Source organism: Vibrio sp. M250220 (assembly GCF_036533795.1).
Taxonomy (GTDB): Bacteria; Pseudomonadota; Gammaproteobacteria; order Enterobacterales; family Vibrionaceae; genus Vibrio.
Genome location: NZ_JATABI010000002.1, coordinates 1 through 190607 on the forward strand (window position 1 = coordinate 1; position 190607 = coordinate 190607).

Genomic DNA, 190607 nt, shown 5'->3' on the forward strand with positions numbered 1-190607 from the left:
GCGCTGGCCTGGTGATATCAGGAACTGTGAACCAGTTGGTAACGTACACCTAAATCCAGAAAGAGAAGCAGCTTAATAAGCAAGCAAATGATGGCAACTATCTTGAAAAACACCGAATGGTTCTGATGTAATACAGAGTAGTTTTAATATTTTCATGCCCCAATTGGTACTTTAACCATAAATGAATATCAGTGGCATTTGCCTCTGTGATTTCAATCCCTTTTTTCTCCGCCCATGTATATAATAAATGTGTTGCACCTGTATGGCGCAGAGAGTGAGGATGGACACTTACTCCTATTTTTTCACTTGCTCTTTGAAAGGCTGCTTGGAGTTCCCTTCGAGAAACAGGAGTCCCATTTTTGTTTAGCCAAGTAAAGCGCTGCCCCGATGAACGCTGCTGTTTTTTAGCATGTTTACTTTTGACATAATTTTCTTGATATAATTTAAATCTTTCATCATAAACGCTGTCAATATAGTCATCATGAATCAATTTCATGGTACAGAGATGAACCTGACAACGCTTTACTTTTTGCCCCTTACTTATGTAATAAAGATATTGGAATTCATCACTATTTCGTTCCATCTCAATATAACGTTTCCAATGTGGATTCATTTCTGTAGGGCTCAACGGAAACTGTAAAATACCAGCTATGCGTAGGAATGTTTGCATTATTGTTGCGGCCATTGTTGCGTAAACCACATCGTCTTCATTTAACGCATTGTATAACTTAAACCAGTCATTCATTGATATGATCGAGTCCTTGTAGTCATCTACTTGAACTCTATACCTCCAAGGTACGGCGCTTTCAATCTCAACTGTTTCTAAAGGCGAAAAAGAACTCGTGTGGGAAAGAAAGTAATCATCTTCATCCACCTTTCGATGGTTTAAGATTTTATCTGGAAAAATTAAGTTATGTGAGATGTTTTCAAGAGTCAGAAATTCGAAAAAAAGCCGCCATGAAGAAACATAGTTAACAAGACTTTCCCCTTTCCAGCCTTCTTTTTCATACAGATGTTGAATTAATTGCGCGATGTGTTGATATGTTGCTTCCAAGTAATGGATAGGTTCTGGATTGCCTTCATTATCTTGATTCTCTTCGAGTCGGTTCAGCAGAAAAGCTGCGCGATGTGCAACTTGCTGGATAGTTGTCGGTGTAACACTGTCGAATGAATTAATTTCTTTAAAATTATTCAATCGTGAGTAGTGATAGTATCGACATAATAGAAAGCCAAGTAGGTCTTTTTGGACTTCACCGTTGTCGCTGTAGTATGGGAACGGTACTGGATCTGGTAGGTGGTGATTAAATTCAATACGTCTCATAGCGTCCTCCAATACTCAAGCTATCAATCCTGTGTTGACTAACGATTGCTCGTCTCGTACATCGTATTCAAATGATCATAAAGCCTGTTTAGTAATTACGGTGTTTTTATTTTAATATTTACTTATATGTTAAAATTTTATGATAACCGGATGAGCGTTGTTCATGTTACTCATATCGGATTGCCATTATTTCATCAAAACCTTCAGATATATCTGCTGGCTCGAGTCGATGTTGCATATTTTGAAGTTTATTATCAGGAATGCGTCGGTCTGGTGTTCGCTGGTTGTTCCTCTCTTGTAGCACAGCATAAGGGACTTCAAAATATACCGCACACATTTTTATATCTGCTTGATACTTATATTTATAAACAAGGTTGAACCAACGACTTCGGTCTGATTTAGTAAGGTTCGTTGCATCAATTACTACTGGATGTCGATCTGGATAGTAGTAGGAACCTTTAGTCCAAGTTGTTTTTCCTGAACATGGCATCCCTACGCACATATAAACCCGTGTAGATAATGGTCGTTTTAGTAGTGTTTCAAGTTCATTTTTTGCACTGATCCAAGCAGTTTCCCTCATTCTTTCATCATGAAAAGTGTATTTACCATTTTTATACAGATATTTATCTGGTGAAATTACTTGTGCTGTTGAAAAACGGGCGAACTGACGAGGTTCTTTTCGTAATGGCTCTGTCTGTAAATTTTGATAAGCAATATTAGCTGCTAACTGTTGATGACTTTTGAGTTGTTTGTTTTTGTCTTCCAATAATTGTTTGAGCCCTTGAATTGATCTTAAAGCTTCTAGGTAATCCATTTGAGCTTGATTTCGTTGATCTTCTAAAGCATGCTTTTCTTTAATGAGTAATGTTAGCTCAGAATCAGCTTGGAGTTTTTCAAAGTTACTTCTGAATTCATTGATGTCCTCAGCTATTTGTTTATATCGCTTATTCAGACCACCGTTTTTAAGCTTATTTCCAGCCATATATGATGTGGAGACGGAAGCCTTGTGGCAGACTTTAGTGATTGAACAATCATTGATTTTGCCGTTAGCGATCGCTTGAGCTTTGAGTTGTTCAAAATTACTACGAAGATCTGCCAGTCTTTCGTCATGAGTACGTTTGTCTCGGGGCTTTCGTGTGTCTGTCATTATATCACTCAAAATATCCGGGTTCTCGTTCATCAGCGTACAGTTCTTTTAATATTGAACCGTATGTTGATATGAAATTCTTGGCTTCGTCTCTTATTGCTATAGATTGATGACCAACTCCTTCTAAATAACGAATATAGTAATCAAAGCTTAGAAGCAGATCTTGGCTCCAGGTATCGCCAAACAGTGCATCACCACAAGCTTTTCCCACGCAGTTGGCTGGACATGGTGGTGTTCCAAGTGCATCAGTAATGAGCTTACTAAGTCTTAGACTTTGGCGTGTTTTGTGATTACCCGCAATAGTACAAGGAGCGTCACTGTTGTTGCTAGTATTTCGCACACAGACCACCGCCATCGGGGTTTTAAGTGCATATATCTGTTGGTCTTTTATTCTGGTATGTAATAACTCCTTGATACGTTCCTTAAGCTGAACTCGCATATCCATTTCCGTAATCTGGTGATGGTGTATTGAAGTGGCAGTAGCTGAACCGGAGGAAGTAATTGGTTTTTGGTTAGATTGGGAAGTATCGTCCGTGTCTTCAGAATTATCTTTTGCGATTTGTAATCGAATAACTTCTGCACCAGCTAACAGGCGATCTCCTGCTTTCCCCGTTACTTTCCCTCGGACGATTGCATCAGATAATTCTTCTGACATTTTGTTGATGCCTTCAGCAATGTGTCTGTTACGTTCCTTAATAATTACCGGATTGTGGGCTAGGTAAGCATCAGGCATTAGCGCATTAGAGTGACCAAAAAGCTTTTTTAGTAGTAAAATAGCGGCAGCACTGTGAGTACCAATCCATCCAGCTAATGTTGCTCGTACACAGTGACAACTGGCTTCATCATTGCTATCTGAAAGCGTGATTAACTTAATTTTGTAGTGAGAAGCGAAATTTCGTAGGATATGGTTAAAAGTTCCGCAGTCATCTATTTTATAACCGTCAGTTGCATCTATAAGATTGTTATTTGACATGGAAGAAGTACAAGTGAATAGATAGCGACTTTTTTTCGATGGAGCAAGTCGTTTACACTGTTCAAGAAGCATTACTGCTTTATGCGTTTGAGGTGGAACTGGTAGAATATAGCGACTTAGATGTGTTTTCTTGATGTCAGTAATTAGGTAATGCAACAGGTCATGACGTTTGGAATTTTGACAACAACCTTTTTCCAAATGTCTCATATCCACGTTACGAAGGCCTGTTGTCAATAAAATTATCCAAGCTGCGGCTCCTTGAATGAGTGTCTCTAATTCTCTAAACCAACTGGCTTTAAGGGCTCCTTGATTATCTAATTTAAGAGGAATAATCTTTGAAAGTTGTTCGCCAAACTTTGTTCTAATATGTTTCCTTGTTTTCTTGGTTAAAGTGTGTTTTTTTTGAGTAGTGTCTTTCTGAGTTATTTCGATTTCATTGAACACATAGGTTAGAAGCTGATAATACTCATCAATAAATGGAGTAGCATTTTGAACTAACTGGCTTACAACCGCTAGATCCAAGGGAGGGTATGATTTTACGGATGTATTCAAGCCGTGTGTTTGTCTTAGCTTTTTTACCCATGCCTGCACGCTAATATTCTGCGTATTCCATGGCAATATTAGCCCAGAAGTTAAAAAATAGGCATTGCTGTATACCTCTGAATAAATGTGTTTTATCCGATTTAAAAACTCGAATGGACCAGGACTAAGTGCATTTTCTTTTGCAAGATAATTTTGAGCTGTGAGCAAAATATCATTACTGGTTAATTGTAGTAGAGTATTAAATGGTTGGTTACGTTTGCTGGTTAATATATTTTTCGAACGAAAAAGGTCACGAAAAGTCGTAACAAATCCTGCTACTGATTTTTTTACCGTTGAAATTGCTAAGTTTGCAAAGCTCAATTGGTGATAACAAACCAGCTTACAAACAAGCATTAGTGGCAAGTCTGTTTCGTCGGGAAACCAGTCATTCCACCGAAAGTTGTACAGTGATCCGCCATGAGGTACCCAATTATCGTCATGGAAAGTTGATGTGGCTGATATTTTGCTCATATCGATATTTTCGTATTCTTTCTCAAGAGAATTTAATACTGACCATTGTTGGTAACCATATGCTGTTAGAGATTCGTTATTAGGTTGATTTATTTCAATGATTTGCATGAACTTACACCACTTTGCAGAATAGGAGGTAATAATGGGATATTGTCTTTTAGTGCTAGGTTTGCTGTGGCATAGGCATGTTCAACCAACTCTTTCCCTTTCGGGTGACGAATTTTGAATTGATTAACTGTATCTAAGGCAGTATGAAGCCTATCATCTAGTGTTGCTTTAAAAATATCAGGATCAGATTTACGTTGCTGTTCGTATTGAAATATACGGTAGCAAATCGCAGGCAAATGTTCTGCGTAGACCTCACTGCGTATACATCCAAGGCATAAGTCATAAGTCTTACAATGATCTGCAACGGGTAGATTGTGTGAAGGTTTACTGGGGTCTGAACAGTCGCACAAAAACACTTGAGTGGCGCCAGGCTCGCGCTCGTTATCAAGCTTTATCTGTCCCTGAAAAGTCATCATTTTTTCTAGCATGTCAGTAGTAAGTGCAACAATTGCACTATCCATCGTAAGATTACTTAGTCCACTTTTCATTATGTAACTGAAAAATGTTGTATCAAATTGTTCGTGGTTGAGAGCCGTTTTCAATCGGCTAACTAGCTCGTCAGCATTTTTGACATCTTTCAGCAGTTTGAGTAGTTCGTGTCCTACAAACGTTTTTCTAAAGCGCATCGTATGTAGAGACGAAATCCTTTCCCCATTTTCGTTAAATATTTGATAGTGTGAGCAAAAGGATTTGCATAATAGATGTATAGTCGAATATCCGATGGTGAAAAGATACTTACGCTTAGGAGGTCGAGTTTTATCGAGAAATTTGAGATAACTGTAAAGGGGACTAGTTACATCTAGGGGGATGTTGATAGGTTTAACAGCTTGTTTTTTTGCTTGCCCTTTTATTTTTTTGCCAACGAGTACAATTGATTGATTTTGAGGTGCGCTGTCTTCAGTGATTCCCATTTGGACATCAAAATTTTTATACCAAGGTTTCCCATTAACGACCCACTTCAAGCTCATTGCCGCTTCGAGATTGACTCCCGTCGTTATCATCAAATAAATTAGAATGGCAAACTCATGATGATGTGATTGCAATATTAACCATTTGTAATCGGGTTCGTTTCCTTTAGATTTATACGATGTTGGCCAACATTGTGACAACAAAAAGGACATATATTTTTTATAAGGATCTAGGTGCTTCCAGGTTTTAGTCTTACTCACCGAATTTAATTTTTTTTGGAAAAGGCTTGCGTGAGAATAGCCACCTATCGGTATTTCATTGTCTTTTTGTCTCAACAATAATGTGAGATTTGCCATCAAGGCTCTGTGTCCATCTTCTTTGGAATTAAACAAACGGGTCAAAGTAGGGTTACGACTCGTGATCTCATTGAGTGGTAGATAGTCCTTCCCGAGCATATCTGAACTCACATTTTCAAGTAGCTCGAATTGTTCTCTTGAGCGTTCGATTTCATAGAACACGTAGGAAAGAATTTGTATTAACTCGACGTCACTGTAGTCAGCTGGTCTAACTAGTTCGTCAAAGTTGATGTCTCTTAATGGAGTCGGTTTGACAATTTCATCTTTTCTTATTCGTATAGACTTAAGATTAATAAAAGGAATACCTTCAAAAAGCATTTTCATATGGCTCAGATAATTAGCTGCTTTTTTGGAAGGAAAGGTATCGCACCATCGACTGAAGTGATTAATATTTAACTCGGTGAAGGATGCAGGAGGGGATGGTTGAGAGGAGAGGTATATAAAGAAATACTTTATTACTGATTGAAATTTTGCAATCGACCCTTTGGCCAGATCAGATACTAAGATTTTCTTAGTTAGTAGTTGCGCAAATTTTTTAGCAATATCTTCACCTACAAGTTCTTTTCCTGATCCCACAATCCAAAATTTGCCTTGAGCCCCTCCTCTAGTGTACTGCCCTGCATAAAAAAAACTCTTTTGTGAATGTTTGTCGCTATTCACTTCATCTTTAGATTTTGGGTGTTCAAAAAACAGACGGTAACTATTTGTTGGCGAATCTACGTAATGTTTGTAAGGAGACAAGTTATACCGATCAACTACAGGAAGAGATATCACCTTATTGGATGACTTTGCAATGTTGGTTATCTTCTTATTAGCCTTCTTTTTTGCCATGGTTTGTCTACCCAATCCAATTTAGTGATGCAATATGTAAATTCCATATAGAGTATTGTAGTAGACATTAGAAAAAAGTGATGTGATCAGGATTTTTTCGTATATTGGCCAATGTCATGTGCAAGGCAAAGTGAATCAATCAAACTGTCACTGGGCAGCAGATCACGAAACTCTGGTTGTTTCTTTTTCAATTGCGCGACAATTCCGGTGCCTAGTTGAGCGGCTTCTAATGAATGCGTTAAACGAGTGCGGTGGAAGTCATCGAAACTTTTGCCGTGAACCTGAGTTTTCGCTTGTAGGCGGCGAAAGGCAGCAGAATGAAGAATACGGGCACGATCGCGTTGATATGGGCTGCGGTGGTCATCACGACGAATCTTATGTTCATCATCATGACGTTGATGCCATAAATCGCTGATTTGAAACGTCATAGGCAATACCCCTCTGTTTTTCCTAACCGTACACCGATGCAGAGAGGACTTCAAGTGGCAGAAAACTATGAAAATTTTGCCACTTGATCCATAGGCTAGTCCTTCATACTTAAAATCAAAACAGCAGCCACGGCGAGAAAAGCCGTCATCATCAGAAATACATCGTTGTAGGCCATAATAGCGGCGTCGCGTTGCATGGTCGCAATCAGACTTGCTTGTGCGCTTATTACCTGAGTACAAGATGCCTGAAGTACAGGTGAGTCTTGTCTATGCAGATAGGCAACTGATGCCGAAACGTAAGAAAGTGTTGATTGAATATTTGCTTAACGCGTTCCAGCATCGTAATTAAGTGGCAACAAGCTGTATTAGCTGATCTCGTCTAAAGAGAGCTCGAAGCTTGGTGCGAAGGTATTTAGGAAATATTCCATCTCTGGGGTAAAGCGTTGCTTTAAGGTGACATCTAAGCGTTTTTTCGCCAGCGCATACTCATGATTGCCTGCACTCAGTTCTTCGAGACATTTCAGATAGGCGCAAATGGTATCGGCTTGCTTAACTATCATGGCATCATCGGAATGCGCTTGTTGGGAGATTAAATATGGGGTGAAATCATCGTGAAATTCTTCGGGCAGCATAGATAACAGTTTCTTTTCTGCGGCAGCCTCAATCTTTTTGTATTCTTTGGCTATCTCTGGATTGTAGTACTTAACGGGTGTTGGTAAATCCTGATTAGTTCGCTTAAGCATCTGATGGGCTAAGTTAGTGAATGGGTGAAGAATGTCGGTTAAATAATGAGTTAGAACCATATTCGATAAACTAAACCTCGACATAAAGCTACCTATGCAACATTTGTATTCTCGCATACAAATGTTGCACCTATTTCTATATTTTAATGTGGTATGCAACATTTGTCGTTTTCTGATGTTAAATAGAATACATAGAGTAACATCACAGTCATAATACTCGTTGTTGTCATAATACTCGTTGTTGTTACTAGTTTTTGGACAAAAGTTACTTAGGTATAAAACTCTAATTAGCTCTCCTGATATTACTTTTTTGGATGAAAAATGGTATTTATCTCAGTTGCTATTAAGCATGCTTCGAATAGATATTCAAAAAGTAACAATTTAAAGAAGCCTCCAATATCGGAGGCTTCTACATTTTAACAACTAGCGAGAGTGGCAAAGATGATATCAGGTATCGTCACTCAGGGGTTATGCTTTCTGCTTTAAGTTGTTCAATCTCAGACTCGGTTTGCCACTTGCCGTTGTAAAGGTATTCACGCTCAGGGAGAGGGGTGTTTGCCGCCCTTAAATCAAATACCTCATCGGTTTTATATTCTCGACTACAAACAGGAATACTAAACAGTCTTGATTCTGGCTTCGCTTCAAACAGCTTTTTATGGTCCTCGACCTCTGTACAATTCAGTTTGTAGACCGTTGACAGTTGCGCGACCATGGATTCTAAATCTGCTTCAGTTTTAAAGAAAACGTAACAATCGAATCGATCTTGTGAGCGAAAGACAATCTCTTGAGCAGTATCTTGGTATTCGCACCTGTCATACTTAAAATAGAATTGGAGTACTTTTCTTTTCTTATTGTAGTCAGCAAATAGCCAATCTTCACGCTCTCCGACTCTCACTTCTGTTGGTATATCAGGCTGGCGTTTTAACATACCAAATGAGAGTAAAATAAGGGCGCCAGCGCCCGCTAACGCCATTGGGCCAACCACCGCTACCATCACCACACACACCACCGCGCCTATCCAGCCAATGGCTTGCGTCGCAGTATTCACCCATTTAGGCATATTGCGACGCTTTTTCATCACAAAGCCTTTGTCAGAAAAAATGTAGCTGTAACTATAATCTCGACCATACATGAAGTAGCTTAGCGAGTAGATAAACAATGTGACAAACACCGATATAACATCGTTAACCCACCCTCCTGCCCAAAAACCTATGAAATAGAAAAATACAATTGCCGGCACCATTGGCACGATCGAATAGAACAAATAAAGGTATCGACTTGGCTCTTCAATATCGTACTTATGCCAAGTAGTTAAATTGTCCCCTGTAAGAATCTCTTGCTCTTGCGCTTCTTGATAAACCGCCAACTCTTCTGGGGTGATGTAAAATGGTGAATATGCCAAGGGTTACTCCTGGAAACCTAATATGCCAACAACGGCGGTCAGCGATTTTTCAATGCTATTTTGTTTCCTATTGTCTGTGATTACGCCATAAGTTGCACTCTGCTTTACACCATTTTGGAACCAATACTCACGCTTAGCTGGAGCATCATCTTCCACATCATACGCCACTTGCATAGCAAAGTGTTGGTCTGTTTCTTCAATGGGCAATGTTACCTTATACACCACCGATTCAGCGCTGGCTTTGTTCTGATTTTGTAGCGTGACTAAGTCAGCATTCTTATGCCAAGAGCCTGAAGTCAATTCCTCTTCAGTGGCTTTGGTATTGGTACTCACTGTAATCCCACTGGTTGCAGCACGACGTGGCAGTTGAATATGCACTTCCAAGCCAATTAACTCACGATGCGTATAGCCTGGATAGGCTTGTACTTTTTCAATAGGCTGATGGTATACCGTAGGCTGCTGAATGATGCATTCTAAGTCAAATAGCGCTTGACGTACTAATGCTGAATTATGCTTCTCTCTTTCAGGCAAGCTTGCAGATTGGCTCCACTGAGCGCGAGACGGATGATAGCCCCACGGCAGTTTATCTAACCATTTTTGGTAGTCATCTTGCTTTAATTTACTCAAAACATGATTCCCAGCTAAAGTAATAATCGCCGCTACAACTAAAGCCGCCACAACTGGGGCACCGAATACTATGTTGGTCGAAAGCAACCCTGTTGAGGCACCGAATTGAAGTCCACCTATAACACTTACTGCACCTAACGTCGCTGTATTCAATCGTTGAAACACCAATTCTCTGCCATACATCTCATCTTGTCTCTGCCAAGAACGGTAAGCCTCAATACCTGAAGCCAGCGCACCTAATGCCCCTGTTATTGCGAGCCATTTATTGAACACCTTTAAGTCATCAAGGATCAAGTTTTTAAAACCTTTAGCATTTCGATCGACTAACTTTTTTAGAGTTTGCAGTGAGTGCTTTCTTAGTTTCTCATTCCCTTTAACATTATCCCATAATTTCCCCGTCCGAATACCCGTCCACGCACTGGCGGTATAAAACAGCTTTTGTTGTATGTCTAAGAATTCATCTGAAGTCATCAAGCCAGTATCGGCAATACTGCTCATGGCATCGGTCAAAGCAATGCTGTTAAACAGCAGGGCTAAAAAGCCCAGTCCGCCTGCGTTCTCGAACAGTTTATGTAAATCATCAGCTGCCTCACTGATTATCCTTGTTCTAAATTCAACCGTTGCTTGTGGTAAATCGTCTGGGAGTATGATGCGCTGTGGATATTCTAACGTTGCCACCGCTAATGACTTTTTGAGTCGGCGCTGGTTCTTTAATGCGTTTTTATACTTAGCCGTCGCCTTACGTTGGTTTTGATTCACCTCAGCAATAATGCGGTTGTTTTTCTTCAGCTCTGCAAGGTTATCTTCAAGGCGCGTTTTCCAATCTTTGAATTCTTGGGCATAGTTGTCGTTAATACTCACCGGCATCGTTTGTGCCATACGCTCAGCTACAGTCGCTCGCCATTGAAAGCTATTTCTAGTCAGTGGCTTAGCCAGCGTTGGCATCAATAGGATAGAAGCTTGAGAGGTTAAACTCACACCCACCTCTAGCGTTCCCTTCAATGCCGCGCTGATGGAGGCTTTGAATAGGATGTCGAGCTCTCTAAAACCTTTTGCCAAGTCTTTCAAAATGTCGGTTTCAGAGGTGTTCGGGTTTGTGACAAAGTCCATGACCTTCGCATACATCCCCGTTTTATTGCTCACCGAAGAGACATGGTCTAACCATTGTTCTTCATCGTCTGGCGATGTTGATAGGGGGTCGGGAAGTGATTTGTTCAACTCATTGTACACACTTCGACTAAAACCAGAGGTATAGAGCGGTAATAAGCTGGTTGGTCTTTCCCATTGGTTTTCTGCCCAAACGCGGTCCTCTTCTTCAATCACAAGGCTAAACGCTTCCACCGCCGCGAGGTGAAGCTGATAGAGGCTATATTGCGTCTCCTCGCTGTAAAGGTCGAAGACACGTTCGAGATGATGAGGGGTGAGAGTTTCTAATACCGAAATAAAATCACGCTTTACGCAAGTTACCTGAGCAAGCATGGTCTCTTTTTGCTCTGATAGCGCCTGCATTTCACTCAACATTTGTTTCCAGTTGAGCTGCTTGCGCCAGCGGTCGCTGGCAATCCACTGCTCGTAGTAGCCAAAACGACTGGCGGATATACCGTATTTCTCTTGAATAGACTGAGCAATTGCAGACTGTGTATTTTGGCTGGATTCAATCGCACCCGCAGAAAATTGGGCAGGATAACCTGATTGAATCGCCCCTTTGTTTTTCTCTGCTAAATCAAGCTGTGTCAATGAATCGTAATATTCTGCCATATCAGCATAAAACGACAGCTCTTTACCGCTGCGCTTAACACGTGCGGGCATGTTTATTTCGTCACTTGCCCCAAACATGGATAGCTGCATGGCGGTTTGCATCAAGTTCCACTGGTTTGAATACTGGTCGATGAAAAGACGGTAAGGACTGGCGGCTCCCACAAACAGCAGCGACATGTCTTGTATGTCAGCGGCGTAGTCTTTTATTGCGACGAAGTAACCCGATTCGTCCTCTGGAATCGCAGACGTTAAATCACTTTCAGCGGCAACAGGTTTAAAGACAGAGCCGTCTTCATCGGCGTTGGTGGCGATGCCAGAATCAGCAAAGCGGCCATCATCGATAGCAGAGGCTTCGATGTCGGCCACTTCAGAGAGCTGGGCGATAGGCGCAATATGAGATTGCCGCGAGTTCGCTGTTAATACCACGGTTTGCATGCGGTCAAGATGACTGCTGGGGTTGTTAAGGACGCGCATGAACATGTTCCATGTCCAGCGGTGTTCAGAGTAACAAATCGACAGCACGCTTTTGTCAGTATAAGTCAGAAACGGACTTGGGGACTCTGGTGTTCCTCTCGTCTCGGAGTCTGGACTTTCTGCTGCTCCAAGTTTGTAAAGCGTAAATTGTGTCCCCTTCACCTCGTATTCATCAAGGACCTTCCTAACGGAGTCATAAACATAAAGCCAACCATCACGCACTTGGCGAAGTGTATAGCCAATGGTGTTGAGCTTTGCAGGCCCTTTACCTTGCCATTCAGTGGGTAAACCAAATGGTGAAGTGTCTTCATTGTCAAGTTGGTCGATAGCGTAACGCACGGGGATGAAATGTGCAGGCCCAGCTTCTGTTGGCTCGTTTCTCTGCGTCATATCAATCGTTCTTGGCTCTGGTTTTGATGGAGGGTCTATTTTCTTGGTTTCTCCTTCCCAAAACATACTACTCTCAGGTGGTGAGCCTGCAATATCATTTGAGGGCGCGGTTGAAGCTTCAGTCAATGAAGACAAGGTCCCATCCTTTTCATACGCCGCAACGGCTTCTTCGTAGGTGTAAGGGTGGTCATTCCATAACATGGATGTTTTGGGAGGGAGAGGATTGCTCATAAGTTCACAACGTCGATAAGGTGGAATACTAGCGACTGTAAAGCAAGTTTTAGACCAACGAGCAGGCCTTATAAATGGCCCTCAAGAGTGTTCAAGAAACAAAAAATTGTAAGATATCCCAATAAGTTGTACGAAACTGCTAATTTTTGGTTCTTTGGGAATAGGCCATCGCTACGACATTGCTACTGTGGTGATAGGAACATCAATCCTATGAGTTGCAGATTTTGAGACGGTTTCATGATAAATTAGCCCTAATGACAAAGTCCATCAATAACTCAAAATAATATGAATGCCCCACTAACCCCAATCAACAAAAAACAGTTTAAAAAGCTTATCCGACAAGAGCTGGAACCCACATGGTTTGATACAAAATCAGCCGACCCTGATATGTCTTGGGTTACCCCTATAGTGATAGAAGTATTGTTTACTGAGTTGATGATTCATACGCGCGGTAATCAATCAAAGGCTGCAAGGATTCTGGGTATCAACAGAGGTAACTTCAGTAAAAAATTAAACCAAATCACAAATAGTGAATCTGGATGGATTCAGGGCCGGTAGGTATCTATCCAGCCTATTGATGCCCTGTCGTTGGTGACTTTCTCATTCTCGCTTCAAATGCAATCTCTATTAGAAGTTACCCCATATACCCGAGTGTTAGTGACACGCTAGGTTCGTGAATAGTGCAGCTCAATACTGAGCAATTAACTCGGAGTGGCCCATCCGTGTAATCTAAAAGTCCGCTTTTAGCGCATAATAACCAACATCATCACATGAGCTGTATTTAAGGAAATTGCGAGTTGACTTGATACGCTAATCTGTTCACCGAAAACAATAATGGGGCACTTTCCATTTAGAAACCGCAGCGCACTGATAAGCTAGCTGCCACTATAGTATGATACTTGAGTACTCAATATGATTCTTTATTGTCAGGTATGAGGCTTTATTACTACTCCCACAGTAGGGCTAATCTACCAATTCGTTTCACAATCCCTACCACCACGAATATAAGTAAATTAACTTTAGTCAGAGTGGTATCGGTTCAAACTAGCCCATTTTCTCTGGCGGCTAATAATTTCCCCAACCCTTGGATGCGAAAAATTGTATGTACTGCATTTTAGACTTTGAGGAGCGTTATAGTATTTGTCGGGGTCAATGCACGAAAGGGCTTGAATCTCTGCTTTACTCGTCACTTTCTTCGAGTGATTTTACAAAGTTAAGCACTTGATTTCTTTTATCTTCAGATAATCTCGAGATTGCCGTCGCTAACTCAGCAGACGCCTCATCCTCACAAAAAAAGTAATTTAACGGCACGCCAAGAGCATCAGCCATTTTTCTTAATGTGCTGATATCCGGCGTATGTCGCCCTTTTTCGTAATGGTTCATTCGGCCACTTGCAGAGCTTTCATCCATACCGATCATTATCCCCAAGTTTTTCTGGGTAATTTTGGCATGTTTGCGAGCTTGTTTAAGCCGCATAGGTATCGGGTTGTCTTCCACAGACGATTCATTTCTCTTAAATCCTTCGATAACTTAGATTGTCTAAGTTTTACTTATTTTTGTATACTTAGCAATCCTAAGTTTTTGGTGTTTTGGAGTTGTATGTGAAACGTTCTCAAAAGATAAACGTGTATATTTATAAGTTATTGATAGAAAAAAAGATGGATGGGTTTTCCGTTATCGAGGCCCGAGATGCCGCTCGCTTGTTCTCCGAAAGCCCTAAAGATATCAATGAGCTTCGAAAGATTGTTTATCGACAATTATTAAAGTGTATTGAAAGCGGATGGTTGCGCTGTGAAGGTTCTGGTAGAGAAAAACGATACTTCAAAACGGACGAGTTTAACTCACTCTCTTTTGAGCCTCGGAAACCTAAATCACGTGTAAGAAAGAGTCGCGCAAGAGTATCTGTTACAAATCAAGATAGTAACTATTACTCTGAATTAACGGTTGAGCGCAACAGATTAAAGGGAGAACTGGAAGTTACTTTGGGTGAGATAGATAAGTACAAAGCATTAAAAGAACAATATCCCGAGCAATTTCAGCTTCTTGAGCGTCTGAACGTTGCTGCTAACGAAAAAGCAGCTTTATTTATGGGCAATATTAATGCAATTACGAATATGTTGAATTCGTTGTCACATGAGAGAGCATAGTATGTTAAGGAAATGGCAAGCAGAATGTGTTGCTCTGGCATTGAAAAAGTACGAATCCGGTTCTAACCATTTCTTCTGTCAGGCAACACCTGGAGCCGGTAAAAGCATCATGTCAGCTACACTGGCTAAGACACTACTCGATAAAGGCATGATCGATCTCATTCTTTGCTTTTCACCTTCAGTCGCTGTAGCTGATGGCATGAGGGCTACGTTCTCGATAACCATAAATTGTCCATTTAACGGCAGTCTAGGCTCAATTGGTCAGTCGCTTACTTATCAGTCAATTCAGTATTTAGGCGACGACTTTTGGCGGACCATTGAAAAATATCGGCTGCTTGTCGTATTTGATGAAATACATCACTGTTCTGGTGATGAGCCAGACAGAGCCAACATTTGGGGACAACAGATATTAGCGCGTATACAAGGTGTTGCCACCTATACTTTGGCTCTTTCAGGAACTCCTTGGCGCTCAGATAAATTTCCGATTGTTTTAGCTGAATATAGTGATCCCGAAGGCAAGCTTTTTTGTGATTACCAGTATGGATTAGCTGAAGCTATAGCTGACAAAGTTTGCCGTAAGCCGAAATTAGTTTTGGTTGATAATGAACATTTAACGATTTCAGAAGGTTCGGAGAAAAAATCATTTGCTTCTATTCTTGAACTCCTTAAGCAATCAAAGACGTCTTATCAGGATGTTATTCATAATACTCAAGCAATGGAGTATATCCTCGGCTTGGGATGTCAGAAACTTAGTGAAATCCGGAAAGAGTCTTTTAATGCCGGTGGTCTCGTTGTTTCGTCATCGGTGAAGCATGCAAAACAAGTACAAAAAATATTGACCGAAAAATTTGGCCAGTCAGCAACATTAGTAACCTACCATCATGATGATCCACAATCTGAAATTAAGGCCTATCAAACAGGAACGACCCAATGGATTGTGAGTGTCGGCATGATAAGCGAAGGTACTGATATTCCCCGATTACAAGTGTGTTGTCATATCAGCGCTGTAAAAACAGAACTTTACTTTAGACAAGTACTTGGTCGGATATTACGAGTCAACGAAAGTCCAAATCAACAAGCCTGGCTTTATACGTTTGCCGAGCAGAATTTAATTGAATACGCGGAACGTATAGAGCATGACATTCCAGAAACATGTCTCTTTGCCAAAATCGTTAAAGATGAGTATGTCACACATCTACAAGCAACAAATCAAAGCGGTGAAATTGAATCTGAACCAACAAAAACTAGCAAGAGTTACAGCCAGTTAGAGTGGGGAACTCACTCCAAACAGTCCAATTCAGGCCGGGGCTTTGATGACATTTATGATGAAATCTGGTTAGGACAATTTCGTGAGCGTGTAGTCTCAGCATTTTTATAATCAGAGACGATGTTTCATCAAGCAATAGACTTTTAAGGAGTTGATATGTTCTATATCGGTGTTAGCTATTATTACGCGACGGGTGAAGGTGTCACAATTTATGTTGCTAGCGGTAGCGAAGAATTCATTCGGGAGTCGATTCCTGAGTATTTTCATCGGGGGCTCACTATTTTGACCCCTTCAGGGTGGCTAAAAGCTGCTGCTGGAGATTGTGAGGATGAATATCACCAATCGGATGCGGAAGAGCTTAAAACCTATTTACCGGTATTATGGAAGCAAATTGAGCAAAGAGCATTAGAAAGAGGATGTCATCTGGACTTTTTCATGAAGCACCACTTTAACTATGCCTAATGTAACCCAGGGAATTTCAGTGAAGATGTTATATTTCGACATGCTTAGTTTGTTCTATTCGAATGAATATTTTCACCATAATGCAAGTGTACATGCCAAGTATAAAGATTGGTTCAATGCTCGAACAAAGACACTTTTAGAAATGGTGGAACCGGATTTTCAAGCTATCGACAAGTTAAGAAGTGCAACGTCAGAAGCGGGGCTACTACTTTACCCGTTGGGGACTTTTTACAATCGTTCATACCTTATTGAACATGGTGTGTTTACTGGCGATGAATTAGCCCCTGAGACAGAATTGCCCTTCAGAACGCATATGGACGACAACAATTCAGTCCGTAAGATGTTAGCTCATGCTCACAGTCTGAACGCCCAATGGTACGTCTGTGGTGATGTCGGCTCTGAGGAGCTATTGCAACATTATCCGGATCGCTACTTACGTTCAGAGTCTGGAAAGGGCGTTACTAATGAACTGATTTCTAAAATACGCGCCTTAAAATCAGCGGATTATTAATTAACTTACTGGGGTAATGCCGGTGCTTCTGAAAAAGAGACGAACTGTAGACGAGATAGCGGCTTCAATCAGAAGCAGAAACCACATTGATGATTTCCCTTCTGCTGAAAGACTGAAACTTTATGAACAGTGGAAGTTAGGAATGGCCTCAAGAATACTTGATGGCATATTTTTGTATCAAGAAAAGCGAACAAAGATTGAACTATACGAACTTGAGCAAGCGATTTCTTATGGATACAAGAGGCAATTGATATTGTTTTCGCTAAAGGTAGCAGCTATTTTCGCTGCAACCGCTGCTGTATATGTAATTCAACTTGTGTGATAAATAGAGTATGTTTTGCCATTTTTCTATTAGTTCAAGCTAACATACTTAAACGTTTGATATTCACGATACCGAACTCCATTTTCTGCCTTGCAGATGAGTTAGCACTGTGAACCTAGATTTAGGTGGTTGAAACCTTGAGTTGCAACCGCCTCTTCAATCCACAAAACTACATCATAGCCTGTGCTGTGTTCATCATCATCAAGATCATGATCAAGGCTGATTTCAGTTACCGTCCCTTACTTGAGTAATGTAATGGCTTCTTCAGGCCAGTAAACTCTGAGCCATCCATCCGGAGTTGGTCGTTCGTCATCTAGGTAAACTTTCATGACTTGCCTTTTTGTATTGTGAAAATATCAGTACAGCCTGTTTTTCGAACTGATACAGATAATATCAAAATCATCCTATCAAAATGATTGTACCTATCAGTTGCATGCCTTAATATATCCACCAAGTTGCAATTATCAAGGTATGGAATGGGATCTCAGAGAAATAAAGCTTTAGAGGATTTAAGCTACGCGCAAAAAGAGCGCTTGGCTTTTATAGACTTTTGCTTGCAGTACTTTGGTGATATTGCAAGAACAGACCTGATCCAGCACTTTAAAACAGGACTGGCGTCTTGTTCGCGTGACTTTACTCTCTATCGTGAGTTAATGCCGGATAATCTGGTCCTCAAGCATGAAGATAAGCGTTACTACCGCACAGAACAATTTCAGCCACTTTTTGAGCATAATAGCAGTGCCATACTACAACGTTTAGTGGAAGGTTTTGGTGACGGTATCTCTATGCCTGTTAAGCCCTCTGATGTTTGCATTCAGTCTTTCAGTCAACTCAATCCGAACAGTGATATTGTCGCCGGACTAATGCGCGGTATTGTCCATCAGCAACCGATTCAAGTGACTTATTGGTCTTTAAGTTCAGGTGAGACACAACGCATTATCGTACCGCATACTCTGGTTAATAATGGACAACGTTGGCATGTCAGAGCGTTTGACCGCAAACATAATCAGTTTCGGGACTTTGTCTGCACTCGGTTTACTCAGGTTGATAATTTAGAAGAACAAGTTTCACAAAGTGAACTGAGAGAAAGTGATGATAGTTGGAATCAGTCGGTTGAACTTGAGTTAGTTCCCCATCCATCGCAATCATCCCATCAGGCTATTGCCCTGGATTTCTCTATGGAATCCTCACCGGATTGGCATCGTAGCATTAAGTTAAGACTTCCCCTTGCTGGTTATTATCTGCGTTACTGGAATGTGGATTGTACGGAAGATCACAGCCTGATAGGGCGAGAACATTTATTGTGGCTGCGTAATGCCAGCCAGTTAAAAGATATTGCAGAGCTCGATATTGCCCCAAAGGCATAACGAACTCACAACAAGAAAAATTTCGAGCCATACGCTCAACAGAATTAGGATAAACAGATGGACCACAGCGTACATAATAAACTTGTCTCATTTATCTGGAATATCGCCGACGATTGTCTGCGTGACGTTTATGTTCGGGGTAAGTACCGTGATGTCATTTTGCCTATGGTGGTGTTAAGACGTTTAGATACTCTGCTTGAGCCTAGTAAAGAAGCTGTACTAGAAGAAGTTCGTTTTCAAAAAGAAGAGATGAATGCAGTGGAGTTGGACGGCGACCCATTACGTGATGCGTCAGGCTTTGTGTTTTACAACACGTCGAAATGGACACTGAGAAGCTTGTATAACTCAGCAACGAACAACCAGCAAATCCTGTTGGCGAACTTCGAAGAATACTTACTTGGTTTTAGCGATAACGTTAAAGAGATTATCGAGTGCTTTAATCTGAAAGCGCAGATCCGCCATATGGCCTCCAAGCAAGTACTACTGGATGTAGTTGAAAAGTTTGTTTCTCCGAACATTAACTTAACTCCCAATGAAGCGACTGATCCTGACGGTTACAAGTTACCGGCGTTAAGTAACTTAGGCATGGGGTATGTGTTCGAAGAGCTTATCCGTAAATTTAACGAAGAAAACAACGAAGAAGCCGGTGAGCACTTTACGCCACGTGAAGTGATTGAGCTAATGACTCACTTGGTATTCGACCCAATCAAAGACAAGCTTCCTGGAGTGATGACGGTTTATGACCCGGCTTGTGGTAGCGGCGGTATGTTGACTGAGTCGCAGAAGTTTATTGAAGAGAAGTACCCAAGCCTTGGGGCTAATCGTGATATCTACCTATATGGTAAAGAAATCAACGATGAGACTTATGCCATTTGTAAGTCGGATATGATGATCAAAAACAACAACCCGGAACACATTAAAGTGGGCTCAACGCTTTCAACGGATGAGTTCTCGGGGATGAAGTTTGATTTTATGCTGTCTAACCCTCCTTATGGTAAGAGCTGGGCGTCTGAACAGAAGTACATCAAAGATGGTAAGGATGTGATTGACCCTCGCTTCAAAGTCAAATTGAAAGACTTTTGGGGCAATGAAGAAGAACAAGATGCAACGCCACGTTCTAGCGATGGGCAATTGCTGTTTTTGATGGAGATGGTCAATAAGATGAAAGATCCATCGTCAACAGAAACTCAGATCGGTTCTCGTATTGCTTCTGTTCATAATGGTTCAAGCTTGTTTACCGGAGATGCGGGTAGCGGTGAAAGTAATATCCGTCGTTATATCATCGAAAACGACATGCTATACGCGATTGTACAATTACCAAACAACCTGTTCTACAACACGGGTATTACTACTTATATCTGGTTATTGAGCAATAACAAACCTGATAGCCGTAAAGGCAAAGTGCAGCTAATTGATGCCAGCTTACTTTATCGAAAATTACGTAAAAATCTGGGTAACAAAAACTGTGAATTTTCACCGAAACAGATCGATGAAATCACTCAAACTTATCTGAAGTGTGCTGCGGTTGAACGTCAGTTAGATGAGAATAACGATCCTATCGGTATTGCCAGTCAGGTATTTGATAACGATGATTTTGGTTATTACAAAGTCACGATCGAACGCCCCGATCGTCGTAAAGCAAGATTTACTCAGAAAACGGTTGAAACATTGCGTTTTGACAAGCAACTGTCTGAGGTAATGGTGCATCTGTATTCTGAATATGGTGACAAAGTGTATGCCACTAAAGGTTATGGCGATGACCAGAAGCAGAGTTTCTTAAAATCGAAGAAAAAAGCGATAGCTGTTTGGTGTGAAGATAACGACATTAACCTTAATAAAAAAGCACAGACCAAACTACTGGATGTTAAATACTGGCTATCGCTTAAAGCGTTGGTTGAAACGGCAGAACAGTTGATGGACGCGATTGGTAGTGATGAGTTCGATGATTACAACGTGTTCAAATTACAAGTTGATCAAGAGCTTAAAGCGAGCAAAGTTAAGCTATCAGCGTCAGAGAAGAATGCCATTTTAAATGCTGTGAGCTGGTATGACGAAAATGCCGCTAAAGTGGTCAAGAAAGTTGTAAAACTGAATGATGACAAACTGCAAGATTTACTTGATCGTTATGAATGTGAAGAAACAGATTTACCTGACTTTGGTTATTACCCAACCGGTAAAAAGCACGAATTTACCACCTACGAAAGCAGCTCAGATCTGCGTGATAGCGAATCTATTCCTCTTAAACAAAGTATCTACCAATACTTCATTGATGAAGTGAAACCGCATGTTAACGAAGCATGGATCAATTTAGATACAGTGAAGATAGGTTACGAAATTAGCTTTAATAAATACTTTTATCGTCATAAGGCACTGCGTGAGCTTAGCGAAGTGGCAAACGATATTATTAGCTTAGAACAACGAGCTGAAGGCCTGATTGCGCAAATCTTAGGCGTAAAAATTGCGGAAGTTCAGGGAGAAGCTTAATGAAAAGTTTAACATTAATGCCGAAATACGAGTCCTATAAAGATTCTGGAATTGATTGGATAGGCCTTGTGCCGTCATCATGGGAACTAGAAAAAGGAAAGTGGCTTTTTCAAAAAGAAGAACGTTCTATCAATAGTAACGATGAAATTGTTACTTGTTTTCGAGATGGAACAGTAACCTTGAGAAAAAACCGTCGAACAGAAGGTTTTACGAATGCTCTTAAAGAACATGGATATCAGGGTATTAGGAAAGGTGATTTGGTAATCCATGCTATGGATGCATTTGCTGGAGCTATTGGTGTATCAGATTCTAGTGGTAAATCGACCCCAGTCTATGCTGCTTGTACTCCAAGAAAAAAGGGACAGGTTAACCCCTACTTTTATGCCTATTATATGCGAGATCTAGCCTTATCTGGTTTTATTGAATCCTTAGCTAAAGGAATTCGTGAACGTTCTACAGACTTCCGATTTAATGATTTTGCGCAGTTAAATTTGCCTCTGCCTAGTTACAAAGAGCAGACTCTAATAGTCGCATTTCTCGATACAAAAACAGCTCAAATTGATGAAGCCATTGCCATAAAAGAAAAGCAAATTAGTCTGTTAAAAGAGCGCAAGCAAATCATTATTCAGCAGGCGGTAACCCAAGGGTTAGACCAGAATGTGTCAATGAAAAGTTCGGGAGTAGATTGGATTGGTAAAATTCCAACACATTGGGACATAAAAAGAATTAAACATGTAACTTCAAAAATTGGTAGTGGCGTAACTCCTTCTGGCGGTGGTGCTACATATCTTGATGAAGGTATTCCATTGTTGAGGAGTCAAAATGTACACTTTGATCGCATAGATATTGATGATGTAGCAAGGATTTCTCAAAAAATTCACGATGGAATGGCCAATAGTAAAGTCAAAAAAGGCGATGTTTTATTAAATATTACCGGAGGTTCAATTGGTCGATGTTTTTACGTTGATACAAACGAAGAAATGAATGTCAATCAACACGTCTGTATTGTTCGTCCGGCCAAGAACATAGAAACAATATTTTTGAATGCTGTTTTAGCGTCTGAAGTTGGTCAGGGCCAAATCTGGTTTTTCCAACAAGGCGGTGGCAGAGAAGGACTTAATTTTCAATCGCTTAAAAACTTTTGGTTAGCATTGCCACCTAAGCAAGAACAGCGAGAAATTGTTGGTTTTATAAATAAAACGTCGGTTGAAATGAACAACATTGTTGATTCACTACAAAAGCAAATATCGAAAATTAAAGAATATCGTTCGTCGTTGATAAATAGTGCTGTCACTGGAAAAATAAAAATAACGCCTGAAATGGTAGAAGGCTAAAGGAGGCGTTATGTTCACTGTTAATCATCAAACCAATCGAATCAGTCCGATAAAAACCAAGAAGTTTAGTGAGCTGGGCTTCTCTGAGCGCAAACATCTTCAGGAGTGGTTGGCCCATCAGCCGGATGCATTAGGGGAAGAACTCCTTATTATTCAAAAAGAGTTCGATGGCTTTGATGACACCCGTGAACGCCTTGACTTATTGGCTCTGGATAAAGATGGCAACCTAGTCATTATCGAGAATAAACTTGATGACTCCGGTCGTGATGTGGTTTGGCAGGCACTTAAGTACGCTTCTTACTGTGCCAGCCTGACTAAGGGGCAGATTGTTGATATTTATCAGCAGTATTTGGACCGGTATGAACCGCTGCAAGGTGAACGTGATTTATTAAACCAGCCACAAAACGCAGTGCAGCGTATCTGTGAATTCTTAGATGCGCCTGATTTGGATGAAATCAAACTTAATCTCGGTAACAGCCAGCGCCTGATGTTAGTGGCCGCCAATTTCCGTAAAGAAGTGACTAGTACCGCGTTATGGTTACTTGGACAAGGACTCAGCATCCAGTGCTTTAAAGTTACCCCTTATGCTCTAGACGATCAGCTTCTTATCAATATCGATCAGATTATTCCTACCCCAGAAGCTAAAGAGCTGATGATTGGCATTAATGCCAAAGAAGCGGAAGAAAAAAACACAGAAGTGGTTTTGAAAAATCGTCACTCGGTGAGGCGAGAGTATTGGGAACAGGCTTTAGAAGTGTTTCAAAAGAGCGATTGCAACCTGTATGACAATATCAGCACAACCAAAGATCATTGGCTATGCGCTGGTTCCGGTGTAACAGGTTGCCCGTTCAGCCTGATTTTTAATCAAAAGGAACTTCGTGTTGAGTTGTGGTTAAGTCGAAGCAACGGTGAAGAAAACAAATGGTTATTTGATCAATTGTTCGAACAAAAAGATCAGATTGATTCTGTATTTGGAGAACCTCTTGAGTGGCTTCGTCTAGATGACAAGAAACAATCTCGAATTCAGTTCTCCTGTAAAGTGGAAGGCTTTAACAAAGACATTTGGCATGATCATATTACCTGGCATCTTGAGTATATGATTAAACTGGAAAAGGCACTTAAAGCGTCACTTCTGCAAGCCTCTGAAAGATTAAAACACAAGGATGTGAAATGACGGTAAGTGTCGCAACTTGTTCAGCACAACAACTTTTTGAAGGCCAAAAAATACAGGCGAGTAATGGCAAGCAACTTACTGGAGCATTAGTCATCCCTGAATACCAGCGCCCTTATTGCTGGGAAAGTCAGCAAATTGATAGTTTGTTAGAAGATTTAAGAGAGCATTTTCATAAGCATAATGAGCTACCGTATTATTTGGGTAGCCTAATTCTTCACCACGATGAACAACAACTGAAAATCATCGATGGTCAACAGCGTATTACTACGTTAGCGCTATTCAGTTTTCTCTCTCAACAGTACCAACAACTTGATCTGCATTTTGAATCACCCCTTAGCCAACAACAAATTAAGACAAATCTTGATTGGTTAGCAGATCGCAAATCCAAGTGGGCGAAGCTTACCAATTTTGAGCGTATTCAGTTTTCATTGGTGGTCACTGAATCAGAGGATGATGCGTACCGCTTTTTTGAAACGCAAAACACTGGCGGTGTAAGACTTGGTGGCCCCGATATTATCAAAGCCCATCACTTAAGAGCTGTGCCTAAGGTTCATCAATCAAGATTCGCGCTCCAATGGGAAGGGTTGGGTAAATTAGACAACTCAGTCAAACCCCTTTTAAAAGGGCGTTATTGGCAACAGCTGAATATGAGAGAACTCGCACCACATCAGCAGACAAAAGTGGTGAGGGATCAAATTGTCTCCGAACTTGGTGAACAAACAACCGAAGGTGATGACATTGCTTATGGTCAAGTACTGCGGTTAACCGGGATTGGTGGTGACGTTGTCCAACAAGCCGCACAACAGGGGTATGAAGTCAGGCAGCCGCTTAATGCGGGTATCAACACTATTCGTTACCTGGCGTATTTCCAAAACCTATATCAGCAATACTGGGTTAACCCGACGTTGCCCCATCAAGAAGGTTACAACCGCTTTATTTGCTGGCTTAAAGGATTAGAAGGCTGTGGCTATTTACAAGGTCTCTATGAAGCGTGCCTGATGATGTACATCAGCCAGTTTGGAGAATACCAGTTAGAGTTGGCAGCGAAAAAATTATTCAGAGTTGTATACTCCCGCAGAGTGAGTAATCAGAAAGCGGTAAGAGAAAATTCAATTTCAAGTTTTGTGAAGGACTATCCCGTTTTGGACTGGATTGCTTTGAGCTATACGCCTAAGCAGTGCTTTGCCTTTTTTGATGCGTTTGATTTGGTCGTTGATCCTAGCAATTTAGAATCAGACACCAATAGTGTTAAGAAACGCTTTATTGCAGAAGTGACTAAGCATTTCCAACTGGGGCTGTCGCAAGAACAGTACGCGTCTTCATTTGCTAACTTATTAACCAGTAATATCGCTGAAATGACGGAGGCGGCATGAGTTCAAAGGTTGAAACAGAGCTGCTTTCATTACAAATTATAGCGACAAAAGATTTGGGCTTCGTTATTCCTTGCTATCAGCGTCCTTACGTCTGGCGTGAGGAAGAAGTGATTAAGTTATTTGATGACGTTCGCGATGCCTATTTAGCTAAAGAGCCCCATTACTTTATTGGCAGTGTCTTGAGTGCTTTAAATGGTGATAAAAGCGAATATGAGCTGATCGATGGGCAGCAAAGAACCACAACACTGATGTTGTTATCACTTGCCTTCAAGGCAGTAGGGATTGAGACTCAGCTGGCTAATGTGAGTATCAAAGGTGAAAATCCAAGGTTAACGTTCGAAATAAGAGAGTCAGTGCGTAACTTGCTTGGCAGCTACGCGGGACTGGACAAGATTACGAAACCCGGAGAAGAAGATATTCGTAAGGATGAGTATTTAGTACATCTGGAAGCTAACCTTACGATTCTGAGGCAGCAAGTCGATAAGTTGGCAGAGCAATCAGACTTCGATATCCATGATTTTGCTGACTACATTTTTCACCAAGTGCAGTGGGTAAACAATATTGTTCCAGCATCCATGGATCTTAATCGCTTGTTTTCAAGCTTAAATACAGGTGGCATACAGCTAGAACCCGTCGATTTGTTGAAGGCTAAACTGTTCAAACACATTACAACAGATAAGGCCGTTTACAGTGCTATTTGGCAAGCCTGCGAACATACCGACAACTATTTTGAGCGCAATCTCAGACAGATATTCAAAAGTGCCGACTGGCAAAAACTGGAATATAAAGATCTTGCCAACTATCAGGCAGAGTTATTTCCTCTAGTCAGTTCTAGTAATAGGGTTCAACGAGTTGGTAAGTCAATTGCTGAGATAGCATCAGGATCATTGGATTTCGATGTCGAACCTGAACAATCTGAAAATCAAAGCGATGATTTTGACGATGAGACCGTTTATTGTCGTTCAATTATCAGTTTTGAATTACTGTTGATTCATACGCTCAGAATTTTTTGCATCCAGAAATCATGGGATGATCTTGCTCCTCGTATCCGCGCTAGCAATCTGATGTTGTGTTTTGAACGGCTACTACAACAAGATGAACGAACCATTAAATCGTTTATAGAGTTGTTATGGCAGGTTCGTTATCAGTTCGATACCTGGGTTGTAAAATGGGTCGAGCATGATGACAGAGAAGATGCCCAGCTACGTTTAACTTCGATCAGTAAGAATAAAGCCTATATCAACCGTAAAGCCAAAGAACTTGGTTTACTGGCACAATTGCAAGCGGTACGTAACTTTACCGGTGATCGCTCAGCCCAGTATTGGTTGACAGCGTTTCTAAGTCGGTTGGTTGCGGAGCCGAAAGCGAAAGACGAAGACGTGGTTACGCTGCTGGAACGCATCGATAATCAAATGTCGCTTACCCGTGAAACGCAAAAAGAAGCAAGTTTTAAACTTGCATCAGGGATATCGCCACAAACAATTCGCTGGAAAGAACAAGCCTCATATTTTAAGAGCTCTTTGGGAACTCGATTCGAACATTATTGGTTTCAGAAGCTGGAATACTTACTCTGGAAAAACGGTGATAAAGCCAATGATGAAAAGTTAAAACGTTATCGGATCACTTCGAAAAACTCGGTTGAGCACGTTCACCCTCAAAATGAAGAGTACCATCACCAGCTTGAAAAGAGCTCATTAAATGCTTTTGGTAATTTAGTGCTTTTAAGCCCGGGAGAAAACTCTTCATACAGCAACCAAACGGTAGCAAAGAAAAAAGCGGATTTCGATTCTAAACCACGTTATGACGCGTTGAAGCTGAAAGATATTTTTGAAACATATATGCAATCAGATAACCAATGGTCTGCCAACGAAATAGAAAAACATCAACAGAACATGTTGGCATTGTTGGAAACACATTACACACAAGGAGTAACTGATGGTCAGTAATACTAACGAGCAGGCGTTAGAGGCTAGTATTGAAAAAGCACTCACTGGCCATTGTCTTGAAGATCAAAAGATAGGGATATCTGATGATCCTGTTGCGCCTTATGGTGTGCAACATTGCGGTTATCTATCTGGTTTCCCTTCTGATTTCAATATGCAGTACGCATTGGATGAGAGTTTCTTTTGGCAGTTTCTTGAAGACTCTCAGGAACAAGAACTGGCTAAATTGAAGAAGAACAATCCGGGTGATTGGCAACGTAAGATTTTAGAGCGTTACGACCGCCTGATAAAAAAACATGGAGTGTTGCATCTGCTTAAAAAGGGACTGAAGGTTGATGATGCCCATTTAAACCTCATGTATCCGGCACCGTTAGCGAGCAGCAGTGACAAGGTAAAACAAAATTTTGCAGCTAATATTTTCAGTTGTACACGTCAGCTTCGTTACTCATTAGCCAATCCACTGCAAGAAATAGATATGGTGCTGTTTATCAACGGTATTCCAATTGTCACTCTTGAGTTGAAAAATGCGTGGACTGGACAAACCGCACGCTACCATGGTCAAAAACAGTACCGTGAAGACAGAGATACCACTCAGCCACTTCTGACATTTGGTCGTTGTTTGGTTCATATGACAGCCGACACTGATGAAGTGTATATGACCACCAAATTAGCTGGGAAAAACACTTTCTTCCTGCCTTTTAATAAAGGTTATAACCATGGTAAAGGGAACCCGCCAAACCTTAATGGTCATCGAACGGCATATCTATGGGAAGAAGTCTTTACCAAAAGTAGCATCGCTAACATTATTCAACACTTTGTGCGTCTTGACGGCGGTAGCAAAACTCCATTGGCGAAACGTACCTTATTCTTCCCGCGTTACCATCAGCTTGATGTTGTACGTAAATTGATTGCTCATGCCTCCACTTATGGTGTTGGTCATACATACTTGATTCAACACTCCGCAGGGTCTGGTAAATCAAACTCTATCACCTGGGCTGCATATCAACTGATAGAAACTTATCCGGAAACTAATGAAGTTTCTGGCGGTAAGGGAATGGAACAACCATTGTTTGACTCTGTTATCGTTGTAACGGACCGTCGTTTACTTGATAAACAGTTGAGAGATAACATCAAAGAGTTCTCCGAGGTCAAAAACATTATTGCGCCAGCTCTTACCTCGTCGGAGCTTAAACGCGCATTAGAGGGTGGTAAAAAAATAATTATCACCACTATTCAAAAATTCCCTTTTATTATCGATGGGATTGAAGATCTCAGTGATAAACGTTTCGCGGTGATCATTGATGAAGCACATAGCTCCCAGTCTGGCTCTGCGCATGACAATATGAACCGGGCAATGGGTAAACAAGACGTTGAAGCGGAAGAAGACGCACAAGATAAAATTCTACAGGCGATGAAATCACGCAAAATGCGTGGTAATGCCTCGTATCTTGCTTTCACTGCAACACCTAAAAATACAACCTTGGAGAAATTTGGTCAGCAGCAACCGGATGGCACGTATAAGCCATTTCACCTTTATTCGATGAAGCAGGCGATTGAAGAAGATTTCATTCTAGATGTACTAGCCAACTATACGACTTACAGAAGCTATTACGAGATTGAAAAGTCGATAGCCGAAAACCCTGAGTTTGATACCAAGAAAGCTCAGAAGAAACTGAGGGCTTTTGTTGAGCGCAGTCAACAGACGATCGATACGAAAGCTGAAATCATGCTGGAGCACTTTATACCTTCAGTCGTTAACGCTAAGAAGTTAAAAGGCAAGGGTAAAGGTATGGTTGTTACTCAGAATATTGAGACTGCTATACGTTATTACCGAGCTATTCGCCGTATTCTTGAAGAGTCAGGTAACCCTTTCAAAGTTCTGATTGCTTTTTCTGGCTCAAAAACTGTTGATGGTATTGAATACACTGAAGCTGATATTAACGGCTTCGCAGAAACGGAAACGAAAGACAAATTTGATACGGATGAACATCGCTTATTAGTCGTGGCAAACAAATACCTTACAGGGTTTGATCAACCAAAGCTTTGCTCTATGTATGTAGACAAAAAACTTGCAGGTGTTCTGTGTGTTCAAACATTATCTCGACTCAACCGCAGTGCGCCTAAATGGGGTAAGAAAACGGAAGATTTGTTTGTCCTGGACTTCTTTAACGCAGTAGAAGATATACAAGCATCATTTGATCCTTTCTATACCGCCACATCTCTCTCTCAAGCGACTGATATCAATGTCCTGCATGAGTTGAAAGATGACCTAGATGATGTTGGTGTATATGAATGGTATGAAGTTGAAGATTTTGTCTCTCGCTATTTTAATAACGAAGATGCACAAACGTTAAGCCCCATCATTGATACCGCAGTAGCTCGATTCGATGATGAGCTTGGTCTAGAGCCAGAAGAACAGGTTGATTTCAAGATTAAAGCCAAACAGTTCGTAAAAATTTACGGTCAGATGGCGTCAATCATGCCATATGAAATTGTCGAATGGGAAAAACTATTTTGGTTCCTCAAGTTTCTGATTCCAAAACTGAAGGTAGATGACTCAGATGCAGATGCTTTCGATAAGCTTTTAGAGTCGGTTGATTTGAGTTCATATGGGTTGCAGAGAGTTAAGCTCAATCATTCTATTCATCTAAATCCTGACGAAACACCAGTTGACCCTCAAAACCCTAACCCTAGAAGTGCTCATGGGGGGGACTCTGAAACTGATGAGCTTGATGAAATCATCCGTACCTTTAACGAGCGCTGGTTCCAAGGGTGGAGCGCCACGCCAGAAGAACAACGTATCAAGTTTATCAAGATTGCTGAGAGTGTTCGTCAACACCCGGATTTTGAATCGAAATACAAAAATAATCCAGACCCGGTAAACCGAGAGTTGGTGTATAAAAAAATACTGAAGGAAGTCATGCTTCGCCGCCGGAAAGAAGACATGGAGTTTTACAAGCTATTTGCTTCTGATACAGCTTTCGAGACTGCGTTGACGCATAGTACGCAGCGTATGGTTGGTGGTTGATGAGAGCCTTATTGAAGATTTTTGTTTTAGTGGAAATGAGTTGTTATAGATGGAAAAAATAGAAGATTTTTTAATTGTCTTGAGGCAGCGCTCAGGCACATCTTGGATAGCTGACGAAATTGAAGATACTTTTTCTCAAGGTATATCAATGAAGGCTCAGGAAGCTGATACTGATAGTAGCTTCTTTAAATTAGTACCTTCCGATCAGTTACCTGCGCCGGAAAAGAGGAAACGTCAAAAATATGAAACTAGTAGACCTTTTACTCATGATGAGAAAGTTGGTGTCCTCCTAAAATCTATCGAAGTTGCTTTTTTAGATGTACCTAAAATACGGCATTCTGCACTGGGAAATCTATTGAAGTTTGATTCAACTATTGAATCAATAAAGTTTGTGCCATCAGATAATGATGAAGTATCTCAAGAGGTTCTTCATGAAATAAAGGCGATTAGCATAAATGGGGATTTGACTGAAAGTCAATTAGCGTACGATGGCTTTAAAGGAATGTTAGAGAATGGCGATGACGACACTGAAAGATCTTGAAAACGCGTATAACCAACATTTGAAAAACAGGGTTCCAGTAACATCTTCTGGTGCGGCAAATGATGCTTTTGAAGTGTATGCATTATCATTGGTGTTGGAAGCAGCTCGGCAAGAAGGAGCGTCGATATCATTTCAAACAGTTAATGGTACAAAATCTCCTAAGACATTATTTTTCAGATCATCTCCAGGACGAATCTATTCGAAGGCTAATGATTATGCACATGCGATGATCGATTTTGGCAACGACCTGATTTTTGAAGGTCATGTCGGTGTGTATGTTGAAGGACTTGCCGGCGTTGTCCATGAATGTGATGTTTTAGTTGTTGATGCTTCTGAAGGCGAATTTTGTCGACGAAATATGGTCCATCCAAAGAAAAACCATACGGTCTTAACTGCTGAATGTAAATTCTATTCCGGTAATTTGGGGATCTCACTAGGTCGAGAATTTTTGGGAACAACATTGGATTTAGGGAAGGAAGATCGGTTTTTCTTAAGTAACCGTGATGGGAAATCTCTTGATAGAGTGCTTGCTCATCATAAAAGACAACGTTTTCTTGGTTTGACTCCTTTAAATCCTGATTCAGAAGCACAAACAATATCACAGTTTAGAACGGCTTTTCGAAATCAAAAATCTCGTAGGCGTTAATGTCAATTTGATGTAGTGGTAAGGCGGAACATTCTCCTATAGTTGGTTCCGCTTTTTCGAAAGAGATACATCAAAACTTAACGGCTTTTTATTAAATATTTCAAAATCATGAGAATCTGTGGTTAGTAAATTGGAGCTACGTATTTGTCAGAATCAAGGTTACTCCAAGTCACTTCTTCATAATGTTCATGATTAAGAGATCTCAAAAAAGATTCTCGGCTCATGGGAGTACAGATTAAAAAATTTGAAATTTCTAGTCGCTCGTCAATAATCATCTCCTCAGCGGCTGCTTCGATATGCTTTCTATTGATCGAAGGAAGGTTTGCGCAAAAAGTATCAATGATTTTTTCTCTGTATTTCTTATAAACAAAAATGCTAAAAACGGCATTATTGTTACTGATTTTTCTGGAACGCGATAACTTCACGAGGGCTCCATGGTCGTTATAACCCAATGATTGAGCGAGCAAATTATATCGTTCTTTTGATTTGAACTTATCATACCCTGATTTTTCTGTTATCAGTGACGCAAACCGTATTGCTTTCGATCTAAAATTATCAAGATTAAAAGGAGCAATTTTAAAGGTTTCCTTGTGCATCGATTTATTCCTTATTATGCGTTGTGTTCAGCTTGGCTATGGATTAAGCTGAATGACAATGAGAGAACTAGTTATCTATTGTTTTAGCAATATTATTCCAAAAATCATCAGAGTTCCCTAACGAAAAATCTAATTCACCATTACGTGTTGCCAATAGAAGAGAAGCTACACGAATGTAATGCATATATGTTGTTCTGATATCACTGTGCCCGAGTTGTTTGCGTAATGCATCTTCAATAGCAGCATCATAATGTGCTGCATTGATCTGTTCTCGAGTTAAGTGTTTGATAATAAACATTGTGGCATACCAGTCCCTTGTGCTGTGAAATGACCAATGAAAGTGCTGGTCATTAAGTTTCTTTTTTGCTCGGTTAGTTGCGTCTGACACCATTTTTGGTGTTACGGGTTTACCAGCTTTATTCAAGAAAAATACAGCATCAACATTTTTATTAGGAAATTTATTTTTAAATAATTTTTTTCTTCGGTAATAAAGTGGTAAATAGATTTTACATATTACTTTCCAAGCAGACATATTTACTTGTAGCGTTCGTTGTTTATTCCCTTTTTCTATAGTAGTGAAAGGAAATGTTTTGGGCGTTTTTCCTTTGGGATCTTTGGGAACTAAATTTTTTATTTCAGGATATGTTCTAATATGATCATTTTCTCCGATTCCAATATAAGGGAAAGAGCATACTCCCTGTTCACGCATTCCAGTGGCTAGTGCTAAAAGAAACATAACTGGATAAACTGGATCACTATATGAGTTCACTAAAGCTTTGATATTTTCAAATTCCATGACTGTGTCAGACTTATTACTACTAGAATTTCTAAATTGTTTGATTCGTGTATTACGAATATCAATATTTGCATAATCTGGAACACTTCCTGATAGGATGCCTTTACTTGATAAAAGTTTGCTTTCATCTCGAAAGTTAAATTTCCAGTCAACACTTGTTGAGTTTATTAAAACTGGGAAATGGTTCCTTTCCGCCCAAGAATAGAAGTCAAAAACGATACATGCATCTAAATATACAGTATCATCCTTTGGCCTTTTCTTATTTTTATTATCTCTATTTTTTATTATATATCCTTGCCATTCACGAATATCGCTATCTGTAACTTCTCGCCAGAAGTTTTGGGTTATGTTAGCATTATTGCTTATTATAAAATCAAAGAAACGTTTTAATATATTTGAATATCGTTCACTAGTTTTCAAACTTTTGTATGTTCTTTCTTTTAAAAATACGTTTACAGCAGTCATCAATATTATCTTATCATTAATCTTTAAATTTAGAATATAATGAGAGTAATCAATTCGTTCATATAGGTATGTGATTAATTTTCGTTCAATAAGCATGCTATTTTACCGCCGAAATAGAAGGGCTAGGCTTTACAAGCGTTACAGATTTAAAACCATCATTCTGCTCTGGATAAGATATTAGTTTATATAACTTTTCTATAAACTCTTCGCTGAATTTATTGGTGTGATTTTTTCGACAATAGAAATTTGCCAATTGTAATTCTTGACCTTTACATGATATGGAATGGATAGGAATTTCGCTTATATTTAGTAAAAATTTTTTGAATTGCTTGGCAAGAGGAAAGTTACTTTCAATAAGAATAACATCACCTTTTGATAAGGTAATATTAAGACTTTCAAAGTTGCAACTAAGGAAAGGTTGAAAAAATATTACTGAATTAGGTTGTGAAGTGAAGCAGATATCAATGGCATCGTTTATGTTTTTTTCTTCTATTTCGAAGAAAATCTCCATTGAAGTTTTTAAATCCATTTCTGATGAAATATTACTATAATCTGGTTTGATATGAGCAATAATATTACACCCGGGAATGATTGTTTTAGACTTTCTTTTTAATTCTGATAATTGCGATCGTAGATCCGCTAGTTCTGATATTTGTTGTTTATTAATGGCTATTATTTCATCATTTTGATTTTGTAGCTTGATAGCATTTGCTTTGTCCTTTTGGGCTGTAAATGAAGCAAGATCTTGCTTCATCATATCGGAGTAAACCTTTAACTTAATATTCTCTTCATATTCTTCATTTTTCTGTTTAAGAGAAGAAATTTGATCTTCTAGAAATTTAATTTTTTCTTCTGATTCTGTTGTTGAATTAGGAATTATATCAACAGGTTTTTTACCTTTGTTCACAGATAAAAGATGACTGTAATCTCTAGAAATACTTTGCCTACTCACTCCTGATTCTCTTGCTACTTCCGAAATAGTTAACAGAGAGCGACCTGTCCGTTGTCTGATGCGTAAAATAGCGTTTTCTATTCTTTTTTTGGTGATACCTGCTGGTTTAGGTAGTAGATGTCGGAATTCTTTATATAAATAGGACCGAGAAACCTTAAGATACTCAGCTAGTCTTTTTACACTAAAAGAATCTGATGATATAAGGATATCAATTACATTTTTTACATCCTCTTCCTTTAAAGTCATAATAGAGCCTGTTTAAAATTCTGGTTATTTTTCTTATTTTCTAATCTCTTAAGAAGTTCTTCGTGTTCAAGAATTTCTTTTTGATAATAAGTCACTACTCCTTCATTACTTGATTCATCTAGATAGCTTAACTTTTGTTTGTAGTAGTTAATTTGAGAGTGAATATTAGAAATTGATTCATCATTAAAAATTAGGTAATCACACACTTTGTAGTTACAGAAATCAACGCATGGTCTTTTTGAATTGGTTTTCATCATACATGGTGGGATAGAATCTTCATTACCTGCGTTTATGCAGAAACCACCAATGGGGACTCTCGATACGAACAAAGGTATACCAGCTTTTAGTGATTCACGCACATAGGATTCAATATCGGTTACCAATATGCTACCTGGATAATTTTGCTCTTCCATACGTTTTTTTATTTTATCTGAGAGATCTCCCGCTGTATTATTATTATTGATAGCCTCGAATATTTCTTGTAGATCTTCTGTGTAGTTGTGTTCTAACAACTCGATTACACTCTCTACCATTAATTCGTTACGCATTATATATCGAAGCGTCATACCGTAACTTTTATGACCAAAGAGCTGACGAATAAGATCAATGTTTTTTTCACTTCTTGAAATCAGTAACCATGCGATAGTTTTTCGTAGTTGGTGAGGATGAGCATCTGTTACATCAGTTATATCAGCGACTATTTTCCTAATGTCTTTTGTAATCGTATCGATTTTTATTTTTTCAAAATTCTTTTTAGAAGGCATATCTGTTACTAAAAGATATTGACTATTTAATGTCTTTCGACTGATGGCAAATAATTCAATTAATACATCAATAGCATCTGCAACAATTTTTGGTACAGGGATACTATCTTCTTCACCTTCTTGTTCGGAATCTGCGGCTTGTTTAAAACGTATAATATCTAAGTATAAACAATCATTTTTTTGATATGCTTGATTAGCCTTAAGTGATGCAATCTCACGACGTCTTAAGCCAGTAAATAACCCTATAATGAATATACAACTTCGTTTTAGTTTAATAACTGCTGGCCGTATTTCATTGGTTGGTATTGTTGTTCTATCTTGCTTACCACTGGCGTAACCTAAAGAAGTAACCTCTTTGGTTACAGGTTTAAAATTGAAAAGTTTAACCCCATCATATATGTCTGGAATTTTCATGTTCTTGAGTACTTTAAAAATATGTTTTGTACGACCATCTTTTCTTATGGTTCCCCAAGAAGAACCATCGTCTCGTCGTCCTTTTTCTTTTACTAAATTGGAGCATTTAATAATTGTTGGAGATAAAGTTTGTATATACTTTAATGATTCATCGAAAACGGATTTTACAATGTCTGCATCCAATGGTTGCCATGGATCGCATTGTTCATCTTTGAGAGTTCTTAGTTCAGCACGTTTTTCTTTATCTAAAATATCATACTTATAGTATTCAAATCTGAATTCTTTTGGTAACCTTTTTTTGTGAGATAATTCACTCCATCTGTCAAAAAAATATATTGCACTATCCAGTTTTGTTATTGAACCTGGTATTCTTTTTTTAAATAGTGAAATACAATCTTCAATATACTCTTTACATTGACTTAAAGTAATATTAGAAAGCATTTTTCTAGATGTAAATCCAGAATCAAGGAGAAAATTTTTAGCGACATTAATAAAATATGAATGGCGATGATTTGTTGTCAACCAACTGGTTATGTTTAAATTGAATAATTTAGGGAATTCATAATAAGTTAGTATTTTTATTAAAATTACCAAATCGTTATAGTTAGATACATTATTATTTTCACTAAACTTTTCAAAGTTTAGTGATATATGTTCTGATTGTGAATATTGAATTCTCCAAACATTATATTTGAAATTTATTTCTTCTGATATTTGAATGTCTTTATCAATGTTGATCTCGCCAAAGTTTATTAGTTTCATTAGTTACTCTCTGAAATAATAGGTGGAAGTAGGTATCCATCAACAGCGTTTCTCAACTCAGCTTCTTGAATATCTTCTTGATAAGGCCATGATTCGATGACTTCTTTTGCTGCTTCATATTCTTCCCTATACATGCAATCAAACTGGTCACTTCGCATTGAGCGTCGTTTCTGATCTAAATAGAGGAATCTATCTACTACAAATGGAATGTTGTCACTGGTAACGGATGATTGTTGACACGTAAGACATTTGTTAAATTGTTTGCATGGTTTATTTGATCTGGGAATTTTTCCACCATCAGACAAGTGCCAGGTGGGGTAGTATGGGTTATTACAGATTGCCAATGGTGACTCGCCATTGTGGTTTGTATAGATATTTATTATCTTTTTTTTGATACATGTTCTTTGTTTTAATGGAACTAGTTTTCCTTTGAAAGAACCATCACGAATACTGTCGAATATACTATCTAATTCAATTGCTAGTTTGTCATTTCTTAGCTGTTGGAAGTGGGAGTTGTCTTTATAAACCTCGTCAGTAATTGCAGATGTTGAGTGCCCAAATAGCGCGACTTGAAGCAATAGCGGCAGCTTTTTTTCTTTTTCATTTAGATACAATCGAGTTGGCCTGAGTCGTCTTAGATCCAACTTATACCCAATACTTTTTTCAATGAACTTGCTACTTGAACTTCTATTAATACCTTTACGGCATGGGTAATGCGCTACAAATTTTAGACCAGCATTTACTACTAAACTTATGAATGCAGGGTGAACGTCAAGATCTGTAGTTGCTTTCTCGTATAAATGTCCTTTTCGTAATGTCGAAGTTCTTTTTACTAGTAATTTTATTAAATTATACGCACTGTATTTATCAGTTTTTGAACTAGGATGAATCATCAATCTCTGTTCGCGAAGTCTTGTTTTCTTATTTACAGAAGCTCCCTTTGCTTTTGTTGATTTAATAAATACCCAGTCATTTTCCATAGGAATTGGGTCATAAATATAATCATCTGGATCTATTCGTTCGGTGATATCGGGTGACCAACCAGTTTCGAAGCAAATCGCTATTTTAATAGCGATCAGTTCACGTAAATCCGGGTAGATATATGATATTAATTTTGTATATGTTAGTTCTGGGGCTTCTAATACAAATGAAGTGTACCCAGGAATGTTTTGCATGACCATTCTCTTTGCGAGGGTTTTAAATGTTGTTGTAAGATTTGTATATGTAAGGTCTTTGGGAATATAAAATTTTCCATTTTCTGCCAAATCTTCATTTGATGCATTATTAGGAAAATTTGGATGAATAGAATATATTGTAGCAATGGCATTTTTTAGGCTTTCATGCCAGTCAGTAAATCTAGGTAACTCAGGATCTGGGTTAGCTCGGTGCCAAAAGTCGATGCCGATTTTGTTGCTAACCACTCCTGATTTTCGGGCACTCTGAAAAATTTCATCTTTCTTATAAGCAACGTCAATTTCTTCTCTTAGAAATTCTTCCAATTTGACTATTTGTTCTGAGCTTAGTGGTTGAAAATGCGTTGGTCTCGGTTTTTCCGGAACAGGCCATTCGTCGGGTGATATAGTGAAAACAACTCCGTTGTGAAATTCTTCAGCAATAAGGCGTCTTACTGCAACAGAAATTTGATATCGGCGTTTTGTAGTTTTAACCTTAGATAGATACTGTATAAATTTTAGAAACTCAATATCATTAAATTCAGTTGTTAATAACCTATTTTTATTTTCTATTTTTAAATATTTAGTTAGTTCTCCAAGTGCACTTTTATCACTGACACTTATTTTTTCCTTATTCATTATTTTTGTAGATAAATGTCTAATAGATATTTTTTCATTTTCCATTTCAAAAAGCCTGTAGTTTATTTTTTGTTTGTAAAGTTTCCCGACAACATCATTTGAATATAATCTTCACGAAATTCCGAAAAAGAATATAAATATTTTTTGTAGATGGCTCTATGTAATGGTCTTAGGTGTTCTGAAGTTGTTTTTGGTATTTTTAATTTATATGTAACTACTTTATTATGTTTAGGCTTGATGAGTTTATTGATTGAGGATAATCGAATTCCACTACGTATTAGTGAAAATAGTAACGCTATAGATTCCGGGTTTTCTATTATAGCCATTAATCTAGTCGCATCACTTATATCTTTCTTTGATACATTTGGCAGGTTAGAATAAAAAACAGTAATTATTTTTTCTCGTTGTTTTTTATTATTGAAAATATTTAGGGGACTACGGTTATTTGTGGTTCTTCTAAGATAATTAGAGTGTAATAAATCACTGTGGTCTTTATAACCTAGAGCATGAGCTAACCAATCATACCTTTTTTTTGACGGTATATTACTAAAACCTGATATTTTGGTTATTAACAATGAAAATTGTTTTGCTTTTAACTTAAAGATGTCGGATGGAGAAATTTGAGGTAATGAATGGTTTTTAGACATAGCTTCACCTAGTTCGTAGTGCAGCATTGAAGTTTGCTATGCGACTCTCATGCAAAATGCCACTGAAAAGTGATTACTTTGTCTATTCAAAACTATCGTCTTTGCCTTGAGTCGGGCTAGGTGACGATAACCTTTACAATTTTACGTTACCAAACTTGGCGTTGTATGTAAATTTTTGATGTGTTGATTTTATGTGAAAGTTTGAGTTAAAACACATTTTACATACGTTACTCATATTGATAACGCATGTGCGATGAAGTTATGCGTGATTACAGATTCTGGTTTTTTAAAACTCTATAGATACCGAGAGGTATTATTTATCCTGATATTTTGTCAAACGTAGTAGTGCAACTATCACAAAATACATCCATAAAATCTTTTACTTCAGGCATTTCAGCAATAAGTCTTTTAATTTTTGGATCAAGTCCTTTTTTGACATGTAAAAATTCATCATTGTTAAATCGAAGTTCGTTTAGAGTCTTTATATAAGCTGATAGAATATCTGCTGCTTTTACAATCGCTTTATATTCAGCGTCTACATTTTTTTGAACAAGTAAATCTGAGAACTCATCACGTAAATCCTCTGGTAATGTTTCTAAACATTCTTTTTCTGCAATATCTTCAAGTTTTTTAAATGCTGATGTAAATTCTGGGCTGTGGTATTTGGTTTTTGAATTTATATCCTGAAGTTTTGTTTCTGATATTTCATGATAAATGGCGGTAACTGCAGCTTTTTCTGGATTTAAGTTACCGCCATATCGTTTGTTTTTAATGACAGTTAATAAGTGAGCTATTACCGCAACCTGATGAGAATGTTCTGAAACATTTTCTTCTTGAAAGCAGTGCATTAATGCCCAGCGTTTTATTAATGGCATACGTGTCACCCATGCCATGAATGTACTTTGTGATTTTTTCAACTGAATATCCTTACAATAGTCTAATGGTAACTTCTGTGTATTAACGAACTAAGTCACTGGTTTACTCATATTAGAAAAACGAACTAATCACCGGTTAACACTTCACTGGTGTCATGGTACATACCTAAGATAGCGATTCTTTCTGGGTTAAGGTTGCCGCCAAACTTCTTGTTTTTGATCAGTGCCAAAGCGTGGGCAACGAAAGCAACCTGTAAGCTGTGTTCTGAGATGTTTTCACTTGATACTGAACGCATCAACGGCCAACGCTGAATCAGTTTCATGCGCGCCAAGTGGGCAAAAAAGTGGCTTTCCTGAACAACTTTGTTTGGACTATCTGACATTTCTCTACTCCATGAAATGAAAAAGGGCACTCAGTGAGTGCCCTTTAAGAATATGAGAGATTGAAGCTAATTACTACTGACTATAGGTCGACAGGAAGCGTTCAAAGCGACCGATCGCAACCTCAAGATCTTCGACGTGAGGTAAAGTCACGATGCGGAAGTGATCAGGTTTAGGCCAGTTAAACCCTGTCCCCTGAACAAGCAGCACTTTTTCTTGAACCAAGAAATCGAGCACCATCTTCTGGTCGTCTTTGATGTTGTAAACCTTAGTATCAATTTTTGGGAACAAGTACATCGCCCCTTTCGGTTTGACACACGATATCCCTGGGATCTGGTTAATCAATTCCCATGCGCGATCACGCTGTTCGAGCAGACGACCACCAGGCAGAATCAATTCATTAATACTTTGATAACCACCTAATGCAGTTTGAATCGCATGTTGCATCGGCACGTTAGCACAGAGTCGCATTGACGCTAGCATATCGAGACCGTTTATATAGCCTTTGGCCATATGTTTAGGGCCCGTCATAAACATCCAACCGCCACGGAAACCACACACGCGATAAGCTTTCGACAATCCATTGAACGTCATCACGATGACATCGTCGGTTAGGGTTGCAACGGAAGTATGTGTTGCGCCGTCGTAAAGAACTTTGTCGTAGATTTCATCAGCGAAGATGATAAGTTTATGCTGACGTGCAATCTCGATCACTTCAAGTAGGAAGTCACGGCTGTATACTGCACCGGTTGGGTTATTCGGGTTGATTAATACGATGCCGCGTGTTTTTGGCGTGATTTTACGCTTGATGTCGTCAAGGTCTGGATACCAGTCCGCTTCTTCATCACACATGTAGTGCACCGCATTACCACCGGAAAGAGCAACGGAAGCGGTCCATAGCGGGTAGTCAGGTGCAGGGACGAGCATTTCGTCACCATTGTTTAGCAACGCTTGCATTGCCATAACGATAAGCTCAGAGACGCCGTTACCAATGTAGACGTCTTCGACGTCTAGTGAATGAATTCCCTTGCGCTGATAATGCTGAACGACGGCTTTACGAGCTGAATAAATTCCTTTTGAATCACAGTAGCCTTGCGAAGTAGGCAAGTTACGGATTACATCGACTAGGATTTCGTCAGGTGCGTCAAAGCCAAATGGGGCGGGGTTTCCGATGTTTAGCTTTAGTATTTTATGCCCCTCTTCTTCCATGCGTTTAGCATGTTTTAGTACCGGCCCCCTAATGTCATAGCAGACATTATCGAGTTTCGACGACATCCCGATATTTTGCATTGATTAAAACCTAAAAATAATTGAATTTCTTTATTAAAGTACATCAAAAAGAATTTTTTTAGAATAAAAATCTGGTTGAATGGCAAGAAATAACAACTTGTAGCACGCCCGTTATCACAGGATTTTGCAAAACATTCACCACAACCTTGATTTGAGAGGGGTCTATAAATAGAGTAACCACCTACAATGAATAACAATCCCCATGCATACGAGGCTGATTTGTCTAATTTTCATCAAGCCGTTACTGAACTGATCGAACGCGTAAAGGATGCAGGAGACGGTATCACTCGTCTGGTTCAAGTTCTTGAGGAAAAACCGGACTTTGCGTTTATCGACTGGCTTGAGGCTCAGCCGATTTTCCCTCAGTTCTATTGGCAATCGCGCGATACTCGTGAAGAAGTGGTCGCGCTAGGCCAGTTACATACATTTGTCGACCCTGCGCCCGCTTATGCCATATTGGCTGAAGATCAGCGTATATGGGGAGGGCGTTCATTTGACGGACAGACGAGCAAGAATCGTCGCTGCATGTCTTCGTTCTTTTTTCTACCGCAGATAGAGCTGATTCGCTTTGATAACAGTTGGTCTATTGCGGTGAACTTAACGGCAGAAAAACACCGCACTCTCGCTAGCCTATGCAAGTTGCAGCTTGACGTTAAACCTCTTATGCCCGTTACGGCACATGTCGAAAATATCCAGCATACGCCTGATAAGTTTCAGTGGGGGGAGTTGGTAGATAAAGTCCTGACAGGCATTAGCAATAACGAGTTTAAAAAGGTGGTTTTGGCTCGCAAAACAGAGGTCACGCTTGATGCGCCCTTATGTGCGGCTCAGTTCTTAAAATCAAGCTATCTGCACAATCACCATAGTTTTCACTTTTTACTGTCGTTAGATAGGAAGCATAGTTTTATCGGATCAACGCCGGAGCGTCTTTACCTGCGTCAAGATCAGGAACTTTATACGGAAGCGCTCGCCGGTACGATCGGACGAGGTAGCAATGCCACTCAGGATATGGAACTGGCTAACTGGTTGGCCAACGACAGCAAGAACCTCAATGAAAATCAATATGTTGTAGACGATATTATCGAGCGTCTAACTCCGCACTCTGAACATGTAGAGGTGGAACAAGAGGCTCGCTTAGTTCGTTTACGTAAGGTTCAGCACCTAAAACGCAGCATTCACGCCCACTTGAATAAAGGTGTTAATGGCGTGCAGTTGTTGAGTGCGTTACAGCCAACCGCAGCAGTTGCGGGCTTGCCGCGCAAAGAATCGATGGCATTTATTCAGCAACATGAACCCTTTGCTCGTGGTTGGTACGCAGGCTCGATGGGCTTTATCAGTCACCAGAGAGCTGAGTTTTGTGTCGCAATTCGCAGCGCCCTGATCCTCGATGACCATGTCCAGTTATTTGCTGGTGCAGGTATTGTTCCTGGCTCAGTAGCGGAATATGAATGGCAAGAGCTGGATAAAAAAATGTCGACACTGTTGTCTCTGATATCAGATAACGCACCGTTAGGAGTCGCTTCTTAGATGAACGCGGAAGTTTTAAGTGCTAATCAAGCAGTGATAAACCGCATTTGGAGTCAGGTAATACTTGAAGAACTGACCCGATTTGGTGTGCGTGAAATTTGTATCGCTCCTGGCTCTCGCTCAACGCCTTTGACATTGGAAGCGGATGAAAATCCACAACTAAACCTCCACACGCATTTTGATGAGCGTGGGCTGGGATTTATGGCGTTAGGCCTTGCGAAAGCAAGTGGTAAACCTGTCGCTGTCGTTGTGACATCAGGAACGGCAGTCGCGAATCTTCTTCCCGCTATTGCGGAAGCAAAACTTACTGGCGAAAAGCTGGTGGTGCTTACGGCGGACAGACCCGTCGAACTGGTTGGCTGTGGTGCTAACCAAGCCATCAACCAACTTGGGATCTTTTCTAGCCATGTGACCTGTGCGGTTGACCTACCCAGTCCATCGTTGAATATTCCACTCAATTGGGTGCTAACGACAATCGACCAAGCGCTGGCTGAGCAACACCAAAAGGGCTGTGCGATTCATGTTAACTGCCCATTTCCTGAACCACTTTATAGCGCTGAACCTAAGTGTTTATACCAAAGCTATAGTGACCAATTGGGCTTGTGGTGGCAAAGCGACAAACCGTTGACGAGTAAGAGTTACCCATTGCAGAGTCCACAACTGAATGTCAGTGATTTTTCGCGAAGAAACGGCCTGATAGTGCTTGGTAGTGTGACGCGCAGTGAAGCATCTGCTGCCAAACAGTTGGCTGAGCGGCTAGGTTGGCCAATCATGTGTGACCCACAGTCCGGACAAAGCTCGGCTTGGTCACACTACGATCTATGGTTGCAGAACAGCAATCAATCGGAAGCCTTACAGCAGTGTGAGTTAGTTTTGCAACTGGGTTCGCGCATCGTATCGAAGCGTCTGAATCAGTGGTTAGCTAAGCATATCAAAACCACTGGTGCTGATTATCACTATGTTGCGCCGAGTTTCGACCGTAATAACGCGAGCCATATGATGCAAGTGCATCATCTTGCCTCTGTAGAGAGTTGGATCTCGCACTTGTTAGCGATATTGCCGCCAATTGCTCAAACGAATTCAGGTTGGGCTGATGAGTTGTGTGCTGTCTCTGAACAGGTCAATAGTTTGGCTTCGTTGCATCTCTCGTGCGATGCGCCTCTATCTGAAATCGCTTTGGCTCTAACCGCGCCTCAACTGCCTAAGCAAGCACAATTGTTTATCGGCAATAGTCTGTTTGTACGCCTTTTGGATATGTTTGCCCGTTTTGATGGCGTTGAAGTTTATAGCAATCGAGGGGCGTCAGGGATTGATGGCATAGTCGCTAGTGCTGCGGGAGTGGTACGGGCAAATAAACAGCCAACGGTTCTCTTCATTGGCGATACATCGCTTTTATACGATATCAACTCATTAGCGCTGTTTACCCATGAGCAAACACCGGTTGTCATCGTGGTGACCAATAATGATGGTGGTGCCATCTTTGATTTACTGCCTGTTCCAGAGCAACAAAAACAAGCTTTGTATCAAATGCCCCATGGCTTTGAGTTTGAACATGCTGCTCGACAGTTTCATCTTGCTTACGCTAAGCCAGAAACGTTGGCGGAATATCAGCAACTGATCGACAACCATGTTGAGAATGGTGTGGGTGGATTGGTTATCGAAGTGCAAACGCCCGCGGAGCAAGCTTCCCGTCAGTTAAGAGAATTTACGCAACAGATTCATGCTTTATAGTCAGGCTTCTCAGCATTTAGCCCATAACCCAGCACAGCCAGTGCTGGTCTTTTTGCATGGCTTACTGGGTTGTGGAAAAGATTGGCAACAGACAATTGATTACCTAAGTGATTACCCTTCAGTTTGTCTTGATTTACCCGGTCATGGCTTGAGTGGGTTGAACAGCTGTAACAATTTTAAAGAGTGTTGTGATCAAATATCTGACACTCTTCTCACCCAGTTCGAGCCTCATCGACCTATAGTACTGATTGGTTACTCAATGGGTGGTCGCATCGCAATGAATGGTGTGGTGAACAATCACTTTGCGGGGCTTAATATTCAGCAATTGATTGTTGAAGGGGGAAACTTTGGTTTGCCATCCCCAATGGATAGAGCAGCAAGGTGGGAGTACGATGTTCAGTGGGCTGAACGTTTTACGAATCAGCCAATTGAACAGGTGCTAAGCGATTGGTATCAGCAGGCGGTGTTTAGTTCACTAAATCATGCGCAAAGACAAAAACTGATCGCTAAACGCAGTGCTAACCTAGGGCCACAAGTGGCAAACATGATGCTAGCGACCTCGCTGGCAAAGCAAGATTATTTGTTGGATGCGCTCAGCTCATCCGCAGTAGCAGTACATTATATTTGTGGCGAGAAAGACGATAAGTTTAGTCAGTTGGCCAAACGAAGCGGTTTGTCTTTCAGCCAAGTTGCAGAGGCTGGGCATAATGTTCATGTTGAACAGCCCCAAGCTTTTGCCGAAATCGTTAAAACTCAAATAAAACAAACCTTTGTATAGTTTGTTTTGAGTCAATTGGTAAACAAACAGGAATCACCATGGCAAAAACAGTCGGTATCTCAGAAGAAGAATTATACGCACCAGTACACTGGAATGACTGCAGCGGTGAATATGAAGATATTCAGTACCACAAATCTGAAGATGGTATCGCTAAGATTACTATCGCCCGCCCACAGGTTCGTAATGCGTTCCGCCCTCAAACGGTAAAAGAGATGATCAACGCGCTTGCCGATGCACGTTATGACGAAGGTGTCGGCGTTATTATCCTTACCGGTTTAGGTGAGAAAGCGTTTTGTTCTGGCGGTGACCAGAAAATTCGTGGCGATTACGGTGGTTACAGAGATGACTCAGGTACGCACCACTTAAACGTTTTGGACTTCCAACGTCAGATTCGTACGTGTCCGAAGCCTGTTATCGCTTCGGTTGCAGGTTGGGCTGTAGGCGGTGGTCACGTACTGCATATGATGTGTGATCTGACGATCGCCGCTGAGAATGCACAGTTTGGTCAAACTGGCCCTAAAGTAGGTTCCTTTGATGGGGGGTGGGGCGCGTCATACATGGCACGTATTGTTGGTCAGAAAAAAGCTCGTGAAATCTGGTTCTTATGTCGTTTCTATGATGCGAAGGAAGCGCTAGACATGGGGCTAGTCAATACCGTGGTGCCTCTAGAAGATCTTGAGAAAGAAACCGTACGTTGGTGTCGTGAGACATTACAGCACAGCCCAATGGCGCTTCGTTGTCTTAAGGCCGCGTTGAACGCAGATTGTGATGGTCAAGCGGGTCTTCAAGAGCTAGCTGGCAACGCAACCATGATGTTCTACATGACTGAAGAAGGTCAGGAAGGTCGCAATGCTTTCAATGAAAAGCGCCGTCCGGACTTTAACAAGTTTCCACGCAACCCATAATTTGTCGTTAATATCTTAGTTCTAATCGTGATAGCGATTCGAGGATGCGTCATCTTTCACGTCCTCGCCTTGCTGTAGAAGCGATAACCTAGATGTTTGCAGACGAACGGGTGAAATATCCAATGCATGCTACATTTATATCAATAATGAAAAGGATATTGCTATGAGATCAGCCAAACTCTATCGCTATGAACTGCCGATGGACAGCGGTGTGATACTGCGTGATAAGAGGTTGAAACAGCGCGAAGGTTTTGTCGTAGAGTTAGCGCTTGATGGTGACACTGGTCTTGGTGAAGTTGCTCCTCTTGCGGGTTTTAGTATTGAGACCATGGATGAAGCCTATTCACAGCTCGTCGAGCAACTGGCTTTGTGGCAACAAGGCGTGGAGCTTAATTTTGATGGTCTGTATCCATCGGTTGCGTTTGGTCTTTCAATGGCGCAAATGGAATTGACTCAACAGCTTCCACAGCACGGTGTGTATCAAGCTGCTCCACTCTGCTCAGGGGATCCTGATGAGCTCATTCCCAAGCTCAACGCAATGAGCGGTCAGAAAGTAGCAAAAATCAAAGTCGGGCTGTATGAGCCTATTCGTGACGGGATGTTAGTGAGTCTATTTTTGGAGTCCATTCCTGACCTCACACTAAGATTAGATGCCAACCGAGCTTGGAGTGCTGAAAAAGCACAACAGTTTGCCAAGAAGATCGCGCCTTCGTTAAGAGGACGTATTGCCTTTATCGAAGAGCCCTGCCAAGTGCCGGGCGACAGTTTTTCTTTTGCGATTGATACTGGAATTGCTATCGCTTGGGATGAGACGCTTCAGCATGCGATTCGTCGCGATGATTTTAAGCTTGAAGATCTCAATGGTGCTAAAGCGATCGTCATCAAGCCGACTTTACTTGGCTCTGTTGAACGCTGTATCGCGTTGATTCAAAGAGCTAAGGAACTGGGGATCAAAGCGGTTGTGAGTTCGAGTATTGAATCAAGTCTTGGTTTAACTCAGTTGGCTAGACTGGCACATTGGCAGTTACCTGACGAAATACCAGGTCTTGATACTGTGGGTTTGTTCGCTCAGCAGCTAGAAGTTGCTTGGCCAGGTTGTGAATTGCCACTGACTTCATTGTCGGACCAAGCATTGATTTGGCAGTCAGAATGAAAGCAGAGTTATCACCTGTCAATAAATGGGCTCAACTGAGCCCATCTTTGTATGCTTTAGAGACTCCTGAGCAAAGTTACACTTGGCTTGAACTCGCCGAAAAAGTACAACGCCTAGCCGCATCTTTAGGTAAACAAGGCGTATCCGTTGGCGACCTAGTTACTTGCGTGGGTAAGAACAGTCCTCAATTGTTGCTGCTCTATCTCGCCTGCCTCGAACAGGGAGCCATTTGTGCGCTTACTATGCCGCAGAGTGAAAGTGAGCTTAAAAGCAAACTGGCAACCCTGTACCCCAATCCCGACAATGCTTACCTATGGTCGGATCAAGGTACGCCTGTGCCTACGACGGGGTATCATGTTCAAGTGTCAGAGCTTGAAATCGAAGATTGGCACAGCCATTACCAAAACAAATCTATCGCTTCGATTGTATTTACATCTGGTTCAACGGGCATACCGAAAGCGGTTGCTCATACATCGCAGCACCATCTTGCCTCAGCGCAGGGTCTACTTGAAAAATTTCACTTCCAGCCAGGTGATACTTGGTTATTGAGTTTGCCTATGTACCACGTATCTGGTTTAGCGATTGTCTATCGTTGGCTTGCGACTGGCGCAACTCTCAAAATAGGTACAGGTAATTTAAGCGAAGATATTTCGGATGTCAGCCATGCATCACTGGTCGCAACCCAGCTAAAACGCTTGCTCGATAGTAGTGAAACTCTGGCTCTCAGCCATGTTTTACTGGGGGGGAGTCATGTCCCTTTGGAACTAAGCCAGCAAGCCGCTGAGCGCGGGATTGAAACCTGGCTCGGATATGGAATGACAGAAGCGGCCTCAACAGTGACCGCTAAACAGATAGACGCAGTTTATAGTGCGGGGAGCGTATTACCCAAACGCTTGGTAAAACTGGATGGTCAGCGCATTTACATTGGTGGTGATACTCTGGCTTCAGGTTACTACAAGCAAGGAGTACTGACGCCAATAGCTGAAAATGGCTGGTTTGATAGTAAAGACCTTGGTCAGTGGTTAGGTGACGAGTTGGTGATCATCGGTCGAGCGGACAACCAATTTATTTCTGGTGGGGAGAACATCCATTGTGAGGAAATAGAAGCAGTGCTCAACCAATTAGATGCTATCCAGCTAGCGATTATCGTGCCTATCGAAGATGACGAATATGGACATCGACCTGTCGCGGTATTGCAGTGTGAAAAGTTACCTGAACAAGCGGAGATTGAATTACTGTTACAACTTAAGCTAACTAAATTCAAATGGCCGAAGGCCTATTATCAGATGCCACTGGAACTGTTAGCGGGTGGGATAAAAGTATCGCGCCAAAAGGTTAAACAGTGGCTGGAAAGTCAACTTAGTTAATTTCGACATTTCATAGTCCAAATGTGAATTTAGCAATCTTATAACCTTAATTCATAATACCTCTATTGAGATATGGAATTGGATATAAGAAGCAATGAAAGCACTCTTGGTTATCGCCGTGTTACTTCAGATAACGGTTGCCCTGCAAAGTGAGGGTTTAGTCAAGGCATTAGCTGAGCTCTCGGCGTTTTTGCTGGTTGTTACTATCGCCTCAAGCACTAAACAGCAAAAACGTCAATCGCTAGAACTTGATACAGAAAAGCGTTAAACCAACGTAAGCCATGCTAATGACGTGGTTGAAATCAGTATCCACAAAGTCACACCAAACATCAGTGGTTTGGCGCCCGCCGACTTGAGTTTCTCGACAGAAATACCGCAGCCAATTAAGAATAAACAGACCACTAACGCACGTTTCGCTACGTCAAATATGCCCTGATAGAGCGCATCAAATTGGGGGAGGGCATCACTTACCGCTATCGCGACACAGTAAAACAAGATGAAGTATGGAATGGTGACTTTCTTTGAGTCGCTACGGAACAAAAACGCGCTAAACAGTGCAACAGGGATGATCCATAGTGCTCGAGCCAGTTTAAGCGTTGTCGCCGTTGTCAGTGCTTCTTCACCATAAGCAGACGCGGCACCAACCACGGATGAGGTATCATGAATCGCGATGGCTGCCCAGGTGCCAAACGTGTGCTGGTCAAGGTTCAACGCATGACCAATCACCGGGAAGATAAACAGGGCGATAGAGTTAAGAACAAATACCGTCGCGAGAGATAAACCTATCTGTTCATCGCTCGCTTTTATCGCTGGTGATACAGCAGCGATCGCACTGCCACCACAAATTGCTGTGCCAGCAGAGATCAGATACCCCGTCTCTCTGTTGAGACCGATCCATTTTGCAACCCACCAACCAATTACCAAGGTACCAAAAATGGTGGTGACAATCAGGCCGATACCATTCGATGTTACCGCGAGGGCCTGTTCAAACTGAATACCGAAACCTAAGCCAACGATCGAGTAGGCAAGCAGCTTTTTAGTGACCTTGGCGAGATTGAATTCCGCAGGAACAAAGCCAAGTGAAGCGAGCAAGAAGCCAATCACAAGTGCAGTAGGAGAGGTGATAAAAGGGGTCAGGCAAACTGCAAGAGCAAGCCAAAATGGCAACTGTTTGGTTAGCTTATTCATTATTGATTTGGTGAGTTGAGATCAACCGCAAGTGTAGCGTACCCAAAGCGATAAATAGAGCTGAATGTTTTGAACGGCTGTTCAGAAAAACTGAACAGCCGTGTTTTGTTATGATAGACCTAGCGCCAGTCGCCTCTTAGTGTCGAGACCTTTTCAAACATCGTCTCCGTAGACGCTGATTTAGGGTCTACCGGCTCACCCACTTCAATTTCAATCTTTGACCAAAATCGCGTTGGTAACCCTTTACAGGCTGCCCCTTTATGACGGCTGAAGTAACTTCCCCACATGCCCTTTAGCGCAATAGGAATGACAGGAACAGGGCTACGTTTGAGGATCAGATCCATACCGCGCATAAATGGATTCATCTCACCATCGGAGGTCAAGCGACCTTCGGGGAAGATACAGACAATGTGTCCTTCGGCCAGTGCCTGCTCCACTTCTGAAAATGCTCTTACTATTGAGCGGCGATTAGTTGCCGAAATGGGAATAACTCCCGCGCGCTTGAGAAAACGGCGCAAAGGAGGTGCATTGGCATAATCTTCTTCCATTACAAATCGAATGAGCCTTGGACAAACGGCACTGAGCAACAAAGCATCCATATAGCTGACATGGTTGCAAACCAGTAGAGCGCCCTGTTTATCTGGCAAATTATGCAGATTCTTATGGGTCACTCGGTACATGGTGTGAGTAAGTATCCAGACTAGAAAGCGGACGACAAAGATAGGGACTTGAGAAAACAGGTAAGTCGCCACCAACATGTTGAGTACCGCCAGCAGCAAGAATAACTGAGGAATAGAAAGGCCAATAACAGATAGGCAAATAATTCCTAGAATGGCACTACCGACCATAAATAGAGAGTTGTAAATGTTGAGTGCGGCAATAACCTGTGCCCGTTGATCGACTTTTGCTCGTTGTTGCATCAGCGCATATAGCGGGACGATAAAGACACCGCCAGAAGCACCAAGTAGAAATAGGTATGCAAATACTGGCCACAAAGGTTGGTATGCCACAAAGTCTGAAAAATGAGCAAATTCTGGTAACTGTTGTGGAACCGCTAACGCCATTAATGCGCCAAACACGGTGATCCCAAAACTGCCGAGCGGCACGATACCAACTTCAATACGATGGTTTGAGAGTTTGTCGCACGCTAGCGAACCTAGCGCAATACCTATGGAAAAGAGCGCAAGTAAAAATGAGACGGCACTTTCACTGCCATTAAGGTAGATCTTAGTGAAGTTAGGAAATTGGGTCAGGTATGCCGCGCCCAGAAACCAAAACCAACTGATGGCCATTAATGAGCGGAAGATTGTCTGATCTGATTTGGCGATGGCGATGGTTTGTTTGGTTTGTTTGATTGGTTGCCAACGGAACTCGAGCGTTGGCGCACTGGCAGGTGCTACAGGAATAGAACGGCTCGCGAGGTAGCCAAGCAGCGCGAAGATAACGACGGACGCTGCCGCGACGTATTTGGCGCTTTCAGAAGAGGCGATAACCCCCGCTCCTAGAGTGCCGATTAAAATCGCGAGAAATGTGCCGGTTTCGACTAAAGCGTTGCCTGGGACTAACTCATTGGGTTTGAGTTGCTGAGGCAGAAGCGCATATTTTACCGGACCGAAAAACGCAGATTGCGTACCCATCAAGAACAGCAGTATCAGCAGTATAGTGTAACTTTCGGTGATAAAGCCGATTGCCCCTAAACACATGATGCCGATCTCAGCGAGTTTAACCTTGCGAATAAACCAAGATTTCTCATATTTGTCAGCCAATACACCCGCGGAGGCTGAAAAAAGGAAAAAGGGCAGAATAAACAGACCTGCCGCGAGATTGATGAATAAATCACTGGAAATGGGTAAGGTACCTGCGCCAGCAAAAGCGACGAACAGCAGCAGAACATTTTTAAAAATGTTGTCGTTGAAAGCGCCGAAAAACTGTGTGACGAAATAAGGCAGAAATCGTTTCTGCCTTAGTAAAGAGCTTTGGCTATCAGACATTAGTGATCCTTAACATTTAGGATGTTACCAATTGGTCAGGTAGTTTGAGAGCAAATTCTCGATCAACTCCTTACCATCGATAGGCTTATCGCTGAAGAACTTGTCATCGACGCTTAGTAGCGTAATACCGTGCACACCTGACCAAAGCACGCGACTTGCTTTTAGCACATCGGCTTCACTGCGATGAGGGGCAAGTGCTTGTAACAGGTGTTCTAGCATACCAGTCATGGCATTAATTCGTTGTGCTTGCCACTCCGGCAGCGTCTCGCCATTCATATTGTGCTCGAAGATAAGTTGCCAACGATTTGGATGGCGAAGTGCAAAGTCATGATAGCAATAGGCCAGTTCGTACAGTGCTGACCGGTTATCTTTGCTGCCGTTAACGACATGGTTGGCTTCAGATGATAGCTCGTCTAAGGTCTGCGCTACGACATGCAATAACAGTAAATTGTAGTTTCCGAACACATTGACCAGTGTACTCGGTACATAACCAATCATGGTTGCGATCTTACGCAAGCTAAGCTCATGATACGAATTGGTCGTGAGAAACGCCTTTACCGTTGATAGTGTAAGGGCGATGAGTTCTTCGCGGGTGTGATCGTTTCTTCTTGCCATGGTGAATAATCTAAAATGAACATTGTTCAATATTCTAATGAGCCAATGCCTATAGCGCAACTTTGCTAAGGACAATTTGCAATATTCTGATACATGTCGCGCCGACGTTTTTGTATGAATCTAGTTCCGCTGAGGGTAAGATGTCATAATAAATAAAAATTCAATACCTCGATACGAACTTGAAAGGAAGAATATGAAACGGCTCTTTTCTCTCGTTGCTCTACTTATGGTCTCAGTGGCTATCACGCCGATTGCCGAGGCAAAGAAGTTAGGTGGCGGAAAATCGTTCGGCAAAAGTCTTAAAACTGCGCCTGCGCCAAAACAGCAACAACAAAACACCAATACTATTGGTAAAGATCAAGCAACTAAGACTCAAAGCTCAACCAAGAAAGGCTTGATGGGCGGCCTACTTGGTGGCTTGTTAGCTGGTGGACTGCTTGCTGCCTTCTTTGGTGGTGCATTTGAAGGTATCCAATTCATGGATATCTTGATCATCGGTTTGATTGCTTTTGTTATCTTCAAACTTATGCGTGGCATGCTTGGGGCAAAGCAGGGCAGTATGAATCAGCATCGTCAGCAGCCTGCATTCGGAGGTTCTGCGCCTAAATTTGAACAACCAAATGTACATAATTTCGAGCAGCCTCAGTCAGGTGCACAAAGCGGTGGTTTTGGTGCTCAGAGTGATGTTCCTCATAACTACCCACCGGGTTTCGACCAAGCGGCCTTTATCAATGGATCTCGTGAACACTACCGTATCCTTCAAGGTGCTTGGAACCACAACCAGTTAGATACGATTGAAGAGTATGTTTCTCCAAGCTTATTTGAAGATCTGAAATCAGAACGTGAGAAACTCGGTGGAGAGCAACATACCGATGTGATGTATGTTGATGCTGAAATCGTGCGTGCGGATTATGATGCAAGCAAAGCGCAACTAAGCTTACAGTTTAGTGGTCGTTACCGTGACTCAGTAGAAGGTATTGAAGAGAACATCGAAGATATCTGGCACTTAGAGCGTGATTTAACCACACCAAATGCGCCATGGCTAATCGTTGGTATTCAAGGCTAATACCGATACCTAACCGTTAAAGTTTAACGCCCAAGCTCATAGCTTGGGCGTTTTTGTATTGTCTAAAGCTGTCAATGCTTGGTAGTATTTTTAGCCTAGCTAAAAATCATACTAAGGTAAGTAAAGTGGCTGAATTTAAATACAAAAACCTCACTCAAGAGCAGCAAGACAAACTGGATGCTGCGGCTTTTCGTCGTTTACTCGCGCATCTAGATGACAACAAAGACGTACAAAACATCGATTTAATGATTCTGGCTGGTTTCTGCCGTAACTGTTTCAGTAAATGGTACAAGGCTGAAGCAGATACCCAAGGTATCGATCTCGATATCGATGATGCACGTGAACGCGTTTATGGCATGACTTACGATGAGTGGAAACAAAACCACCAGCCAAAAGCAACGCCTGAGCAGCTAGCTGCGTTTGAAGCGCGGCAAAACAAGGGTTAATCAACCTGAGTGAATACAAAAAAGCCCCGTTACGCGTAAAGTGAACGGGGCTTTGACTCTTATTGTATTAGGCTAGCTTAATTGGCCAGTGGCCTCGAATTCTTCAAGTTTGGCTATGTATGGCTGAAGGTCACCGATGTTCTCTTCAACCCACTCGGCGTTGTAGTATGTATCTAAATAACGTTCACCGCTGTCACACAGTAGCGTCACAATCGAACCTTTTTCACCACGGGCTTTCATTTCGCAGGCTAGCTGGAGTACACCGTATAAGTTTGTACCAGTTGATGCCCCGACCTTACGACCTAGGATTTTTTCTAGCCAGTGCGCCGTTGCGACGGATGCTGCGTCAGGAATAGTGCGCATCTCATCAACAACACCAGGAATAAAGCTCGGCTCAACTCGCGGACGACCAATGCCTTCAATTTTGCTTCCGCAATCGCCAGTGAGATTTTTGTTACCTGTCTTGAAATACTCATGGAACACTGAGTTTTCAGGGTCAACAACACAGAGCTTAGTGTCGTGTTGTTGGTAGCGAATAAAGCGCCCAATTGTAGCTGAAGTTCCCCCCGTACCCGGACTCATTACGACCCAAGTTGGTACTGGGTGATCTTCCATTTCCATCTGACTAAAGATCGAGTTGGCTATATTGTTATTACCACGCCAGTCTGTTGCTCGTTCTGCGTAGGTAAACTGGTCTATATAATGCCCATTCAACTCTTGAGCTAGGCGGTTAGATTCTGCATAGATCTGATCAGAACGATCAACCAAATGGGCTTGACCGCCGTAGAATTCAATCTGCTCAATTTTTTTGCGTGCGGTACATTTAGGCATCACAGCAATAAATGGCAGGCCAAGTAGACGAGCAAAATAAGCTTCAGAAACCGCGGTACTACCTGAGGAAGATTCAATAATCGTGGTTTCAGGACCCACCCAACCATTACAAATTGCGTAAAGGAATAGAGAGCGTGCGAGACGATGTTTTAGAGAACCTGTCGGATGTGTACTTTCATCTTTTAGATAAATATCAACGCCTTCGATACTTGGCAAATCGAGTTTAATCAGATGTGTATCAGCACTGCGCTGATAGTCTGCTTCGATTTTTCGTACAGCATTGTTAATCCAGTTATGGTCGGTACACATAGGGTTTATCCTTAGAATCGTTATAGCGTTAATGTAGCGATTAATAGGGAGAAAAACTTTGCTTTTTTTACTCCGTTTTGCTTTATTTGGAGAAAATAATTCTATAAATGTGATTTTATGGATATCGAATTAGACAAAATTGACCGAAAAATACTCGATCTATTACAAAGTGATGGAACATTGTCTCTCAATGAACTGGCAGATGCAGTCAATCTAACAACGACACCATGTTGGAAGCGCATGAAGAAGCTAGAAGAGATGGGGGTTATTCAAAAGCGAGTTGCACTACTCAATCCCGAGAAATTGGATTTGTCGTTCACGGCCTTCGTACTGATAAAAACCAGTGACCATTCCCATGAATGGTACAGCCATTTTGTTTCAACCGCTTCTGAGTTCCCGGAAGTGATGGAGTTTTATCGAATGGCGGGTGAATACGACTATATGATGAAAGTCTTAGTGAAGGACATGAAGTGTTTTGATCGCTTCTACAAAAAACTGGTCAACTCAGTGGAAGGTATTTCTAACGTGACATCTACTTTTGCCATGGAACCTTTAAAATACACCACGGCTCTGCCGATCTGCAGCGATTAAAAGCCTCCCGCAGGAGGCTTGATGGCTTTAGCTGGTAAAACGCATCACACCCTCTTGTACTGCGGTAGCAACAAGATCGCCATTACGATTGTATATTTCGCCACGGACCAGTCCCCGTGTATTGCTTGCAGTTGGACTTTCTATCGCATAGAGAAGCCAGTCATCGACTTTAAATGGTCGGTGGAACCAAATGGAGTGGTCGATGGTAGCGACCTGGAATTTCGGTGTCATCAGAGAGACACCGTGAGGGTGTAGCGCAGTGACAAGGAAGCCCCAATCAGATGCGTAGCCTAATAAATATTGATGGATAAGTTGGTTATCCGGTACTTTGCCGTTGGCTTTTATCCAAAGATATTGCTTGGGATCCGCTTTTTCAGGTTTCAACGGATTTACCACTGTAACCGGTCGCATTTCGATAGGTTTTTCTCCGCAAAACGTTTTCTGCAATTTTTCTGGTAGCAAATGAGCAATGCGGCCAGCAAGCTCTGACTCTGACGCAAAGTGCTCTGGCCCTGGGATATCAGGCATCACATTTTGGTGTTCAAACCCCGGTGCTTCGCCGTGATAAGATGCGGTGAGGTAGAAGATTGGACGCCCATTTTGAATCGCTTTCACACGACGAGTACTGAAACTACGACCATCGCGTAGGTTTTCCACATCGTAAATAATAGGTTTCTCGGGATTTCCCGGATAGAGAAAATAGCTATGAAATGAGTGAACCGTACGATCCGCATCAACGGTGTAGCGAGCCGCTGATAATGCCTGACCGATAACCTGACCACCATAAACTTGTGGTAGCCCGAGGTTTTCGCTTTGACCTCTAAAAAGTCCTTCTTCAAGTTTTTCTAATTGCAATAAATTCAACAACTCGTTTAGAGGTTTACTCATATTTGTGACCTTCTAATACCATATTTGAGACCCATTTTACGCAGTTACTGACAAATAAAACAGCTGTTTAAATTTTAATTGTCATCATAGAACTAACATAGTCAGAACTTTGTCAGTAATCGTTAGCGTACAATGACATTCATATAATAGCCTTCTATAATCCTCGTGAATTTAATTAGTTATAGAGAGGCTTTATGAAAAAGGCACTAGCGTTAGTAATGTCAGTGGTACTAGGTGCAGTATTGGTTGGCTGCCAATCTTCAGAGAAACAAGAGCAACCACGAGTGGATTCAGTGACAGGCACACTTGCTTACCGTGAGCGCATTGCGTTGCCGGATAATGCAGTGGTGACAGTGACTCTACAAGATGTCTCATTGGCGGACGCTCCAGCAAAAGTTATCGCTAAGCATCGTTTTGAAACCAATGGTGCGCAAGTTCCTTTCGAGTTTGACCTCGCTTACGATACTAACAAAATTGAAGCTCGCCACCGTTACAGTGTGAGTGCGCGTATTGAAGTAGATGGTCAGCTTCGTTTCATTACTGATACGTCTTATCCGGTTATTACTGATGATGCACAGACGGACAATGTCAATCTGCGCCTAATCGGTGTGCGTAACTAAAGAGTATTGAATGGCAGCCCATCAGGGCTGCCATTTATATTTTCTCAAGCTCAACTTTCCCTCTTCACTGACTTCAACACCTTCTGCAATAAGCTTGGCTCTTTGTCTCAGTAGATCCTGTCCTTTTAAAGAAATCTTGCCCTGACTGTTAATCACTCGGTGCCAAGGCAACTTGGTCTCTTGTGGAAGATTGCCAAGGCAACTTGGTCTCTTGTGGAAGATTGCCAAGGGCTTTACCAACGTGACGGGCATAGCCAGGATAACCTGCGCGTTTTGCGATCTCACCATAGGTCGTGACTTTTCCACTAGGAATTTGGTGAATTACAGCAAAGATTTGCATTAAAAACTGGTCCATAATCAGAGTGTCCTAGTACAGAGTTCCAAGGAATGGATAAGGAGAGGGCATGGTATTTTCTACATTTCAGTTCTTAGTGACAACGTTATTGGCTGTGGTTTGTGCTCGGAGTATCAGTCTAAGCGAAGGCGATATCCCCGTTTTAGCCTTAATCATCCCCGCATTGTGGATTTTTCCCCAGGGCGGTGTGGTCGGTCTTGTATTGATGGCTGCGATGACCACTTATGGTCTTACACTACCTCATCAACCGTTTACGTTATCCGTGAGTTTATGGGTACTGTTCCCGTTATTAATGGTCGCATTTTCTAAACGAAGCAGCTTGGGGGTCGTGCTGACAAGTGCTTTGATCGTGACGACCTTAATGGTGGGGATTATGGTGACACAAGCGGGAGGAAAACTCGCTGGTGAACCCGTTGTCACTTTTGTCCAAACTATTGCCGTGATTGCTATTTGGTGGTCAGTCTCTCACTGGAAGCCATCCAACAAACATAGCTGGTGGGCTCTGGGTTTAATTCTGCCGTTATGGATAGCTGATTTGTCTTACGCCGCGCTGTTGGCTCTATGTATTACAGGCATTATGGCCTCGATGGAAAGTTTGTCGAAGTTGACCTCATTCCGTTGGAGTAAATTGTTATGTTGGACATTACCAACGGTTGGCTTCGCTGCCTTAGTCGTTACCCCTACCATCGAAGTGCCCAATCCCGTGTTTGTCGTGTGGATCTGTTTGCTCGGTACAGCTTGGATGACAGACTACATTTTGCGAAGTGTTGAACAAGAGCAAGACATATAAATAGTCAATCAGAGTTCGATGTATATGCGGTTGGCATATTCAACTATGTGTGTCAAAATTGCGCATGTTTTGAACGGTGAGTGGGTTGATAAGGACAATACTTTTAAACAAGTGCTTGTTTGTCCGACACTTTAGTTCGGCATCCGACTCGATGATATCCCCAGGGCATCTTTGTTCCTTGGTCATCTTTGAGATAAGAGAATTCATAACTATTCAAATAGGAACAAGCAAGGATGACCTACCTCTGGCGCATGTGGTGCACTGTGTTTTGCATGCTATTGATACCCACAACGTACGCAAACACCAAATATAAGGTCGCGATGGAGGCGGATGATGTCGTCTCACGGATACTTTTTGATGCTGTTTCTGAGCAATTTGGGTTGCAGGTGGAGTATGTCTATTATCCAAGCTTTAATAGCATCCTAAATGCCGTAAAAACTTCGCAAGCCGATTTTGCCGCCAACGTTACTTATACTACTGAGCGCGCTGAGTTTTTTGAGTTCTCAAGCCCAACCAATATTGAATACACCTATCTTTTTAGTTTGATTAATGCCGACTTGGATGAAGTCTCAACCGTCGGAGTACCCGCCGGAACCATTTATGGCGAGTTGATTCACGCTAACTATCCAGAAATGAGCTTGGTAGAATATCGTGGACATGACCAAGCTAAATCCTTGATTGAGTCAGGGCAAGTTGATGGTGTTGTTGACGCGATCAATCAGTTAAAACCCATGCTTCTCGCGGGTTACGATGCACAATTGCTTAACCATCAACTGATGATTAAGCCCGTTTCAATTATTGCGCCAAAAGGCAAACATCAAAACTTACTCAAAACGATTGAACATTATGTGCACGGCGCAGAGGTACAAAAACTTCTGCGCGAGTCGGTGAAGCAGTATCAATTTGATTTGAGAAAACAGGCGTTCTCACGAAATAGCCAGTTTCTCTTCTTATTGGTGCTAGGATTTTTAGTGGTCGTGGCGATGTATCTGCATAGCCAATCAAATACCGATAATCTAACCAGGTTACGTAATCGTTGAGCACTAAAGCAGAAATATAGAAGCGGCATCAATGGGGATGAGACCTTAATCTATTTAGATGTAAATCGATTCAAACAGATCAATGACAGCTATGGTCATGAAGTCGGTGACCAAGTGTTAAAAGCGGTGGCGAGCTACATTAGTCGTTATTGGCGTGGATCGAGTTATCGAATTGGTGGCGATGAGTTTGTGCTTGTCGGTAAGGTTACGCCAGAAGAGGTCAGCAAGTTAAAAAGCCAGTTTGAGTTGTTTCCGTTCGCTTCTGATGACAAAAGCATTGCGTTCAATGTCTCCCTAGCTTTCGGTGCTTCACCTTCAGGAAGACACTTTATGAGCATTGAAGAAGTGATACATGAAGCCGATGTAGAAATGTATCAGCACAAGCAAGCGCAAGCAGACGGAAAAAATGGGGCGAGACAAGCTGCGAAAGTGGTTTCTCTCAACTCATAGTGGTTACTCACTAAGCAGTTGAATCGAAAGGATGACTTTTCTGCCTTGTTTGACTTGAAATAGCCCTGAGGATGACTGATAATCCCCTCACTCCTTAGCTCTGCTAAGGAAAACGAATCTATGGAGGCCCTGGTCCTCCCGCAACAATAGCTCGTGAACTCGGTCAGGTCCGGAAGGAAGCAGCCGCAGCGAGTGACTTGTGTGCCGGGATGTGGCTGGGGCTTCCACCCATTAAAAACGCCGCTTTTATTAGCGGCGTTTTGCTATCTGCTACTTTTTAATTTTAATCCTTTCCTTTTTGTCTAAACATTAGAATTCTCGTTTAGAACTTATTCCAACCCGCATTAACTATTTTCCCTCGATCAGATTGTTCTGATAAAAAATCTAAATAAACCCACATGTATTAATGATGGGAATATCTATCATTTGGTTGATAATTGGGATTAATGTCTGAAATATGATAATTAGACTTTAGTAAATTTAAGTGAAGTGACTAAGTTCACAGAACCTACTTTTATCAAAGGTAAATGTAGCTATTTGTTATCTAGATTGCATTACTTTTGTAAAATTTTCCGCACAATATATAGCATAAGATGCTAAAAAAGCTTCTTATTAGATAATTTGGCACTTCAATCTGCTTGGGGGAGAATTTTTATTTTATTCAACTAAGGAATTCTTGATACCTAGAGATTCTTACCAATTTATTGACGTAATCGGGTGTATATACGACTTTTTGCTACATTTTTATGGCAAATTACTTCAATGATTGCTAATGTGTGCCGCAATCTTTGTATTATTTTAGATTTTTATGCTTAATTTTTGAGCTAAACAGTTCTAAATCACTGGCCGTTCTAGTGAGATACAAAGAAGTCATGGATGCAATACATAAAACTCGGAGTTTAATGCATGTACAAGAATAAAATCACACAAGCCCTACTTCTAGGCGCTGGTTTGGCAGTGGCTGCCACTTCTACTACTACACTTGCAGCAGATGTTCCTGCTGGCACTCAACTAGCTAAAGTTCAAGAACTGGTCCGTGGTAACGGTACTGAAGTTGCGTCTCTTGACCCACATAAAGTTGAAGGTGTTCCAGAGTCACACGTTCTACGCGACTTAATGGAAGGGCTAGTGATTCAAGATGGTCCAGGTAACACAATCCCTGGCGCAGCTGAGTCTTGGACTACAGAAGACAACCAAACTTTCACTTTCAAAATCCGTAAAGACGCTAAATGGTCTAACGGTGACCCAGTAACTGCGTACGATTTCGAATACAGCTTCAAGCGTGCAGCAGATCCAGCGACAGCATCACCATACGCTTGGTACATCGAATATACAAAGATGAAGAATGCTAAAGACATTATTGCTGGCAAAAAAGACGTAAGCGAGCTTGGTGTTAAAGCTGTTGACGATCACACTCTAGTACTAGAAACCGAAGTACCACTACCTTACTTTGTTAAGATGATGGCACACACAACGATGTACCCAGTTCATAAAGCAACGGTTGAGAAGTTTGGCACTAACTGGACTAAACCAGGTAACTTCGTAGGTAACGGTGCATACGTACTATCTGATTGGGTTGTGAACGAGAAGATTGTTCTTGAGCGCAACACAAATTACTGGGATAACAAAGACACAGTCATTGATAAGGTAACCTTCCTACCTATCGAAAACCAAAACGCGGAAATGAACCGCTTCCTATCTGGTGAAATTCACTTAACATACGAAGTGCCAAACGAGCAGTTCCGTCGTCTGTCTAAAGATTACCCTGAAAACGTCGTGGTTTCCCCAAACCTATGTACTTACTACTACGGTTTCAACACTCAACGCCCTCCATTTGACGATGTACGCGTACGTAAGGCACTGTCTTACACTATCGATCGTGACATCATCACTAACGCAATTCTTGGTCAAGGTCAGAAGCCAGCATTCGCGCTGACTCACAGCGGTATCACAGGTTTCTCTCCTGAAGCGCCTGAGTACGCATCTCTATCTCAAAAAGAGCGTATAGAGAAAGCGAAAGAGCTTCTAGCAGAAGCAGGCTTTGGTCAGGGTAAACCACTAGACTTCACACTTCTTTACAACACTTCAGAGAACCACAAGAAGATCGCTGTAGCGGTACAATCTATGTGGAAGAAATCTCTAGGTGGTTTCGTAAACGTGAAACTTGAAAACCAAGAGTGGAAAACGTACCTAGACAGCAGCAAGCAAGGCAACTTTGACGTTCGTCGTGCGGGCTGGTGTGCTGACTACAACGAAGCATCTACTTTCCTAGCAATCGCTATGACTGAGAATGGTTCAAACGATCAGAAATACTCTAGCGCTGTTTTTGACAAAGCGATGAACGACGCTGTAAACGTAGCGAAAACGGATGAAGAACGTAATGCGTTCTATGCAATTGCTGAAGCTCAGCTTGCGCAAGACATGCCAATCGCTCCGATTTACCAGTACGTTCAGCCTCGCCTAGTGAGCACAGTGGTAGGCGGCTATCCTGATCAGAACCCTCAGGACAATATCTACTCAAAAGATATGTACATTATTAAAAAATAGTAATTTGAAGTAGATAAGAATGCGCCCATAGCCTGCGCTATGGGTGCATTTTTTTAGATGTGAGATGCATTATGTTGAAGTTAATTTTTACTCGTATTGTGGAAGCAATTCCGACCTTACTTGTCCTAATAACCGTTTCTTTTTTCCTTATGCGTTTTGCTCCAGGTAACCCTTTTTCATCAGAAAAGACTTTGCCACCTGAAGTAATGCAAAACATCAATGAGAAATATGGTCTAGACAAGCCTTTATTTGAACAATACACCACCTATTTAGGCAATATTTTGCAAGGTGATTTTGGCCCTTCATTCAAATACAAAGACTACACCGTTAATGAGTTAGTCGCTGAAGCATTACCAGTTTCAGCTAAAGTGGGCTTTTACGCGTTTATTTTTACCGTGATCGTCGGTGTGGCGGTCGGTACACTGGCTGCACTGAAACAGAATACTTGGCTTGACTATTCGGTCATGTCCACGTCCATGATAGGGGTGGTGTTACCCTCCTTCGTATTTGCTCCTGTTCTGATTTATATCTTTTCGATCGGCTTAGGCTGGTTCCCTGCGGGCGGTTGGAACGGTGGTGCGATTGAGTACATGGTACTTCCAGTGTTAGGTATGTCATTTCTGTACATTGCGACCTTTGCTCGTATCACTCGTGGTTCAATGATTGAAACTCTCAACAGTAACTTTATCCGTACAGCACGAGCTAAGGGCTTGAGCTACCGTTACATTGTTCTTAAGCATGCGCTGAAACCTGCACTGCTACCTGTAGTTTCTTACATGGGTCCTGCATTCGTAGGTATCATTACTGGTTCTGTTGTTATCGAAACGATCTTTGGTCTGCCAGGTATTGGTAAGCTATTCGTTAACGCAGCATTTAACCGTGACTACTCGCTAGTAATGGGAATTACCATCCTAATTGGTTTCCTATTCATCTTGTTCAACGCTGTTGTTGATATTTTACTAGCGTTAATCGACCCGAAAATCCGTTACTAACAGGGAAGTATCGTTATGTTAACGAAAAAAGAGAATCTAGAAGCGATCGAAAAATTCTCAGAGAATCTTGAGATTGAAGGTCGCAGTTTATGGCAGGACGCGCGAATCCGCTTTATGCGTAACAAAGCGGCTATGGTGAGTCTTTTCATCCTATTTATCATGACATTGGCGGTGATTTTCTTGCCAATGATCGCGCCATACACGTTCGATGATACGGATTGGTATGCGATGCACGTTGGGCCAAGCGCGGAACACTGGTTTGGTACTGATAGCTTAGGTCGTGACCTATATGTTCGTACCCTTATTGGTGGTCGTATCTCGTTAATGGTTGGTGTACTAGGCGCACTTGTCGCTGTACTTATTGGTACACTTTACGGCGCGGCATCTGGCTTCATTGGCGGCAAAGTAGACCGTCTGATGATGCGTGTACTAGAGATCCTATACGCGGTTCCATTTATGTTCCTAGTTATCGTACTAGTTACATTCTTTGGTCGTAATATCATTTTGATCTTCGTAGCGATTGGTGCCATTGCATGGCTTGATATGGCGCGTATCGTACGTGGTCAGACTCTAAGCTTGCGTAGTAAAGAGTTTATTGAAGCTGCCCATGTTTGTGGTGTGAGCAAGTGGAAAATCATCACTCGCCATATCGTACCAAACGTATTGGGTATTGTAGCGGTTTACTCAACGCTGCTTATTCCTAGCATGATTCTAACGGAGTCATTCTTATCATTCCTTGGTCTTGGTGTTCAGGAGCCAATGACAAGTTGGGGCGCACTACTTCAAGAAGGGTCACAGACAATGGAAATTGCTATCTGGCAACTTTCATTCCCAGCAGCCTTTATGGTCGTGACTCTATTCTGCTTCAACTATGTTGGTGATGGTCTGCGTGACGCGCTTGACCCGAAAGACCGCTAATTAAAAGTATAAAGATTAAGGAAGCAATGATGAGTCTATTAGATGTCAAAGACTTGCGTGTCGAATTCACCACTCAAGATGGTATCGTCACCGCAGTAAACGATTTGAACTTCTCTCTCAAGCAAGGTGAAACACTTGGTATTGTAGGGGAGTCTGGTTCAGGTAAATCTCAAACTGTATTCGCAATCATGGGACTGTTAGCTAAAAACGGTATCATCTCAGGTAGCGCTAAGTTTGAAGGTAACGAAATCCTTAACCTACCAGAAGCTGCTCTGAACAAGGTGCGTGCAGAGCAGATTGCAATGATTTTCCAAGACCCAATGACCTCACTTAACCCATACATGAAGGTAAGTGAACAGTTGATGGAAGTTCTGATGCTGCACAAAGGCATGGGCAGAGCAGAAGCGTTCGAAGAGTCTGTACGCATGCTAGAAGCGGTGAAAATTCCCGAAGCTCGTAAGCGTATTACTATGTACCCGCATGAGTTTTCTGGCGGTATGCGTCAGCGTGTAATGATCGCGATGGCACTACTATGTCGTCCGAAACTGCTTATCGCCGATGAACCAACAACGGCATTGGACGTGACTGTTCAAGCGCAGATCATGGATCTATTGAACGAGTTGAAACGTGAGTTCAACACGGCAATCATCATGATCACCCACGACCTGGGTGTTGTCGCAGGTTCATGTGACAAAGTACTCGTTATGTATGCAGGTCGTACCATGGAGTATGGGTCAGTCGACGAAATCTTCTACAACCCAAGTCATCCTTACGCTGAAGGTCTACTTAAAGCGATTCCTCGTCTTGATACTGAAGGCGAAATTTTGCCAACAATTCCAGGCAATCCACCGAACTTACTTCGTTTGCCACCTGGCTGTCCTTATCAGGAGCGTTGCCACCGTGTAACAGATCGTTGTAAGAGCGAAACGCCAATCCTAACTCCGTTTGGAGATGGGCGTCAGCGCGCATGTTTTTCTGATTGGGAGGCTTGGAACAAATGAGTTTAGAGAACAAATCGTTATTGTTGGACGTAAAGAACCTAAAAGTTCACTTTAACATTGCTGCCAAGTCAGCATGGCCATGGGCTAAGCCTGCTAACCTTAAAGCGGTAGATGGCGTAAACGTTCGTCTATACGAAGGTGAAACGCTTGGCGTAGTAGGGGAATCAGGCTGTGGTAAGTCGACCTTTGCACGTGCAATCATCGGCTTAGTCGAAGCGACCGACGGTGATGTAATGTGGCTTGGTCAAGACTTGACTAAGATGAAAGAAGTGCAGCGCCGTGAAACTCGTAAAGAGATTCAGATGATTTTCCAAGACCCACTCGCGTCTTTGAATCCACGTATGACGGTTGGCGATATCATTGCGGAACCTTTAGAAACGTTCTACCCAGAGCTGTCTAAGCTAGAAGTGAAAGATCGTGTAAAAGAAATGATGGCTAAAGTCGGTCTACTACCGAACGTTATCAACCGTTACCCACACGAATTTTCTGGTGGTCAATGTCAGCGTATCGGTATTGCCCGTGCACTGATCCTAAAACCTAAGATGATCATCTGTGATGAACCTGTATCGGCGCTGGACGTATCGATTCAGGCGCAGGTCGTTAACTTGCTTAAAGAGCTTCAGAAAGAACTTGGACTTTCGCTGGTATTCATCGCTCACGACTTGTCAGTTGTAAAACACATTTCCGATCGTGTGTTGGTTATGTATTTAGGTAACGCAGTAGAGCTTGGTGAGTCTGACGCTTTGTTTGCAGATCCTAAGCATCCATATACTCGCGCACTTATGTCTGCGGTACCAATCCCAGATCCTAAGCTAGAACGAGCTAAGCACATTGAAATGCTTGAAGGTGATTTACCATCGCCAATCAATCCACCTTCTGGCTGTGTTTTCCGTACTCGTTGCCCACAGGCAACCGATGCGTGTGCGAAGACTAAACCAACGATTGAAGGTACCGATGTTCACGCTGTTTCGTGTTTACACGTAAGCGTATAACTCGCTTTGTCACTATTAACGCGGCGTCCTAGAGGACGCCGCGTTTTTTTGTGCCTGACCTCTACTCATCAACCAACTAATTCAAATAATTTGAACAACTAAACCAAGACTGCCTAATTAATCTTATCGAGGTTTCTTTTTATACTGAACTCATCAACATATTGGCGTTAGGAGTGGAAGATGGGCAAACTAGTCGAAGGCGTGTGGCACGATGTTTGGTATGACACCAAATCAAACAACGGCAAATTTGTACGCGAAGATGCGGGTTTTAGAAACTGGATAAAAAATCAACCCGATGCGCAGTTTCAACCAGAGTCTGGTCGCTACCACCTATTTGTCTCTCTTGCCTGTCCTTGGGCACATAGAACCCTTATCTTTCGCAAGCTCAAAGGTCTAGAAGAGCATATCGATTTAACCATTGTTTGCCCAGACATGATGTCTGAAGGCTGGCAAATGGGACTGCCAGAGCCACTTTTTAGTCATACTCGCCTGCATCAAATTTACACTCAAGCGAAAGCAGATTACACAGGGCGAGTGACGGTGCCTGTGCTGTGGGACAAGAAGCACAACACCATCGTTAGCAATGAGTCTTCAGAAATCATCCGAATGTTTAACTCAGAATTTAACCACATTACTGGCAATATGGATGATTACTACCCAGAGCACGAGCGAGCGTTAATTGACGAGTGGAATGCTTATATTTATCCAAACGTGAACAATGGTGTGTACCGATGTGGATTCGCGACAACGCAAGATGCGTACGAAGAAGCGTATGAAGGTTTGTTTGCCTCACTAGATAGGCTGGATGCCCACTTAGCCAATCATCGCTATTTAACGGGATCTAAAATTACTGAGGCAGACTGGCGTTTATTTACGACTTTGATCCGTTTTGATGCGGTTTATGTCGGCCACTTCAAATGCAATAAACAACGTATCGCGGACTATCCAAATCTTAACGGATATCTCAAGGAGCTATATCAGATTCCAGGTATTAAGGAAACCACAGACTTCTACCATATTAAGAGACATTACTATTACAGCCACACTGGAATTAACCCAACTCAAGTTGTGCCAAAAGGCCCCAAACTGGATTTAGACACGCCTCACGGCAGGGATAAAAGTTAACGACTCAGCAAAAACGCCACACAAGTGGCGTTTTTTTCAGTTTTATACGGCGAGTCACGATTTTAGTCACCAAATTGCGTAATCTTATGATAGTAAAGCCAAAGTTTGAGGACTGAGGGATGGATATCAACGGATTAGTCAACGGCGAACACCTGATGTGGAATCTTTTTGTTTCCTTGTTACTCGGTGCGATTGTCGGTACTCAGCGTGGTTGGGTAATGCGTAACAGTGTTGAGGGCAGTCGGGTTGCAGGTATCCGTACTTTCTCATTGGTCGGCCTTCTCGGTGGGCTTACGGCAATTTTGGCGAAGCTCTATTCGCCATTACTGATTGGCTTTGCGTTAATCGCTTTAGTCGTCTTGGCTTGTATCGCGTTCGTTGTTCAACAAAAAAAGAACGCCGACGTGAGCATCACTGGCGTGGTGAGTCTACTGGTCACGTTTGTGCTAGGCATACTCGCTGTATCCGGTGAAGCTGTGCTGGCAGCCGCATCTGCTGTGGTGACGGCGGTCGTTTTGGATAACAAAAGAGAGTTGCACCAAGCGCTACAGCGACTTAAAGAGTATGAATTGGATGCGGGATTACGCTTATTGCTGATTTCCATCGTGATGTTACCTTTGCTGCCGAATGAAACCTACGGCCCTTGGAATGCGCTCAATCCCTATGAAATATGGTGGATGGTGGTACTGATTGCCAGTATCTCATTTGTTGGTTATTTCGCGATAAAAATCGGTGGCGCGAAACGAGGTATCTTGTTTACCTCGGTGTTTGCGGGTTTAAGTTCTTCGACTGCGCTTACACTCCAGTTTTCTCATCTATCACGTGAACAACCAAGTATAAGTCCTCTGCTCGCGAGTGGCATTTTGCTCAGTTGTGGAACTATGTTCCCGCGTCTCTTAATTGTACTTTCCGTGATTAACCCTCAGCTAGTTACCTTGCTATGGCCAATTGTCATCGCCATGATGATCGCGCTCTATCTGCCAGCATGGTGGGTTTGGCGTAAAAGTGGCGTTAACAATATTGAACCTTCAAACAAGCAAGCCAATCCCCTTGCTCTGCAATCAGCGTTGTTTTTTGGTGTGATTTTGGCGGTGATCATGTTGCTATCTCAAGCACTATTGCAATGGTTCGGTGATACCGGCGTTCTACTACTCTCCGCTTTATCGGGTATCACAGATGTTGACGCAATATCCTTGGCTTTAAGTCGTCAGAGTAACGATACCCTGAGTGTTACAACCGCTATGCTAGGCATCATTATTGCCGCTTCGGTCAACACGGTGGTCAAAATAGGTATGGTGGTAGCTATCGGCGATAGACGGCTGTGGATTAGGGTTGCGCCCATTATGGTCGGGTGTGTTGCGACTGGTGGTGCGATGTACTTAGCGATGTATTGAGCGGATTTGAATAAAAGAAACCCCCGCCGAAGCGAGGGTTTGTATCACTAATAAGAGATTGGGTTAGTTAACCGCTTTCTCTTCCGCTTGTTCTGCTTGAGCCGCCTGAATCGCTGTTAGTGCAACCGTGTAGACGATATCGTCAACGAGAGCACCGCGAGATAGGTCGTTTACAGGCTTACGCATACCTTGAAGCATTGGACCGATAGAGACTAGGTCTGCTGAACGCTGTACCGCTTTGTATGTCGTGTTACCAGTGTTTAGGTCTGGGAATACGAATACTGTTGCTTTACCCGCTACTGGAGAGTTTGGCGCTTTAGAAGCCGCTACGTTTTCCATGATCGCTGCGTCGTATTGTAGAGGACCGTCGATAACAAGATCAGGACGCTTCTCTTGAGCAATCTTAGTCGCTTCACGTACTTTGTCTACATCAGCACCCTTACCAGATTCACCAGTAGAGTATGAGATCATTGCAACGCGTGGTTCGATACCGAATGCTGCTGCTGAATCAGCAGACTGGATAGCGATTTCCGCCAACTGTTCAGCTGTTGGATCTGGGTTGATCGCACAGTCACCGTAAACCAGAACCTGGTCAGGAAGCAGCATGAAGAAAACAGAAGATACGATAGACGCATCAGGTGCAGTCTTGATGATTTGGAACGGAGGAACGATAGTGTTCGCAGTCGTGTGAACTGCACCAGAAACTAGACCGTCTACTTCGTTATTTTCAAGCATCATAGTGCCTAGGAACACTGAGTCTTGTAGCTTCTCACGAGCAACAACTTCAGTCATACCTTTCGCGCCACGTAGCTCAACGAGACGCGCGACGTAATTTTCACGTACTTCATCAGAGTTGATGATCGTTACGCCCGCACCGAGTTCGACGCCTTGCTGCGCAGCAACACGTTTGATCTCTTCTGGGTTACCCAAAAGCACACATTCAGCGATACCACGCTCTGCACAGATAGCCGCAGCTTTAACTGTACGTGGCTCATCACCTTCAGGAAGAACGATACGTTTACCTGCTTTACGAGCGAACTCAGTTAGCTGGTAACGGAATGCTGGAGGGCTTAGACGACGAGACTTCTTAGTACCTTCAGTCATAGACTCGATCCAGTTGCCATCGATGTTGCCGGCAACGTGCTCGTTAATGAACTCGATACGCTCTTTATCGTCCGCTGGAACTTCAATACTGAAACTCTGTAGGTTCAGAGAAGTCTGCCAAGTGTTACCTTGCGCTTTGAAGATAGGCAGACCTGAATCGAACGCAGGCTTACATAGGCCAACGATCTGTTCTGGGATATCGTAACCGCCAGTCAGAAGGATTGCACCGATTTCAACACCGTTCATTGCAGCTAGAGCCGCAGCAACGATGACGTCAGGACGGTCTGCTGAAGTGACTAGCAGTGAACCTGGCTTGAAGTGTTCAATCATGTTTGGTAGCGAACGTGCACAGAAAGTGATGCTCTTAATGCGGCGAGTTTTAATATCACCAGCATTGATGATATCCGCATTCAGGTGCTTAGCCATATCGATAGCACGTGTCGCGATTAGGTCAATGCTCCATGGCACACAACCTAATACACGGATTGGAGATGTGTTAAAGATCTCCATTACTTTCATTTCGTTTTGCTTCGCACTATCAGCATCGTCAAAGATTTCTGATAGGTCAGGACGCGTACGACCTGCTTCATCAACAGGCGCATTCAGTTTGTTGATGATAACGCCTGAAATGTTCTTATTCTTAGTACCACCGAAGTTTGAACATGCAACTTCGATGCGCTCTTTAAGCTGCGCAGGGTTGTCTGTGCCAGGTGTTGCAACAAGTACGATCTCTGCACCAAGTGTTGCTGCAATTTCTGCGTTCACTTGGTTAGCGAATGGGTGTTTACGAGTAGGTACAAGACCTTCGATTAGCGTTACGTCAGCATCTTTGTTGATTTGGTTGTAACGCTCAACCACTGTTTCTAGCAGCTCATCCATGTTGTCGTTACCGATTAGGCTTTCAGCAACAGACATCGCAAGAGGTTGGCCGATCTTCACATCGCTGTTTGAACCAACGATAGTTGAAGTTAGATCAGGTTGATCGCCACCAGAACGCGGCTGACAGATTGGTTTGTAAAAAGAAACTTTAACGCCTTTGCGCTCCATTGCGCGAAGAACACCCATGCTTACGCTAGTAAGACCAACACCAGCACTTGCAGGGATAAGCATAATAGTACGAGACATTCGTAGAGTACCTATAGCTATTGGGGATAAAAGCTCAACTATTATTCCTTGCACTGCAAAGAATAGGAGTTGAGCCCCAGAATAAGAAAACCGGCTGCCTATTTAGCAGCCGGTTAAGTCAATTAAAGACCTGCTAGACGTGCAGTGTCTTCAGCGATAACTAGCTCTTCGTTAGTAGAGATAACCATTGCTGGGATACGGCTGTTCGCAGTAGTGATAGTACCTTCGCCGCCGAAACGTGCTTTAAGGTTAGCTTCACCATCAACTTCGATACCGAAGATACCTAGGCGGTTTAGAACCATTTCACGGATAGGGCCAGAGTTTTCGCCGATACCGCCAGTGAAAGTGATTGCGTCTAGACGGCCGTCAAGAGAAGCTGTGTAACCCGCTACGTACTTAGCTAGACGGTGACAGAACACGTCCATAGCACGAGTTGCTTCTTCTTTCTCACCGTAGTTGTCTTCAACGAAACGACAGTCAGAAGTCACTTCTGTTAGACCCGCTAGACCAGACTCTTTAGTTAGCATGTTGTTGATTTTCTCAACTGAGTAACCAAGAGTGTCGTGTAGGTGGAAGATGATTGCAGGATCGATGTCACCACAACGAGTACCCATTACTAGACCTTCAAGAGGAGTTAGACCCATAGAAGTGTCTACTGACTTACCGTTCTTAACCGCACATACAGAAGCACCGTTACCTAGGTGACAGTTGATGATGTTTACTTCTTCAACTGGCTTGCCAAGGATGTTAGCTACTTCACGTGTGATAAATAGGTGAGAAGTACCGTGCATGCCGTAACGACGGATACCGTGCTCTTTGTACAGGCTGTATGGAAGAGCGTATAGGTAAGACTCTTCTGGCATCGTTTGGTGGAAAGCAGTGTCGAACACAGCAACGTTTTTCAGCGCTGGGAAAGATTTTTGAGCTGCTTTGATACCGATGATGTGAGCAGGGTTGTGAAGAGGTGCCAGTGTTGCACAGTCTTCGATGCCTTTAAGTACGTCGTCAGTAATTAGTGCAGACTGAGTGAACTTCTCGCCGCCGTGTACAACACGGTGCCCGATTGCTGCTAGGTTCTCAGAAAGCTCTGGCTTAGAAGCAAGAATAGTTTCTACCATGAACGCTAGTGCTTCTTCGTGAGCTGCACCGTTGCCCAGTTGAGCTTCGTGCTTACCGTCAAGTTTCCACTTGATACGAGCTTCTGGAAGGTGCAGACATTCTGCAAGACCCGTTAGATGCTCATCACCGCTTTCTGCATCAACAACAGCAAATTTAAGAGAAGAACTACCGCAGTTTAAAACTAAAACTAGCTTTGACATGAGTGACTACCTGTAATAATCAGTTAGGATAAAAATTAATCACAAGAATAGACGATGCATTACAAGCTGCGTACTAATCTTGGTCAAAAAAACTTAGAATTCCATATAAAAAGACAGTGGCGATCCAGATCAACCACTCTTGCATCCGCTGCAGAAAGGTCTCAAGAGTTGCTTAAATTGTAAATAACGGCAACAATGAGATTGTGGGTCCGCAAAGGATAACGATAATAACCAATGATAACAAAAAAAATTTGAAAGAATATTAACTTTCATCAATTTTTTGTCCTTATAGTTGAATCTTTCAACTAAATTTTAGTTTTGGACCCACGGACGAAGTGAGAGAGCCCCCTATGAGTAATAAAGTCGGTTTAGTTCACAGCCTACGAGACGGGCAAAAGTACATGGATATTTGGCCCATGCGCAAAGAGCTGAATATGCTATTCCCTGAGCAGCGGATCATTAAAGCAACTCGCTTTGGTGTAAAAGTGATGCCCGCTATTGCCGCGATCAGCGTACTTACCCAAATGGCGTTCAATAATTACCAGTCGATGCCTCAGGCCGTGATCATTGCATTATTTGCGATCAGTATGCCGATTCAAGGCATGTGGTGGTTAGGGAATCGATCTAATACTCAGCTTCCGCCAGCACTTGCCGGCTGGTACCGCGAAATTTACCAAAAAATTGTCGAAAGTGGCTGTGCGTTAGAACCGATGAAATCGCGTCCTCGCTATAAAGAGTTAGCACAGATACTCAATCGTGCGTTTCGTCAGTTAGATAAGTCAGCGTTGGAGCGCTGGTTCTAAGATAAGCGACGAGCTGCGAGTTTCTAGTGAAAAGTGTTGGCATAGCAAATGTTGTGTCAATAATTGCTCGCCACTCGCCACTCGCCACTCGCCACTCGCCACTCGCCACTCAAACAAAAAAACGCCCACCGAAGTGAGCGTTTTTATCAATTCAATCATTCAACATTAGTTGAACATAGCGATTGCTTGTGCTGGTTCTACATACTCTAGGTTGAAGCTTTCAGCCACTTCTTTACACGTTACTTTACCGTGAATGACGTTCAAGCCTTCTAGGAAGCCTTTGTCTGCTAGTAGGGCTTCGCGGTAACCTTTGTTAGCAAGTTTAACAATGTACGGCAGTGTTGCATTGTTAAGAGCAAACGTAGAAGTACGAGCAACTGCACCTGGCATATTTGCAACACAGTAGTGAACTACGTCGTCAACGATGTAAGTTGGTTCTGCGTGCGTTGTTGCGTGTGAAGTCTCGAAACAGCCGCCTTGGTCGATTGCTACGTCAACAACCGCTGAACCTGGCTTCATCTTAGCGATATGCTCTTTTGTTACTAGTTTAGGCGCTGCTGCACCTGGGATTAGTACTGCGCCAATCACTAGGTCTGCTTCTAGAACATGCTTCTCGATGGCATCTTCTGTAGAGTAAACCACTTTTGCACGACCTTGGAATTCTTCATCCAAACGACGTAGAGCGTCTACGTTACGGTCAAGGATAGTTACGTCAGCGCGTAGACCTACAGCCATACGTGCCGCGTTAGCACCAACGACACCGCCGCCGATAACTACAACTTTAGCTGGCTCAACACCCGGTACACCGCCAATCAGAAGGCCGCTACCACCGTGAGATTTCTCTAAAGTTTGTGCACCCGCTTGAATAGACATGCGACCTGCAACCTCAGACATTGGCGCAAGTAGTGGCAACCTACCCATATTATCTGTTACAGTCTCATATGCTATACAGACAGCTTTGCTCTTGATTAGCTCTTCAGTTTGTGGAAAATCTGGTGCTAGGTGCAAATAAGTAAATAAAATTTGCCCTTCTCGAAGCATAGCTCGCTCGACAGCTTGAGGTTCTTTAACCTTTACAATCATTTCTGCTTTCGCGAAAACGTCAGCAGCGGTAGGAAGAATGGATGCGCCTACAGCGATGTAATCATCGTCTGAAAAACCGATGCCTGAACCGGCATTAGTTTCAACAAAAACTTGGTGACCTTGAGACACTAGCTCGCGAACGCTCGCTGGGATCATACCAACACGGTATTCGTGGTTTTTGATTTCCTTAGGTACGCCAATAATCATCCTGAATCCTCATTTTATGTTAGTTGTATAAACTATGATGGTTGTATTAACTGTTTGTAGGGTAATTCTGTCGAATTAATATCTAGTATAGATATGTTTGAATAAAATTTGATACTGAATATTAAAAAGTTGTAGTATATTTTTTTGCAAGGAAGTAATAAGGTGGAATAAAAAATGGCAGACAACAATAAAAAGCCGTCCAAGGATCTAGATCGCATCGACCGCAACATTCTTAATGAGTTGCAGAAAGATGGTCGAATTTCGAACGTAGAGTTATCAAAACGTGTAGGACTTTCTCCTACACCGTGTTTGGAACGTGTACGTCGTTTAGAGCGCCAGGGGTACATTACGGGTTATACCGCATTGCTTAACCCGCAATATCTCGACGCGTCATTACTTGTGTTTGTAGAGATTACGTTAAACCGAGGTGCACCAGACGTGTTTGAGCAGTTCAACACCGCGGTGCAGAAACTGGATGATATTCAAGAGTGTCACCTAGTTTCTGGTGACTTTGACTATTTGTTAAAAACACGTGTAGCAGACATGAGTGCTTACCGTAAGCTTCTGGGTGATACGCTTCTTCGTTTACCAGGTGTTAACGACACACGAACATACGTGGTAATGGAAGAAGTCAAACAAACCAACCAGTTGGTGATCAAAACTCGATAGTTCTGACATGATCTCAAGCCTAAAGTCCTAATAGCTTTCGATATTCTGACTTTAAGCAATTGGGTTTTTGCGCCTGATATGGTTAAATCGATAGTCCGAGTAGCTTTGCTGCTCGGACTATTTTTTTCTTACCGATCAGAGCCTCTTCGCTCATTGGTGTTTCACATAGATAAAGTTGGTTATGTTTAAAGAAACCAAAAATAAAGTACATACGATCATTAAGACGGGTGAGGAATCACCGACGTCCCGCCTCAGCGGTCCACAACGCCTTCAGGAATGTAGCTTGATCGTGATTGTTTTAATTTCGATATTCCTATCAGTGGCACTGACGACCTTTAGTGCCGCCGATCCTTCGTGGTCGCAAACCGCATGGGGGGGAGAGATAGATAACGCTGGTGGGCTCGTGGGAGCTTGGTTGGCGGATACGCTGTTTTTTGTTTTTGGTTCTTTAGCTTATGTGATTCCATTTGTGGTGACGGCAACGGCCTGGGTCATGTTACGCAAACGTGAAGAAGGTGAAACGCTCGACCTCATGCTTTGGGGGGCTCGATTGTTAGGTCTCACGGTCATCATTTTGACCAGCTGTGGTTTGGCGGATATCAACTTCGACGATATCTGGTATTTCTCCTCTGGCGGGGTGATCGGTGATGTCTTGACCAGTCTTGCCCTTCCGACACTGAATGTTTTAGGTACCACTTTGGTCTTTCTTTTCCTGTGGGGGGCAGGGTTTACCTTGCTCACGGGTATTTCATGGCTGTCGATAGTTGATTGGCTCGGAGAGAAAACCATCCAACTCATTACTCTGTTGGTTAACAAGATGAGAGGTCGTCAGGATGAAGTTCTCGAAGCGGAACTCAATCATTACGAAAGTACGGATTCTCTAACCATTGACCCTGAAGAAGCCCAACCACAAGCCCAGCCAGCAACGCAAAGTGAAAGACGCTTTAATATCCATATGCCAGAGATGGCAACGGTCAAAACCGTAGAACCTGCGCCTCAACCTCAGGTTCGTGAGACAGCAGAACCAGAGTGGCAAACGGCGGTTGAACCATCGATGGAATTCTCCCCAATGACCAATCATGCGGAGGTTGAACCGATCGACCCCGCACCAACGTTTGAAAGAACCAAGCAACTTGGTGCTACGATTGAAGAGTTAGAAAATGCTGCGCGTAGCGTTGATGATCTTGCGCCAAGCCCAGAGGTTACCGCGAGTGTGGAAGAGCAACTCAGCGTTGCTTGCGCACAAGAGTCAGCGCCATTGCCGTCAGAATCATCGAATCAAGAGAGGGTTGATCTGCCTTGGCACACTGACTTGGTTGAAGAAGAGATTATTCAGCCTTCAATTAGCGATTCTGACTTGGCACAAATCTCTTCTGAAATTACCCCTGACGAAGAGTATCAGGAACCTGTTATTTCATCCTTTGATGTCGTTGAAGATTCTGCGGCTGAAATGGTTCATCCACTAGAGGCAGAAGACATTGCTGATAAAGACGCGGCGGCTCTGCACAACCTAGTTGAAGAAGCGAAAGCAAAAGTGGTTGCACAGCAGAATCCATTTTTGGTTCAGCACGAGCCAAATCTGCCAAAACCTCTTGAGCCGATGCCAACTCTTGAGCTGTTGTATCATCCAGAAAAACGAGAAAACTTTATTGATCGCGAAGCGCTGGAGAACATCGCTCGTCTGGTAGAAGCCAAACTGGCAGACTACAAGATTCAGGCAACTGTTGTTGATATCTTCCCAGGCCCTGTCATTACAAGATTTGAACTCGATCTCGCACCGGGTGTGAAAGTAAGCCGAATCTCTAGTTTGTCGATGGACTTAGCTCGTTCGCTATCTGCGATGGCGGTTCGTGTTGTTGAAGTGATTCCAGGCAAACCTTATGTTGGTTTAGAGCTACCCAACATGAGTAGACAGACGGTTTTCTTCTCGGATGTGGTTGGCAGCCAGCAGTTTATTGAAGCCAAGTCTCCAACGACGGTTGTACTTGGTCAGGACATTGCCGGAGAGGCCGTGGTTGCCGATCTGTCTAAAATGCCACACGTTCTGGTGGCGGGTACCACAGGTTCCGGTAAGTCCGTGGGTGTCAACGTCATGATTCTCAGCATGCTATATAAAGCCACACCTGAAGAGGTTCGCTTTATCATGATTGACCCAAAAATGCTGGAATTATCCGTGTATGAAGGGATCCCGCACCTCCTTTCAGAAGTTGTTACCGACATGAAAGACGCATCCAACGCACTCCGCTGGTGTGTGGGTGAGATGGAACGACGCTATAAGCTGATGTCGTTACTCGGGGTACGTAACATTAAAGGTTTCAACGATAAGCTAAAAATGGCAGCAGAAGCGGGGCATCCGATTCACGATCCGCTTTGGCAGCCGGGCGACAGTATGGATGAACATGCTCCGCTATTAGAAAAGCTACCATATATTGTTGTTATCGTTGATGAATTTGCTGATCTTATGATGGTAGTCGGCAAGAAGGTTGAAGAACTGATTGCTCGACTTGCTCAGAAAGCCCGTGCAGCCGGTATTCACTTGATTCTGGCGACACAGCGTCCTTCCGTTGACGTTATCACCGGCTTAATTAAGGCGAACATACCAACACGTGTGGCATTCACCGTTTCGACTAAGACGGACTCTCGTACCATCTTGGATCAGGGTGGCGCAGAGTCGCTACTTGGCATGGGTGATATGCTCTACTTGCCTCCAGGATCTAGTCACACTGTACGTGTTCACGGCGCATTCGCCTCGGATGATGATGTTCATGCGGTAGTGAACAACTGGAAAGCGCGCGGTAAACCAAACTACATTGATGAGATCACTAATGGCGATCAAGGGCCTGACGCGCTGTTGCCGGGTGAGAAATTGGAAGATGATGAAGAGATGGATCCACTGTTTGACCAAGTCGTCGAACACGTGGTTCAGTCACGTCGTGGCTCAGTTTCAGGGGTGCAGCGCCGCTTTAAGATTGGCTATAACCGAGCGGCTCGAATTGTCGAACAGCTTGAGGCACAAGGTATCGTCAGTGCGCCAGGTCACAACGGCAACCGTGAAGTGTTGGCACCAGCTCCCGGTAGGGAAATGAACTAGCGGGCGTCGCCCGCTGTTTAGAGAGGGCGAGAACGCTTCGCTGCGAGAATCGAGAACGGACTCCGCCCTGCGAGACATATCTGTGGTGAGTTGCAAGATACTGGCAGGTCAGTTCCTTTTTAATTTAATTCTCCAGATATAAAAAGAAAGGGTTGACACCATGTGCCAACCCTTCAAACTTTTCTCGACTCTCTATCGCTTACTCTTCGCCAATTGCGCAACCACTACAACAGCCAACGCCACTAAGTTTGCAGCAAAAATCACCACTAGCCACTGTGGCATTGATAGAGTCAGGAATTGCCACACCACCTTGCTGCAGTCACCGTAAGCTTCAAACATCCATGGAACCCACTTGTTGAGCGGTGCCCAGTCTGGGAAAGTAACAAACAGGTCACAGGTAGCGAATGGTGATGGATTAAATTGGTAATCAACATGCTGCAGAGATAGAGCTAATCCCTTATAAGCACTTGCGCCCCATGCTGCAAGGCCTAGCCAACGAATAACAGGGTTGTTTGGGGCAATTAAACCAACTAATGCTGCACCACCAATGCCGAGCATAGCAACTCGCTCATAGATACACATCACACATGGCGATAGCATCATCACATGTTGAAAGAAGAGGGCGCATGCTTCAAAGAAAACAACGAAGAGTAACAGCAACAACCAAGACAGTCGTCTTTGTGAAAATGTTTTGATACTGGAAAGAATGTTCACACAAATATCCTGTAGTAATAAAAAAGCTCTGAGTTATCAGAGCTTTTTATCGCGGAAAAGTTTCTCTATCAACAAAAACTTTTACTATTTAGTGATTAGTGTCCAGAAGATACTGCTGGAGCAATATCACCCACGTGAGGCATAATCCAACCAGCGTCGTAGAACCAAGCGGTCATTGGTTCTACCAAGAACACAATACCTGCTAAACCAACCAGTGCTAGCACTAGGGTATAAGGCAGTGCCATCAGCACCATACGGCCATATGAAAGGCGGACTAGAGGAGCTAATGCAGACGTCAGCAAGAACAGGAATGCTGCCTGACCGTTAGGGGTAGCAACCGATGGTAAGTTCGTACCTGTGTTGATTGCAACCGCTAGTAAATCAAACTGCTCGCGAGTAATAACACCTTCGATAAGAGCCGTCTTAACTTCGTTGATGTATACCGTCCCAACGAATACGTTGTCCGATACCATCGACAGCAAACCGTTCGCCACGTAGAACAGAGCCAACTGAACTCCCTTATCTTCAACATGAAGTACCGCGTCAATCACTGGCTTGAATAGTTGCTGGTCAATGATTACCGCTACGACAGCGAAGAATACCGCGAGTAGTGCTGTGAACGGCAGAGCCTCTTCGAACGCTTTACCCATAGAGTGTTCTTCAATTACGCCCGTAAAGGCAGTTGCGAGGATAATCACCGAAAGACCGATCAAACCTACTGCTGCTAAGTGAAGCGCTAGACCTACAATCAACCAGACAGCGATGATACCTTGGATCCATAGTTTGGCAACATCTTGGTTTGTACGTTTTTTACGCTCTTCGTTGTCGAAGTCAACTAGAATCTGACGTACGTTTTCAGGTAAGCGTGCGCCGTAGCCAAAAACTTTAAGCTTCTCTACTAATACACAAGTCACCATACCGCAGATGAAAACCGGCGCCGTCACTGGCAGCATGCGAATGATGAACTCACCAAATTGCCAGCCTGCTTGGTCGGCAATGATTAGGTTTTGCGGTTCGCCAACCATGGTCATTACACCACCAAGTGCCGTACCGACACCTGCGTGCATTAGAAGTGAGCGGAGGAAAGCGCGGTAGTTTTCTAAGTCATCACGAGTTAGCTCTGAGAGGTGATCATCTTTAGTATGGTCGTGTGATGCATGCGGGCCTTGTCCTGATGCGACTTTGTGGTAGATAGCGTAGAAACCCACTGCAACACTGATAACAACAGCGATAACGGTCAAAGCATCAAGGAATGCCGATAGGAAAGCCGCCGCGAAACAGAAAGCTAGCGATAGCATGCTCTTAGAGCGAATACCAAGCAGTATCTTAGTAAAGATAAACAGCAGTAGCTGCTTCATGAAATAGATACCTGCAACCATGAAGACCAGCAGTAACAGTACTTCGATGTTGGCGACAAGTTCGTGCTTAACCTGCTCTGCGCTCGTCATACCGATAGCAACCGCCTCGATTGCCAACAAGCCACCAGGCTGAAGTGGGTAACACTTTAATGCCATGGCAAGCGTGAAGATAAACTCAGCGACGAGTAACCAACCAGCGACAAATGGGTCGACGAAGAAGAAAACGAGAGGGTTAATGATTAAGAATGAAATGATGGCAATTTTATACCAATCTGGGGCTTTACCAAGAAAGTTCTTAATAAATGCATTTCCGAGTGACATCGGCATGATTCAAATACTCTTATATGTTGTTATGAATAGACACTGCACGTGCTTGTATCTATTAACCAGCAGGCTACTTGTTCTGTCTAGAGGGGAAATACCCCTAAATAGGAACCAACCTGATTCAACAGTGACTTAGAAAAACAACATCGAGATCACGTTCATGTGGTCTTGCCAAGTCACTCCCTGAGAAAAACAAGCACTCCTTTACTTTGGTCGCCACTGTACTCTTCGAAGAAATTTAGTCAATGGGAAAAATAACGCTAGCGTTTTTATCAACAAACTTTTGTTTAAAAACGCGATCAAAGTGGCGTAAACACAGGATGAGAGTTGTGAAAAACAAGGTTTAATGAGAGCTGACGTTTGAAAGCTAAGAATAAGAAAGAATATGTAATAATAATGAATGAAAATTACCTGTAAAGATTGCAATTATTAAATCTTAAATTTTGCGGATGGAGCTGGATATATAAGGGGTGATCAATGTTTATAATATGTTAAAATTGAAAATTCCGCTATTTCGTTGACCAATGTCTGTCAATAAATTCTGCATGTATTTAGAGCTATAGCTCTATTGTGGTTTTAACGCACGTTTACTGAGTGTTTACAGAGTGATGGTTTCCGATATGTTAGAACTAGTGGTATGATGAGTTTCATTAGACCCATAAAAATACAAGATTGGATAAGTTATAAATGGTCATTAAGGCAAAGAGCCCAGCAGGATTCGCAGAAAAATACATTATTGAGAGTATTTGGAAAGGGCGTTTCCCTCCAGGTTCTATTCTACCAGCCGAACGTGAGCTCTCTGAATTGATTGGTGTTACACGCACTACTTTACGTGAAGTACTGCAACGCCTTGCACGTGATGGCTGGTTAACCATTCAACACGGTAAACCGACACGTGTGAATCAATTCATGGAAACGTCAGGCTTGCACATCCTCGATACGTTAATGACGTTGGATGCAGATAATGCGACCTCCATTGTTGAAGACTTGCTTGCAGCACGGACAAATATCAGTCCAATCTTTATGCGCTATGCATTCAAAGCGAATAAAGAGAGCGCGGAAAAAACCATCTCCAACGTAATCAATTCATGTGAAGCACTGGTTGCCGCGGAATCTTGGGATGTGTTTATGGAATCATCTCCATACGCAGATAAAATCCGTCAACATGTAAAAGACGATGGCGAAAAGGATGAAGCGAAACGTCAGGCAACTTTAATTGCTAAAACGTTCAACTTCTATGATTACATGTTGTTCCAACGCTTGGCGTTCCATTCAGGTAACCAGATTTATGGTCTGATTTTCAATGGCTTGAAAAAACTGTATGACCGAGTGGGCAGCTACTACTTCTCAAACCCAGAAGCACGTGAACTTGCACTGCAATTCTACCGTGATTTGCTCGAAGTCTGTGAAACAGGCAATCGCGAGCAGATTTTAGTTGTTGTTCGTCACTATGGTATTGAAAGTGCGCAAATCTGGAATCAGATGAAGACCACCTTACCAACGAACTTCACAGAAGATGATTGCTAATTCAGTTGTTTTCGACAAAATTGAAAAAACCGCCTAAAAGGCGGTTTTTTTTGTTTTTGTGTCTTTAGCAGTCAGAGCATTGATCGTCGTTACCACCCGCTTCGGTAAACCACTCAGTCAGGTGATGTTTTAGATCTTTTAGCTCGTCTGGACCAATCAGAGCTAAACCAAGATCCTCAGCGCGAGTAATGTCATTATGTCTTAGTGGACGGAAGCTAACCAGCATGGCGCGAGCTTGTAACCCGCCCAATAAATCACGCAATGATTCAAGTTTGTAAAGAGTGTCATCACCATCGTCACGCATTCCCTTCGTCTTACATTCGATGATGTGTAGCTTGTTATTCACTACCGACGCGACATCGAGCTCATTACGTACTTCTCTATCGCCGAGCTGACGATAAACCTGTACGTTCAGTGAATGGTCTTGGATAGTGGGCATATCTTGCTGAATCTGACGAACGGTACTGTGTACTAAGGTTTCTAGCCATTCACCATTAGAGAAACGACGGGCATCCTCATTGGCAAACGTTAAGACGCCATTGTCATAAGTGGCAATTTCTGCCGCGACAAGATCAGAAAGAAGCATATTGAGCTCACGATAACCTTGCTGTTTTTCCGATAGCTCCACATCTAAACGTTGCTCTTTACGACAGGTCGTCGCGAGATAGTTAAGCGTCGCAAGACCAGGACCAAGTTCTAAAGCGTTGCTAGCCCATTTCTCACCAAGCTGATAAAGCTTTTGGTCAAGCTGTTCCGGTAGATGGTGGTCGTTGAATTCTCCACGAGCGCCAAAAACAGTGAGGTAATCATCAATGGTAATTCGATCTTGAACTTGGTTGTCGTCGAGCCCGTCAGGATATAGCCAGCACAAGCTATCGCTGTTTGGTTCTACAACAAAAATTGGCCAGTGATAAGTACGGAAAATTTCGTAGACAGAGAGTAGGCGATGACGTAATCCACAACTGGCATTGAGCTTAACCTGCTCACCACGAGCTTTGAGGTTTTCGGCTAACTGAGTGATGGACTGTTTTATCTTGGAGGTGTTTGCAACATTTGGAATTTCAAAAAACTCAGAGGTAATGTTACGTTTCCCCAGCACGCTATGAAGGCGGTGATACATATCTTGTTGGGCTTTGACGCCAATAAAAACGATGTGGTCACTGATGGTGCGATGGTCTAGAAGTGGGGTCACCAGACGGATAGGATCTTGGTCTATGATGCCAACATGAACTGCCATATATATTCCTCATGTTAGGCTTGCGAAAAGGTAAATGAAAAGTGGACAAGCCTTACTAACCACATAATGACATGGGGTATAAAAAACAAGGGCGAGTACGGAAAATAGTCGCCCAAACTCAATAAATTACACTGAGCTGACTTACTAGAGCTTAAATCGGTGCACCAGTTCGCCTTGCTGGTTAGCCAGAGTGGAGAGGTTCTGACTGGTCGCGGCTATCTCGGCCATTGCTTGGTAGCTCGAATCGGCGATAGCGTTTATCTCTTCGATGTTTCGAGCAATATCATGGGTGGTTTCGCTTTGCTCGTTGGCGGCTTGAGCAATGTGACCACTCATCTGACTGATTTCCATGATCAAGCCTTGAATCTCTTCCATTGCGCTATTGGCGCTGGATGCTTGTTCAACCGACAACACCATATCATCCATACAGCTCTGAATAACTTTGTTCGCCGAGCTTGAACTGCCTTGAAGGTTGCTGATCATGTTTTCTATTTCAGAGGTCGACTCTGTTGTTCGTTGAGCCAACACACGGACTTCGTCTGCTACCACGGCAAAGCCACGTCCTTGCTCACCCGCTCGCGCCGCTTCAATCGCAGCGTTGAGAGCCAATAAGTTGGTTTGTTCAGCAATATTGCGAATAACATCGAGGATGCTACCAATTTTACCGCTCATGGTTTGTAGATCTTTCACGGCATCCACTGACTGATTCAATCTGGTTTCAAGCTGATTAATCGTGGTGATGTTGCTGCCCATGATTTGGCGACCAGATTCTGCGGAAATCTCTACTTTCTCAACCATTTGTTGTGAGTTTTGCGCACTTTGAGCGACTTCTTGGACAGAATGCGCCATTTCAGTCATCGCTGTCGCAACATTGGCTGTTTGCTCACGCTGTTGGCTGAGTTGACTTTGTGCTTGTGTCGAAGTGGTTTGGTTTGTCTCTGCGGTCTGGGTCAGATCATTAGAGGCATCATTAAGTCGAACGAGGATGCCATGCAGGTTCTCAGCCAGTGAATTGATATGGCTACTAACCTTGCTGAACTCATTATTGTAGCGGGTGTCGATTCGCTGCGTCATATCGCCTTGGGTCAATGACTCAAGTGTGCCAAGAATTCGCGTAAGAGGCTGACGAACACTTTGGGCGATGTGATAACCGATACCAATTGCCATTACAATAACCACGGCGCCAATCGAAATTGAACGTAATACGCCTTGTTCATAGACTTGACCCGCTTCCTCAAGTGAGGCGGTTAAACCTTGTTGAGCAATTTCGGAGAAAGAGGTCAGTAAGGCCATGGTTGCGTCGACTTGTTCTGTCAGATTGGAAATGTTGGCATAAAGTGCATCTTTGGCTATTAGGTAGGTACTGTGTTGATCGAGTACCCCACCTTTTTGACCGACGTCGCGAGTAAATTGTTGTACAGACTCGTCGAAGGCATTTTTAATCTCAGGCATCTGAGCAGTCAGGCCTCGATATGCATAATTGAGGTGAGTGACGGCTTTCTTGTTTTTTGCCACAGCTTGGTTAACCAACTCGGTATCACTGCTGGCTAACGCGTCTGATGTCGTGAGCTCGGCATCCTTGAGTTTGGTGAAGTAGCTCTTAGCCATGACTTTTACGGAGATACTACTTTGGTCATCAACGTACTCCTTCATGCCAAGAGTTAATTCCGAATGTAAACGTTGGAATTGGCGAGTGGACTTTTGAACTTGGGCTTGCGCTTCAAACATCGCGCGGTAGTTAGCCATTGCTTGTTCGGCTTCGGCGAAGTAACCCTGTTCCATCTCTCTCAACTGAACGAGCGATTGCTCCAATTCAGTCTGACCGCTACTTACTTTTTGTAACGCGTCGAGTTGTTTGCTGTAGGCCTGTTTGGTCGCGACAAATTGTTCAGCCAACTGATCCATACGTTCGAAGCTTTGAGTCGTCAAAAAGTCTTTGAAAAGTTTGTCAGCAGACAACAGAGCGACACTAGTATTGTTGGCTTGTGAGACCAAGGGTAAAGAAGTGTTGGACACCTCTTCGAAATTTTTATGAATTTGCTGCATTCCCCGCATCATCATTAACGTGGTAATGATGAACAAAACAATGATCAATGCAAAGCCCGCGTACATACGCCTAATTACTGAGCCTTTCATAGACCTCTCCCTAAATTAATAAAGTCTTAAAAAAGTAACAAAAAGGAAGTCATTGTATTGATTACGAGACGCGCATTTTATGACGCACAATACAAAATTAGATACGGTAGTTTATCCGTACGCCGTTTAAGAGTAGTGAACACTGTTTTTTATTGTGATCTTGCGAAGCTTGACGCATACTCGAAAGCATTCATTTAATAACACCATAAAGATGGAGTGCTTCATGGCTGAAGAAACCATTTTCAGTAAAATCATCCGCAAGGAAATTCCAGCAGACGTCGTTTATCAAGATGATTTAGTCACTGCGTTTCGTGATATTAACCCACGTGCGCCAAGTCATATCCTTATCATTCCTAACAAGCTTATTGCGACAGTGAATGACGTCGCAGATGAAGATGAATTGGTAATGGGGCGCATGTTTACGGTCGCGCGTAAGCTTGCAAAAGAAGAAGGTATTGCCGAGAACGGTTATCGTCTCATCGTAAACTGTAACGCACACGGTGGTCAGGAAGTTTATCATATCCACATGCATCTAGTCGGCGGTCGCCCGCTAGGCCCAATGCTGATGAGCTAATACCGTCATTGACGATTCCGAACCAAAACGGACTGTTGTTGTCCTAGAACTACATCAAATTAAAGCATGGTCGGTGTAACCATGCTTTTAGCATAACTTTGGGGTACGAAGTGCATAACCACATTCGACTCGCGTTCATTTTGGGGTGCTCATTAGCGCTCTCTGCTTGCGCAAACTTATCTGCAGGTAATCTCTTTAGTCATTACAGTGCACAAAATGGCGAGTTACATCAGTTAGTAAAAAGCGGTGATTACCAACAAGCGGAGGCGGCTCTGCCTGACTACGTCGCAGGCGATATTCTGGATAATTTTGAAAGTGGTCGAGTCTACTTTCTGAACCAGCAATATCCTGAGAGTAAGGAAGCGCTTGGGCTAAGTGATAGAGCTGTTCGAGTTCAGCAAGATCAAGCGACTGTGTCAGTCACTCAAAGTGCGATGAGCCTGAGTGCGTTGGCGGTCAATGATAATCTCAACACCTACCAACCTGCTGACTACGAACTTGGCTTTCTCCATCTCTATCTAGGATTAAACTACCTGAAGCAAAATGACTTGGAGGGGGCTTTGATTGAGATGAGACGAGCCAACCAAGTTCAGGAGCAAGCGCGTAAGGATCGAGAAAAAGATCTCGAGTCAGCCCAGAATCAGATGGAGCAACAGGGTTTAACGCCAAACTTAGGCTCTGTATTGTCGAACTACCCAGACGCAGGCAAAACCCTTCAGGCGGTACAAAGTGGTTATTTACTTTATTTATCGGCTTTACTGTATGAAGCTGACAATGATTTGAACAGTGCTTATGTTGATTACCGCCGAGCGTTGGCCGTAATGCCGGATAATCAGCAAGTCATAGATGGCACCAAACGAGTGGCAAAGCGTCTCGGCATGAGAGAAGACTTGGTAAAGCTCGAACAACGTTACGGCAAGGCCAGTTACTTAGAGAGCGGCAAAGGAAGGGTCATCGTCATTGATGAACGTGGTGTTGTTGAGGCATTGCAGGGCTGGAAACAAGCTTTGCCGTTATATGACAGTCGCGGAGATGGCGCGTGGTATTCTATAGCCTTGCCATATTATCCTCAGGTGCAGAGTGAGGCTTTTTCACCAATAACCTTGAACAATGACCATCTTAGTGGAAGTCTGTTGACGGATGTTAACTTGATGGCACAACGCGACTTGTCTGAACGTATGCCGTCGATCGTGATTCGACAGGCGTTGCGAGTTTGGGCTAAGGATCAATTGAGGAAAGAAGCGGCTAAAGGTGATGATGTCGGCAACCTGCTGTTCAATGTTTGGAACACGTTAACAGAACAACCCGACACACGTAGTTGGCTTACTCTGCCTGGTGAGATATACAGCGCTAGCGCTGTCGTTGAACCGGGTGAGCAAAAAATGAAGATTAATGGTCAGGACTACACCTTTAATGTCGAAGCTGGTCGAACCGCGTTAGTTTGGCTGTCTCGTCAAGGTGAGAGTTCAACCATCTGGCATAAACAGTTAGGGAACATACGATGAAAAAATGGCTTATTTCAGCAGTGATGGCATTAACTCTGCTAGGTTGTGCAGAGAATACCGCTGGGCTTCGTATTGATGGAGCGTCACAAACCGTTTTATTTGGTGACAATGTACTTGCCGGTCGCTTAACCATAGACGATATATCGACCACTCAGGTGGATGGTAGAGCGCGAGGCGTAGTTCGATTAATCAGTCAGTACACTGGTGACCAGTATGTCCAATACCGTTTTTACTGGTATGACGATCAAGGTTTAGAAGTTAACAACAAGCAAGGACCATGGCGTCAGGCAGTGATTCGTGGTACTGAAGAGATTTCAATTTCTGAGGTATCTGTCAATCCAAACGGAACCCAGTTCCGAGTACAGATTCGTCAACTTAATAATTAACAATATAACTAAACTTTAGAGATTTAAGGAACCAACAATGAAGAAAAGTGTTATTGCATTACTTGGTTTAGCTGTCGTTTTGGGTGGTTGTTCAAACCAAGTAAGCTACGGAGACGCTCAAGCCGTTGAAACAACAACGATTGACTTTGGTTCAACTGACCTACAGAAAATCGCTGGTGAAATGGTCGACAGCATGATGATGTCTGGTTCTGTTTCCGCTATTACACGAGATTCGCGTCCGATCGTGTTTGTCGAGCGTATCAAAAACAAAACCAGTGAGCATATTGATACTGAATCCATCACCGATACCATCAGTACTAAGATGTTGAATTCTGGTAAATTCCGCTTCGTCGATATGGATCGAGTGGAATCTGTTCGTGAACAATTGAACTTCCAGAATAACGATGAACTCGTCAATCAAAGTACCGCTATTCAGTTTGGTAAGATGGTTGGCGCCCAGTACATGCTTTACGGAAACCTATCTAGCATCGCGAAAAATGCAGGTAGCGACAAAGACGTTTACTACAAGATGACAATGCGCCTGATGGATCTTGAAACTGGCTTGATTGAGTGGGCGGACGAAACAGAAATCCGTAAACAAGAATCGAAAAGCTTTTTAGGCCTGTAATGGCTCTCTAAGCGGAAGGAGTGAACTATGGCGCGTATGTCTTGGAATGAAGCATGTTCTCTGGACCGTTCATTGTCGTCGTTAGATCACTTCTTCGCTATGCCCCCTGATTATGCCCAAACGCTAACCGGGGGGCTGACAAATCGTTGTTGGAAGGTAGTGAGCAGCGACGGTCAAGCCTATGTATGGCGACCCACTACCCATATTACCCAAGCCTTTTCGATATCTCGTTTTCAAGAGTATCAAATCCTCTCCGCTATTGAATCCAGCCATTTGGCTCCGAAAGCCATTCATATCAACGATCAAGGACTACTGGTTGATTGGATTGAGGGGCAACCCTTGACCAATGATCTCACTTTTGACTCGTTATTAAAGACAATGGTGAAAGTTCATGAAGTCGATATTAAGTGCATTCCCGTAGCGCCTTTTAATTATACGGCGCGAGTGGATCACTATTGGATGTTGCTTAATGATGAATACAAAGTGGATCCTTATCTTGCTATCTATACTCAGTGGCGTTCGGCACCGAGTCTTGCCGATGTAGGGCATACCTTGTGTCATTTTGATTTAGCTGGCTACAACATGGTCAAGACAGAGCAGGGTAATAAGGTTATCGACTGGGAGTATGCGGCAATTGCCGATCCGCGTCTTGATCTGACGTTGAGTATTGACGTCATGGAAGAGAAGCCACTTGAAGCTGTGTATCGTTACTGTCAGTTACGTGGAGTTGAAGGTGTTGATGACTGGGTTGAAGGTGTTATGGCTTGGAAGCCGAGAGCAACCATGATGGCCATGCTATGGTATTTACTGGCATACCAGTTATGGGGCGATGAACAATATTTAACCCAAGCGCGTGCACTGAAAGAGACGTTTTGTTGCTAAGATCACTGTTTAGTGTATTCGGTCAGCGAATCTCATAATGACGACTTTTAAACCTTAGTTTTCGTGGTAGATTTAAACCACAAGGATCGGGGGATATACAATGATTATTTATTTACATGGTTTTGATTCGACCAGCCCAGGCAACCACGAAAAAGTACTGCAACTGCAGTTCATCGACGATGACGTGCGTTTTATCAACTACAGTACTCTCCATCCAAAGCACGATATGCAGCACTTACTCAAAGAAGTACACAAAGTTATCGAGCAAGCAGGTGATACTCAGCCGGTGATATGTGGTGTGGGTCTTGGTGCTTACTGGTCAGAACGAATTGGCTTCTTGTGTGGTATTAAGCAAGTCATGTTTAATCCGAATCTTCATCCTGAGCTAACCATGCAGGGGCGAATTGACCGTCCAGAAGAGTACGAAGATATTGCGACTAAGTGCGTCTCTGAGTTCAGAACCAAGAACAAAGGCCGCTGCCTAGTGATTTTATCGAAAGAGGATGAAGTACACGACAATCGTAAAACCGCAGCTGAGTTAGAAGATTACTACGACATCATCTGGGATGAAACGCAGTCTCATAAGTTTAAGAAGATCTCTCAGCACCTCAAAACGATAGAGGCATTCAAAAAGAGTTAAACACCACTATTTTGTTTAAAGCGGCATGAAATCACTAGTGCCGCTTTTTTTTGTTCTAAATCTATGCTGAGAATATAAATATCGCTGAGATAAGTGCAATCTTTGGTTGCGTGTCCTATTAAGCTAGATATAATGAGCTAATTACAAATTTTTTGATAAATATCAAAAAAAATTGAGAGCGGATGGAAAATCTGCCCATCAACGAGTGATTGTTTTAACAATTGGCTCGGAGTCTAATGACTCTTTATCCATTAGCATGTCACATTTTATGTCCCTCTAGGTCGGAACCTCTGATGGGTTAAAACCCTAGGTGTCCCAAAAATACAGAATTCCATCGAGGCGGAATACCGACTCGATTAAGTTTTATTATAATTTTGAGGAGAGATGCTGTGACACGAATTATCGTAGTAGGCGGCGGTGCAGGTGGTCTTGAGCTTGTGACTAAACTTGGTCGCACATTAGGCCGCAAAGGACGAGCAAAAGTCACCTTGGTTGACCGCAAGGCAAGCCATTTATGGAAACCACTTTTGCATGAAGTTGCGACAGGCTCATTGGATGAAGGCGTTGACGCGTTAAGCTATCGCGCACACGCAAAAAACCACCACTTTGACTTTCAAATGGGCGGCCTGCAAGATATCGACCGTGAGCGTAAGGTCATTAAGCTTTGCGAACTGAAAGACGAGCACGGTGAACTTTTGATCCCGAGCCGCGAGCTAGAATATGACATTCTAGTGATGGCGATTGGCTCCACTTCAAACGACTTTAACACTCCTGGTGTGCGTGAACACTGTATCTTCCTTGATAGCCCTGAACAGGCTCATCGTTTCCGTACAGAAATGAACAATGAGTTCCTTAAACTCCATGCTAAGAACGGTAACGGTACGGTTGATATTGCCATCGTCGGTGCGGGTGCAACGGGGGTAGAGCTTTCTGCTGAATTACACAATGCTGTCAAAGAGCTAAGAACGTATGGTTTTGGCGATTTAGATTCAAGCAAGTTGAATGTCAATCTTGTCGAAGCGGGCGAACGTATTCTTCCTGCTTTGCCTCCACGTATCTCTTCAGCAGCACATCAAGAGCTGACTAAATTGGGGGTGAATGTTCGCACCGCGACCATGGTAACCCAAGCTGATGAAGATGGTCTGACGACAAAAGATGGAGATAAGATCCCAGCTCAGATCATGGTGTGGGCTGCGGGTATTAAAGCACCAGATTTCATCAAAGATATTGCAGGTCTTGAGACTAACCGCATCAACCAGTTAGTGGTTAAAGATACACTACAAACCACTCGTGATGATGACATTTTCGTTATTGGTGATTTGGCTCAGTGTACCCAAGCCGATGGTTCATTTGTGCCACCACGCGCTCAGGCTGCACACCAGATGGCGACCCGAGCTTTCTACAATATCGTCGCGAAGCTGAACGGTCGTGAGCTAAAACCTTATGTCTACAAAGACAAGGGTTCATTGGTGTCACTGAGCCGTTTCTCTACGGTAGGTAGTTTGATGGGGAACTTGACCAAAGGCTCAATGATGGTTGAAGGTCGCATTGCTCGTGTGGTTTACATTTCACTATATCGCCTCCACCAGATGGCGTTGCACGGTCTATTTAAGACCGCGCTGATCATCTTGATGGGTCGTATTAACCGAGTTCTACGACCAAATTTAAAGCTTCACTAATAAGCTTCATGTGTAAAAAAAGAGCGCTTAGCGCTCTTTTTTTTATGTGATGGAATTGGTCACGGAATGATCGAGTAAACCAAGCCATCTTGAGCAAGACCATCAAATATAAACCGATTTCTCGCACGCGTTTCAAATAGCCCACCACATTTCTCGATCAGCTTTTGACTGGCTAGGTTCTCAGGGGAACAAACCACTTCTATACGCGTGACTTTTAGCTGTGAAAAGCAAAACTCAATGAGGGCGTTGACAGCAGCAGTACCGAGCCCTTGACCTTGATAATCGTCAGCAATCCAGTAGCCAATGCTCGCCATATTAAAGGTGTGATAGAGTTCGTTGATCGCCACCATTCCAATGAGCGCATCGCTTTTGCGGCAGAAAACACCAAACCCGTAGGCTTCGGATTTTACCCAATTCAGTCTGGTTGCGAGGATAAAACGCTCTGCATCATCATTGGTGAAATCTGCATGGCACCAATCAACCCATCGATGAAGGGTGAGGGAACGCACGATACAAGACTGCAACTTATCGCTGTCTGAACTTTCGATAAGGCGCAAGATTAGTCTGGGTGTAATGATTTGGTAATCTGGGCTCATAAAAGAATAGCCCTCAGTAGAGGGCTAAAAGCAAGATTAGTTAACACGGCGAACCTGAATGATCATGCCCATAAGTGGGTGATCGAGGAAGTGTGTTTCACTGCTGCGCATACGACGCTTCTGATCGAGTCGGTAGCTCTTGAGATACTCCTCTTTGTGAACGATGGGAGTGACATCCTCCATCAGTCCGATCTGAACAACCTGATTTTCGTCGCTGCTCTGATCACTCAGTGATTCGGGTTGATGCTCTTCTAACGTGACTTCACGTACGCTTGGCGCTTTAAGGTCGAGTTCAACGTCAGCATACAGATAATGTTCTACGTAAATCTGGAGTTTTCCGTCTAGTTGATAGATGGCTTTAGGAATAGATTGCTCTGTGACGCCCTCTAACACCTGTTGGCCAGTCGTGCCGATCATTGAGCCGTCAGTATTAAACTTGCTTGAAAAGTCATAGCCAGCTTGAATGTGGAAGGTCGGGGCAGACAGTCTTCCCTGATCACCTTGACGCCATGCTTTATGCATCAACACTTCAAAACCAGCGTGCTGCTTGAGCTTTTGCACTTCATCGGTTAGCGCATACTCTGAATAAGGGAGCATTTGCACCCCTTTTTTTGCACGATAGCTCGCATCCGCAAATGTTCCAGCTCGTTCTAAATCGATTTTTGGCAGGTTAGCCGGCCATGATTCAGCGGTTTGCTCCGCATCAACGGCACGTTTAAAAATGATCACTTCGATATCGAATTGACGCTGCGCCATTGACGGCATTGCTACAAGCATTAGCAACAGCGGGATCAGTTTCTTCATTGCAACTCCATGAAAAGGTGCATGGCACCTTAATTTAATTTTGTAAACACTCAAGCCTTAGGTAATAGATTCTGCTGGAACTCGCCCAGCATGTCATTAACAAATTGAATGCGTTTGCGTCTATCCACTAATGGTATCGTAAACTTGAACTTAGTTGGTCCATCCATTGCGAATTTTTGTGGCTGAGATTGCAATAGTTTAACCAAATACATAGGGTTAATGTCAGCATCCGGATAGAATTCAATAAAGCCCCCTTTATCGTGAGCCTCAATCTTCTTCACTTTTAGTGATGCTGCTTTCAGTTTAAGTTGTGCGACTGAGAGTAGATTTTGAGTTGCTTCAGGCAACAGACCAAAACGGTCAATCAGTTCAATCTTCAGTTCGCCTAACTCATCGTCAGTACTGACACTCGCTATCTGTTTGTACATAGAGAGGCGAGTATTGACGTCTGGTATATAGTCGTCAGGCAACAGTGCTGGTAGACGCATCTCGACTTCAGTTTGTTCACGCAGCAATTCATCAAGTGACGGTTCTTTGCCTTCCTTGAGTGCTTCTACTGCTTGTTCCAGCATCTCCATGTACAAGGTAAAACCGACAGACTGAATCTGACCACTCTGCTCATCTCCAAGTAGTTCACCCGCGCCGCGGATTTCTAAGTCATGGGTGGCGAGGGTAAAGCCAGCGCCCAAATCCTCGAGCGAAGCGATCGCCTCCAAACGTTTGACCGCATCTTTTGTCATCGCTTTGGGATGTGGCGTGAGGAGATAAGCATACGCCTGATGATGAGAGCGACCAACGCGTCCACGTAACTGATGAAGTTGAGCCAAACCAAGGTTATCGGCACGATCCATGATGATGGTATTGGCGGTTGGAACGTCAATACCCGTTTCAATAATCGTGGTACACACCAACAAGTTGAAACGCTGGTGGTAGAAATCGTTCATGATTCGCTCGAGTTCGCGTTCTCGCATTTGTCCATGTGCGACGGTGACACGGGCCTCTGGAACCAGTTTTTCTAAGTCAGCAGCCACCTTTTCAATGGTCTCGACCTGATTGTGAAGGAAGTACACTTGACCGCCGCGCATAATCTCACGCAGTACCGCCTCTCTCACCACCGCATCATCACTTTGGCGGACGAAGGTTTTGATTGCTAAGCGCCTTGCAGGTGGCGTCGCGATAATGGACAGATCACGCATACCACTCATCGCCATGTTGAGGGTACGTGGAATCGGTGTGGCGGTCAGAGTTAAGATATCGACGTCAGCGCGCATCGCCTTCATTTTCTCTTTCTGACGAACACCAAATCGGTGCTCTTCATCAACGATTAGCAGACCAAGATCCTTAAACTTAATATCGTTGGAGAGCAGTTTATGGGTACCGACCACTAGGTCGACTTTACCGTCCTCGATATCCTGCAATACGAGTTTCTGCTCTTTTGCGGTTTTAAAGCGAGACAGTACTTCAACACGTATTGGCAGATTTGCGAAGCGGTCACGGAAGTTTTCAAAGTGTTGCTGAGCGAGTAGAGTGGTTGGAACCAAGACTGCCACTTGCTTTCCGTTGTCCGTAGCGACAAAGGCGGCGCGCATGGCAACTTCAGTTTTGCCGAAACCTACGTCGCCACACACTAGGCGATCCATGGCTTTTGCCTGGCACATATCCGAAAGTACCGCATTAATTGCCATCGATTGATCATCCGTTTCTTCAAACGGAAAGCCAGCTTTGAAAGTGGCGTATTGACCACGGTCTAAGGCAAATTTATAGCCCGGCTTGAGCTCACGTTTTGCATAGACGTCAAGCAACTCCGCAGCGACATCACGTACTTTCTCTGCGGCTTTACGACGCGCTTTAGCCCACGCTTCACCACCCAGTTTGTGTAATGGGGCACTCTCTTCTGCACCGCCTGAATAGCGGCTAATTAGGTTGAGTGATGCCACTGGCACATATAGCTTAGCTTCATTTTGATATTCAAGGGTAACGTACTCGGTCGTCATCCCTCCTGCCTCGAGGGTTTGCAAACCTATATAGCGCCCAATACCGTGGTCGATATGCACGACAGGTTGACCGGTTTGCAGTTCAGCAAGGTTGCGAATGACCGCATCGCTATTGGTGACTTTGCGATCTTTACGGCGACGTTGAATGACACGGTCACCGAGCAAATCGCTTTCACAGATTAAGGCGAGTTGATCATCACCATAGACAAACCCGTGTTCTGAGGAACCGAGGATAAAACTGAATTTGGCTTGGCTACTCAGTGCCTGCTCAAAATTTTCAGCTGGTTCTGGGCGTAATTTTATCCGTTGTAATAGCTCAAGTAGGGCTTCACGGCGACCTTCGGATTCGACAGAGAAGACGACTTTTCCTTTGAAGGACTCGCTAAACTGGCGAAGGGCAGCCATGGGTTCTTTGTTCTGATGCTGAACCGCTAATTCAGGTAAGGGTGCGATGTTAGGATTGAATCGTCCTTGTTTTTCACTGACAGGGTCAACAAACAGTTTGGCTTGTGGTAACTGTTTGAATTGACTAAAGAGTTCATCCTTTTGCAGCCAAAGCTCTTGCGGTGGTAACAGTGGGCGCAGTGGATCGATTTTGCGCTGATCGTAACGATAGTCAACATCGGTCAAAAAGGTATCAATAGCCGATTCTAAGTCACCGACGGTGACTAGTAAGCTATCTTCAGGTATGTAATCAAACAGAGTTTCGCTGTGTTCGAAGAACAGTGGCTGCCAATATTCGATGCCCGCAGGCCATGTGCCTTTCGAAACCTGCATGTAGACGGACTCGGGTTCGCGGCGGGCTTCGAAGCGTTGACGCCAGCGAATACGAAAGTCTTCAATTGCAGATTCAGAGGTCGGAAATTCGTGAGCAGGTAACAGGCGGATTTCCTTAGTATCTTCAATCGAACGTTGATTTTCAGGATCGAACGTGCGAATCGTATCGATTTCATCATCAAAGAAATCGATACGATATGGGTCACTTGAGCCCATAGGGAATAGATCGAGAATCGACCCTCGGCTTGCGTATTCACCAGGACCAAAGACTTGGTCGACATTACGGTAACCGGATTTTTCCAACTGAAGTCTCAGCTTCTCTAAGGAGAACAAATCGCCTACTTTAACCATTAAGGTATGCTGCAAGAGAAACTCTCGTGGAGACTGACGTTGCAGCAGCGTGCTGACAGGCACAATGGTGATACCGGATGTCTGTGTCGGTAATTGATACAAACGGGAAATTCGGTCAGAGATGATTTCCTGATGAGGCGAAAAACTGTCGTAAGGCAGCGTTTCCCAGTCAGGAAAGAGGGCAACTTCATGACGAGAGAATTGTTCAATCTCTTGTTGTAGTTTCAGAGCCGTTTGAGGATCCGGTACCGCAAGCAGTGTGTGGGCACCATGACGTTCAGCTAGCTCTGCAATGGCGAGTGCTAAACTGGCACCACGCAGATTTCCGAACTGTTTTTTGTCTCCTGCGCCATCTGGGCATGCGAGATTAAGTAAAGATGAGTTAGACATAATGAAAGTCGTTATTTGTCGCGGTTTAGTGAACGCTGGCGAAGTAGTTTCTGCTGTTGGTATAGCGCGGCTTTAATTAGCAGGTCTTGGTCAATGTCTCTGAGTCGACCGTACTTAACAGTGATTAAGTGGGTATCGCTATTGGTCTCAATGTTGGCAACATGGCCATAGCAATAAATTGCCGCAGCAGGATGATCGAGAAACATTTTTATACGCAGCGTTGTGCCAAGCTTAATCACGGAGTCTGACATATAGGTAAACTGACTCGCACCAAATGAATGGGTGTGATGACGCAGCGTGGCATCATCTTGCTGTGACAACATGAAGGTAAGGAGTAAATTCAGCTTAGAGTTTTGAGTATCAAGCAGTTGAATGACATGTTTGAATTCGCTGTTCTTAAGTTCACCACGTGCATTGTCATTGAGTAAGTCGAGATTGCTGAACTCACTGGCGACGATGAAAGGCGCGGGGATTTCCGCTTCAAATTTTTCTGCGCTTGGCAACGATTCGTTGTCTGCCAATGGCTCAATATTAACGGTGATGGTGTGATTAACGGTAAAGAACTCTTGGTCAGACATGCTCGATTCCTTATGCTTTAGAGCATTGATTATCGTTATACCTGACAACTAATCAAGGTATCCCTTTGTTTATTACATATTTTAACGACTAATTGGCAATTAAACACTACAACCGACCTCAATTAATCGGTAGAGTAAACGACAATTACTAGGTCCCTAGACTCTAACTTTGGTTTCTACTATGTTTCATCCAGTCTCTACTTTTATCGGGTTACGCTATCTGCGCGGGCGATCCGGTGACAGGTTTAGTCGATTTGTCTCCTATATGTCGACCGCAGGCATCACTATTGGTGTGATGTCTTTGGTTACCGTTTTATCGGTAATGAATGGCTTCGAAGCCCAGCTGAAAGGGCGCATTTTAGGTGTGTTGCCACAAGCGATAGTCTCTCAAACGGCTGGCGCGACGGAGTACAGCTCGACGCCGCCAGAATTTGTCTCCAAGCTCTCCGATGCAGGGCACCCAGAACCGATAGTAAAAAGTGAAGCGGTGATACAAAGTGTCAGTCAATTGAGCGCTGGGTTACTGATAGGCATTAAACCCTCTGAACATGATCCGATCGAACAGCACCTTATTGCGGGGCGACTAGCCAATTTGCAAGCGGGGAAATATCAGCTGTTCATTGGACACACATTAGCGAGATCTTTGGACGTGACGATCGGCGATAAGGTGCGCCTAATGGTGACAAGTGCCAGTCAGTTTACGCCTCTTGGACGTATACCTAGTCAGAGATTGTTTACTGTCGCAGGCATCTATAACACAGGCTCCGACGTTGATGGCCAGTTGATGCTGACCCACATCCAAGACGCGGGTAAGTTGATGCGTCTAAATGACGATGCTATGACCGGTTGGCGTTTGTTTTTTAATGACCCTTTTGTGGTCGCAGATATAGCAGAACAGCCAATGCCTCAAGGTTGGAAGTGGCAGGATTGGCGAGACCAACGCGGTGAGCTATTCCAAGCAGTTCGCATGGAAAAAAACATGATGGGCTTGATGTTGGGACTGATCATAGGTGTCGCGGCCTTCAATATTATTTCTGCCTTGATTATGGTGGTGATGGAAAAACAGGCGGAAGTGGCAATCCTCAAAACCCAGGGTATGACTGACCGTCAGGTGCTCGCCATTTTTATGGTTCAAGGTGCAAGTAGTGGTGTGATTGGCGCTTTGATCGGTGGGGCGTTTGGTATCGCTCTGGCCAGTAATCTCAACCAGATCCTTGATAGCGCAGGAGTGGCTCTTTTCTCTATTGGAGGGGAGTTGCCCATATTAATTAATCCGACTCAGATTGTCGTTGTTGTGGTGTTGGCCATCGCGCTAAGCCTTGCCGCAACCTTGTTTCCTTCCTACCGCGCATCTTCTGTAAAACCAGCTGAGGCTTTAAGATATGAGTAACCTTCTCAAGTGCCACAATGTGTGTAAAACCTATCATGAGGGAGCGTTTGATACTCAAGTATTAAAGGGTGTCAGCTTTGAATTAGCGAGAGGAGAGCTAGCTTCAATTATCGGTACGTCCGGTTCGGGTAAGAGTACTCTGTTACACATTCTTGGTGCGCTCGATGATGCGACACAAGGGCACGTTACCTTTCTTGACCATGATCTCGCTACGCTTAGCTCCAACCACCAAGCCAAACTGCGCAATCAGCACTTAGGATTTGTGTATCAGTTTCATCATTTGTTGTCTGATTTTAGTGCGATTGAAAATGTTGCGATGCCTTTATTGATTGGTGGCGTAAAAGTCAGCCAAGCAAAACTGGCTGCTAAAGCATTGCTTGATAAAGTTGGCTTGAGTCACCGATTAGAGCATCGTCCCGCTGAACTGTCAGGAGGCGAGCGCCAACGCGTTGCGATTGCTCGTGCCCTGGTGAACAGCCCTGCGTTGGTGTTGGCTGATGAGCCGACTGGCAACTTGGATCATTCGACGGCGCTAGCAATTTACGATTTGATGCGCGAATTGAATCAAGAATCAGAGACGGCTTTCCTAGTCGTCACTCATGATGGTGAACTTGCGGCCAAAATGGATCGCCAGCTACACATGCAAGATGGCCTGCTACTCAATCTAGAGGGGGTCTAAGTGTTTTCATCATTATCGTTATTTATCGGTGGGAGATTCAGTCGAGCCAAACAGCGAAATAAAATGGTTTCTTTTATTTCACTGTCCTCGACCATTGGTATCGCTGTCGGAGTCGCCGTTATTATCATTGGCCTTTCGGCGATGAATGGTTTTGAACGAGAGCTCAATAACCGGGTCTTGTCGGTGATCTCACATGGTGAATTCGAAGGGGTAAAAGGCCCGCTAAGTAATTGGCACAATGTGGTCACACAAGCTGAAAAACATCCAAAAATTGAAGCCGCCGCTCCTTACGTTAAGCTGACTGCTCTTGCCGAGAAAGGAACGCAACTAAAGGCGATAGAGGTCCGAGGGATTGACCCTCAACAAGAGAGTAAAGTCTCCAATCTCAATGCGTTTATCGATGCCCAAGTTTGGCAAGCATTCAAGCCTAACCAGCAACAGGTAATTTTAGGTCAAGGTGTCGCGGACTTGTTGCAAGTCAAACAAGGGGATTATCTGACGCTAATGATCCCCACAAGCGGTGTGACAACCAAGGTTCAGGCTCCAAAGCGTGTGCGCGTTAAGGTCGCTGGACTGTTAAAGTTAAATGGTCAAATCGATCACAATTTGGCATTGATCCCACTCGAAGATGCACAGGCGTACGCCAAATTGGGTGACGGCGTTAGTGGTGTTTCAGTCCGTGTCACCGATGTATTGCAAGCAACGCAAATTGTAAGAGAAGCAGGCAATACCTTAGATGTGTATGTTTATCTGCGCAGTTGGCAACAGAAATATGGTTTCTTGTATCGAGACATTCAACTGGTCAGAACCATCATGTATTTGGTGATGGTGTTGGTCATTGGTGTTGCCAGCTTTAATATCGTCTCTACATTAATGATGGCGGTTAAAGATCGTGCTGCTGAGATCGCTATTTTGCGTACCATGGGGGCGAGCGATGGTCTGGTTAAACGTATATTTGTCTGGCAAGGTGTCTTTTCTGGTGTTCTCGGCAGTGTGGCTGGTAGTGCCATTGGTGTTCTAGTTGCGCTTAATTTGACGCCAATGATTACGGCATTGGAGGCGTTGATTGGCCATCAATTCTTGTCTGGTGATATCTACTTTGTCGACTTTCTTCCTTCACAGGTCAATGTCTCAGATGTGGCATTGGTGTCGTTGACGGCGGTCGTGCTGAGTTTGCTGGCGACTTGGTATCCAGCTTCTCGAGCGAGTAAGCTTAATCCTGCGGCGGTACTGAGCTCAAAGTAACGCTCAATCAAAACAATAAAAAAGGACCTACTGGTCCTTTTTTTTATTCCATTCGACATCTCAATTACATGTCTGGCAAATCTGTCCTGCGCAATTGCACATCGCAAGTTTACTTCTTCAACAAGCCACTTATTCTGATTTTTCGTTTTTGCCAGCTGCGTACAACCGAATAACGCCAAAGGGCTTTGATGCCAAAGTAGCCGGCCATTGCTGAGGCTATGCCACAGATCATGCAGCCTAGTAGGAATGGAGGGCCAATAGTGGTCATCTGGTGGAGAATAAACTCCCAAGAAAGCTCAAAATGAAAGTCTTGAGGTGGGACGTGCATTACCCACGCGCCAATCTTATACGCGAAGTAGAACAAAACGGGCATGGTTACAGGGTTACTGACCCAAACGAGTGCAACAGAGAGGGGTAAGTTCACGCCACACATGATCGCGAGACCTGCTGACATGATCATCTGACTTGGCAGAGGAACAAACGCCATAAATAACCCTACTGCAAAGGCACCGGCGGCTGAACGACGGTTAAGACACCATAGGTTAGGGTTGTAAAGCACGTTGCCAAAAATCTTTAGTGCCTTTTGACGCTTAATTACTTCGTGGTCAGGCATAAAGCGTTTAATAAATTTTCTTGGCATAGGGGAATATGACTCTCTACTTAAATTATTGGACGCTAATTTCGTTCTCTTTGTTAATCACGACTAGCCCTTACTGGTTCAGCATGCCCAGTTGGCATTATATGCTGCTTCCTCTGGCTGTGTTGCTTGCTTCCTTCAAGTATAGAAAAGCCAGATATTGTTCAGGAATAGCCTTAGCGTGTGTCGTCATCCTATTGCACGGCAACTTACTGCGATATCAAACAGAGATGCTTTTTCAAGCAGGTCAGGATATTACCATAATTGCTGATGTTGATAGCCTTTTTAAACCAATAAACTACGGCTTTCAAGGCATAGTTATAGTTAGATCAATCAATGGCCAAGCTTTGACCAGTTTAGCGTGCCCGAAAGTGAGGTTAAAGGGGCCGATCAAGCTAAAACCGAGAGATGTGATTTCAGCCAGTGTAAAAGTGAGTGCAATTTATGGATTGATGAACTCAGTTGGGTTTGATGCTGAGAAATACGCGCTTGAGCAATCGATAGTGGCGTCACTGTCGATAAACAGTAAGCGCAGCTACTATGCCATCACCCGTGAATCACTAAGAACTCGGCTGCTAGATAAAGTCAGCCGCCATCTAGCTAGCCGCGAATTTAGAGGCATGATCTTAGCCGTGATCTTTGGTGTACGTGATGAGATTTCTGCTCAAACCTGGCAGCAACTTAAACAAAGTGGTTTAAGTCACCTGATTTCAATCTCTGGCCTTCATATCGCGATTGTATTTACTTTTGGTTGGTCACTTGGGCTGGTAGCGATGCGAGTGAGCGCTGCGTTACGCTGGACCCCGGTTTTTTTGGGGTTGCTGCTTGCATGGTGCTACGCGTGGTTAGCGGGTTTCTCTATTCCCACTCAACGTGCTTGGTTGATGTGCTGTTTAGTGAGTGTGACGCACTATCGAGCGGGTAGTTTGCCCAGCAGTTATCGTTGGCTTCTTGTATTCGCTTTTCTGGTCGCGATGGAACCATTCTCAGTGTTAAGTCGTAGCTTGTGGATGTCTATGTATGCTGTCGCCATTATCATGCTAAATCGTTCTCTGATAAGGGAGAAGCTAAGCTGGCTCGAGGGTTTATTGAGACTCCAGTTGCTGCTTGTCATTGCTATGGCACCATTAGTGGTTTACCTATATCAGGGACTCAGTATTGGCTCGGTGATTTATAACCTGTTGTTTGTGCCTTGGTTTAGTTTTGTCGTGATGCCTTTAGCCTTTCTCGCTTTGCTTGGCTCGTTGTTGGCAGATAGCACGTCATGGCTATGGTGGGCAGTCGATGGCAGCCTTTTCCCGGTGAGTTGGATGATTGCTAACGCTCATTGGGGATGGCTGGACCTATCAAATACACAGCTAAAGTGGATAATGGTGACGGTGGTGGTAGCGCCTGTGATCATTCTAGTAAGGCGGCGAAACCGTCTGCTAGTATTCGGTGTTATTACCTTGGGTGTCACCGATTGGTCGCCAGCGCCAACATGGAAGTTGACCGCTTTGGATGTTGGCCACGGGCTAGCTATTGTGGTGCAACAAGGGCAGAGTGTGCTTGTTTACGATACGGGAGCGGCCTGGAACAACTCAAGTTTTGCCGAGCAAATTGTCTCTCCTCATATCAGGTATAGTGGTATTGAGAACGTCGATTTTTTGATTCTCAGCCATTTCGATAATGACCATGCCGGTGGTTGGATGGAAATACAAGGTTCTTGGCAACCGGAAAACCTCATCAGTAGTCAACGTCTTGCTGCTGGACAAGAATGCATCGCTGGGAACAAGTGGCAATGGCAAGAGATCGAAATTGAAGCACTGTGGCCGCCAAAGAGTGTCGAGCGTGCCTTTAATGCTCACTCTTGTGTAGTGAGGCTGACGCATACAATACAAGGGCAAAGTGTGCTGCTTACGGGGGATATTGTTTCGGTAACCGAATGGTTGTTGCTACGTCAGGTCGACAATCTTAACGCGGATATTATTGTTGTCCCTCATCATGGCAGCATTACCTCTTCGACTTTGCCGTTTATCAATGCGGTGTCAGCAGACATTGCGATTGCCTCTGTCGGTAAAAAGGGACGGTGGAATTTGCCTAGTCAGCAAGTTGTCCACCGATATGAAAATGCAGGCGCAACATGGCTAGATACCGCCAATGATGGTCAAATTACGGTCGAATTTTATCCAAATTACACCCAGACAAGCGCACTTAGGTGGTTGAAAGGGGGGACTTGGTATAGGCAGATGCTGCGTAAGGGAGTAGAATAACCGCAATATTGTAAAAGAAAAATAAGCATTTCTATGTCTCTGAATCAAGACGAAACTACTTGGCAAACCTTTAAACGCTTGTGGACTTATATTCGCCTATACAAGGCAGGTCTAGCGGTTGCCGTTGTCGCATTGGTCATTAATGCGGTTGCTGATACTTACATGGTCTCTCTGCTTAAACCCCTTCTAGATGAAGGTTTTGGTAACGCAGAATCTAATTTCTTACGCATATTGCCACTGATCATTTTTGGCATGATGGTGATACGCGGTCTAAGTGGCTTTGTCTCGACCTACTGTCTGAGCTGGGTTTCTGGCAATGTGGTGATGGAGATGAGACGTGCGATCTTCAATCAGTTTATGCACATGCCCGTGACCTACTTTGATAAAGAGTCGGCTGGTGGTCTTCTTTCTCGAATTACCTACGACTCTGAACAAGTAGCCGGTGCAACTAGCCGTGCATTGGTCAGTATTGTTCGTGAAGGTGCGAGTATTATTGGTCTCTTGGTACTGATGTTCTGGAACAGTTGGCAGTTGTCACTGGTGCTATTTGTTGTTGCTCCGCTGGTGGCTTGGGGGATTGGTGTCGTTTCGAAGCGTTTCCGTAAGATCTCAAAGAATATGCAGGATGCAATGGGACATGTCACTTCGTCAGCTGAACAGATGCTCAAAGGTCACAAAGTCGTATTGAGCTATGGTGGTCAGAAAATCGAAAGCGAGCGCTTTGATGCTGTAAGTAATCAGATGCGCCAGCAGTCGATGAAGTTAGTCGCCGCTCAAGCCATCGCGAACCCAGTGATACAGCTTATCGCTTCAATTGCACTTGTTGTTGTCCTGTTTCTTGCAAGTGTCGATTCTATTCGTTCAGACCTGACTCCAGGCACATTTACCGTAGTCTTTTCTGCTATGTTTGGTCTGATGCGTCCTCTCAAAGCACTGACAAACGTAACGTCTGAATTTCAACGTGGTATGGCAGCCAGCCAGACCTTATTTGCATTAATGGATCTTGAAACCGAGCAAGATAATGGCAAATATCAGGTTGAGCGTGCCCGCGGTGATATTGAAGTGAAGGAAGTCACCTTTACTTACGAAGGCAAAGAAAAACCTGCGTTAGTCGATGTCAGCTTTAAAATTCCTCGAGGAAAAACGGTCGCCTTGGTCGGTCGTTCAGGTTCAGGCAAGAGTACTATCGCAAGCCTGTTTACCCGTTTCTACGATGTTGACTCTGGTAGCATCTGCCTCGATGAGCATGATATTCGTGATTATCAACTTAGTAATCTGCGTTCACACTTCGCGTTAGTTTCGCAAAACGTACACCTGTTTAACGACACTATTGCCAATAACATCGCCTATGCGGCAACAGAGAAATACAGCCGTGAACAGATAGAGCACGCAGCCAAATTGGCTTATGCGATGGACTTTATTGACAAAATGGATGATGGCTTAGATACGGTTATTGGTGAAAATGGTGCCAGCCTATCGGGTGGTCAACGTCAGCGTATCGCGATCGCCCGAGCATTGTTACGTGATGCGCCAGTACTGATTCTAGATGAGGCAACGTCAGCGTTGGATACCGAGTCTGAGAAGGCTATCCAGTCTGCGCTTGATGAACTGCAAAAAGATAAAACGGTATTGGTTATCGCCCACCGACTGTCTACGATCGAAAGCGCAGATGAAATTCTCGTTGTTGATGAAGGTGAGATTGTTGAACGTGGTAGTCACCGAGACTTAATCGAGAAAAACGGTGCTTACGCGCAACTGCATCGTATTCAGTTTGGTGCGTAATCTTGATTGAGAAAATCTGGTTCGAAAACCACCCCGTCAAATATCTCCTATGGCCACTTTTGTGGCCATTAAGCCAGTTGTTTGGGGTTATTAGCCGTTCCCGTCGCATCAAATATCAGTCTAATGTTAAACCAAGCTACCGAGCTCCTGTGCCTGTGGTCGTGGTTGGCAACATTACGGCAGGGGGAAATGGTAAAACTCCGGTCGTGATTTGGTTGGTGGAACAACTACAAGCGTTAGGTTATAAGCCAGGTGTGGTTTCTCGTGGCTATGGTGCAAAAGCGCCCTCATACCCATTGGTTGTTGGCGATGATACCCCAACTCAACATTGTGGTGATGAGCCGAAGTTGATTTCTAAGCGAACCGGAGCGCCGGTTGCCGTCTCCCCCAAACGCAGTGAAGCGGTAAACGCCTTGCTTCCTATGGGTGTCGATATCATCATTACTGATGATGGTTTGCAGCATTACGCTCTTGAGAGAGACATTGAAATCGTGGTAGTGGATGGCGTTAGGCGATTTGGCAATGAGTCACTACTGCCTTTGGGGCCATTAAGAGAATCCGTCGCACGTTTGGCTGAAGTCGACCTCATCATCACGAATGGTGGTAAAGCGTTACAAGGCGAAGCGGCCATGACGCTTAAACCAGACCAAGTGATAAACTTAAAAACGGGTCAACGAGCGAATATTTCTTCTATTCGAGAGCAGTTAGTCGCAATGGCAGGAATCGGTCATCCACCAAGGTTTTTTAAGACGTTAGAAAGTTTAGGAGCAAAGCCTACCTACCAACAGGGTTTTGCTGACCATAAAGATTTTGAACCGTCAGAATTAGAGCAACTTGCCAATAAAGGTAAACATCTGATTATGACGGAGAAAGATGCAGTAAAATGCGCGAGCTACGCGAAAGATAATTGGTGGTATCTACCCGTTAGCGCAGTGTTTAGTCCAAGTGATGAAGCGCGTATTTTAAATATGATTAAAGAGGTTAAGGAAAAATATGGATCACCGTCTGCTTGAGATTGTTGCCTGTCCGGTATGTAAAGGTAAGCTTGCGTTCGATAAGGAAAAGCAAGAGTTAGTGTGTAAACTGGATCGTTTAGCCTATCCGATCAAAGAGGGAATCCCTGTGCTTCTTGAACCAGAGGCACGCAATATCTCAATGGACGAGGGCAGATAATGTCATTTACGGTTGTTATCCCAGCACGTTATCAATCGACGCGCCTGCCAGGTAAACCTCTGGCAGACATTGGCGGTAAGCCGATGATTCAATGGGTGTATGAGCAAGCGATCCAAGCTGGTGCAGATAAGGTGATTGTCGCGACAGACGATAGCCGCGTTGAGCACGTTGTTAAAGCGTTTGGTGGTGAAGTATGCATGACTTCGCCAGACCATGAATCGGGTACAGAGCGTCTTGCTGAAGTCGTTGAAAAAATGGCAATTCCTGACGATCACATTATTGTCAATGTTCAGGGTGATGAGCCATTAATCCCACCAAGTATTATCGCCCAAGTTGCACGCAACTTAGCCAGTAGTGAAGCGCCAATGGCGACGCTAGCGGTAGAAATCGACTATGAGTCGGAAGTGTTCAATCCAAACGCGGTAAAAGTGGTGACGGATAAAGACGGGTATGCGATGTACTTTAGCCGTGCAACGATTCCATGGGATCGTGACAATTTTGCTAATGACTCAAAGAGTATAGCGCAACCTTTAATGCGTCATATTGGTATCTATGCTTATCGTGCTGGATTTATCAACACTTACATCAATTGGCAACCTACCGTGCTTGAAAAAATTGAGTGTTTAGAGCAGCTAAGAGTGCTTTGGTACGGTGAAAAAATCCATGTGGAAGTTGCTAAAGACGCGCCATCTGCGGGTGTAGATACACCAGAAGATCTTGAAGTGGTGAGAAAAATCATCGCTAACCGATAAAAGAAAAGGCCCTAGGGGCCTTTTTTAACATCTATATTTTCGCGTCATAATCATTTCGTTTTGGACAAGCTCCTAGTATCTCTCTGCGACCACTGTCTTTTAGTTCCTCCAGTTTGACGTCAAATCCCCACAAACGGTACAAGTGTTTTAACACTTCCTCATAGCTGTCATCTAAAGGGATACGATCGTGTGGAACGTATTGTAGAGTGAGTGAACGATCACCACGAACATCTACGTTAAATACCTGAATATTGGGTTCCAGGTTAGACAGATTGTACTGAGCGGCGAGCTTTTCTCTTATCGCTTGATAACCACTGTCATTATGAATGGCGCTCACCTCGATATAATTTTTTCGGTCATCATCGACGATGGCAAAAAGCTTAAAGTCGCGCATCAACTTTGGTGAAAGATACTGACTAATAAAGCTTTCATCTTTAAAGTTTTTCATCGCAAAGTGAACCGCTTCTAACCAATCTGTTCCGGCAAGATCTGGGAACCACTCGCGATCTTCATCGGTCGGCTCTTCGCAAATTCTACGGATGTCGCGGAACATAGCGAATCCGAGTGCGTAGGGGTTAATACCACTGAAATAGGGGCTATTGTATGGCGGTTGTGCGACGACACCGGTATGACTATGCAAGAACTCAAGAATAAAACGGTCGGTGACTAATCCTTCGTCATAGAGATGATTGAGGATCGTATAGTGCCAAAATGTTGCCCACCCTTCATTCATCACTTGGGTTTGTTTCTGTGGGTAGAAGTACTGACTGATCTTACGCACAATGCGCACGATTTCACGTTGCCACGACTCAAGGAGTGGCGCGTGTTTCTCTATGAAGTACAGGATGTTTTCCTGAGGTTCAGAGGGGAAACGCGCCTTTTCGTTGTCAGGTTCTACCTTTGATTTAGGAACGGTACGCCACAAGTCGTTGACTTGGGATTGTAGGTAGGCTTCGCGCTCTTCTTGGCGAGACTTCTCTTCCGCGATGGAAATTTTCTCAGGGCGCTTGTAGCGGTCAACACCGAAGTTCATCAGCGCATGACAGGAATCCAATAGCGCTTCGACTTCCTTAACTCCATATTTTTGCTCACACTCAGCGATGTAGTTCTTAGCGAACAACAGATAATCGATGATAGAACTTGCGTCCGTCCAAGTCTGGAATAAGTAATTGCCTTTGAAAAACGAGTTGTGACCATAGCAGGCGTGTGCCATGACCAAAGCCTGCATAGTGACGGTATTTTCTTCCATCAAATAGGCAATACAGGGGTTTGAATTAATGACGATTTCGTAAGCAAGGCCCATTTGGCCATGTTTATAGCCTTGCTCGGTTTGAATAAATTTCTTACCAAATGACCAGTGATTATAGTTGATGGGCATACCAATGCTTGAGTAGGCATCCATCATCTGTTCTGAAGTGATCACTTCGATCTGGTTAGGGTAGGCGTCAAGCTTGTAGTGGTCAGCCACTCGCTTAATTTCAACATGGTATTGCTCAAGCAAATTGAACGTCCAGTCTGGACCGTCCGGCAATACTTTGCTTTTCGTTGGCTTTTTAGTTTTTGTTGTCATACGGCCTCCCTAAGCAGTCTCTTTTCTGAAAAGCTCTCTAAACACTGGGAAAATGTCCTCTACGCTGCGAATATTTTTCATCGCAAAGTTAGGGAAGCTCCCTTCGAGTTTTTCGTACTCATGCCACAAGGTTTGATGTGAACGACGAGTAATTTCGATATAAGAATAATACTGGCAGTGTGGCAGCAAATGTTTGGTCAGTAGTTCGCGACAACGCGGTGAGTCATCGGCCCAGTTATCACCGTCTGAAGCCTGCGCAGCATAGATATTCCATTCACCAACAGGGTAACGTTCAGCGACAATTTCATTCATCAGTTTTAATGCACTTGAAACAATGGTTCCCCCGGTTTCTTGGGAATAGAAAAACTCATGTTCGTCGACCTCTTTAGCCTGAGTATGATGGCGTATAAACACCACATTGACGTTCTCATATGTGCGCGTTAGAAAGAGATAGAGCAAGACATAAAAACGTTTCGCGATGTCTTTCGTCGCTTGGTCCATTGAGCCGGACACGTCCATCAGGCAGAACATCACAGCCTGACTTGAAGGAATAGGGCGGCGTTCGTAGTTTTTAAAGCGTAAGTCGAAGGTATCGATGAAGGGCACAGTTTCAATTCGACGACGCAGATCTTTGATTTCGTTCTGTATACGCTGTTCTTCGAGCATCTGAGCTGGCTCAGACATTTTTACGCGGTCGAGCTCTTCCTCTAACTCACGTAGCATCCTTTTTTTGCCTGCTGTCATGGCGGTACGTCGCGCGAGAGATTGCTGTAGAGATTTGACCACCGCGATATTGGCGGGAACCCCAGCCGTTTGATAACCAGCACGGTGGGTTTTCCATTCTGTGATTTTATTAATCTGATTTTTTTCTAAGTTTGGCAGTTCAAGATCTTCAAATAGGATGTCTAAGTATTCATCTTTAGAAATCTGGAAAACAAAATCATCTTGGCCTTCGCCGTCCGCGCTGGCATCACCCTCTCCGGAACCGCCCCCTTGTCCACCCCCTTTAGGGCGTTCAATTTTGTCCCCGGTGATAAATTGGTCATTACCCGGATGCACGCGTTCTTTTAGGCCGCCTTTGCCTTGATGAAATACAGGCTCTTTGATGTCCTTGTGCGGAATAGCGACATCTTCACCAGTTTCGGTGTTGGTGATTGAACGGCGATTTACTGCATCCGCCACAGACTCTTTAATCTGATCTTTATGGCGGCGCAAAAAGCGCTGGCGGTTTACAGCACTTTTATTTTTGCCGTTCAGTCGTCGGTCAATAAATTGCGCCATGAGTCCCCCCTTATCTCATACAAGCCCTGCAACGAGGGCTGGATCAATCTTGCACCTAACACCTGCCAGAATAAAATAGACTGGCAGGTGAAGTACGGGCTAAAACACTGCTGCTATGATGATTTACGTACGCGTAGATACCATTCAGATAGCAAACGAACTTGCTTCTCTGTGTAGCCCTTTTCCATCATACGGGCGACAAAATCATCGTGTTTCTTCTGATCTTCAGAAGAGGTTTTAGTGTTAAAGGAGATAACTGGTAACAGTTCCTCGGTATTGGAGAACATTTTTTTCTCAATCACAGTGCGAAGTTTTTCGTAACTCGTCCAAACTGGATTGGTCCCGTTATTGTTTGCTCGTGCACGAAGCACGAAGTTAACGATTTCATTTCGGAAATCTTTTGGATTACTAATGCCGGCTGTTTTCTCGATTTTTTCTAGCTCATTGTTCAATGCTGATCGATCAAACAATTGCCCTGTCTCTGGATCGCGATACTCTTGGTCTTGAATCCAGAAATCAGCGTAAGTGACATATCGATCGAAGATGTTTTGTCCGTATTCGGAGTAAGACTCTAAGTAAGCGGTCTGAATCTCTTTACCGATAAACTCGACGTAACGTGGCACTAGATAACCTTTTAAGAACTCTAGGTATCGCTCTGCCGTCTCTTGAGGGAACTGTTCACGCTCGATCTGTTGCTCTATTACATAGAAGAGGTGAACGGGGTTTGCCGCCACTTCGGTCTGATCGAAGTTAAAGACGCGCGATAGAATTTTAAAGGCGAAACGGGTTGAAAGACCTGACATGCCTTCATCGACACCTGCGAAATCACGGTATTCTTGGTAACTTTTCGCTTTTGGGTCGGTGTCTTTAAGAGTTTCACCATCATAAACGCGCATCTTAGAGAAGATGGACGAGTTTTCAGGCTCTTTTAGACGAGAAAGAATACTGAATTGGGATAGTAGTTCGAGAGTACTCGGTGAACAAGGCGCTTTCGACAACTCAGAGTGTTCGAGAAGTTTTTGGTAAATTTTAACTTCTTCTGAAACACGTAGACAGTAAGGCACTTTCACTATGTAGACGCGGTCTAGAAACGCCTCATTGTTCTTATTATTACGGAATGTTTGCCACTCAGATTCGTTTGAGTGAGCGAGTATCATGCCGTCAAATGGCAATGCGGAAAGCCCCTCGGTACCGTTGTAGTTTCCTTCTTGAGTCGCGGTTAAAAGAGGGTGTAGCACCTTGATTGGTGCTTTGAACATCTCGACAAATTCCATCAGGCCTTGGTTAGCACGACACAGTGCACCAGAGTAGCTATAAGCATCAGGGTCATCTTGAGAGAAGTGCTCTAACTGGCGGATATCGACTTTACCCACCAAAGATGAAATATCTTGGTTGTTTTCGTCGCCAGGTTCGGTTTTCGCGATGGCGCGCTGATCTAAAATCGACGGTCTAACTTTAACCACTTTGAACTTAGAAATGTCGCCGCCAAATTCGTGTAAACGCTTCGCTGCCCAAGGTGACATAATCGAGCGGACATAACGCTTCTCAATGCCATACTCTTGTTTAAGTAATTCGCCATCCTCGGTGACATCGAATAAACAGAACGGATGGTCATTGACAGGGCTGCGCACACCGTTAGCGGAAAGTACGTAAATCGGCATTTGCTGCATTAATGATTTTAGTTTTTCGGCCAGTGATGATTTACCACCACCTACAGGACCGAGTAAGTACAAAATCTGTTTACGTTCTTCCAAGCCTTGAGCGGCATGTTTTAGGTAGGAAACTATTTGCTCAATAGCATCTTCCATACCGTAGAAATCTTTAAAGGTCTCGTAACGTGAAATGACCCTATTCGAGAAAATACGACTGAGTTGAGGATTCTTCGCAGTATCAATGACTTGTGGCTCACCGATGGCCATCAATAATCGTTCTGCTGCATTGGCGTAAGCACTTTTATCGTCTTTGCAAAGGCTTAGAAAGTCTTGTAGCGATAGTTCCTCATCCTTGGAGGCTTCGTAGCGTGCTTGGAAATGGTCGAAAATACTCATGGTGAATTCCCCTCTGAACCTGTCAAACCTGACAATAAACCCGCATAGAAAAGCAAATCCTTTCTTTATTAATCCTAGTTGGTCTTTAGAATTTTGCTTAAAAAATATGTGTTTAATTCCAATATGTTTTATCAATATAAAGTTTGATTACTATGCAAAAACTATCGTGGTTAAAAAGCTTTTGTTACACCAATATAGAGGCAGGGTGAGAGGGTAGTCCATTGATAGAGAGCGGAGTCACTACCTCTGCGAATATTGGGGTTGCCTACGTGTTCTTAGGGGGATCTCAATCAAATGTAGAAAGGGCCGTTGCTTAGCAACGGCCCTTTTTAAATCAAGCGTTAAAGATTTGCTTTAGTTCATTTGCACACAAATGGTACTGACGAGGGCAGTTGCGCCAGGTGTTTAGCATTCGACGGTATTTGTCCAGCATAGGCATTTGCGCGTTAAAATGATGTTCTCCCTTGCTGAACTGAGGGTATAGCCCTTCAGAATCAACTAGGAAGCGAACGTAGTTAACCAACTGTGCTTCTGATGCTGCATCAAAACCTAAGAAAGTTAGACGACGTTGGTCAACAAGCTTTTGCTCATCTTCCGAGAGCATTTTGTTTGATTCTTGCATCGCATGGTACATTTCCATGATGTCGATAATTTCTCGACACTCTGCGTCAACCAAACAGCCAAAGTCCTTATTGAGTTCGCGCATTTGTAGCTCGTATCCACGTTCCACTATCGTTTGCAAACGTTGATATTTAGCTGCGTTTTCAGGATCCATTTGTGACATCAAATAGTACTGATTCGATAGGATCAAACGTTGAGCGTTGGTCATTTCCATGGTGGCCTCACTAAAATAATCTAATACATTTTTAATGTACTTAGGCTATCTGTTCCGGATTAACTGAAACATGATCTCAACACATATTTAATATCAAAAGTACAAAGATTGAGTAAGATTTTTTACTTGTCTTGGTGATAGTGATTATAGATATAGTCTCTATCCGAGAAGACGCGCAATAGTTCTGGTTTGAAAACCGTCAACATCGCCAGAGTCATCCCATTAAGTAGACCTTCAGGAAAAGCGAGCAGAGGGGTAAACACGAGGTAGTTATCGTAAATCGTGACCCAATCATAGTCAGTTACTGCAAGCAGATAATAGGCATTGATGAGTAGATGGGCTGTGCCAGTCACGCATCCATTGAGAAAGCCAGCGATAAAGATAAACACAAAAATGTTACGCGGCAGGAAACGGTAACTAGCCAGAAATAATAGATAGCTAATAAGAATTGGAAGTAAACAAGACAACAGTATGAACTGTGGTAGCTGGTAAATGGATAGTTCGCCAAACAGCGCCATTAATGCATAAACGACCATAGAGATTGCGTAGGCACTGCGCCAGCCATACATTAGAGTCAGAACGGTCAGTCCGAGAAAATGAATAGAGAGACCTTCTTTTATTCCTGCGTCGGCAGACCAAAGAAGGTAAAAAGCAAACACAACGCCGAAAGTGACGTGCTGAAAGGTTCGTTCGCTAGTTAGCTTCGGCACTAATACTTGCATGATATCTCTCCAGACAAAAAAGCAGGAAAACAGCACTAGCGAAAGAGCAAACAGTTGATTCAGCGCCACGGAAACCTCAAAAAAAAATACCAACCTTATGTAAGGTTGGTATTTTTTACGAATTTCTTAATGAGTGGTATCAGTATTTAACGTTTGAGTGATACTGCTCAAGGATTGATACTATCTTGTCCATCGTCTCTTTTGAAGGAGGGTTAGTTCCTTCCAACGGGTATTCAATACCAAGGGCTTCCCATTTATGAGCGCCAAGCTTGTGATATGGCAGTAACTCAACCTTTTCGATGTTGTCCATATCTTTAATGAATTCGCCCAGCATATGTGCGGCTTCTTCGTCATCGGTATAACCAGGAACCACTACATAGCGAATCCACGTTTTCTGTCCAATTTTATGCAGGTAGCGAGCAAAATCTAATGTACGTTTGTTAGATACGCCGATGAAGTCATGATGGATTTCATCTTTCATATGCTTAAGGTCAAGCATAACCAAGTCAGTCGCATCCAACACTTCATCAATAACTTCAGTATGTTTGCGGATATAACCATTGGTATCGAGACAAGTGTGGATACCTTCTGCTTTGGCAGCACGGAAGAAATCTCGCACGAATTCAGGTTGTAGCATGGCTTCGCCACCTGAACAGGTCACACCACCGCCGGAAGCATTCATAAAGTGTCGGTATGACTTCGCCTCGTTGATGATCTCCTCAACGGTCACTTCTTTACCGTCGTGAGTATCCCAAGTGTCTCGGTTGTGACAGTACATACAACGCATTAAGCAACCTTGCAGAAAGACGATAAAACGAATTCCTGGTCCATCTACTGTTCCGCAAGATTCAAAAGAATGAATACGACCGATTGTTGACATGAGCTCATCTCGTATTAGTAATTTGGCCGTTATTTTATTACAAATGGTAGGGATAAAATAGGTTTTCCGAACCTAGCTAACAAGAAAAGCTGAAATAAGAAAAAACCCGTTTCTTTGCTAAGATTTATGTTATAAAAATGTTATTGGTAACAATTGAGTCAATAACAACAGTCAGGCAAAGTATTTTACATCTGTTTGATGTTAAGGGATTTTATATGGATATGCTTGCGCTCTCTCAAAAACAGAAAGTCACACTGTTTTTGATTGTTTTAACGATCGGATTCGCTTTTCTAGCCTTTTTTACTTCAGAAAGATTGTCAAAAATGAAGAGTCAATATCAAAGCAGTGCAGATATTGGTTCGGGGTCTCTGGCCATTTATCAGACCCAAAGTCGTATTCTTACGCTTGGTGGAACACTGGATAGCATGACGGGTGACAAGGTTGCAACGACCAAGACCCGTATTGAAGATATCGTTATGGCAATCAGCGATAACGCCAAGTTCCTCAAACAAGTTGGGCTGGTATCACAAGGTGAACAATTAACCCAAAGTGTCATGGACTTTAAAAGTGCCGTTACGCCTTGGTTAACATTGAAGCAAGAGTTGGGATTCAATATCGACGAAGGCAAGCTGGGGCAGATGAAACAGACCGCTACCATCATCGAACAAAAAATCGCAGAAACCGGTATGGTGACGCTTAATTCTGATTTTCAGGCGATGGTAAAAGCGCAACAAAACTACTTATTGCAACCCTCTGAAGATAATTTGAAATTGTTCAATCGAGCGATGGCGAGCTTCGAAAGCATGTCCAATGTTTACGCGATGCTTGAGCTTTATGAAAAAGAAATTGAGCAGTACAAACAGGCTTTTGTGAGAGTGAGTGAGTTATCTCAACAACTTGGCTCGGTTGAGAAGCAGCTTGATGCTGCAAAAGCTAAGATGACGCGTTTGATTGGTGAGATTACCAATGAGCTGGGCGGGATTGGATCTCGTTATCAAAACGTAGCAGAAACGACGTCGACACAAACCTTGTGGTCTATTTTGGTTGCGTGTGTTGTGTTAGCGATCTTTACCATTGCAATTTTTGCTATGCAGAGTGCATCCATGTCACGCTCCTTGAATCGTACCAAAGAGATACTCAATAGCGTTTCTAAGGGCGACTTTTCCCAGCGAATGATTCTTTCCAAAAACCCGAACGATGAATTTAATCAGTTAGCATCAAGCATCAACCAGAGCTGTACAAATTTGGGTGAACTGGTTTCAGGCGTTCAAAGCAGCAGTTTGGCGCTATCGGGCAACGCGGCTGAACTCAATCAAGGATTAGACCTTCTTGCGCATCACCAGTCTGAGGTGCTCGGTCAGACTCAATTGCTGGCTTCGGCGACAGAAGAGGTGAGCGTGACCACTCAAGAAGTCTCCAACTCACTTGAGTTTGTTGCGGATATTAGCCGATCTTCAACCGATGCAGCGGAAGAAGGCGCTAAGGTTATCAGCGCTGCGATAGGTTCGATTGAAGAAGTAGGTGCCATAATGACGGCGGCTGCCGGACACATTCAGCAGTTGGAAGAGGCGTCAGCAAAAGTTGACTCAGTGATGGATATCATCAATGGCATTGCCGAACAAACCAATCTACTGGCGCTTAATGCGGCGATTGAGGCTGCGAGGGCAGGGGAACAAGGGCGAGGGTTTGCCGTTGTTGCGGATGAAGTGCGTAGTCTGGCTGTACGAACGGTTGATGCGGTCTCTGAAATTTCAGGCACCATTGACACGATGAAGAAAGAGAGTGCGGAAGTGATTCAATACATAGGTCAGTCTGAATCCTCAATGATCGCTGGTCGTGAGCGAGGTCAGGAAGCCATGAACGCGCTGAAAATGATCACTGACAAAACCAACGAGGCGTCGCATCAAACGGAAGTTATTTTTGCTTCAATTAGAGAGTTGGCCACAACCAGTCAGTCGATGGCGGATAACATGACGCAAATCTCAACGGCGATGAAAGAGCTTGAACAAAATAACGATCAGCTAAGAAAAGTCAGTGGGGTTGTTGAAGAGCGATCAGGCAGCCTCAATCAAGACTGCCTCAAGTTTACGATCTAATCGCGTTTAGAAGAACGCGTAGAGCGAAAGGGCGCCGGTTCCGTATATCGACTCCGGCGCCTCTTTGTAATCGGGAGTTTTAGCGGTTGCTGTTAAGCTCGCGCCGAAACTTTGGTTATACCAAGCGAAGCCTGCGACTGCTGTTGCTTGATTGTTTTCCAGTGTAACGTCGTAGATACTCGGATTCTGACCGTTTTTAACCGCGTATTCAGTCACACCTGAACGCTCGCCTTCAATCGTAATGTCATTGAATCGGTAGCGTGCTTCGATACCAGTGAAGACAAACCAGCCACCCTGTGAACCACCAATCATACCGGCACGGAACGGGGTCTCGTTGTCAATGTTTGCCGCCCCCATGTTGCCGCCTAAATCTGAGCCCCAACGGAACATAAATCCCGTGGAAACATCACTGCGGAAGTTACCTGCATTGACTTCAGAAACATTGGAAATTTCGAAGTCTGTATTGGCAATTGCACGCTGACGCCATAAGTTGAAATGTGACAGATACCCGACGCTACCAACGAATTTATCGTCAACCTGATATGCCCAACCTCTTGGTTGATCTGAGCCGGTGATGCCGTGAACGATATCTTGTGCTTGATCGGCTAGAGAGCTCTCGCCGGTGGTACCGAGTGTGAGGTTAAAACGCTGAGCTTGTTGAGGGTGCAAACTGATATAGTTGAACTCAGTGTGCAGAAACCCTGCGTACGGTCGGTCATTGACCAGAGGCGCTGTCGCTTCAATATCCGAAGGCGTGTACATCTTATGACCAAGGGTGAACTCAAACTTGTCGAGTGAAGCACCGCCCCAGAAAGAGAGGCTCAAAGGGCTGAAGATAGGATAAGGCGTAATGCCCCCTGTCGTATAGCTCAGAAACAGACCGTTGGTGTAGTCTTGGTCGATACCGAAGATACCATCGTTGTCGAGAGAGAATGAAAGGGTCGATTTGTCTGAGGCGATACTACTTGCAGAAGCCAGTAGCAGAGGCAGTAAAATTATGCGGTTTAACTTCATGTGTCTGTGTTTAACTCAATTAGATGTCTGATAATACAAGATTAATCGATACAAATGTTAGCAATTAACATACCAGAGAGATGAGCTGTGCACCGTATCGCTGATTTATCGGTGATAAATTGACAGAAAAAATAAAGCCTCGCTATTTAGCGGGGCTTCGTCAATCATTTAGCTGAGAATTATAGAGACTCAGTAAATGTACGTGCGATTACGTCTTGTTGCTGCTCTGTAGTTAGAGAGTTGAAACGTACAGCGTAACCAGATACACGGATTGTCAACTGAGGGTATTTCTCAGGGTGCTTAACTGCGTCTTCTAGAGTTTCACGGTTAAGTACGTTCACGTTTAGGTGCTGACCGCCTTCGATGCCTGCTTCATGGTGGAAGTAACCATCCATTAGACCTGCTAGGTTAGCACGTTGTGATGCTTCTTCTTTACCTAGTGCGTTTGGCACGATAGAGAAGGTGTAAGAGATACCGTCTTTTGCGTGAGCAAATGGTAGTTTACCTACAGATGTTAGAGACGCTACCGCACCTTTCTCATCACGACCGTGCATTGGGTTTGCACCTGGAGCAAATGGAGCACCTGCGCGACGACCATCTGGAGTGTTACCCGTCTTCTTACCGTATACCACGTTTGAAGTGATAGTCAGGATAGACTGAGTTGGGATTGCATCACGGTAAGTCTTAAGCTTACGGATCTTGTTCATGAACACTTCTACTAGTTCACAAGCAATGTCATCTACGCGAGCATCGTTGTTACCAAATTTAGGGTAGTCGCCTTCGATTTCGAAGTCGATTGCTACGCCATCTTCATCACGGATAGGTTTAACTCTCGCGTGTTTAATTGCAGATAGTGAGTCAGCTGCAACAGATAGACCAGCGATACCACAAGCCATAGTACGACGAACGTCACGGTCATGTAGAGCCATTAGTGCAGCTTCGTAGCTGTACTTGTCGTGCATGAAGTGGATAGAGTTCAGTGCAGTCACGTACTGCTTAGCTAGCCAATCCATGAAGTGGTCAAGTTTGCCCCATACGTCGTCGAAGTCTAGAACTTCGTCAGTGATCTTAGGCATTGCTGGACCAACTTGGATCTTCTGCTTCTCATCCACACCACCGTTGATTACGTATAGTAGTGTCTTAGCAAGGTTTGCACGAGCACCGAAGAACTGCATGTGTTTACCAATGATCATTGGTGATACACAACATGCGATAGCGTAGTCATCAGATTCGAAATCTGGACGCATTAGATCGTCGTTTTCGTACTGGATAGAAGAAGTGTCGATAGAAACTTTCGCACAGAACTTCTTGAAGCCATCAGGTAGTTTCTCAGACCAAAGTACAGTGATGTTTGGCTCTGGAGAAGGACCCATAGTGTATAGAGAGTTTAGGAAACGGAAGTTAGTACGTGTAACTAGTGTACGACCGTCAAGACCCATACCACCCATAGACTCAGTAGCCCAGATTGGGTCGCCAGAGAATAGGTCATCGTACTCAGGAGTACGTAGGAAACGAACCATACGTAGCTTCATTACGAAGTGGTCGATCATTTCCTGAGCTTCTACTTCAGTGATCTTACCTTCAGCGATGTCACGCTCGATGTAGATGTCTAGGAACGTAGAAGTACGACCCAGAGACATAGCAGCACCGTTTTGTGATTTAACTGCAGCTAGGTAACCGAAGTAAGTCCACTGGATAGCTTCTTGAGCTGTTTCAGCAGGACGAGAAATGTCGAAACCGTATTTCTCAGCCATAACTTTCATTTGGCCAAGTGCACGGTGCTGCTCAGCGATCTCTTCGCGAAGCTGCATTGTCATTTGAAGATCTTCTCCGTTCTCAAAACGCTCTTGTAGAGACTTGAATTGAGCCAGTTTGTCCTTCATTAAGTAGTCGATACCGTATAGAGCAACACGACGGTAGTCACCGATGATACGACCACGACCGTAAGCATCAGGCAGACCAGTTAGAACACCTGACTTACGACAAGCTAGGATGTCTGGAGTGTAGATATCAAATACACCAGCGTTGTGTGTTTTACGGTACTCAGTGTAGATTTTAGAGATTGCTGGATCTAGCTCGCGGTCGTACGCTTTGCAAGAACCTTCAACCATACGGATACCACCGTTAGGGATGATAGCACGCTTAAGAGGGGCATCAGTTTGAAGACCAACGATAGTTTCTAGGTCTTTCTCGATGTAGCCTGCATCGTGAGCAGTGATGGTAGAGATAAGGTCAGTATCGAAATCAACAGGTGCGTGAGTTGAGTTTTCAATCTTGATACCTTCCATTACCTTAGCCCAAAGCTTGTTTGTTGCTTCAGTACCTTCAGAAACTAGGAAAGATTCGTCGCCTTCATACGGTGCGTAGTTCTTTTGAATAAAATCGCGAACGTTTACTTCGTTTTGCCAATCACCTGCAGCAAAACCTTCCCAAGCTTTAGCAAATTGCTCTGCCATGACATACCTACCTTTTTAGTAGAAAAAACACGTACCTATCAAACCGTTGAGCCAGTTTGAGTCCCAAAACTGGGATGGTACACTCTTATGAATAACAATATGTATAGTCTTTAAAGTTGCTTACCGAAAGGGCATAAAACTATAAATATTGTCACTACTTTTTACATGGTGTCTTATTAACTTGGTTTCAAGGATAAACTAAAAAAATTTTGCAAACCTTAAACTAAATCAATAAATGCTCGTTTGTTTAAATTATTTTTTAAAAAATAACTTGTCACTAAAAAAAAGTTGAGAGCCGAGGCCGGCTCTCAACATCTGTTTGCATTATAGGAACGCTGCGATGCCGTATTGGCCTTCAAGCATACCTACTGCAAGCATAGCGATCAGACAGATAACCAGCACGCCTACTGGGATCACGATCTTATCGACGAACGATAGACGAGCTGCGCGTTCTTTATCACCAATCAGACCGTTGTTATCAAGTAGCATGGTTAGTGCCCAAGCTAATACAGGGTTCACAACAGCCGAGCCGAAGATACAGATACCTGCAGCTTGAGAGTCCTTAGAATCTTTAACCATTTGCATACCCGCTTCAAGTAGCGGAAGTGAGACACCGACAAGAAGAGCAACACGCATTACTGGAGGCCATACAGCGATATCCATAGGGAAACCAAGAATCGCAATGATCATAACCAACAAACCTAGCAAAATCGCACCAGCAGGAATAGGGCGCTTAGCGATGGCAGCTGGGATCATGTAAGTCCCCCAAGATGATGTGATGTTACCACCACCCACTGCTGTACCTACCATCTGACGAATTGAACACATTGTCATAGTGTCATCTACGTCCATCAGTACTTTTTCAGTCTTTTTAGGGTAGTTCAGTTCTTGGAAGATACGGTGACCTAGGAAGTCAGGTGACCACATAGCAACCGCTAGAATGGCGAACGGAAGTGATGCAATAAAGTGTTCCATGTTTGGTAGACCAAGCATCCAACCTTGCTCTGTGCTGCCCCACCAGTAAACTGGGTTTAGGTTTGGAAGACCAGTTTCAGTCACGAACTTAATATCGAAGCCAGCACCAAGTACAAGCGCAATCACTAGACCAGTAAATGCACAAACAGGGATAGCCAACCAACGCTTGTTCACTTTAGCTAGGAAAGCATACAGCGCAATAGTGACGGCAAGTACGATAAGGCCAACATAGCCCATGCTACCAGCGGAAACCGTGTCAGACTGAAGACCCACAGCCCATGTCTGAATAGAGTTGATTTGGCTCATAGTACCGGTCAGACCGAGGAAGATCAGTAGGCCACCGGCCGTACCTTCTGAAGTCAGGTTGACCAACTTGGAGCCACCTTTTAGGAAACTCAGAAGTAAGCCAAAGATACCAATTAGGATAGCCAATGCAAGAGGGTGCGCACCTGCTAATGCGATGGTGCCGATAAGAGGGATCATTGGGCCGTGGTTACCGGCAAGGTTTGCTTTCGGGTTGATGAAACCAGAAGCGAGAACACAGAACAGTAATGCTGGGATCAGCATTTCTACTCGAGCCACTTCGATAGCAAACTCTTTGCCAAGGTTAACGTGGTCCCAAGCAGCGGTTAGACCTTCAGCCCAAGACATCATTACCGCAGAGTACATCGCGATAATACCAATAGTACCGGCTAGAGCGGGTACCAAGTCTTCAAGCTCAAAGCGGAAATCACGACCAGGCAGGTTTAATCCGAAGCGGCGTGGCTTCATGATTTGTAGTTCGTGGTCTAGGTAGTCTGAACGGCTTTCAAACTCAGAAGCTGGGCGGTGCAGCTCTTGATAGCTCTTGTTTTCGATATCCGAATCAGAGTGCGGTTTATTGACTGCGTCTGACATAGATTCCTCATATTCTAAATAGTTAGTAAATCTGCGAAGAGGGACCAGATTATTGTTCTGAGACGGTCCGCTCTGTAAAAACCTGGTTTAGCTTCCTGCAATTGAATCCCGGCCTACCTCGCTGTAGCTCATGCTTGATGTGCTAAAGCATAGAGGATTTATTGCGAAAAGTACCTCTATTGAGATTTTTAGCATTGAGGCGAGTTTAACTTGCTAACCCTAAAGAGTGATTGATTTAGATCACTTTATGAAAGGTTGTGAAAGAAAACTACACAAGCTGCAATTAGTTGCGAGCTTGTAATCAGTTTCACTGAAATAAAATTTCATAACGTAAGGTTTACTAGCGACCTCAACCCTTTACGAGTTGAAGGCGAATGGGGTAAAGATCGTTTATTGAGTTAGATCTTGTTTTTATAAAAATGTTAATACTGATAATTTGGATATTATCTGTATTGTCGGGCGTTTTATGCGAAATATGGAGCGCTTTTAACTATTAAGTGCATTATTAATCATATAAAGTGGCTATATATTGCTGATTTATAGGTTAATAATTTGTTGCAACTTGCTCAGGGGAGTGCTAGTTTGTACCGCAATGTGGGTGGAACCCAGCAGTCAACCAATCGTGAATACTATTAATGATTGGTCATAATAAAGACAGGGAGTATGAGCGCATGAAAGATGTACCAGCGCTGGATATAAAAGAACTGCACAAAACATTTGGACAAAATGAAGTTTTAAAGGGCATCTCATTGGAAGCCCACAAAGGGGACGTAATTTCCATTATCGGCTCATCCGGTTCAGGAAAAAGTACTTTTCTAAGATGTATCAATCTTCTTGAAACACCTACTGCTGGTGAAATTTGGGTTAATGGGGAATTAATCCAGATGAAAAACAATCGCCAAGGGGAGGCTGTTCCTGCCAATGAAAGACAGGTGCAACGAATTCGTTCCAGACTTGCTATGGTTTTCCAAGGGTTCAACCTTTGGTCACATATGACAGTCATGGAAAACGTCATTGAAGCTCCGGTTCACGTGTTAGGCGTGCCTAAAGCACAAGCGATCGAAAATGCAGAGCTGCTGCTTAAAAAAGTAGGGCTATATGAACGCAAAGATTATTATCCAGGTCATCTATCGGGCGGTCAGCAGCAGCGAGCAGCCATTGCACGCGCACTTGCCGTAGACCCAGAAGTGATGCTGTTCGATGAGCCGACATCGGCACTCGACCCTGAGTTAGTCGGTGAAGTTCTAGGCGTAATGCGCGACCTAGCAGAAGAGGGACGCACCATGCTAGTGGTCACTCATGAAATGGCGTTCGCGCGCGATGTTTCTAACCATGTGATGTTTTTGCATCAGGGATTGGTTGAGGAACAAGGCGACCCTGCGAAGCTATTTACAAACCCTGATTCTGAGCGTTTAAAGCAATTTATCTCATCAATTTACTAATAGCCGTTTAGCGGCAGACAAACACACATAAGTTACATATAAAAATCACAATCACAGGAGTATGGAAATGAAAAAGTGGTTATTAGCAGCAACACTGGCAGCTACCGCTGTGACTGGCGCAGTACAAGCGAAAGAATGGAATGAAGTTCGCTTCGGTATTGAAGGTGCTTACCCTCCATTTAGCTGGACAGAAGCCGATGGTTCACTGAAAGGTTTTGACGTAGATATGGCAAACGCTCTATGTCAGGAAATGGCAGTGAAATGTAAGATCGTTGCTCAAGACTGGGATGGCATCATTCCTTCACTACTAGCACGTAAATACGATGCCATCATCGCAGCAATGTCTATTACCGAAGAGCGTAAGAAGAAAGTTGACTTCACTGGTAAATACGCACTTATCCCTAACAAGTTTATTGCTAAGAAAGGTGCAGGCCTTGATTTTGACAACCTAAGTGGTCAGAAGATTGCTGTGCAGCGTGCGACAACTCACGACAAATACCTAACGGATAACTACGGCGACAAAGTAGAAATCGTTCGTTACGGTTCTTTCGATGAAGCTTACCTTGACCTTGCAAACGGTCGTGTAGCGGCAGTTCTTGGTGATGCTTCTGCTCTTGAAGAAGGTGTACTGAACAAAGCGGGTGGTGAAGGGTACGAATTCGTAGGCCCATCGCTAACTGACCCTAAATGGTTCGGTGAAGGTTTTGGTATCGCACTTCGCAAGCAAGATAAAGATCTGACCAAGAAGCTAGACCAAGCCATCCTATCTTTACGCGAGAAGGGTGTTTATCAAGAAATCGCGGCTAAATACTTCAACTACGACGTTTACGGTCAGTAATCGTTGCTAAACGACCGTTGGTTCTTGTTCCTAGGAGTAGTAGCCAACGGTCGATTTCTATAAAGTTTAGGGACCAGGAACTTACCTATGCTGGATTTACAAGGATATGAAGCCTCTATTATGAAAGGGGCCGTAGTGACCATAGAAGTCGCTCTGTTGTCATTATTGCTGGCTATGATTCTAGGTATGCTAGGTGCATTAGCCAAAATGGCCCCTTATCGCTGGGCTCGAGCAATAGCCACTCTATACACCACGGTGATTCGTGGTATTCCCGACTTAGTTCTCATGATGTTGATCTTCTTTGGTGGACAAATTCTTCTCAACAACAGTTTGTACTCCATCAACGAAACACTAAACGAATGGTTTGCGGCAAGTGACCCAAGTCATGAGTGGACGTCATATTTACCAGATTACATTGATGTCAGCCCATTTGTGGCCGGCGTTCTCACTATCGGATTCATTTTCGGCGCCTATATGGCAGAAACGTTCCGTGGTGCCATCATGGCAGTTGACTCCGGTGAACTTGAAGCTGCCAAAGCGTACGGTATGAGCTCTGTATTGGCTTTCCGTCGTATTCTTTTACCGCAAATGATTCGTCACGCCTTGCCAGGATTTGGTAACAACTGGCTCGTTTTGCTCAAGACAACGGCACTTGTGTCAATTATCGGTCTTGAGGATATGGTTCGTATGAGCTCACTGGCTGCTGGTTCGACGAAAATGCCATTTACCTTCTACATGGCGGTAGCGATTATTTTCTTATTCTTTACCAGTGTTTCAACGGGCTTCTTAAAGCTGGTAGAGCGCAAATTCAGTATTCATGCGAGGTAAAGAATGGATTTTTCACTGATTTTAGATAGTTTCCCCATCTATCTTGATGGATTAATGACCACCACCTGGTTGGTTGGTGTGGCTTTGATTATTGGATTGATTGTGGCGATTCCACTTGGGGTGGCACGCAACAGTCATAATGTCCTAATAAACGGACCGAGCTGGGCTTTCATCTATTTTTTCCGTGGCACACCGTTACTGGTTCAACTTTACCTAATTTACTATGGTATGGACCAGTTTTTCCCAGTCAAAGACACCTTATGGGAGAACGCTTGGTTCTGTGCATTGGTCGCTTTTGTGCTTAATACTTCAGCATATACTGCTGAGATTATCCGCGGCGCAATCAATGGTCTGCCTAAGGGTGAAGTGGAAGCGGCTAAAGCTTATGGCATGAGTGCGTTTATGACTTATCGCCGCATCATTTTGCCAAGTGCTTTACGTCGTGCCCTTCCTGCCTATAGTAATGAAGTGATCTTTATGCTTCATGGTAGTGCCGTTGCTGGTATCGTGACGATCGTCGATTTAACTGGTGCAGCGCGTTTGGTTAACTCTCGCTACTATGCCCCGTTTGAATCTTTCCTAACAGCTGGAATGTTCTACATGGCGTTAACCTTTATTATCTTAGGCTGCTTTAAGTACGCTGAGAAACGCTTCTTAGCCTACTTGAGACCATTAAGCTAATGACAGAAAAACGGCACCGAAAGGTGCCGTTTTTATTTGAGTTCGGGTTTCGCCGTGATGTGCCGGCGTGTAACACAGAACGTTAACTGAGAATGATCAGTATCGTACCAGCCAGAGTCATCAAAATATTGGCTATCGCATAAGTGCCGGCATAGCCTAAGGCAGGGATGGTTGACTTGGCATAATCATTAACGATATCCATCGCCGGTGCGCAGGTTCTGGCACCAATAATGGCACCAAACAGAAGTGCGCGGTTCATTTTTAGAATGTAGGCGCCAACCAAATAAGCCAGTACAACGGGGACGACACTGACTAGGAAGGCGAGGCCAATTACTTGAACCCCAACCTGAGAAAGATGCTCGAACATCTTACCACCCGCACTCAGACCAATTCCGACCATAAAGAACATCAAGCCTAGGTCTTTGACTATATTTAGCGCCCCTTGCGGTACGTAGCCAAATGTTGGGTGGTTAGCACGCAAGAAACCGAGTGTGATACCCGAAAGAAGCAATCCTACGGCGTTACCGAGACCAAACGAGACTTGACCGAATGTCATGGTGATTAAACCAAACATAATGCCGAGAATGAAGAAGCTACAAAACGCGAGTAAATCAGCCATCTGGCTGTGGATTGAGATAAAACCGATTTTTTCAGCTAAGCCGTGGACACGACTTTTCTCACCACTGACCTGAAGCACATCACCTTTCGTCAAAACGATATTTAAATCCATCGGCATTTCAATCTGAGCACGAACCACGCGGTTTAGGAAACAGCCGTATTCGGAAAGATTCAAATCAGAAAGACGTTTGCCGGCAATCGCATCACTCTTTACGACGATCTCTTCTTCGACGATACGCAAGTCTAGCAAGTTGCGATCGAAGACTTCTTTACCGTTGCGGAAGCTAGGATCGAGCCGGGCGTGACTATCTGGGAAGCCCACGAGAGCAATCTCATCCCCTTCTTGCAAAATAGCGTCACCATCAGGATGGGCGAGGATACCATTACGGCGAATACGCTCAATGTAGCAACCGGTTTGACGATAAAGACCGAGTTCTCGTAAGTTCTTACCGTCAATCCAGTTAATCAACTCTTGACCAACGCGGTAAGCACGAATAATTGGCAAGTAAACTTTGCGCTGACCAGACCCCCCTAAACCGCGTTCCTGCGCAATTTGTTGAGCTGAGTCGGAAAGGTTCTGCTTTTGCAGTTTTGGCAGAAGCTTGGCAAACATGATCATACTGATCAAGCCGATCAGATAAGCCATCGCATAGCCGACAGAAAGGTTTTCGATCACCTGAGCAAAGTCCATATTTCTTGGTGTGGTCGCTAAACCAGAATTGAGTGCGTCTTGGGCACCTACCAACACAGGCGTTGAAGTCAGGGCTCCCGCCATCATGCCTGCTGATAGACCGAAATCTAATCCCAGATGATGGCTGGCAAAATAGGTGATCGAAAGGGCAGTGGACAGCACTACCATACTCAAAATGAAGTAATGCTTACCGTCTCTGAAAAAAATACCGAAGAAGTTAGGGCCTGCTTCAATACCAACACAGTAGATAAACAACATAAATCCGATAGTTAATGCGTCAGCATTAAAGGTAAAACCGAGGTGTCCCATGATGAGCGATGTAATCAACACACCAATGGAGTTGCCCAATTGAAGGCTTCCAAAGCGGATTTTACCAATACCTAAGCCTATCGCTAGGACAACGAAAATAAGAAGAATGGGGTTCTGTTCGAGCAAGGTTACGATGTCAATGTTCACGGGCAATTCTTGTGTTGGTGCCGGGCAGTAAGTGATGTCAGCGAATTGTATCTGAATATTGCCAAAAGATAAGTGAAAATTTTGACAATTTATTGTTGAGTAGAGTTAAGAACAATATGACTGCGGTTGCAAACAGAATAGAAACAAAAAAAACCGCGTTAGACGCGGCTTTTTAAAAACGGATTTATTACTCGGCGAATAGGCCTAGGTGTTCTTTAGCGTATGCCTCGAAGTCATCGCAACCACCGATGTGCTCTTGGTCGATGAAGATTTGTGGCACAGTCTCAACAGGTTTACCTACGGTTTTTTCTAGGTCTGCTTTAGAGATACCCTCTGCGTGGATATCAACGTAGCGGTAGTTGAAGTCATCGCGCTGTGCTTTTAGTGTTTCTGCGTGCTCTTTTGCGCGAACACAGTATGGGCAAGCTGGGCGACCAAAGATAACTACGAACATATTCTCTTTCTCCTGTAATTTGTTAACTGCAACTATGCCCGATCCAATGGCGGAAATAAAGTGGCATTTACCTGTTGTTTCAATAGGTGAAATCTATCGAACAAAAATTGAACCCAGTCAGTTATATTTAGCTATGAAACCTGTGCTTTGTGTCGATAAAGCCATATATTTTTTAAGGTTAATTGCTACAAATTGCACTTGGTCAAATTAATTAGTGGCAAATCGGTGCAATCTAATTGGGCCGGTGTGACAGGGAGAGGCCGAACATGTTTCAATTTATGACCTCCACGCGAATCATCTTTGGTGAAGGTGCACTGCAGTCATCATTGTCTGTACTGAATCAATTTGGTTACAGCGTACTCTTAGTAACAAGTAAAAATCTCAGTAGAGCCTCTCCCGTTATTCAATATCTCAGTTCTCAAAACATGCGCTATCAGCATGTTGCCATCCGTGGTGAGCCCAACATTACAATGGTAGAAGAGACCGCATTAGTCGGTCGTAAATTTAGGCCAGACATGGTGGTCGCGATGGGCGGAGGGAGTGTTCTCGATATGGGCAAGGCACTTGCCGCTATCATTCCTAACCAAGGTGATGTGTATGACTATGTTGAGGTGGTGGGACGCAATGTTCCACTCAAGTCGAAGCCTATTCCATTCATTGCGATACCAACTACCGCCAGTACCGGCTCTGAAGTGACGCGAAATGCAGTACTTCGATCAGGGCAAGACAAGGTTAAGGTAAGCTTACGAAGCCCCGATATGTTAGCTGATGTGGCAATTGTCGACCCTACTTTGACTTATGGTACCGATGTTGAGACATCAGCTCGGGGAGCAATGGACGCCTTCACTCATTTGATGGAAGCCTATGTATGTGGGCAGCCAAATCCGCTGACCGATATGATCTGTGAAGAGGGGTTACGCAGATTAAGCAAATCTATCCTTGCTGCCTGCTTAAACGATCAACATTCCGCTCGGTCGGATCTTTCGTTTGCTGCAATGCTGGGCGGCATGGCGGTCACCAATGCCAAACTGGGTGCGGCACATGGATTGGCATCCGCTTTGGGCGGCAAACTCAATGCCCCTCATAGTATTATCACCGCCCGTCTCGCGCCCTACGTGATGTTGGAGAATATTCATGCCGCAGAACGTGCGGGACGAGATGATGTGTTGGATCGCTACGCTAAGATAGCGAGTATTGTCTCTGGGCGTGTCAATGCTTGCCGCGAAGATTCGGTATTATGGGTCAACATGATGCTTGATCGGTTAGGTTTACCAAAACTCGACCAGTTTGGAGTTTGTACAACATCATTCGAAAGTGTTGCTGAAGATGCGTTAAAGTCAGTGGCAATAAGAGGCAATCCTCTTCCGCTGACCAAAGAACGTTTGATGCATATCCTACAACAGGTATGTCAGTGCGATGGTTCCTGCCAAGAGGAGAGACCATTTGAACACCAGTGTGAAGCCAGTGTGGTCAGGCTAGGTGGAGATAAACTGGATGAGGGACGTTTGCAAAACAGCTAACAAAAAACGGAGCGTTAAACGCTCCGTTTCTAGTTAAAATTGTGACAGCTTGTCGTATCGAGAATCTTTCAATACGTCTTTAACGCGTTTGAGGTTTTCACGGAAACCAGAACCACGACGCAGTGTAAAACCGGTTGCCAAAACATCAATCACGGTCATTTGAACCACGCGGCTTGCCATTGGCATGTAGACATCGGTGTCTTCTGGGACATCTAGTGAAATAGACAAAGAGCTGGCTTTATCTAACGGCGAGTCCTTAGCCGTAATGGCGATTACCGTCGCCCCATTTTCACGTGCAAGGTTCGCGATCTCGACTTGGCTTTTAGTTCGACCAGTGTGAGAAACCAGTACGATCACATCATTGTCAGTGCAGTTAATACAGCTCATACGCTGCATAACGATATCTTCAAAACAGGTGATTGGGATATTGAAACGGATAAACTTGTTTTGAGCATCTTTTGCTACTGCTGATGATGCACCCAATCCGAAAAATGAAATGCGCTTCGCCTGAGTCAGAAGATCAACTGCACGGTTAATTTGCATTGGGTCAAGGCTGTTTTTGGCTACGTCTAAACACGCCATAGTAGATTCAAAAATCTTATGCGTGTAGGCGTCTGGACCATCATCTTCCTCAACATTGCGGTTTACATAAGGTGTTCCGTTAGCAAGGCTTTGTGCTAAGTGAAGCTTAAAATCAGGGAAACCTTTAGTGTCCAAGCGACGACAAAAACGGTTAACCGTTGGCTCACTTACGTCAGCCATCTTAGCCAGTGTAGCAATACTAGAATGAATCGCAGTCTGAGGGGAGGCCATGATAACTTCGGCGACCTTACGCTCTGACTTACTAAAGTTTTCTAGATTTTTTTGAATTTTTTCTAATGTATTCATAGTGTTCACGAGGGTATAGAGAACAACTTACCAGATATACCCGTAATTAATGATAGGAAACAACCAGTTTCCCAAAAGGTAAGTGCAATCCGGCGCCATGCGACCAGTATAAACCTAAGCCAAAGGTTTACGGCAATATTTCTATCTGTCAATTGGCTATTATATGACAAGCCTCAAACTAAATTTTGTCTAAACTACAGAAATCACATCCTGAGCGAAAAAAACAAAATCTGAAGCCTATGTTGATAGGGAAATTACACTTTTCCAGAAAGAAAGTTTCAGTTTACGGCTAATGATTAACGATTTCTGTACATAGCTCATCAATCCTAGCCATCAAGTTAGGAACTTGAGTCGCGATAACTCTTTGCTCCTCAAGAACGGAACTAAGAATATCCCTTCCGGTGAGTGGGTTAGCGAGCACCACACGAAAAACGATCGTGTTAAGGTGATTCCACTGTTCAGGGTTAAGGCGTGTTCGTGAGACAAATGATTTGCCTGTTTCACGTTGACGCTTCTGAATGAACATGGTCAATTCGTTAAGCAATTCATTGAGCTGCTCAGTTTGTTTACCCGTTGAGAGCTTGAGTGCAGCTTTGACATGCGCGGGTAAATATCGATAAGTAAGCAGACATAGTTCAGGCTCAGAAACAAGTTCGAAGTCCTGTTGCTGATGGATAAGATCGGCGAAGTAGCGAGCTTTTTCGATACTTTGGTCAATGAGCAGCTCATAACCTGGGCGGCTGATAATATGCATTGCGGCATACACCAGCATCGCCATTCCGGAGCGAGAGCCTTCCAATGTATGGCTGCCAAGATCTTTGGAACCTTTACGCAAAATGTACTGTGCGTGGTGTTCAATAGACTTCATCGCATCAGGTTGTTTGAACAGAACCATGCCGGCGCCCATTGGGATGTATAGCTGTTTGTGTGCGTCGATGGTGACAGAGTCTGCTAATTCAACGCCATCCAATAAGTGTCTATGATTGTTAGACATCAATGTCGCTCCCCCCCACGCTGCATCAACGTGGAAGTGACACTCTTCTTTTTTACAGATCTCAGCGATGGCGCGTAACGGGTCGATGTTGCCAGTTTCAGTGGTTCCTGCGACCCCAATTACCGCAAACGGTTTGATGTTCTGCGCTTTAAGTTCGATGATCTTCTGTTGTAAGGCCGCTGGGCAAATTCGGTTGTTGCTGTCAGTTTTAACCGCAACCAATCCCTCTTGACCGATGCCCAATACATCCGCCGCTTTTTTCAGTGAGTAGTGACCGCGTTCAGACACCAAGACAGCTAGCCCTTCGTAGCCATAATGCTTCATGGCTTTGAATAGACCTTCTTTCTCAACGCCTTTGAAAGAGCCTTGCGCTCTTAGAGCGTTGTTACGTGCGACCCAAAGAGCGGTAATATTCGCTATTGTACCACCTGAGCAAAACGCGCCCAGAGAGTGGTTTGCGCTATGCATCCATTGTGCGTAGAAGTGGTCATCTTGCCCGTAAATCAGACGATGCAACATGCCAAGGACTTGACGTTCCAGTGGCGTGAAGGCTTTTGAAGTCTCAATCTTTACCAAGTTTTGGTTGAGAGCAATCATGATTTTCGACAGTGGCATGAGAAAGTAGGGCAGTGCCGACGTCATATGACCAATAAAGCTAGGCGCCGAAGTATGGACAGAGTGGGAAACTAACGTATCCAGCAGGTGCTGGGTGTGGTCGGAGACAAATTCAGGTTGCTCAGGTATAGATGCTCGAGAGAAGTCTTTTTCGATGTCTCGCAGCGGTTTTTCTTCTGCTACGATATGTTCACGCAGAAACTTATTCAAGTTGCGTGAAAGCTCTTCGTCGATTTTGGTTAGCGTTGAGTCAGGCCCTTCAGGTACTGTGAAAATTCGGAGTAAGCTCTCGAAACTCACATCAGCCGTTTTTTGTTCCGGTATCATACAGCTTCATTGCTCTAATCGTTCTTGTTGCAAGCGGGACAATCTAAACGAAAACGGAAACAATGTCCCGTCTTAATTAAAGATTGTTGGTGTTTGGTGGGGCTAAACACTGAGATGATGCCAAAGCCCCTGCAATAGCTGTGACTATTGGCAATTGATGGCTTCTAGATTCTTGATTGATTCATTGTAGCGTTTAAGGGCTGAATCAATTTTGGTTGGATGGCTGAGTAGATCAGCGAATGCAGAACGAAGCTGGTAGTTTTTCTCATGTGGCGTCGCTTGGCGATCTGCGAACGTGATCTGAGCAAGTTGTCCAAGTTCGTCGCTATGAGAGGCGAGCACCTTAATATCTTTTTGTTCAAGCTGTAACCATGCTTCGACAGGTTGAGCGGTTGCAACTTTTGTAGGATCTTGTTTAAGGTAGTAATGAACTGCTGCTCGATTGAGTTCGAAGTGGTTTTTACGCCCTTTAAGGAACCATTCGCTGACTTCTTTCAACTCTGGGTACTGCTCAGCGGTAAGCTGAGATAAATCTTCATACCAGTGCAGAGAAGCGTCAATGTACGCATCATATTTTTGTGACATGCAGGTGTTGTCTGCGGCTGCGGCCATTGTTGAGGTGGCGGCGAGTAGCAGTGCAGCGATCGTACGTTTCATAATGATTCCTTTGAAGATAATTATTATACTAATGTTTTCTAATTTAGTGTTTTCTAAAATTAATGGCTTGTAAGCGGCCAATATAAATAATTTTCTTGTCGATTCCTGCGATCTAGCCTGCAAGTGAGACAAAGAAAAGCATCAAAACGGGCACGAGAAGGCTAAGAATAAATCCACTTACGATAGCAATGGGTACACAGCGAACCCCACCGGTTGTCTGAATCACTGGTAGCGTAAAGTCCATCGCGGTTGCCCCGGCATAACCAATCGAAGTACACGGACGGGTTCTAATAAACAAAGGGATTAGAACTAACGCAATCAGCTCACGTAAGAGCTCAATCATGAATGACGCCCCACCATACACTGGACCAAAAGCATCACCCATCAAAATACCAGCTAAAGAGTACCAGCCAAAACCAGACGCCATAGCGAGGCCACGATAGAGGTCGATATCGAGGATCAGAGCCGAAATAACACCGCCGATCATAGAGCTTGCGACTATGGTCAGTGCGATGACCATGCCCTGCTTATTAAGAAGAATTTGGCGCAGAGTGAGGCCGCTATTTCGAAGTTGGATGCCAATAAAAAATAGCAGTAAAAAGAGAATCCATTCGCTTGCAGTGTCAACCCAGCTAAGATCGATTGGCAGCATAAGGCCGATGACCAGTCCACCGCCGACAACCAAAATCAGTTTGGCAGATTCCATCGCCATCGCAGAAAGCGGCAACTTGGTATTACTGGCATCGGTATGAATGGGTAGCCATTTGTCGATCAATGGCAGTACCGCCAAGTTCGCTAAACTTAGACAGGTAAAAAACACCGCTGTCGTCTTTAGAATCAATTGGAGGTTCTGACCGAGATTATCCAGTGCCGCTAAACTCAAGCCCATTAGTGCCAGAATGACGTAAATAAGGTTTGATGTTGTGGCGTTGATTTTATCTAGGAGTGACTTTTTAGATATAGAAATGAAGTACCCCACCACAAGTGGGGCAAAGATAAATAACATCCCTGAAAACATGATACTTCCTGTTCGTGGTTACAAACCACTTGCGCTAATAAGTTCATCTATTTGAGTATTGAACTCAATATCACTTAAATTACTGAGTTTGTACAGTATATCCGCGCCTGTTACATCAAATTCTACAGTGTGTTCATCTATGTGCTCGTCTTGACGACGGAACATTAGTATATGATTAGCAACTCTGGCGATATCAAGGTAAGTCACTGCTAGGTCAGATTTTGTTTTGGTTTGGTTTGAGGCAACTTCTAGGAAGTCATTGTCAAAGCCCCAGCTTTCAAGAACTAGCGAACTTGCGTTAGAACACTGACGATCGAACACCTGAAAAGCAATCTCTTCGTCAAGGTAATTTCCTTGATCTAGGTAGCTATGATATTCGCTAATAATGCAGAATAAGCCGATATCGGCAAGCAAACCTGCCAGAAGTGCCTTGTCAGTTTCAATATGTTGATATCTTGGTGATTCTGATTCTTTAAATCCACGAGCAACGAGAACCATAGTGGCGGCAAGCTCTCGTGAGTTTGCAGCGCTCTGCACCAGCATTCTGTTACATGAAGGGCTTAGGTTGATCGAATGCTTTAGCTGCTCAATTGCCTGAGCAGTCACTATGTCACGTACGCGTAAAATGCCCAAACGAGATACCGCGGTAACTAAGTCGGTGCAAGTGATATTGCGGCGATTAAAAATGACTGAGTTAGCGACGCGAATAACGATGGCTGCGAGGCCAGGATCTTCCAACAAACTATCAGCGACGTCAGCAATACCTGTGGAGTCTTGCGAACATAATTGCTGGATCTTTAATACGACATCAGGGATAGGAGGCAGTGATATCTTCCGCGATTTGATTGAGTGTTCAACAAGAACTGAAAACTCAGATTCGATGCCTTTAATTAAAAGCTCATTATTCTGCGGTAGCCAATAAAATGATAGGTGATTCATAAGTGCTAGAAGGTTGGTTTGTCCTACACAGTGTAGCTTTTTCCTACACGCTTTGGCAAACAATAGATTACTTATATTGATAGGTTTTGTGACACTGGATATTGTGAAATCTATGGTACTCAAAGGACGTAAAGTGCTAAATTGTGACACTTAGTCCAGAATTGACCCTTTCTCATGCAATTGATGTGACGCATGCCCAGACTTATTTCGTTTCGTTAACTATCATTCTTGTTGTTATCACTCTAGCTCAAACAAAAAAATTAACTGCTCGAGTGTGTTTTTATCTTTCGCTTATAACTGCTGCTATCTGGTGATCACGACTAATCGGGGTTTTTGATTGAGGATCAATGGATATGACAGAGCAACAATTTATTCAATATGTTAAGAAATTTGGTGACTTCCAGAAACGATCAATGTTTGGTGGTACTGGGTTATTCAAAGACGACGCAATGTTCGCTCTTCTTAGCGCGAATAAAATTTTCATCCGTGGTGCTGAAGCACTCGACGAAGAGTTAAGAGCTCTTAATTGCGAGAAGTATCGCCACGTTAAAAAACAGACGACAGCGACCGTTAACTACTACGACATTACCTCACTTTTTGTTGATAACTTTGAACGTGTCGAAGAGTTAGTCGAGCAATCCATCAAGTGTTCTGTATCACAACGTAAATACAAACGTTCTTCTGCTAATCGTCGCCTTAGAGATTTGCCTAATATGCAGTTGACGCTAGAGCGCATGGTTAAAAAAGCCGGCGTGGAAGATGTTGATACCTTCCTAGAACTCGGTGCAGCGGCAGTATTTAGCCGTGTCAAAGAAGCTTATGGCAGTGATGTAGATGTCAAGCTACTGTGGAAGTTTGCCGGTGCAGTCGAAGGGATTCATTGGAAACTGATTCAGGAACCACGCAAGCGTCAATTATTGGCTAACTGCCACTAGATTAATCGTCACTTTAAGTGTTCGCTCAAAGCAAATGGATTTGCATAAAAAACCGAGGCAGTGCCTCGGTTTTTTAACAATTACGCTCTATTAGAATTTAAAACGTGTAGTGAACATTAGCTGATCACCGTAGAAGTCATTGATACGCGCTTCAGCACCTAGAGAGAATAGCTCTGTAGAGTGGAATCGTGCGTAGGCTGAACCAATCCACTTGTCGTCATCATCAATTGAGACATAGCCACCTTTACCACCTACTTCTAGTTGTGGACCTAACCACTGGCGGATACCTAAATTCAGTTCCATACCTGTGTTGGTTCCGCGACTGTAACCGTTACGGCCCTGATCACCTGTGTCAACAAGGCGAAGAAGCATTTCACCAGTAAAGTCAGCCCAGTTATTGATTGGAGCATGGAAACCGAAGCCTGCTGCTACGTCGTAGTCACCTTCGAACTCAGAGTCCACTCGACCTAAAACGTGAGCGTTAGGGTGGATTGACTTACTCATTGCCGTACCGAAAGTTACAGGACTAGCACCGATACGGGCTTCTATGTAGTCATAACTGAAGTTACTCATGACCGTAGGGCTATTTGGATCGGTTTGAGCAAATGATTGACCGGATGCAAGCACTAAAGCTGCAGCTAAGATTGTTTTACGCATATGGACGATAAACCTATATCTTGTTAATTTCCTTGATCTTTAGCGACACAAGCGCTACGACATTAATTACGACATGATAATGCATCATAGCAATGGTCACTATAAAAATGTCATTGTTTTGTCGTTATTTATACCTAAAAGCAATTTGTGTGCCATAAATGATTGTTTATTCACCAAATTCGAGGCGATTTTTAGCCATAGCTTCAAACACTCTTTCAGTATCTAAATCCGACGCCCAAGGCATCAAGTTAGATTCGTTGTCGATGATATAGGTAGTCAATTGGTCTTTAATCACTTTGCGTAGCTCATCACCACGCCAAGGTTTAGCAATGTAAAAATCTAGGCTGGAGTGATTGATTGCTTCAACGGTGTCTTCCAAACCCGCTTGTCCGGTTAGGAGCAACTTGCGCGTGGCCTGGGTTTGAGGGTCATCATTCAACTCGATAAGAAATTGGATGCCCGTTTGCTCAGGCATGATGTGGTCACACAAGATCAGCGCCAGTTTTACGTCTTCTTGCTGTGCTTCATGGATGATATCCTTAGCCTCTTTTACCGACTCAGCCGGCTCGAGTATAAAGTGCTCTTCGAAGCAGTCTAAGTCTTGAATGACGCTGTCCAATACTTCTCGTTCATCATCGACACATAAGATTAGGTATTTGTTCATTCGGGACTCCTTGGCGAAATAGCCAGTTGACGGCAGGGTAGCCAAACTGACATTGACGTAAATTGGTTTTCAATAGACTCGACCTCAATTCTACCACCGTGCTGATGGACAATTTGCTGGCAGACAGATAATCCAATACCCAAGCCAAAATTGCCTTCTTTCTTGGTGGTAAAGTTGAGGTCGAACATGTGTTTCTTAACAGAGTGGGGGATACCACAGCCGTTATCGGTAAATGTCACCACAACCCAGTCTTGATCTGCGTTGTGGGTATTTTGGGTCTCAATCCTCAATACACCTTGTTGGGGAAAAGCATCAATGGCATTGGAAATGAGGTTGGTCCAGACTTGCTGTAATGCAATCGGTAGGCATTGAATGGTCGGAATGTCAGCATAATGACGCTCAACTGAATGAAATTTGAGTTTGTTCTCAAAAATGGTCAGTGTGTCTTCGATGCCTTCGTGAATATCAGCGAGATGAAAGCGCTCGTCGTCTGGTCGCGCGTACCCTTTGAGGCTTTTAACCATGTCTGCGATTCTTCCAGCACAAACATTAATGGAGCGCAGCGTCGAACCCGCCAGATAGTAATCTTCTAACTTTTCTAGTTGCTCTAAGGCTCGTTCAGGATCCTTTTGTGCAAGATCGTGCCAATTGGTTTGTGTCTCTAAACCGAGTTTGACCAGTTTTTTAGCGATTCTTCGGTGGTTGACTAAAGCTTCAACATCGCGAACGATGGCTCGTTCGGTTGCGGTTGAACGCGGGCGTTGAGTCAGCCCTTGTTTGAGGACTGAGATACCTTCGAGCCCAATGTCATCAATCGAATGAACGTCGACCAGATGTTGCATCTTTTCGGTCAATAGGTCGGTGCCGCGCAGTATTGCTGCAACTGGATTGTTGAGTTCGTGGGCGACGCCTGCGACGAGTTGCCCCAACATTGCCATCTTCTCACGTTCAATGAGTTGCTGGTGGGCAAGCTCTAAGGATTCAAGCGTTTTTTGTAACTCTAATTTAGTGTTAATGCTGCGCTGTAGTCGGCGGTTAAAGTGGCGAAGCAGCAAGTTAGTAAAGAGTGGTAACAGCGTCATATTGGAGTGCATGACCTTACCAAACACTTCTCGATCTAACTTAATAACTTCAGTCTGTGAGAGTGTGACTGCGGTTGAGAATGAAGGTTCTCCGGTCACAAAAGACATACCACCGACAATATTTCCCTGTGAGTGTCTAACCACTTCTCTTTGTCGGCCAATATCATCTTTTTTATACAGGGCAACTTGACCTTTGGTTATGAACCATAGGAACTGGTTCTCTTCACCTTCTTTGGTCAGTAAGTGGTCCGGTGAATAGGTTCTTATCGCCCGACTTTCATCTTGATCGGCAAAGAATTCCAGCAGTGCGGTGGTGACCTGTTGGGCTAATTGTTGATCGGAAAGGCTATGATGATCGGTAATAAAACCTTCTCGATAGCTGCGCATCTTCTGTTCGATGTGGGCACGTAGCAGTCGATGCTGATCGAGCACCATACTATACGCGAGTAAGTTATCTTTATCGTTTTGTAGAATAAAGGTCGTCAGTTCTTTCTGCGCGATTTGGTGAACGAGATTGTCTTGCAACGGTTTGGTTAAGCAGTGGTCTAACCGACCATCATTCACCGCTGACAAGATAGCCTGTATATCCTGTCCGCAACTGATTAAGATTTTACGTGCTCGTTGGGTGTGACTGTTTTTGTCGAGCTGGATAAGAAAGTCAGCGCCGTTGAAGTTTTCATGGTGGCTAGCAATGACAAGTGCGACGGTTTGGTTCTGCTCTAGGCAATACTCAAGCGCTGCGTGAGCCTCGTCGAGTGAGTCGGCGGTATGCAGGTCGAATTTGGCAGAAAGAGGGCTGAGTTCACGCCTCAACTGCTCGATACTAATTGGGTTGTTATCTAAACACAGTACGGCAAAATGATTCACGAGTAAGCTACAATTTGAAAATCCACAGAGATAACTGTATCAAGGTTGAAAAAAATGTATTGAGAGCTAGGTATGAGAATTTCTGATGTTTTTAATAGAAAGCCAATACTCTGATTTATCTCAATGTTTTTTCGTGTAGACTGGATGAAATCGAAGTTTAAGAAATTTATACCATGGAACTTAAAAAAATTGCTGCCATAGGCGGTGCTGTTGTACTTGGATTATGTTGGCCACTTGCTGTTGGTCAGATTGGACAAGCCGTTATTAGTGATGGTATCGCTCACCTTAATAGTGATTCCATAAAAGCAGAAATCGTAGAGTATGACAGAGGCTACTTGTCATCTACGGTAAAAACTCGCTATACGGTTTTTGATCCAACGTTGGCTGAGCAGCTTGCCGTCGATGGTTTGCCAACCGAGGTTGTGCTCACGAGTCATGTAAGCCATGGTTTATTTAATCTTAAAGCGGAATCGGTCATAGATAACCAGCCGGAACTGCCATTGACTTTAAACACAGTCACTCAACTCAACGGCAATACCGATTACGTCTTATCGATGGCCAACTGGAATCAGGTTTCTGAAGGTCCGGATGGGGCTATTGTTTCTGTGACCGCATCAACGCTGAAAGGGCATATCAGCGTATTGGGTGATTTAACCTATCAGTTAAGTGTTCCGTCGGTAGAGGTTGACTTCAATTCCGGTGAAAAAGTGCTGCTTTCTGGATTATCGGGTCAAGGTGAAGGAAAGAAAATTAACAGCTTTTGGATTGGCGAACAGACGCTAAAAGTGGCAGCAGCGTCTATCCTAGATGTGGATCAGTCGCCGCTATTTAGCCTTAGCGACAGCCAGTATACTTTCACAAGCTCATTTGACGACGTGGAAAAAACGGTCAGCAGCCAACATGTTGTCGATTTAAGAGATCTAGTGACTGTCGATGGTGATGTGGATAGCGTGTCAATTGACCTAGCGTTTGGCGGCTTAGATAGCGTTGCTTTTGAGCATTTGGTCAATCTCTATCAGAACAACCCAATGCCAACCAATGAGGACATTGATGCCGCGGTACCATATGTGGAAAGTTTATTCTCAAAAGGTTTTTACCTTGCAATGAACAAAATGGCAGTTAAGTTAGGCGATGAGAGTGAATTTGAGTCTAAATGGCAGATAACTGTTCCTCAAGGGACTGACAAGGTTACACAGAATCCAGCCATGATTTTGCCTAAGCTAACTGGCGATCTAGACACCTTCTTTTCTAATGGTTTAGTTACTCAATACCCATTTATACAGCAAGGCATTGATGAAGCGATGGTGATGGAACTGATTAAAGAAACCGACCAGGGCTACCAGATTAAAGCGGAGCTGAAAGAAGGTAATTTAGTGTTCGCTAACGGGCAGCAAATTCCTCTAATGGCGTTGCTTCTACCCGCATTGATGGCGCCGTAATTGCAAAATTTAATTGCTCAGAGAGAAAAGAGGTCTTAAGACCTCTTTTCTTGCTTTTTATCAAGCAAAAAACATGGTATTAATCGATCAATCTCTTATAGAAGCATATGCAAGGAAAGTATAGATGAGCAAGGTTTTCAACTTTAGCGCAGGCCCCGCAGCACTGCCTAAAGAGGTGATGGAAAAAGCACAACAAGAATTTGTCGATTGGAATGACCTAGGTACGTCGGTGATGGAAATCAGTCACCGTAGTAAAGAGTTCATCAAGGTTGCGGAAGAGGCCGAACAGGATCTCCGCGATTTGCTAAACATTCCTAGCAACTACAAAGTTCTTTTCTGCCAAGGTGGAGCACGTGCGCAGTTTGCTGCCGTACCACTGAACTTGCTAGGTGAAGCCAACAAAGTGACCTACATTGATGCTGGTTACTGGGCCGAGAGCGCTATCGATGAAGCGCAAAAGTACTGCCAAGTTGATACTTTTGTGGCGAAAACAGCCATTGACGGTAAAACGGCGGTGTTGCCTGCTTCTGAATGGCAAATCGCTCCTGATGCAGCATATGTTCATTTCTGTCCAAATGAAACTATCGATGGTATCGAAATCAGTGACTTACCAACAACAGACAAGCCAATTGTTGCCGATATGTCATCGAATATTCTTTCGCGCCAAATCGATGTCTCTAAGTATGGGGTTATCTATGCAGGCGCACAGAAAAACATCGGCCCTGCTGGTATCTGTATTGCCATTGTTCGTGATGACTTGTTAGAGCTAGCGAGCAACGTCGTTCCGAGCTTTATGAATTACAAAGTATTGGCGGAAAAAGATTCGATGTTTAATACGCCTCCAACCTATGCTTGGTACTTGTCTGGCTTGGTTTTCAAATGGATGAAAGAGCAGGGCGGTGTGGCTGAAGTCGAAAAAGTAAACCAAGAGAAGGCGGCGCTGCTTTACAATCAAATCGATGGTTCAAATTTCTACATTAACAATGTGCATCCGAACAACCGCTCGCGTATGAATGTTCCTTTCCAGCTAGCTAAGCCAGAGCTTGACGGGCTGTTTTTGCAGCAGGCAGCAGAGCGCGGAATGGTGGCACTCAAAGGCCACCGAGTTGTAGGTGGAATGCGTGCTTCTATCTACAATGCTATGCCATTAGAAGGTGTCCAGGCATTGGTAGACTTTATGAAAGAGTTTGAAGCTGAAAACGCTTAATCGAAAATAAATAAAAGGGCTGCCATTGGCAGCCCTTTTTGCATTTGGTCAACAGCATTATCGCTCTTGATTAAGCCCCATCAGCGCACTTTGAGTCTCTGCAATACGTTTTTGTGTTTGATTGTCTACAGAGATACCTAACTGCTGCTTTGCCTCATCTTCCGAGATCCCTAAGTGGCAGCACAACAGATCAATAGCCATTTGATAGTCGTTAGTTTCAACCATGATTTTGTCCCTTATCCCTATGTCCCATGGAGTGGATCAGTAGTAAATCTAGCATGTTTGATTGGACTCTCAATACGACCAAAGTCTAACGCCTCGTGGTGTTGAGAAAGCTGACGATACATTATGGCGCTAATCCATTGATTGTAATGAAATTGAGAAATTTGCTGCGTCCAGAAATCAAATGTTTCAATTTGCTGCTTAACCTTGATATTAAAAGGGATAGACTATATCTATTAGGTAAAGAACAAGCTGGTCGTGATTTGAATGCATCAGCACAGAGAAAAAGCTTCCGTTTTTGGAGAAAAGTAATGAAGCGAGTAATGTTATTCCTTGTAACCAACTTAGCTGTTGTACTGGTATTAAGTGTTGTCCTCAACATTGTGTATGCAGTGACAGGCATGCAACCAGGCAGCCTTTCTGGGTTACTGGTGATGGCCGCGGTATTTGGTTTTGGTGGTTCGTTTATCTCATTGCTAATGTCAAAGAGTATGGCATTGCGTTCAGTGGGAGGCATGGTTATTGAGAGTCCGCGTAACGAAACAGAACATTGGCTGCTAGAAACGGTGCGTCGTCAATCTGAGCAAGTGGGTATTGGCATGCCAACGGTAGCCATCTATGATTCAGCGGATATCAATGCTTTTGCAACAGGTGCGAAACGAGATGACTCTTTGGTCGCGGTTTCGACGGGCCTATTGCACAACATGACTCGTGATGAAGCAGAAGCGGTGCTTGCGCACGAAGTTAGCCACATTGCCAATGGTGATATGGTTACCATGACCCTGATGCAAGGTGTTGTAAATACCTTCGTTATCTTCTTGTCTCGTTTTATCGCTAACCTTGTTGCGTCGAACGACAATGAAGAAGAAGGTGGTAGTAATATGATGGTTTACTTTGGTGTCAGTATGGTACTAGAACTCATCTTCGGTTTCCTAGCGAGCTTTATTACCATGTGGTACAGCCGTCATCGTGAATTCCACGCAGATTCAGGTGCCGCACAGTTGGTTGGTAAGCACAAGATGATCGCAGCGCTAGAACGTCTTAGAGTAAGTCATGAATCACAGCTAGAAGGTTCTATGATGGCGTTTGGCATCAATGGTAAGCGTTCAATGACAGAACTACTAATGAGCCACCCTCCACTAGACAAACGTATTGCTGCACTGCGCAATTCTTAATCTGTCGCTATAATTATTTGAAAAGGCTTGGTTTATAACCAAGCCTTTTTTGATCCGTTTGAAAAATCCTACGTACAAAAGCCATAAGTTATACAAAATCATTTTTGTACAACTTTAATTTTTCATCTATGATTTACATGTTATACAAATAAAATTTATGTATAGCTTTTAGGGGGTGACATATGGATGTCCAATCTGTAAGCAAGGTATATCAACAACTGAACAAGGAAAATCTTCACCTTCTGTCGGATGTTTATCATCAAGAAGTGGTGTTTGAAGATGCTGCCCACCGCTTGGAAGGTTGGGACGCGCTTGAGCGCTATTTTGAGACACTCTACAAAAACGTGACACGTTGTGATTTTGAGATTCAGGAGCATCAGCAAACGGATGATAGTGGGTTTCTCACTTGGCGAATGGCATTAGAGCATCCAAAATTATCAAAAGGTACGGTGATTTATGTCAATGGCGTTAGTCATATTAAGTTTTCTGAAGGGCGAGTCATCTACCACAGAGACTATTTTGATTTGGGTGAAATGCTGTATGAGAATCTACCGTTACTTGGCTCAATTATAAAAAGTATCAAGCAGAGGTTAGGCAAATGAACTGCGTTCTGATTACGGGTGCGACATCGGGTATTGGCTATCAGTTAGCCAAAGATTACGCTGAAAATGGCTGGCATGTTATTGCTTGTGGACGTAACACTGCCGTTCTCAATGAAATGGTTGAGACGTCAACGTCGATCTCTTCACTAACCTTTGATCAAACAAACCTTGAGCAGACCAAAACGGCTTTGTCTCATTTGCCGATTACGCCCCAGTTATGGATATTCAATGCGGGTGATTGTGAGTACATCGAAGATGGGCAACTGGACGCTGAACTCATTAAGAGAGTTTTCGATATCAATGTGATTGGTTTGTCGAATGCTATCCACGCGTGTCAGCCGCATTTCAGCGCGGGGCATAGGGTGGCGATTATTGGCTCTATCGCCAGTGAAGTCGCGTTACCTAGAGCGGAAGCCTATGGTGCGTCAAAAGCGGCGGTTAGCTACCTCGCTAGAACTTTACAGTTGGACTTAAAACCACAGGGAATTGATGTTTCGATAGTCTACCCTGGCTTTGTGAAAACACCACTCACAGATAAGAACACCTTTTATATGCCAATGTTGGTGTCTGCGCAGCAAGCATCCCAACAGATTCGTCATGGTTTAGCGAAGGGCAAAGGCCATATTTATTTTCCAACTAAATTTACATCAATTTTGCGATTGATTGGTGCATTGCCATACCGTTGGCAAAATGCTCTGACTGCAAAGTTGCTCGCCCAGGGATAGAGGTAACGATATGAAAATCGCAATTATAGGCAGTGGAATTTCTGGATTAACGTGTGGTTATTATCTTAGTCGTGACCACGATGTAACCTTGTTTGAAGCGAATGATTATATTGGAGGGCATACCGCGACGGTTGACGTCGAACTTGAGGGTAGTCGCTATTCCGTTGATACGGGCTTTATCGTTTATAACGATCGAACCTACCCGAATTTTATCGCCTTGATGAATGAGATTGGCGTGGAAGGAAGACCAAGCCAAATGAGCTTCAGCGTCCGAAATGACAGTAATGGGCTTGAGTATAATGGCCACACATTAACCACCTTATTTGCACAGAAGAGAAATTGGCTAAATCCTAAGTTTTACTCATTTATATTTGAAATATTGAGATTTAACCGCCTAGTCAAAGAGTGTGTTGATCAAACAACGGGCGAGAACACCTTAGGCGACTTCTTGACCTCTCACCGTTTTAGCGATTACTTCTGCGACAACTATATTCTTCCAATGGGGGCGGCCATTTGGTCTTCAACTCTCGCAGATATGAGAGCGTTTCCGCTCCAGTTTTTTGCGCGTTTTTTCTTAAATCATGGACTGCTTGATGTGACAAACAGACCTCAATGGTATGTGATTAAAGGTGGATCTAGAGAGTACATCAAGCCATTGACTAAAGGGTTTGCGGACAAGATTCGACTCAATAGTTCGGTCGAGTCAGTGAGTCGTGATCATGCTGGGGTTACGGTCAGAGTTAATGGTCAAACCGAACGTTTTGACCAAGTGATTTTTGCTTGTCACAGCGATCAAGCTAAGCATTTGTTGGCTGATATCAGCTCAGTAGAGAGCGAAATCTTATCCGATTTAGCCTATCAGCCAAATGAAGTCGTTCTTCACACGGATGAATCTTTGCTGCCAAAACGAAAAGCGGCATGGGCATCATGGAACTATTGGTTGGATGGTGGTGAGCAAGAGCAATCTCGACCACCTACGTTGACCTACAATATGAACATCCTACAGCACATCCAAGCGCCAAAAACGTTTTGTGTTTCTTTAAACAGTAGCGATCAGATAGACAAAGACAAAATACTGAAAAGTTTTGTCTACCACCATCCGGTGTTTAGCCGCGACTCGATGGCCGCTCAGGCAAGACGCAATGAAATTAATGGCTTGTCTCGGACATGGTTTTGTGGCGCGTATTGGTACAACGGGTTCCATGAAGATGGCGTTCGCAGTGGATTGGATGTAGTGAGAGGAATACGTTTAGCCAGTGAAACCCTTCAATCTCAGGGAGCGGCTTAAGATGTCCTTGGAACAGCGTAACCATTTGCTGGTTGGAAACGTCCGACATCGTCGTTTTACGCCCATTGAACATGCGCTGAACTATCATCTATTTATGCCTTGTCTTGATCTGGATGATCTCGACGCTCTGCAACAGAGAGTGTGGGGGTTTGGTCAGAGATGGTGGCATTGGGCGAGGTTTAAGCGCCAAGACTATCTCGGTAGTGGGGACTTAAAACAAGCGGTATTGAGTAAGGTTCAACAGCTGGGTGGAGAACCGATTCAAGGAACCGTGAAAGCGGTCATCCATCTTCGATACTTTGGCATTTACTTCAGTCCGGTGAACTTTTACTACATTTACGACCAACAAGGTCATTGGAGATACTTGCTTGCGGAAGTCAGTAATACTCCTTGGAATGAGCGCCACTACTATCTGCTCGATGCTGATGACCGGAATACTTGGACTCACAGCAAAGCATTTCATGTCTCGCCATTCAATCCGCTAGAACAGCAATACCACTGGAACATCAAACCTCTGGGCGACAAGTTATCTGTTCACTTGGCTTGTCACCGAGAGAGTAAGGAGTTTGATGCTACGCTTAAAATGAACAAACATCCTTTTAATTCAAAAGTATTACTCAAGCACCTGATCGTTACACCCATAATGGCAGTAAAAGTGATGACAGGGATTTATTGGCACGCTTTAAAGCTCTGGATTAAAGGTGCACCGTTTTACTCTCATCCGAAATATCAACAAGGGCTTGACAGTTCAACGGATAACAGCGGCGCGGAACTAAAAAAATAACAAGGAACCGATGACATGATTAACTCACAGACACTGGCTTTGCCTGTTCAGTTAAGTTCAGTACAAAAAACAGCCCGAAATATCGCATTTTCTTGTCTCTGCAAGCTACAAGTTGGTTCTTTAACTGTGATTGAATCATTTAGTGATGAACCAGCACTGCGCGTAAGAGAGCAGTTTGGCAAGCCTAAAGAAGGTCAACCCAGCGCTATCATAGAAGTAAAGAATCCGGGCTTTTATGCCCGTTTGCTCAAGGGGGGCAGTATTGCTGCGGGTGAGGCATACATGGATGGTTGGTGGGATAGCCCTAACCTTACTCAACTGATGGAGTTGATGGCACTCAACTTGTCAGCGTTAGACTCTATAGAGAGCCGTTCTAGTTTGTTGTCCAAGCTTACTTATCAAGTCAGCCATTGGTTAAACAGAAATACGGTGGCCAATTCAGCCAAAAACATCGAAGCGCACTATGACCTGAGCAATGACCTTTACCAAACATTTCTCGACCCAAGAATGCTCTACTCGTCTGCTGTGTTTAACGATGACAGTGACTCTTTAGAGCAAGCGCAAATCAACAAGATGGAACGTTTGTGTCAGCAACTCAAGCTGACAGCGAACGATAGCGTGATCGAAATCGGCACAGGTTGGGGGGCAATGGCGATCTATATGGCGGAAACATATGGCTGCCATGTTACGACAACGACGATTTCAGAGCAGCAATACCAATATGCGAAACAGGCCATAGAGGCGAAAGGCTTGACCGATAGAATCACGTTACTTAAGAAAGACTATCGTTTGCTTGAAGGTGAATTTGACAAGCTGGTCTCGATCGAAATGATTGAAGCGGTTGGCAAACAGTTTTTGACGTCGTACATTCAGAAGTGCCAATCGTTACTCAAACCTGGTGGTCTGATGGCGATACAAGCAATTACCATTGCAGATCAACGTTATGACTACTACAGCAACAACGTTGACTTTATCCAGAAGTATATCTTTCCGGGTGGTTTTCTTCCTTCAATCACCGCTTTAACTCAAGCCACCACTAAGCATAGTGACTTGGTACTAAGAGATCTGTTTGACATAGGACAGGACTACGCACGCACGCTTAGTCACTGGTATGAGCGTTTCAATGTTGCGCAAGAACAGGTCTATAAACTCGGATTTGATGAACGTTTCATTCGCATGTGGAACTATTACTTCTGCTATTGTGAAGGCGGATTCCGAGCAAAATCGATCAGTACAGTGCACATGACGTTCCAACGTCCTTAACAAAGAGAGTGAGCTGATGAAGCGTCTCATACTCATCTCAACTTGGTTCCAGATTATCTGGTTCGTGGCTGTTATTGGGCAAACATCATGGCATTGGCTGACGTTGTTGTTAGTCACCTTTACTCTCTTAATCACCGCTATGCGTAGCGAATTTGCTTGGAAAAAGCTCGCGGTGATCGTGGCAGTGGGCATCAGCGTAGACTCGGTTAATATGGCGTTAGGACTCTTGCATTTTGAGCAAGGGTACCTTCCGTTATGGTTAGTCTCTCTATGGGTTATTTTTGCCTGGTACTGCTATTTTTTATATCCGGTAGTGAGCCAATACCCATTATCTATCGTATCAGTCATAGGTGGAATTGGTGGAGCACTCAGTTACAGTGCCGGTGAGAAGCTTAACGCGGTGACTTTCGGATTGCCGATAGTGTTAACAGCAGGCATCTTGTTAATTGAGTGGACTATTATGGTCTTATTGATTTTTAAGGTGTACGGATATGAAAATCATCCTGATACTCGTCACTTATCTAGTAGTGACAGCTAGTGCGTTGGCTTCTGTTGTCTCTGACAGGGTGGAACAAGACTGGCGCAATTGGTCAAAGGTAGGACAAGCGCAACTTACGATGCTTTTCTTTGATATTTACCACTCTCAGCTTCTTACACCGAGTGGGCGATATACACTTGACCCTGATATTACCCCGCATCCTTTGGCACTATCTATCACCTACCAAAGAGAGATTTCACAGCAGCAATTGATCGATGCGACGCTAGAACAATGGCAAAAGCTCGGCTACCAAGCAACACAAACCCAGCAATGGGCAGAGTATTTAGCGAGTATCTTCCCGAATATCAAGAAGGGACACAGTTTGACATATGTAACAGATGGTGTTCAGGGACAGTTTTATTTCTCTGAGCAGCAAGCGAGCATTAAGCTCATCGGTGTGATAGAGGAAGAACAGCTTAATGATGCATTTTTGGCTATTTGGCTCTCGCCCGATACTGAATATCCTAGCTTGAGAGAGCGCCTGATTGGGAGAGCACAATGATAACTCAGCTACGTGCGGCTATCGCCACTCTGGTAATCCTGTTTTTACTAGGCTGTGCGGCGGAATTGGATGATTACCAATCTACTCAACCTAAATTTGACCTGTTCGAGTATTTTCAGGGAGAGTCGACGGCTTGGGGAATGGTGCAGGACTACTCCAGTAAACAGACGCGGCGTTTCGAAGTTAACATCAAAGGGAGCGTAGCGGGCAATGTGCTGACCTTAGTTGAAGATTTCGTTTTTGATGACGGAGAGACATCGCAGAGAATCTGGTCAATCGAGCGGGTTGGTGGTGGTCAATACCAAGGGCGTGCCGATGACATCATTGGTGTTGCCACAGGACGAGAAGTTGGTAATGCTCTGCAATGGCAGTATGATTTTGAATTGAAGATGGAACAATCAACGGTGGTGGTTACCTTCGATGATTGGTTATACAGACAAGATGACAGACATGTGTTCAACCTTACCAAAATCAAAAAGTTTGGCATTGAGGTAGGCACGATCACCCTGTTTTTCCAGAAGCAATAAACACAACGCTTCGCCCTGCGAGAAAATTGGAGCGCTTCGCTTGTGGATAACTGGCTCGGGCTTTACCCTACTGGCAGTGGGTGTTGGTAGGAAAATGATGCAACTTTTGGTCTTGAAGGTGTTGACAGGACTCGTTCCTAAAGCGAGCTAATAATCCAGCTCTCCAAAATAAAAAGGGTTGACGCCTTAACGCCAACCCTCACACTACTCGCTACTCGCTACTCGCTACTCGCTACTCGCTACTCGCTACTCGCTACTCGCTACTCGCTACTCGCTACTCGCTACTCGCTACTCGCTACTCGCTACTCGCTACTCGCTAGACGTGCTTTCTCGTGCTCAGGAAGTTCAAGACCGTCGATAAAGCGACGCATTGCTTCACCGTCTACACGTTTACCACGAGTTAACTCTTTGAGCTTCTCGTATGGTTTTTCGATACCGTAGCGACGCATCACAGTTTGTACAGGCTCAGCTAGAACTTCCCAGTTCTTGTCCAGTTCTGCTAGTAGTGCTTCACGGTTAACTTCGAGTTTGCTGATGCCTTTTAGAGTAGAAGTGTAAGCGATGATTGCATAGCCAACACCAACACCTAGGTTACGTAGTACTGTTGAGTCCGTTAGGTCACGCTGCCAGCGAGAGATAGGCAGTTTTTGCGCTAGGTGACCGAATACAGCATTCGCTAGACCTAGGTTGCCTTCAGAGTTTTCAAAGTCAATTGGGTTAACTTTGTGTGGCATCGTTGACGAACCAATCTCACCAGCAACGGTTTTTTGTTTGAAGTGACCGAGTGCGATGTAGCCCCATACGTCACGATCGAAGTCGATTAGGATGGTGTTAAAACGCGCAACCGCATCAAACAATTCAGCGATGTAGTCGTGTGGCTCGATCTGAGTTGTGTAAGGGTTCCAAGTCACACCCAGCGACTCGGTGATGAACTCTTCGGAGAACGTGTGCCAATCTAGCTCAGGGTAAGCGGATAGGTGAGCGTTGTAGTTGCCGACAGCACCGTTGATTTTTGCTAGGATTTCAACGTTAGCGATCTGCTTGTATTGACGTTCCATACGGTACGCAACGTTTGCCATCTCTTTACCCATGGTTGATGGAGAAGCTGGCTGGCCGTGTGTACGTGACAGTAGTGGAATATCACGGTATTCAACAGCAAGAGCTTTAATCGCGTCGATGATGTTTTTGATTTCAGGAAGAATAACTTCGTCGCGAGCTTCTTTCAGCATTAGAGCGTGAGAGGTGTTGTTGATATCTTCTGATGTACATGCGAAGTGAATGAACTCATTTACTGCGTGTAGCTCAGGAACACCAGCAACTTTCTCTTTCAGAAAGTATTCAACCGCTTTAACGTCATGGTTTGTTGTGCGTTCGATCTCTTTGATACGAGCGGCATCTTCTTCAGAGAAATTTGCGGCTAGGTCATCTAGGAACTGATTGGCTTCTGCACTGAATGCAGGGACTTCTGCGATGGCATCTGTAGCTGCTAGCTTTTGTAACCAGCGGATTTCAACGATAGAGCGGTACTTTAGTAGACCAAACTCACTAAAGATGCTGCGAAGTGCAATAGTTTTACTTCCGTAACGACCGTCTACTGGTGAAACAGCAGTCAATGCTGACAGTTCCATGATGTTCTCCTGAATTGAGTTTCGAAATTTTGTGAGCTTTATACCAGCATCTTAGTGATTTGTCACGAATATTGCGCAAACGTTTGCGCGGGATTTGTTTTGGTATAAAGAAACAGCTCGCGCTAAGGCACGAGCTGGGAATTAATTATGACATTCTAGCAAGTAGGATCTGTGCTTGTTCTACCATCTTTTTTCGTCCAAAGATGAGGTGACGACGCTTACCGCCCACTTGTCGCCATAGTACCGCGCTGCGAATGCCAGACAACAGCAGAGCTCGAACTTTATGTTGATTTGTAGTCTGTTGCAGCACAGAAGGTGTCCCCGTTACTTGAATGCGAGGCCCCACTGGGCTAATGACATCAAGATAGACGCTGGCAAGGTTACTCAGCATCTGTTCGTCGAGTAAATCAAAGTGATCGAGTTGGCGTTCGAGCATTTGGATACGGTCGCCGAGCTGTGACATCGCATCGTTACGGCTTTGAAGCTTGCGCTCTAATGCCATCAAACTAATGATGTAACGGGTAATCTCACTGCCAGAAGGGGTGCTATCGATTCCTTTGACCAAACATTCTAGCCCCAGCTTCAAATCGACTTCACGACCATAAACACTGACCGTATTTGCAGGGTTAGTGTTTAAGATCGCTTTTAATGAAGTTTCAAACGCGTCAGAGTCACAGTGACCGTTTTTAGCGACTTGTTGTACCAAAGCAACAGCTTGGCAGATTCCAGCAAATGCGATAGTGCGGTCATAAAGTGTGTTAGCCACGTAATTCTACTCCAATGATTAAGATAAATTAAATTCGCTCTTCGATGATGCCGCCACCTAAGCAGACTTCACCTTGATAGAAAACAGCAGATTGTCCCGGTGTCACCGCAATTTGCGGCTCGTCGAAGATGACTTTGATGTTCTCATCATCGATAGGGATGATAGTACATGGGATATCTGTTTGACGGTAGCGAGTTTTCACAGTGCATTGTAACGGTTCTTTAATCGCTTCACGATCAACCCAGTGCAATTGGGAAGCGATAAGTCCTTGAGACTTCAACATTGGGTGATCTTTACCCTGCACCGCGATAAGAACGTTGCGTTTGAGATCTTTTTTGCCAACGAACCATGGGTCTTCATTACCGCCGCCGCCTTTCTGACCACCAATGTGCAGACCTTTACGCTGGCCAAGAGTGTGATACATCAGGCCATTGTGCTTGCCAATCACTTTACCTTCAGGTGTTTCTATATCGCCTGGTTGAGCAGGTAAGTAACGACCTAGGAAATCGGTAAACTTACGTTCACCAATAAAGCAGATACCCGTGGAATCTTTTTTCTTCGCGGTGATCAGATCTTGTTCTTCTGCAATACGGCGAACTTCAGGCTTTTCTAACTCACCAACAGGGAATAGGCTGCGTGCCACTTGATCGCTGCTTAGAGTATAGAGGAAGTAACTTTGATCTTTGTTGCTGTCTAGGCCGCGCAGCATTTTAGGTTTTTCACCTGCTGCAAGCTCTTCAGCAGTCGGGAACGTACGGCGAACGTAATGACCCATAGCGATGTAATCAGCATCAAGAACTTCATCAGCAAACTCGAGGAATGCTTTGAATTTGATCTCTTTATTACACAAGATATCTGGGTTTGGCGTGCGGCCTGCTTTGTATTCAGCAAGGAAATACTCAAACACGTTGTCCCAGTATTCCGCTGCAAAGTTAATGGTGTGTAGGTGGATGCCTAGTTTGTCGCACACTGCTTGCGCGTCTGCAAGGTCTTCAGCTGCTGTACAGTACTCTTCATTGTCATCCTCTTCCCAGTTTTTCATGAATAGGCCTTCAACTTGATAGCCCTGTTGCTTGAGAAGATAAGCAGAAACGGATGAATCCACACCGCCGGACATGCCAACGATGACTTTCTTTTGACTGTTATCAGTACAGTTGTCAGACATTACTAAACACCACTTAAATAAACTGGAGGCAGATTTTATCAGAAAGCATAGCAAGGGGACAGATCCGAGATCGAACTCACACTTCGATTTTGGTCAATTTCCCCTCAATCACTGACAGAAACCTGAGAATAATTGAGTATAGAGAATCTATATATGGCATAGTTGCACAAATTCAAGTTCCACAGAGCAACTGAAATGAGCGACCAGAACCAAATCATCGAAGAGCAACAATTGATTGAGGTGATTGAAAATCAGCTAGAGGATGGAAACCCAATTAAAGTCAAAGAGACTTTGATGCGTTTGATGATGACAGGCACCTCCCGTGAAGACGCCATTGCCATGATGGCTTGTGCCGTGGCTATTGAGATTTATGATGTCATGAAAAACGACGGTGAGTTCAACCTAAAGCGTTACTCTGAAAATCTAGCAAGTTTACCGGATCTAAGCTTTATAGAAGGCGAGTAATCCGTCATATCACATTTGATCAGGTCTCAGTGAAATTGAATGTGAGATCTGACATTCTGTTTGGGAACGGAGAGCGAATGTGCTCGAAGTAGCAACAATCAGCCACTTTGTTGATGAAAATCCCTTCTTATTTAATACGTACTAAATCGCCTCAGATTTAATTACGATTGCAAACGTTTGCTATAATTCCTCTAGTTGCCGCGCTAAAAAGGGCGAGGTAGAATCCGGCATCCTTTCATCCCTTATTCAGAATCATCAATATGAAATTTCCTGGTCAACGCAAATCGAAGCATTACTTTCCTGTTCACGCTCGCGATCCGCTTGTGACTCAATCACAAGAAAGCAAAAAAATGTCGCGTACGCACATTATTGGTATCGATCAAACCTTGGTAGATATTGAAGCGAAAGTAAACAGCGAGTTGATTGATAAATATAAGCTGAGTAAGGGACACTCACTGGTTATTGATGATGAGACAGCTGAAGCTTTATATAACGAGTTGAAAGAAAGCCAACTTATCACCAATGAATACGCTGGTGGTACCATCGGTAATACGCTTCATAATTACTCAGTCTTAGCGGATGATCGTTCAACACTGCTTGGTGTAATGATCCAGGATATTAAAATTGGTAGCTATGGTTACCGTTATTTGTGTAATACGTCTAGCCGTATGGATCTTAACTATCTGCAAGGTGTTGATGGTGCAATTGGCCGCTGTTTTGCTCTTATTACTGAAGATGGTGAACGTACTTTTGCTATTAGTGAAGGTCAGATGAACCAACTTCATCCTGATAGTATTCCAGAAAAAATCTTTAAAAATGCTTCGGCTCTTGTACTCACCGCTTATTTAGTTCGTTGTAAAGAGGGCGATCCGATGCCTGAAGCGACGATGAGAGCGATTGAATACGCTAAGAAATATGAAGTGCCGGTCGTACTGACACTTGGAACTAAGTTTGTGATTCAAGACGATCCTCAATTCTGGCAGGATTTCTTACGTGATCACGTTAGTGTCGTTGCAATGAATGAAGATGAAGCAGAAGCGTTAACGGGTGAGTCTGATCCTCTAGCGGCGTCAGATAAAACTCTGGAATGGGTTGATTTAGTATTATGTACTGCGGGTCCTGTTGGTCTATTTATGGCTGGTTACACTGAGGATTCAGCTAAACGTGAAACGTCTTTGCCTCTTCTTCCTGGTAGTATTGCAGAATTCAACCGTTATGAATTTAGCCGACCAGCTTCAAAAGACTTATGTGAGAATCCAATTAGAGTTTACTCTCATATTTCGCCATATATGGGTGGTCCGGAAAAAATCAAAAATACCAACGGAGCGGGGGATGCAGCACTATCGGCGTTGTTGCATGATATGGCGGCAAATAAGTACCACAAAAAAAACGTGCCTAACTCAAGTAAACATGCGTATTCATATTTGACTTACTCCTCTTTCTCACAAGTTTGTAAGTATTCTAACCGAGCGAGTTATGAAGTTTTAGTTCAGCATTCACCGCGTTTGTCTCGTGGTTTACCTGAGCGTGAAGATAGCTTGGAAGAAGCGTATTGGGAACGTTAATCAACGAATAAATAACAAACCTCACTCGAGTGAGGTTTGTTAGCGATAAAAAAGCGCCCAATGGGCGCTTTTTTTAATTGCTTGTAACAAACGTTGACCGATTAGATTAGGAAATCGTCTAGAGATTTACCAGCGTCTAATAGCTCTTGAATTGCAGAAGGCGTACGGCCTTGACCTGTCCATGTTTTCTCTTGGCCTGTGCTGTCAGTGAACTTATATTTTGCAGGACGAGGAGCGCGCTTAGATTTCGCTTTGCCTTTAGTTTCACCGGTAAGTGCAGAAATTAATGCTTCAACGTCGATACCGTCGCTTGCAATTTGCTCCGCAATTGCGGCTAGCTTCGCTTCTTGTTCAGCAGCTTGTGCACGTTCAGCTTCTTCTGTTTCTTTACGTTCGCTAACAACAGTCGTTAATTTATCTAGCGCTTCTTCAAGTTGCTCTAGTGTTAGTTCACGTGCGAAAGCACGTAGGCTACGGATGTTTAATAGTGTTTTAGTTAGTTCCGACATTAATTCGTCTCTTCGTATATAAGTTGTCGATGAATGAATCATAAACTTCAAATTTAAATAATACAATCTTCTGCAATAAAAAATATAAAAAACAGCGGATGTTTCGCTGTTGCTGTCTCAATGAATTAAAAAGCGAAGAGCGCAATAGAGTCGTAAATCTGATTAATTAAATTACGATAGAGTTACTGTTATTATAGTTTCATATCAATATGGGAAGAGCTATATATCAATCCTATTAATTGTAGGGTTGTTACTGTTTTAACCTTTAGACATATATATACGTTGTTAATGTGGGTATGTTAACCAGAGTCAATAAAGACCATATAGGGTCAGCTTGTTTTCCCTGCGTATCTATTATTACTGGCTAAATAGTAGTGACTATTAAACCGGATGACTATTCATCCGTCATGGAATCTTAGTCAGTCGCTTCGAATGGGACAAATTAACAATAAAATCGAATAATATGTTGAATCGACTCTCAGGTTAAGTACAATGGCTGGAACCTAATGCGATTGTCGGGTTAAATTATTGTTAAATTGACTTTTCGGTAGTTTAATATTTTACACATCGCGGTAGAGGCGCGGAATAAATCAGTAATGTTTGTTGGGGTGATGCCAATGAACAAACAGGAAAGGTTATTTCGCCGAAGTGAGTATTCATATCAACGATGCTTGCTGGGGTTGCACCCGAAAGGGGTAACACTGCCATAGTCTATAATTTGTAAAACTATGGAGCGCTACTGTAGGGCTGGGTTAAGCATTCGCTTGCTCGTCGCTAATTTCACTTAATTGTTAGGAAATGATTTCCTTCAATTAGTCTGCAGTAGATCTCTAACCATTTATTACTGGTTTTTGAAGATCATGAATTTAATTGATTTTGCATCATCTCCTATTTCTCTCTTGCCACCATTAGTGGCTTTGAGTCTTGCTATCGTAACGCGCCGCGTTTTGGTATCACTCGGTGTCGGTATCTTACTTGGCGCTATCTTACTAAATGACTATTCTGCATCAAATACGCTGGGTTACGTCGGTTCAACGGTATCTAGTGTTTTTGTTGAAGATGGCGGCTTAAACGTTTGGAATATGAGCATTGTTGGTTTCCTTATCCTGTTGGGTATGATGACTGCATTGCTGACGCTTTCCGGCGGAACTAGTGCTTTTGCTGAGTGGGCACAAACACGTGTTAAGAGTAAACGTGGCTCAAAATTACTGGCTGCTTTTTTAGGCGTTTTCATTTTTGTTGATGATTACTTTAACAGCTTGGCGGTAGGTGCCATCTCTCGTCCTGTGACGGATCGTTTTTACGTATCACGTGCGAAACTGGCATATATCCTCGATTCAACCGCAGCACCTATGTGTGTGATCATGCCAGCTTCGAGCTGGGGTGCCTACATCATGACGATCATCGGTGGCATTCTTGTTTCTCATGGCATCACTGAATACTCTGCGCTTGGTGCGTATGTACGTCTGATTCCAATGAACTTCTACGCGATTTTTGCACTGCTAATGGTGTTTGCGGTAGCTTGGTTTGGCTTAGACATTGGTAAAATGCGTGAGCATGAGATTGCAGCATCGCGTGGACATGGGTTTAGCGCAGAACAAGCTGAAGATAGTCAAGAAGCGCATGAGTTGAATGAAGAGCTGGATATTCGCGAGAGCGAAGGCGGTAAAGTATTAGATTTGATTCTGCCAATTGTATTCCTGATCATCGCAACTGTTGCTTCAATGCTTTACACCGGTGGCCAAGCGTTGGCTGCTGATGGTGTCGAATTTAATCTGCTGGGTGCGTTTGAGAATACCGATGTCGGTACCTCTCTTATCTACGGTGGTTTAGTCGGGCTTGCGTTTGCACTATTCACAGTGGTTAAGCAGGGCATTGCGATGGGCGAAATCTCACGTACGCTTTGGATTGGTGCGAAATCAATGTTTGGTGCAATCCTTATTCTAGTGTTTGCGTGGACGATTGGCTCTGTTATTGGTGATATGAACACGGGTAAGTACCTTTCGACTCTGGCACAAGGCAATATCAACCCACATTGGTTACCAGTGATCTTGTTCCTGCTATCTGGCCTAATGGCATTCTCGACAGGTACCTCATGGGGTACGTTCGGTATCATGCTTCCAATTGCGGGTGATATGGCTGGTGCAACGGATCTGGCGCTGATGCTGCCAATGCTAAGTGCAGTACTTGCTGGTTCGGTATTCGGTGACCACTGTTCTCCAATCTCTGATACCACAATTCTGTCGTCTACAGGTGCGCGTTGTAACCATATCGATCACGTATCCACTCAGCTACCTTATGCACTGGCGGTGGCGGCGGTCTCGTGTATTGGCTTTGTTACCTTAGGTATGACTGCTTCAATTGGACTTTCATTTGCGGTTTCTTCGATTGCTTTCGTCGCGATTTGTGTGCTTCTTTCGGTATTGTCTAAATCGAAAATGGCAAATTGCCACAACGCATAACCACATCATTTGAACGAAAAATTTAAAGGGAGCTTCGGCTCCCTTTTTATTTGTATATGACAAAATGAAAAAAGTTTAAATAAATGGTTGAAAAATGTTGATAGCTTAGTTAGTGTGGATAACAACAAAGCGAAACAGAAGAGCTTATTAAGTATGCGTAATTTAGTCATGAATATTCATCATCACCATCACCCAGTCTAGTCTTTCGGGAGATGCACGCATACCCGGGAGACAGGAAACTCCCGGAGGCTAATATCGCAAACTACAAGATTTAGAACCCTCGGGAGACCAACTCTTCCGAGGGTTTTTCAGTTTTACAGTCTTGAAAAGTTTATCGATTTCAAATATTTGCACAGGGAAAATGTCATGCAAACACAACGCCTAAGAATCGCAATCCAAAAGAAAGGTCGCCTAAGTAAAGAGTGTCAGACTCTACTAAAAACGTGCGGCGTTAAATTCAATATCATGGGTGAGCGTCTTGTGGTTCACTCACTAAATATGCCGATTGACCTGTTGCTTGTTCGTGACGATGACATTCCTGGCCTTATTATGGACGGTGTGGTTGATCTTGGTTTTATCGGTGAAAACGAACTGGAAGAAGTGCGTCTTGACCGTAAAGCGCTGGGTGAACCATGTGACTTCGTCCAACTGCGTCGCTTAGACTTTGGTGGTTGCCGCCTATCTATTGCTATCGACAAAGATGCTCAGTACAACGGTCCACAAGATTTAGCGGGCAAACGTATCGCGACCACATACCCACAATTGCTTAAAGCCTACATGGACGAGCAGGGCGTACCTTTTTCAACGTGTATGCTGACTGGCTCTGTTGAGGTAGCGCCACGAGCGGGTTTAGCTGACGCGATTGCCGACTTGGTATCGACAGGCGCGACGTTGGAAGCCAATGGTCTCAAAGAAGCAGAAATTATTTTCAAATCTAAAGCGACGCTTATCCAACGTGTTGGTGAGTTTGATGCTGAAAAGCAGGCGCTTATTGAAAAGCTGCTCACTCGTATGCAGGGTGTTCAGCAGGCAAAAGAGTCTAAGTACATCATGCTGCACGCGCCGACAGACAAACTCGATAAAATCAAAGCGCTACTTCCAGGTGCGGAAGATCCAACAGTTCTACCACTATCAAGCGAGATAAACAAAGTTGCCGTTCACCTTGTGAGTACAGAGAACTTGTTCTGGGAAACAATGGAACAGCTAAAAGAGCTGGGTGCGAGCTCAATCCTTGTCCTTCCAATCGAAAAAATGATGGGGTAACAACCATGAGAACAGTTGTCTGGCAATCGCTAAGTGAATCTCAGCAGGACTCGATTTTAGAGCGTCCAGCGATTACTGAAGGTGCAAATATTACTGCCGCCGTCTCTGATGTGATTGCAAAGGTTCGCACAGGTGGTGACGCAGCCTTGGTCGAACTGACCGAAAAATTTGATGGCGTTAAGCCCGAGTCTATTCGTGTGTCTGAGCAAGAAATTGAAGCAGCGTGTGATCGTCTAACGGATGCGATGAAGCAAGCTCTGAATCAAGCTTATTCTAATATTGCCAAGTTCCACAAAGCGCAAAAGCCGCAACCAATTAAAGTTGAAACTCAACCTGGTGTATTGTGTGAACAAGTCACTCGTCCAATCCAGAAGGTCGGCTTATACATCCCAGGTGGAAGTGCGCCACTCCCTTCTACGGTATTAATGCTTGGCGTTCCGTCAAAGATCGCAGGTTGTCGAAAAGTGGTGTTATGTTCACCGCCGCCAATTGCGGATGAGATCCTCTATGTCGCAAGACTGTGTGGTATTGATGAGGTGTATAACGTTGGTGGTGGTCAAGCCATCGCTGCGATGGCTTACGGCACTGAATCCGTGTCTAAAGTAGACAAGATTTTTGGCCCAGGTAATGCTTACGTGACGGAAGCGAAGCGTCAGGTGAGCAACGACTTCCGTGGCGCTGCGATTGATATGCCTGCTGGACCATCAGAAGTACTTGTCATTGCAGATGACACGGCTGAGCCAGACTTTATCGCCGCCGATCTGCTCAGTCAGGCTGAACACGGTCCAGACTCTCAGGTGGTTCTTGTGACACCATCACCTATTATCGCCGATCAAGTCATCGATGCTGTACAACGTCAGTTGAAGCAGTTGTCACGTGCCGATATTGCAGAAAAAGCCTTGGCTTCAAGCTTGGTTATTATCGCGGACTCGATTACTCAGGCGGTATCGATTTCAAACTACTACGGGCCAGAGCACTTAATAGTACAAACCAAACAGCCGAGAGAATTACTGCCATTACTTGACAATGCAGGCTCTATTTTCTTGGGTAATTGGTCACCAGAATCGGCGGGTGATTATGCCTCTGGTACTAACCACGTATTACCGACTTACGGTTACACACGTACTTATTCTAGTCTCGGCTTAGCGGACTTTTCTAAGCGCATGACAGTGCAAGAGCTGTCTGCTGAAGGATTAATCAATCTTGCTCCAACCGTCGTGACTATGGCTGAAGCCGAAGGGCTAGATGCTCACAAAAGAGCGGTGACAATTCGTGTAGAAAAATTGGTTAAGGCGTAAGGTAGAGACGATGGAAAAGCTAGCACGTAAACAGATTCAACAACTCACTCCTTATCTCTCTGCGCGTCGCATTGGCGGGACAGGGGATGTATGGCTGAATGCCAATGAGTCACCGTTTAATAATGAATACAAAACGGATTTCGCTCGCCTAAACCGGTACAGCGAATGCCAGCCAAAAGAACTGATCGAAGCTTATGCCGCATACGCAGGTGTCAAACCAGAGCAAACACTCACGTCGCGTGGTGCCGATGAAGGTATCGAATTGCTTGTTAGAGCGTTTTGTGAACCGGGCGAGGATGCGATCCTCTATTGCCCTCCAACCTATGGCATGTATTCAATCAGTGCTGAAACTATCGGTGTTGAGCGCAAAACAGTCCCACTGACACAGGATTGGCAGCTTGATTTACAAGGTATCGAACAAAACCTTGAAAACGTTAAGCTGGTGTTTGTATGTAGCCCGAATAACCCGACTGGCAACCTAGTCAAGCGTGAAGATATCATCACTTTACTTGAAATGACGAAAGACAAAGCCATCGTGGTTATGGATGAAGCCTATATTGATTTTTGTCCAGAGGCATCCACCGTCGGACTGCTAGAGCAATACCCGAACTTAGCGATTTTACGCACTTTGTCTAAAGCGTTTGCTTTAGCTGGGCTTCGTTGTGGTTTTACACTCGCTAACGAAGAACTAATTAATGTGTTACTCAAGGTCATCGCGCCTTATCCAGTGCCAATTCCTGTCGCGGAAATCGCCACTCAGGCTCTGTCCGAAGCTGGCCTAGCACGCGCTAAGTTTCAGGTATTGGACCTCAATGCCAATCGCGCCTACTTACAGGTTGGTTTGTCGATGATCCATGGTCTAGAAATATTCGAAGGTTGGGGTAACTACTTATTAGTGAAATTCCCTGATGGTGATGCGCTATTTAAAGCCGCTTGGGACCGAGGCATTATTTTACGTAATTCGCCAATTGAAAATTGTGTCCGAATCAGCATTGGTAGCCGTGATGAGTGTGAAAAAACACTCGGATTTATCAGAAATTATTATAACTAAAGCATCATTGGCAGCGGCTGATTGCGGCTGCCAACCATTTTGAAATAAGGAAGTTCCCGTGAGTAAACAGCAAAAAATCCTTTTTATTGATCGTGATGGCACCTTAATTGTTGAGCCGCCGGTTGATTTCCAAGTGGATCGTTTAGACAAATTGAAGCTTGAACCATTTGTTATACCTAGTCTGCTGTCGCTACAAGAAGCAGGCTATCGCTTAGTTATGGTGACTAACCAAGACGGGCTAGGGACGGACAGCTATCCGCAACAAGATTTCGATGCACCGCACAATATGATGATGGACATTTTCGAGTCGCAAGGCGTCAAGTTTGACGACGTTCTTATCTGCCCTCACTTCGAAGAAGACAGCTGTTCATGCCGTAAGCCTAAGCTAGGCATGGTTAAAGAGTATTTGCAGGGCGGTAAGGTTGATTTCCAGAACTCCGTTGTTATTGGCGATCGTCACACAGACCTGCAATTGGCTGAAAACATGGCGATTCGCGGTATTCAATACAACCCGGAAACGATGGGCTGGAAGCAGATCCTCAAGGACTTAACGGTAAAAGCTCGTGTTGCAGAAGTGGTTCGTACGACGAAGGAAACAGATATCAAGGTCAAAGTAAATCTGGATGAGCAAGGTGGAAACCAGATCTCTACCGGATTAGGTTTCTTCGACCATATGCTGGATCAAATCGCTACACACGGCGGTTTCCAAATGAATTGTCAGGTTGAAGGCGATCTGCATATTGATGATCACCACACCATTGAAGATACCGCTTTAGCTTTAGGACAGGCGTTGAAAGATGCTCTGGGTGATAAACGTGGTATTGGCCGTTTTGGCTTTAGTTTACCAATGGACGAATGTTTAGCTCAATGTGCTCTGGACCTATCGGGTCGTCCATATCTTAAATTTGATGCCCAGTATAGCCGTGAACAGGTTGGTGACTTATCGACAGAGATGGTCGTTCACTTCTTCCGTTCATTGACTGACACATTAGCTTGTACTTTGCACCTTTCATCAGCCGGTGACAACGACCACCACATCATTGAGAGTCTGTTTAAAGCCTTTGGTCGCACGCTTCGTCAAGCGATTAAGGTAGAAGGCACAGAGTTACCAAGCAGCAAAGGCGTATTGTAAGGATAGAGTTATGACAGATCAGAAAGTTGTCATTATTGATACCGGTTGTGCCAATGTTTCTTCAGTGAGATTTGCCATTGAACGTCTCGGCTACCAAGTGAGCATATCGAAAGATCCTCAAGTCGTTTTGGCCGCAGATAAGCTCTTTCTGCCAGGAGTAGGCACGGCGAGCGAAGCAATGAAAAACCTTGAGGAGCGCAACCTAATTGAGCTGGTTAAACAGGTAGAAAGGCCTCTGCTCGGAATTTGCTTAGGGATGCAGCTTTTAGGTAAGTTTTCGCAAGAAAAAGGCCAAAAAGCAGACGAAATCGTTGAGTGTCTTGGCCTTTGTCAAGGTGAAGTCCGACTGATGGACACTGGTGATCTGCCACTGCCTCATATGGGCTGGAATACGGTGAAAGCCAAACCCGATCACCCTCTATTTAGAGGTATCGAAGAGGGGGAATACTTTTACTTCGTCCATAGTTTCGCCATGCCTGTTGGTGAATACACCATCGCACAATGCGATTACGGTAATCCGTTTACCGCTGCGGTTCAAAGTGGCAATTACTATGGTGTGCAGTTCCACCCAGAACGCTCATCTAAAGCCGGTTCGAAGCTTATTCAGAACTTTTTAGAGCTGTAATTTAAAGAATCAAAGGGAAATAGTTTAGTGATTATTCCAGCATTAGATTTAATTGAAGGGCAGGTAGTTCGCTTATATCAAGGGGATTACGGCCAAGTAACAGAATACAAAGTCGATCCGGCCGAACAGTTCAACCTCTATCACAAGGCAGGCGCGGATTGGCTTCACCTTGTTGACTTGACTGGTGCGAAAGATACAACAGCACGCCAACTGGATTTGATTGCCAAATTACTGGCTAGTACGCCAGCTAGCATTCAGATTGGCGGTGGCGTGCGCAGTGAGCAGGATGTGGTTGATCTGCTAGAAGCGGGCGCACAACGCGTTGTAGTCGGTTCAACCGCGGTTAAGCAGCCTGAACTGGTAAAGGGTTGGATGGAAAAGTACGGTGCGGAGAAAATTGTTCTAGCACTCGACATCAATATTGACGAACAAGGTGTACGTAAGGTCGCGATTTCTGGCTGGCAAGAAGACTCTGGTGTAACGATTGAGGCGCTTATCGATGACTATCTAACCGTTGGGCTAAAACACGTGCTTTGTACCGATATCTCGCGTGATGGCACGTTAGAAGGTTCAAATGTAGAACTCTACGTTGATCTGTGTAAGCAGTACCCTCAAGTTCAGTTCCAGTCATCCGGTGGTATTGGTTCTCTGGCAGATATCGAAGCTCTGAAAGGCAGCGGTGTGGCAGGCGTGATTGTTGGTCGAGCACTGCTTGATGGTAAGTTTACTGCAAAGGAGGCATTTGCATGTTGGCAAAGCGAATAATTCCGTGTCTTGATGTGCGTGATGGGCAAGTAGTCAAGGGCGTGCAGTTTCGTAATCACGAAATCATCGGCGACATTGTACCGCTTGCTCAGCGTTATGCTGAAGAGGGTGCAGACGAACTTGTTTTTTATGACATTACTGCCTCGAGCGATGGTCGTGTCGTCGACAAGAGTTGGGTTAAACGAGTGGCTGAAGTGATTGATATTCCTTTCTGTGTCGCTGGTGGCATTAAGTCCGCCGAAGATGCCGCTCGCATATTAGAGTTTGGCGCAGATAAGGTCTCTATCAACTCACCGGCGTTAGCGAATCCACAGCTAATTACCGATCTCGCGGATAAGTTTGGCGTACAATGCATTGTCGTTGGTATCGACTCTTACTTTGACCAAGCGTCAGGCAAGTATCAGGTTTATCAGTTTACGGGTGATGAGGCGCGTACGAAAGCGACTCAATGGGAAACACGTGATTGGGTACAAGAAGTACAACAGCGTGGTGCTGGTGAAATCGTATTGAATATGATGAACCAAGATGGTGTTCGCAACGGGTACGATTTGGATCAACTCAATATGGTACGTGCAGTTTGCAAAGTACCACTGATTGCCTCCGGCGGTGCAGGTGCAATGGAGCACTTTGCTGAGGCATACCAAAAAACGAATGTAGATGGTGCGCTGGCGGCTTCGGTATTCCACAAGCAGGTCATCAACATTGGAGAGCTAAAACAGTATCTGAAACAACAAGGTGTAGAGGTGCGTTTATGAGTTTTACCGCAGCGGAAGTGAATACACTGGCAGAGAGAATTGATTGGGATAAGGTGGATGGATTAGTTCCAGCAATAGTTCAGGACTTTCAGTCTAGCCAAGTCCTTATGATGGGCTACATGAATCAAGATGCGTTGGCTAAAACCGGGGAAACGGGACAGGTGACGTTTTTTTCTCGAACTAAAGAGCGTCTATGGACCAAAGGCGAAACGTCCGGAAATGTTCTGCAACTGAAGAATATTGCCCTTGACTGTGACAACGATACGTTACTGGTTAAAGTCGATCCTATAGGTCCAACTTGTCACACGGGAACCACAACGTGTTGGGATGCCGATCAGCAAGAAGAGACTCAAATGGTGTGGCTTCATCAACTTGAGCAGCTACTGGCTGCCCGCAAGGATGCCGACCCTGAGTCTTCTTATACTGCACACTTATATTCCCGTGGTACCAAGCGTATTTCGCAAAAAGTGGGCGAAGAAGGCGTTGAAGTCGCGCTTGCGGCGACGTCGGGCGATAAGGCGGAGTTAATCTGTGAGTCTGCAGATCTTATTTATCACTTGATGGTTCTGCTTCAAGATCAGGGCTTGTCGATGAATGAGGTCATCAACAAATTAAAGGAACGTCATAAGTAGCTTCGGCGACATAGACGTGCCGAAAAAGTCAAACAAAAAGGCGCAGTTTGAACAAGCGTCTCTTTTTGTCATCGAGGATATATTCGCGATTCATCGATAACGTAATAGGTGCGCCCTCTAGTGGGGCGCTATTTGGGTCTTATGACCTAGCCTTAGACACTGATAGTGCTAAATTTCGAATAGAAAATAGTAGCCGTAACCGACGAGAAATGCCGGAATTGCTGAATAAACGGTCGCCACTAGTGCTGCCTTGGGAGCGAGTACGATAGCAGGAAAGAGCGCATCTCCATCGTTAGATATCGCATTGGCTAGTTGAGCGGACAGTGGCGCCACGCCAGCAATATAGAGACTGGTTACCAGAATTTGCGGCCCACATCCTGGCAATAGCCCAACAGCAAGACCGATTAGGGGCATCCAAGCGCCTAAACCAGCGAAGCTCGTCGATATATCGATTTGTCCGAAGAAGCTAAACAGTTCAAACGCCATAAACGCAATGATCACCCAAGCCGTGACAAAGTTGGTATCTTGTGCCGCCTTCTGGATAGGATGCGATGAGACCTGCTTAGCATCTTCTGCCACGGTAGATTCGTAGTCTTTTATCTCTTTAGTGAGAGACCAGAGCAGAGTGCTACTGATGATCAATATCGTTCCTATCCACTCAATAGTCATGGTTGGCAAACTGAGTATTTGATTGATGTCGAGTTGGAAAGATCCCATAAAGGCGATGGCGGTTGCTGGAACCAATAGCCACTTCCAAAACACACCTTGTAAATTGATGGCATGCAGTTCAACACGTTTGGTCGCGATGCGACACACATCTACGCTAGGGGGAATTCGTTGAGTGTCGGGTCGTAAAAAGTCGTCGGCATGGATCTCGTTCACCATCCAGCCAGAAACACAGCCCACGATTACACCAAGGCCGATAATCGCAAAACCGATATCCGGTTTACTGGCGAGGAGAAGAAACGCCGCATCCCCCATTGTTGAGGTAAGTACCGCAACGATTGCGCCAAATCCAACCCGCCCACTGACAAACTGCGTGGTGACGATAATCGCACCACCACAACCTGGCAACGCGCCAAGTAGTGCGGCAAACAAGACCTGATGATTTCGTGAGTTTTGATAAAGGTTAACAATGCGATTGTTTTGACTGAAAAAGCCCGATAGATAGTGATAAATCGCGAGGGTAACGGCAACGTAGCTCGATACAGCCCAGAAGGCGTCTGATAGGGTGTTGACAGTAACCAGCCTAGTGGTTGGATTAACCACGAGCACAATTAAAGCAACGGGCAGCAGCAAGCGTTTGTAAGCTGGAGCGAACTGCGCCAGTGTTAGCCAGTTCGGCAAGGTTTGTAAAAGGCGTGAGTGACTCATAGATATCGAACCTTAATGCGAATTATTATCAATAATATGCTAATGAGAATTATTTTCAATAATGATTTTTAACTTTCCTTGATGATTGGGGTTAGCAAGATGATGCGTATTTGAGACCAAAGGGGGGGCGACGCATCAATCACGAAAGAGTGTGATAAGTGCTAAACTTAATTGTCGAGCGGTGTGCAATGAATCGAATAGTCATTGCTTATGCCGAAATATTCTCGCCTAGGCGATGACAAATTATCAGAATCAGGTAAAATATTGCCCTCGTGAGTAATGACCCATCGTATGGGAAGAAATTTAGTCAGATAGGAAAAAAGATGATTCTAGTTGTAGGTCACAAGAACCCTGATAGCGATAGTATCTGTAGTGCGTTGGTAGCGACAGAGCTACTGAAAGCTCGTGGTGTTGAAGCTATGCCGATTCGCCAAGGTGAGATTAACCGTGAAACCCAACATATTCTTGAAGTTGCGGGTGCAGAAGTTCCTGAACTACGTACTTCGGTAGCGGGTGAAAAAATCTGGTTAGTAGACTACTCAGATCTAGCACAAGCACCGGATGATGTGGCTGAAGCAGAAATTCTTGGTATCGTTGACCACCACCGTCTAGGTGATGTGATGACAGTGAACCCAATGGAAGCTTGGATCTGGCCTGTTGGTTGTACTAACACTGTACTGTTCAACATGTTTAAGATTGAAGGTCATGAGATTAAGCCTCAAATTGCTAAGCTTATGATGTCAGCTATCCTATCTGATACAGTAGGTTTCGCTTCTCCAACATGCACTCAGAAAGACAAAGATGCGGTTGAAGAGTTAGCAAAAATCGCTGATGTATGTGATGTTGATGCATTCATTAAAGATCTACTGATCGCTAAAACAGATATCGAAGGTCTTTCTGCGGCACAACTTGTAGAAAAAGATCTAAAAGGTTACCCATTCAACGGTCGTGACGTTGTAGTTGGTCAGGTTGAACTTGCGACACTAGAGCAAGTAGACGGCATGATCGATGCACTAGAAGCGGACCTAGAGCGTCGTTGTTCTGAAGAAGGCCTAGCGTTTGCAGCAGTAATGCTAACCGACATCACAACAGCGCAAACTCGCCTACTTTATAAGGGTGAGTGGGCAGAGAAGCTTGTTAAGCATGAGAAAGATGGCATGCTTATGATGGAAAACACTCTAAGCCGTAAGAAACAAGGCTGGCCTTGGCTTCAAACTGAACTGGCTTAATTTCCAGCTCAATGAATTTTAAACGCCCATGGCTTTCGCCGTGGGCGTTTTATTTAGAGGAACAAAAATGTCACTATCTAAAGAGCAGTTAGAAACCGTTAGCAAGATGCGTCCTGATGAGCGATTTAATTACTGTATTAAAGAGATCGCGAAACATCGTCAAGTATGGATTCTGACCGATGAACATGGCTGCGTAATGCTCAATACAGAAGATGAAGACTGTGTCCCAGTTTGGCCTCACGAGGAGTTCGCAACTCAATGGGCAACGGGGGACTGGGAACATTGCAAAGCTGAATCAATATCGACTGCAAAATGGTTTAGCCGTTGGACGCATGGTCTGGAAGATGATGAGTTGTCAGTTGTTGTTTTCCCTAATGACAACGAAGAAGGGGTCGTTCTTTACCCTGATGAATTCGAATTTGAACTAAAAAAGCGCGCTAATTAGTAGCCAATGAGCTGAAATAGTTCGCCACTTTTAGCAACAGAAACGGCTCGTTCCAGCGTGCCGTTTTTTTTGTATCTACGCAAAATGTTAGCAACGACTGGTTTCGCTTCCTGTTCGCTCATTCCCGCCTTTAATTCGGGTTCATAGAGTAACTTGAGCAGTATAACATCCAGTGGAGACAGCAGATCTTCAGGGGTTTGGTCGTTGAAAATAGAGGGGTATGCACTTTCTGAATCGTTAGGTAATCCCATGACCTGAGTGATTTCTTCAACAATACAAGCGAGCAGTTTACCGTGTTCTCTTGCTTGGTCGACAGGAATAATGACGGCGGCACCAGACATAGAGCTATCGGGATTGAGCCGATACCCCGCTTTACAAATGGCACCATAAACATTATCCAAGGCAGGCTTGCCAAGTTCACGTTCAATGTCCTCACGCCACTGAGATTCCTGAGTAAAAATCCAGATAATGTTTGCCTGTTCACGTGATGAAACTCGGGTAATAGAGTGGCCAGTGATCGCGGCAAGATGACGAATGTGGGCATTGGTTAACTCATCATGCAGTTCGCTGTCAGCAACCCTATGATCGACCCAGATGCGCACTGGCTTGTTCCATTTCACCAGAGGCTTTTTCCCTGAGGAATACTCGTTGCGTAAGGCGACATTGACAAATGCACTCTCGACAAAGCGAGTATCAAGCCAAGTCTGTTGATTGGAATAAGCGAGCGCCGCAGAAGGCAGCGTGAAAGAGAGTAGACTGATTAACGCTATCCTTAGCATCTCGTATCCTATTTGAAGCAGGTTGCCTTGTTAAAATGGCTCTCTACCAATCTTTGAGTGATAGGGTGTTCTGGGTAAGAGAGTACCTGATGAGTCTCTCCACTTTCTACCACTTCACCTTCGTGCATCACCATCACTTTATCGGTAATGTGTTTTACTACGCCGATATGCTGCGATACATAGATGAAGGAAACGCCCATTTCCTCCTGCAATTCCAAAAACAGGTTAATGATTTGAGAACGCATTGCCATGTCGAGACCGTTTAGGGCTTCATCCGCGACTATAATGGATGGCTGCAATATCAGCGCTCGCGCAAGACAAACACGCTGCTTTTGACCAGTCGCAAGCATCTGCGGATAGAAGTACGCGTGTTCAGGTAACAGGCCGACACGCAGTAACGTCTCTTTGACACGTTTGATTCGCGCTTCAGGAGGCATGCTGGTATTTCGTTTCAAAGGCCCTTCCAGAATGCGACCAATTTGAATGCGCGGGTTTAATGAGGTATTTGGGTCTTGGAAAATCATTCGAATCAGTTTACAGCGTGTCGAGTAATCTTCATGTTCTAAGCGTTCACCATTGACTCTTATTTCGCCCGATGTCGGTTCGACTACGCCAGATAGCATACGTGCTAAGGTCGATTTCCCTGAGCCATTCTGTCCGATAAAGCCAATGGTTTGCCCTGCCTCAAGACTAAAGCTGACAGGTTTCACCGCCTCGTGAACTTTTTTACGAAAGAGTCCGGCTCGAGTGACAAAGGTTTTTGATAAGTCGGTGACTTCTAATAGGGCGCTCATGCTTTTTTCTTCTCCATGTTGAGCGGGAAGTGGCAGGCAAACTTGTGATTCTTGATTCTTCGAGTCATAGGTATTTCTACACATTGGCGCTGTGCATAAGGGCAACGCGGACCAAGTCGGCATCCGATTGGCAAGTGCTGCAATGGAGGAATGGTTCCTGGCAACGATTGGAGCTTCTCTTTGTGTGGGATCCAATCACTAAAGTCAGGCATCGCTTTAAGTAGCGCAACGGTATAAGGGTGCTTCGGCTTGCTAAGTATCTTTTTGGTATCGGCTGATTCTACTGACTGACCACAGTACATAACAGTGATACGATTTGCCCACTGAGTAATAGTGGTTAAGTCGTGACCAATCAATAGGATAGAGGTATTGTGAATCTGGTTCATTCGACTCAACAGACGCAAAATTTGCGACTGAGTAATCGGATCCAAATCGTTCGTTGGCTCATCGGCGATCAGCAGTTTTGGCTTGGCAGCAATTGCCATTGCAATCATGATCTTCTGGCATTCACCGTCGGTCAGCTCATATGGGTAGCTGCGCATGATCTGTTGGTGATTCTTAATCCCCACTTTATGCAGCAAAGCGGTCGCCTGTTTTTTACGCCATTTAAAGCGTTGCCACCATTTTCCTTCAAATGAACGAGAAGGAATCGCTTCAATCAACTGTTTTCCTACCTCTTCTGATGGATCTAGGCAGGTTGATGGCTCTTGGAAAATCATCGCGATGTCACGTGCGATGACCCGGCGACGTTCTTTTGGAGTGAGTTGCAACAAGTCCACGTTGCCGAGACGCATTCGGTCCGCGGTCACTTTCCAGTTGTCTTTACAGACACCGACAATCGCTTTTGCGACCAAGCTTTTACCTGAACCTGATTCACCTACCAAACCACGAATCTCGCCCTCATTAATGGTTAGGCTCATTCGGTCTACGGCTTTCATCATGCCTTGTGGTGTTTCGATCTCAATAGTGAGGTGGCGGATATCTAACAACGGCATTACTCGATCCCCGCATTTAGCGCTTGGCGAACACCTTCACCAACGAGGTTAATCACAATTACAGTAAACATGATGGCTAGACCAGGAAGTGTCACCGTCCAAGGTGCCAAGTAGATCAACTCGACAGAGTCACCCAATACCGCACCCCACTCGGTGCTGGGGGCTTGTGCACCCAGACCCAAGAATCCAAGCGCAGTGATATCTAAAATAGCAATAGACCATGCCAAGGTTACTTCACTGGCGACCACAACAAGTACGTTAGGTAAGATCGAGTTCCAGAGCAGATAGAAGTCGTTCGCGCCGTCTAACCTTGCCGCCATGATGTAATCTTTTTCGACTTCTGTGTGGACGGCAATATAGACGGATCGAATAAAGCGTGGGATCAGGGCTAAACAGATCGCAAGTAAGATATTGAACTCGCCAAAACCAAGAAATGCGACGAAGATGATCGCAAGCAGCAGCGACGGAATGGACATCACTGTATCGAGTAGATGGTTTAGCGTACTTGATAACAAACCCTTTGTCATACCCGCGAGAACGCCGATAACACAACCTACAACAGTGGCGATAATCGTGACAAGGAATGCGGCACCAAAGGTGAATCTTGACCCTTCAATCAAGCGAGACAATATGTCACGCCCTAGGTCGTCCGTGCCAAGGAAATATTCAACAGTTCCCGCTGGATTCCATGAAGGTGGGATCAAAAGCTCACCAGTTTGAGCTTGTGGATCATGAGGCGTGATCCAAGGTGATAACAGAGTGATGACAATGATGAATAATAGGCACCACAGTCCGAACATCGCTAAATTGTTAGCGCGGAAGCTACGCCAGAATCGCTCGAATTGGGTTGGGATATGTTCTTCTTGATAGACGTTATCGGTTAGCATACCACTCTTTCCTTACTAGCGGGTTGATCATAGCGCCAATCAAATCCGACAAGATGTTTGCGGTTAGCACGAAGGTAGCAACAACAATCACCCCTGCTTGAATAGAGACATAGTCTTGTTGAGAAAGTGCATCAAGAAGCCAGCGACCGATGCCAGGCCAGTTAAAAATCGATTCAGTGATGATCGCCAGAGTGAGCATACTAGACAGCTGAACACCAATCTTTGGAATGATCGGTGGGATAGCGTTGCGCAGTACATGTTGAGTGACAATCTCGTGGGTCGAGAGACCTTTTATGCGCGCAGCACGAATGTAGTTTTGGCTCATCACTTCAGCTACCGATGTTCGCATCAAGCCAATTACCTGTGTTGTTGGGGCCAGTGCTAGGACTAAACAAGGTAAAATGAGATGCTCAATGACACTTTGCAATGCGTGAGCACGATAAGCTCCATTAGCAAAGAAAGCATCGATGATGGCAAACCCTGTGACATGATCGATCTGATAGAGCAGATCGTAACGACCCGCAACAGGGAAGATTTCAAAATGTAGGGAAAACACCATGATCATCAGTAGAGCAATCCAGAATAGCGGAGCCGAATAACCTGACATTGAAGTAAACGAGATTGCCGTATCGATCCACTTACCTTGTTTCATACCCGCCAGAGTACCGATGGGAATACCAATAAACAGAGAGATAGAAAAGGCAATCAAACACAGTTCTAACGTTGCGGGGAAGACGGTTTTCAACTCATCAACGATGGCCACGCCGGTTTTACTGACGCCGAAATTAAGTTGCATTAACTCGCCGAGGTAGGTTAGCCAACCACTCCAAAAATCTTGTAGCGCCCACGCTGAGTTGGGCTCTAGGCGTAAGATGCTAAAGCCAACCATGGTCAAGATCAGCAGAGTAATGATAAACAGGTTGAGTCGTCGAACAGCATAGAGCAGCATTAGCGAACCCTCTCGACGGTATCAAATGGCTGAGCGTTAAACGGACTCACTTTAAATCCTTTCAATGAACTATCGTGCGCTTGCAACTGCATTCCATGGTTGAGTGGAATGACAGGAAATTCTTCATTCAAAATATTTTGCGCTTGTTTATACAGATTCTTTCGGTAACGAAGTTTGTCGACTTCAAGCGCTAGGTCGAGTAAGAAATCGAAGTCTGGGTTACACCAACTGGATACATTAAGACCCACTCGATCTGAATCACACGACAGCAGCGGTCGTAAAAAATTGTCAGGGTCGCCAGTATTCGCAATCCAACCCGTTAAGTACAGGTCAATATTGGCGTTGCTATCCACATCACTACGACTGTAGCGGTCGTTGGTTAGCAGGTTGAGTTTTATGCCAACATCGGCGAAGTTTGCTTGGATTAATTCGGCCGTTTTTCTAGGGCTAGGGTTGTAAGCACGTGGCTCTAGAGGCACTGACATTGTCAGCTCTAACCCTTTGCTGTATCCCGCTTCTCGTAGCAACGCGATGGCGTAATTACGGTCGTAACGAATCTGGATAGTGTCTTTCTGATATGCCCAAGACGAGGGAGGTAAGACAGAATAAGCCTGACTGCCAGTGCCATAGTAGACTGAATCGAGAATGTTCTGTCTGTTTATCGCGTAATTCAGAGCTTTGCGTATGCGAGCATCATTCAACGCTGGGTGCGAGGTGTTTACAGCAACGAAAGAGATATTCATTGCAGGTTTTGCTGTCAGCTTAACGTCGTCACTCTGTTCAATAATCGGTAACTGGCTTGAGAGCGGTGAATTGAGCACATCACACTCTTTGCGTAACAGTTTCGCCAACGTTCCTGTCCCACGCTGTGAAATATCGAATACCACTTGATCCATCTTTGGCTGTGATTTCCAATAGCCTTGGTGTTTCTTCAAGCGGATCAAATCGTTAACCTGATATTCAGCCAAATAGAAGGGGCCAGTACCAACGGGATGAGAGTCGATCATGCCTTTATCATCACGCAGCTGTAACTGACTAGCATACTCTTTTGAAAGAATAACGGCATGGCTAGTGGCGATGTTAGACAGAAAACTATTGTCGGGGCGGCTAAGAGTAAACTTGACGCGGTACTCGGAAAGGGCAGTCACATCAATCACAAGGTTATTGAAGTCGATACCACTAAACCAAGGGTACAGGCCGCTGCCCACATAATGAAATGGGCTGGTGCTATCTATGATTCGATGGAAGCTGAAGACAACGTCATCGGCATTCATGGTGCGTGAGGGCGTAAACCAAGCGGTCGTTTGAAACTGTACGCCTTTACGTAAGTCAAAGGTGTACTCAGTCCCTTGTTTGTTTACTTGCCAAGCAGTAGCGAGACTTGCAACGGGCTGGTAATTATCATTATCTAAGGTCAACAGAGTGTTATAGATCTGGGGACTCAAGGTCTCAGAGGTAATACCGCTGTCTACCAACTGCGGGTTGAATGTTGCTGGGCTGCCTTGACCACAATAAACAAAACCGTTTTGACGAATTTTGCTATGATCAATTTCTTCACCGCAGCCAGCTAAGAGGCTGAGGCTAAATAACCCTAATGTAAACTGTATGAATGCTTTCATAGAAAGAACAATTGTCTGGGACAAAGCATAATGGAACTGATCATTATGCCTTAAGATCCTAATAATTTACCACTAAATACAATCAGTAACCAAAGCAAAAGTACAGTTTTGCAAGGTTAATTGAGGTTTGTTAGGTCGTACTTACGAACCATCCCTCTCAATTGATGGTAGCTCAGCCCGAGCATTTCTGCGGCTTTCCGTTGATTGAACTGACTCTGTTTCAATGCTTCAGTCAGAATGAGCTGATCTTGCTGCTCTTGCCACAGCTTGTAGTCGAGCGGAAACGTGAACGTGTGAGCCGGAGAGATATCGTCATCTTGCACACTAGAATCTGTTGTTTGCCAGCCAGATTGAAAAGGGTCGAAGACAAGGGTGTCGATCGGATCTTGTTGTTGACCATGCTGGTATACGGCTCGTTCAATGACATTTTTCAGTTCACGAACATTACCTGGCCAATGGTACTGGAGAAGGCTTTTCTCTGCTTGGGCGGAAAAGCCAACAAAGTACTCATAGCCCAATTCACGGCACATCTTAATCGCATAATATTCTGCCAGCAGTAAGATATCTTCTTGCCTTTCTCGCAGAGGAGGCAAATGAATGACATCAAACGCGAGTCTGTCGAGCAAGTCAGCACGAAAATCACCATTCTCTGCCATTTGAGGAAGGTTAGCATTGGTTGCACAAACTAAACGCACATTGGCGTTAAGCAACTGATGTCCCCCTACACGTTCATACTGCCCATACTCAATAACACGCAAGAGTTTTTCCTGCACCAGTAGTGGAGCGGTGGCAAGTTCATCAAGAAATAGTGTTCCATTTTCTGCACGTTCAAATCGCCCTTTATGTCTGCCTTTTGAACCAGTAAATGAGCCCTGTTCATGACCAAATAGCTCTGAATCGATGAGACCTTCGCTAAGCGTCGAACAGTTGAGTGAGATAAGTGGCTGATCCCAACGTTTAGACAAATAATGTAGGCGCTGCGCAATCAGCTCTTTACCCGTACCTCGCTCGCCAATAATTAATACTGGTCGTTCTATGGCGGCCAGCTTCGAGACTTTGTCGAGTACCGATAGAAAAGCAGGGGATTCCCCGATGAGATTTTGCTGCATGCTGCGACTCCGTGGCGAAATTTACCAATAGTTGGTTAAATTCAGCATACATCGATATGGTATGTATTGGTATGTTTTTATAAATAACTGATTTGTAATGTTTATTTTTTTGGCATGTAATTTGTTATATAGAACTAGAACCAAGGTATTTTGTTGAGCCGATGAAGATCGGTTCTCGCTAACTGTAATAAGGAGCCTAGCTATGGGTATTTTCTCTCGATTCGCAGACATCGTAAATTCAAACATCAGTGCTCTATTGGATAAAGCTGAAGATCCAGAAAAGATGATTCGCCTTATCATTCAGGAAATGGAAGATACGCTAGTTGAAGTGCGTACCAATTCAGCGAAAGCGATTGCTGATAAGAAAGAATTGGCGCGCAAAGTTGAGTCTATTGAAGACACAATCAATGAGTGGCAGCAAAAAGCAACGCTTGCGCTAACCAAGCAGCGTGAAGATTTAGCGAGAGCGGCTCTGATTGAAAAACAGAAGCTGCAAGACCTTCTTAAAGGTCTTCACACTGAACAGACATTAGTGGAAGAGACGATTGATAAGCTGACTGGCGAAATCGGCAAACTCGAAACTAAAATTACCGAAACTCGCGCTAAGCAGCAGGCGTTAGCGATTCGCAGCCAAACGGCTTCAAATCGTCGCGATGTGCAAAAGCATCTTCACACGGCGCGTACCAGTGAAGCAATGGCCAAGTTTGAACAGTACTCGCGCAAGATCGATGAGATGGAAGCCGAAGCGGATCTCTATGCTAAAACGGGCAATGCCAAATCCTTGGATCAAGAGTTTGCTGAGTTGCAAGCCGAAGACGAAATTGAGAAAGAGCTACAAAAACTCAAACAGCAGATGGAAGAGAAAAAGTAATTCTCGGTTTGTTTTGTTAATTTAAATAGGCAGATAGTCTGGTTTGTTCCAACAATCTGCCTTTACTAAGGAGTTATTGTATGTCGTCATTTCTTATTGCTGGGCCATTGATTGTTTTTCTGATTTTTGTTGCACCTTTATGGTTATTTCTTCATTACCGCAGCAAGAAGAATGCAAGCACAGGGTTGTCGAGTGAAGACCTTCAGCGTCTAGAGCAACTCTCCGATAAAGCAGAAAAAATGCACAAACGGGTCGAAACGCTAGAACGCATTTTAGATGCAGAATCTCCAACTTGGAGGCGTCGTTATGAGTAGCAAAGAACTATATCGTGATACGGTAAATGGCAAAATTACAGGGGTATGTGCGGGTCTCGCCAACTATTTTTCGTTGGAAGTTTGGTTGGTACGTATTCTGGTCATTTCTGCGGCGCTGCTTGGTGGGAGTTTTTTAGTTTTGCTCGCCTATGTCGCGATGACATTAATGATAGAAAAGCAGCCAGCGAACTATGTTGAGACAATAAAGGCTCAGCAGGAGCATAAGTTAAAAAACAAACCATGGCAGCAAGGGCAAACGCCGGATTCTTTGCTTAATACCATTGATAAGGATTTGTCTCAGCTCGAAACACAAATCCGTGACATTGAAGCGTATGTCACTTCAGATGCCTTTAAAGTCGATAGAGAGTTTAAGGCTTTATAGTTCTATTGTTCAAAAGTGCGACTCCATACTCATATCAAGGCAAATTATTAATTTTCATAATAATTTACCTCAAGTGCTGTGGAAGTCGCGTTATCATTCATCTATCTTTGTAACTAATAGCTACAAACGGATGATTGACTCATGCATAAATCTTTGTTGTTGCTTGCCATAACCTCTGCACTAAGCGGTTGTGGTAAAGAACTCCCTCCTGTCCCTGAACCACAATCCAGACCTGCTAAATTATTTACTGTTTCTGTCGGCAATGCCCAATTTGAACGTGATTTTCCTGCCACGTCAGAAGCCGGTGATAAAGCAGTGCTGGCGTTTAGAGTGCCCGGTCAAATGCAATCCATCGATGTCCTAGCGGGGCAGATGGTGAAAAAAGGGGATGTACTGGCATCACTCAATCCAGATGAGTACACATTACTCGCCAAGCAGGCCGAAGCCCAGTTTCGTTTAGCGGATGTTCAATATCAGCGTTATAAAAAGCTGCGTGAAGATAAAGTCGTTTCAGAGCAAGACTTTGATCAAGCCAAAGCTAACCATAATTCTGCTAAAGCGACGCTAGAGCAGGCCCGTGCGAATCTCAGATACACCAAGCTGGTTGCACCTTATGATGGCACTATCTCGCTTATTGCTGCGGAAAATTATGAGTATATGGCTGCTAAACAGGGTGTAATGAATGTTCAGACCAATCAGCTAATGAAGGTGATTTTCCAATTACCCGATCACTTGCTCAATAAGTTTGCTAGTGGGGTAAATTTAATCGCAACCATGACCTTCGATGCCTTCCCCAATAATCAATATGATTTAGTGTTTCAGGAAGTGGATACCGAAGCTGACAGCAAAACGGGATCATATAAAGTCACTATGGTGATGGAACGGCCTGAGGATGTGGGTATTCTGCCAGGTATGGCAGGTTCAGTGCACGTTGCTGTTGAATCCACCGGCGCCACTCAAATACCTCAATCCGCGTTAATGGAGCAACACGGAAAAACGTATGTTTGGCGTGTTGACTCCCAAGGTATCGTTTCTCAAGCCCATGTCGAGCTAAACGACAAACTTCAGGTGCAAAGTGGCCTCAGTGAAGGTGACCAAATTATTGTGTCTGGTGTCAGTGGTATTGAGGCGGGTATCAAAGTCCGCGAATGGATTAAAGAGCGAGGGTTGTAAGATGAAACAGTGGTTATGTCTCGGTCCTCTCGCATCTTTAGTCATGTTGGCTGGATGTGGTGGTGAACTGCAGTATGTTGATTTTGGTACACCTAAAGTGAAAGTCGTTGATCTGTCTAGTCAGTCTGTTGTTGAGGATAGACTCTACTTTCCAGCGGTCGCAAATGCGGCTGAGCGTTCACATCTCAGTTTTCGTGTCGCGGGTGAAATTAGTCGGCTCTATGTTAAAGAAGGTGACCAATTAAAACAGGGTGACTTAATTGCAGAGTTAGACCCAACGGATTACCAACTTGCAGTCGACAATGCTTCGGCGCGTTATAGTGTAGTGGATAGTCAATACAAGCGTTCTAAACCGTTAGTTGATAAGGGCTTGTTAGCTAAGTCGCAGTTCGATGAAATAGCGGCAAATCGTCAAATCGCTTACGCAGAACTCGAACTTGCTAAACTACGCTTGTCCTTTACCAAGCTTCATGCTCCGGTGGATGGCATCATCTCTCGTGTCAATGCCGATCAGTTTGAAAACATTCAAGTTGGGCAGCAAGTGGTCAACATCCATAGTGTCGACAGTGTTGAAGTGCTGATTCAGTTGCCTGACCGTCTTTATACAAATCAGCCGAATCAGGCTACCTTGTCAAAAATTCAGGCGGTCGTAAAAGTACCGAGTGGTAATCAATATTCAGCTCAGATCAAAGAGTTCACCACTGAGCCAGATCCTGCCACTGGCACCTTCACGGTGACATTATCAATGCCAATGCCGGAAAAGGAGTACATTCTTGATGGTATGCCTGTGGAAGTGACATCGAAAGGTGAGAATGTCGGTCTAAAGCTCAACCTCGGGGTTCAAATTCCAATTGAAGCCATTTTCAATGGGGATGGCGATGATCTGGATAAAGAGAACAAATATGTATGGCGCTTAAATTCGGATAGCACAGTGGCCAAGCAGCAAGTGATTGTAGGCAAGGCTAGTAAGGATCTAATCCAGATCTTAGATGGCTTAAGCCAAGATCAAACCGTGGTGGTTGCGGGTCTGTCGAGATTGAGAGAAGGAATGCAAGTTCAAGTGATTAAACAGGAGGCAGGCAATGAGTGAAGTGAATAATAACTTGCCTCAGGATGATGACAAGATTACCGGCATAGCGGCGTACTTTATTCGCAACCGTGTTATCAGTTGGATGATATCACTGATATTTCTGATTGGTGGTACAGCGGCATTTTTTGGATTGGGGCAGCTAGAAGATCCCGCTTTTACTATCAAAGATGCCATGGTTGTCACCTCATATCCGGGCGCGACACCTCAGCAAGTTGAAGAAGAAGTGACTTATCCGATAGAGAAAGCCATTCAGCAACTCACCTACGTCGATGAAGTCAATTCTATATCGAGCCGAGGGTTGTCGCAGATCACCGTGACAATGAAAAACAACTATGGCTCTGATGATTTGCCTCAGATTTGGGATGAACTGCGCCGTAAAGTGAATGACTTGAAAGGGCAGTTACCACCGGGCGTCAATGCTCCGCAAGTCATCGATGATTTTGGAGACGTTTATGGCATTTTGCTGGCCGTAACGGGAGATGGATATAGTTATAAAGAGCTGCTCGATTATGTCGACTATCTAAGACGAGACTTGGAACTTATCGATGGCGTGAGCAAGATTTCCGTTTCAGGACAGCAACAAGAGCAGGTGTTCATCGAAATCTCGATGAAACGAATGAGCAGTCTTGGTTTGTCTCCTAATACGGTGTTCAACTTACTCGCGACGCAAAACGTTGTATCAGATGCCGGTGCGATCAGAATTGGTGATGAGTACATTCGTATTCATCCGACTGGTGAGTTCCAGAATGTGGATCAGTTGGGCGATTTGATTCTGACCGAAAGTGGTGCTCAAGGTTTGATTTACTTGAAAGACGTCGCGGATATCAAACGTGGTTATGTCGAAGTACCAAGTAATATTATTACCTTTAACGGCAAGTTGGCGCTGAACCTTGGGGTCTCTTTTGCTCAAGGGGTGAATGTAGTTGAAGTTGGTAAGCGTTTCGACCGCCGCTTAGCGGAGCTAAAATATCAGCAGCCTGTGGGTGTCGATATTGCAGAGATATACAGTCAGCCAAAAGAAGTCGACAAATCGGTGAGTGGATTTGTTGTGAGTCTTGGTCAAGCGGTGGCGATTGTAATTATCGTACTGCTTTTCTTCATGGGGTTGCGCTCAGGTCTGTTGATCGGATTGATTCTGTTATTGACGGTACTTGGCACCTTTATCTTCATGAAGTATTTCGCGATTGATTTGCAAAGGATTTCTCTTGGTGCACTGGTTATCGCTTTGGGTATGCTGGTGGACAATGCCATTGTGGTGGTCGAAGGGATATTGATAGGAACCCAGAAAGGTCGAACGAGGTTGCAAGCGGCAACCGACATTGTGACTCAGACTAAGTGGCCACTACTAGGGGCTACGGTTATTGCTGTGACGGCTTTCGCACCAATCGGTTTATCTGAAGATGCAACAGGTGAATACTGTGGCACTTTGTTTACCGTACTGTTGATATCGTTGATGCTAAGCTGGTTTACCGCAATCTCATTAACACCATTCTTTGCTGATATCTTCTTTAAGGGACAAAAGTTCAAGCAAGAAGGTGAAGAGAGCGATCCATACAACGGCATGATCTTTGTTATGTACAAAGGCTTCCTTGAGTTCTGTATGAAGCGAGCATGGCTGACCGTTGGGGTTCTAATACTTGGTCTGGCAGCGAGCATCGCAGGATTTACTCAAGTTAAGCAATCATTCTTCCCATCGTCGACGACGCCAATCTTCCAAACCGATGTTTGGTTACCTGAAGGGACAGATATTCGAGCGACTAACACCAAGCTAAAAGCGTTAGAGTCATGGTTATCGAGCCAAGATGGCGTTGAGCACGTTACGACGACTGCAGGTAAAGGCTTACAGCGCTTTATGCTGACCTACGCGCCGGAAAAGAGTTACGCAGGTTATGGTGAGATTACAACTAGGGTCGCCAGCTATGAGCAGTTAGCAAATTTGATGACGCACTTTAGGCAGCACCTTGAAGACAACTTCCCAGAAATTAACTACAAGCTGAAACAAATTGAGTTAGGTCCTGGTGGTGGTGCAAAAATTGAAGCAAGAATCATTGGCTCTGACCCGACCGTATTACGTGGTATTGCGCAGCAAGTTTCGGACATCATGCATGCAGACCCAGGTGCGACGAACATTCGTCATGACTGGCGTGAGCGTACTAAGGTACTTGAACCTCAGTTTAACGAAAGTCAGGCGCGACGTTACGGCATCACTAAATCAGAAGTGGATGAATTCCTCGCAATGTCGTTCTCGGGTAAATCGATAGGTGTCTACCGAGACGGAACAACGCTAATGCCGATCGTGGCACGTTTACCTGAAGATGAGCGTGTCGATATCCGTAACATTGAAGGAATGAAGATATGGAGTCCTGCACTCAGTGAGTACATTCCATTACAACAAGTCACTATGGGTTATGACTTACGCTGGGAAGACCCGATTATTGTGCGTAAGAATCGTAAACGTATGCTGACGGTAATGGCCGACCCTGACATACTCAGTGAAGAGACAGCCGCGACGTTGCAGAAACGTCTAATGCCGCAGATAGAAGCTATTGAATTGCCACCAGGTTATTCTCTGGAATGGGGCGGTGAATACGAGTCTTCTGGTGAAGCACAGGCATCTTTGTTCACTACCATGCCAATGGGTTACCTGTTCATGTTCTTGGTCACCGTGTTCCTATTTAACTCGGTCAAAGAACCACTGATAGTGTGGTTGACTGTACCGTTAGCCATTATTGGGGTAACCACGGGCTTACTAGCACTTAATACTCCGTTTGGCTTTATGGCCTTGCTGGGTTTCCTCAGTTTGTCCGGCATGTTGCTGAAAAACGGTATCGTCTTGCTTGACCAAATTGAGATAGAGATGCATTCGGGTAAAGACCCTTATGTAGCGGTCGTAGATGCGGCACTTAGCCGTGTGCGACCTGTATGTATGGCGGCGATTACCACGATATTGGGTATGATTCCTCTTTTACCTGATATCTTCTTTAAGCCGATGGCGGTGACGATTATGTTTGGTTTAGGGTTTGCAACTGTACTGACACTTATTGTCGTACCAGTGTTGTATCGTCTATTCCACAAAGTCAAAGTGCCAAACTAACGGGTTGAATACAAAAGCGCCCCTGACTCTGTTGGGGGCGTTTGTTTTTTTAGGGAGAAAAGGAATGAGCAAGGAGACAACCTGTGCATGGGCGATGAACCATGAACTTGAGCGTAATTATCATGACGCTGAGTGGGGAGTGCCTGTTTACGACGACACCGTGTTATTTGAGTTCATCACTTTAGAAGGGGCGCAAGCCGGCCTAAGTTGGATTACTATTTTGAAAAAAAGAGCAGGCTATCGTGCAGCTTTTGAAAACTACCATCTAGAAACCCTCGCTCAATATGATGAATCGGAAGTAGAACGCATCATTGAGAATTTTGATGTGGTTAAACATCGTGGCAAGATCACCTCGGTATTCGGTAATGCCCGTGCCGCATTGGCCCTAAAGGAAGAGTATGGCAGCCTTTCTGATGCATTGTGGCAGTTTGTTGATGGACAGCCTATCGTAAATCAATGGACCGAGATGAGTGATGTGCCTGTCTCTACTGAACAGTCAAAAGCGATGAGCAAATTTCTCAAGAAAAAGGGGTTTAAGTTTGTTGGTGAGACGATCTGCTATGCCTTTATGCAGGCGGTAGGCATGGTGGATGATCATCTGATTAATTGCCCTAAAAAAGTACGTTAATTAAGGCTGCAGCAACTATTCTGCCTATAGAGTCCTGATTAGCGTTTTTGGTCGAGCTCCAACTTTAAAGCTTCGAATCACTTTAACTACAGAGGTACACCATTTTGCTCAGTGGTGTACCTTTTTGTATGGTTTGGAAACAGTGTGAATTCAGTAATTCCCTCTTGTGATACCAATGCGCTCAGTTTTGGTTGCCTTTTACCTCGTAGAAAACGCATAAATTTTGTTTTGTCGATTATGGTGAGTGACCTAACGATGCGTATAGGAAAGCTCTTGGGACTATTGTCTTTGATGCAGCAATGGGGGGGATGTAGCTGATGGTATTGTCAATAAAGAGCCGTTTCTTTTGATAGGTTATGCCAAGCTTAAATGATTCCTACGGACAGTCTTACATCTTAATTAGGTTTAATGTGTTAGTGATCTCAATAGCATTATATCTATTGAAGGTGGTGATCATCACTCATGCTGAGTTCACTTGTACTACTGTGCAGCAATAAGCTGCACCACATATTCTTTCTTAGCGGGAGCATATTATTGCTCACGATAGTCACATTCGGCTTGTGTTCACGGGGAGTTAGCGCCAATGAATTGCCTTTAGGGCCATTAGCGACTCAAGATATTGAAGAAGAGCAGCGACAACGTCTTAAACAACTTGAAGAAAGTACTAATGCGCTTCAAGAACTGACTCCTGCTCCCACGCTTCCTGACTCTCAGCTAATAGAAGATACTCAATGTATTGATGTTACTGAGATACAATTTTCTGGGAATACTCAGTACAGTAATCAAACACTGGCCGGGATATCTGACTTTCAGGCTGGATGTATTGGCCTGAATACTATCAATGACTATCTTCGCAATATCTCTAATCACTATATCGAAGCGGGCTATGTCACTTCCCGTGCTTTTATGACACCACAAGACCTGTCTTCTGGGGTGTTATTGATTGTGATTGTCGAAGGGAAGGTAGGAAAGGCTCTCTTCAATGGGAAGGACGCTGACTTTTTAGTTATGGCACTTCCGGGTATCTCTGGTGGGTTATTAAACTTGAGGGATATTGAGCAAGGGCTTGACCAAGTTAATCGGCTATCACGATACAACGCGCAAATAAAGTTATTGCCTTCGACGCAGCAAGGCTACTCAATTGTTGATATTCAATCTTCCGAGCAAAAGTTCACCTCTTTAGAACTAGGGTTGAGCAATAGCGGTCAGGAATCCACAGGTGAACAGCAAATATCCCTTAGCGTGACGGCAGAGGACCTATTCAAACGCCTTGACCAGTGGAGCCTCCGTGCAACCAAAAGTGCGGCAATGATTAACTCGAAGGATTCCGAAAGCTTATACTTAGGCGTTGATATCCCTGTTGGTTACTGGAACTTTGGCTATCGCACCTCTTACAGCAACTACTTCACGACGTTTAACAATCAGGGTTTCACGTTTGATTCGTCAGGGAAAACCAACAGTCATGACATCGAGCTTAAATGGCTTTTCTATCGTGATGAAGTGAGTAAATCGGCGCTAAAAGCGGCCATCAGCCATCGCCGAGAAAAGAACTATATTCTCGGCAACTTACTCGAAGCTGGTTCTCGAAATTTGTCTTCCGCCTCCCTTGCTTGGGAACACAGTACTCGTTTAGGTGGGGGCTTTATGAACTTATCCCCAAAACTATCACTAGGCACGGATTGGTTTGGCGGCGAAAGAACGCAATCGCAGGATGACTCTCTACCGACCGCCCAATTTGTCAAAGGCTCAATAACGGGAAGTTATACCTATCCAATCACCCCAGCGCTGTCACTGTCCAGCACCCTATTTGGTCAGTGGAGCAACGATACCTTGTATGGTAGTGAGCGGCTGAGTATTGGTGGTGAATATTCCGTCCGAGGCTTTAAAGGAACCTCTATTTCAGGGGATGAAGGGTATTACTGGCGAAATGACCTTAATTACCGTTTAGGGCAATTTTCTTATATTGGACTCGTTTCTACTCAGTTGGCCCTTGATACTGGCACTATTGTGGAAGACAGCCAAGATGCCTTTGAGCGTGGCTCGCTCTTTGGTAGCAGTTTGTCATTAAAAACTCAGGCTCAGTATGTCTCGAGTTCACTTACCTTTGGGTTTCCAATTGAAGCCCCTTCAAGACTTCATGTCGATGATTACGTGGTCTATTACCGCGTAGATGTCTCAATATAAATTTGGCAGGTAGATTATGGATAAGCGTGTAACCCAGGGCAGTGTGTGGCTGACATACACATTATGTGGCGTTCTAACCATTCATCCGGCTCTTGCCAATGTTGTGATTGATGGCAACTCTGCCAATACCAGCAAAACTCAGGCGGGTAACGGCGTTGAGGTGGTCAATATCGCCACCCCGAACAACAAAGGGCTGTCTCACAACAAATACCAAAAGTTCGATGTTGGCTCTCAAGGGCTAATTCTCAATAACTCGACCCAACAACTCAGTCAGTCTCAGCTTGGCGGGCTACTGCAAAATAACCCCAACCTCAAAGGCCGTGCTGCCGACGTAATTTTAAATGAAGTCACAGGGGCAAACCGCAGCCAGCTTGAAGGCTACACAGAAGTATTCGGCCAACAAGCCAATGTCATCCTCGCCAACCCATACGGTATTACCTGTGACGGGTGTGGGTTTATTAATACCCCTCGAGTGACGTTATCGACAGGGGCACCTGAGTTAAACAACGGGCAGTTAACGGGGTTTGATGTTTCCAAAGGGAGCGTCACCATTGAGGGGCTAGGTCTCGATGCCACCAACCAAACGTATTTTGACATCATTAGTCGCACTGCAGAGATTAACGCCAACATTCACGCGAACGATTTAGCTATTGTGACAGGCAAGAACCACGTCAGCTATCAAACCAATCAAGCGACCGCTTCCAACGCTCCCCCATCAAGCAATACGCCGTCTTTGGCGATTGATTCCTCCTCGTTAGGCGGCATGTACGCCGGACGTATTTCTCTCGTCGCGACAGAACAAGGTGTTGGCGTTAACGTCGGGAATCTGGTTTCAAACGTGGGCGACCTGTCTATTAACGCCAATGGCCATATTGTGCTCGGCAGCGCCAACAGTGCTAAAAACTTGATCCTGCACACACAGCAAGATTTGACCTTAGTCGACGCGCAAACCGCGCAAAAAGCGATGTCACTCACGGCGCAAAACATTCAAGTTCAGCAGTCACAGATAGTCGTTGACGAGACCTTATCAGTCTATGCCGACAATGTACTGTTAACCGAAGCGGCTATTGAAGCGGAACAGATAAACACCGCAGTCAATGACATCACGGTTGATGAGCAGAGTGAACTCTCTGCGACATCAATCACCATGACGGATCTGTCTTCTTTGAACAATCATGGGCAAGTATACGCCCGAGATACCCTCTCAATACAAGGCGACAGCACAACATTAACTGAAGATGGACTGATTACCGCGTCAAATGTCATCATCCAAAGCCCTCAGCTGACCATTGATACAAGGCTGCAGACAGACAACACCCAGATAACTTCAGGCCAACAACTAACCATCACTGAAGATGCTCGATTAGAAGCGACAGGCAATGTCGAGCTTACCACTGGGCAATTGGATCTTATTGGCGATACCGTTGCAAACAACCAAATAGATGTCACCGTTAATGGGGCTGCGAATATCCAAGGCACTCTGCTCGGTAAACATGTCAATCTCACCGCGAATGATACTCAGGTTCAAGGTGTACTTCACGCTAACGAAGCGTTAACGGTGACAACAGAAACACTGACAAATACCGGCGGCATGACGTCCTCGAGTGCTCAACAAATCAATGTTGATCGTGACATGACGAATTACGGCTGGGTGTATGCGGCAGATTCTCTGGATTTCCGAATTCAGGGGACATTACTCAATCAGCAAGGCGAAATCCTCTCTGGTGGCGATATCCAGATCCGTGGTCGCCAAGGAAACGAACTTGCGCAAAGCTTTAATAACGCCTCTGGTACTCTCCATGCCAATCAGTCTCTTGCTATCTATGCATCGACGATTCTTAACAAACCCACCACGGTCAATTTCAATAGTGAAACCACCAATGGTGATTACAGCTTCGGCTCTGTTGAAGGTTTTTCTGTTGGGTGGGGCTCGCCGTACACACCTGAAACTAGAACTGAAGACCGGAGCTGCAACATATTCGGTAGGGATTGTGAACACTGGAAAATATCTCAAGACACAGAAGTGACCCTACTCACTCGAACCACCAATAGTACCCTGACAAGCAGTGCGTCCTCCCAGATAACAGCGGACGGCAACATAACCCTAGTGTCAGAGCAAATCACCAATGAGTTAAGTTTGATTCATGCTGGACAAGACCTCAATATTACGACTGAGTCACTCGTCAATCAGGGATACACAACTGGTCGCTACCGGGATTATTCGCTCTACAAGCATTACAGCACTGAAGGCGATCCCATTCGCCAGTTTGACTATGTTCGCTTAAATACTCAGACCCAAACCCTGAGTGAAGAAACCCATCAATCGACCATTGCTGCTGGTGGAAGCTTAACTATTAAAGCAAACTCTCAAGTCAACAACTCAGACATTCGAGACAGGGACACCAGCGAAATAACGGGATTGGCGGTGCAACCTATTCAGCAACAAAGTGCCGCTACTCTGGCCTACCCTATTCCGACAGGCAAAAATGGTTTGTTCATCTATCAGCCTAACCCCAAAGGCAAATACCTGATTGAGACCAATCCACTGCTGACCAATATGGGGCAGTTTCTCGGCTCCGACTACTTTATGACGCGGGTCGGTTTCAATCCTCAAAAGGATGTCAAGTTCTTAGGTGATGCCTTCTATGACTCGAAAATCATCAGTCAGGCTATTTTCAAGCAGACAGGTCTGCGCTATCTAAATCAATCTATTGGCAGCCAGTTAGAACAGATGCAACAACTGATTGATGCCGCGGCATTGCAAAAAAATGCCTTAAATCTATCGGCTGGCGTTGCACTCTCTGCTGACCAGATAGCAAACCTGACTCAAGATATTTTGTGGTATGAGGAAGTCGTCGTTAACGGCCAAACCGTACTGGCACCGAAACTCTATTTGGCTCAGGCCACATTAGACAACCTAAACCAAGGTGCCCTTATCGCTGCGACAGATGTCACTATAAATGCCGATAACATTACCAACAGCGGGCGTGTCAGCTCAGATTCGTCACTCAATCTGACCAGTGCAAACAACATCGAAAACCTTAGGGGAACATTAACCAGTAACGGCGACCTTTCATTACTTGCTGAGCAAGACATCATCAACCTCAGTGGCGACATTCAGGGCAGCAATGTTTCGCTAACGGCGACCCATGGCAACATTGTCAATGAAACGCTCGCAACGACGCTGACCAGCACGCTGGGTAGCAGCAGCTCGACTTCAACCACACTGGGCAAAACCGCCTCAATCAGTGTAACAGGAGACCTTACCCTTACAGCAGGTAACCACATAAAAAATCTTGCAGCCGATATAACAGGGCAAGGGAATGTCGACCTCACCGCAGGTCAAGATATTATTGTTAGCTCAAAAGAAAACGCGCTGAAAGCGAGCAGTTCATTTGGTGGAGAAGCCTCTACGTCACAAATAGGCTCAAGCGTCACAGCAGATGGAAACTTACGCCTAAAAGCAGGCAACGATGTTACCGTCACAGCCAGCCAATTGGCCTCTCAGCAAACACTAAGTCTCGATGCAGGCAATAACGTCACCATTGAGACTGCGCTGAATAAGCAATCAGATAACACCAGTCTGACCAATTCCACCAGCGTCAATCGCAGTGAACAACATCAGGGCTCAACACTGACGGGCAATAACGTCACCCTCAAGGCCAACAACGATGCGACCCTGTCTGGCAGCACCATTACCGCTAGGCAGTCGGCGTCTATTGAAGCCAAGGGCGATGTCAACATTCTTGCCGTTAATGATAGCGAGTACCACTACGACAAAACTGTTTCGAAGAAGTCTTTTGGTCGCAGTAAAACCACCATCAATGAAACTTATCAAGAGCAGGTGAAAGGCAGTGCGATTACGGCTGGTAATGACATTAGCATTAAAGCGCAAAACTTAGATTCAGCGATTACTGCGGGTGGCGATAGTAACATCAATGTTATTGGTTCTTCTCTGAATGCTGGCGGTGAAGTGAATTTATCTGCCGATGGTGATGTGACCATGGCTGCTCAAACTTACAAAGAATTTGAACGCCATGAAACCATCAAGAAAGGCTTTGCCGGGCTAAGTGGCAGTAACCAAGGCAGCCTTGATGACGCCACTTTGCTTAACAGCAGCTACTTGATTAACTCGGGCAACACCACGGTTATCGCAGGCAAAGATATTGGTGTAATTGCCAGTGAAGTAGCCAGTGGTGGCAGCGTAAGCCTAGAAGCGGTCAATGATGTGCTTATTGCGGCCGGGGAAGTATTAAAGCAGAGTCAAGAGTGGGATGAGAAAACCAAGTTCCTAAGTGGCGGTAACCTGTTTGAGATGGAGAAAAAACGTGAAGGTCAGCAAAGCTCTACTGCTCAATCCAGTGTGATTCAGTCAGGCGGAAACCTCTCGGTCAATGGGGGTTCAGTGACCGTTATTGGTTCTGAGCTTCAAGCTGATAAGAATATAGACTTAACCGCCGATACAGGCGATGTCTCCATTCTTGCAGCCAAAGAAACCACCCAGACGTTCAGCAGTGAAGAAAAACTGTCAGTCAGTTTGGGGGATGGGTTTGATGGAGTAAATGTTGAAGACGGTCAAGTTAAGATATCGCTTGGTGAGGCGACCTACGATAAAGTCAAACAGCAAAGTGATTCACTAAACCATAAAGGGAGTGTGATTGCAGCAGGTGATAATCTGTCAATGGATGCTGAGTCGTCTATTTTGGTCGAGGGCTCTACTCTGGTCGCCGATAGCAACCAAGACCAATCAGGTGATTTAACGCTTGCCGCAAAAGAGAACGTGACCATTATCGAGGCGGTAGACACGCTCAGTGAACAACGTGAAGAAATTCATGGTAAAGCGGAAGCGAGCTTGGTTGTTCAGCACCAAGCTGTGGAGGTCGCAAAAGCGGCGCAAGCGCTCCAAAAATCAACGAAGAAACTTAAACAAGCTGAGCAAGACTATAAACAGTATAAGAAAGGTTTGGATTCTCTAGAGTCGACACTCGCTACACTAGAGCAGGAGTACGCAGATAAGAAGCCGGGGGTCACCTTTGCAGACAT

Annotated in this window: 159 protein-coding genes, 1 other RNA gene, 6 pseudogenes, 1 riboswitch and 1 other annotated feature; of the genes and pseudogenes, 97 read left to right on the top strand and 69 right to left on the bottom strand. The window is 44.0% G+C overall.

Annotated features, from left to right (window positions below):
* Positions 1-97: 97 nt before the first annotated feature.
* The 5 genes and pseudogenes from QTN94_RS00815 to QTN94_RS00835 all read right to left on the bottom strand — a co-directional run.
* Positions 98-1321, bottom strand: a complete 1224-nt coding sequence (locus tag QTN94_RS00815) for a site-specific integrase (protein WP_331426561.1) — start codon at positions 1319-1321, stop codon at positions 98-100.
* 166 nt (positions 1322-1487) lie between these two features.
* On the bottom strand, positions 1488-2501 hold the full coding sequence (locus tag QTN94_RS00820) for an AAA family ATPase (protein ID WP_101904083.1): 1014 nt from the start codon (positions 2499-2501) through the stop codon (positions 1488-1490).
* Complete coding sequence (locus tag QTN94_RS00825; RefSeq protein WP_331426562.1) at positions 2473-4602, bottom strand: hypothetical protein; 2130 nt, start codon at positions 4600-4602, stop codon at positions 2473-2475. The genes QTN94_RS00820 and QTN94_RS00825 overlap by 29 nt, the downstream gene beginning before the upstream one ends.
* Entirely contained in the window at positions 4584-6698 is a 2115-nt protein-coding gene (locus QTN94_RS00830; RefSeq protein WP_101904081.1) for a hypothetical protein, read from the bottom strand. Before QTN94_RS00830 ends, QTN94_RS00825 begins: the two co-directional genes overlap by 19 nt.
* Before the next feature lie 107 nt (positions 6699-6805).
* Positions 6806-7126: pseudogene (locus QTN94_RS00835) on the bottom strand (anti-phage deoxyguanosine triphosphatase); the annotation flags it as partial.
* Positions 7127-7340: 214 nt separating this feature from the next.
* Between QTN94_RS00835 and QTN94_RS00840 the strand changes: the two are divergent.
* A pseudogene (locus tag QTN94_RS00840) lies at positions 7341-7475 on the top strand (LysR family transcriptional regulator); the annotation flags it as partial.
* 16 nt (positions 7476-7491) lie between these two features.
* Here QTN94_RS00840 and yfbR (QTN94_RS00845) read toward each other — a convergent pair.
* From yfbR (QTN94_RS00845) to QTN94_RS00855, 3 genes are all read right to left on the bottom strand, one after another.
* Positions 7492-7869: a 5'-deoxynucleotidase gene (gene yfbR, locus QTN94_RS00845; RefSeq protein WP_443088774.1), complete on the bottom strand. Its 378-nt coding sequence runs from the start codon at positions 7867-7869 to the stop codon at positions 7492-7494.
* 457 nt (positions 7870-8326) lie between these two features.
* Positions 8327-9271, bottom strand: a complete 945-nt coding sequence (locus tag QTN94_RS00850) for a hypothetical protein (protein WP_331426564.1) — start codon at positions 9269-9271, stop codon at positions 8327-8329.
* Between the two features lie 3 nt (positions 9272-9274).
* Positions 9275-12751 carry a T6SS effector BTH_I2691 family protein gene (locus QTN94_RS00855; protein WP_331426565.1) on the bottom strand — a complete coding sequence of 1159 codons (3477 nt, stop codon included), beginning with the start codon at positions 12749-12751 and terminating at the stop codon, positions 9275-9277.
* A 285-nt stretch (positions 12752-13036) separates the two neighbouring features.
* Here QTN94_RS00855 and QTN94_RS00860 point away from each other — a divergent pair, with 285 nt between their 5' ends.
* Entirely contained in the window at positions 13037-13309 is a 273-nt protein-coding gene (locus QTN94_RS00860) for a helix-turn-helix domain-containing protein (protein WP_331426566.1), read from the top strand.
* Between the two features lie 621 nt (positions 13310-13930).
* On the opposite strand, the gene QTN94_RS00865 is transcribed toward QTN94_RS00860, so the two are convergent.
* Positions 13931-14227 (bottom strand): helix-turn-helix domain-containing protein, encoded by a 297-nt coding sequence (locus tag QTN94_RS00865; RefSeq protein WP_050923122.1) that lies wholly within the window; start codon positions 14225-14227, stop codon positions 13931-13933.
* Positions 14228-14352: 125 nt separating this feature from the next.
* Here QTN94_RS00865 and QTN94_RS00870 point away from each other — a divergent pair, with 125 nt between their 5' ends.
* The 5 genes from QTN94_RS00870 (at position 14353) to QTN94_RS00890 (ending at position 17460) form a co-directional block, all read left to right on the top strand.
* Positions 14353-14898 (top strand): hypothetical protein, encoded by a 546-nt coding sequence (locus tag QTN94_RS00870; RefSeq protein WP_331426567.1) that lies wholly within the window; start codon positions 14353-14355, stop codon positions 14896-14898.
* A 1-nt stretch (position 14899) separates the two neighbouring features.
* Positions 14900-16276 carry a DEAD/DEAH box helicase gene (locus QTN94_RS00875; RefSeq protein ID WP_331426568.1) on the top strand — a complete coding sequence of 459 codons (1377 nt, stop codon included), beginning with the start codon at positions 14900-14902 and terminating at the stop codon, positions 16274-16276.
* A gap of 45 nt (positions 16277-16321) precedes the next feature.
* Positions 16322-16627: a hypothetical protein gene (locus QTN94_RS00880; RefSeq protein ID WP_158105387.1), complete on the top strand. Its 306-nt coding sequence runs from the start codon at positions 16322-16324 to the stop codon at positions 16625-16627.
* 142 nt (positions 16628-16769) lie between these two features.
* Complete coding sequence (locus tag QTN94_RS00885; RefSeq protein ID WP_331426569.1) at positions 16770-17138, top strand: hypothetical protein; 369 nt, start codon at positions 16770-16772, stop codon at positions 17136-17138.
* Positions 17139-17154: 16 nt separating this feature from the next.
* Positions 17155-17460, top strand: coding sequence for a hypothetical protein (locus tag QTN94_RS00890; protein ID WP_050923106.1), 306 nt, complete (start codon positions 17155-17157; stop codon positions 17458-17460).
* Between the two features lie 101 nt (positions 17461-17561).
* On the opposite strand, the pseudogene QTN94_RS00895 reads toward QTN94_RS00890, so the two are convergent.
* Positions 17562-17789 (bottom strand): annotated as a pseudogene (locus QTN94_RS00895) (cyclic-phosphate processing receiver domain-containing protein).
* A gap of 147 nt (positions 17790-17936) precedes the next feature.
* Here QTN94_RS00895 and QTN94_RS00900 point away from each other — a divergent pair.
* Genes QTN94_RS00900 through QTN94_RS00940 form a run of 9 tightly spaced genes read left to right on the top strand, consistent with a single transcriptional unit; the run spans position 17937 to position 31350 of the window.
* Positions 17937-18827 (top strand): WYL domain-containing protein, encoded by an 891-nt coding sequence (locus QTN94_RS00900; RefSeq protein ID WP_233262899.1) that lies wholly within the window; start codon positions 17937-17939, stop codon positions 18825-18827.
* Between the two features lie 57 nt (positions 18828-18884).
* Positions 18885-21311: a type I restriction-modification system subunit M gene (locus tag QTN94_RS00905; RefSeq protein WP_331426570.1), complete on the top strand. Its 2427-nt coding sequence runs from the start codon at positions 18885-18887 to the stop codon at positions 21309-21311.
* The gene (locus tag QTN94_RS00910) at positions 21311-22645 is read left to right on the top strand and encodes a restriction endonuclease subunit S (RefSeq protein ID WP_158105384.1); all 1335 of its coding nucleotides are present in this window, start codon (positions 21311-21313) and stop codon (positions 22643-22645) included. The genes QTN94_RS00905 and QTN94_RS00910 overlap by 1 nt, the downstream gene beginning before the upstream one ends.
* A gap of 10 nt (positions 22646-22655) precedes the next feature.
* The gene (locus QTN94_RS00915; protein WP_158105383.1) at positions 22656-23819 is read left to right on the top strand and encodes a DUF4268 domain-containing protein; all 1164 of its coding nucleotides are present in this window, start codon (positions 22656-22658) and stop codon (positions 23817-23819) included.
* Positions 23816-25192: a DUF262 domain-containing protein gene (locus QTN94_RS00920; protein ID WP_331426571.1), complete on the top strand. Its 1377-nt coding sequence runs from the start codon at positions 23816-23818 to the stop codon at positions 25190-25192. The genes QTN94_RS00915 and QTN94_RS00920 overlap by 4 nt, the downstream gene beginning before the upstream one ends.
* Positions 25189-27138: a DUF262 domain-containing protein gene (locus QTN94_RS00925; protein WP_331426572.1), complete on the top strand. Its 1950-nt coding sequence runs from the start codon at positions 25189-25191 to the stop codon at positions 27136-27138. Before QTN94_RS00920 ends, QTN94_RS00925 begins: the two co-directional genes overlap by 4 nt.
* On the top strand, positions 27128-30163 hold the full coding sequence (locus QTN94_RS00930; protein ID WP_331426573.1) for a type I restriction endonuclease subunit R: 3036 nt from the start codon (positions 27128-27130) through the stop codon (positions 30161-30163). Before QTN94_RS00925 ends, QTN94_RS00930 begins: the two co-directional genes overlap by 11 nt.
* 49 nt (positions 30164-30212) lie before the next feature.
* Positions 30213-30704: a hypothetical protein gene (locus QTN94_RS00935; RefSeq protein WP_039447901.1), complete on the top strand. Its 492-nt coding sequence runs from the start codon at positions 30213-30215 to the stop codon at positions 30702-30704.
* Complete coding sequence (locus QTN94_RS00940) at positions 30676-31350, top strand: hypothetical protein (protein ID WP_039447903.1); 675 nt, start codon at positions 30676-30678, stop codon at positions 31348-31350. Before QTN94_RS00935 ends, QTN94_RS00940 begins: the two co-directional genes overlap by 29 nt.
* 122 nt (positions 31351-31472) lie before the next feature.
* On the opposite strand, the gene QTN94_RS00945 is transcribed toward QTN94_RS00940, so the two are convergent.
* The 9 genes and pseudogenes from QTN94_RS00945 to QTN94_RS00985 form a co-directional block, all read right to left on the bottom strand.
* Positions 31473-31946 (bottom strand): hypothetical protein, encoded by a 474-nt coding sequence (locus tag QTN94_RS00945; protein ID WP_158105378.1) that lies wholly within the window; start codon positions 31944-31946, stop codon positions 31473-31475.
* A 67-nt stretch (positions 31947-32013) separates the two neighbouring features.
* Positions 32014-33207 (bottom strand): site-specific integrase, encoded by a 1194-nt coding sequence (locus tag QTN94_RS00950; RefSeq protein WP_331426574.1) that lies wholly within the window; start codon positions 33205-33207, stop codon positions 32014-32016.
* Between the two features lie 97 nt (positions 33208-33304).
* Positions 33305-34405, bottom strand: coding sequence for an AraC family transcriptional regulator (locus QTN94_RS00955; RefSeq protein WP_331426575.1), 1101 nt, complete (start codon positions 34403-34405; stop codon positions 33305-33307).
* Positions 34402-36345 carry a tyrosine-type recombinase/integrase gene (locus tag QTN94_RS00960; RefSeq protein WP_331426576.1) on the bottom strand — a complete coding sequence of 648 codons (1944 nt, stop codon included), beginning with the start codon at positions 36343-36345 and terminating at the stop codon, positions 34402-34404. Before QTN94_RS00960 ends, QTN94_RS00955 begins: the two co-directional genes overlap by 4 nt.
* Complete coding sequence (locus QTN94_RS00965; RefSeq protein ID WP_331426577.1) at positions 36345-38201, bottom strand: hypothetical protein; 1857 nt, start codon at positions 38199-38201, stop codon at positions 36345-36347. The genes QTN94_RS00960 and QTN94_RS00965 overlap by 1 nt, the downstream gene beginning before the upstream one ends.
* A 17-nt stretch (positions 38202-38218) precedes the next feature.
* Positions 38219-38830 (bottom strand): hypothetical protein, encoded by a 612-nt coding sequence (locus QTN94_RS00970; protein WP_331426578.1) that lies wholly within the window; start codon positions 38828-38830, stop codon positions 38219-38221.
* Between the two features lie 290 nt (positions 38831-39120).
* Positions 39121-39720 (bottom strand): 5'-deoxynucleotidase, encoded by a 600-nt coding sequence (gene yfbR / locus QTN94_RS00975; protein WP_331426579.1) that lies wholly within the window; start codon positions 39718-39720, stop codon positions 39121-39123.
* 86 nt (positions 39721-39806) lie between these two features.
* Positions 39807-40061 (bottom strand): annotated as a pseudogene (gene yfbR, locus QTN94_RS00980) (5'-deoxynucleotidase); the annotation flags it as partial.
* Between the two features lie 73 nt (positions 40062-40134).
* A complete protein-coding gene (locus QTN94_RS00985) occupies positions 40135-41349 on the bottom strand; it encodes a pyridoxal phosphate-dependent aminotransferase (protein ID WP_331417264.1) in 1215 nt (404 codons plus the stop codon).
* Between the two features lie 186 nt (positions 41350-41535).
* On the opposite strand from QTN94_RS00985, the gene QTN94_RS00990 reads away from it, so the two are divergent.
* The 7 genes from QTN94_RS00990 to QTN94_RS01020 all read left to right on the top strand — a co-directional run bounded on the left by QTN94_RS00990 (position 41536) and on the right by QTN94_RS01020 (position 49078).
* Positions 41536-42876 (top strand): isochorismate synthase, encoded by a 1341-nt coding sequence (locus QTN94_RS00990; RefSeq protein WP_331417265.1) that lies wholly within the window; start codon positions 41536-41538, stop codon positions 42874-42876.
* The gene (gene menD, locus QTN94_RS00995; protein ID WP_331426580.1) at positions 42877-44607 is read left to right on the top strand and encodes a 2-succinyl-5-enolpyruvyl-6-hydroxy-3-cyclohexene-1-carboxylic-acid synthase; all 1731 of its coding nucleotides are present in this window, start codon (positions 42877-42879) and stop codon (positions 44605-44607) included. It abuts the gene before it with no gap.
* Complete coding sequence (menH, locus tag QTN94_RS01000; RefSeq protein WP_331417267.1) at positions 44597-45385, top strand: 2-succinyl-6-hydroxy-2,4-cyclohexadiene-1-carboxylate synthase; 789 nt, start codon at positions 44597-44599, stop codon at positions 45383-45385. The genes menD and menH overlap by 11 nt, the downstream gene beginning before the upstream one ends.
* Positions 45386-45423: 38 nt before the next feature.
* The gene (gene menB / locus QTN94_RS01005; protein ID WP_269375994.1) at positions 45424-46290 is read left to right on the top strand and encodes a 1,4-dihydroxy-2-naphthoyl-CoA synthase; all 867 of its coding nucleotides are present in this window, start codon (positions 45424-45426) and stop codon (positions 46288-46290) included.
* Between the two features lie 163 nt (positions 46291-46453).
* Positions 46454-47443, top strand: a complete 990-nt coding sequence (gene menC / locus QTN94_RS01010; protein WP_331426581.1) for an o-succinylbenzoate synthase — start codon at positions 46454-46456, stop codon at positions 47441-47443.
* A complete protein-coding gene (gene menE / locus QTN94_RS01015; RefSeq protein WP_331426582.1) occupies positions 47440-48810 on the top strand; it encodes an o-succinylbenzoate--CoA ligase in 1371 nt (456 codons plus the stop codon). The genes menC and menE overlap by 4 nt, the downstream gene beginning before the upstream one ends.
* 94 nt (positions 48811-48904) lie before the next feature.
* Positions 48905-49078 (top strand): hypothetical protein, encoded by a 174-nt coding sequence (locus tag QTN94_RS01020; protein ID WP_171052123.1) that lies wholly within the window; start codon positions 48905-48907, stop codon positions 49076-49078.
* Here the strand turns inward: QTN94_RS01020 and QTN94_RS01025 are convergent.
* The 3 genes from QTN94_RS01025 to QTN94_RS01035 all read right to left on the bottom strand — a co-directional run bounded on the left by QTN94_RS01025 (position 49075) and on the right by QTN94_RS01035 (position 52604).
* Positions 49075-49998 (bottom strand): YeiH family protein, encoded by a 924-nt coding sequence (locus tag QTN94_RS01025; RefSeq protein WP_331426583.1) that lies wholly within the window; start codon positions 49996-49998, stop codon positions 49075-49077. The genes QTN94_RS01020 and QTN94_RS01025 overlap by 4 nt on opposite strands.
* A gap of 119 nt (positions 49999-50117) precedes the next feature.
* Positions 50118-51989, bottom strand: coding sequence for an MFS transporter (locus QTN94_RS01030; protein WP_331426584.1), 1872 nt, complete (start codon positions 51987-51989; stop codon positions 50118-50120).
* Positions 51990-52013: 24 nt separating this feature from the next.
* Complete coding sequence (locus QTN94_RS01035) at positions 52014-52604, bottom strand: TetR/AcrR family transcriptional regulator (protein WP_331426585.1); 591 nt, start codon at positions 52602-52604, stop codon at positions 52014-52016.
* Positions 52605-52797: 193 nt separating this feature from the next.
* Between QTN94_RS01035 and QTN94_RS01040 the strand changes: the two genes are divergently transcribed.
* Both QTN94_RS01040 and QTN94_RS01045 read left to right on the top strand, forming a co-directional pair.
* Positions 52798-53670 (top strand): Tim44 domain-containing protein, encoded by an 873-nt coding sequence (locus QTN94_RS01040; RefSeq protein ID WP_331426586.1) that lies wholly within the window; start codon positions 52798-52800, stop codon positions 53668-53670.
* A gap of 125 nt (positions 53671-53795) precedes the next feature.
* The gene (locus QTN94_RS01045) at positions 53796-54116 is read left to right on the top strand and encodes a DUF1244 domain-containing protein (protein WP_171052124.1); all 321 of its coding nucleotides are present in this window, start codon (positions 53796-53798) and stop codon (positions 54114-54116) included.
* A 72-nt stretch (positions 54117-54188) separates the two neighbouring features.
* Here QTN94_RS01045 and QTN94_RS01050 read toward each other — a convergent pair whose 3' ends face one another.
* A complete protein-coding gene (locus QTN94_RS01050) occupies positions 54189-55256 on the bottom strand; it encodes a PLP-dependent cysteine synthase family protein (protein WP_331426587.1) in 1068 nt (355 codons plus the stop codon).
* Positions 55257-55373: 117 nt separating this feature from the next.
* Here QTN94_RS01050 and QTN94_RS01055 point away from each other — a divergent pair, with 117 nt between their 5' ends.
* Positions 55374-55847, top strand: coding sequence for an Lrp/AsnC family transcriptional regulator (locus tag QTN94_RS01055; RefSeq protein WP_171052125.1), 474 nt, complete (start codon positions 55374-55376; stop codon positions 55845-55847).
* A gap of 27 nt (positions 55848-55874) precedes the next feature.
* Here QTN94_RS01055 and tesB read toward each other — a convergent pair whose 3' ends face one another.
* On the bottom strand, positions 55875-56735 hold the full coding sequence (tesB, locus tag QTN94_RS01060; RefSeq protein WP_331417276.1) for an acyl-CoA thioesterase II: 861 nt from the start codon (positions 56733-56735) through the stop codon (positions 55875-55877).
* 194 nt (positions 56736-56929) lie between these two features.
* Here tesB and QTN94_RS01065 point away from each other — a divergent pair, with 194 nt between their 5' ends.
* Positions 56930-57355 (top strand): YbaY family lipoprotein, encoded by a 426-nt coding sequence (locus QTN94_RS01065; protein WP_138970836.1) that lies wholly within the window; start codon positions 56930-56932, stop codon positions 57353-57355.
* 21 nt (positions 57356-57376) lie between these two features.
* On the opposite strand, the pseudogene QTN94_RS01070 reads toward QTN94_RS01065, so the two are convergent.
* Positions 57377-57710, bottom strand: a pseudogene (locus tag QTN94_RS01070) (MGMT family protein).
* A 49-nt stretch (positions 57711-57759) separates the two neighbouring features.
* Here QTN94_RS01070 and QTN94_RS01075 point away from each other — a divergent pair.
* The 11 genes and pseudogenes from QTN94_RS01075 to QTN94_RS01120 all read left to right on the top strand — a co-directional run bounded on the left by QTN94_RS01075 (position 57760) and on the right by QTN94_RS01120 (position 68959).
* Positions 57760-58500: a hypothetical protein gene (locus QTN94_RS01075; protein ID WP_138970838.1), complete on the top strand. Its 741-nt coding sequence runs from the start codon at positions 57760-57762 to the stop codon at positions 58498-58500.
* A gap of 251 nt (positions 58501-58751) precedes the next feature.
* A pseudogene (locus QTN94_RS20615) lies at positions 58752-59423 on the top strand (transporter substrate-binding domain-containing protein); the annotation flags it as partial.
* A gap of 165 nt (positions 59424-59588) precedes the next feature.
* Positions 59589-59990: a GGDEF domain-containing protein gene (locus QTN94_RS20620; RefSeq protein WP_443088775.1), complete on the top strand. Its 402-nt coding sequence runs from the start codon at positions 59589-59591 to the stop codon at positions 59988-59990.
* Between the two features lie 127 nt (positions 59991-60117).
* Positions 60118-60214: signal recognition particle sRNA small type (gene ffs / locus QTN94_RS01085), an RNA gene on the top strand.
* Positions 60215-60896: 682 nt separating this feature from the next.
* Positions 60897-62537, top strand: coding sequence for an ABC transporter substrate-binding protein (locus QTN94_RS01090; protein ID WP_331426588.1), 1641 nt, complete (start codon positions 60897-60899; stop codon positions 62535-62537).
* 71 nt (positions 62538-62608) lie between these two features.
* Positions 62609-63529, top strand: coding sequence for an oligopeptide ABC transporter permease OppB (gene oppB, locus QTN94_RS01095; protein ID WP_331417280.1), 921 nt, complete (start codon positions 62609-62611; stop codon positions 63527-63529).
* A 15-nt stretch (positions 63530-63544) separates the two neighbouring features.
* Positions 63545-64447, top strand: a complete 903-nt coding sequence (gene oppC / locus QTN94_RS01100) for an oligopeptide ABC transporter permease OppC (protein ID WP_331417281.1) — start codon at positions 63545-63547, stop codon at positions 64445-64447.
* Between the two features lie 29 nt (positions 64448-64476).
* A complete protein-coding gene (locus QTN94_RS01105) occupies positions 64477-65448 on the top strand; it encodes an ABC transporter ATP-binding protein (protein ID WP_240800956.1) in 972 nt (323 codons plus the stop codon).
* The gene (gene oppF / locus QTN94_RS01110) at positions 65445-66440 is read left to right on the top strand and encodes a murein tripeptide/oligopeptide ABC transporter ATP binding protein OppF (protein ID WP_331417282.1); all 996 of its coding nucleotides are present in this window, start codon (positions 65445-65447) and stop codon (positions 66438-66440) included. The genes QTN94_RS01105 and oppF overlap by 4 nt, the downstream gene beginning before the upstream one ends.
* Positions 66441-66620: 180 nt before the next feature.
* Positions 66621-67565, top strand: a complete 945-nt coding sequence (locus QTN94_RS01115; protein ID WP_331426589.1) for a glutathione S-transferase family protein — start codon at positions 66621-66623, stop codon at positions 67563-67565.
* 119 nt (positions 67566-67684) lie between these two features.
* The gene (locus tag QTN94_RS01120) at positions 67685-68959 is read left to right on the top strand and encodes an MgtC/SapB family protein (protein ID WP_331426590.1); all 1275 of its coding nucleotides are present in this window, start codon (positions 67685-67687) and stop codon (positions 68957-68959) included.
* A gap of 63 nt (positions 68960-69022) precedes the next feature.
* Here QTN94_RS01120 and pta read toward each other — a convergent pair whose 3' ends face one another.
* Together pta and QTN94_RS01130 are read right to left on the bottom strand one after the other, a co-directional pair.
* Positions 69023-71188: a phosphate acetyltransferase gene (gene pta, locus QTN94_RS01125; RefSeq protein WP_331426591.1), complete on the bottom strand. Its 2166-nt coding sequence runs from the start codon at positions 71186-71188 to the stop codon at positions 69023-69025.
* 122 nt (positions 71189-71310) lie between these two features.
* Positions 71311-72507: an acetate kinase gene (locus tag QTN94_RS01130; RefSeq protein ID WP_331417286.1), complete on the bottom strand. Its 1197-nt coding sequence runs from the start codon at positions 72505-72507 to the stop codon at positions 71311-71313.
* 350 nt (positions 72508-72857) lie between these two features.
* Here QTN94_RS01130 and yfbV point away from each other — a divergent pair, with 350 nt between their 5' ends.
* Positions 72858-73310: a terminus macrodomain insulation protein YfbV gene (gene yfbV / locus QTN94_RS01135; protein ID WP_138973341.1), complete on the top strand. Its 453-nt coding sequence runs from the start codon at positions 72858-72860 to the stop codon at positions 73308-73310.
* Positions 73311-73475: 165 nt separating this feature from the next.
* On the opposite strand, the gene ald is transcribed toward yfbV, so the two are convergent.
* Positions 73476-74600 (bottom strand): alanine dehydrogenase, encoded by a 1125-nt coding sequence (ald, locus tag QTN94_RS01140; protein ID WP_138973340.1) that lies wholly within the window; start codon positions 74598-74600, stop codon positions 73476-73478.
* A gap of 174 nt (positions 74601-74774) precedes the next feature.
* Here ald and lrp point away from each other — a divergent pair, with 174 nt between their 5' ends.
* A complete protein-coding gene (gene lrp, locus QTN94_RS01145) occupies positions 74775-75269 on the top strand; it encodes a leucine-responsive transcriptional regulator Lrp (RefSeq protein ID WP_331426592.1) in 495 nt (164 codons plus the stop codon).
* 181 nt (positions 75270-75450) lie between these two features.
* The gene (locus QTN94_RS01150) at positions 75451-78360 is read left to right on the top strand and encodes a DNA translocase FtsK (RefSeq protein ID WP_331426593.1); all 2910 of its coding nucleotides are present in this window, start codon (positions 75451-75453) and stop codon (positions 78358-78360) included.
* A gap of 192 nt (positions 78361-78552) precedes the next feature.
* On the opposite strand, the gene dsbB is transcribed toward QTN94_RS01150, so the two are convergent.
* Together dsbB and nhaB are read right to left on the bottom strand one after the other, a co-directional pair.
* Positions 78553-79074 carry a disulfide bond formation protein DsbB gene (dsbB, locus tag QTN94_RS01155; protein WP_331426594.1) on the bottom strand — a complete coding sequence of 174 codons (522 nt, stop codon included), beginning with the start codon at positions 79072-79074 and terminating at the stop codon, positions 78553-78555.
* 95 nt (positions 79075-79169) lie between these two features.
* Complete coding sequence (gene nhaB / locus QTN94_RS01160; RefSeq protein WP_331417290.1) at positions 79170-80759, bottom strand: Na(+)/H(+) antiporter NhaB; 1590 nt, start codon at positions 80757-80759, stop codon at positions 79170-79172.
* A gap of 684 nt (positions 80760-81443) precedes the next feature.
* Between nhaB and fadR the strand changes: the two genes are divergently transcribed.
* Positions 81444-82283 (top strand): fatty acid metabolism transcriptional regulator FadR, encoded by an 840-nt coding sequence (gene fadR, locus QTN94_RS01165; protein ID WP_138973336.1) that lies wholly within the window; start codon positions 81444-81446, stop codon positions 82281-82283.
* Between the two features lie 64 nt (positions 82284-82347).
* Here the strand turns inward: fadR and QTN94_RS01170 are convergent, their stop codons facing one another.
* Positions 82348-83520 (bottom strand): DUF1887 family protein, encoded by a 1173-nt coding sequence (locus QTN94_RS01170; protein ID WP_331426595.1) that lies wholly within the window; start codon positions 83518-83520, stop codon positions 82348-82350.
* A 144-nt stretch (positions 83521-83664) separates the two neighbouring features.
* Entirely contained in the window at positions 83665-85656 is a 1992-nt protein-coding gene (locus QTN94_RS01175) for a methyl-accepting chemotaxis protein (RefSeq protein WP_331426596.1), read from the bottom strand.
* A gap of 223 nt (positions 85657-85879) precedes the next feature.
* On the opposite strand from QTN94_RS01175, the gene hinT reads away from it, so the two are divergent.
* The 7 genes from hinT to QTN94_RS01210 all read left to right on the top strand — a co-directional run bounded on the left by hinT (position 85880) and on the right by QTN94_RS01210 (position 91950).
* A complete protein-coding gene (hinT, locus tag QTN94_RS01180; RefSeq protein WP_138973333.1) occupies positions 85880-86230 on the top strand; it encodes a purine nucleoside phosphoramidase in 351 nt (116 codons plus the stop codon).
* Between the two features lie 110 nt (positions 86231-86340).
* Positions 86341-87735, top strand: coding sequence for a COG3014 family protein (locus tag QTN94_RS01185; RefSeq protein ID WP_331426597.1), 1395 nt, complete (start codon positions 86341-86343; stop codon positions 87733-87735).
* Entirely contained in the window at positions 87732-88121 is a 390-nt protein-coding gene (locus QTN94_RS01190; protein WP_331417294.1) for a YcfL family protein, read from the top strand. Before QTN94_RS01185 ends, QTN94_RS01190 begins: the two co-directional genes overlap by 4 nt.
* Before the next feature lie 37 nt (positions 88122-88158).
* Entirely contained in the window at positions 88159-88749 is a 591-nt protein-coding gene (gene lpoB, locus QTN94_RS01195) for a penicillin-binding protein activator LpoB (protein WP_138973330.1), read from the top strand.
* Positions 88750-88776: 27 nt separating this feature from the next.
* Positions 88777-89631: a phosphotransferase gene (locus QTN94_RS01200; RefSeq protein ID WP_331426598.1), complete on the top strand. Its 855-nt coding sequence runs from the start codon at positions 88777-88779 to the stop codon at positions 89629-89631.
* A 100-nt stretch (positions 89632-89731) separates the two neighbouring features.
* On the top strand, positions 89732-90271 hold the full coding sequence (gene ycfP, locus QTN94_RS01205) for an alpha/beta hydrolase YcfP (protein ID WP_138973328.1): 540 nt from the start codon (positions 89732-89734) through the stop codon (positions 90269-90271).
* A gap of 389 nt (positions 90272-90660) precedes the next feature.
* Positions 90661-91950, top strand: a complete 1290-nt coding sequence (locus QTN94_RS01210; RefSeq protein ID WP_138973327.1) for an NAD(P)/FAD-dependent oxidoreductase — start codon at positions 90661-90663, stop codon at positions 91948-91950.
* A 59-nt stretch (positions 91951-92009) separates the two neighbouring features.
* On the opposite strand, the gene QTN94_RS01215 is transcribed toward QTN94_RS01210, so the two are convergent.
* Genes QTN94_RS01215 through QTN94_RS01230 form a run of 4 tightly spaced genes read right to left on the bottom strand, consistent with a single transcriptional unit; the run spans position 92010 to position 97440 of the window.
* Positions 92010-92546 carry a GNAT family N-acetyltransferase gene (locus tag QTN94_RS01215; protein ID WP_331417298.1) on the bottom strand — a complete coding sequence of 179 codons (537 nt, stop codon included), beginning with the start codon at positions 92544-92546 and terminating at the stop codon, positions 92010-92012.
* Between the two features lie 36 nt (positions 92547-92582).
* The gene (locus QTN94_RS01220) at positions 92583-93350 is read right to left on the bottom strand and encodes a peptidoglycan binding protein CsiV (protein ID WP_331417299.1); all 768 of its coding nucleotides are present in this window, start codon (positions 93348-93350) and stop codon (positions 92583-92585) included.
* A gap of 50 nt (positions 93351-93400) precedes the next feature.
* On the bottom strand, positions 93401-96862 hold the full coding sequence (gene mfd / locus QTN94_RS01225; protein WP_331417300.1) for a transcription-repair coupling factor: 3462 nt from the start codon (positions 96860-96862) through the stop codon (positions 93401-93403).
* Between the two features lie 11 nt (positions 96863-96873).
* Positions 96874-97440 carry a PilZ domain-containing protein gene (locus tag QTN94_RS01230; RefSeq protein ID WP_138973323.1) on the bottom strand — a complete coding sequence of 189 codons (567 nt, stop codon included), beginning with the start codon at positions 97438-97440 and terminating at the stop codon, positions 96874-96876.
* 181 nt (positions 97441-97621) lie between these two features.
* On the opposite strand from QTN94_RS01230, the gene lolC reads away from it, so the two are divergent.
* Genes lolC through lolE form a run of 3 tightly spaced genes read left to right on the top strand, consistent with a single transcriptional unit; the run spans position 97622 to position 100754 of the window.
* Positions 97622-98830, top strand: a complete 1209-nt coding sequence (gene lolC, locus QTN94_RS01235; RefSeq protein ID WP_331426599.1) for a lipoprotein-releasing ABC transporter permease subunit LolC — start codon at positions 97622-97624, stop codon at positions 98828-98830.
* Positions 98823-99509: a lipoprotein-releasing ABC transporter ATP-binding protein LolD gene (gene lolD, locus QTN94_RS01240; RefSeq protein WP_331417302.1), complete on the top strand. Its 687-nt coding sequence runs from the start codon at positions 98823-98825 to the stop codon at positions 99507-99509. Before lolC ends, lolD begins: the two co-directional genes overlap by 8 nt.
* On the top strand, positions 99510-100754 hold the full coding sequence (gene lolE / locus QTN94_RS01245; protein WP_138973320.1) for a lipoprotein-releasing ABC transporter permease subunit LolE: 1245 nt from the start codon (positions 99510-99512) through the stop codon (positions 100752-100754).
* A gap of 109 nt (positions 100755-100863) precedes the next feature.
* Here the strand turns inward: lolE and QTN94_RS01250 are convergent, their stop codons facing one another.
* Positions 100864-101394, bottom strand: a complete 531-nt coding sequence (locus tag QTN94_RS01250; protein WP_138973319.1) for a DUF2062 domain-containing protein — start codon at positions 101392-101394, stop codon at positions 100864-100866.
* A gap of 8 nt (positions 101395-101402) precedes the next feature.
* Between QTN94_RS01250 and QTN94_RS01255 the strand changes: the two genes are divergently transcribed.
* The 5 genes from QTN94_RS01255 to kdsB are packed head-to-tail and all read left to right on the top strand — an operon-like array spanning position 101403 to position 107350.
* Positions 101403-103643: a DNA internalization-related competence protein ComEC/Rec2 gene (locus QTN94_RS01255; protein ID WP_331417082.1), complete on the top strand. Its 2241-nt coding sequence runs from the start codon at positions 101403-101405 to the stop codon at positions 103641-103643.
* Positions 103644-103676: 33 nt separating this feature from the next.
* Complete coding sequence (msbA, locus tag QTN94_RS01260) at positions 103677-105425, top strand: lipid A ABC transporter ATP-binding protein/permease MsbA (RefSeq protein WP_331426600.1); 1749 nt, start codon at positions 103677-103679, stop codon at positions 105423-105425.
* Between the two features lie 2 nt (positions 105426-105427).
* The gene (gene lpxK, locus QTN94_RS01265; protein WP_331417080.1) at positions 105428-106438 is read left to right on the top strand and encodes a tetraacyldisaccharide 4'-kinase; all 1011 of its coding nucleotides are present in this window, start codon (positions 105428-105430) and stop codon (positions 106436-106438) included.
* Entirely contained in the window at positions 106419-106598 is a 180-nt protein-coding gene (locus QTN94_RS01270) for a Trm112 family protein (protein WP_138973315.1), read from the top strand. Before lpxK ends, QTN94_RS01270 begins: the two co-directional genes overlap by 20 nt.
* Positions 106598-107350, top strand: a complete 753-nt coding sequence (gene kdsB / locus QTN94_RS01275; protein ID WP_331426601.1) for a 3-deoxy-manno-octulosonate cytidylyltransferase — start codon at positions 106598-106600, stop codon at positions 107348-107350. Before QTN94_RS01270 ends, kdsB begins: the two co-directional genes overlap by 1 nt.
* Positions 107351-107381: 31 nt before the next feature.
* Here kdsB and QTN94_RS01280 read toward each other — a convergent pair whose 3' ends face one another.
* The 6 genes from QTN94_RS01280 to pflA all read right to left on the bottom strand — a co-directional run bounded on the left by QTN94_RS01280 (position 107382) and on the right by pflA (position 114686).
* A complete protein-coding gene (locus tag QTN94_RS01280) occupies positions 107382-108920 on the bottom strand; it encodes a SpoVR family protein (protein ID WP_331426602.1) in 1539 nt (512 codons plus the stop codon).
* Positions 108921-108929: 9 nt separating this feature from the next.
* Entirely contained in the window at positions 108930-110201 is a 1272-nt protein-coding gene (locus QTN94_RS01285) for a YeaH/YhbH family protein (protein ID WP_331426603.1), read from the bottom strand.
* Positions 110202-110314: 113 nt separating this feature from the next.
* Complete coding sequence (locus QTN94_RS01290) at positions 110315-112249, bottom strand: PrkA family serine protein kinase (RefSeq protein WP_331426604.1); 1935 nt, start codon at positions 112247-112249, stop codon at positions 110315-110317.
* Positions 112250-112583: 334 nt separating this feature from the next.
* Positions 112584-113084, bottom strand: coding sequence for a YfbU family protein (locus tag QTN94_RS01295; RefSeq protein WP_138973310.1), 501 nt, complete (start codon positions 113082-113084; stop codon positions 112584-112586).
* Positions 113085-113206: 122 nt separating this feature from the next.
* Complete coding sequence (locus QTN94_RS01300; protein WP_443088773.1) at positions 113207-113875, bottom strand: energy-coupling factor ABC transporter permease; 669 nt, start codon at positions 113873-113875, stop codon at positions 113207-113209.
* A gap of 70 nt (positions 113876-113945) precedes the next feature.
* Positions 113946-114686: a pyruvate formate lyase 1-activating protein gene (gene pflA / locus QTN94_RS01305; protein ID WP_331426606.1), complete on the bottom strand. Its 741-nt coding sequence runs from the start codon at positions 114684-114686 to the stop codon at positions 113946-113948.
* A 215-nt stretch (positions 114687-114901) separates the two neighbouring features.
* On the opposite strand from pflA, the gene QTN94_RS01310 reads away from it, so the two are divergent.
* Positions 114902-116782: a methyl-accepting chemotaxis protein gene (locus QTN94_RS01310; RefSeq protein ID WP_331426607.1), complete on the top strand. Its 1881-nt coding sequence runs from the start codon at positions 114902-114904 to the stop codon at positions 116780-116782.
* A 6-nt stretch (positions 116783-116788) separates the two neighbouring features.
* On the opposite strand, the gene QTN94_RS01315 is transcribed toward QTN94_RS01310, so the two are convergent.
* From QTN94_RS01315 to QTN94_RS01325, 3 genes are all read right to left on the bottom strand, one after another.
* Positions 116789-117796 carry a lipid A deacylase LpxR family protein gene (locus QTN94_RS01315; RefSeq protein WP_331426608.1) on the bottom strand — a complete coding sequence of 336 codons (1008 nt, stop codon included), beginning with the start codon at positions 117794-117796 and terminating at the stop codon, positions 116789-116791.
* Between the two features lie 179 nt (positions 117797-117975).
* The gene (gene pflB, locus QTN94_RS01320) at positions 117976-120252 is read right to left on the bottom strand and encodes a formate C-acetyltransferase (protein WP_331426609.1); all 2277 of its coding nucleotides are present in this window, start codon (positions 120250-120252) and stop codon (positions 117976-117978) included.
* A gap of 324 nt (positions 120253-120576) precedes the next feature.
* Complete coding sequence (locus QTN94_RS01325) at positions 120577-122124, bottom strand: DUF3360 family protein (protein ID WP_331417071.1); 1548 nt, start codon at positions 122122-122124, stop codon at positions 120577-120579.
* Between the two features lie 671 nt (positions 122125-122795).
* On the opposite strand from QTN94_RS01325, the gene QTN94_RS01330 reads away from it, so the two are divergent.
* The 4 genes from QTN94_RS01330 to QTN94_RS01345 all read left to right on the top strand — a co-directional run bounded on the left by QTN94_RS01330 (position 122796) and on the right by QTN94_RS01345 (position 125913).
* Positions 122796-123566, top strand: coding sequence for an ABC transporter ATP-binding protein (locus tag QTN94_RS01330; RefSeq protein ID WP_138973303.1), 771 nt, complete (start codon positions 122796-122798; stop codon positions 123564-123566).
* Between the two features lie 67 nt (positions 123567-123633).
* Positions 123634-124404: an ABC transporter substrate-binding protein gene (locus QTN94_RS01335; protein WP_331417070.1), complete on the top strand. Its 771-nt coding sequence runs from the start codon at positions 123634-123636 to the stop codon at positions 124402-124404.
* A gap of 87 nt (positions 124405-124491) precedes the next feature.
* Complete coding sequence (locus QTN94_RS01340) at positions 124492-125232, top strand: ABC transporter permease (RefSeq protein ID WP_138973301.1); 741 nt, start codon at positions 124492-124494, stop codon at positions 125230-125232.
* 3 nt (positions 125233-125235) lie between these two features.
* Positions 125236-125913, top strand: coding sequence for an ABC transporter permease (locus QTN94_RS01345; RefSeq protein WP_331426610.1), 678 nt, complete (start codon positions 125236-125238; stop codon positions 125911-125913).
* Positions 125914-125995: 82 nt separating this feature from the next.
* On the opposite strand, the gene QTN94_RS01350 is transcribed toward QTN94_RS01345, so the two are convergent.
* Both QTN94_RS01350 and QTN94_RS01355 read right to left on the bottom strand, forming a co-directional pair.
* Positions 125996-127678 (bottom strand): aspartate:alanine antiporter, encoded by a 1683-nt coding sequence (locus tag QTN94_RS01350; protein ID WP_331417069.1) that lies wholly within the window; start codon positions 127676-127678, stop codon positions 125996-125998.
* A gap of 187 nt (positions 127679-127865) precedes the next feature.
* Positions 127866-128132 (bottom strand): GrxA family glutaredoxin, encoded by a 267-nt coding sequence (locus QTN94_RS01355; RefSeq protein ID WP_138973298.1) that lies wholly within the window; start codon positions 128130-128132, stop codon positions 127866-127868.
* 266 nt (positions 128133-128398) lie between these two features.
* Between QTN94_RS01355 and QTN94_RS01360 the strand changes: the two genes are divergently transcribed.
* On the top strand, positions 128399-129652 hold the full coding sequence (locus QTN94_RS01360; protein ID WP_331426611.1) for an iron-containing alcohol dehydrogenase: 1254 nt from the start codon (positions 128399-128401) through the stop codon (positions 129650-129652).
* A 33-nt stretch (positions 129653-129685) separates the two neighbouring features.
* Here the strand turns inward: QTN94_RS01360 and QTN94_RS01365 are convergent, their stop codons facing one another.
* From QTN94_RS01365 to QTN94_RS01385, 5 genes are all read right to left on the bottom strand, one after another.
* Positions 129686-130540 (bottom strand): MurR/RpiR family transcriptional regulator, encoded by an 855-nt coding sequence (locus tag QTN94_RS01365; RefSeq protein ID WP_331417067.1) that lies wholly within the window; start codon positions 130538-130540, stop codon positions 129686-129688.
* Positions 130541-130829: 289 nt separating this feature from the next.
* Complete coding sequence (panP, locus tag QTN94_RS01370; protein ID WP_331426612.1) at positions 130830-132476, bottom strand: pyridoxal-dependent aspartate 1-decarboxylase PanP; 1647 nt, start codon at positions 132474-132476, stop codon at positions 130830-130832.
* 144 nt (positions 132477-132620) lie between these two features.
* Complete coding sequence (locus QTN94_RS01375) at positions 132621-133133, bottom strand: hypothetical protein (RefSeq protein WP_331426613.1); 513 nt, start codon at positions 133131-133133, stop codon at positions 132621-132623.
* Positions 133134-133245: 112 nt separating this feature from the next.
* Positions 133246-134151, bottom strand: coding sequence for a lysine exporter LysO family protein (locus QTN94_RS01380; RefSeq protein WP_138973294.1), 906 nt, complete (start codon positions 134149-134151; stop codon positions 133246-133248).
* An 18-nt stretch (positions 134152-134169) separates the two neighbouring features.
* Complete coding sequence (locus tag QTN94_RS01385; protein WP_331426614.1) at positions 134170-135090, bottom strand: HDOD domain-containing protein; 921 nt, start codon at positions 135088-135090, stop codon at positions 134170-134172.
* A 347-nt stretch (positions 135091-135437) separates the two neighbouring features.
* Here QTN94_RS01385 and QTN94_RS01390 point away from each other — a divergent pair, with 347 nt between their 5' ends.
* A complete protein-coding gene (locus QTN94_RS01390) occupies positions 135438-136025 on the top strand; it encodes a TfoX/Sxy family DNA transformation protein (protein ID WP_138973292.1) in 588 nt (195 codons plus the stop codon).
* A 90-nt stretch (positions 136026-136115) separates the two neighbouring features.
* On the opposite strand, the gene QTN94_RS01395 is transcribed toward QTN94_RS01390, so the two are convergent.
* From QTN94_RS01395 to QTN94_RS01405, 3 genes are all read right to left on the bottom strand, one after another.
* On the bottom strand, positions 136116-136682 hold the full coding sequence (locus QTN94_RS01395; RefSeq protein ID WP_331426615.1) for a hypothetical protein: 567 nt from the start codon (positions 136680-136682) through the stop codon (positions 136116-136118).
* A gap of 166 nt (positions 136683-136848) precedes the next feature.
* Entirely contained in the window at positions 136849-137346 is a 498-nt protein-coding gene (locus QTN94_RS01400) for a response regulator (RefSeq protein ID WP_331426616.1), read from the bottom strand.
* Entirely contained in the window at positions 137343-139295 is a 1953-nt protein-coding gene (locus QTN94_RS01405) for an ATP-binding protein (RefSeq protein ID WP_331426617.1), read from the bottom strand. The genes QTN94_RS01400 and QTN94_RS01405 overlap by 4 nt, the downstream gene beginning before the upstream one ends.
* Before the next feature lie 173 nt (positions 139296-139468).
* Here QTN94_RS01405 and QTN94_RS01410 point away from each other — a divergent pair, with 173 nt between their 5' ends.
* Positions 139469-140734, top strand: coding sequence for a DUF945 family protein (locus tag QTN94_RS01410; RefSeq protein WP_331426618.1), 1266 nt, complete (start codon positions 139469-139471; stop codon positions 140732-140734).
* Positions 140735-140858: 124 nt separating this feature from the next.
* Positions 140859-141941: a 3-phosphoserine/phosphohydroxythreonine transaminase gene (serC, locus tag QTN94_RS01415; RefSeq protein WP_331426619.1), complete on the top strand. Its 1083-nt coding sequence runs from the start codon at positions 140859-140861 to the stop codon at positions 141939-141941.
* A gap of 57 nt (positions 141942-141998) precedes the next feature.
* Here serC and QTN94_RS01420 read toward each other — a convergent pair whose 3' ends face one another.
* Positions 141999-142166: a hypothetical protein gene (locus tag QTN94_RS01420; RefSeq protein WP_269377266.1), complete on the bottom strand. Its 168-nt coding sequence runs from the start codon at positions 142164-142166 to the stop codon at positions 141999-142001.
* A 308-nt stretch (positions 142167-142474) separates the two neighbouring features.
* Between QTN94_RS01420 and htpX the strand changes: the two genes are divergently transcribed.
* The 9 genes from htpX (at position 142475) to QTN94_RS01465 (ending at position 149567) form a co-directional block, all read left to right on the top strand.
* A complete protein-coding gene (htpX, locus tag QTN94_RS01425) occupies positions 142475-143338 on the top strand; it encodes a protease HtpX (RefSeq protein ID WP_331416036.1) in 864 nt (287 codons plus the stop codon).
* A 182-nt stretch (positions 143339-143520) separates the two neighbouring features.
* Positions 143521-143940, top strand: coding sequence for a nuclear transport factor 2 family protein (locus tag QTN94_RS01430; protein ID WP_138970293.1), 420 nt, complete (start codon positions 143521-143523; stop codon positions 143938-143940).
* Positions 143937-144665 carry an SDR family oxidoreductase gene (locus QTN94_RS01435; RefSeq protein WP_331426620.1) on the top strand — a complete coding sequence of 243 codons (729 nt, stop codon included), beginning with the start codon at positions 143937-143939 and terminating at the stop codon, positions 144663-144665. Before QTN94_RS01430 ends, QTN94_RS01435 begins: the two co-directional genes overlap by 4 nt.
* 10 nt (positions 144666-144675) lie before the next feature.
* Positions 144676-145953 carry an NAD(P)/FAD-dependent oxidoreductase gene (locus QTN94_RS01440; RefSeq protein ID WP_331426621.1) on the top strand — a complete coding sequence of 426 codons (1278 nt, stop codon included), beginning with the start codon at positions 144676-144678 and terminating at the stop codon, positions 145951-145953.
* Position 145954: 1 nt separating this feature from the next.
* Complete coding sequence (locus QTN94_RS01445) at positions 145955-146737, top strand: DUF1365 domain-containing protein (protein ID WP_331415916.1); 783 nt, start codon at positions 145955-145957, stop codon at positions 146735-146737.
* Positions 146738-146752: 15 nt separating this feature from the next.
* Positions 146753-148000 carry a cyclopropane-fatty-acyl-phospholipid synthase family protein gene (locus QTN94_RS01450; RefSeq protein WP_331415915.1) on the top strand — a complete coding sequence of 416 codons (1248 nt, stop codon included), beginning with the start codon at positions 146753-146755 and terminating at the stop codon, positions 147998-148000.
* A gap of 16 nt (positions 148001-148016) precedes the next feature.
* On the top strand, positions 148017-148538 hold the full coding sequence (locus QTN94_RS01455) for a DUF2878 domain-containing protein (RefSeq protein WP_331426622.1): 522 nt from the start codon (positions 148017-148019) through the stop codon (positions 148536-148538).
* The gene (locus tag QTN94_RS01460) at positions 148492-149040 is read left to right on the top strand and encodes a chalcone isomerase family protein (protein ID WP_331415913.1); all 549 of its coding nucleotides are present in this window, start codon (positions 148492-148494) and stop codon (positions 149038-149040) included. The genes QTN94_RS01455 and QTN94_RS01460 overlap by 47 nt, the downstream gene beginning before the upstream one ends.
* Positions 149037-149567: a DUF3833 domain-containing protein gene (locus tag QTN94_RS01465; protein ID WP_138970300.1), complete on the top strand. Its 531-nt coding sequence runs from the start codon at positions 149037-149039 to the stop codon at positions 149565-149567. The genes QTN94_RS01460 and QTN94_RS01465 overlap by 4 nt, the downstream gene beginning before the upstream one ends.
* A gap of 302 nt (positions 149568-149869) precedes the next feature.
* On the opposite strand, the gene purB is transcribed toward QTN94_RS01465, so the two are convergent.
* From purB to mnmA, 3 genes are all read right to left on the bottom strand, one after another.
* Positions 149870-151195 carry an adenylosuccinate lyase gene (gene purB / locus QTN94_RS01470; RefSeq protein WP_331426624.1) on the bottom strand — a complete coding sequence of 442 codons (1326 nt, stop codon included), beginning with the start codon at positions 151193-151195 and terminating at the stop codon, positions 149870-149872.
* Between the two features lie 145 nt (positions 151196-151340).
* On the bottom strand, positions 151341-151961 hold the full coding sequence (gene hflD / locus QTN94_RS01475; protein ID WP_138970302.1) for a high frequency lysogenization protein HflD: 621 nt from the start codon (positions 151959-151961) through the stop codon (positions 151341-151343).
* Between the two features lie 28 nt (positions 151962-151989).
* On the bottom strand, positions 151990-153126 hold the full coding sequence (gene mnmA, locus QTN94_RS01480; protein WP_331415910.1) for a tRNA 2-thiouridine(34) synthase MnmA: 1137 nt from the start codon (positions 153124-153126) through the stop codon (positions 151990-151992).
* Positions 153127-153321: 195 nt separating this feature from the next.
* Between mnmA and QTN94_RS01485 the strand changes: the two genes are divergently transcribed.
* Together QTN94_RS01485 and QTN94_RS01490 are read left to right on the top strand one after the other, a co-directional pair.
* Complete coding sequence (locus QTN94_RS01485) at positions 153322-153591, top strand: hypothetical protein (protein ID WP_331415909.1); 270 nt, start codon at positions 153322-153324, stop codon at positions 153589-153591.
* 260 nt (positions 153592-153851) lie between these two features.
* Positions 153852-155156: an inosine/guanosine kinase gene (locus tag QTN94_RS01490; protein ID WP_331415908.1), complete on the top strand. Its 1305-nt coding sequence runs from the start codon at positions 153852-153854 to the stop codon at positions 155154-155156.
* Between the two features lie 101 nt (positions 155157-155257).
* Here the strand turns inward: QTN94_RS01490 and QTN94_RS01495 are convergent, their stop codons facing one another.
* A complete protein-coding gene (locus QTN94_RS01495) occupies positions 155258-155665 on the bottom strand; it encodes an H-NS family histone-like protein (protein ID WP_331415907.1) in 408 nt (135 codons plus the stop codon).
* A 565-nt stretch (positions 155666-156230) separates the two neighbouring features.
* Positions 156231-156412, top strand: a riboswitch (Lysine riboswitch).
* A gap of 113 nt (positions 156413-156525) precedes the next feature.
* On the opposite strand from QTN94_RS01495, the gene QTN94_RS01500 reads away from it, so the two are divergent.
* The 9 genes from QTN94_RS01500 to hisIE all read left to right on the top strand — a co-directional run bounded on the left by QTN94_RS01500 (position 156526) and on the right by hisIE (position 165648).
* On the top strand, positions 156526-158127 hold the full coding sequence (locus QTN94_RS01500; RefSeq protein WP_331426625.1) for a Na+/H+ antiporter NhaC family protein: 1602 nt from the start codon (positions 156526-156528) through the stop codon (positions 158125-158127).
* A gap of 176 nt (positions 158128-158303) precedes the next feature.
* Positions 158304-158440: a sequence feature (His leader region), on the top strand.
* 53 nt (positions 158441-158493) lie between these two features.
* Positions 158494-159390, top strand: a complete 897-nt coding sequence (hisG, locus tag QTN94_RS01505; RefSeq protein ID WP_138970308.1) for an ATP phosphoribosyltransferase — start codon at positions 158494-158496, stop codon at positions 159388-159390.
* Between the two features lie 5 nt (positions 159391-159395).
* Positions 159396-160688, top strand: coding sequence for a histidinol dehydrogenase (gene hisD / locus QTN94_RS01510; protein ID WP_331426626.1), 1293 nt, complete (start codon positions 159396-159398; stop codon positions 160686-160688).
* A 10-nt stretch (positions 160689-160698) separates the two neighbouring features.
* Positions 160699-161739, top strand: coding sequence for a histidinol-phosphate transaminase (gene hisC, locus QTN94_RS01515; RefSeq protein WP_331426628.1), 1041 nt, complete (start codon positions 160699-160701; stop codon positions 161737-161739).
* Positions 161740-161797: 58 nt separating this feature from the next.
* A complete protein-coding gene (gene hisB / locus QTN94_RS01520) occupies positions 161798-162871 on the top strand; it encodes a bifunctional histidinol-phosphatase/imidazoleglycerol-phosphate dehydratase HisB (RefSeq protein WP_331426629.1) in 1074 nt (357 codons plus the stop codon).
* 10 nt (positions 162872-162881) lie between these two features.
* Positions 162882-163496, top strand: a complete 615-nt coding sequence (hisH, locus tag QTN94_RS01525) for an imidazole glycerol phosphate synthase subunit HisH (protein ID WP_331415903.1) — start codon at positions 162882-162884, stop codon at positions 163494-163496.
* A 27-nt stretch (positions 163497-163523) separates the two neighbouring features.
* Positions 163524-164261 carry a 1-(5-phosphoribosyl)-5-[(5-phosphoribosylamino)methylideneamino]imidazole-4-carboxamide isomerase gene (hisA, locus tag QTN94_RS01530; RefSeq protein ID WP_331415902.1) on the top strand — a complete coding sequence of 246 codons (738 nt, stop codon included), beginning with the start codon at positions 163524-163526 and terminating at the stop codon, positions 164259-164261.
* Entirely contained in the window at positions 164243-165016 is a 774-nt protein-coding gene (gene hisF / locus QTN94_RS01535) for an imidazole glycerol phosphate synthase subunit HisF (RefSeq protein WP_331426630.1), read from the top strand. The genes hisA and hisF overlap by 19 nt, the downstream gene beginning before the upstream one ends.
* Positions 165013-165648, top strand: a complete 636-nt coding sequence (gene hisIE / locus QTN94_RS01540; protein ID WP_331426631.1) for a bifunctional phosphoribosyl-AMP cyclohydrolase/phosphoribosyl-ATP diphosphatase HisIE — start codon at positions 165013-165015, stop codon at positions 165646-165648. The genes hisF and hisIE overlap by 4 nt, the downstream gene beginning before the upstream one ends.
* A 168-nt stretch (positions 165649-165816) precedes the next feature.
* Here hisIE and QTN94_RS01545 read toward each other — a convergent pair whose 3' ends face one another.
* Positions 165817-167022: a putative manganese transporter gene (locus tag QTN94_RS01545; RefSeq protein ID WP_331426632.1), complete on the bottom strand. Its 1206-nt coding sequence runs from the start codon at positions 167020-167022 to the stop codon at positions 165817-165819.
* A 323-nt stretch (positions 167023-167345) separates the two neighbouring features.
* Here QTN94_RS01545 and QTN94_RS01550 point away from each other — a divergent pair, with 323 nt between their 5' ends.
* Together QTN94_RS01550 and QTN94_RS01555 are read left to right on the top strand one after the other, a co-directional pair.
* On the top strand, positions 167346-168251 hold the full coding sequence (locus QTN94_RS01550) for a manganese-dependent inorganic pyrophosphatase (RefSeq protein WP_269377291.1): 906 nt from the start codon (positions 167346-167348) through the stop codon (positions 168249-168251).
* 67 nt (positions 168252-168318) lie between these two features.
* Positions 168319-168696, top strand: coding sequence for a DUF2750 domain-containing protein (locus QTN94_RS01555; RefSeq protein ID WP_138970318.1), 378 nt, complete (start codon positions 168319-168321; stop codon positions 168694-168696).
* Here QTN94_RS01555 and QTN94_RS01560 read toward each other — a convergent pair.
* From QTN94_RS01560 to pspF, 7 genes are all read right to left on the bottom strand, one after another.
* On the bottom strand, positions 168693-169475 hold the full coding sequence (locus QTN94_RS01560) for a DUF2927 domain-containing protein (RefSeq protein WP_331415890.1): 783 nt from the start codon (positions 169473-169475) through the stop codon (positions 168693-168695). The genes QTN94_RS01555 and QTN94_RS01560 overlap by 4 nt on opposite strands.
* A gap of 8 nt (positions 169476-169483) precedes the next feature.
* Positions 169484-170269: a peptide ABC transporter ATP-binding protein gene (locus QTN94_RS01565; protein ID WP_138970320.1), complete on the bottom strand. Its 786-nt coding sequence runs from the start codon at positions 170267-170269 to the stop codon at positions 169484-169486.
* A complete protein-coding gene (locus QTN94_RS01570; protein ID WP_331415889.1) occupies positions 170266-171264 on the bottom strand; it encodes a peptide ABC transporter ATP-binding protein in 999 nt (332 codons plus the stop codon). Before QTN94_RS01570 ends, QTN94_RS01565 begins: the two co-directional genes overlap by 4 nt.
* Complete coding sequence (sapC, locus tag QTN94_RS01575) at positions 171264-172151, bottom strand: putrescine export ABC transporter permease SapC (protein ID WP_138970322.1); 888 nt, start codon at positions 172149-172151, stop codon at positions 171264-171266. Before sapC ends, QTN94_RS01570 begins: the two co-directional genes overlap by 1 nt.
* Positions 172138-173100 carry an ABC transporter permease gene (locus tag QTN94_RS01580; protein WP_138970323.1) on the bottom strand — a complete coding sequence of 321 codons (963 nt, stop codon included), beginning with the start codon at positions 173098-173100 and terminating at the stop codon, positions 172138-172140. The genes sapC and QTN94_RS01580 overlap by 14 nt, the downstream gene beginning before the upstream one ends.
* Positions 173100-174719, bottom strand: coding sequence for an ABC transporter substrate-binding protein SapA (gene sapA, locus QTN94_RS01585; RefSeq protein WP_331415888.1), 1620 nt, complete (start codon positions 174717-174719; stop codon positions 173100-173102). The genes QTN94_RS01580 and sapA overlap by 1 nt, the downstream gene beginning before the upstream one ends.
* A 116-nt stretch (positions 174720-174835) precedes the next feature.
* Positions 174836-175828 (bottom strand): phage shock protein operon transcriptional activator, encoded by a 993-nt coding sequence (gene pspF / locus QTN94_RS01590; RefSeq protein WP_331426633.1) that lies wholly within the window; start codon positions 175826-175828, stop codon positions 174836-174838.
* Between the two features lie 202 nt (positions 175829-176030).
* Here pspF and pspA point away from each other — a divergent pair, with 202 nt between their 5' ends.
* The 9 genes from pspA to QTN94_RS01635 all read left to right on the top strand — a co-directional run.
* A complete protein-coding gene (pspA, locus tag QTN94_RS01595) occupies positions 176031-176699 on the top strand; it encodes a phage shock protein PspA (RefSeq protein WP_138970326.1) in 669 nt (222 codons plus the stop codon).
* A gap of 80 nt (positions 176700-176779) precedes the next feature.
* Positions 176780-177013 (top strand): envelope stress response membrane protein PspB, encoded by a 234-nt coding sequence (gene pspB / locus QTN94_RS01600; protein ID WP_138970327.1) that lies wholly within the window; start codon positions 176780-176782, stop codon positions 177011-177013.
* Complete coding sequence (gene pspC / locus QTN94_RS01605) at positions 176976-177395, top strand: envelope stress response membrane protein PspC (RefSeq protein WP_171052107.1); 420 nt, start codon at positions 176976-176978, stop codon at positions 177393-177395. The genes pspB and pspC overlap by 38 nt, the downstream gene beginning before the upstream one ends.
* A 141-nt stretch (positions 177396-177536) precedes the next feature.
* Positions 177537-178568: an efflux RND transporter periplasmic adaptor subunit gene (locus QTN94_RS01610; protein ID WP_331426634.1), complete on the top strand. Its 1032-nt coding sequence runs from the start codon at positions 177537-177539 to the stop codon at positions 178566-178568.
* A gap of 1 nt (position 178569) precedes the next feature.
* Entirely contained in the window at positions 178570-179658 is a 1089-nt protein-coding gene (locus QTN94_RS01615; protein WP_331415886.1) for an efflux RND transporter periplasmic adaptor subunit, read from the top strand.
* Positions 179651-182752, top strand: a complete 3102-nt coding sequence (locus QTN94_RS01620) for an efflux RND transporter permease subunit (RefSeq protein WP_331426636.1) — start codon at positions 179651-179653, stop codon at positions 182750-182752. Before QTN94_RS01615 ends, QTN94_RS01620 begins: the two co-directional genes overlap by 8 nt.
* A 64-nt stretch (positions 182753-182816) precedes the next feature.
* A complete protein-coding gene (locus QTN94_RS01625) occupies positions 182817-183380 on the top strand; it encodes a DNA-3-methyladenine glycosylase I (protein WP_331426637.1) in 564 nt (187 codons plus the stop codon).
* Between the two features lie 534 nt (positions 183381-183914).
* On the top strand, positions 183915-185564 hold the full coding sequence (locus tag QTN94_RS01630) for a ShlB/FhaC/HecB family hemolysin secretion/activation protein (RefSeq protein ID WP_331426639.1): 1650 nt from the start codon (positions 183915-183917) through the stop codon (positions 185562-185564).
* A 16-nt stretch (positions 185565-185580) separates the two neighbouring features.
* The coding region (locus QTN94_RS01635) for a two-partner secretion domain-containing protein (RefSeq protein WP_331426640.1) at positions 185581-190607 on the top strand (5027 nt) is incomplete at its 3' end.

Coding starts and splice junctions, on each gene's coding strand:
- QTN94_RS01550 (WP_269377291.1), top strand. CDS start 167,346: ATGATTCTAGTTGTAGGTCACAAGAACCCTGATAGCGATAGTATCTGT.
- QTN94_RS00830 (WP_101904081.1), bottom strand. CDS start 6,698: ATGGCAAAAAAGAAGGCTAATAAGAAGATAACCAACATTGCAAAGTCA.
- QTN94_RS00885 (WP_331426569.1), top strand. CDS start 16,770: ATGGTGGAACCGGATTTTCAAGCTATCGACAAGTTAAGAAGTGCAACG.
- QTN94_RS00940 (WP_039447903.1), top strand. CDS start 30,676: ATGGCGATGACGACACTGAAAGATCTTGAAAACGCGTATAACCAACAT.
- QTN94_RS01430 (WP_138970293.1), top strand. CDS start 143,521: ATGGATGTCCAATCTGTAAGCAAGGTATATCAACAACTGAACAAGGAA.
- QTN94_RS00950 (WP_331426574.1), bottom strand. CDS start 33,207: ATGACTGCTGTAAACGTATTTTTAAAAGAAAGAACATACAAAAGTTTG.
- QTN94_RS01390 (WP_138973292.1), top strand. CDS start 135,438: ATGGATATGACAGAGCAACAATTTATTCAATATGTTAAGAAATTTGGT.
- menC (WP_331426581.1), top strand. CDS start 46,454: ATGAGATCAGCCAAACTCTATCGCTATGAACTGCCGATGGACAGCGGT.
- QTN94_RS01055 (WP_171052125.1), top strand. CDS start 55,374: ATGGATATCGAATTAGACAAAATTGACCGAAAAATACTCGATCTATTA.
- QTN94_RS00990 (WP_331417265.1), top strand. CDS start 41,536: ATGAATAACAATCCCCATGCATACGAGGCTGATTTGTCTAATTTTCAT.
- QTN94_RS01490 (WP_331415908.1), top strand. CDS start 153,852: ATGAAATTTCCTGGTCAACGCAAATCGAAGCATTACTTTCCTGTTCAC.
- QTN94_RS00920 (WP_331426571.1), top strand. CDS start 23,816: ATGACGGTAAGTGTCGCAACTTGTTCAGCACAACAACTTTTTGAAGGC.
- QTN94_RS01040 (WP_331426586.1), top strand. CDS start 52,798: ATGAAACGGCTCTTTTCTCTCGTTGCTCTACTTATGGTCTCAGTGGCT.
- QTN94_RS01175 (WP_331426596.1), bottom strand. CDS start 85,656: ATGAAAGGCTCAGTAATTAGGCGTATGTACGCGGGCTTTGCATTGATC.
- QTN94_RS01485 (WP_331415909.1), top strand. CDS start 153,322: ATGAGCGACCAGAACCAAATCATCGAAGAGCAACAATTGATTGAGGTG.
- pta (WP_331426591.1), bottom strand. CDS start 71,188: ATGTCTCGTACTATTATGCTTATCCCTGCAAGTGCTGGTGTTGGTCTT.
- tesB (WP_331417276.1), bottom strand. CDS start 56,735: ATGAGTAAACCTCTAAACGAGTTGTTGAATTTATTGCAATTAGAAAAA.
- QTN94_RS01555 (WP_138970318.1), top strand. CDS start 168,319: ATGTCACTATCTAAAGAGCAGTTAGAAACCGTTAGCAAGATGCGTCCT.
- QTN94_RS01360 (WP_331426611.1), top strand. CDS start 128,399: ATGTTTCAATTTATGACCTCCACGCGAATCATCTTTGGTGAAGGTGCA.
- htpX (WP_331416036.1), top strand. CDS start 142,475: ATGAAGCGAGTAATGTTATTCCTTGTAACCAACTTAGCTGTTGTACTG.
- QTN94_RS00915 (WP_158105383.1), top strand. CDS start 22,656: ATGTTCACTGTTAATCATCAAACCAATCGAATCAGTCCGATAAAAACC.
- QTN94_RS00815 (WP_331426561.1), bottom strand. CDS start 1,321: ATGAGACGTATTGAATTTAATCACCACCTACCAGATCCAGTACCGTTC.
- QTN94_RS01315 (WP_331426608.1), bottom strand. CDS start 117,796: ATGAAGTTAAACCGCATAATTTTACTGCCTCTGCTACTGGCTTCTGCA.
- pspF (WP_331426633.1), bottom strand. CDS start 175,828: ATGCAGCAAAATCTCATCGGGGAATCCCCTGCTTTTCTATCGGTACTC.
- sapC (WP_138970322.1), bottom strand. CDS start 172,151: ATGCTAACCGATAACGTCTATCAAGAAGAACATATCCCAACCCAATTC.
- QTN94_RS01325 (WP_331417071.1), bottom strand. CDS start 122,124: ATGTCAGACGCAGTCAATAAACCGCACTCTGATTCGGATATCGAAAAC.
- oppB (WP_331417280.1), top strand. CDS start 62,609: ATGTTGAAGTTAATTTTTACTCGTATTGTGGAAGCAATTCCGACCTTA.
- menB (WP_269375994.1), top strand. CDS start 45,424: ATGGCAAAAACAGTCGGTATCTCAGAAGAAGAATTATACGCACCAGTA.
- QTN94_RS00820 (WP_101904083.1), bottom strand. CDS start 2,501: ATGAACGAGAACCCGGATATTTTGAGTGATATAATGACAGACACACGA.
- QTN94_RS01570 (WP_331415889.1), bottom strand. CDS start 171,264: ATGCCGTTGTTAGATATCCGCCACCTCACTATTGAGATCGAAACACCA.
- lolD (WP_331417302.1), top strand. CDS start 98,823: ATGAGTAACCTTCTCAAGTGCCACAATGTGTGTAAAACCTATCATGAG.
- QTN94_RS01625 (WP_331426637.1), top strand. CDS start 182,817: ATGAGCAAGGAGACAACCTGTGCATGGGCGATGAACCATGAACTTGAG.
- QTN94_RS00985 (WP_331417264.1), bottom strand. CDS start 41,349: ATGCAAAATATCGGGATGTCGTCGAAACTCGATAATGTCTGCTATGAC.
- QTN94_RS01500 (WP_331426625.1), top strand. CDS start 156,526: ATGAATTTAATTGATTTTGCATCATCTCCTATTTCTCTCTTGCCACCA.
- yfbV (WP_138973341.1), top strand. CDS start 72,858: ATGAGTAATAAAGTCGGTTTAGTTCACAGCCTACGAGACGGGCAAAAG.
- QTN94_RS01420 (WP_269377266.1), bottom strand. CDS start 142,166: ATGGTTGAAACTAACGACTATCAAATGGCTATTGATCTGTTGTGCTGC.
- QTN94_RS01330 (WP_138973303.1), top strand. CDS start 122,796: ATGAAAGATGTACCAGCGCTGGATATAAAAGAACTGCACAAAACATTT.
- lolC (WP_331426599.1), top strand. CDS start 97,622: ATGTTTCATCCAGTCTCTACTTTTATCGGGTTACGCTATCTGCGCGGG.
- QTN94_RS01310 (WP_331426607.1), top strand. CDS start 114,902: ATGGATATGCTTGCGCTCTCTCAAAAACAGAAAGTCACACTGTTTTTG.
- pflA (WP_331426606.1), bottom strand. CDS start 114,686: ATGTCAACAATCGGTCGTATTCATTCTTTTGAATCTTGCGGAACAGTA.
- QTN94_RS01560 (WP_331415890.1), bottom strand. CDS start 169,475: ATGCTAAGGATAGCGTTAATCAGTCTACTCTCTTTCACGCTGCCTTCT.
- QTN94_RS01495 (WP_331415907.1), bottom strand. CDS start 155,665: ATGTCGGAACTAACTAAAACACTATTAAACATCCGTAGCCTACGTGCT.
- QTN94_RS01120 (WP_331426590.1), top strand. CDS start 67,685: ATGGATATCAACGGATTAGTCAACGGCGAACACCTGATGTGGAATCTT.
- QTN94_RS01115 (WP_331426589.1), top strand. CDS start 66,621: ATGGGCAAACTAGTCGAAGGCGTGTGGCACGATGTTTGGTATGACACC.
- hisIE (WP_331426631.1), top strand. CDS start 165,013: ATGAGTTTTACCGCAGCGGAAGTGAATACACTGGCAGAGAGAATTGAT.
- QTN94_RS01380 (WP_138973294.1), bottom strand. CDS start 134,151: ATGTTTTCAGGGATGTTATTTATCTTTGCCCCACTTGTGGTGGGGTAC.
- hisC (WP_331426628.1), top strand. CDS start 160,699: ATGGAAAAGCTAGCACGTAAACAGATTCAACAACTCACTCCTTATCTC.
- QTN94_RS01025 (WP_331426583.1), bottom strand. CDS start 49,998: ATGAATAAGCTAACCAAACAGTTGCCATTTTGGCTTGCTCTTGCAGTT.
- QTN94_RS01545 (WP_331426632.1), bottom strand. CDS start 167,022: ATGAGTCACTCACGCCTTTTACAAACCTTGCCGAACTGGCTAACACTG.
- QTN94_RS01220 (WP_331417299.1), bottom strand. CDS start 93,350: ATGAAGAAACTGATCCCGCTGTTGCTAATGCTTGTAGCAATGCCGTCA.
- QTN94_RS01170 (WP_331426595.1), bottom strand. CDS start 83,520: ATGGCAGTTCATGTTGGCATCATAGACCAAGATCCTATCCGTCTGGTG.
- QTN94_RS00905 (WP_331426570.1), top strand. CDS start 18,885: ATGGACCACAGCGTACATAATAAACTTGTCTCATTTATCTGGAATATC.
- pspA (WP_138970326.1), top strand. CDS start 176,031: ATGGGTATTTTCTCTCGATTCGCAGACATCGTAAATTCAAACATCAGT.
- QTN94_RS01130 (WP_331417286.1), bottom strand. CDS start 72,507: ATGTCAAAGCTAGTTTTAGTTTTAAACTGCGGTAGTTCTTCTCTTAAA.
- QTN94_RS01460 (WP_331415913.1), top strand. CDS start 148,492: ATGAAAATCATCCTGATACTCGTCACTTATCTAGTAGTGACAGCTAGT.
- QTN94_RS01215 (WP_331417298.1), bottom strand. CDS start 92,546: ATGAGCCCAGATTACCAAATCATTACACCCAGACTAATCTTGCGCCTT.
- QTN94_RS01410 (WP_331426618.1), top strand. CDS start 139,469: ATGGAACTTAAAAAAATTGCTGCCATAGGCGGTGCTGTTGTACTTGGA.
- purB (WP_331426624.1), bottom strand. CDS start 151,195: ATGGAACTGTCAGCATTGACTGCTGTTTCACCAGTAGACGGTCGTTAC.
- QTN94_RS01230 (WP_138973323.1), bottom strand. CDS start 97,440: ATGTCTGACCAAGAGTTCTTTACCGTTAATCACACCATCACCGTTAAT.
- QTN94_RS01090 (WP_331426588.1), top strand. CDS start 60,897: ATGTACAAGAATAAAATCACACAAGCCCTACTTCTAGGCGCTGGTTTG.
- fadR (WP_138973336.1), top strand. CDS start 81,444: ATGGTCATTAAGGCAAAGAGCCCAGCAGGATTCGCAGAAAAATACATT.
- sapA (WP_331415888.1), bottom strand. CDS start 174,719: ATGAAAGCATTCATACAGTTTACATTAGGGTTATTTAGCCTCAGCCTC.
- menH (WP_331417267.1), top strand. CDS start 44,597: ATGCTTTATAGTCAGGCTTCTCAGCATTTAGCCCATAACCCAGCACAG.
- QTN94_RS01150 (WP_331426593.1), top strand. CDS start 75,451: ATGTTTAAAGAAACCAAAAATAAAGTACATACGATCATTAAGACGGGT.
- QTN94_RS00945 (WP_158105378.1), bottom strand. CDS start 31,946: ATGCACAAGGAAACCTTTAAAATTGCTCCTTTTAATCTTGATAATTTT.
- QTN94_RS01385 (WP_331426614.1), bottom strand. CDS start 135,090: ATGAATCACCTATCATTTTATTGGCTACCGCAGAATAATGAGCTTTTA.
- QTN94_RS00935 (WP_039447901.1), top strand. CDS start 30,213: ATGGAAAAAATAGAAGATTTTTTAATTGTCTTGAGGCAGCGCTCAGGC.
- QTN94_RS01075 (WP_138970838.1), top strand. CDS start 57,760: ATGGTATTTTCTACATTTCAGTTCTTAGTGACAACGTTATTGGCTGTG.
- hisF (WP_331426630.1), top strand. CDS start 164,243: ATGTTGGCAAAGCGAATAATTCCGTGTCTTGATGTGCGTGATGGGCAA.
- QTN94_RS01450 (WP_331415915.1), top strand. CDS start 146,753: ATGATTAACTCACAGACACTGGCTTTGCCTGTTCAGTTAAGTTCAGTA.
- QTN94_RS01035 (WP_331426585.1), bottom strand. CDS start 52,604: ATGGCAAGAAGAAACGATCACACCCGCGAAGAACTCATCGCCCTTACA.
- pflB (WP_331426609.1), bottom strand. CDS start 120,252: ATGGCAGAGCAATTTGCTAAAGCTTGGGAAGGTTTTGCTGCAGGTGAT.
- QTN94_RS01400 (WP_331426616.1), bottom strand. CDS start 137,346: ATGAACAAATACCTAATCTTATGTGTCGATGATGAACGAGAAGTATTG.
- QTN94_RS00900 (WP_233262899.1), top strand. CDS start 17,937: ATGGGATCTCAGAGAAATAAAGCTTTAGAGGATTTAAGCTACGCGCAA.
- QTN94_RS01345 (WP_331426610.1), top strand. CDS start 125,236: ATGGATTTTTCACTGATTTTAGATAGTTTCCCCATCTATCTTGATGGA.
- QTN94_RS00970 (WP_331426578.1), bottom strand. CDS start 38,830: ATGCTGCACTACGAACTAGGTGAAGCTATGTCTAAAAACCATTCATTA.
- lrp (WP_331426592.1), top strand. CDS start 74,775: ATGGCAGACAACAATAAAAAGCCGTCCAAGGATCTAGATCGCATCGAC.
- QTN94_RS01105 (WP_240800956.1), top strand. CDS start 64,477: ATGAGTCTATTAGATGTCAAAGACTTGCGTGTCGAATTCACCACTCAA.
- QTN94_RS01355 (WP_138973298.1), bottom strand. CDS start 128,132: ATGTTCGTAGTTATCTTTGGTCGCCCAGCTTGCCCATACTGTGTTCGC.
- mfd (WP_331417300.1), bottom strand. CDS start 96,862: ATGTCTAACTCATCTTTACTTAATCTCGCATGCCCAGATGGCGCAGGA.
- serC (WP_331426619.1), top strand. CDS start 140,859: ATGAGCAAGGTTTTCAACTTTAGCGCAGGCCCCGCAGCACTGCCTAAA.
- QTN94_RS01200 (WP_331426598.1), top strand. CDS start 88,777: ATGGCGCGTATGTCTTGGAATGAAGCATGTTCTCTGGACCGTTCATTG.
- QTN94_RS00910 (WP_158105384.1), top strand. CDS start 21,311: ATGAAAAGTTTAACATTAATGCCGAAATACGAGTCCTATAAAGATTCT.
- ycfP (WP_138973328.1), top strand. CDS start 89,732: ATGATTATTTATTTACATGGTTTTGATTCGACCAGCCCAGGCAACCAC.
- QTN94_RS01270 (WP_138973315.1), top strand. CDS start 106,419: ATGGATCACCGTCTGCTTGAGATTGTTGCCTGTCCGGTATGTAAAGGT.
- QTN94_RS01440 (WP_331426621.1), top strand. CDS start 144,676: ATGAAAATCGCAATTATAGGCAGTGGAATTTCTGGATTAACGTGTGGT.
- QTN94_RS01280 (WP_331426602.1), bottom strand. CDS start 108,920: ATGACAACAAAAACTAAAAAGCCAACGAAAAGCAAAGTATTGCCGGAC.
- hisD (WP_331426626.1), top strand. CDS start 159,396: ATGAGAACAGTTGTCTGGCAATCGCTAAGTGAATCTCAGCAGGACTCG.
- hisG (WP_138970308.1), top strand. CDS start 158,494: ATGCAAACACAACGCCTAAGAATCGCAATCCAAAAGAAAGGTCGCCTA.
- QTN94_RS01290 (WP_331426604.1), bottom strand. CDS start 112,249: ATGAGTATTTTCGACCATTTCCAAGCACGCTACGAAGCCTCCAAGGAT.
- QTN94_RS00860 (WP_331426566.1), top strand. CDS start 13,037: ATGAATGCCCCACTAACCCCAATCAACAAAAAACAGTTTAAAAAGCTT.
- QTN94_RS01020 (WP_171052123.1), top strand. CDS start 48,905: ATGAAAGCACTCTTGGTTATCGCCGTGTTACTTCAGATAACGGTTGCC.
- pspB (WP_138970327.1), top strand. CDS start 176,780: ATGTCGTCATTTCTTATTGCTGGGCCATTGATTGTTTTTCTGATTTTT.
- QTN94_RS01335 (WP_331417070.1), top strand. CDS start 123,634: ATGAAAAAGTGGTTATTAGCAGCAACACTGGCAGCTACCGCTGTGACT.
- pspC (WP_171052107.1), top strand. CDS start 176,976: ATGCAGAATCTCCAACTTGGAGGCGTCGTTATGAGTAGCAAAGAACTA.
- QTN94_RS00880 (WP_158105387.1), top strand. CDS start 16,322: ATGTTCTATATCGGTGTTAGCTATTATTACGCGACGGGTGAAGGTGTC.
- QTN94_RS00955 (WP_331426575.1), bottom strand. CDS start 34,405: ATGACTTTAAAGGAAGAGGATGTAAAAAATGTAATTGATATCCTTATA.
- QTN94_RS01465 (WP_138970300.1), top strand. CDS start 149,037: ATGATAACTCAGCTACGTGCGGCTATCGCCACTCTGGTAATCCTGTTT.
- QTN94_RS01580 (WP_138970323.1), bottom strand. CDS start 173,100: ATGCTGCTCTATGCTGTTCGACGACTCAACCTGTTTATCATTACTCTG.
- QTN94_RS01190 (WP_331417294.1), top strand. CDS start 87,732: ATGAAAAAATGGCTTATTTCAGCAGTGATGGCATTAACTCTGCTAGGT.
- QTN94_RS00965 (WP_331426577.1), bottom strand. CDS start 38,201: ATGGAAAATGAAAAAATATCTATTAGACATTTATCTACAAAAATAATG.
- nhaB (WP_331417290.1), bottom strand. CDS start 80,759: ATGCCGATGTCACTCGGAAATGCATTTATTAAGAACTTTCTTGGTAAA.
- QTN94_RS00875 (WP_331426568.1), top strand. CDS start 14,900: ATGTTAAGGAAATGGCAAGCAGAATGTGTTGCTCTGGCATTGAAAAAG.
- QTN94_RS00925 (WP_331426572.1), top strand. CDS start 25,189: ATGAGTTCAAAGGTTGAAACAGAGCTGCTTTCATTACAAATTATAGCG.
- kdsB (WP_331426601.1), top strand. CDS start 106,598: ATGTCATTTACGGTTGTTATCCCAGCACGTTATCAATCGACGCGCCTG.
- hinT (WP_138973333.1), top strand. CDS start 85,880: ATGGCTGAAGAAACCATTTTCAGTAAAATCATCCGCAAGGAAATTCCA.
- menD (WP_331426580.1), top strand. CDS start 42,877: ATGAACGCGGAAGTTTTAAGTGCTAATCAAGCAGTGATAAACCGCATT.
- hisH (WP_331415903.1), top strand. CDS start 162,882: ATGACAGATCAGAAAGTTGTCATTATTGATACCGGTTGTGCCAATGTT.
- QTN94_RS01285 (WP_331426603.1), bottom strand. CDS start 110,201: ATGGCGCAATTTATTGACCGACGACTGAACGGCAAAAATAAAAGTGCT.
- QTN94_RS01435 (WP_331426620.1), top strand. CDS start 143,937: ATGAACTGCGTTCTGATTACGGGTGCGACATCGGGTATTGGCTATCAG.
- QTN94_RS01610 (WP_331426634.1), top strand. CDS start 177,537: ATGCATAAATCTTTGTTGTTGCTTGCCATAACCTCTGCACTAAGCGGT.
- QTN94_RS01295 (WP_138973310.1), bottom strand. CDS start 113,084: ATGGAAATGACCAACGCTCAACGTTTGATCCTATCGAATCAGTACTAT.
- panP (WP_331426612.1), bottom strand. CDS start 132,476: ATGATACCGGAACAAAAAACGGCTGATGTGAGTTTCGAGAGCTTACTC.
- menE (WP_331426582.1), top strand. CDS start 47,440: ATGAAAGCAGAGTTATCACCTGTCAATAAATGGGCTCAACTGAGCCCA.
- QTN94_RS00825 (WP_331426562.1), bottom strand. CDS start 4,602: ATGCAAATCATTGAAATAAATCAACCTAATAACGAATCTCTAACAGCA.
- mnmA (WP_331415910.1), bottom strand. CDS start 153,126: ATGTCTGACAACTGTACTGATAACAGTCAAAAGAAAGTCATCGTTGGC.
- oppC (WP_331417281.1), top strand. CDS start 63,545: ATGTTAACGAAAAAAGAGAATCTAGAAGCGATCGAAAAATTCTCAGAG.
- QTN94_RS01030 (WP_331426584.1), bottom strand. CDS start 51,989: ATGTCTGATAGCCAAAGCTCTTTACTAAGGCAGAAACGATTTCTGCCT.
- QTN94_RS00930 (WP_331426573.1), top strand. CDS start 27,128: ATGGTCAGTAATACTAACGAGCAGGCGTTAGAGGCTAGTATTGAAAAA.
- QTN94_RS01250 (WP_138973319.1), bottom strand. CDS start 101,394: ATGCCAAGAAAATTTATTAAACGCTTTATGCCTGACCACGAAGTAATT.
- QTN94_RS01620 (WP_331426636.1), top strand. CDS start 179,651: ATGAGTGAAGTGAATAATAACTTGCCTCAGGATGATGACAAGATTACC.
- QTN94_RS01375 (WP_331426613.1), bottom strand. CDS start 133,133: ATGAAACGTACGATCGCTGCACTGCTACTCGCCGCCACCTCAACAATG.
- QTN94_RS00855 (WP_331426565.1), bottom strand. CDS start 12,751: ATGAGCAATCCTCTCCCTCCCAAAACATCCATGTTATGGAATGACCAC.
- QTN94_RS00890 (WP_050923106.1), top strand. CDS start 17,155: ATGCCGGTGCTTCTGAAAAAGAGACGAACTGTAGACGAGATAGCGGCT.
- QTN94_RS01365 (WP_331417067.1), bottom strand. CDS start 130,540: ATGAATACATTAGAAAAAATTCAAAAAAATCTAGAAAACTTTAGTAAG.
- QTN94_RS01050 (WP_331426587.1), bottom strand. CDS start 55,256: ATGTGTACCGACCATAACTGGATTAACAATGCTGTACGAAAAATCGAA.
- QTN94_RS01455 (WP_331426622.1), top strand. CDS start 148,017: ATGAAGCGTCTCATACTCATCTCAACTTGGTTCCAGATTATCTGGTTC.
- QTN94_RS00865 (WP_050923122.1), bottom strand. CDS start 14,227: ATGCGGCTTAAACAAGCTCGCAAACATGCCAAAATTACCCAGAAAAAC.
- oppF (WP_331417282.1), top strand. CDS start 65,445: ATGAGTTTAGAGAACAAATCGTTATTGTTGGACGTAAAGAACCTAAAA.
- yfbR (WP_443088774.1), bottom strand. CDS start 7,869: ATGCTTAAGCGAACTAATCAGGATTTACCAACACCCGTTAAGTACTAC.
- QTN94_RS01340 (WP_138973301.1), top strand. CDS start 124,492: ATGCTGGATTTACAAGGATATGAAGCCTCTATTATGAAAGGGGCCGTA.
- QTN94_RS01445 (WP_331415916.1), top strand. CDS start 145,955: ATGTCCTTGGAACAGCGTAACCATTTGCTGGTTGGAAACGTCCGACAT.
- QTN94_RS01065 (WP_138970836.1), top strand. CDS start 56,930: ATGAAAAAGGCACTAGCGTTAGTAATGTCAGTGGTACTAGGTGCAGTA.
- QTN94_RS00960 (WP_331426576.1), bottom strand. CDS start 36,345: ATGAAACTAATAAACTTTGGCGAGATCAACATTGATAAAGACATTCAA.
- lpoB (WP_138973330.1), top strand. CDS start 88,159: ATGAAGAAAAGTGTTATTGCATTACTTGGTTTAGCTGTCGTTTTGGGT.
- QTN94_RS01565 (WP_138970320.1), bottom strand. CDS start 170,269: ATGAGCGCCCTATTAGAAGTCACCGACTTATCAAAAACCTTTGTCACT.
- QTN94_RS01255 (WP_331417082.1), top strand. CDS start 101,403: ATGACTCTCTACTTAAATTATTGGACGCTAATTTCGTTCTCTTTGTTA.
- msbA (WP_331426600.1), top strand. CDS start 103,677: ATGTCTCTGAATCAAGACGAAACTACTTGGCAAACCTTTAAACGCTTG.
- ald (WP_138973340.1), bottom strand. CDS start 74,600: ATGATTATTGGCGTACCTAAGGAAATCAAAAACCACGAATACCGTGTT.
- QTN94_RS01615 (WP_331415886.1), top strand. CDS start 178,570: ATGAAACAGTGGTTATGTCTCGGTCCTCTCGCATCTTTAGTCATGTTG.
- QTN94_RS01395 (WP_331426615.1), bottom strand. CDS start 136,682: ATGCGTAAAACAATCTTAGCTGCAGCTTTAGTGCTTGCATCCGGTCAA.